Genomic DNA, 218,048 nt, shown 5'->3' with positions numbered 1-218,048 from the left:
CTGCGTCGTGCCCATCGACGGTTCCAGGTTGATCTCCAGCGTGCGCGCGCCCGCCGCCCGCGCCGATCGCACGAACCCCGCCGCCGGCCAGACGGCGCCCGAGGTGCCGATGGAGACGAACAGGTCGCAGGCCGCCAGCGCCGCCTCGATCGCCTCCATCTCCAGCGGAACCTCGCCGAACCAGACGACATGCGGACGCATCCGGCCGTCCGGGTGATGTGGGGAAGGCTCGTGCGGGGCCATCGGGCCGGGCCAGTCCGTCACCGTGCCTGAGGCCGTGCAGCGCGCCTTTCTCAGCTCGCCGTGCATGTGGATCAGGCGGAATCCGTTGGCCGGCGGCGTCTCGGCATGCGCTCGGTCGTGCAGGTCGTCGACGTTCTGCGTCACCAGCGTCAGCCGCCCGGTCCACCGCGCCGCCAGATCGGCCAGCGCCCGATGCGCGGCATTGGGTTGAACCGTCGGCAAGGCCGCGCGCCGCAGATCATAGAACCGCTGCACCAGCGCCGGATCCCGCGCGAACGCCTCAGGCGTCGCCACATCCTCGAACCTGTGCCCCTCCCACAGGCCGCCCGCGTCGCGGAAGGTCGACACCCCGCTTTCGGCCGAGATGCCGGCGCCGGTCAGGATGAAGATCTCGCGGGCGTTCATGCCGCGACGCTAGTCGATGCCCAGCAGGTCGCGCCAGCGCCAGGCGCCCGTGCCCAGAGCCACCTTCGGCCCGTTCGCCGTGCCGTCCAGCGAGACGACGGCCAGGCCGCGCACCGTCTCGTCCTTGCAGGCGCGCGGCGCGAAGCCGACCTCGACCGCCACGGCCTGGCGCAGTCCCGCCAGCCCCTTGCCCGCCTGGCCGGGGCTTTGCAGCCAGTCGCCGTCCCAGACCAGCACGGCCTGTCCCGCCGCCCCGCGGGCCGTCAGGGTCGTCGCCACGGCGCGACGCAGCTCCAGGTCGTCGCGCAGGGCCCGCTCCAGCCGGCCGATCATGTCGCAGGATCCGCCGGCGCCGTCTCCGCCCGGTCCGCCGCCGCCCGCGCCGCCGCCGGACCCTCCGCCCCCCGCGCGCAGGGCGCCGGCCAGCCGTGCGCCGCCGATGACGGGCAGGTCCGGGACGGAGGGCGTCGCCTCAGCCGCGGCCGGGCGCGTCGGGACTTCCGGTGAGGGAGGCGTCTTGCGCGCGGCGACGGGAGGGCGAGGGGCGGGCACCGGGGCGCGAGCGGGTTCCGGAGCGGGCGCGGCTTCGCTGGAGCCGGCGGCCGGACCTTCGGCCGCGGGCGCCTCGTCCGGTGCGGGCGCCGGCGGCGGCTGCGGGGGTGGCGGGGGCTCCGGGGCCATCAGCTCGATCAGCGTCACGGGCGGCTGCGGCGGGGCCGCTTCCGGACGGCGCAGCGACAGGCCCAGGATCATCGCCGCCTGCACCCCGACCGCCAGCGCCAGCGCCGCCGACCAGCGGCCGGCGCCCGAACCCTGCCTCGGCGGTTCCTCGGGGCGTCTCATTCCCGCGATGAAGCGGCGCCGCGTGTCAGGATCGTGGCCGCGCGACCTTCACCTCACCGCGTCCCGGCATCGCCGCCCGCGACAACTCCCGATGCGGCCGGATCGTTCCAAACGGACACGAATCTTGCCGAAAAGACGACATACCGCCGTTCGAAACGCCAAAACATTGCCCAAAACACGCCATTAGGTCGCCCTGCGCGCTGCGATACCTGCCCCGCTTGCGCCTAGGGGCCGAGGTGGCGCGCCGGCGATGATGGAGTTCTCCCCTTGACCCGATCCAACCTGCGCACGGCCCTGATGGGCGGCGCCCTGCTGTCCCTCGGCCTGGTCGTCAGCGGCTGCGCCAGCCACCGCTTCGTGCGCGAGAACGTCGCCGTGGTCGATCAGCGCGTCACCGAGGTCGACGGCCGCGTGACCCGCGTCGAAGGCACGGCCGGCGAGGCCCTGGCCCGCGCCGACGCCGCCCACAAGCTGGCCGAAGGCAAATTCCTGTACGAAGTCGTGCTGTCGGACGACTCGGTGAAGTTCCCGAACGACGCCAGCGCCCTGTCGTCCGAGGGCGAGGCCCGTCTGGGCGAGCTGGCCCAGCGCCTGAAAGCCGAGAACCGCAACGTCTATCTGGAGATTCAGGGCTTCACCGACGCCTCGGGCGACGAAGAGTACAACATGCGCCTGGGCGAGCAGCGCGCCGAGGCCGTGCGCCGTTACCTCAGCCAGCAGGGCGTGCCGCTGAACCGCATGGCGACCATCTCCTATGGTGAGACGAACCCGGTCGCGGACAACACCACTCGCGAAGGCCGCGCCCAGAACCGCCGCGTGGCGATCGTGGTTCTGAGCTGACGGAGCGCGGACCTGGAGGTCCGCGCCTCATGAGTCTGGCGCTCTTCGGCCGAGCCCCCTAATCGTCGGCCCGTCCGACGATTAGGGGAGCCCGCCCATGACCGAAGGTAACTTTCCGCCGGAAGGTACGGTTTATGGCGGCTGGTCATTGAACCAGGAGCGGTCGTTCCTTGAGGACTTGGTTCACAAGCGGCTCACACTTCTGGCCGCTTTCGTGGCCCTGATTTTTGCGGGAGCCGTGAACGCGCCCAGTCCCAGCATCGTCCAAGCCTCTGTCTTGACGTTTGGCACTGTGGTTGCGGCCGCATTGGCCTCGGCGACGATGCGATCTCACGAGAAACTCTCGATCATACTCACGGCCATCAAGGGCAATGATCCCTCCCACCCGGTCACCAGCGTAGACGCGGTAGCGAGCAGACGATCAAGGTTCGCCCTTGTAGGGAGTGCGGTGCCTGCACTCTGCTTCGGTGCCGTCGCCACAGCGACGGTGGCGTCTTGGTTCGCCTGTTTCGGGTTTACCGTGGAAGCAGCCTTCGCGAACGTAGGCCTGCCCCTGAGTGTTTTGGAGAGCCGCCCATGAAGACCCGCGCCGCCGTCGCCTTCGAGGCCAAGAAGCCGCTCGAGATCGTCGAGGTCGATCTGGAGGGGCCGCGCGCGGGCGAGGTGCTGGTCGAGATCAAGGCCACGGGGGTCTGCCACACCGATGCCTACACCTTGGACGGGCTGGATTCGGAGGGCATCTTCCCGAGCATCCTTGGCCATGAGGGCGCGGGCGTGGTGGTCGAGGTGGGGCCGGGTGTGACCTCGGTGGCCGTCGGCGACCATGTGATCCCGCTCTACACGCCGGAGTGCCGCCAGTGTAAATCGTGCCTCAGCCGCAAGACCAACCTGTGCACCGCCATCCGGGCGACGCAGGGCAAGGGGCTGATGCCCGACGGCACGAGCCGCTTCAGCTACAAAGGTCAGGCCATCGCCCACTACATGGGCTGTTCGACCTTCTCGAACTACACGGTCCTGCCCGAGATCGCGGTGGCGAAGATCCGCAAGGACGCGCCCTTCGACAAGGCCTGCTACGTCGGCTGTGGCGTGACCACGGGCGTCGGCGCGGTGGTCAATACGGCCAAGGTCGAGCCGGGGGCCAACTGCGTCGTCTTCGGCCTGGGCGGCATCGGGTTGAACGTGATCCAGGGGCTGAAGATGGTCGGGGCCGACATGATCGTCGGCGTCGACATCAATCCCTCGAAAGAGGAGTGGGGCCGACGCTTCGGCATGACCCACTTCGTCGATCCGCGCGGCGTGACCGACGTGGTCGCCCATCTGGTCGAGCTGACCGGGGGCGGGGCCGACTACACCTTCGACTGCACCGGCAACACGACGGTCATGCGTCAGGCCCTGGAGGCCTGCCATCGCGGCTGGGGCGAGAGCGTCATCATCGGCGTGGCCGAGGCGGGCAAGGAGATCGCCACCCGCCCGTTCCAGCTGGTCACCGGCCGGGTCTGGAGGGGCTCGGCCTTCGGCGGCGCGCGCGGCCGGACCGACACGCCGCGCATCGTCGACTGGTACATGGACGGCAAGATCGAGATCGATCCGATGATCACCCACACCCTGCCGCTGGAGCGGATCAACGAGGCCTTCGACCTGATGCATGAAGGCGAGAGCATCCGCAGCGTGGTGGTGTTCTAGGGAGGTCCGTCCAATGGGCCGCTGGTACACTCGCCCCATGATCTTCGTGAGCGACGTCGAGGCGTCTGCCGACTTCTACACCCAGGGACTCGGCTTCACCGAGGCCTGGTCGTTCCGCGACGACGCCGGGAAGAAATTCGTATCCCAGGTCGATCGCGACGAGACCGAGATCATCCTCTCCAGCCAGTGGCCCGACCGCGTGGGCAAGGGGATGCTGTTCATCGAACTGGTCGCCGAGGACTGGAAGGCGCTGCCCGCGGCGTTGAAGGCCGGCGGCGTCCCGTTCCGCGAGGGCTGGTGGGGCTATCGGTCGCTGATCGTCACGGATCCCGACGGCAATGAGCTGTACTTCCCGGATCCGAACGATCAGGGCGGCGATCGCTGAGCCCTTGCGCTCGAAGGTCAGTTCGCTAAAACAACTTACAGAAAATGCTCGGGAGGGATCGCATGTTCACCCACGTCACCGTCGGCGCGAACGACGTCGAGGCGTCGCGCCGCTTCTATGACGCCGCGCTGGGCGCGCTGGGCGTCGAGCCGGCCAGCGGGCCGGACGCCAAGGGCCGCTTCTGGTGGCGCACGCGCATGGGCGCCTTCGCCGTGGGCACGCCGATCGACGGCGACCCGGCGTGCCACGCCAATGGCGGCACCATCGGCTTCCATGCGAAGACGCCCGAGATGGTCCAGGCCTTCCACGACGCCGGCGTCGCAGCGGGAGGCAAGGCGATCGAGGACCCGCCCGGCGAGCGCGTCGGGCCGTTCGGCACGCTGGTGCTGGCCTATCTGCGCGATCCGTCCGGCAACAAGATCTGCGCCATGCATCGCCCCGGATAGCCGCTGCGCCGCTTCCGGGATGACAAGCCGCGTCCCGGATGGGAAGAGCGGCGCATGGAGACGCTGAAGACCCACGCCGTCCACGGCGGCACGTTGCGCTATCTTAAGCACGACAGCGCGGTGACCGGCACGTCCATGACCCTGTCGGTGTTCGTCCCGACGGGCACAGGGCCGTTCCCCGTGCTGATCTGGCTGTCGGGCCTGACCTGCACCGAGGACAATTTCACCACCAAGGCCGGGGCCTATGCCGCCGCGGCCGCGCACGGCCTGATCGTCGTCGCGCCCGACACCTCGCCGCGCGGGGAAGGGGTGGCCGACGATCCGGCGTACGATCTCGGGCAGGGGGCCGGCTTCTACGTCGACGCGACGCAAAAGCCGTGGGCGTCGCATTTCCGCATGGAAAGCTACGTCACGGATGAGCTGATCGCCTTGGTCGACGCTGAGTTTCCCACCACCAGGACCCGCTCCATCTCCGGCCACTCCATGGGCGGCCACGGCGCGCTGACGCTCGCGCTGAACCATCCGGAGCTGTTCCAGTCCGTCTCGGCCTTCGCCCCGATCAGTTCGCCGACGCGCTGCCCGTGGGGCGAGAAGGCCCTGACCGCCTATCTCGGGGCCGATCGCGCCGGCTGGGCGCGCCACGACGCGGCGCGGCTGATCGAGGCCGGCGCGGCGCACGGCGTCTACGACGACATTCTGGTCGATCAGGGCGACGCCGATCCCTTCCTGACCGATCAGTTGAAGCCCGACCTGCTGGTCGCGGCGGCCAGGGCGTCCGGCCAGAAGCTGACGCTGCGCATGCAGCCGGGCTACGACCACAGCTACTTCTTCATGGCCAGCTTCATCGCCGACCATGTGGCGTTTCACGCCCGACGGCTTAAGGGCTGAGCCATGACCGCCCCCGACCACACCGAAATGTTCGCCGCCCTGTGCCGCGAGGTGGGCTTCTGCCTGCATGAGAAGGGCGAGCAGCGCGTGATCGCCGCCCTGCCGAACGGTCTGGACGCCGCCGTCCGCGCCGTTCTGGCGGCCGAGGGCGTGGACGAGCCGAACGCGCCGGGCGACCTGAAGCGCGCCATCCGCGACTGCCTGAAGGCCAACCTGCCGCAGGCCTGATCGGAACGGAATCCGCCCGCCGCCGCTTGGGTTTTCAGCCCCGGCGCCTATTTGCAGCGCCTCAGGAACCCCAAGACCGGAGCCTCCCCATGGCCTTCACCCTGCCGCCCCTGCCTTACGCCTACGACGCGCTGGAACCGGCCATCGACAAGGAGACGATGACCTTCCACCACGACAAGCATCACCAGACCTACGTCGACAATCTGAACAAGGCCGTCGACGCCGACCCGGCCCTGCAGGGCAAATCGCTGGAGGAACTGTTCGTCGGCATGTCGAAACTGCCCAAGGCGGTGCGCAACAACGGCGGCGGCCACTGGAACCACAGCCTGTTCTGGGAACTGCTGGCCCCCGAGGGCCAGACCGGCGAGCCCTCGGCCGAGCTGGCCGCCGCGATCGACCGCGACCTGGGCGGCATGGACAAGTTCAAGGAAGACTTCAACGCCGCCGGCGCGGGCCAGTTCGGCTCGGGCTGGGCCTGGCTGATCGTCCAGGACGGCAAGCTGAAGGTCACCTCCACCCCGAACCAGGACAACCCGCTGATGGACGTCGCCGACGAGCGGGGGACGGTGGTCCTGGGAGCCGACGTGTGGGAGCACGCCTATTATCTGAAATACCAGAACCGCCGCGCCGACTATCTGAAGGCCTTCTGGTCGGTGGTGAACTGGAACAAGGTCAACGCGCTGTTCGCCGCGGCCTGACGACACAAAAGCCGACCGTCGCGGAAACTTCACCGCGGCGGTCTGGCGCCGGGCCGAAGCCTGACCATATCGACTCCGAACCCAAGGGAGGCTGACCCATGACCGCGCATTTCAAGCTCGCCGCCGCAGCGGCGGCGCTCTCGGCCCTGCTGGCCGCCTGTTCCCCCGCCGCCGAGAAGACCGAGGCTGGCGAGACTGCCGCCGTCGCGGTTCAGGCCGGCGCCGACGTGCAGCCGTTCAAGGTCGGCGCCCTGGACGTCGTCGCCCTGCGCGACGGGGGCATGACCGGCGTGCCCAACGACAACAAGATCCTGGCCGTCGACCGCACGCCGCAGGAGGTTGCGGCCGTCCTGACCGCCGCCGGCCTGCCGGGCGACAGCTTCGACCTGTCGATCCAGCCGCTGCTGGTGCGCGACGGCGACGCGGTGGTGCTGATCGACGCCGGCGCCGGCACGGGCATGGGGCCGACTGCCGGCAAGCTGCCCGCCTCGCTGGCCGCGGCGGGCGTCCAGCCGGGTCAGATCACCGACATTCTGATCTCGCACGGCCACGGCGACCACGTCGGCGGGCTGGTGACCGGCGACGGCGCCCTGACCTTCCCCAACGCCACCATCCGCATGACCGAGGCCGAGTGGACCGCCATCAAGGCCGACGCGTCGCTGGCCGCGTTGGTCGCGGCGATCACGCCCAAGGTGGAGACCTTCGCCCCCGGCGCCCAGGTGACGCCGTCGATCAAGGCCTATGCCATCGACGGCCACACGCCGGGTCACAGCGGCTATGAGATCGTCTCGGGCGGCGAGCGGCTGCTCTACATCGGCGACATGGCGCACCATCACGTCATCTCGGTCCAGCGCCCCGACTGGCGCATCCAGTTCGACGCCGACGCCCCGACCGCCCAGGCCAGCCGCAAGGCCGTCTTCGGTCGGGCCGCCGACGAGAACCTGAAGGTCTACGCCGTGCACTTCCCCTTCCCGGGCGTGGGCCGCGTGCGCCGCGAGGGCGAGACCTTCGTCTGGGTTGCGGAAACGCCCGCCCAGCCTTGACGAAAGGGGGCGGGGTCGTCATAAGCCCCGCCTTCACGTCCCGGTCCTCGGATCGGGGCGCGAAACCACTACGGACGATGCGTGGACCGCCGTTGAGATCGCCTTCCCAATACTGGGGAGGCCGGGCCGCATCATGATGAAGAGCGACACATGTCCAAGCGCCACAGCGCCAAGTACAAGATCGACCGCGCCATGGGTGAAAACCTGTGGGGCCGGTCCAAGTCCCCGGTCAACAAGCGCAGCTACGGCCCCGGCCAGCACGGCCAGCGCCGCAAGTCGAAGGTCTCTGACTTCGGCCTGCAGCTGAAGGCCAAGCAGAAGCTGAAGGGCTACTACGGCAACATCACCGAAAAGCAGTTCGCCAAGACCTATGAGCTGGCGGCCCGCAAGAAGGGCAACACCGCCGAGGCCCTGATCGGCCTTCTGGAAGCCCGTCTGGACGCCGTGGTCTATCGCGCCAAGTTCGTGCCGACCGTCTGGGCCGCGCGCCAGTTCGTGAACCACGGCCACGTCACCGTGAACGGCAAGAAGGTGAACATCGCCTCCTACTCCGTGAAGATCGGCGACGTCGTCGAGGTCAAGGAAAAGAGCCGCAACATGGCCCTGGTCCTGGAAGCCCAGCAGTCGTCGGAACGCGACGTGCCGGACTATCTGGAGATCGGCGACCGCGGCTTCTCGGTCCGCTACGTCCGCACCCCGGAACTGGCCGACGTGCCGTTCCCGGTGAAGATGGAACCGAACCTGGTCGTGGAATACTACGCGTCGTAAGCTTCGCTTCCGACGCTCTTTAGGGCGCTATGCTCGGCTCGCGGATCCTCGCGACTTGAGCGCGTCCGATCCGCCCTCAAGCAGCGAGCGACCGCGTCGCGAGCGGTAGGGCAAGAATCAAAGGGCCCCGGCGACCGCCGGGGCCCTTTTCGTTTGGCCGGACGGCGTTACGAAAGCTTCACTTGCCAGCGGATGTAAAGCGTCCTTTCCATGCGGGGTCTGGGGAGATCACACCATGCACCGTCGCGCCTTCATAGCCGCTTCCGCCGCCGCCGCCCTGCCGCTTCCGGCCGCCGCGCAGGAGCCCGCCTGGGTCAGGCTGCCGACCGAACCCTATCGCGGGAAGCAGGACGACGTCGTCTTCGTGGATGAGAACACGGGCTGGTACGGCAACGGCGCCGGCAAGCTGTTCAAGACGACCGACGGCGGCCGAAGCTGGAACCAGCAGCTGGATCGCCCCGGCACCTTCGTGCGCGCCCTGGGCTTCGTCGACGCCAACCTCGGCTTTCTCGGCAACATCGGCCCGGACTACTTCCCGGGCGTGACCGACGCGACGCCGCTGTACCGCACGCGCGACGGGGGCGCCTCTTGGGAAGCGGTGAACATCGAGGGCCCGGCGGTGAAGGGCATCTGCGCCATCGACGTGTTGAAGATCCCCTTCATCAACGCCGGGGTGCTGGACCACCGCGTGACGATCCGCGCCGGCGGCCGCGTGGGCGCGCCGGCCTTCCTGGCCACCTCGCGCGACCGGGCGAGACGTGGACGTCGGAGGACATGTCGGCCCACACGGCCATGATCCTGGACGTGCAGTTCCTGACCGAACAGGTCGGCTTCATCTGCGGCGCCACGTCCGGGGACGTGCAGGCCTCGCACGCCCTGATCCTGCGCACCGGCGACGGCGGCGCGACCTGGCACAAGGTCCACCAGGGCGCGCGGCCTTGGGAGACGACCTGGAAGATGAGCTGGCCCTCTCCCAAGATCGGCTACGTCACCATCCAGAGCTATGATCCCGACACGACGAAGTCGGCGCGGTACGTCGCCAAGTCCATCGACGGCGGCTTGACCTGGACGGAGCTGCCGTGGGTCGACGACCATGCCGTGCGCGCCTTCGGCATCGGCTTCGTCGACGATCGGCGCGGCTGGATCGGCGCCGTGCCCGGCGGCTTCGAGACCCGCGATGGGGGCCGGACCTGGACGCGGGTCCAGATGGGCAATGCCGTCAACAAGATCCGCATCGTCCCCCGCGCCGACGGCGGCAAGTCCGTGATCGGCATAGGCGTGGAACTGCACCGGCTGGATCTCTGAAAGGAGCGCGGACGTCCACGTCCGCGTCTTTGCGGCGAGAGTTCGCGGACCTGGAGGTCCGCCCTCCCAAGGCTATCGCCGCTCGAACGTCGGCAGCATGTCGGCCGGGATGCGGTGCGGGCGCATGGTCCTGGCGTCCACCAGCACCCATTCGGTGACGCCCTGGGCGCACAGGCGGCCCTCGCCGTCCTCGATGCGGACATAGCGGCTGAAGCGCGGCCCCTGCGGATCGCCCACCCAGGTCCGGGCCTTCACGCCCGTGGCGTCGGGGGGCAGGGGGCGGAAGTAGTCGACCTCATGCCGGGTGCCGACCCACGACCATTTCGCCCGCGTCTCCGCATCGAACCGCGCGTTCCAGTGGGCGGTGCCCGCGTCCTGCAGCCAGCCGACGTAGACCACATTGTTCACGTGGCCGTTTTCGTCGATGTGCTCGGGCAGGACCGTCAGCGGCAGCTCGAAGATCTCACGGTCCGGACGCGGCTCCAACTGGGCGCGCGGCATCCGACGTCAGGCCTCGCCCAGGGGCACGCCCTTCTCGGCCATCAGGGACTGCAACTCGCCGGCCTGGAACATCTCGCGCACGATGTCGGAGCCGCCGACGAACTCGCCCTTCACATAGAGCTGGGGGATGGTCGGCCAGTCGGTGAAGACCTTGATGCCCTCGCGCAGCTCGTCGCTCTGCAGCACGTCCACGCCCACGAACGGCGCGCCGACGTGATCGAGTATCTGCACCGCCTGGGAGGAGAAGCCGCAGCGCGGCTGGTCCGGCGATCCCTTCATGAACAGGACCACGTCGTGGTCCGCCACGGTCTTGGCGATGAAGTCGCGGACGGGATCGGAAGCGGCGTCGGTCACGGGCGGAGCCTTTCGGAGTTCGTCCGTCAGCTAGGCGCCGCCCGACGCCGGGTCAAGCCGTGCTCCCGTCCTCAGAACGTCCGCCGCACCTGCACGAACAGCCACGGGCTCATCTGCGTGCGCCGCACCTCGCGGAAGGCGACCGGACTGACGTCGCGCGGCCCCGTGTAGATCACGCGGTCATATCCGGTGGCGCGATCGGTGGCGTTGCCCAGGTCCACGCGCAGCGTCGTGCGATCGTCCGGCTTCCATTGGCCCCAGACCGTCACGAACGGTTCCGCATAGCCCTCGCGCACCTCGCGGATGCGGAAGCGCGAGCCGCGATCGACGTTGCACCCGTGTTGCAGGCCCCACGTCCACCGGCCGCCCGCCAGATCCTGGTTGAAGTCGATGCCGCAGCCGAAATACTGGTTGCCCTGGAAACGGCGCGCCTCGCCCGTCAGCGGGTCGATCACTTCGGTCCAGGACCAGCTGCCGCGCAGGATCAGCCGCCCCCCCGGAACGCCCAGCCGGGTGGTGGGCAGGGTCAGCCGCAACTGGAAGAAGTCCGACGTGCCGTCGCCGATGTTGCCGACGCCTTCGAACCCGCCCGTCAGGGGGATCAGATCGACGACGTCCTCGACCTCCGAATGGCTGTAGGTGACGTCGAACACCCCTTCGTCCCAGAACCGCCGCTCATAGACGCCTTGCAGAACCCAGGCCTTGTGCGGCTCCAGGTCCGGATTGCCGGCTTCCACGTCGCCCACGTCGATGTCGGCCGAGGCGACGAAGTCGCCGAAATCCAGCTGACCCACCTCGCGCTCCAATCGGATGCGGAACTGGTGGCCCGGCGCTGGGGTGAAGGTCGCCTGCACGCGAGGCTTGGGATAGACGAACGACTTGGACAGGTCGCTGTCGCCCGACTGGCTGATCTCCGACACCTCCACCCGCATGCCGGCTTCGATCGTCCAACGGTCGGACGGTCGCCAGGTGGCCTGGCCGAAGACCTCGCCGCGCAGTTCCTCGACCTTCACCGACGCGTTGCCCAGCGGCACCGGCACGCCGTTTTCGGAATAGGCCGTGTCGCTGTCCAGGAAGTTGTAGGCCACCTCGCCGCCGGTCTCGTAGGCCCAGCGGTCGTTCGGGCGGAAGCGCAGGACGCCGCGCGCGATCGACTCGCCTCCGGTCGAGTCGGCCGTGAACGTCGACGTCTGGCCCGCCGACGCGGAATCGCCGACGTAATCCTCGGCGCCGTAGCGTTGCAGGGCGGTGAGCTCCAGCGAGGTGCGCGGGCTGAGGTCGCGTGACCAGTTGACGCCGACCTCGCCCTCCAGATCGCTGTTTTCCTCGATGTTGAAGCTGTCTGTGCCGGGGCCGGAGCGGATCAGCAGGTCCTGTTCGTTCTCGTTGTTCTGCCAGTTCAGCAGGCCGTTCACCCGCAGGCGGCCGCCGCCGACCGTGCGCTGGACCGCTCCGGTGACGCGGGCGTTGCGGAACCGATCCCACAGCACCAGGTCGGCGTCCTGGATGAGGGCGCCGTTGACGTCATAGCGGCGGCGGAAGCCGTCGCCGGTGCCGTCGGTGCGATCCGTCGTCGTCGAAAAGCTGGCCTCGGTCTGATTCTCGCCCTCTCGGCGCGACCACTGTCCGGCCAGGATCGGGCCGACGTAGCCGTCGGGATAGAAATAGGCGTTGGTCTCCAGCACCCGTTCGGTCGTGACGGTGCGCTTCAGCACCACGTTGGCGACCACCGTCTGGCCCTGCATGTCGATGCCGGGGGCGCCGCCGCGGATCAGCTCGATGCGCTCGACGCTGTCGGCCGAGATGCGGCGCAGCACGCCCTCCAGCCCGTCGGACTTGGCCGCGGGCCGGTCGCCGTCGATCAGGACGTTGCCCGCCGCGCCGGCGAAGCCCCGCGTGCCGCTGTCGCCCGGGTTGAAGGCGAATCCGGGCAGGCGCGCGATCATGTCCAGGGCGGTGTTCGGCGAGGAACTGGCGAAGAAGTCGGGCGTGAAGACCAGCACGCCCTGCTGGCCCTGAACCGACGACGGGTCGGCCGTCGGCGTCTGGATCACCTGCGCCTGGGCCGCGCCGGTCATCAGCGCGCAGAAGGCGGCGCCGGCGGTCAGAATGGTCTTCATGGGTCCCTCTCCCTGTCGACGGTCTGAGTGGCCTGCCCAGCCGCGGTCCTCCAGTTACAAGGCCGCAAGGTGGGTGAATTCGGAGACAGGTTCCGGGCGGAAGCGGGGCCGCTCGCCCGGACCGCCTTGACTTGGCCCCATTGCACGCCCATCTGCCGCGCCGTCGCATCATCGCGACGACCGGCGCTCCGGCGCGTGTGGGCCCCTCCCCGGGCTTTTCCGTAGCAGCGGCCGGTTCCTCAAGATCATTCGTCGCCACGACACGCGGGGCGACGCCCGCACTGAAGGCCCGCAGGGGCCCGAAGGCGTGCGTCGATGCCCGACACGATCGGCCGCGCGCGTCTTCGCACATGAAAGACGCCACGTGACGCAATCCACTTTCGAGACTTTCGGCCTGAACCCGCAGCTGCTCAGCGCGCTTAAGGCCGCGGGCTATGAGACGCCCACCCCCATCCAGACCAAGGCCATCCCCGACGTGATGGCCGGCAAGGACCTGCTGGGCATCGCCCAGACGGGCACCGGCAAGACCGCCGCCTTCGCCCTGCCGATCCTGCATCGCTTGGCCGCCAACCGCACCCCGCCCGTGCCGCGCACCACGCGCTGCCTGGTGCTCAGCCCCACGCGCGAGCTGGCCACCCAGATCGCCGAGAGCTTCAAGACCTACGGCAAGAACCTGGGCTTCCGCGTCGCCGTGGTCTTCGGCGGCGTGAAGTACGGCGCGCAAGAGCGCGCCTTGCAACAGGGCCTCGACGTCCTGGTCGCCGCCCCCGGCCGCCTGCTGGACCACATCCAGCAACGCAACATCGACCTGTCGGCCACCGAGATCTTCGTCCTGGACGAGGCCGACCAGATGCTGGACCTGGGCTTCATCAAGCCGATCCGCCAGATCACGGCCAAGCTGCCGGCGCGGCGCCAGAACCTGTTCTTCTCGGCCACCATGCCGTCGGAGATCGGCAAGCTGGCGTCCGAGCTGCTGAAGGATCCGGTCAAGGTCCAGGTCACGCCCCAGGCGACGACCGTCGAGCGCATCAAGCAGTCGGTGATCTGGGTCGAACAGGGCCGCAAGCGCGCCCTGCTGACCGAGCTGTTCAGCGATCCGGCCTATACGCGCTGCCTCGTCTTCACCAAGACCAAGCACGGCGCCGACAAGGTCGCGGCCTATCTGGAGGCCGGCGGCGTCGAGGCCGGCGCCATCCACGGCAACAAGAGCCAGCCCCAGCGTGAGCGCGCTCTGCAGGCCTTCAAGGACGGCAAGCTGCGGGTGCTGGTCGCGACCGACATCGCGGCGCGCGGCATCGACGTCGACAAGGTGACCCACGTCGTCAACTTCGAGCTGCCGCACGTGCCGGAAAGCTACGTCCACCGCATCGGCCGCACGGCGCGCGCGGGCAAGGACGGCACGGCCATCAGCTTCGTCGCCGGCGACGAGATGAAGCTGCTGCGCGACGTCGAGAAGGTCACGCGTCAGAAGATCCCGGCCATCGACCGTCGCAACGACAAGCAGCTGGCCCAGCTGGACGCGACCATCATGGCCGCGGGCGTCGGCAAGAAGGCCAGCATCGACTCCGCGGGCGTCTCGGAGCGCCAGGAGCAGCAGGGCCGCGGCGGCCGGGGCCGCAACCGTCGTCAGGGCGAGCGCCCCGAGGGCGGCGGCCAGCCGCACCGTGCGCGCAAGCCGGGCGGCCAGCGCGACCGCACCCATCACGGCGACCGCCCGGCGGCGGTCAAGACCTTCGACCCCCTGGCCGGCGAGCGCACGACCCCTTCGCCCAAGCCCGAGGGCGAACTGAAGCGCCGCCCCCGCCGTCGCAAGCCCTCGAACGGCGGCAAGGGCTACGGCGGCCAGAAGGCGGTCTGAGGCCCGTCCCCGAGGCCCGTCGCATTGACGGGCCTCGGCCTCGCGCCCATCATCGGCGCATGGCGCACTACACCGTCACGGCCGTCTGGGACCCTGAAGCCGGGGTCTACTGGTCGCAAAGCGACATCGTCGGCCTGAACGTCGAGGCCGAAACCCTGAGCGCGTTCGTCGACCTGGTGGAGACGCTGGCGCCGGAACTGATGCGCGACAACGGCATGGCCGTCGGGCCCGTGACCATCACCGGCGAGGGGCGCTGAAGGCGGCTTCCTGAAGCGTGCCCAAGGATTTCTACCCGGAGATCGAGCGGCGGCTGCGCGAGGCGGGTTGCGCTTTCGTCAGACCCGGCAAGGGCAGCCATGAAATCTGGTTCAGTCCGGCCACCGGCAAGACCTTCGCCGTCCCGCGCACCAAAAGCCGGCACATGGCCAATCAAGTCCTGAAAGACGCCGGGCTGCCGAAAGCCTTCTAGCCGGCGACGGCGATCCCGGCCTCCGCCAGGGCGTCCGCCAAGGCGCGCGTGGCCCTGTCCACCGCGTCTTCGTCGCGTCCCCGCACCACCAGATTCGTGCCGACCTCGCCCACCGATCCGTGGCCGAACGGATAGCTGCCGAAGCTCAGCTCGCGGTTCGCTCGCGCGGCCGTCGACAGAATCTCGGCCACGGAACCTTCGCCGACGCCCGTCACCCGCAGCGTCCGGGAATGCACGACGGCGCCCGTCCGCAGGCGCGGGGCCACATCCTCCAGCATCGCCGTCATGATCTTGGGCACGCCCGCCATGACGAAGACGTTGCCGATCTGGAACCCCGGCGCGTCGGTCACCGGATTGGCGATCAGGCTGCCGCCGTCGGGAATGCGCGCCATCCGCCGCCGCGCGGCGTTGAAGTCGTCGCCATAGCGGCGCGACAGGATCGCCAGCGCCTCGGGATGCTCCGGCAAGGCCACCCCGAAGGCCTGCGCCACGGCGTCGGCCGTCATGTCGTCGTGCGTCGGTCCGATGCCGCCTGTGGTGAAGACGTAGTCGTGGGCCGCTCGCAGCTCGTTCAGCACGGCGACGATGCGGTCGACGTCGTCCCCGATCACCCGCGCCTCGATCAGGTCGATCCCCAGCGCCGACAGAAAGCGCGCGATCGTGTTCGTGTTGGTGTCCAGCGTCCGTCCGGACAGGACCTCGTCGCCGATGACAAGGACGGCGGCGGTGGGGGAGGTCAGATCGAGGTCCGCTTGTCTTGCTTGTCGCCACCACGATCACGATGACCATGCCGACCGGAAAAATACCCGAAAGCCGCTGATCCTACGCCGCCAACGAGAGGGATGGCGCCCACGAGCAGGACCGGCATGGCGCCGGCGGCGGCCACGGCAGCGATTGCGCCGGAGGCAAGCGTGCCGTACGTCCCGAATTCCAGAGCCTTTACCGTACCCTGCGCATCGATCGGCAGCTGATCAACGCTGCTGGCTTTCGGCTTCGGAGGGCTCGGCATTCTAATACATCCCTGCAAACAGCCGGAAGATAGCGCACATTATGGCGGCAGCAAGGGAGAGCCCGCATGACAAACCGGACAGGCGATCCAGGTTGAAGGTGTCTCCTTCCTTGTCTTGAGCGCCAGCGTTCGCGAGAGCCATCGCGAGATAGGCACCCGCCGAGCCAAACAAAATCGGCACGCAGACTGCGATGGCGGCCACTGCAAACCCCGGTGAGCTAGTGGCGGGTCGCTCAAGCAAGAACTTCGCCGCATCCATAAGCAAAATAGCGGCTAGGGTGAATATGTAGAAGAACAGCACTCCATCACGGGCAATCTCCCGAAGCGTCGGCGGTCTGCTTGACAGGCGTCGAATGGCCCAAACCAACAGCACAGGAAGCCCCGGAAGTATGAGGTTTCCCACGGCCCATAGAACGAAGACGTACATGCGTTTCCCCACCCGCGGTTGCGATTAAACCAATGGGTGTGCGAAGGGTCAATCAGTCGCGGCGGCTGGATGTTTGCGACTGTATGCTATCATCTCCACCTCAACCGCCTCCCCCGACGAAGACCGCCTGATGTACGAAACCCCCGAACTCGACGACGACGTCCTGGTCCGCACCCACGAGATCCGGGTGCATGACGCCGAAGCCTTTGAGGGCATGCGCGCGGCCGGGCGGCTGGTGGCCCAGGCGCTGGACATGATCACCGAGTTCGCGGTCCCCGGGGTGACGACGCAGGAGATCGACGACCGCATCCGCGAGTTCACCCTGGACCACGGCGCCCTGCCGGCCTGCCTGGGCTACAAGGGGTATGAGAAGACCGTCTGCACCTCGATCAACCACGTCGTCTGCCACGGCATTCCGGGCGACCGGGTGCTGAAGGACGGGGACGTCGTCAACATCGACCACACCGTGATCGTCGACGGCTGGCATGGCGACTCGAGCCGCATGTACGCCATCGGCGATATCAACACGCGGGCGAAGAAGCTGATCGACGTGACCTATGACTCGCTGGAGGCGGGTCTGGCGGTCATCAGGCCGGGCGCGACCTTCGGCGACGTCGGCTATGCGATCCAGCAGGTCGTCGAGGCGAACCGCATGAGCGTGGTGCGCGACTTCTGCGGCCACGGCATCGGCCGGCTGTTCCACGACAGCCCCAACGTCCTGCACTATGGCCGGCGCGGTGAGGGCGCGGTGCTGAAGGAAGGCATGTTCTTCACCGTCGAGCCGATGGTGAACCTGGGCAAGCCGCACGTGAAGGTGCTGTCCGACGGCTGGACCGCGGTGACCCGCGACAAGTCCCTGTCGGCCCAGTGCGAGCACACCGTCGGCGTCACCGCCGACGGTGTGGAGCTGTTCACGGCGTCGCCCGCCGGTTCGTTCCGTCCTAAGTTCTGAACATGGACCCGCATCAGATTTTCGTATATACGAAAATCTGATGGCCATCGTGTTCGACGCGGCCAAGGATGCGCGCAATCGGGAAAAGCACGGTCTTGCCTTGGATCTCGCCGCGGAGATGGAATTGGATGAAGCGCTGATCGTCCCCGACCTGCGGCATGACTATGGAGAGCCACGATTCAACGCCTACGGCCTGATCTTCGGCAAGCTTCACGCCCTGAGCTTCACCCTTCGCGGAGACGACGTGAGGGTCATCAGCCTGAGGCGCGCTCGAGAGAAGGAAGTCAGGCGACATGCCGAAAGAACCGCAGATGAACCCTGACGACGCTCCGGAACTGTCCGAAGCCGCCGCGCGGAGCGCGGTCAGGGGCCGCGAGATTCTTTCCGACGCTGTGTTGGACCAGTTCCGCCGCTCTCCCGGCCGCCCGCGATCCGAAAGGCCAAAGGTCCCGGTGTCCCTGAGGCTGGACGCGGATGTGGTGGAGCGGTTTCGGGCGACAGGCGACGGTTGGCAATCGCGCATAAATGAACTGCTGCGCGCCGCGGCCTCCGCCCTTCCGGCCAACGACGATCCGGAGCGGGCGGACGACAAGAGGGCTTGACGTCGATTGACCGGGCCGAGCCGACCGGTCACCGTCGCGTGGGCTGGAGGACGTCGGTCATGCGGAAACTGGGGATGTCGGCGCTGGTCGCCGCGACGCTGGCGGGATGCTCGACCGGCCCCGTGCTGGACGCCCGCACGGCCCTGTGGTGGCAGACGACCCAGGATCTGTCGTCGGACGTCATGGAGGGGCGCGACACCGGATCGCCCGGTTATGACCGCGCCGCCGACTTGGTGGCCGCCCAGTTCATGTCGGCGGGGCTGACCCCGGCGGGCGACGACGGCGGCTGGATGCAGATCATCGCCTTCAAGGACGTCGAGGTCACTGCCGAAGGCACGAGCTTGGCGGTCGTGCCCGACGACGGCGGCCGTCGGCCGCTGCGGTTCCTGCATGAGGTCTCGGTGGGCCCGCAGTGGGGTCTGGCGTCCAGCTTCGATGCGCCCATGGTCTGGCGCGGCTGGTGCCGGCCGTTGGACATGACCGACGTCTCAGGCAAGGTGGTGGTCTGCCTGGGCGCGCGGCGCGAGGGGCAGACGACCGGCGGCGAACGGCTGCGTGCGGCGACGCAGGCCGGGGCGGTCGCCGTCGTCAACGTCGACGACATGAGCTTCACGGTCGAGCCGCCGCGCTGGCCGCTGGCCTATGCCCGCAGCGTGATCCTGGCCGAGACTGTGCCGGGCGCCCCGACGATCCCCGTCCTGCGCCTGGCCGCGCCGACGTTCGAGACCCTGGCCGACGCCGCGGGTCAGGACGGGGCCGGGGTGCTGGCGGCCGCGGGGCGCAACGAGGCCCTGCCGTCCTTCGACCTGAAGGCCCGGCTGCAGGCCACCTTCGCGACGCGCGAACGCGCCTATGCCTCGGCCAACGTGCTGGGCGTGCTGCCCGGCACGGACCCGGCGCTGGCCGACCAGCCCGTCCTGCTGATCGCCCACCTGGACGGGTACGGCTACGGCACGCCGGTGAACGGCGACGACCTGTACAACGGCACGTTCGACGACGCGGCCTACGTCGCCACACTGACGACCCTGGCCCAGGAGCGCGCCGGGCGGGGCTGGCGGCGACCGGTGATCTTCGCGGCGGTGACGGGCGAGGAGAAGGGGTTGTGGGGATCGCGCTGGCTGGCGGAGCACCCGACGCCCGGCGCGCCCATGCCGGTCGCGGTGCTGAACCTCGACCAGCTGCGCCCGCTGTATCCGCTGACCATACTAACCACGCTGGCGCTGGACGACTCCACCCTGGGCCAGACGGTGCGCGACATAGCTGGGCCGATGGGCATCGAGGTGCGCCCGGACCGTGAGCCGGAGCGCGGCCTGATCCGGCGCAGCGACCACTGGCCGTTCATGCAACGCGGCGTGCCGGCGGTCAGCTTCCTGTTCGGCTTCGACTACGGCACGCCGGCCCACGACGCCTATCTGGACTGGTACCGCCGCCGCTATCACGCGCCGCAGGACGACGTGACGACGCCGATCGACTTCCAGGCCCAGGCGGACTTCCATGACTTCTGGTTCGCCCTGGTCGACGCCGTCGCCGACGCGGATGAGCCGCCGCAATGGCTGCCCGACAGCCCGAACCGGCCGCGCGGAAACTGACCGGACTGGACGTTCCGTTTTTGTTCTGACAGATTGACCGACGGCGGGTTCGAACGAGGTCGGTCATGCAGACGGCGACGGTGCTTCCTTTTCCCGAGCGTGAGGCGGAAGCTCCCGCGCCGCGACCTAAGCGGCCGGCGCCGCACCACATGGGCCACCGCGAGCGCCTTCGGGACCGGGCGCGCGGGGCTGGGATCCATCATCTGCCGGACTATGAGCTCTTGGAGCTGTTCCTGTTCCGCAGCCAGCCGCAGGGCGACGTCAAGCCGATCGCCAAGGCCCTGCTGGCGCGCTTCGGCTCGCTGGCGGCGGTGCTGGCGGCGTCGGTCGAGGACCTGATGACCGTGCGGGCCGAGGACGCCAGGGGGCGCGCCAAGGGCGTGGGCGCCGAGACGGCGCTGGACCTGGCGGCGCTGCACGAAGTGGCGCGGCGGGTGGCCAAGGAAGAGGCGAACACGCGCACCGTCATCTCCAGCTGGACCTCCCTGCTGGCCTATGTCCGCCTGTCGTTGCAGCACGAGCCCCGCGAGCAGTTCCGGGTCCTGTACCTCGACAACCGCAACCAGCTGATCCTGGACGAGGTGCAGAACCGGGGCACGGTCGACCACGCCCCCGTCTATCCCCGCGAGGTGGTGCGCCGCGCGCTGGAGCTGTCGGCCAAGAACCTCATCATCGTGCACAACCACCCCTCGGGCGACCCGACGCCCAGCCGAGCCGACATCGACATGACCAAGCAGGTGGTGGAGGCGGCGCGGGCCCTGTCGATCACCGTGCACGATCACCTGATCGTCGGCCGCGAAGGCGTGGCGAGTTTCAAGCAGCTGGGGCTGATGTGATGATCACCAATCCTCACCCGTAGGGGGAGGGGGACCGCCGGAGCGCAGCGACGGGGGTGGAGGGGGAGCGCCGCGAGCGCAGGCGCGGGATTTTCAACGCTCGCGCCCCTTATCCGGCACCCTCCACCCCGTCGGGCTTCGCCCGCCGCGGTCCCCCTCCCCCTACGGGTGAGGATTTGCAAGACTGCGCACATGCCTACGCGCCGAACTCTCCTGTCCGCCACCCCCGCCGCCGCTCTCGCCGCGTCGCCCCGCCTGCGCGATCCGCCCCCCGCCGTCATGGTCTCCACCTGGGACTTCGGCCGCCAGGCCAATGCGGCCGGCATCGAGCGCCGTCGCGCCGGCGGGAGCGCGCTGGACATGGTCGAGGCCGGCGGTCGGGTGGTGGAGGCGGAGGGAGGGAACGGCTCGGTCGGCCTGGGCGGTATGCCGGACAGGGACGGGCGGGTCACGCTGGACGCCTGCGTCATGGACTGGGAAGGCGGCATCGGCGCGGTGGCCGCGCTGGAAGACGTGGTGCACGCCGTCTCGGTGGCGCGGGCCGTGATGGAGAAAACTCCCCACTGGATGCTGGTCGGCGCGGGTGCGCGGGAGTTTGCGGTCGCCCAAGGCTTCCCGACGCAGAGCCTGCTGACGCCGGCGGCCGAGGCGGCGTGGCGCGAGTGGCTGAAGACCAGCGAGTACGCGCCGCGCCCCAACAGCGAGAACGAGGGTTGGGCCTCCATGCCCGGCGGGCCGAACAATCACGACACCATCGGCCTGCTGGCCATCGACGGCCGGGATCGCATGGCCGGCGCCTGCACGACCTCCGGCATGGCCTTCAAGATGCGCGGGCGGGTGGGGGACAGCCCGATCGTGGGCGCGGGCCTCTATGTTGACGACCGGATCGGCGGGGCGACGGCCACGGGCGTCGGCGAGGATGTGGTCCGCGTGGCCGGCAGCCATGCCGTGGTCGAGGCCATGCGCCACGGCATGGACCCCACCGCCGCCTGTCGATCCGTGATCGAACGGCTGGCGCGCCTGCGCGGCACGAGGGTGGCGGGCCATCAGGTGGCGTTGCTGGCGCTGGACAAGCGCGGACGCGCGGGCGCCTTCGCGCTGCAGCCCGGCTTCACCTATGCCGTCACGGACGCAGGCGGGGACATCCGGATGGAACGCGCCGGAGCGTTGTTCGCGTGACTGTGCTGACGACCGCCCGCATGACGCTCACGCCCGTCGCCGTCCCGGATTTCGAGGACCAGAAGCGGCTGTGGGCCGACACGACCTTCACCCGCCACATCGTTCCGGAGGGCCGAAACGCCGAGGAGGTCTGGCTCCGGCTGCTGCGCGACGTCGGCCATTGGTCGGCTCTGGGCCACGGCAATTGGACGATACGGATGTCGGACACCGGCGACTATGTTGGCGGCGTCGGCGTATTCGATTTTCAGCGCGTGATAAGCCCTGCATTCGACGCGCCGGAAGTCGGCTGGGGCATCGCGCCCCGCTTTCAGGGCCAGGGCCTGGCCCTGGAGGCCTTGCGCGCGGCCCTGGCCTGGTGCGACGCCGAGCTGGATGCCTCACGAACGCTGTGCATGATCGATCCGGACAACGGCCCCTCGCTGACGCTGGCCCGGCGCGTCGGCTACGCAGACCACGCCCGCACGACCTACAAGGGCGAGACGGTCATCCTGCTCGAGCGCGCGCGTCCGTAGCCGCCCGTTAAGGTTTACGCGGCACCCTCGGCGGCGAATCCGGAGACCGTCCGCCGCATGCCCATGTCCGCCGAAACCCTGCGCGCGCACATCGTCGAGGCGTTTCCCGACGCCGAGGTCCAGATCGTGGATCTGGCCGGCGACGGCGACCACTATCGCGCCCGGGTCGTCTCGACGGCGTTCTCCGGCATGCCGCGCGTGCGGCGCCACCAGGCGGTCTATGCCGCGCTGAAGGGCCAGATGGGCGGCGCCCTGCACGCCCTGGCGCTGGAAACCCTGACGCCCGAGGAGGTCTGACCATGCGTTACCGGCCGTTCGGCAATGGGGGACAGGCCGTCTCGGCCCTGACGCTCAGCCTGACGCCGCGCGACGTGGCGCGGGGCCCTCAGGCCGGGTGCGAGCTGGTCTATTCGGCGCTGGAGGCCGGCATCAACTCCTACCGGCTGGAGACGGCGGACCCGGTCCTGGCCGAGGTGCTGGGCGAGGCGTTGCGTCACGTCGACCGCAAGTTGGTGCAGGTGTCCCTGACGCTGGGCGCCGGCGACGGGCGGCGGGGCTCCGACCGGGATTTCTCCGCCGACGGCATGACCGACGCGATCGACCGCGCCCTTCGCGTGTCCGGCCTCGGCTGGTTCGACGTCGCCCTGCTGGACGAGCCGGCCGAGCATGAGCTGCCGCAGTCCGCGCTGAACGCCCTGAAGTCGCTGCGTGCCAACCAGCGGGTCCGCCTGCTGGGCGTCAGCGGGGCGGGCGAACTGATGGACACCTACGTCTCGACCGGCGCCTTCGACGTCCTGTCGACGCCGTATCACGTCAACTCCGAATGGCGGGTGCGTCACCGCATGCGCATCGCGCGCGAGCAGGACATGTCGGTCTTCGTCGAGGGCTACTATCCGGAGGAACTGGCCACGCCGCAGAAGGCCGCCGCGGTCAACCAGCCGAAGAAGGGCCTGTTCGGCCTCGGCGGGCCGAAGCGGTCCGACAGCCCCCTGGCCGGCGCCGGCACCTTCGCCTTCCTGCACCGCACGCAGGGCTGGCCGGCCGAGAGCATCTGCCTGGCCTATGCCCTGACCGACCCGGGCGTCTCCAGCGTCATGATCCGCGCCAATGAGCCGGAGCGCCTGAACCAGCTGGCCCAGGTGCCGGACCGCGACATGCCGCCCGGCCTGTCCGCCCAGATCGAAATGGCCCGCATCGCCTCCAAGGCGGCTTAGCAAGCCCTCTCCCGGCGGGAGAGGGCTTGGGCGTCCAAGAGCGAAGCGATTGGGAACGCGAAAGGGAGAGGGGCTAAGGCCAAATGGGAGCCCCTCTCCCTTTCGGCTTAGCGCATCGCTTACGCTCTGCGAGCCTCGAGCCCTCTCCCGCCGGGAGAGGGCTCGAGGCGCCGCAACTACAGCGTCGTGGTCTGCGGACGGGCGACGGCGCCGTCTTCCTTGCCGCCTTCGGTGATCGTCGGTCCGGGATGGTTGTCCGGATCGTTCACGCCGTGCGACCAGTGCTTGATGAAGAAGCTGATCACGATGAAGCCCACGCCGATGCCCACGCCCCACAGACCGATCTGGTTGAACGTGTCCAACGAGGTCTGAAGCGCGGCCTGCGGGTCGGCCACCTCGCCGCCGACGGTCTCGGCGCCGGCCGAGGCGGCGATGATCCCGCCGACGAAGTGGGCGATGGACGAGGCCATGAACCACACCGCCATCATGAAGCTGACGATCGCCGGCACCGACAGCTTGGTGATCTCCGACAGGCCCACGGGGCTCAGGAACAGCTCGCCCAGGGTGTGGAACATGTAGAGCAGCGCCAACAGCACCAGCGGCGTGCGGAAGGCGTCGTCCACCATGCCGGAGTTGGCGCCCCAGACCACGATCAGGAAGCCAAGACCGACCTGGATGATGCCCAGGCCGAACTTGACCACCGGGTTCGGATCCATCCTGCGGGCGCCGAGGAAGGCCCAAAGCGCCGCGAAGATCGGGGCGAAGATCAGGATGAAGCCGGCGTTGAATGACTGGGTCTGCGACGCCGTCATCGAGGTGTCGATCCAGAAGCCGGAGGTCGAAAGGCCCGCCGCCGCCAGCTGTGCGGGCGTGCCGTAGGGTATCCCCAGGATCGTCCCGGCCGTCGCGCTCAGGGACAGATCCACGTTACGGTCGGCGAACAGGTTCAGCGACGAGCCGGCCTGTTCGAACAGGGTGAAGAACACCGCCGATCCGAAGATCAGCACCATGGCCAGCATCATCCGCTCGCGCGCGACCTTGTCGTTCCCGAGCTTGAAGATGATGAACCAGGCGATGAAGCCCAGCGCCGCCACCATCGAGAGCAGCAGGCCGATCCCGACCACCAGGTGGTTGGCCACGACGTAGAAATACAGCAGGGCCACGCCGACGAAGCCCGAGGCATAGACCAGCCACTCGCGATTGACCGGCCCGAGAACGGGTTTTCGCATCCGCTCCGGGTTCGGGCTTTCGCCCTTGCCTTCCAGCAGAGGCTTGCCCAGCCAGAACACGATCAGTCCCACGAGCATGCCCAGACCGGCCAGGCCGAAACCGGCCCACCAGCCCACGGTCTGCCCCAGAAGGCCGCACAGCACCGCCGCCCAGAAGGCCCCCAGGTTGATGCCGAAGTAGTAGAGAGTGAAACCGGAATCGCGGCGCGGATCGCCTTGTTGATACAGCTGCCCGACCAGGGTGGAGATGTTGGGCTTAAGGAAGCCGACGCCCATGATGATGAGCGACAGCGCCAGATAGAACATGCTGACGCCCATCGGATCGCGCGTCTCGGTCAGCTCATAAGCATCCGCGTCGATCGAGGCCGGAAGCGAGGCGCCGGCGGGGAGCCCCGCGATCTCCAGCCCGCCGATCGGCGGAGCCAGGGGATAGTCTCGGCCGTCCACGCGCACGGTCGTCGTGCTGTCTCCGTCGGTCTGCACCGTGGTCACGGGATAGGCCTGGCCGTCCACGGTCAGCGTCTGGGTCTTGGTCGTGTCGCGCTCGACGCCGACCAGGTCGCCGACGGGGGCCCACCACGGGGCGCCCACTTCCCGCTCGCCGGTCAGGGTGTACTGATCTTCCGTCAGCGTCGCCGGCAAGCCCGGGGCGCCCTCGATTTCGAGGCCCGACACCTGGCGGGCGCTGTACTCATAGGGGCGGCCGTCGACGACCAGACGAGTCTGACGGCCGTCTCCACGCCCTTCGATCGCCACCTCATACTGCTGCCCGGCATAGGTCAGGGTCTGGGTCGCCGGACGTCCCTCGAAGCCCATCAACCCGTGCCCCATGACCAGCAGGACGGCGCCGAACATGATGGCCCGACGCGTGCCGATGTAGCGGTCGGCCACGATGCCGCCGATCAGGGGCAGCAGGTAAACCAGAGAGCCGTAGGTGCCGTATTGGCCGGACGCGAAATCGTCGGTGAAGAGGAAGTGCTGGGTCAGGTAGAAGATCAGCAGGCCGCGCATGCCGTAGTAGGAGAACCGCTCCCACATCTCGGCGAAGAAGCAGATGATCAGACCCTTGGGGTGTCCCTTCAGGATCTGCATCAGCACGGGCAGCCCCGTGACGAGGGTGATGATCACCCCCAGCAGAATGACGACGTTCATGCCTTACCTTGGACTGTCGGACTGGCGTCCGTGTTGAACCCTCACGGGCGCATGACCGCGCCCGCCCCTAGTCGGGCCGGATAAGGCCATCGCAAAACCGTCATTACAAGCCGCAACGTCTCGTGATCGCCGTCGAGCCGACCATGCGTCCTGGTATGATCACAGGACGCGAAAAGCACCCAAAGGTAGTGCATTGGCCCGAGGGCATCCGCCGGAACGCCCGTCTTTCAGGGTGAACGCGCGATTCACCACGTCTCGTGCCGGCGCGGCACGATTCCGCGGCACAACCTTTGCTCACCCGAGGTCAGGGTTTCTCCACTAGGCCGAAACGAGACATGAGCGCCCGGATACGTCCTTTTCGCCACGACGACCCCGATGAGGTCGTCCTCGTCGCCGGCCTGCATGCCGGCGTCGGCTGGCCGGTGCGGACCTTCGCGGGGTGGGCCTGGCTGGCGGCCAATCCGGCGGCGGGCGACGCTCCGGTCGCCTGGATCGCCGCGGATGAGGCGGATCGACCTGTCGGCATCCTCGGCAACCTGCGCCTGGACTGCGTCGGCCCCGGAATCCGGCTGAGGGGCGCGACGGGCTTTTCGGTCGTCACCGCCCAGCACGGGCGCGGCGCCGGCACGCGTCTGGTCCGCACCTTTCTGAGCCAGCCCGAGGTCTTCGCCACCTGGACCTTCAACGCCAATCCGGCCGGAGCGCCGCTGTATGAGCGGCTGGGGCTCACAGCCTGGCCTCCGGCGTCCCATGCATTGAAGCTCGCCTGGATCGTCGATCCCGTGGCCTGCGCCCTGGGCCGCGCCCTTCGCATGGCGGCGCATGACCGGCGGGTGTCGGATTTGCTGGGGGAGCGGCTCCTCAGCCGGCGCCTGGACCGGGCCTGGTCCGGGCCGCTCGCGGACGGGATCGAGCCCGTCGTGGACCTGTCGCACGGCTCGGCCTGGGACGGCTATCGCCTCAGACTGGAGCGCGAAACGCGCCTGCGGCCCGACCGGTCACCCGCCGTCCTGCGCTGGCGCGACGCCGATCCCCAAGCGACCTGGCCGTCCGTGACGCTGGGCGCGTTCGAGGGCGACGATCTGGTGGCCCACGCCCGCGCGCGCCTGGCCAAGGGCAATGCGCTGGAGGTCACGGCGCTGGAAATTCTCGATCTGGACTGGATCGACGGGCGGGACGCGGTCGTGCCCGCCCTGATGGCGGCTCTGTTCGACCTGGCCCGCGAAAGGGGCGCGGCCAAGCTGCGGCTTCAGGTCGTGTCGGAGCGGGCCCGGTCCGCACTCGGCCCGTGGCGCGAGCGGGCGCGGGCCGAAGGCGGCTGGGGCCACTGCAAGCTGAACTGGCGCGCCGCCGTGCCCGACCTGCCGTGGGATCCCACGCCCTTCGACGGCGACTACGAGATATGCCTGCGTCCTGCGCCGGCCGGCGAACGACGGCGCGCGGCCTGACGCGTCAGGCCTTCGGCCGCGACCTCAGCTCGTCGCGGATTTCCGCCAGCAACGCCTCTGTCGGCGTCGGCGCGGCCGGGGCGGGATCGGGCTCCGCCGCCTTCTCGCGGCGCAGCCGGTTGATCGCCTTGACCATCAGGAAGATCACCGCCGCCACGATCACGAACTGGATCAGGGTGTTGATGAAGGCGCCGTACTGGATCGCCACTTCCTCGACCGCCTCGGTCGCCGGATTCTCAGGCGCCAGCACCCACTTCAGCTGCGAAAAGTCGACCCGTCCGAGCGCCAGCCCGATCGGCGGCATCACCACCTGTTCCACCAGGCTGGTGACGATCTTGCCGAACGCCGCGCCGATGATGACGCCGACCGCCAGATCGACCACATTGCCGCGGCTGAGGAATTCCTTGAACTCGCCGAACAGGCTCATGCCGCGGTTCCTCCCGTCGTCAGGTCCAGATGCAGGAATTGGTTGAAGTCTGTGGCTTCATAGTCTCCGAACGCCGGGCCCGACCGGAAACCCCTGGCCCCGTAAAGAGACAATGCGGGCGCGAAGGCCGCGCCTGACCCCGTCTCCAGGCTGATCCGCCGCGCGCCGCGGGCCTGGGCCAGCGCGATCAGGTGCTCCAGCATGGCCCGTCCAAGCCCTTGGCCCAAATGCTCTGGCCGCACCCGCATGGACTTAAGCTCCACGCCGCCGCCGGGCAGGGCGCGCACCGCGCCCATGACCACGGCCCGTCCGTCCATCACCCCGATCCTCAGATCGACGTCCGGCGCCGTCAGTCCGGATCGGTCCAGCGCGTGCACGCTCTCCGGCGGCGAAAAACGCCGCATACCCTCCAGATGCAGGTCGATGAGCTCCAGCGTCGACGGGTCGGTGAAATCGGCCGCGACGAAACGGACGCCCGGCGCGTCAGGCATCGCCCGACGCGTTCAGCCGCTCGCGCAGCTCCTTGCCGCTCTTGAAGAAAGGCACCGACTTGGCCGGCACGTCGACCGCCTCGCCCGTCCTCGGATTGCGCCCCGCGCGCGCCGGTCGGTCCCGCACGGAAAAGGCGCCGAAGCCGCGGATCTCGACGCGCCCGCCCTCCGACAGGGCGTCGGTCATGCCGCCCAGGATGACGTTGACGACGCGCTCGACCTCGCCGTGCGTCAGGTGACGGTTTTCGGCCGCCAGCTTCTCGATCAGTTCGGACTTGATCATGCCAGGCCCCCGCCCGTGTATCCCATGTCCGGAACCGGACGGTCGTCCGGCGCCGGCGCCACCCTAGACCTCGCGCGAGGGGCGAGAAAAGGCCCCCGGCGCCGAATAACGCGGTGATCGTGGTGAACTTTCGCTTCCGGCCACGAAAAAGGGCGGCGGGACCGCCGCCGCCCTTTCTCATTTGTGCCCTGCCGCTCGCGACGCGGTCGCTCGCTGCTTGAGGGCGGTCTGTGCGCCTTAGTCTTTCGTGCTCGCCTTCTCACGAAGCGCGGCGCCCAGGATGTCGCCCAGCGAGGCGCCCGAGTCCGAGGATCCGAACTGCTCGATGGCTTCCTGTTCGTCCTTCATCTCCAGCGCCTTGATCGACACCGAGATGCGGCGCGAGGCCTTGTCCACGGCGGTGATCATGGCGTCGACGCGGTCGCCGACGGCGAAGCGCTCGGGGCGCTGCTCGTTGCGGTCGCGCGACAGGTCCGACTTGCGGATGAAGGCCGAAACCGGGGCGTCGTCCTCACCGAACTTCACCTCGATGCCGCCCGACTCGATCGAGGACACCGTGACCGTGACCTGCTGGCCGCGCTTGTAGGCGTCGCCCTCGCCGATCGGATCGCCGCCCAGCTGCTTGATGCCCAGCGAGACGCGCTCCTTCTCGACGTCGACGTCCAGCACCTTGGCCTTGACCATCTCGCCCTTGCGATAGCGCTGGATGGCTTCTTCGCCCGAGACGTTCCAGTCCAGGTCCGACAGGTGCACCATGCCGTCGATGTCGTTGTCCAGGCCGATGAACAGGCCGAACTCGGTGGCGTTCTTGACCTCGCCCTCGACGGTCGAGCCGATCGGATGGGCGGCCACGAAAGCGTCCCACGGATTGTCCTGGGCCTGCTTCAGGCCCAGCGAGATGCGGCGCTTGGAGGCGTCGACGTCCAGCACGACCACGTCCACTTCCTGCGAGGTGGAGACGATCTTGCCCGGATGGACGTTCTTCTTGGTCCAGGACATTTCCGAAACGTGGACCAGGCCCTCGACCCCGGCTTCCAGCTCCACGAAGGCGCCGTAGTCGGTGATGTTGGTGATGCGGCCGGTCATCTTGGCGCCGGCCGGATACTTGGCCTCCACGCCGTCCCACGGGTCGGCCTGCAGCTGCTTCATGCCCAGGCTGATGCGCTGGGTGTCCGGGTTGATCTTGACGATCTGCACCTTGACGGTGTCGCCGACCGCCAGGACCTGGCTCGGGTGCGAGACGCGCTTCCAGCTCATGTCGGTGACGTGCAGCAGGCCGTCGATGCCGCCCAGGTCCACGAAGGCGCCGTAGTCGGTGATGTTCTTGACGACGCCGTCGCGGACTTCGCCTTCCTGCAGCTGGCCGACCAGTTCGGTGCGCTGTTCGGCGCGGGCCTCTTCCAGGATGGCGCGGCGCGAGACGACGATGTTGCCGCGCGGGCGGTCCATCTTCAGGATGGCGAAGGGCTGTTCCTTGCCCATCAGCGGGCCGACGTCGCGGACCGGACGGATGTCGACCTGCGAGCCCGGCAGGAAGGCCGAGGCGCCGCCCAGGTCGACGGTGAAGCCGCCCTTGACGCGGCCCACGATCACCCCGTTGACCGGCTGGCCGTCGGCGAACACCACTTCCAGACGGGTCCAGGCTTCTTCACGACGCGCCTTGTCGCGGCTGATGACGGCCTCGCCCAGCGCGTTCTCGACCCGCTCCAGATAGACCTCGACGTCATCGCCGACCTTGGGGATCACGGCGCCTTCGCCGATGCCGAATTCACGGGCGGCGATGCGGCCTTCGGTCTTCAGACCGACGTCGATGATGATGATGTCCTTCTCGACGCCGACGACGCGGCCGTGAACGACCTGGCCTTCGCCGAGATCGCGCTCGCCGAGCGTGTCGTTCAGAAGCGCGGCGAAATCGTCGCGGGTGGGGGTCAGGGTGTCGGTCATGAAGCTCTGGGGTTGAGTGGAAAGGCTGGGGCGCGCGACCGATCGGTCCCGCGCGGGGTTGAGGTTTCGGAAGTCAGGTCGTCAGGATGCGAGGCCGGTGGCCAGGGCGCCCGCAGAGACCGAGGAACTGCACGTTGGATTTGCCCTTATCGGGCGCGCGCAGCCTCGATGATGCGGCGGGCCGCATCGAAGGCCGCGTCTATATCCATTTCGGTGGTGTCCAGCAAGACCGCGTCGTCCGCCTGAACCATGGGCGCCGCGCCTCGGCCCGCGTCGCGCTCGTCGCGCCGCTTGATGTCGGCCAGCATGTCCTCGAACGCGATCGTCTCGCCTCGCCCCGTCAGCTGCTTCCATCGCCGCATGGCCCGCACTTCGGGCGTGGCGGTGACGAACAGCTTCGCCGGTGCGTCCGGAGCGATCACCGTGCCGATGTCGCGCCCGTCCAGAACCGCGCCGCCGGGCCGGGCCGCGAACGCACGCTGATAGTCCAGCAGCGCCGCCCGCACGCCCGGATGACTTGCTGCCCGGCTGGCCGCCTCGCCCGCCTCGCGCCCGGTCAGGCGTTCGACGTCGGCCAGATGCGCCGCATCGATCGTCCGCGCCGCCGCCTCGGCCGCATCGGCGTCGTCCAGATCCCCGCCCGCGTCCAGCACCGCCAGTCCGACCGCGCGATAAAGCAGGCCCGTGTCGAGGTAGGGCAGGGCGTAATGCCGGGCCAGCCGCGCGGCCACCGTGCCCTTGCCCGAGGCGGCCGGGCCGTCGACGGCGATGACGAGGTCCGTCATGCGCTTCTCCCGCGCCGAAGGTTCAAGACCAAGGCGCGGAGGCCGAGGACGGCGGTCACAGCGACGAGGGCGAGCGTCGCCGCGGCTCCGATCATCGCCAGCCAATAGAGTTCCGGCTGCTCCGCCCTTACGAGGGCTGGCCCTCGAACGTCCAGCACGCCCTGCTCCAGGCTGCGCAGCCAGATGCGGGCGCCGATGAAGGCGAGAAAGGCCATCCAGACGGCGGCGAACGCATGGAACAGTGGGCGGTGGGGCGGCCTCCGCAGATTGGGTAACAGCGGCGTCCTCATCCGATCTCCGCCCCCAGCCCGCGCAACATCTCGACGAACTCCGGGAAGCTCGTGGCGATCATCCCCGGCTCGTCGACCGTCACCGCCCGTTCCGCCGCCAGCCCCAGGATCAGATGGCTCATGGCGATGCGGTGGTCGCCGTGGGTGGTCACGGTCGCGCCGCCCGGCACGCGCCCGCCGGTGACGACGAAGCCCTCGGGCTCCTCGACCACCGTCACCCCGCACGCCTGCAGCCCGGAGGCCATCAGGGCGATGCGGTCGCTCTCCTTGACCCGCATTTCGCCGATGCCGCGCATCACGGTCTGGCCCCGCGCGAAGGCGGCGGTGGCGGCCAGGATCGGATATTCGTCGATCATCGACGCCGCCCGCTCCGGCGGCACGACGACGCCCGTCAGCGTCGAATGCCGCGCGGTCAGGTCGCCGACCTCCTCGCCGCCCGCCGCCCGACGGTTCGAGACGTTCAGGTCCGCCCCCATCTCCAGCCAGGTCTCGAACAGGCCCGTGCGCAGCGGGTTCAGCATGACGTTCCGCACCGTCACCTCCGCCCCCGGCACGATCAGTCCCGCCGCCAGCGGGAAGGCGGCGGAGGAGGGGTCTCCGGGCACGGCCACGTCCGTCCCCGTCAGCGCCTGCCCGCCCTCCAGCGTCACCCGCCAGCCGGCGCCTTCCTCGTTCACCTGCACGTGCGCCCCGAAGGCGGCCAGCATCCGCTCGGTATGATCCCGGCTCTTCTCGGGCTCGACCACCTCGGTGCGCCCGGCCGCGTTCAGCCCGGCCAGCAGGATGGCCGACTTCACCTGAGCTGAAGCGACCTTCTGTGTGAACTCCAGCCCGGTCAGGTCTCCGCCCGTCAGCGTCAGGGGCAGGCGATCTTCCTCCGCCGCCCATGCGAAGCGCGCCCCCATCTCCGCCAACGGCCCCGTCACCCGCTTCATCGGGCGCTTCCGCAGGCTCGCGTCGCCGTCGAACGTGACCGAGATCGGATAGCCCGCCGCCGCCCCCATCAGCAGGCGCACGCCCGTCCCCGCATTGCCGCAGTCGATCACGCCCGCCGGCTGCCGAAACCCGCCATGCCCCGTCACGCGCCACCGCCCGGGCCCCAGCCGATCCACGCCCGCGCCGAACGCCTGGACCGCCCGCGCGGTGGCCAGCACGTCGTCGCCTTCAAGCAGACCCTCGATCTCCGTGACCCCCGTCGCCATGGCCCCCAGAATCAGCGCGCGGTGGCTGATGGACTTGTCGCCGGGCGCGGTCGCGACGCCCGACAGGGGCCGTCCGGGACGCGCGGTCAGGGTGGGGGGCGAAGCGGCCAAAGCGCCGGACCTCGGGCTTTATGGGACGCGGGTTTTGACAGCGGCCCCGCGCGGTGGCAAGGGAGCGCCCCGCTTTCCGGCAACTCCTTTTCAAGGTCTCCCCGTGGCCAATCCCGAACTGGGCGCCAAGCAGGTCTGTCCGAACTGCCAGGCCAAATTCTACGACCTCAACCGCCGCCCGGCGCACTGTCCCAAGTGCGGCACGGACTTCGATCCGGAAGAGGCGCTGAAGCTGCGCAACCGCCGCGGCCGTCCCGCCGGCGTGCCGGACACGGACGATGAGGCCGAGGATCAGGTCAAGGACAAGTCGGCCGACGGCGACGAGGACGAGGAAGAGGCCGTCGCCACGCCCGAGATCGACGAGGAGGGTCACGAGCCGATCCTGACCCCGGACGACGAGGACGACGACGCCAAGGATCCGACCGAGGAATCCGGCATGGGCGAGGCCGTCGACGACGACGACCTGGCCGACGACGACGACGATTCCGTGCCCTTCATCGAGGACGAGGACGACGACGATTCCTTCGAGGACGAGATCGTCAAACCGGGCGACGACGAGTAGAAAATAAATGGCGGAACCGGGCTTGATCGCCAAAAGGCCCTGACATAGGTTCCGCCGCCTCGCCGGGGGGCGCATTCACCGCCCGGCGATCCGACCTGAAAAGGTTCGGGGCTATAGCTCAGTTGGTAGAGCGCTTGAATGGCATTCAAGAGGTCAGCGGTTCGACTCCGCTTAGCTCCACCACGACGGCCGCTTCCCCAAAGGGAGCGGCCGTTTCCATTTGCGGTTCCCGGTCGGTCCACCGGCCGGGATCTGCGGGGACGCCGAGGTCGAAAGCCGCCTTGAGACCGACCGCTGCGCCGGCTCCCGCGAACAGCAGAGGTGGCCGAGTCATGCCCGGGCGAACCAGTCGACGACGCGGGCGGTGGCGCGGTCGATGTCGGCGGCTTGGTCGTAGTAGGACAGGTGGGGCGTGTCGTCCCACACCATGGCCTTGCGCGTCCCGGCCGGTACGGCGTCGAAGCTGCGGCGGGCGGCGTCCGGCAGGAAGCAGTTGTCGCCGTGGACCATCAGCCAGGGGGTGCTCAGCCGCCCGGCCGCCGACAGGCTCTCGAAAGTCAACAGGTCCGCGTCCGACATGACGGCGTAGCGGTTCTCCCACATCCCCCGATCGGCCCAGGGCTGGTACCAGACCCAGACGAACTCGCCCGGCATGCCCACGTTCATGTCGGTCTGGGAGACGCCCAGAACATAGTCCACTTCGCCGGTCGCCTGATACTTGGCCCGCGCGGCAAGCCCATTGGCCAGCCGGCGGTCGTAGCCCTCCTGCGTCAGCCAGGCGATGTCGCCCTCGTGGTCCCGATAGTGGCCGGCGATGGTGGCCAGGCCCGCGACCTTGCCCGAGTCCGCCGCCGCGACCACCGCCGCCGACGAGCCCTGGCAGATGCCCAGCACGAAGATCCGGTTCGGGTCCACGTCTGGCCGCGAGGCCAGATGATCGACGGCGGCGATCAGATCCTCGACCTTGGCGGCCGGGTTCTCCCAGGCGCGGGGCTCGCCCCCGCTCTCGCCACGGTAACGGCTGTCATAGGCCAGGGCGACATAGCCCTCGGCGGCCAGGCGCCGCGCATACTGGGTCGGGGCCTGCTCCTTCTGGTAGGTCATGGGGCCGATGATGGCGACGGCGGGCTTCAGGCCGCCCGCGACCGGGGCGTGCAGGTCGCCGACCAGGGTCTCGCCGCCGCTCTGGAAGCGGACCTTGGAGACGGTGGTCGCGGCGCGGGCGGCGCCGCCGCCCAGCGCGGCCAGGCCCAGGCCCGCGGAGACGGTCAGGGCGAACTGGCGGCGGTTCAGGTCGAAACGGGGCATCTCGAGTCTCTCCTCTCTGCGGTCGGCTGATCCCGACGTCCGCAAGATCGCCCCGAGCGACCATGAAGATAATCCGCTTTCTCCTGAACGCTCTTTCAAGCATGATTTGAAAATGAGACGGGATCTGTTCGACGGCGTGGCGGTGTTCGTGGAGGTGGCGCGTCGCCGCAGCTTCACCGCCGCCGCGCGCGAGCTGGGCGTCACCCCCGCCGCCGTCAGCTGGACGGTCAAGCAGCTGGAGGCCCGCGCCGGCTCAGCCCTGCTGGCCCGCACCACCCGCGACGTGGCCCTGACCGAAGCCGGCCGCGCCTTCTTGGATCACGCAGCCTCCGGCGCCGCCGCCGTCACCGCCGGGCTGGAGGCGGTTCAGGCCTTGGGCGGTCGTCCTGCGGGGCGGCTGCGGCTCAACATCCCCTCGGTGGCGCAGGGTCTGCTCGAGCCCCTGATCCCGGAGTTCTGCGCCGCCCACCCCGAGATCGAGCTGGAGCTCTACGTCGAGGACCGGCTGGTCAACATCGTCGAGGACGGCTTCGACGCCGGCGTCCGCATCGGCGAGATGATCGCCGCCGACATGGTGGCCGTGCGCCTGACCCCGCCCTCGACCTTCTGTATCGCCGGCTCGCCCGACTACTTCGCCCGCCACGGTCGCCCGGCGCGGCCAGAGGACCTGAAGGCCCACGTTTGCGTCAACTTCCGCCAGTCCGCGCGGGGCGGACTCTATCGCTGGGAGTTCGAGGAGGCGGGCCGCGACATCGAGGTCGCGGTGACCGGCCCCCTGATCGTCAACACCAATACGCTGATGCTGTCGGCCTGCGTCGCCGGGGTCGGCCTCGCCTACTCCATGACCGACCTGATAGCGCCCCTGACGGAGGCCGGGCTGCTGGAGACGGTTCTGGCCCCCTTCATGCCGGAGAACCCCGGCCTGTTCCTCTACTTCCCCAGCCGCGACCAGGTCGCGCCCAAGCTGAGGGCCTTCATCGACTTCGCGAAAGCCCGCCTCTGAGGGACGGTCAGGCGGCTTCCGCCGCTCGCTCCGCCGTCGGCATTCAGGAGCACGAACCACCGCGCGCTTCCCCAAGGCACGCCTCATAAGACAAGGGAGCAGAGCTGGACTGTTTGCAGGTTAGGCAGTTATTGGTGAAAGCCAATATATGGGCTAATCTCCCAACATGGACCCTCGAACGAACCCATACTCACCGGGAGCCGGCACCCCGCCACCCGAGCTGGCCGGCCGTGATGAGCTTCTGGAGAGAGCTTCGATCGCGCTCGACAGGGTGAGAGCCGGACGATCGGCCCGCAGCCTCATTCTCTGGGGCCTCCGGGGCGTGGGCAAGACGGTGCTTTTGAACCGGATCCGCCTGGACGCGGAGGCGCGCGGATTCATCTCGGCAAGGATCGAGGCGCCTGAGGGCAAATCCCTTCCCGCCTCCCTGGCTCCCGCCTTGCGCGCGGCCCTGCTGCGGCTAGATCGGCTGGAGGCGGTCCGAGCCAAGGCCGGCGACGCCATGGCCGCGCTGGCGGGGTTCGTCGGGGCGCTTCGGCTCCGCTATGGCGACATAGAGGCGTCGATGGACGTCACAGGTCAGCGAGGACTCGCCGACAGCGGTGATCTTGAGCTCGATCTGTCGGACCTCATCTCGGCCGTGGGTGAGGCGGCACAGGCACGAGACACGGCGGTGGTGCTCTATGTCGACGAGCTTCAGTACGTCCCGGAAGACCAACTGGGGGCTTTGATCACGGCCTTCCACAACGCGTCTCAGCAGGGTCTGCCGATCACGATGGTCGCCGCCGGGTTGCCTCAGCTTGTGGGCAGAAGCGGGCGCGCCAAATCCTACGCTGAACGACTGTTCGAGTTCGCCGAGATCGGAAAGCTCGACGCCGCCGCCGCGACTCGGGCCTTGGAGGCTCCCGCGCTGGAACACGGCGTTGACTATGCGCCGGGCGCCATCGACACCATCCTGCGGCAGACGCAGGGCTATCCTTACTTCCTGCAGGAGTGGGGCAAGCACAGCTGGAACGTGGCCGACGGGTCGCCGATCGAGCGAACCGACGCCGAGCAGGCGACGGTGGACGCGCTCGCCGAGCTCGATCAAAGCTTTTTCAAGGTCCGGCTCGATCGCCTGACCCCCAGCGAGAAGCGCTACCTGACGGCCATGTCCGAGCTCGGCCCGGGGCCCCACCGATCCGGCGACATCGCAGAAGCTCTGGGCAAGCCCGTGGCCTCGGTCGCCTTCGTCAGAAACAGCCTGATCGAAAAGGGCATGATCTACAGCCCAGGGCACGGCGACACGGCGTTCACCGTGCCGCTCTTCGACGACTTCATGCGTCGGACCGTGCTTCGCTGACCGCGGCGCCAGCCGGCCTTACGCTGCCTTCGCCGCGTCCTTGAGCGTCGGATAGTCGATGTAGCCCTTGTCCCCGCCGCCGTAGAAGGTGGCGCGGTCGGCGGGGTTCAGCTCGGCGCCGACCTTCCAGCGGTCCACCAGGTCCGGGTTGGCCAGGAAGGGCACGCCGATGCTGACCAGGTCGGCGCGGCCCTCGGCCAGGGCGGCTTCGGCCGAGACGCGGGTCAGGCCGCCGTTCAGCATCACCGGCCCTCCGAACGCCTCGCGCAGGTCTTTCGCCAGTCGCGGCGACCCCTCCGGTCCCGCCATCGGATGCGGCGGCTCCGCCTCGATCAGGTGCAGGAAGGCCAGGCCGAACGGCTTCAGCGCGCGCGCCGCGTGGCCGAAGGCGCCGGCGGGATCGGAGTCGAACATGCCGTTGTTGGTCCCCGTCGGCGACAGGCGCACGCCCACCCGCTCCGGCCCCCACACCTCGACCAGGGCGCGGGTCGCCTCGACCAGGAAGCGGGCGCGGTTTTCCACCGACCCGCCCCAGCGGTCGGTGCGGCGGTTCGATCCGTCGCGCAGGAATTGATCGACCAGATAGCCGTTGGCCCCGTGCAGCTCGACCCCGTCGAACCCGGCCGCCTTCGCCTGGCGCGCGGCGTGGGCATAGTCGGCCAGCACGCCCTCGATTTCGGCCTCTGTCAGTTCGCGCGGCGTCACGAAGGGCGTCATGGAAAAGTCCGGCCGCATCGCCTGGCCCTCGGCCGCGACCGCCGAGGCGCCCACAGGCGCGCCGCCGTCGGGCTGATAGTCGGGCAGGGACACCCGCCCCACGTGCCACAGCTGGGCGACCATCAGGCCGCCGGCGGCGTGAACGGCGTCGGTCACGACCTTCCAGCCCGCGACCTGATCTTCGCTGAAGATGCCCGGCGTGTTCGGATAGCCCTGACCCTGGCGGCTGATCTGGGTGGCCTCGCTGATGATCAGGCCCGCGCCCGCACGTTGGGCGTAATAGGTGGCGGCGCTCGGGTTGATCGCCTCGCCCGCGACCGCGCGGCTGCGGGTCATGGGCGCCATGGTGACGCGGGTCTTCAGCTTCAGCGCACCCAGGGTGATGGGCTCGAACAGGGGGGAGGTCATGGGGGAGGGTTCCTGCAACAGTGCTTGGTGCAGATAGGCGTCGCCGACCGCCGGACAAGGGGCGAACCCTCGCCCCGGCCGCGCATTTGCTTGTGGACCGGATCAGACGGAGTCACCGTCCCACCCCGGGACGCGCCAGGAGGCGGCATGTTCGAGTTCGGCAAGGATCTGCGCAGGCTGTTCGGTCGTGATCGCGACCGCGAGGACCTGGGCTGGCTGGAGCTGATCGGCGTCGATCTGGTCGAGGCCGAGGCCCGGCGCGCCTCCATCGACGCCGGCCGCGCATCGTGCGCCAAACCGGATCAGGCCTGGCTGAACGCCGCCGCCCTGTGGCGCGAGCTTGCCGCCCGCACCGGCCGCAAGGACGCGCTGGATCACGCCGCCGACGCCGCCCGCGACGCCGAGAAGGCCGCCCACGCGGCCGCCCGGCTGGAAGAGGCGCGCTGCGCCCGCGCCCAGGCCCTGCTGCTGCGCTTCGACCTGTACGGCGGGCCCGCCCTGCTGGATCAGGCCGCCCAACTGATCGCCCGAGATTCCGCCCGTCAGGCCACCGTCGCCGTCCACGCCCGCATCTCCGCCCGCCAGGCCCGGCTGGACGGTCGGCCGGTGCGCCTGCTGGAGGCCGCCGCCTTGCTGGATCTTGCCGTCCACGGCCTGGCCGGCTCCGCCGATCCTTTGGCCGAGGCCGTGCGGCTGGACCGCGCGGGCCTGACGCTGGAGGCCGGCATCGCCCAGCGTGACGGCCGCCTGCTGGACCAGGCCGGCCGCGACCTGTTCGCTCTGGTCGAGGCCTGCCCGGCCGAGCGCCGCCCCCTGACCCGCGCCCGGGCGCTGGCGCTCAGCGCCTCGGGCCTGTCCGCGCTCGCCGCCCTCGCCGACGACGCCCAGGCCCGCGATCAGGCCCGCGCCCTGCTGGAAGCGGCGGGCGACCAGTTCACCCCCGACCACAGCCCGCTGGACTGGTGCGCCGTCCAGCTGGCCTCAGTCGGCGGCCCCGCGCGGCTGGTGGCGGTGGAGGCCCTGTGCCGCTCGGCCGGTCCGGGCCTGATCCTGGGCGCCCTGGCCCGCGAACGCCTGGCCGCCGACCGCGTCGCCGCGGCCGAGGCCGCCGGCGATCCGACCGCGCTGGACGCCGTCCAGGCCGAGCTGCGCCGCCGCCTGGCGACCCCCGCCGCCCCCCTGGACTGGGCCGCCGACCAGATCGGTCTGGCCCGCGTCGCCCTGGCCCGCGCCCGCCTGTGCGACGCCCCCGCCGGCGAAACCGGCCTCATGCTGGCCATGGCCGTCGAGGTCGCGACCGAGGAAGGCTGTCCCCTGCTGGCCCGTCAGGCCGAGGCGTTGCTGAGTCTTTAGCGTCCCTCTCCCGGCGGGAGAGGGCTTGAGCGTCCAGGAGCGGAGCGATTGGAAACGCGAAAGGGAGAGGGGCTACGGCGTCCGCACGTCACACAGTAGCCCCTCACCCTTTCGGCTAGCGGCTCGCAGGCTCGCCGAGCCTCAAGCCCTCTCCCGCTGGGAGAGGGAAGGATAGGCCCCGTACGCCACGAACGCCCCGTTCATGAAGCCCGGCTTGCCATAGGCCAGCGCCGCGCCGTCAGGGCCCAGCACGCGCCCGCCGGCCGCCTCCAGCACCGCCTGGCCCGCCGCCGTGTCCCACTCCGAGGTCGGCCCCGTGCGCGGATAGACGTCGCACGCTCCTTCCGCGATGCGACAGAACTTCAGTGAGCTGTCCTCGCCGCGCCACTCGGCGCAGCCGTGCAGGTCGGCCAGGGCCGCGGCGTCCTCCGGCTTCACGCCCCGGCTCATCAGCGCCAGCGCGACGGCCGGCCTGGGCCTCACCCGGATCGGCTCCCACGCCCCGCCGATCGGCCGCCGCACCGCGCCCCCCGGCCCGCCGGCCCAGGTCAGGTCCAGCGCCGGGGCCGTCACCACCCCGGCCACCGGCCGCTGACCGTGGATCAGGGCGATGTTCACCGTGAACTGCTCGTCCCCGCGCACGAAGCCGCGCGTGCCGTCCAGCGGATCCACCAGCCAGAACAGCTCCGGCGCCGTCTCCGGCCGCCCTTCCGCCTCCGACCGCTCCTCGGCCACGGCGGGCACGTCTGGCCAATGCGCGCCCAGCCGCTCCAGGATCAGCGCCTCCGCCTCGCGGTCCGCGCGCGTCACCGGGCTGTCGTCGGCCTTGGCGTCGGCGACCACGCCGCTGCGCCAGTACGGCCGGATCACTGCGGCAGCCGCCTCCGCGATCTCCGCCAGCGCGTCGATCAGGCTTCCGGCGGACGGGGCGTCGAGGGGGGAGTGGGGCATTCGCGTGGCTTAGAGCGTCATGAGCGCAACGTCAGCCCTTCAGACTGTCGGCGCGGCGGGTCGGTTCATCACAAAGGACACCAAGGAGGCACGAAGGACACAAAGGGACTTGCACGTGTAGCCGCGCGCGGCGCTTCGACATTTTGCAAGACGCGGGAATGCCTTCGGCGCCTCGCGCTCGGTCTCTTGGTGTTCTTCGTGCCTCCTTGGTGTCCTTCGTGATGAACCAGCCCTGTTGAAACCCGTCACTCGGTCCCTTCCCTCAATGCGCCAAATCAGGCCAGCTTCCGGCCCATGACCGACGCCTTCTCCGACCGCGACGAAACTGAACTGGCCGCCCTCGTCGCCGCCAAGCTGTGCCACGACGTCATCAGCCCGGCCGGCGCCGTGTCCCAGGGGCTGGACCTCTTGGAGGACCCCTCCGCCCAGGACATGCGCGACGACGCCCTGGCCCTGATCCGCCAGAGCGCGACCCGCCTGCTGGCGGTGGTCGATTTCGCCCGCGTGGCCTACGGCGCGGCCTCCACGGCCGAGACCTTCACCGGCGAGGCTCTGGAGAAGCTGGTCCGCGACCTGACCGGCGGCGGGCGCGCGACCCTGGTCTGGAACGTCGAGCCGGCCGCCCTGTCGAAGGCGTCGGCGCGCGTGCTGCTGAACCTCGCCTATCTGACGGTGGGCGCCCTGCCGTCGGGCGGCGAGGCGACCGTCTCCGCCCGCCTCGACGGCGACCGCCTGAAGATCGAAGGCCTGGCCGAGGGCGCCCGTGCCCGGCTCAAGCCCGAGGCCGCCGCCGGCCTCGCCGGCCGTCCGCTGGAGGAAGGCCTGCCCGGCCAGTGGATCCAGCCGCACTGGCTCTGGCTGGCGGTGCAGCGCCTGGGCGGTACGCTGGAAGTGCAGGCGGACGAAGGCCGCGTCCGGTTGCTGGCGGATTTGCCTGCATGACGCGCGCGTGGGGGCCGGTTGGTTCATCACGAAGAACACCAAGGGGGCACAAAGGACACCAAGAAACCGCGCGCGCGGCGCCGCAGGCAATTTAGCGTCAATGCGCATCAAGGCGCTGCGCGCGGCCAGGAGCGCCGGACCCTTCGTGGTCTTCGTGCCTCCTTGGTGTTCTTTGTGATGAACCAGCGGAAAGCGGCCCCAGGCTCCACATCCCTAACGCGCCCTTTATCCCGCTCCCCAACCACTCGTTAACCCGCCTCCGGCGATCATGGGGGGCGTCGCAGAAGCCTCGTGACTCGTCGATTTTTTCGGACGCCGCCCTTGGACCCCCGCACCTGCCTGATCGTCGACGACAGCCGGATCATCCGGAAGGTCTCCCGACGCATCGTCGAGGGCCTGGGCTATGAGGTCGACGAGGCCGCCGACGGCGCCGAGGCCCTGTCGCACTGCACCGCCGCCCTGCCGGACGTGATCCTGCTCGACTGGAACATGCCGGTCATGGACGGCCTGACCTTCCTGCGCCGCCTGCGCGCCCTGCCGGGCGGCGACCGGCCCAAGGTCCTGTTCTGCACCATCGAGGCCGACCCGGCCCGCATCTCCGAGGCCCTGGCCGCCGGCGCCGACGAATACGTCATGAAGCCGTTCGACGGCGACGTCCTGGCCGCCAAGTTCGAAGAGGCGGGCGTGGGATGACGCCGGAGGATTTCGAGCGTCTCCAGGCCCTGGTGGTCGGCCGCACCGGCCAGCGTCTGGGCCGCGACCGGATGAAGCTGGCCCAGCACCGGCTGGCCTCCGTCGCGCGCCGCGAGGGGTTCGACGACGTCGGCGCCCTTTTGGCCGGCCTGTGGGACAAGCCCGTCGCCTCGGTCGGCTGGGCGGTGATCGAGGCCCTGCTGGACTCCGAGACCTGGTTCCGCCGCGACCGCGCCGCCTTCGCCGTCTTCGCCGACCAGCTGCTGCCGGCCCTGGCGTCAGCGCGTCCGGGCGGGCGCGTCCGCCTGTGGTCCGCCGGCTGCTCGACGGGGCAGGAGGCCTGGTCGCTGGCCATGGCGGCGGCTGAGCGCGGCATCGACGCCCAAGTTCTGGCCACCGACCTGAACCGCCTGTCGCTGGAGCGGGCGCGGATCGGCGCCTATTCCGGCTTCGAGATCCAGCGCGGCCTGTCGGCCCGCGCCATGATCCGCTGGTTCGTCCAGGCCGACGAGCTGTGGACCGCCGCCGACGCCCTGCGCGCCGGTGTGGAGTTCCGCCGCGCCAACCTGCTGGACCCCATGCCGGACGACCAGAAGTTCGACGTCGTCTTCTGCCGCCACGTGCTGGGCGGCATGGAGCCGCGCCGTCGCGCCCTGGCGCTGGACAACATCGAACGCGCCCTGACCGACGACGGCTGCCTGTTCACCGGCCCGGACGAGAGCCTGGACGGCGACACCGTCGCCTTCCGCCCCGTCTCCGGCCGCCCCGGCCTGTACGTGAAGTCTGCCGGCGCCCTGCGCCGGGCCGCCTGACCCTTACCTTCGCCTCCCCCGCGATCTAGTCTGCCCGTCCGAACAGGGGAGGGGCCCATGCCGCGATGGATCTGGTTGCCGGTCGCCCTGGGCGTCGCCCTGGCGCTGGCGGTCTTCGCCAACCTGGCCCCAGCCCCGCGCGGCGCCGACGCCCCCGCGGGCGCCTTCTCCGCCGAACGCGCCATGGCCGACGTGCGGATCATCGCCGCCGAGCCCCATCCCGTCGGTTCCCCCGCCCATGCCCGGGTCGTGGACCATCTGCTGGCCCGCATGACCGCGCTGGGCCTGGCGCCCACGACGCAGCCGGGCGTGCTCTCGCCCGCCGCCGTGCGCCGGCTGGAGCGGTGGGACGTCGACGCGACCGGGCTGGGCCTGACCAATCTGATCGGCGTCCTGCCCGGCACGCGCCCGGATCTGCCCGCCGTCCTGCTGATGGCCCACCACGACAGCGTGGCCCAGTCTCCCGGCGCGGCCGACGACGCGGCGGGCGTCGCCGCCATCCTGGAGACCGTGCGTGCGCTGCGTGCCCGCGGCCCGCGCGACCGCGACGTCGTCGTGCTGATCACCGATGCGGAGGAGCTGAACCTCGACGGCGCCCGCGCCTTCTTCGGCGACCATCCCCTGCGCGACCGCATCGGCGCCGTGATCAATCTGGAGGCGCGGGGCGGCGGCGGCCGGGCCATGATGTTCGAGACGGGCAAGGGGAACGCCGAGACCGTGGCCCTGTTCGCCCGCGCGGCGGCCCGCGCCGACGGCGGCGGCGCCACCAACGCCCTGGCCGCCTTCGTCTACGAGCTGATGCCCAACGGCTCGGACTTCACCGTGCCGCGCGATCGCGGGGTCCAGGGGGTCAACCTCGCCTTCATCGGCCGGCCCGAGCAGTACCACACCCCCCTGTCCACACCCGCGAACCTGGATCGCGGCAGCCTGCAGCACATCGGCTCCCAGACGCTGGAGACGGCGACGCTCCTGGCCTCGGCCGAGACCCTGCCGCGCGCGGGCGGGACGGCCGTCTGGGCCGACGTCTTCGGCCGCGTCGTGATCGTCACCACGCCCGCGGCCGGCTGGATCGTGCTGGGGCTGGCCGCCCTGCTGATCGGCTTCGTCGTCGTCGCCCTGGGCCGGCGTGAGCAGCCCCGTCCCGGCGAGGTCGGGCGCGGCGTCCTGGACGGTCTGTGGTTCCTGTCGGTCGCCGTCGTCGCCGCCCACGCCGTGCGCGCGCTGGGCGGGCCCTCCGCAGCCCGCGCCGAGGACGCCGAGACCTACTACGCCCTTCTGGCCCGCCTGCCGTGGCTGGAGGCGGGGGCCGCCCTGGCCGTCCTGGCCGTCGCCCTTCTGGCGCTGGGCGGACGCATGGCGCTGGACCGGCGGATCATGGCCGGCCTCGTGGTCCTGCTGACCTTGCCGGGGCTGGTGGGGGAGGGGCCGAACCCGATCCTGCTGGGCGCCGCCGCTCTCGGCCTGGGCCTCAGCTTCGTCGCCGGACCGCGCGGCGCCTGGCCCGCCTGGCTGGGCCTGCTGGGTCTCGGCTGGCTGCTGGCCGTGATCGCCCAGATCGCCGCCCCGGCCACCGCCTTCCTGTTCGCCTGGCCGACGCTGATCGTCGCCTTGGCCGCCGCCGTCGTCGCCCGCCTCGATCCGGGCCTCGACCGCGTGGCGGGCGCGCCGGTGATCGCCGTCCTCGGCGCCTTGACCGCCGGCTGGGCCCTGGCCATGGCCCATCCCGTCTTCCTGGGCATCGGCATGGACCTGCCCGGCGTCCTGGCGGGTCTCGCCCTGATCGCCCTCATGGCCCTCCGTCCCCTGGCGCCCCAGGCCGCCCGCGTCCTGACGGTCCTGGCCGCCGCGGTCCTGCTGACCGGCGCCGTCTTCTCCTTCTGGGGAACCCAGGCTCGCCCGGCGCAGGCGCAGGCGGAACGGATCGGCTGACGACAGAAACGGTCGCAGCGTTCCGTCTGCCGAAAAGAACATATTGGCAACCGGAACAAACCGTGCACATAGTCCCTCTCACGAAGGGGGCGGGTCCATGGCGGGTCTCTCCCGGAACCAGATGGGAATCATGGCAAGGGAGACGAAGGCGATGGCACAGGCGGCTTTGAAACTGGTGGGCAAGGAAGACGGCGACAAGGCGCGGGCTCTGGAGGCGGCGATCGCCCAGATCGACCGCGCCTTCGGCAAGGGCTCGGTGATGAAGCTGGGCAAGGCGGGCGTGGTGGCCGAGATCGAGAGCATCTCGACCGGTTCGCTGGGCCTGGACATGGCGCTGGGCATCGGCGGCCTGCCCAAGGGGCGGGTGATCGAGGTGTTCGGTCCGGAATCCTCGGGCAAGACCACCCTGGCCCTGCACACCGTGGCCGAGATTCAGAAGGCGGGCGGCGTCGCCGCCTTCGTCGACGCCGAGCACGCGCTGGACCCGTCCTACGCGGGCAAGCTGGGCGTGAACCTGGACGACCTTCTGGTGTCCCAGCCGGACAACGGCGAGCAGGCGCTGGAGATCGTCGACACCCTGGTGCGCTCCGGCGCGGTGGACATCGTGGTGGTCGATTCCGTCGCGGCGCTCACGCCCAAGGCCGAGATCGAGGGCGAGATGGGCGACAGCCTGCCGGGCCTTCAGGCGCGTCTGATGTCCCAAGCCCTGCGCAAGCTGACCGGCTCGATCAACAAGTCGAACTGCATCGTCCTGTTCATCAACCAGATCCGGCACAAGATCGGCGTGATGTACGGCTCGCCCGAAACGACCACGGGCGGCAATGCGCTGAAGTTCTACGCCTCGGTGCGCCTCGACATCCGCCGCACCGGCGCGATCAAGAACCGCGACGAGGTGGTGGGCAACACCACCCGGGTGAAGGTGGTCAAGAACAAGGTCGCCCCGCCGTTCCGCGAGGTCATCTTCGACATCATGTACGGCGAGGGCATCTCCAAGATCGGCGAGATCATCGATCTGGGCGTGAAGGCCGGCATCATCGAGAAGTCGGGCAGCTGGTTCAGCTACGACTCCACCCGCATCGGCCAGGGCCGCGAGAACGTGCGCGACTTCCTCAAGGCCAATCCCGACGTGGCGGACGCCATCGAAAAGGCCGTGCGCCAGTCGACCAGCAAGATCGCCGACGACCTGATGGGCGCCCCCGAACCCGACGAGGGCCAGGACCTCGAAGGCTGACGCCTCCGACGTCTCCTCCCCGTCGGCGTCGCCGATGGGGAGGGGGACCCCCCGCGCGACTGCGCGGGGGGTGGAGGGGGCGTCTCGGTCTCGACCGACACACCCTGGACGGCCCTGAATGTGCACTATGTGCACCCTGTTTTTTCAGAGTGCACATTTCGCCTCTCCGGCCGGGTCCCCGCGACCCGCCACCGACCCCGTGGGGCCGGGCCGGAGACCGGCCGCCTGACCCTCGCCGGTCAGGCGGCCTTCTCGTTCCCTGCGGCCGCCGCTCATGCGGCAAGGTGATGCGTCGCCGCCCAAAACCCTATATGCAGCCCGATCCTCCCAGCCGCTCCCGACCGCGACCGAACCCATGGCCAGCCTGAAGCAGATCCGTTCGACCTTCCTCGACTTCTTCGAGGCCGACGGTCACCGGAAGATCCACTCCGCGCCGCTCGTGCCGCAGAACGATCCGACCCTGCTGTTCGTCAACGCCGGCATGGTGCCGTTCAAGGACTGGTTCACCGGCGCGGCCACCCCGCCGGTCCCGCGCGCCGTCAGCTCCCAGAAATGCGTCCGCGCCGGCGGCAAGCACAACGACCTGGACAACGTCGGCTACACCGCGCGCCACCTGACCTTCTTCGAGATGCTGGGCAACTTCAGCTTCGGCGACTACTTCAAGGAGCACGCCATCGACCGCGCCTGGTCGCTGGTGACGAAGGACTTCGGCCTCGACCCCAAACGCCTGCTGGTCACCGTCTACATCGACGACGACGAGGCGGCCGCGATCTGGAAGAAGGTCACCGGCTTCTCGGACGACAAGATCATCCGCATCGCCGGCTCCGACAACTTCTGGGCCATGGGCGACAACGGCCCCTGCGGTCCGTGCACCGAGATCTTCTGGGACTACGGCGACCACGTCCCCGGCGGCCCTCCCGGCAGCCCGGACGAGGACGGCGACCGATATGTGGAGATCTGGAACAACGTCTTCATGCAGTTCGAGAAGGAGAACGACGAGATCGTCCGCAACCTTCCGAAGCCCAGCGTCGACACCGGCATGGGCCTCGAACGCATCGCCAGCGTGCTCCAGGGCAAGAACTCGGTCTTCGACACCGACCTGTTCCAGACCCTGATCCACGCCTCCGCCGACGCCACCTCGACCGATCCGAACGGCGACATGGCGGCGTCCCACCGCGTCATCGCCGACCATCTGCGCAGCTCGTCCTTCCTGATCGCCGACGGCGTCACGCCCTCGAACGAGGGCCGCGGCTACGTGCTGCGCCGGATCATGCGCCGCGCCATGCGCCACGCCCACCTGCTGGGCGCCTCCGACCCCCTGATGCACCGCCTCGTGCCGACGCTGGTCGCGGAGATGGGCGAGGCCTATCCCGAGCTGAAGCGCGCCCAGGCCTTCGTCGAGGACACGCTGAAGCAGGAGGAGGTCCGCTTCCGCACCACCCTGTCCAAGGGCATGAGCCTGTTCGACCAGGCGACCTCGTCCTTCAAGTCGGGCGACATGCTGGACGGCCAGACCGCCTTCACCCTGTACGACACCTACGGCTTCCCGCTGGACCTGACCCAGGACGAGGCGCGCCGCCGGGGCTTCGGCGTCGACGACGCGGGCTTCCAGGACGCCATGGCGCAACAGCGAGCGCGCTCGCGCGAGCACTGGAAGGGCTCGGGACAGACCGCCAACGCCGGCGAATGGCTGTCGATCCGCGACCGCCTGGGCCCGACCGTCTTCACCGGCTACGACGCCGTCGACGGCTCGGGCGAGGTGCTGGTCCTGATGAAGGACGGCGCAGCGGTGGACGCGGCCGGCGCCGGCGACATCGTCGAGGTGCTGTTCGACACCACCCCCTTCTACGCCGAAAGCGGCGGCCAGGCGGGCGATCACGGCACGCTGGAATGGCCCGGCGGCTCCGCCGAGGTCATCGACGTCAAGAAGCACGCCGGCGACCTGCACGTCCTGTCGGCCGAGATCACGTCCGGCACGCTGGCCACGGGCGCCCGCGTGGCCCAGCTGGTCGACGCCGAGAAGCGCCGCACCACGCGCGCCAACCACTCCGCCGCCCACCTGCTGCACACGGCGCTGAAGAACGTCCTGGGCGCCGCGGTCGCGCAGAAGGGCCAGCTGGTCGACGCCGAGCGCGCCCGTTTCGACTTCAGCCACGGCGCTCCCGTGACCGAGGCCGAGCTGGAAGCGATCGAGGCCGAGGTCAACGCCGTGATCCGCCAGAACGTCCCGGCCGAGACGAAGCTGATGGCCCCGCAGGCGGCCATCGAGGCCGGCGCCATCGCCCTGTTCGGCGAGAAGTACGGCGACGAGGTCCGCGTCCTGACGCTGGGCCGCTCGCTGACGACGGACAACAAGCCCTATTCGGTCGAACTGTGCGGCGGCACCCACGTGGCCCGCACCGGCGACATCGCCCTGTTCAAGATCGTGTCCGAAGGCGGCGTGGCCGCCGGCGTGCGCCGCATCGAGGCCCTCACGGGCGAGGCCGCGCGCCTGTACGTTGAGGGCCAGGCCAGGGTCGCCCGCAATCTGGCCCGCGACTTCAAGGTCCAGCCCGCCGACGTGCCGGGCCGCGTCGAGACCCTGTCCGCCTCGGTCCGCGCGCTGGAGAAGCAGGTCGCCGAACTGAAGAAGCAGCTGGCCCTGGGCGGCGGCTCCGGCGCCTCGTCGGCGCCGGAAGAGATCGGCGGCGTCAAGCTGATCGCGCGCGTGCTGGACGGCGTGGACGGCAAGGGCCTGCGCGGCGTGGCCGAGGACTTCCGCAAACAGGTCGGCTCCGGCGTCGTCGCCCTGATCGGCGTCACCGACGGCAAGGCGGCGGTCACCGTCGCGGCCACCTCCGACATGGCCGGCCGGGTGAACGCCGCCGACCTGGCGCGCGCGGCGGTGATCGCCATGGGCGGCCAGGGCGCGGGCGGCAAGCCGGACTTCGCGCAAGGCGGGGCACCGGACGGATCAAAGGCCGAGGCCGGCCTTCAAGCCGTGCGGGAGGCGCTGAAGGGCTGACGCCTCAGGCGGCGGGCGGCGCGGTCTCCGGCAGGTCGATCGCCGCCAGTTTCCAGCCGAACAGGCCGCGGCGCTTCATCAGCAGGGTGACGGAGCGGTCGTCGCGCTCGGCGTCCTCGAAGCGGATGGCGAAGGTGTTGGGGTCGCGATAGCCCAGGCTCCGCTTCGGCTCGGGCCGGTCGTCGGCGGCCGGCCGGGTCTCTCCCGCCTTCGGGGTCTTGCCCGACCGGACCATCGTCGAGACGGCCTGCGGCGTGACCAGGGCATCGACGGCGCCGGAGATGATCGCCGGGCCCAGAAAGGCACCCAGGCCGCCCAGCGGATCGTCTTCGCCGCGCGCTCGCATCTCGCCGACCAGGCGTTCGTTGAACTCGGTCTTCATGCTGTCGCGCAGGGCCGGGAAGTCCACCAGCCGCTCCAGCGCCCGCGCGTCGCCCCGCTCCGCCGCCTCGCCCAGCGCCTTGGCGGCCAGCCAGGGCGTCGCCGCGAACCAGCCCAGGAAGGCCACGCCGGCGACGACGGCCAGACCGGTGATCAGCTTGCGGTTCAAGGGGCTCACTCCACGCTGCGACGGCTCAGCCTAGACCGGTTCTTCCCCGCCGCGCCACCGTCAGCGTCAGCCGGCCACCCGTTTCCGGCCCATGTCGTCGCCTGCGCGGGGAACCGGCGCCGGCGCGGTCGTCGCGCCCGCGGGCAGGCCGACGTGGACCAGCTTCCATTCATAGATCCCGCGCCGTTCGAAGGTGAACGTCGTCTGCGATCCGCCCTCGTCCTCCACCGTCATGCGCGCGCGGTCGACGCCCCAGTGGCGTGGCGTGGGCCAAGGTCCGCCCTCGGGCGCTTCGGCCGGCGCCGGGCTGGACGAGCGCTGCGCCGCGAACCGGCCCTCGCCCCGCGTCAGACCGGCCAGGGCGACGGGCGTCAGATAGGCGTCCACCTGAGCCTGACGATCCGGTCCGGGCCGCTCCAGCCCGCGCACCACGGCGCCGATCGGATCCTCCAGGAAGCCCGGGGCAGGCGCGGTCGCCTCTGCGCGTCCGTCCAGCTGCTGACCCAGCGACCGGCGCACGGCGGCATAGTCGATCAGCTTCTCCAGCCCCGCCTGATCCCCCGCGTCGGCCGCGGCGCGCACGCCGAAGAAGCCGACGTAGGGCGCGGCGAAGAAGCCGATCACCGCCACGGCGACGATCAGGCCGACCAGATTGCCCAGAATGCGGATCATGCCCTCTCCCCACGCGGCGTTCTTCCAACAGGCTGGCACGGCCGGGGTTCCCGCTCAATCGCGGGCGCGCGACGGGCGAACGCTTGCGCGGTTTCGCGTGCCATGCCCCATTGCCGCCCGACCACGTGTTCGGGAGGATTCCATGCTCAATCGTCGCCACCTGATGCTCAGCGCCGCCGCTGCGGGCGCCGCCCTGTCGGTTCCGGCCGTCGCCGCCCCCCGAACCTTCACGTCCGAGGACGCCCGGCTGGACGCCCTGCTGACCCGCTGGATGAACGAGGACATCGACCGCAACCCGACTGTGGCGACCAGCCTGGGCGTCGACCGGGGCGAGCGGGCCCATCTGGCCGGCAAGCTGGCCGACGTGTCTCTGGCCGCCCAGGCCGAGAACGCGGCGCGGGCCAGGGCGCGGTGGGCGGAACTTCAGACCTTCGATCCCGCGACCCTGTCGGAGACGTCGCAGGTGACCCTGGCCATCTTCCGCTTCTCGGCCGAGGGGGCGGCCATGGGCGCCGACCTGCCGCACGGCGGCGGCTCCAGCCCCTATGTCGTGACCCAGCGTTGGGGCGCCTACTTCAACCTGCCGGACTTCATGGCCAACCAGCACCGGATCGAGACGGCCGAGGACGCCGAGGCCTTCGTCTCGCGCTGCCGCGCCTTCGCCGTCCAGCTGGATCAGGAGAACGAGCGGATCGTGGAAATCGGCGGCAAGGGCGTCGTCCTGCCCGCCTTCCTGATGGACAAGACCCTGACCCAGCTGAAGACGCTGCGCGACATGCCCACGGGCGACTGGGCCATGATCCAGGCCCTGGCGAACAAGACGGCGGACCGGGGGCTGGTCGGCGACTGGGTGATCCGCGCCGTCGTCGCCGTGGACGACGAGGTCAAGCCGGCGCTGGCCCGACAGATCGCGGTGTTCGAGGCCCAGCGCCCGTCCGCCGTCGACGACGCCGGCGCGTGGAAGCTGCCGGCCGGCGCCGAGACCTATGCCCTGGCGCTTCGCGGCTACACCACCACCGACTACACCGCCGACCAGATCCACCAGATCGGTCTGGAGCAGGTCGCTTCCATCCAGGCCGAGATGGACGGCCTGTTCCGCCGCATGGGCATGATCGAGGGCACGGTCGGCGACCGCATCCGCGTGCTGAACGAGGACCCGCAATATCTCTGGCCCAACACCGACGAGGGCAAGGCCCAGCTGCTGGAGTCGCTGAACGTCCAGATGGCCGAGCTGGAGCCGCTGCTGCCGCGGGTGTTCAACGTCCTGCCGAAGTCCAAGGTCGAGATCCGCCGCGTGCCGCCGGCGATCGAGCTGGGCGCGCCCGGCGGCTATTATCAGCGGGCGTCGCTGGATGGGACGCGGCCGGGCGCCTACTACATCAATCTGTCCAACACGGCGAACTGGCCGAAGTGGTCGCTGCCGACCCTGACCTATCACGAGGCCAGCCCCGGCCATCACTTCCAGATCGCCCTGTCTCAGGAAGCCGGCGAGCTGCCGTTGTATCGTCGCCTGGCGTCCAACTCGGCCTACACCGAGGGCTGGGCCCTCTATGCGGAGCGCGTGGCCGCAGACGATCTGGGCGTCTACGGCGAGGATCTGGTCGGCCGCGTCGGCTATCTGCAGTCCTATCTGTTCCGCGCCGTGCGTCTGGTCGTCGACACCGGCCTGCACCACAAGAGGTGGACGCGGGATCAGGCCATCGCCTGGATGGTCGCCGAATGCGGCGAGCCGCCGGAATCGGCCGAGAAGGAGATCGACCGCTACATCGTCACCCTGGGTCAGGCCTGCTCCTACAAGCTGGGCCAGACCGTGATCGAGGGCCTGCGCCAGGAGATCGAGGCCAAGGGCGATTTCGACGTGAAGCGGTTCCACGACGCCGTCCTGCTGGAAGGGATCGTGCCGCTGTCGGTCCTGCAGCAGCGGGTGCGCGCCAAATACGTGTGACGCCGCGACGGAAGGCGTCGATCCTGGCCGTGGAAGGGGCGAACGAGGAGACGCCCCATGCCCCGCATCGACCGTCGCGCCTTCGCCCTTGGCCTGACCGCCGCCTTCGCCACCCCGGCCGTGGCGCGGAGCCAGGACCGTTTCGCCGCCGCCGCCCGGTACTCGGCCGAGGCGAACGGCGTGTCCCTGCTGGTTCTGGAACGCGGGCGCGAGGTGTTCCGCGACCACCCCAAGGGCCCTGAGCGACCCTATGAGCTGGCCAGCGGGACCAAGAGCTTCTGCGGCGTCCTGGCCGCCGCCCTGGTTCAGGACGGCCTGCTGAACCTCGACGAGCGCTGCGCCGACACTTTGACGGAGTGGCGCGACCAGCCGGTGAAGGCCGAAGCCACGATCCGCACCCTGCTGCAGCTGTCGTCGGGGGTCGGCGGTGGGCGGATCGGCCGGCCGTCGCCCTATGCCGAGGCGGTGGCCCAGCCGGCCGCCGGGGCCGCCGGCGTCTTCCGCTATGGACCCGCGCCGTTCCAGGCATTCGGCGAGATCGTGCGGCGCAAGCTGGTCGCCGCCGGGGACGAGGGCGATGTGCTCGCCTTCATGACGCGGCGGCTGTTCCGGCCCATGGGCATGGAGGTGGGCAGCTGGCGGCGGCAGTCGGGCCAGCCCAATCTGCCGTCGGGCGCGCAATTGACCGCGACCGCCTGGAGCCGGTTCGGCCAGGGGGTCGCCGACGGCGGGCGCGGGCTGGTCGATCCAACGGCGCTGGCGGCGAACTTCCAGTCGTCGCCCGTCAACCCTGGATACGGGATCACCTGGTGGCTGCTGCGCGCCGGCCTGATCCCGCCGGGCCCCAACGCGGGGATCGACCCGGGCGAGTTCCAGCGGCTGGGCGGACTGGACGTGCGCATGGCGGCCGGCGCGGGCAATCAGCGTCTGTACCTGATCCCGGAGCGGGAGCTGGTCGTCGTCCGACAGGCGGACGGCGTCGGGGCGGCGCTGATGGGACGCGGACCGGAATGGTCGGACGTCGACTTCCTGTCGCACCTGCTGGGCCTGCCCGGCGCGGGCGTCAGCCGGCCCGGGCGGCGCGGACGGCGGGATCGGCCTCGGCTTCGGCGACCAGCCAATCCCTGAACCGGGCGATCTTGCCCACCCGACGTCGCCCCTGCGGCCAGCACAGCCAGTAGGCCCAGCCCGGCACCAGCTCGACGGCCAGATCGAAGGGCTGGACCAGCAGCCCCGCCTCGATCTCGCGCGTGAACAGGATCGGGTTGGCCAGCGCCACGCCCTGATCGCCCAGGGCGGCGGCCACTTCCAGCGCCTGATAGTCGGCGCGCAGGCGCGAGGGAGTCTGGCCGTCGGCCGGCACGCCGGCGGCGCCCAGCCAGACCGCCCATTCCTTCTCCAGTCCGATGCGCGGCGCGTTCAACAGATCGCGCGGCTCGCGGATGCCGAGGCGCTGGACCAATCTGGGGCTGCACAGCGGCGTGAAGACGCTGGGCATCACCTTGACCGCCTCCACCCCCGGCCAGTCGCCGGAGCCCGAGCGGATGCCGACGTCGAACCCCTCGCGGCCCAGGTCGACGACGTGCGGCGCGGTGTCCAGCCGCACGGCCAGCTCCGGATGCGCCAGCTGGAACCCGCCCAGCCGCGGGGCCAGCCATTGCGTCGCCAGCGTCGCCAGGGTGGTGATCGACAGGATGCCGACGTCCGCCTCGGTCAGGTCCATGACGGCGCGGCGCAGCAGGGTCATCGCCTCCGTCGCCGCACGCGACAGGCGCTCGCCAGCCTCGGTGGGGCGGACCTCGCGCGGCAGGCGGTGGAACAGGCTCTGGTTCAGCCGGCCCTCCAGCGCCTTGATCTGCCAGCTGACGGCGGCCTGGGTCATGCCCAGCTCCTGCGCCGCGCGGGTGAAGCTGTTCAGCCGCGCAGCCGCCTCGAACACGCGCAGCGAAGCCAGCGGGATGGACGCGAGCGGATCAGGCATAAGCGGACCTTGTTTCGATCTCGGAGAGTCCCGTTTGTCGGGATCGACTCCTTCGCCCACTCTATCGGCATCGAAGCTCGCCGGTCAAAGGAGGTCGCGATGGAAGAGATGCACCGCTCGCATAAGGAGCCCGCGTGGGGCTGGATCGGCGCCCTGGCCGACTGGCGCCGCTCGCGCACGCGGCGTCTGTTGCGTCGCCCTTCTCCCCTTGCGGGTGGAGGGCGACGCCCGACGGGTGGCCCGGCGCAGCCGGGTCGGATGAGGGGTCTCTGAGACTTCAGGTCAGCAAGCTCCGCGTCGATGGATGGTGGGAGGGGTCCGGGAAGCCCCTCATCCGTCCCGCTTCGCGAGCCACCCGTCGGGCGTCGCCCTCCACCCGCAGGGGGAGAAGGAACACCTAGTCCCGCACCACCCTCCCCTCGGCACGGCGCAGGTGGTTGTGCGCGGCGGTGGCGGCCACGGCGGCCTCGGCCGTGGCCACGGCGATCTGGTTCAGCCCTCGGACCACGTCGCCGACCGCCCACAGCCCCGGCACGCTGGTGGCCTGGTGATCGTCCACCGCCAGCCTCCCGTCGTCGGCCCGTCGTGCGCCCAATCGCACGGCCAGGTCGACGGCGGGCGTCGTGCCCAGCGCGGAATAGACGTGATCGAACGACCGTTCCGCCCCGCTCCACGTCAGGCACGTCGCCCGGTCCTCTCGCAGACGCAGGGCCTCCACCGGCCCGACCAGCATCTCGACGCCCAGCCGTTCGGCCTCCTCCGGGAGCGGCGGCGGGCCCTCGCCGACGTGGATCAGCGTCACCCTGTCCGAATAGGTCCGCAAGAAGGCCGCCTCGCGCAGGCCCATGGCGTCGTCGCCGATCACCGCCACGGCCTTGCCGGTCGCTTCATAGCCGTCGCAGATCGGACAGATGCGGACCAGAGACCGCTCGATGGCGTCGTCCACGCCGGGGATCGGCGGCTTCCGATCGGCGACCCCCGTGGCCAGCACCACGGCGCGCGCCCGGACCTCGCGGCCGTTCAGGCGCGCGACGAGCCCGTCCGCTTCCGCTTCCAGCGCCTCAACGCGCCCGGCCTCCACGACCGCGCCGTATTCTTCGGCCTGGTCGGTCATCCGCTTCAGGATGTCTTCGCCGGTGATGCCTTGCGGGAAGCCCGGCATGTTGTGGCTGACGGGGATCCAGCAGGCGCGTGGTTTGCCCCCGTCGGCCACCAGAACCGAACGCCGGAACCGCGACAGATAGGTCGCGGCCGTCAGTCCGCCGGGGCCCGCCCCGATCACCAGGACGTCGACGCGGCTCACTCCACCGTCGCCTCATACAGGACCGGCCAGTCCTCGGCGGTCAGGCCGCGACAGTCCTCCATCCCCGCCTCGCGCGTCAGCACGAAGCCGCGCCCGGTCCAGACCCAGGTCCGCGCATGGCCGCAGTCGCCCAGGCCCCGCCCCTTGTCGAAGCTGGTCAGCAGGCCGGTCTCCGGGTCGAAGTCGCCGTTGACCGTGAACTGCGTCGGCTCGCCGGTCGCGGTGGGCAGTCCCAGGGTGCGCGCACCCGCGCCGTCCGGCCCCGCGATGAACAGCCGGGCCCCCGCGTTGTACGCGCCCCGGTAACACGGCACCTCCCACAGCAGGGCGTCCATGCCGATGCGCCAGGTCCGAGCCTTGCCGTCCGGCACGTCGACGCGGCACTCCTGAACGGCGGGCAGGGCCTCCAGTGCGGGGGGCAGGGCGCGCTCCTCGCCCGCGCCGCCGCCGGGCACGCGCAGGGCCGTCACGCGCGGGCGGGCGGGGCCTTCGGGCACGACGCCGACGGGTCGGTCGCCGCGCCGGATCAAGGCGGTCGGCGTCTCCAGCCGCCCCTGCCGCTCGTCGATCCAGAGAAAGGCCGCCGCCGCGCCGCTCAGCGAGACGGGCCGCTCGCGGTCGAAGGCGGTCACGGTCGCGCGCCGACCTTGGCCCAGCGCCCCGACGGCCGTCGCGTCCGCCGCCGTGCCCCGGCCGTCGACGGCCAGGGCGGGCGCCGCCGCGCGCTCTCCGCTGCGGAAATCCTCGGCGCCGAAGGTCACGACGGGCCGCGCGTCCGGCCCCGCCTCCATCTCGACCCTCAGCCAGGCGTCGCCCGGACCTCCGCCGGTCAGGGCGACGCAGCGGTTCGCGTTGTCGCAGACCGCGATCCAGTCCCGGAAGGTCCGCACGGCCGGCGCCGCGCCGGCCGCTGCGGTCGCCGCCGGATCCGGGGCGGGTGCGGTCGCCGGGGTCGCGGGGGAGGCGGGATCGGCCTTCTCGGACGGCTGGGCCGGAGGGCTGCAGGCGGCGAGCGCAGCGCCGGCCATCAGCGCGGCGGTGGTGGTGCGGATCATCGGGCTCCCATCAGGTCGCGGCCGGTCAGGCCTTGCGCAGTTCCTGCGGCCGATGCGCGGCGCGGGCGCCGGTCCTGCCGCTTTCGACAAGATACTCCGGATTCTCCGTCGACGCCGCGACCTTGTGGCCTTTGATCGTGGTCGGCGCCGTCAGCTTGCGCACCACCTTGCCCGTGGTCGTGCCCTGGCTGTGGTCCCACTTCACCGCGTCTCCGGCCCTGAAGGTCTTCTCGGTCATCGCGCGGTCTCCCTGGCTTCATGCTCAGCGAGCAGCCGCGCCATCAGTTCCGCGTCCAGCAACGGCGGCGCCTCGCTTTGGCCGGGATCGGACACAAAGGTGACCAAAAGCCGAGAACCAAGCGCGAAGGGCGAGCACATCGCGCGGGATCACCCAATGGAACGGGCTAGGGCGGTCAGACGCCGAAAAGAAAATAAGCGGCATCTTATCCCCACCTTATTGGCCTGTTAGATACCTGTTTTTAATGAGTTTATTTGGATAATTGCGCTGGTCATCCACAGGCGGTGCGACTACACTCCAGTCATCGATAGGAGGCAATCATGCTGGAGCTCTCGATGATCATGGCTGGCTGCGCGATCGTCACCGCAGCCGCCGCCGCTCTGCACACGATCGTCGCGGTCGCCGACTTTCACCTCAAGGCGCGTCGTCACCGCAAGCCCGACTAGGCATCAGGTTTCGTCGATGACCGCCGCGATCACGTCGTCGTTCTGCTGGCGCTCGAATAGGCTGGCCGGAACGTCGGTCTTGGTCGCCAAGCATGCCGAGATGCGATCACGGATGTAGGGCGTGAAATAAGCCCCGCCCTTGAGCTGGCCGATCTGCTTGGAGTTCAAACTCGAGCCGCCGGTCTCGAAGATCGCCCAATCCAGTCCGTTGGCCTTCAGAAAGCCAGGCAGATCGACGCAGTGCCACTCTGCGCTTTGAAAGACGTCCTCAAGCGACAGCTTGTGACCCGCACGGCTTTCGATCTTGGCCAACTCTGCTTCAAGTTCGGTCGAGTGGACCTCGCGACAGCGGGCTTCCAACGCCAACTTCACCTTGTTGCGAGTGATCTTCTTGGCGGGCTTCCTGCGCCGCAACGACGAGATCGTGTTGGGAGCCACCTTCGCGAGGTTCGACAGCTCCACATTATCGACCGTGAGATGGTCTTGAATTTCGCTAAGGTGCTTCACGTAGTGGATCGCGCCCTTTGCCATAGTCTTCCGCCCCGATAGCCTCCAAGAGGCGACGGAGCACACAAAGTCACACAATTGGGCACTTCTCAAGCCTCTCGGATCGGGTCTACGCAGTTGCCGAGCCCTGCCAAGCCGCTATACCGCCGCCATTCCCGTTCCTCGCAGAAAGGCGCCACACACATGGCCAGGATCAAGGTCCAGAACCCCATCGTCGACATCGACGGCGACGAGATGACCCGCATCATCTGGCAGATGATCAAGGACAAGCTGGTCTTCCCGTTCCTGGATCTGGAGCTGGACTACTACGACCTGGGCATGGAGCACCGCGACGCCACCGACGACCAGGTGACGATCGACGCGGCCGAGGCGATCAAGCGCCACGGCGTCGGCGTGAAATGCGCCACCATCACCCCCGACGAGGCGCGGGTGAAGGAATTCGGCCTGAAGAAGATGTGGAAGTCGCCCAACGGCACCATTCGCAACATCCTGGGCGGCGTGGTCTTCCGCGAGCCGATCATCTGCTCGAACGTGCCGCGCCTGGTGCCGGGTTGGACCCAGCCGATCGTCGTCGGCCGTCACGCCTTCGGCGACCAGTACAAGGCCACCGACTTCCTGATGCCGGGCGCCGGCACCCTGACGATGAAGTTCGTCGGCGACGACGGCCAGGTGATCGAGCACGAGGTCTACAAGTCGCCGGGCGCCGGCGTGGCCATGGGCATGTACAACCTGGACGACTCGATCACCGAGTTCGCCCGCGCCAGCTTCGCCTATGGCCTGAACCGCAACTACCCGGTCTATCTGTCGACCAAGAACACGATCCTGAAAGCCTACGACGGGCGCTTCAAGGACATCTTCCAGCAGGTGTTCGATGCGGAGTTCGCCGATCAGTTCAAGGCCAAGGGCCTGACCTATGAGCACCGCCTGATCGACGACATGGTCGCCGCGGCCATCAAGTGGTCGGGCGGCTTCGTCTGGGCCTGCAAGAACTACGACGGCGACGTGCAATCCGACGTGGTGGCCCAGGGCTTCGGCTCGCTGGGCCTGATGACCTCGGTGTTGATGACGCCGGACGGCAAGATCCTGGAGTCGGAGGCCGCCCACGGCACCGTGACCCGCCACTACCGCCAGCACCAGAAGGGCGAGGCCACGTCCACCAACTCGATCGCCTCGATCTACGCCTGGACCCGCGGCTTCAAGCACCGCGGCAAGCTGGACGGCAACCAGGAACTGATCACCTTCGCCGAGACGCTGGAACGCGTGGTCGTCGACACCGTCGAGGCCGGCCACATGACCAAGGACCTGGCCCTCCTGGTCGGCGACCAGCAGAGCTGGCTGACCACCGAAGGCTTCCTCGACAAGGTCGCCGAGAACCTGACGGTGGAGATGGCGGCGTAGTCAGCGCCATATTATCGAACTTGATGATAAGCCGATTTTCCGGCATCCATATTATCTAAATCGTTTAATATGGATGCCGGGAGCGATCGTTATTTCCCTTTCGACGAACAAGCCGTCTGAGCGAGCAGGGCGCTATGTGCGTCAGCTTGCCGGCCATCGCGCCTTCATTCCGGAGGCGCTGCCGCCGGTAGGCCTGAATCTCGCCGGACCGGTGACGGCTGCACTCAGCCGGGCAGACATTGTCTTGGGACGTTTGGACGGCGCGGTCGAGACTTTGCCTCACCCTGACCTGTTCACCGCGATGTACGTGCGACGCGAAGCGGTCCTGTCCAGTCAGATCGAGGGAACCCAAGCTTCCTTGGACGACCTCGTGGCCGCCGAGGCCCGGCTGTCGGGCGACCGACCGATGGGCGACGTCAATGAGGTCATCAACTACACCGCCGCCCTGAACTACGGCATCTCACGGCTGTCGCAACTGCCGCTGTCCGGGAGGCTTTTGCGAGAGATCCACGAGATTCTGATGCATGACGTTCGCGGCGGTCATGCGACCCCCGGGCTGTTTCGAACGACGCAGAACTGGATCGGGGCTCAGGGCGCGACCCTCGCCGATGCGATCTTCGTACCGCCCCCGCCGGAGACCGTGCCTGAGCAGATCGGGCAGTTGGAGGAATTCCTGCATGGCCCCTCCGACCTTCCTCTGCTGATCCGCATAGGGCTGGCACATGCTCAGTTCGAGACGATCCATCCGTTCGTGGACGGCAACGGGCGGCTGGGACGTCTTCTGATCAGCTTCTTGCTCTGCGAAAGAGAGGTGTTGTCGAAGCCAGTCCTCTATGTGTCGCTGACGCTGAAGAAGCGACGTCAGGAATATTACGACCGACTGCAAGCGGTTCGAGATGCGGGCCAGTGGGAAGAATGGCTGGTCTTTTTCCTGGAATGCGTGGCGGAGGCGGCTCTGGACGCGGCTCGGATGGCGAAAGCGATCCTGCTTCTGCGAGAGGATCATCGCGATGCAATCGTGCAGAACATGGGCGCACGTGCAGGCAAGGCCATCGTGCTGCTGGAACGTCTGTACCGTGATCCATACCTTGACGTGAACACTGCGGCCGGATTGCTGAAGGTTAGCTATCCCAACGCCAACGAGGTCGTCGCCGACATGGTGAACCTCGGCATCCTGCGTGAGGTGACGGGCAACGTGCGAAATCGTTGGTTCCTCTATGACGGCTACGTCGGTCTGTTCCGCGACATCTGACCGCCGTCAGCTTTGGTGGGACGACGAAGTCCTCCTGCCCGGCCAAGGTGGCGGCGGGAGGATCTTCACATGCGCCGCACCGCCCTCGTTCTCGCCGTCGCCTCGCTGGGCCTCACCGCCTGCACCACCGATCCGGAGGTGTGGAACGCCATCGCCCTGGGGCTGGATCAGGCCGCGGCCGACCTGGAGTGGGAGAACCGCAACTGCTACTGGGCTCCGCCGCCCGGCCTCCCCTATGGCGCGGCGCAGAAGACCTGTCCCGGCGACTGGAATTATGCGCCGCCGGTGATCGTGGTGACCTGCGCCCCGCGAGACCGGGACTGCGACGGCCGTCCCGACCGCCGCCGCCGTGACCGCGACGATCGGCGGCGCAACGATTAGAGCTTGGCGCCTCCGCCGGCCTCGATGATCTGACCCGTCACCCAACCGGCGTCGGGACGGGCCAGGAAGGCGACGACGGCGGCGACGTCGTCGGGCTGGCCGACGCGCTTGATGGCTTGCATGGCGTGGACGGCGTCCCGGCCATGGTCCTCGCGCACCCAAGCGCTCATGTCCGTGTCGATGGCGCCCGGCGCCACGGCGTTGACGGTGATGCCGCGCGCGCCCAGCTCGGCCGCCAGATGAGTCGTCAGCGTGTTCACCGCGCCCTTGGTCGCGGCATAGGCGGCGATGCCGTCGAAGGACGCGCGCGCCACGACCGACGACAGATTGATGATCCGCCCGCCTTCCCGCAGTCGAGTCAGGGCGCGCTGGGTCGTCAGGAACAGGCCCTTCACGTTCACGTCGAACAGGGCGTTCAGCGTCTCCTCGCGGGTGTCGGCCACGGGCTCGAAGGCCGCCACGCCGGCGTTGTTGACCAGCACGTCCAGCCCGGACAGGCCGCGCGCCGCCAAGCCGGCGTCCAACTGGTCGAACAGGGCGTCGACGCCCGCGACGGCGCTCAGGTCGCCTTGAACGGCGAAGGCTCGCCCGCCCGCCGCCTCGATCCGGGCCACGACGGCCTCGGCCTCGTTTCCGCTCCGCCCATAGTGAACCGCCACCACCGCCCCATCGGCGGCCAGGCGCAGGGCGGTCGCCCGCCCGATCCCGCGCGACGCCCCGGTCACCAGGGCGATCTTGTCTTTCAGCACGCTCATCGTCGATCTCCGTCGCCGGAAAACCCGGCCGAACGGACAGGTGGGGCATCAATCCGTCATTTCAAGAATGTGGGAATATTGAAATGACCTCATTCGTACCGCACATTGTTCCCCATGCAGCCGCTGTCGCATCCACCGGACGACGCCCTGAGCCTGGAGCGGATCTTTCATGCCCTGGGCGACCCGGCGCGCCTCACCATCTTCCGCCGCATCGCCCGCGGGGACGGCCTGGCCTGCGGGGAGGTCTGCGCCGTGATGCCTCGGTCGACCCTGTCGGTGCACACCCGCATTCTGCGTGACGCCGGGCTGATCCGATCGGAACGTCGGGGAAAGTCGGTCATCAGCCGCGTTCGCGCCGAGGCGCTGGAGGCGCGGTTTCCCGGCCTGTTGAACCTGGCGCTCACGGCGCCGGCGGTCACGTTCGACTGAACCGCGGCGGGCTCACCCGCCCCGCAGCTCCTGCTTCACCCGCTCCGCCAGCGTCTTGATGTCCAGCGGCTTGGGCAGGAAGGAGACGCCGACCTCGTCCTGCAGCAGGTCCGAGAAGTCGCTCTCGGCATAGCCGGAGATGAACATCACCGGCGCGTCGCCCAGGAAGGGCCGGGCCTTCTTCAGCAGGGCGGGGCCGTCCAGCCCAGGCATGATGACGTCGGAGATCAGCATGTCGATCGTGCCGGCGTGCTCTTCGGCCAGGATCAGCGCCTCCTCGCCGTCGGCCGCCTCGATCACGTCATAGCCGCGCTGGCGCAGCAGTTTGGCGGCGATGCCGCGTACCGCGGCCTCGTCCTCGACGAACAGGATGCGCCCGGCGCCCGACAGGTCGCGCGGGGCCTTGGCGACCTTCTCGACCACCGGCGTCTCGGCCAGCTCGGCCTCCGCCGCCTCGGGCAGGAAGATGCGGAAGGCCGCCCCGGCCCCGTCCAGATTGGTCACGGCGATATGCCCGCCCGCCTGCTCGACGATGCCATAGACGGTGGCCAGGCCCATGCCGGTGCCCTCGTTAACCGCCTTGGTGGTGAAGAAGGGCTCGAAGATCTTGTCCAGGATTTCGGGCGGCACGCCGGGCCCGGTGTCCGACACCTCGATCAGGGCCACCGCCTCGGTCGTCGGCTGGGACCAGCCCATCTGGCGCGCCTGATCGGCGGTCAGGCGGCGCGTCTTGATGGTGACCACGCCGGCGCCCGGCTCGACCACGCCGCGCATGGCGTCGCGCGCGTTGACGGCCAGGTTCATCACCGCCGTCTCCAGCTGGCTCTTGTCGGCCAGGACGACGGGCAGGTCGCGGCCGTGATCCGTCTCCAGCCGCACGTCCTCGCGCAGCAGCCGGCGCAGCAGCACCGCGAACTCGCCCACCAGCTCGCCCAGGTCCAGCCGTTCGCGCCGCACCGTCGATTTGCGCGAAAAGGCCAGCAGCTTGCGCACCAGATCGGCGGCGCGCACCGCCGTCTGGCGGATCTCGTTCAGCCCGTCATAGGAGGGATCGCCGACGGGGTGCCGTTCCAACAGGCCGCCGAGCTGCAGCTGGATGGCGGTCAGCAGATTGTTGAAGTCGTGCGCCACGCCTCCGGCCAGCTGGCCCACGGCCTGCATCTTCTGCGCCTGGGTGAGCTGCATCTCCATCGACTTCTGCGCCGTGGCGTCGAACAGCCAGACGCGGCGGCCCTCGCCCTCCGGCGCCACGTACAGGTGCAGGATGCGCTCCGGATGGGCCCGCGGCTGCAGCTCGATGGGACCGGAAGAGCCCGCCTCCAGACGCGCCCGCGCCTCGGTCACGCCGGCCGGGTCGAACAGATGGCCGAAGGCCGCGTCGCGCGCCGCCGCCGGCCCGGTCAGCTCGGCCAGGGCGGCGTTGGGGGAGGTCAGCTTGCCGGCGAACAGGTCGTCCGCCTCGATCACGGCCGAGCCGAACGGCGCGCCGGCGGCCATGGCGCGCGCCTCGCCCGTGTCGGCGCGGGCCGGCGTCGGACGCGCGGGCTCGGCGGCGGGGGCCAGCAGGGCGTCGGGCGCGGCGCGCAGCAGGAAGCGTCCTTCGCCGGCGCGGCCCCCCGCCCAACCTATGACGACCTCGATCTCCTTCGCCCCGATCGAGACGATGGCGCGCCCCTCGCCGCCGCGCTTGGCCTCGGCGAAGGCGGCGTACAGAGCCTGCCCGCCCGCGCGCGCCCTGGGCAGGGAGGTGGTCGCGCCGTTCGCCTCGGCCCAGGCGCCGTTGAAGGCCAGCACCTGCCCCGACGACCAGACCAGCGCCGCGGGCTCGGCCAAAGCGTCCAGGATTTCCACCGCCGCGTCGCCGCTGGGCCGCTGGACCGCTTCGTGGCGGCCGAAGGCGAACAGGCCGATCAGCGCCACCCCCGCCGCCGCGCAGATCAGGATCATCCCCGGCGCGCTGAACGGATCGGCCCGGAACGCCGGATAGGCCATCGCCGCCACCGCCGCGGCGGCGCCGACCGCCATCACGATCAGCAGGGGATCGAAGGCCTGACGGCGGGATGGGGTCATGGTGTGCGCGCCCGATTCGGATGGGGGAGCATACGACGAAATCGAGCCTTCTCCCCTCGGGGGAGAAGGTGGCTCGCGGAGCGAGACGGATGAGGGGGCTGGCCGCCGCTCACTCCATCTTTGGTCGATCAGTTCGCTCAACGACCCCCTCATCCGAGCGGCTCCGCCGCCCACCTTCTCCCCCGGGGGGAGAAGGGCGTTTCCGTCGCGACTGCATGACGAAGCCGATGACCTTGGCCGCCGCCTCGAAATGTTCGCGCGGGATGACCTCGTCGACCTCGACGGTGGCGTAGAGGGCGCGGGCCAGGGGCACGTTCTCGACCGTGGGCACCTTGTGCTCGGCCGCCACCTGGCGGATTCGCAGCGCCAGCGCATCCACGCCCTTGGCCACGCACACCGGCGCGGCGTCGCCCTTGTCCGGCTCATAGCGCAGGGCGACGGAATAGTGGGTCGGGTTGGTCACCACGACCGTCGCCTTGGGCACGTTCTGGATCATGCGGCGGCGGCTGCGCTGGATGCGGATCTGCTTCTGGCGCGCCTTGACGTGGGGGTCGCCCTCGGACTGCTTGAAGTCCTCCTTGACCTCCTCCTTGGTCATCCGCATCCGCTTGGCGAAGCGGAACCGCTGCCACAGGTAGTCGGCGCCCGCCGTGGCCGTCATGAACACGATCGCCGACACGGCAAGCGTCAGGCACAGATCGCGCACCAGCGGCAGGACCGCCGCCGGGGGCAGGGCGGACAGGGTCTCCAGCCCCGCGATGTGCGGCTTGATCGTCAGCCAGCAGATGAAGCCCAGCACGATCAGCTTCAGGAAGGTCTTGAGGAACTGCACCAGCCCGTCGGGCCCGAAGATGCGGTGAAACCCGCTGAGGGGGCTCAGCTTCTTGAAGTCGGGCTTCAGCTTCTCGCCGGAGAACACGATCCCGCCCGACTGGGCGACGTTTCCCCCGACTCCGCCGATCAGCACCGCCAGCGCCAGCGCTCCCATGAAGGGCGCGGCGGTCCACAGCGCCCGCGCCCCGATCTCGACCCCCGCCCCGGCGTCCAGCGCGCCGGTCATGCGGTGCGGCGAGGCGATGAAGGGCAGAAGGTCCCCCGCCATCTGCGACGCGAAGCCGCCGCCCAGCGTCAGCAGCACCGCCACCGCGCCCAGCAGCGACAGGGTCGAGCCGACGTCGGGACTTCGGGCGACGTCGCCCTTCTTGCGGGCTTCCGCAAGTTTTCGTGGGGTGGCGTCTTCGGTCTTCGACTCGGGATCCGGCGTGTCAGCCACCGGCGCCTCCCGTGACGAAGACCTGGGCCAGGGCGCGGTAGCGGTCGATGAAGACCGTGCCCAGCGTCCCCAGCGACAGGGCGAAGATGGCCAGGCCGCCGAGGATGCTCAGCGGCGCGGTGGCGAAGAACACCTGGAACTGCGGCATGATCCGGCCGATCAGGCCCGACCCCAGGTTCAGGATCAGCGAGAAGACCAGGATCGGCCCGGCCAGCTGCACCCCCAGCAGGAAGCTCTCGCCCAGCGTCCGCACCGCCAGGGTGGTGAAGTCGGTCGCGATCAGCGGCTGCACCGGCGCGATCAGCCGATAGCTGCCGACCAGTCCGGCGATGAACAGGTGGTGGGTGTCGGTGGCGAAGATCAGCGTCACCCCCATGACCGTCAGGAAGGCGGCGATGGTCGATCCCGGCTGGGCCTGCAGAGGATTGGCCGTCTGGGCGAAGCTGAGCGTGGTCTGCAGCGACACCACCTCGCCCGCCGTGGCCAGCGCCGTCATGAAGGCCCGCAGCACCGCCCCGATCGCCAGCCCGACCAGCACCTCCCGGATGATCCAGCCGACGGTCGCGCCCAGGCTGTCGGGCAGGGGGGGCAGATAGGCCGTCAGCACCGGCCACAGCGCCAGCGTCATCACCAGCGCCAGCGACAGGCGGATGCGCGGCGGCACATAGCTTTCACCGATGCCGGGCAGCAGCAGCAGCACGGCGCCCAGCCGCGCGAAGATCAGCGCCGCGGCCCACACCTCGTCCGCGGCGGCGAAGGCGTTCACCTACATGCCCGCGATGCGCGCCGCGATCGTCCGCATGAAGCCGCCCAAGAGCCCGCCCATCAGCGGCAGGAACAGCAGCAGGGACACGAAGATGGCCAGGATCTTGGGCGCATAGACCAGGGTCTGCTCCTGGATCTGCGTCAGCGCCTGGAACAGGCCGATGCACACGCCGACCACCAGCGCCACGATCAGCGCCGGCGCGCACAGCTGGATCGTCAGCCACAGGGCGTCGCGCCCCACGTCCAGAACTTCCGCCCCGCTCATCGCTCACTCCGCACGCACCGAACCGGGCAGAAACTGCCGCCTGCATGGTTAATGCGGGGTTAGGAGGTGGCCGATGGGGCCAATCAGGACACCTGCTTCTGTGTCGCCCGGCCGTGACACACAAGGCAGCCCATCACCGAACCGTGAGTTGAAAACTCGAAAGCATGCTCGATTGTGCGAGTCTACATCGGAGATGACGAGATGCCTTGTGCCAATGACTCACTTGGGGTGGATCAGCGCGCCATAATGGAACGGATCGTCGCCTTTGGGCGCTCGGCCGGGTTTAGCGAAGAGACGGTGGAACTGGCCCGTCCAGATCGCGATGCAGGAGTCCTCGCTTGGCCGCAACATGGTCAATCCGACCAGCAGCGCCCGGGGATTGTTCCAGTACACCGAGGGAACATGGAGTGATCGGCATTCCGATCTCGGAGACCGGTTCGATCACGATAATCAGATATTCGCCATGTTTCGAGACTTGGCTGCATATGAGGCGCGCTACGCCGCCGGCCGTTCATCAGGAACTATCCCTTCGGATATGAGCTTTGGTGAGTATGCATATATGAGACACCACGACGGTTGGAACTACTCAGATTTCGAGGCGGAGCTTTTTCATTCATTCATGGACTTCTGCTTGAACAGAATTCCGGTTGAAACGATCACACCTGGCGGGGGCGACACAACCTACATAGTGGAGTTTGAAGATTATTCTTGGTTGGATAACTGGCTCTGGGAGCAGGATCTTCATCGTTTCCGAGCCGGGGAGGGTAGCGTATCCGACCCCGTGGATGTCACAGAAGCTGGCTATGACGGGTGGTTTCTGTGACGCTGTTTACGGTCGGAATTCTATCGCTTGTGATGTCGGGACAAGATGTGTGCCCCTTCGGTCAAGCCACTTATGAAGGTCGGCACGCTGAAGCTTACATACTGGATGTCTCTGCACTCGATAGAGGCGTCGTCATCCGTGTTCGATCCGGCATCACAGGTGCTGACTACGACTTCCTCGTCAACGCTGGGGAGGGTTACTCTACAGCGACGCTCGGAACTCTGCGACCCGATGCGAGCGTGACGCCCATCCCCATCTATGCCTTCACCGACGATATGGACTGGCTAGGCGAGTTCCCGAAGGGCGACGATCCCGCGCCCCGATATCTGGCGGCGCCCGAGCTGGGAAGGGCGCTTTGGTATCAGGCCGAGCAACTGGGCGGTCCGTCCTCGGTTTCGGGACAGCGGGAGTCCCTGCCGCGCACCTTCTTCGTCCTGAAGGCCTGCCGGGAGGCCTGACGCGCTGACGGCCCGCTCCTTGCGGCGTGACGTCCGAAAGGACGTTCCGCCATGGCCCAGGCCCTGATTTCGACCCGAAATGAGACGGTTCCGATCGCGCGGGGCGGCTGGCTGGACGCGCTGCGGTTCATCGTGGCCTTCCTGATCATCCTGCATCACTTTCAGGCGGCGGGGCCGCATGCACTGGCGGAGGTGCTGCATCCGGTGTTCGAGCGCGGCGGCTTCCTGCTGACCAACTTCTTCCTGATCGACAGCGGCTATGTGCTGATGCGGGTCTATCAGGAGGCGCTGCGGCGCGGCGCGATGACGCCCGGCGACTTCGTGCTGAAGCGGGTTTTGCGGGTCGTGCCGGCGCATCTGATGATGGCGCTGGGGCTGGCGGGGCTCGTGATCCTCAGCACCGCGGCCGGCGTGGCGCCGCGCAATCCGGAATGGTTCGACTGGGGCCAGTTCCCGGCCCAGCTTTTCCTGGTGCAAAGCTTCGGCGTCCCCGGTGGTCTGGGCTGGAATGCGCCGACCTGGTCGATCTCGGCCCTGATCGGCTGCTATCTGGCGTTTCCGTGGATCCTGAAGGGGCTGAGCCGCGTCGGAGCGTGGACGGCGCTGGGCCTTGGCGTCGGCGTCTATCTTCTGGCCAATGAGGCCACCTGGGCGGCGCTGGGCCTGCCGGTCTGGCAGATGCCGATGAAGTACGGCTTCATCCGCGCCCTGCCGCTGTTCTTCCTGGGCATGTGCCTGGCGCAATTCGCCTCTCGCGCCTGGATCGCCCCGCGCCTGGCCGGCTGGACGATGATCGCCGCCACGGCCGCCTTCGCCGGGCTGCAATGGGTCGACAAGAACGCCCTGGCCTCGATCGCCTGCATCGGCCTGATCATCCTGGCCGCCGGCGCCATCCCCGTCACCCGCCCGTCGAAATGGGTGGAGAAGGCCGCGCTGGTCAGCTTCTCCATGTTCATCTCGAACGAGGTCGTGCGCATCGCCTGGTTCGGCGCGGTCAACGTGGCCGTCGCCCGCTTCGGCTTGTCCGAGCCGGTCCAGTGGGCGCTGTGGGGCACGGGCGTGCTGGCGGCGGTCGGCTTCGCCTTCGCCTTCCACTTCCTGATCGACGCCCCGCTTCAGGACCGCATCAAGGCGTGGATCAAGGCGCGCCGCCGCGCAAGTCCGACCCCGACCGCGCCTCAGCCGGCCTGATCGGCGGGCTCCTCCGGCGCCGCCTCGGCGGGGGGCGGCGCCTCCCCCCGCGCCTCGGCGATCAGGGTCCGGGCCGCGTCGGCCGCATCGCCGCCGTGCGGGCTGTTGGCCAGCGGCGTCAGCACGGCGAAGGCTTCCGGCAGGCGGCCCGTGGCGATCAGCGCCCGCCCGTAGCCCAGTCGCACGGCCGGCAACTGGGGCGCGCCGTCGAAGGCCGCCTCCCAGGTCAGCATGTCGTTCTCGTTCGGATAGCCGGCCTGGCCCTCGCGCGTCTCTGCGATCAGCAGCAGGGTGAAGTAGTCGTCGGGGTCGATGCGATAGGCCCGCGACAGGAAGCCCCGCGCCTGGCCCAGCAGACTGCGCTTCTGGTCCGCGTCCTCCGCCTCCTCGGCCTGGCGGACGCGCTGGGTGGCCAGGTATTGCAGCGCCTCGTCCGTCTCCGGGGCCAGCTCCAGCACGCGCAGCAGGGTCGTCTCGCCGACGGCGGCGTCGCCCATGTGCAGTTCGGCGTGGCCCAGAACCAGCAGGGCGAACGGGTCGTTCGGCCAGCGCGCGGCCAGACGGCGCACGTCTTCCAGCGCTTCTGTGCGCTGTTCTGCGGTCAGGGGACGCTTGATGCGCTGGCCGATCAGGATCAGGTCACGCGCGGACTCCGGCATTCGCGTGACGGTGATCTCGATCGGGCGATACGCGATCGGAAAGGTCTGGGAATAGATGCTGCCGCGCGCATAGCTGGTCAGGGCCTGCGTCAACTGCGGCAGGGTCAGGCCGGTGGCCTGGGTGATCGCCTCGGCCGGGCCCACGCCCGACGCGACCAGGCGCAGATAGGCGTCCAGCTGCTGCGACCGCTCCGGCGTGGCGAAGAACCAGTGCGTCAGCAGCCACGCGACCGGATAGTAGGTGGCCTGGAACCGGCCGCTGTCGAGCTGCCCGAACCGTTTGGTCAGCAGCGTCTCGATCGGCAGCCAGTCGGCGTTGTTGATCCAGCTGGCGCGGGCCTCGTTGGCCTCGCCCAGGATGAACTCGTCGTCGCGGATGCGCGCCGTCATGACGTATTCCGCCAGGCCCTCGGTCAGCCAGCCGGGATAGGGCGCGTTCAGGTGCTGGAAGAAGAAGTGGTGGGCGTACTCGTGCAGGATCGTCTGGTCGCCGTCGTTGCGGATGGCGACGGCGAAGATGTCCTCCTCATTGGTCGTGTAGAAGCCGGCGACGCCCCGACCTATCCCCGGCGCCACCGCTTCCAGCCCGTCGTGCCGCGACACCAGATAGATCGGCAGCTTGCGCAGGGTCGGCCGGTCGGCCGGGATCCCGAAGCGCAGGCGCAGGATCTGGTCGAACCGCTCCAGCTTGGTGACGAAGGCGCGCAGCGCCCCCTCTCCGCCGTCGGAATAGGCGATGAAATGCTCGCTCTCGGCCTTGAGCCAGGTCTGCGCCCGGGCCGGCTGGGCGAGCAGGCTCGTCGCCGCGACGATCAGCAGGATGAAACGGATCATTGCGGCGTCTCCTCTTCCGCGTCCTCAGGCGTCCCGGGCAGGTCCGCCGTCCGCCGGCCGGCTTCGGCCGCGGCGATCAGTCGGCCCGCCGCCTCGGCCGCTCCGCCGCCGTGGGGCGCGGCCGCCAGCGGGCGCAGCAGGATGATCGCCTCCGGCTGACGATCGACCAGCATCAGGGCCTGCGCCGCGCCGATCCGCGCCTCGGCCAGCTGGGGCGCCAGCTGCACCGCCACGATCCAGGTGTTCAGGTCGTTCATGCTGGGATAGCCGTCCATGCCGATGCGGCTGCGCGCCAGCAGGCCGACGGTGACGTAATCGCTGGGCCGCGCGGCGTTCGCGCGCCCCAGATACCCTCGCGCTTCGCGGGTCAGCGCCGCCGCCTCTTCCGGCGCATCGGCCTCTTCGGCCAGGGACAGGTGGGCTGCGGCGAGCAGTTGCAGGGCTTCCACGTCGTCGGGCCAGCGCGCCACGACGTCGTGAAGCACGTCCTCGCCGACGTCGCGGTCGCCGAAGTGCAGCTCGGCATGTCCCAGGGCGCGGCGGGCCAGCAGGTCGTCCGGATGCCTGGCCGCCGCCGCCCGCACCAGGACCGGCAACTGGGCCCGACGTTCCGGCGTCGACGACGTCTTCAGCGCCTGGTTCAGCAAAAGCAGGTCGTCGGCCGACGCGGGCAGGGTGACGACCTCGAAGCTCGGCGCGGGGACGTCATAGCTCAACCGCACATAGGGCATGGAGCCCCGCAGATGCCGGCGCAGCGCGCGCTCGATCTCGACAAGGGAAAGGCCGGTGACCTCCTCCAGGCTGCGCGCCGGGTCGCCGCCGCGCCCGACGGCCTGCATGTAGGCCGCCATCTGCTCGGGCCGCTCCGACAGCAGCCAGTGGGTCATCAGCCAGGACACGGGATAGAAGGTCGCCCGGTCCTCGGGCCGCCGGATCTCGAAGAACCGCTGCGACAGCAGCCGTTCCAGCGGAATCCATTCCGCGCGCGCCAGCCATTCCAGGGTGCGCGGATCGGGCCGCCCGACCTCGATCACGCCGCCGCCCCGGACCTCAGCGGTCGAATAGTATTCGGCGAACCCCTCCACCAGCCAGGCCGGATAGGCCGCGGCGAAGTTCTGATGCATGAAATGGTGGAAGTATTCGTGGAACAGCACCGCCTCTCCGCCCAGACGCAGGGCGACGGCGTAGGTGTCTTCCTCATTGGCCATGTAGACGCCCGCGACGCCCCTTCTGTCCGCGTCCGGCATGATGACGCGCAGGCCCGCCGCGTCGGTCAGATAGATCGGCAGCCGCCGGGTCGCCGGAACGGCCGGGTCCAGGCCCAGCCGGCTGCGCAGCATGAAGTCGAAGGTCTCCAGCTTGGCGACCCAGTCGCGCAGCTCGCGCTCGGGCCCGTCGCTGTGGACCAGGAAGTTCCGGCTTTCGGCCACCTTCCACCGCGACTGCGCCTGGGCCGGCGCGGCGGCGGACAGGACGCCGAGAATGACGAGGGCGATCGCGGCCCAAAGCGCGGCCAGCCCTCCGCGAGCCGCGCGAGCGGCCAGGATTTGAATGGACATGGACTTCCCCCCGGCGACTGCCCCGGAGACACCCTAACCCCAGCCCTTGCGGGCCGCCAAGCTTGGCCTTGTCAGGCGGCCAGACGGTTCCAGACGGCGAGGTCGGCGGCGACGGGGGTCAGGCCGCCGCGACGGGCCTTGCCGTGCAGCTCGGCCAGAACCGCGTCGGGCAGGGCGCAGAAGCGCGGCTCGACCAGCTCGGGCGGACAGTCGCGCGCGGGCGCGGCGAACAGGGCGGCGTTCAGCCCCGGCTCGCGATCGTGCAGCAGCCAGGCCAGGCGGCGCGCGCGCTGCGGATCGTTGCGGTGCAGCTCCGGATCCTCAGCGAACAGCTCGCAGCCCAGTTCCATGACGTAGTCGAAGCCCAGCTTCTCGAACCGGCGCGCGTCGCCGGGCGTGACCGGGCAGGCCTCGTCCAGGTCGAACACGACGTCGTTCAGAAGAAAGAGCATGCGAACCCACCACCATCACGTCGGGCTCATGTCGGCCCGTCATCGATGAAGATAGGCGCCGCCGCTTGCGGTCCGGTTCACGAACGCGGCTAAGAAAGTGTGATGCTTTCCGGCAGGTTAACCGACCTTCTCGGTCAGGAAGTGGCGGCCCTCGCGGTCCTCGATCTCGACCACCCAAAGGTCGGGATCATAGCCGGCCTGACGTTCGATCCAGGCGTCGACTTCGCTCTCGGCGTCGCTCTCGATCGTCTGAAGCCACAATCGGTCGCCGTCGGGGCCGAAGGCCTCGCTCCATACGCGCGCGCGCCTTTCGGAAGAGTTCCAGACCTTGACCAGCACGGCCCCGGCCCGGGCGTCGCCGCGGCGGGCGACCATGGCCGATGCGCCGCCCAGCTCCGCCCGGCGGATCAGGGCCGCGACCCAGACGTCCGAGGCGATCAGCAATTCATTGACCTTGATTGATGACGGGAGCGGAACGGTTCCCGTGCTCCTATGGCCTCATGAAGCCGAGCCGCCAAGCCCGCATCGCGTCCGTCCTGGTCGCCGCCGTCACGCTGTACGCCGGCGCGGCACAGGCGGCCGATCCGCATTACGACCGCGCCTTCATGCTGGCGGCCGACGCGCGCTGCGGCCTGTTCGCGCCGCCGGTCCGCGCGGCCCTGGCGTCGGCGACGATGCAGGCGCGCGGGGCCCAGCTGCGGGGCGGGGCCACGGCGGTGCAGGCGGCCGAGACCGCCCGCCGCGCCCGCGACCGCGCCGCGACCGTCGCCTGCGCGCACCCGGAGCTGAAGATGGTGGCCGGCCGCGTCGATCAGGCCTTCGCCGGCTGGTCGCGCACGCCGCGCATGGAGTTTCCCGGCCTGACCGCGGGCTGGAGCGTCGATCGCACCGCCTTCGCCGTGACGCGCTGGAATCTGGCCCAGTTCTCCACCGTCGGGGCATCGCCCGTGACCGTCGGGCGGGCATGGGGCCGGCCCGGCCTCAGCGTGACGGTCTCCTTCGTCGGCAAGCCGCGTCCGGTGTCGGCGCGGATCGTCATGCGCGACGGCGCCCGCTTTCCCCACCCCTGGATCGGCGACCGCCCGACCCTCGCGCCCGAGGCCCAACGCCGCGCGGCCTGGGCGGCGGGCGTGACCGAGGCCGAGCGCGGCCTGCTGCGTCCCGGCGCCAAGGCTGGCGAGGTCTGGACCTTCCCCGAGTACGCCGCCCGCCTGCTGGCCGGACTGGACCCCCGCGAGGCCTTCGCGGTGGAGTTCGTCTTCCGCGACGGCAGCGTCGCCCGCGCGCCCTTCGAGGTCGGCGACCTGGCCGCCGCCGAGGCGTTCCTGCGGATGGGGATGCTGTAAGTCCTTCCCCGCTCGCCGGGGAAGGTGGGCTCCGGAGGCGGTCGGATGGGGTGGCTGCATCCACACGCTGACCGTCCAGCGGCCCATCTTCTTTCGACAGCCATCCCATCCGTCTCGCTCCGCGAGCCACCTTCCCCGGCGAGCGGGGAAGGCGCGCGTCACCCTCTCGACGGCATCGGGATGATCTCCGCCCCGCCGTCCGGCGCCGGGGCAGAGACAGGCGCCGCGACGGGCAGGCGCACCGTGGCGGCGGTGCCTTCGCCCAGCGTCGAGTCCAGCGTCAGCCGGCCGCCGTGCAGTTCCGCCAGCGACCGCACCAGCGACAGGCCCAGCCCCGTGCCCCGCGCCCGCTGGTCGCCGTCGCCCGCCTGTTCGAAGGGGCGTCCCAGCCGCTTCAGATCCTCCGGCGCGATGCCGGATCCGGTGTCCGCCACGACCAGCTCCAGATAGGGGCCGATGGCGCCCAGCGTGACGGTCACCGAACCCTCCGGCGGGGTGAACTTCACGGCGTTCGACAGGAGGTTCAGCGCCATCTGCTTCAGCGCGCGTCGGTCGGCCGTGACCGTCAGCGGCTCGGGCGGCAGGACGCCGGTCAGGCTGACGCCCTTGTCGTCCGCCAGCGGCCGGACCAGGGCCATGGCGGCGGCCACGGGATCGCGCGCGTCCAGCACCTCGGGGGTCAGCTGGTATTTCTGGGCCTCGATCTTGGACACGTCGAGCACGTCGTTGATCAGGTCGAGCAGGTGCGCCCCCGCCTCGTGGATCGATGCGGCATAGTCGGCGTAGCGGTCGGGCAGGGGGCCGAACAGGCGCTGGCGCATGATGTCGGCGAAGCCCAGCACGGCGTTCAGCGGCGTGCGCAGCTCATGGGACATGTTGGCCAGGAACCGGCTCTTGGCGCGGTTCTGGGCCTCGGCTTCGGCCCGCGCGGCGTCCAGCGCCACTTCGCGCGCGTGGTCCGCGGTCGTTTCGAACGCCTGGACGATCAGTCTGGGGCCGGACGCGCCCGGATCGTCGAACCGGCGCAGCAGCAAGGTCACTCGCCGGTCCAGCGCGGCGCGGGGCGCGAAGCGGACCGTCGCGGCCGTCCCGGTCAAGGCGCGGTCGATGGCGGCGACCACGGCGGTGCGGTCCGGCGCATGCACGGCGGCGAACAGGCCGCCTTCGAACAGCGGCTCGATCGGCAGGGCGGCCGGCGCGGCGCCGTAGGCGGCCAGCGGCTTGCCGGCGGGATCCAGGATCAGGGTCAGGCCCGGCTGGCCGGCCAGCACGGCCTCGGCCCGGCGCACCCCGCCGCGCGCGCTGCTCAGCCGCACCTCCCTCGCCCGCCACCCCAGCCGCAGCGACAGGACGAAGGCCGACAGGGCTATCAGACCCGCCCCCGCGGCGACCAGGGGCGACGGATCGGGGCTGACGCCATAGACCGCCGCGCCCAGGCCGACGATCACCGCCAGCGCCGACCCCGCCGCGCCCAGCGCCGCCAGCCGCGCGCCGAAGCCGCGTCCGCCGCCCAGCGAGAGCCCGGCCGCCACCGGCATGACCATCAGGCCCGCCAGGTCGCCGCCCAGCCCTCCGCCCAGCAGGGCCGCGACCACCGCCGCCGCGGTCCAGACGCCCAGAATCAGCAGGCGGTGCCCCTGACCGTCGCGCCACAGCAGGGTCAGGCCCATCAGCCCCGGCACCGCCGAGGCCAGCAGGCCCCAGAAGGCCGGGCCGCCCTCGCCGCCCAACCAGCGCAGGCCCAGCGCCAGCACCGCCACGGCCACGGCCCAGCCGGCATGCCAGGCCGCCAGGCCGGGCAGGGCGGGGTCGCCGGCTGCGGGCGCCTTGGGCTCCAGGGAGGGGGCGTCGGGGGTCAAACGGGGCGGAGCTCTGTGACGCCGGGGTGCGGGCGCAAGGGTCGATGTTAGCGACGCGCGCGAGTCGCCGCGACCGCGCTCCCGCGCCGGGGGAACCGAAAGCGGGGACGATCCGTCCGATTGTGGGGATCAGGCCCGGGGACTATGTCCCCGCCATGACCGCCCCGACCTCCTCCATCGACGCGACCCTGGCCGAACTGGTCGAGGAGTTCGACCTGCTGGGCGACTGGGAAGGGCGGATCGAGTACGTCATCGACCTGGGCCGGGGCCTGCCGCCCCTGCCGGAAGCGGCGCGCGTCGAGGCCAACAAGGTGCCCGGCTGCGCCGCCCAGGTCTGGCTGACGTCGGAGCGGGCCGGCGACCGCCTGACCTTCCACGCCGACAGCGACAGCGCCCTGTCGAAAGGCAACGTCGCGCTTCTGCTGAAACTCTATTCCGACCGGACCCCGGCCGAGATCCTGGCCTTCGACGCCCGCGCCGCCCTGGACCGCCTGGGCCTGCCGTCGGCCCTGACCCGACAGCGCGCCAACGGCCTGAACAGCATGGTCGGGCGCATCCGCGAGGAGGCGGCGCGGGCGGCCTAGAAGGCTTTCGGCAGGCCCGCGTCCTTCAGGGTTCCGTTGGCCGTGTGGCGGGACTTGATGTCTCCGTCGACCGTGAACCGTTCGCCGTTGATCGGGCTGAACCAGATCTCATGGTCGCCGCGGCCTTGCCGGTGAAAGGTGCAGCCGGCGGCCGTGAGCAGCCGCTTCACCTCCCTCGTATAACTCAAGCGGCCAGGCTCGCGGACACTCGGGTGCTGGCGTGGGCGACGATCTCGATCGGGATGTCCTGCGCCGGATCGTCGTCCAGCAAATCCTGAACGGCCCCAGGAATGCGCGCGATCAGCCCCTCAAGCGTCGCGGCCTCGATGCGAAGGCCGTGGACGTCGGCGGACTCGGTGATCCACACGCCCGCGTCCGCATCATAGCTGGCCTTGACGACGATCACTCGGTTCATGCTCGGAAACTACCCGATCCCATAGTGCCGCGCCAGCGCCTGGAGGCCGACCTTCAGCAGGTCGCGGGCGCCGCGGCGGCGCAGGCCAAGCGCGCCTTCGGCGGCCTGCAGGGCTGAGCCGCGAACGCAGACGGCCTCGACCAGGGGGCGCAGCCGCGGACCGACGGCGGTCAGGGCCGCCTCCACCCGCCGGCCCGCGCGGTGGGCGTGGTCCTCCGGCTCGAACCGGGCCGCCGATCCGGAGCCGGAGCGGGGCAGGGCGTCCCAGCGCAGGGTCAGCGACGGCCCGGCCTGGGCCGCCTCCGCGTCGCGGGTCAGGCGCTCGCCCGCGGCCCGCTCCGCAGGGCTGAGCCAGGGCCGACCCCGAGCATCCCGCCGCGTGGCCAGCCAGGCGATGGCGGTGGGGGCCAGATTGGCGCGGCGGCGGCGGCTCGTGCCGTCGGCCTCAATGATCTCCCGCTCTCCCTCGACGGCGCCCGGGCGACCGGATCGGTCGGGCGCCGTCGTCGGCCCGGTCCGTGCGATCCAGCCGCCGCCCCGGCGAACCTTCAGGCCGGGATCGACCGTCAGTTCCCGGAAGACGGCCTCGTCGATCGCCAGATGCACCCGCGCCCGCCGATCGGGCCCCAGCCGCAGGCCATATCCGCCGGCGATCTCGTCCAGCCACGCGCCGGACCGGGTCATCAAGCTCCGCGCCCTCACCGCCCGTCCCATCAGGCCATCTCCAGCTCGGGGCCGTCGAAGGCCGCGCGCATCAGGACTTCCAGGCGGTCCACGGCGTCGTCGAACCGGCCGGCGTCGCGCGCGTCCTCGGCCCAACGGCAGGCGGCGGTCGCGGTGCCGCGGGTGACGCCGAAGGCGTGGGCGACGCGGTCCAGCGTCCAGCCGTGCCCGACGTGGGCCAGATACAGCGCCAGCCAGCGCGCCTTGCAGGCGGGCGTTCCCCGCCGCCCGCTGGCCACCGCCTCCGGCGCCTCTCCGGTCACGGCCGCCGCCAGATGCAGCGCCAATCCGGCCCGGGCCCGGTCGCCCCCCCTCACCGCCACGCGATACGCTCCCACGCCCTGTCCTTCCCTGATCCCGTCCGCCGATCCACATCGACACGAGATAGGAAAATAGTCCTGACATGCGTCAGTTTCGGTCGCAGAGGCGACGGCGGAGAAGAAAAGTCGCAGCCGCTTGACGGAGGACTCTCGACGCCGATTCGCAAATCAGCCTACGATTCGGCTCAATCGGGGCGTTAAGGGTTCTTAAGCATTTGGACGATTAACGTCCGAACAAGGTTACCCGGCGTTCGCGCCGAACGATCACGGCCAAGCTTCGCCTGGAGGGGCATGAATGCGCGTTCTGCTTATCGAAGACGATCACGCGACCGCGCAGAGCATCGAGCTGATGCTGAAGTCGGAAGGCTTCAACGTCTACACGACCGACCTCGGCGAGGAAGGCATCGATCTGGGCAAGATCTATGACTACGACATGATCATGCTCGATCTGAACCTGCCCGACATGAACGGCATCGAGGTGCTGCGTCAGCTCCGGGTGGGCAAGGTCAACACGCCGGTGATGATCCTGTCGGGCTCGACCGAGATCGAGACCAAGGTCAAGACCTTCGGCGGCGGCGCCGACGACTATCTGACCAAGCCCTTCCACAAGGACGAGCTGGTGGCCCGCACCCATGCGGTGGTCCGCCGGTCCAAGGGCCACGCCCAGGCCATCATCACCACCGGCGAGATCGCGGTGAACCTGGACGCCAAGACGGTGGAGGTCGACGGCCATCGCGTCCACCTGACCGGCAAGGAATATCAGATGCTGGAGCTGCTCTCCCTGCGGAAGGGCACCACCCTGACCAAGGAAATGTTCCTGAACCACCTGTACGGCGGCATGGACGAGCCCGAGCTGAAGATCATCGACGTCTTCATCTGCAAGCTGCGCAAGAAGCTGGCGACGGCGGCGAACGGCAAGCACTACATCGAGACGGTCTGGGGCCGCGGCTACGTCCTGCGCGACCCGGCCGAAAGTTCCAGCTCCGTCAGCGCCGCGGCCTGATCCCCTTCACCGCGACCTGACCTTGATGCGCCCGCCGGCTGGTCCGGCGGGCGTTTCCGCGTGTGGCGTCTTTGACCTATGGCGAACGGTGTTCTACCGATTTACCGTGGGGCAGACGGCAGATTCCGACATGATCACCGCCAAACTAATCGACGCGGTTTATGAGGCCGGCGCCATTCCTGAACTTTGGCCGCGCGCTTTCGAAGAGATCGGTCGCAGTTTCGGAACCGCCGGCGGTCTGCTGTTCGTCGTTTCCGAAGCCGGCATGGAGTGGACGGGCGGGGGCGGCGTCGCGGACTATTTCCCCAGCTTTCTGGCAGGCGAGGGCATGCGGCTGAACGATCGCCCGCAGCGCCTGATCGGAATGCGGCACATGGGCTTCGTTGCGGACTTCCATACGCAGGCCGAGATAGATTCCCTGCCAATGTACACGGAGCACTTGGCGCCGCTCGGCTACTGCTATCCCGCCGGCACCGCTGCACCAGGACTGGACGGCACGACCTTTGTGTTCAGCGTGGAGGGGTTCGACTCTCTGGAAGCGGCACGCGCGGCGGTTCCGGCTCTCGATCAACTCAGACCCCATTTCGCGCGCGCGGCGTCGACGTCCGCTCAGCTGGGGGTGGCGCGGGCGAAGGCCACGGTCGAGGCGTTGGCGACCTTGGGCGCCGCCGCTGCCGTTGTCGGACGCGGTCGCCGCCTGGTCGCTGCGAACGAACCGTTTGAGAGAGAGTTAGGCGGGCGAATCTTCGATCGCAGAACCGGAGTGGAGTTGTTCGACGCCACGGCGGGGGCGCGTTTGCGGGAAACCTTGGACCGCATCGATTGGGGACATAAGGCCGGTTGTTCGATAGCGCTTCGCGGCAAGGAAGAGGCGAAGCCGGCCGTCCTTCACGTCGCGCCCATGCCCGGCAGGGCTCGCGACATCTTTTCCGGCGGACTGGCCTTGCTCACCTTGGCCAGCGGCCGAGATCGCCCCCTGCTTGGCGACGGCGTGCTGGAGGCGCTCTTCGATCTGACCCCAGCCGAGGCCAGATTAGCGCGAGCACTGGCGGCGGGCGAGACCTTGGGGACCGCCTCGGCGGAGCGTGGTGTGTCGATCGAAACGAGCCGCGTCCACCTCAAGCGAATCTTCGACAAGGTCGGAACGTCACGCCAGACGGAACTGATTGCCCTGCTTCGGGATCTGTCCGCATCGACCGAGCAGACTGCGTAACCCGAACTGGTGACGCCGCCGGCGTGGTCGCGCTTCAAACATCTCCTTCAGGCGGGCTGGCAGTCGGGCTGGCCCGCGAGGGAGGGAAACATGGCGAGAAGTCTGATTGTGGGAGCGACCTGCCTCGCTCTGTCGGGTTGCGCGAGCTGGGAGCAGTTTGACGCTGGATTGATGGCCGTCATCGATGCCGCCGCAGCCTATGACGCCATCGAGAACGGCTCCACATACACGCCCGTGACGCCGGCCTATGCGCCAGTTCGACCGGCCGGCGGGGCGGGCACGCCTGCAACGGCCGGCACTGGCCGCACTTCGTCCGACTGGGAGCCGCAGGCCGCGGCAGCAGGGTCGCCCACGGTTTCGAGTCCGGCAAGCGCAGCCGCTGCCACGGCAGACAGGCGAAGAACTTACCCGTCCATGCGCCAGTGCGTCTCTCTGGTTCCCTCCGGACACGGCGGAAGTTGGACGACCGCGTCGCGCAACACGTGCTCCGAGACGATCGAGTTTCACTACTGCGTTCCAAATGGCGAGGCGCTCTGGCGGTGTGATCCGGCTCTCAACTACTGGAAGGGAGCACATACTCTTGCTCCGGGTGAAACAGAGACGATCCCCGTTTCGACTGCCAATGGTCAGATCGCTTGGGCAGCTTGTCCCCGTGGCCGGTATCCCAGATACAATGGGTCTGGTTACGACTGTACCTGACCCACTGACCCGACGCGCTCCGCCGGCTGGTCCGGCGGGCGTTCTTGTGTTTCAGGGATAGATCATCGGCGCGGCGATCGCCGCGTCGCCCGACACCGCCACCTTGTGGGCGGCGAAGGTCGGCATGCCCATCAGCGGGCCGCTCAGGTTGGAGAAGGCATAACCCTCCGCCGGCATGTAGCCGTTCATGTCGAACTGATCGTTCGAGTTCTCGTCGTGCATGACCATCAGGGCCCAGTCGCCGGCCGGGACGTCCTCGAACGTCAGCGTGACCGTGCCTGCGACCGCCTCCGCCCGGGCGCCGTGCTCGGGCTCACCGCGCATGAAGGTGTTCGGGCCGGCCAGGCTGGCCAGAATCTGGCCGCCGCGAGCCTCGACCCCGGTCAGGGTGACGGTCACGTCGACGTTCTGGGCAAAGGCGGGCGCGGCGAGGGCGGTCAGGGCGAGGGCGCCCACAAGCGTCAGGGTCTTCATGGCGATCTCCGTAGGTTGGAAGTACTTTGTATAGCAAAGTACGCGGTATTGCAATGACCCTGATCCGCGTCGCGCTCCGACCGCGATCCGAAATCTCCGTCGCCGTCGAGGTTTCGTTTGAGGGCTGCGCCCCGTAAGGGTGTGCCTTCGTTTCACTGTCGGCTATCAAGCGGGCTGTAACCGCTTACAAGAGATGCTTCCGTCCATGTCCACCGCCGCGTCGATCCGTTCCGAAGCGCCGCAGGCCCTCGTGGGCGCGGGCCTCCCTCGGGGTCGTGAGGCCGGCACGCCGGAGGGGATCGAGGCCCTGATCGCGGCGATGACGCCGGAGGAGAAGGCCGGGCAGCTGACGATCATGCCGGCCGCCAAGGCCCCCGCCCTGGCCGAGGCCGCCAATCCCGCCGCCATGGCCGCCGGCATGGCGGACCAGGAACAGGCCGTGCGCGGCGGCCTTCTGGGCGGCGTGTTCAACGGCGACGACGCCGCCTGGCACCGCCGCATGCAGCAGGTCGCGGTGCACGAGAGCCGGCTGGGCGTCCCCCTGCTGTTCGCCGCCGACGTGATCCACGGCTTCCGCACCATCTTCCCCGTTCCCCTGGCCGAGGCCGCGGCCTTCGACCCGGACCTGGCGCGTCGCACCGCGCGGGCGGCGGCCGAGGAGGCGACCGCCGTAGGTCTGGCCTGGAACTTCGCCCCCATGGTCGACGTCTCGCGCGACGCCCGCTGGGGCCGGGGCGTGGAGGGCGCGGGCGAGGACGTTCTGCTGGGCTGCCTGCTGGCCGCCGCGCGCGTCGAGGGATTCCAGGGCACGGGCCTGGACGATCCGTCGGCCATGATGGCCACGCCCAAGCATCTGGCCGCCTATGGCGCGGCGACGGCGGGGCTGGACTATGCCGGCGCCGAGGTCTCCGAGCGCAGCCTGCGCGAGATCTATTTCCCGCCCTTCCAGTCGGCCTTCGCGGCGGGCGCGCCGTCGACCATGGCCGCGTTCAACGACGTCGCCGGCGTGCCGTGTCATGCCAATCCCTGGCTGATGAAGTCGGTCCTGCGGGGCGAATGGGGCTTCGACGGCCTGGTCGTGTCCGACTACACCGGCGACTTCGAACTGGTCGCCCACGGCGTGGCGGAAGACGAGCGCGACGCCGCCCGTCTGGCCTTCGACGGCGGCGTGGACATGAGCATGTCCAGCGGTCTCTACGCCCGCTTCCTGCCCGACCTGGTCCGCTCGGGCGCGGTGTCCGAGGCCGCGGTGGACGCCGCGGTGCGTCGGGTGCTGCGGCTGAAGGCGGCGCTGGGCCTGTTCGCCGATCCGTTCGACCGCCTGAGGCCCGAGCGCGAGGCGCCCGATCATGCGCCGACGCATCGCGGGCTGGCGCGCGAGACGGCGCGCAGGTCGCTGGTCCTGCTGAAGAACGAGGGCGGTCTGCTGCCCCTGCCGCGCGACCGCAGGATCGCCCTGATCGGTCCCTTCGCGTCCGGGCACGACCATCTGAACGGGCCCTGGGTCCTGTTCGGCGACCCGCAGCAGGCGATCTCCGTCGAGGACGGCCTGCGCGCCGTCATGGCCGATCCCCGGGCGCTGACCCTGGCGCGCGGCTGCGAGGCGGAAGCGGAACTTCCCGGCGGCGTCGACGCGGCGGTGGCCGCGGCCCGCGCCGCCGACGTCGTCGTCCTGGTCGTGGGCGAGGGCGAGCGCATGTCGGGCGAGGCCCAGTCGCGCCTGGACATCGGCCTGCCGGAACCGCAGCGCGCGCTGGTCGAGGCGGTGCGCGCGGTCGGCAAGCCGACGGTGCTGATTCTGAAATGCGGACGCGCCATGACGCTCGACGCCGCCTCCGAAGGGTCGGAGGCCCTGTTGGTCGCCTGGTTCCTGGGGGTCGAGACGGGCACGGCCCTGGCCGACGTCCTGTTCGGCGATCATGCGCCGTCGGGCCGCCTGCCGGTCAGCTTCCCCCGCCACGTCGGCCAGTCGCCTTTCCACTATGACCGTAAGGTCACCGGACGCCCGCCGCTGTCGCTGCGGCACGGCGAGGAGTTCAAGGCCCGATATCGCGAGAGCCTGAACGTCGCCGCCTGGCCCTTCGGCCACGGCCTGACCTACGGCGATGTGACCTATGCCGATCTGGACGTCGGCGACGGCCGCATGGACTGGGACGGGTCTCTGGAGGTCTCCGCCAAGATCTCGAACCGGGGCGACCGCGCCGCGACCGAACTGGTCCAGCTCTACGTCCACGACCGCGCCGCCAGCGTGACCCGGCCGATCCGCCAGCTGAAGGGCTTCCGGCGCGTGACCCTCGCGCCCGGCGCGTCGGAGCGCGCGACCTTCACCCTGACCCGCGCCGACCTGACCTTCGTCGGTCCGGACCTGACCTGGATCGCCGAGCCGGGCCGCTTCGCGGTTTGGATCGCGCCGAACGCCGAGGCGGGGATTGAGGGCGAGTTCGAGCTTCTGAAGCCCTGATCCCTTTGGGCCGGCCTGCCGCCGCCATTCAAAAAACGGCGGTGTTTGACAGCTTGGGCGCGGCCCATATGGTGAAGCTTGCCGAACGGCGGCGGAACCTTGGGAAAAATCGATGCCTTATGTGATCAAGATCAACGGCGGCAAGGACGTCGCGACCAGCTCGATCGAGGCCAGCGGCTCCGAGTCCTTCATCATAAATGACGAGGCGATCACTCACTTCGGCCTGGATGTGGCCAGTCTCAAGAAGGCCGTAGGCAAAGAGATGGGGAAGGATCCGTCGGACGCCTATCTGAAGAGCCCCACGCCTTGGGGCGACCTCTACAAGAAGGACCATCTCGACCAGGTCACCGTCGTGCGCGAAGTGGCCAGTGCGCGGATCATCGACCTCGACATGAGGCCGTCGATGATTTCATCGACGATATTCGAGAACAACAGCGCCCACGTCGCCAAGGTCAATTGCAAGATCACGGACAGCGTGACGAACACCGTCGAGTCGAACTGGTCGAAAACGAACACGCTGGGCGTCACTCAAACCGTCAAATACAACATATCTTTTCTTGGTGCGGGCGGCGGCGGATCCACCGCCTTTTCCTATTCGCACGAGTGGAGCAAGGGCGGCTCTGAGTCTCAAAGCACGACCGTAGGGTCCGAGTCGGGCGCCGAGGTCGAGCTGGATCCCGGCGAGAAGGTCAAGGCCATCCTGACGGCCAGCAAGGGCAAGCTTCGGATCGAGGTGATCTACAGGACATATCTGACGGGAATCGTCGTCGCCAACTACAGCAAGAAATTCAACGAACACCATTTTTACTATCCGCATATCCAGAACGTCATGCGTGCGGCGAACCTGGAGTATGAATACTTCACGACTGAAGTCATCGAAGTCGGCTATTATGCGGAGTCGCACGTCAATGTCGTGGACCCCGACGAAAAGCCCAAGGCTTTCAGAGAGGTCGAACTGACCTGGTGAGGGCCGGGGTGGTGCGGACGGTGCAACCGAACCTCACCACAGGCTTCAGTCCAGCCCCGCGACCACCGCCCCATGCATCGGCGTCGGCCGCCCCGCCGCGTCGAACAGCAGGGGGCCGTCGCCGGAGCCCGCACGGCCGTCGCGGTTCAGCCAGCTGTCGGGATCGCGCGCGCCCCAGACGGTGAAGGCGTATCGCTGGGCCTCGGGCAGGGCCATGAAGGCCTCGGTCAGCTCGGTAACCCGCGCCGCCTGCTGGGCTCGCTTCTGCCCGTCGGGCCGCAGGTCGACGCGCCGGTCGGACTTCAGCGACGCGTCCAGCTCCGACACGTGAATCTTCAACCCGGTCGCGGCGGCGTCGCGGAAAAAGCCGGTGATCTGGCCCTCGGCGATCTCGACGTCGAGGTGGCTCTGGGTGCCGATGCCGTGGATCGGCGTGCCCGCCTTCAGCAGGGTCTCGACCAGCCGCAGGAAGGTCGCGCCCTTTCGCGGCAGGTTCTCCAGATTGTAGTCGTTGAGGAACAGCACCGCGTCCGGATCGGCCTCGTGCGCGACCTCGAAGGCGCGGCGGATGTGATCGACCTCGCCCAGCGCCTGCGACCAGTGATGCGTCCGCAGCCCGTCGCCGTCCTCGGCCACCGCCTCGTTGACCACGTCCCAGCTGACCGCCCGACCGCGATACCGCGCGGCGACGTCGCGGACATAGCGGTCGTAATCCCTTGCGAAGGTCGCCCGGTCCAGGCCGGCGAAGGCCTCGGCGCCCTGCGAATACCAGACCAGGGCGTGACCGTGCAGGCGCATCCCATGATCCTGCGCGAAGGCGGCGCAGGCGTCCGCGCGGGCGAAGTCCAGCGACCGGTCGGGCCGCAGGATCGCCTCCATCTTCATCTCCCACTCGGGGGTGAACTGGTCGAATTCGCGCGTCACCACCTGCCGCCAGCCGGCGTCGCCGAACTGACCGCTCATGCCGCAGACGCCGACGGGGCAGGGGAACAGGTCCTTCAGCGGACGCGCGACCGCCGGCGCCGACGGCGCGGCGGCGCAGGCCGCAAGGGCGAGGGAGGAGGTGAGAATGGCTCGGCGTGACATATCCTTCTCCCCTCGGGGGAGAAGGTGGGCGGCGGAGCCGCTCGGATGAGGGGGCTGCATCATCAGTCTCTCATTCGGCGGCGAGGCGGCTTTGATATCCCCCTCAACCGTCTCGCTCCGCGAGCCACCTTCTCCCCCGAGGGGAGAAGGAAGCTACGAAGCTCTCCGCCTCAGTCCCAGCTCGTCGAACCGCGCGGTCTCGCGCTTCGCCGCGGCGACGAGGGCGTTCAGGCGGGTGGTCTCGGCGACGTGCTCGAACTTCTTCAGCTCCTCGAACGCGCCGGTCAGGGCGTCGCGGGCGCCGGCTTCCTCCGCGTCGATCTCGGCCACGGTGGTCTCGGCCACGGCCTTGCGGACCTTCCAGCCGCAGACATAGGCGTCCAGCAGCATCCGCGCCTCGGCGTCGTCGCGGGCGCGCTCGCGCTCGATCTCGACCTCGGCGTCCAGCACGGCCACGCGCATCTCGGCGGACGCGCGGCGGGCGGTGATCTCGGCCAGACGCTTCTGCAGCGTCTCGACCTCATAGTTGGAGATGCGGATCAGCGACTGAGCCCAGGCGGTCATGCGATCACTCCAGTTCCCGGATCATGCCCTGATTCAGGATTGCCTCAAGGCGGGTAAAGGATTCGGTAAGGGGCGTGGCCTCGTCCGGCCTCTGGCTCAGAAACGCCTCCAGCGCCGGGTTCAGCGCGATGGCCCGGTCCACGATCGGGTCGGCGCCGCTGCGATAGGCGCCGATGCGGATCAGCTCTTCCATGTTGGAATAGGCGCTCAGGCATTGGCGCGCGCGGCGGTTCAGCTCGCGCTCCGGCTCGGACTGGTTGCCCGGCATGGTCCGGCTGACGGACTTCAGCACGTCGATGGCGGGAAAGCGTCCGCGCTCGGCGATCTTGCGGTCCATGACGATGTGGCCGTCCAGGATGCCTCGAACGGCGTCGGCGATCGGCTCGTCATGGTCGCCGCCGTCCACCAGCACGGTGAACAGGGCGGTGATGGGCGCCGCCGTCGTCCCGTCCGGCCGTCGCGGCCCCGGCCCCGCGCGCTCGAGAAGTTTCGGCAGCTCGGTGAAGACGGTGGGGGTGTAGCCCTTGGTCGTCGGCGGCTCGCCCGCCGCCAGACCGATCTCGCGCTGGGCCATGGCGAAGCGGGTGACGGAATCCATCAGGCACAGGACCTCCAGGTCCTGATCCCGAAAGTATTCGGCCAGCGCCAGGGTCATATAGGCCGACTGGCGCCGCTTCAGCGCCGGCTCGTCACTGGTGGCGACCACGACCACGGCGCGCCGCAGGCCCTCTTCGCCCAAGGTCTCCTCGACGAACTCGCGCACCTCCCGGCCGCGTTCGCCGATCAGGCCGACGACGACGACGTCGCACGTCGCCTCCTTGGCCAGCATGGACAGCAGCACCGACTTGCCGACGCCCGATCCGGCGAAGATGCCCAGGCGCTGCCCCCGGCAGGTGGTGGTGAACACGTCCATGGCCCGCACGCCCAGGTCCAGCCGTTCGCCCACCCGGCCGCGCGAATGGGCCGGCGGCGGCGCGGCGCGCAGGGGATAGGCGGCGGGGCCGCGCGGCAGGGGGCCCTTGCCGTCGATGGGCTGGCCGAAGGCGTCGACGATGCGGCCGAGCCAGCCAGTGGTCGGCCGCACGGCGGCGGCGGCGTCGACGATGCGGATGTCCGCGCCCGGCGCCACGCCCTCGACCGGACCGAACGGCATCAGCAGGGCCTTGGCGTCGCGGAAGCCCACGACCTCGGCCGGCAGGGGATCCAGCCCGCGCCCGCGTCCGATCTCGGCCCGCGCCCCCACGGCCAGCCGCGACAGCCCCCCCCGGCTCTCGATCAGCAGGCCCGACACGCCCGCCACCTTTCCGGTGACGACCAGCGGATCGACGGCTTCGACGGCGGCGATCAGATTGCGCAAAGCACGGGCCCCGGAACAGGCCTCAGGGATGCGGGATCGTGGTTAATCCCGGCTTAACCCTGATCGATCGCCGAACCATGGCTTGTGCCCCACGCCCCGCGCGCTATCTCCTGTCGGTGTGCGAAACGGGCGACCGAATGTGCACCATGTGCACTCGTTTTTTCCGTCGCCCCGCCTGAGCTCGGAGCCCTCCCATGACCGCCACCCCCTACGACGCCAGCCGCCACGCCAAGTCCGGCCGGGGCAAGGTCTATGCCTCGATCGTCGACACGATCGGCGACACGCCGCTGGTGGAGCTGCCGCGTCTGTCGGCGGAGCTGAAGCCGAAGGGCCGCGTTCTGGCCAAGCTGGAGTTCTTCAACCCGATCGCCTCGGTCAAGGACCGCATCGGCGTGGCCATGATCGAGGCGCTGGAGGCGGCGGGCAAGATCGGCCCGGACAGCGTCCTGATCGAGCCGACCAGCGGCAACACCGGCATCGCCCTGGCCTTCGTGGCGGCGGCCAAGGGCTATCGCCTGATCCTGGTCATGCCGGAGAGCATGTCGATGGAGCGGCGCAAGATGCTGGCGCTTCTGGGCGCCGAACTGGTCCTGACCCCGGCCGAAAAGGGCATGAAGGGCGCGATCCAGACGGCTCAGGACCTGCTGGAGGCCACGCCCGGGGCCGTCTCGCCGGCCCAGTTCGACAACCCGGCCAATCCCGAAATCCACCGGCGCACGACGGCCGAGGAGATCTGGAACGACACCGGCGGCGCGGTCGACGTGGTCGTCGCCGGCGTGGGCACCGGGGGCACGATCACCGGCGTGGGCCAGGTTCTGAAGGCGCGCAAACCCTCGGTGCGCATGATCGCGGTCGAGCCGACGGCCAGCCCCGTCCTGTCCGGCGGCGAGCCGGGCCCGCACAAGATCCAGGGCATCGGCGCCGGCTTCGTGCCGTCCATCGTCGACCGCGCGGTCATCGACGGCGTCGAGCAGGTGTCCAACGAGGACGCCTTCGACATGGCCCGCCGTGCCGCGCGGGTGGAGGGGATGCCGGTGGGCATCAGCTCCGGCGCCGCCCTGGTCGCCGCCTTCCGCCAGGCGGCGCTGGATCAGAACGCCGGCAAGACCATCGTCGCCGTCATCCCCAGCTTCGCCGAGCGCTATCTGTCGACGGCGCTGTTCGAGGGGCTGTGATCAGGCCCCGAACCGGCCGCCCACATAGCCGATGGCCATCAGGGGGACGGTGACGATCACCTGCACCACGATCATGACGAGGATGAGCGCGCCGGACTTCACGGCGCCCTCCAGCGGGTTGGCGAACCAGCGGCCTCGCCCCGTCCGCATGAAGGCGTAGACGATCAGGCCGAACATGACGAAGGGCGACAGCAGATACATGCGCGGGTCGTAGAGGAAGATCGTCAACGGCATGAAGGGCACGGTCATCGCGTTCAGAAACACGAAGGTCGCGCGGAATCCCTTGCGCCAGCCCAGATCCTCCGGGTCCCACCAGCGCATGAAGGGCGCCAGCATCAGGGCGTAGAGCGCCGAACTGAGCGGGACCATCGTCAGGGTGACCCAGCCCTCGGCGTCGGCGCGGTATTCGTCGACCGTCTTGCCGGCCTGTCGGGCGCCCGCCTCCCACAGTTCCGGCGGATAGGCGTCCAGCATGATCTCCATGCCGCCCAGCAGGAACATCATCAGCATCATGACGGCGTTGAGCGCCAGATACAGCCGCAGCGGCCGCGCCAGCGTCCCGCCCGCCGTGGGGCCCAGCCGCATGTAGCCGTCCAGGCTGCGCGCCGGGCGGACCAGCATGGCCCAGGCGGTCCTGACCTCCGCCATGCCGAAGCCCATCGCGTCGTCGGCCAGGTCGTGCAGGCCGTGGCGGTCGTCGGGCGAGCCGCGTGCGTTCGGGTCGTTCGTCGGCGTGGTCATGAGCCCCCCTGGCCTTGGGCGACCTTGCCACGTTCGGACGGCATGGCAACGGCTTCTCCCTTGCCGCGCCGCCGTTTCGGGCGTCAACTCCGCCCGGAGGACACGTCATGAAGAGAATTCTGATCACCGCCGCCGCCCTGTCGCTGGCCTGCGCCGCGCCCGCCGCCGCCCAGGTGGCCGCACTCCCCCCGCCCGGCGCGGGAATGACGGCCTATGCGCCGTTCGAGCATCTGGTCGGGCGCAGCTGGCGGGGGACGGGCACGAAGGACGCCTCCGTCCAGGACGTCCAGCGCTGGGACTGGGCCGTCGGCGGCCATGCGGTGCAGGTGGTTCACTCGGTCAACGACGGCGCCTATGCCGGCGAGACGATCATCTTCAGGGACAAGGACAGCGGCGCCTACATCTTCCACTACTTCACCTCCGGCGGCTTTCATTCGACCGGAACGATCCGACCGACCGGCCCCGGCGCCTTCGAGGTGGAGGAGACGATCCATGGCCTGGACGGCTTTCCGCCGATGCGGTCGACCATCGTCATGGGCGCCGACGGGGTGAACCGTTCGCGGTCCTTCAAGAGGGAAGGCGACGCCTGGGTCGAACAGGGCGGGTTCGATTATCGCGAGGATCCGGGGGCGGTCGCCTTCATGCCTCGAATGGGGACGTCCGCGACCGGGGACGGCGACGCGCCCGTGACTCTGATGTCGGCGCCTGCGCCGCGGCGGGAAGCGGCCGCCTCGGCCGGGCCGCTGGATCTGACGCGCCGCGTGCTGCGCCATGTGGACGAGCCCGGTCAGGACGTGGCCGCCTATGTCCTGATCCGCAACGGCGACCCCGTCGCCGACGAGCTGATCTCCGTCTCCTGCGCCTGCGCCGAGCGGGTGGAGCTGCACCGCATCGACCGTTCGGGCCCCCGGCCCGACATGGTGTCCGACCCGGCCTGGTCCGTCCCCGGCCGAGGCGAACTGGCCGTGCGCCCGGGCAGCCCGCTGCATTTCATGCTGATCGGCTATGATCCTGCGAAGGCGCGCGACGGGCGCGTGCCCCTGACCTTGACCTTCCGGACCGCCGGGACCGTGACGGCCGACTTCGCCCTGACGGACGACAGCGCGGCCGGCTGGGCGGCGTTCGACTGACGAGGGTCAGCTTCCCTCCAGCCAGCGGGCCACCAGGATCGACGCCTTGGGGCTGACCTGCGCGGGATCGTGCCGGCCGTCCTGGCAGAGGTAGTCCATCAGCGGCCCGTCAAGCGGGCCGGGCGGGCTCCAGTCTATCGGAGGCGCCGCTGCGATCGGAGCCGTCCGCGTGTCGGGATCCGGAACGTACTGAATGAAGATCGGGCCCGTGCGGCGCAAACCCCGGGCACAGTCGGCCTCGGTCAGAGCCTCGCCGCGCACCAGCTGTTCGCCGTCGCGCAGGAACACGATCGTCGTTGTGCCGGCGCCGAGGTCGGTCGCGCGACGCTCGGCCATCGAGGCGAGCACGACCGCTTCCTCTTCCTGTTGCAGGAAGAGGAATGGGCCCGCCGCGGTCGGCGGCGTCTCCTGGGCCAGCGCTGCTGCGGGCGCCGCGAGGGCGGCGAGGGCGAGAAGGACGAGGGCGCGCATGAGAGAGATCTCCGGTTCGCCGCGAGGGTGGAGCGGGCGCGCGCCGGCGTCAAACGACGCGGCCTGACGGCACGGTCCGTCACGCGCGGTTAACCCGCCGGCCCCAGACTCCCGCGCGATGTCGGAGCCCGCGATCCAGCCGAACGAGGCCCCGCCCCAGCCGACGCTGCGGGCGCGCCATGCGCTGCTGAAGCGCCTGGCCGACGTCGTGTCCCTGCCGGCCAGCCGGATCAACGCCTTCGAGCGCGCGGTGACGGGCGACCTGCTGGTCGACATGCTGCGCCTGGCGACGCCGGAGGACCGGATGCGGGTGGCCCAGCGGCTGGCCCCGCTGGCCGAACTGCCCAACAGCCTGACGCGGCTGTTGCTGCGCGACCAGCCCGAGATCGCCGCGATCCTGATCGAGACCTGCCCGGCCCTGTCGGACAGCGACCTGTTGTCCTGCGCCCTGGACGCGTCGGAGGAACACCGCTGGCTGATCGCCGGGCGGCGCGAGGTTCCGGAGGTGGTGGTCGAGGCCGTCGTGCGCGCCGCCGAGCCGGCGAACGTCGAACGCCTGCTGCGCAATGTGACCGCGCATTTCAGCCAGCCGGCGCTGGAGGACGCGACGGCGCTCAGCCGCACGCACCGCGAGCTGGTCCCCCACCTGCTGAGGCGGCCCGAGCTGAGGCCGTCGGGCGCCTATGTGATGTTCTGGTGGGCCGGGCCGGAAGAGCGGCGCACCATCCTGCAACGCTTCGCCGTGTCGCGCGAGCCGCTGCAGGAGGTGTCGGAGGACGTCTTCCCCATGGCCGCGGCCGAGGGGTGGGGCGATCCGGTGTCGCGCAAGGCCCTGCAGTTCATCGAGCGGCGCCAGCGCAACCGCGCGGCGGTCGACAAGAGCCCGTTCGACAGCCTGGAGCATGCGGTGGCCCAGGCGGGCGTGGCCGGCGTCTCGCGCGAGACGGCGTCGGAGATCGCCTATCTGGCGGGCCTGAAGCCGCTGACCGGGGCCAAGATCCTGGGCGACGTGGGCGGCGAGCCCCTGGCCATCCTCTGCAAGGCGACCGGCATGGGGCGCGAGGACCTGCTGGCCCTGTGGCGGTCCACCCGGCGGCCGGAGACGGGGCCGGACGGGGCGATCCATCCCGATCTGGCGCGGGTGCAGACGACCTTCGACATGCTGGCGGTCGACCGGGCCCAGACGGTGCTGCGCTACTGGAACTGGTCGCTGTCGTCGGCGCTGACGCCCGCCCTGATGAAGGCGATCCGCGAGGGCGACATGGAGGCGCTGGACGAATATTCGGCGCCGGAACGCGCCGCCATGCTGGCGCTGGCGGAAGACTTCGGCCGCTGAAACTCTGTTCCACAATGATGCAGGGATGATCTGAAAAGCGCCAGCATCGCCGCGCCGCATTGCTTTCACACGCGACGCGGACTAAGGGGCGTTTTCAGTTGGACCGAATCCCGGTCAGCAACGCTCCGTGGTCTTGATCGAGGAAACGCCGAGAATGGAAGAAAACGCCAACCTGCTGGAAATGACGGCCGACATGTTCTCGGCCTACGTCAGCAACAACACCGTCTCTCCGGACGGCGTCGCCGCCCTGATCGGCTCGATCCACGCCACGATGACGCAACTGTCGACCGGCGCCGTCGAGCCGGAGCCGGAAAACAAGGAACCGGCGGTGCCGATCCGCAAGTCGATCACGCCGGACTACCTGATCTGCCTGGAAGACGGCCGCAAGTTCAAGTCGCTGAAGCGCCACCTGCGCACGAAATACGACATGTCGCCCGAGGAATACCGGGCCAAGTGGGGCCTGGCCAAGGACTACCCCATGGTCGCCCCGAACTATGCCAAGGCCCGCTCGGACCTGGCCAAGCAGATGGGCCTGGGCCAGGGCGGCCGCAAACCCGCCCGCGCCGCCGGCCGCGCCAAGAAGTAAGCTTCGGCGAAAGCCGGAAAGACGAGGCCCGCCGGAGCGATTTGGCGGGCCTTTCAATTTCGCGGCGCGCGTCCCTAACTTGGCGAAAGGTCAGGTGGGTGCGAAGGACGGGCTATGCGGTTGAATGAATTCATCCAAGATACGCTTTACGAAATAGCACTTGGCGTCGAAGGGGCCCGGGTTAAAGCTCGCAACCTTGTTGCCATCAATCCTTCACGACTGAACGGCGAGCAGATCACCGAGAAGAGCTATGTGGAGTTCGACGTGTCTGTCGTGGTGGCAGAGACCGAAGAGTCTAAGATCGGTGGGCAAGGACAGGCCAACGGCGAGATCAAGGTTGCTTCGTTCGTCAAGATTGGAGGCGCGCTTGGCGGTCAGGCCGAGCGCACAAATGCTCAGAGGGCCGAACAAACTCACCGGGTGGCGTTCAAGGTTCCACTCTACATGAACGCGAATTTTCGCGACAACCCGGCCACCCAAGCTGAAGCTGAGCTCTGGGAGGGGTCGCGCCAAACCTAGGCCCAGTCACGCCGCCTGCGCCGCCCGCCTCGCCTTCCAGAACCTCAGCGTCCGCAGCGCGGCGTCGCGGCCGAGGTCGGCGTACATGCGGGCGTAGGCGTGGGCCTTGCCCATGGCGTCGCCGTCGGTGTTCAGCAGCACGACGGCGTAGGTCAGGAACAGGGCGCGGTCCAGGTCGGCGGCGCGGCAGATGACGGCCAGGGCGTCCAGATCCTGACGCTCCACGATCGAGGCGGCGGTGTGGAAGTCGACGTCGGCCAGCTGGGACAGGGCGATCAGGAAGCTGGTCTTCGATCCCGAGCGCAGGAAGCGGGCCAGCATCTGGGGCGTCAGCTGGCCAGCGGCGCGCAGTTCCTCGACATAGGCCAGGCAGGACGAATAGTCGGCGGGCAGGGCGCCGTCGACCTCGGCCAGGCGGGCGCGGCCGGCGCTCAGCGCGCTTTCCAGCAGGGCCGGATCCATCCGCGCGTTCTGCTCCAGGATGCGGGCGCGCAGGCGGGCCTCGACCACGAAATACATCTCGTTGAGCAGGTCGGGCGGCAGGGTCTTGCGCTCGACCGTCGCGGCATGCAGCGCCGGATTGGCCTTGGCCCGCTCGACGGCGGCCTCGGTGGCGCGGCGCGACAGGGCGGCGCCCTCGTTGCCCAGAAGGGCGCCCAGGGTCTCGTCGTCGCCGCGTTCGACGATGACGTCCGACACGGCCTCGGGCACCGTCTCGCGGGCCGAGACGGCGCGCAGATGGGCCTGGCCCTTGGAGCGCACGACGTGCAGCAGGTCGGCCTCGGTCAGCACGGGCGAGGCGCGCAGCACGGGCTCGGCCACCTCGGCCTCGTCCGACGCCATGCGGCGGATCAGGGCGTGGGGCGCGTTGGGGCTGGCGGAGAAACGGGCCGACAGTTCGGCGCGGACGGCCGTCTCCATGTCGGCGGCCAGCTTGCCCAAGACGTCGCCGTACAGGGCGGTCTCGACGGTCGTGGGTTCGACCGGGCCGAAGAACTGGTCGCTGAGTTCGCGCAGCAGGGTGCGACGTTTTTCGCTGGAGGTCTCCTCCGCGAGCGCGATCAGGTCGGGAAGACGGGACAGGACTTCGGTCACGGGATCGGATCGCCCTGGGCGCCCTGGACCGGGCGCATCTTGCCGTCGGAGCCGCGCACCATCTGCGGCGTCTCGGGCGGGGCGGCCAAGTCCTCGGACTGCGGCGTGGAGTCGAGCTGGACGGGCATGCGGTCCAGCCACACGGGCTCAGGCAGGACCGTCGGATCCGGGACGCGGCCGTTCTGGCGGTGGACGGAATAGTAGCGGGCGCCCTGTTGACGAGCGGTGGGCTGGGTCGAGGCGACGGGCGCGGGGAGAGGGGCAGCGGCCGGCAGCGTCGGCTCGGCGACAGGCGGGGTCTCGACCGGAGGCGCGGCCTGCGGCTGGCGGGCGCCCTGGATGCGGAAGATGGGGGCGTCGCGGCGCGGGGCCATGGGGTCGTCGACGACGCTCGTCTGGGCCTGCGGCTGCGGCTCGGGCTGGGCGGTCACGCGCGCCGACACCGGAGACGGCTGGACCAGTCTGGCGGGCGGAGCCTCCGGCTCACGCACGGGCTGCGGCGTCGGTTGGGCCGGAGCGGTCGCGGGCGGGGCGGGGCGCTGGGCCTGAACTGGAGCGGGGCGGGGCTGCGGCGCGGGCTCGCTGCGGACGGGCGCGGGACGCGGCCCTTCGACGGGCGGCGTCTCGACCGAAGGCGGCGCATAGCTCGGCGCGGCCGGGCCGGCGAAGGCGGTGGCCGGGGTCAGGCCGGGGCGGCCGTCGATCTGGCCCGCCGTCGGCCGCCACGGCTGGGCCGGGCGCAGGGCGACGCGCGAGGGGGCGGCGCCGGCGTGGGGGATGACCGGAGCGGCGCGGCGCAGCTCGGCGCCGGACGGGGCGGGGCGGCCGGCCCAGTCGAGGCGGCGCAGTTGGGGGCGCTCGTCGCTCTGGGCCATGGCGGCCGGGGCGGCGAACAGGGCCGCGGCGGCGCAGGCGACGCTCAGCAACAGGGCGCGGGTCACGCGGACCTCCCGACGATTGAGCGATCAGACTAGGGGCGACGGGCTTGCGCGCGCGTTAACGGCCCCGGATCGGCGCTTCTCCGAAGCGTCGATCCGATTCTGAAGTTCGAGCCTGATTCACGCGTTCGCGAGGCTCACGCGATCAGGCTCGTCCCGAAACGACGGCGCACGGCCGTCTCGATCAGGCCGAGGATCAGGTTCAGGCCCAGGCCCATGGCGGCCAGCCAGGCCAGGCCCGCGATCATCTCGGCGGTGCGCAGGCGGTTGCCGGCCTCCAGGATGCGCCAGGCCAGGCCTTGGGTGGCGCCGGTGCCGGCCACGAACTCCGCCACCACCGCGCCGACGATGGCCAGTCCGGCGCCGATCCGCAGACCCTCGACCACGAAGGGCAGGCTGGACGGCAGGCGCAGCCGCAGAAGGCGGTCCCGGCGCGAGGCGCGATGCAGGTCGAACAGCTTTTCCAGATCCGGATCGGCCGAGGTCAGTCCGGTCAGGGTGGCGGAGAACAGGGGGAACAGGGCGACGGCGGCGGCCAGGATCACCACCGACAGCTGGGCCCGGTCCAGCCCGACCCACAGGATCACCAGCGGCGCGACGGCGACGACCGGCGTGACCTGCAGCAGGGTGGCCAGGGGCCGCAGGGCGCCGCGCGCGGCGGGATGCAGGCTGGCGGCGACCGCCGCGGCGCCGCCGACGACCGCGGCCAGCAGCAGGGCCTGCATGGCCTGAAGGAAGGTCTGCCCGGCCGACGGGACCAGGCGGGGCGCGGCTTCGACCAGGGCCGCGCCGACGGCGCTGGGCGGGGGCAGCAGATAGACGGGCACGCTCAGGACGCGGCAGGCGATTTCCCACACCGCCAGCAGGACGACGACCGAGACGGCGCCGGCCAGTCGCTCGGCCCATGCCCGGCTCACGACGCGGGCTCCAGCGTGGCGGACAGCGCGGCGGAGACCTCCGCGACCGCGGCGCGGGTGGTCGCGGCGTCGCGGAAGCCGGGCGGGCGGGGCAGGTCGCCCGGCACGTCGACCCGCGCGGCGACCCGGCCCAGCGGGTCCAGCACGACGGCGGTCCGGGCGAGGAACACCGCCTCTTCCACGTCATGGGTGACGAGCACGATCGCGGGCCTCGTCTCGGCCCACGCCATGTGCAGGTCGTCGATCAGGCGACGGCGGGTGACGGTGTCCAGCGCGGCGAAGGGCTCGTCCAGCAGCAGCAGGTCGGGCTCGGTGACCAGGGCGCGGGCCAGGGCGCAGCGCATGGCCATGCCGCCGGACAGCTCCCGCGGCAGGGCGGTCAGGCGGTCGCCCAGGCCGACCCGGCTCAAGGCGTCGGCGGCACGGGTCCGGGCTTCCGCGCGGGCGACGCCCGCCAGCTCCAGCGGCAGGGCGACGTTGGCCATGGCGTCGGCCCACGGCATCAAGGTCGGGCTCTGGAACACCATGGAGACGCGGCCGGGGGCGCCCGGCGTCGCCTGTCCGGCGTCCGGAGCGCGCAGGCCCGCCAGCAGGATCAGCGCCGTCGATTTGCCGGAACCGGAGGCGCCGACGAGAGCGGTGATCGAGCCCGGGGCCAGCGTCAGGTTGATCGGGCCGACCGTGCGTTCCGGGAAGCGGACCGTCGCCCCGTCCAGCGACGCGGCGGCGGCTTCAGCCACGGCCCGGCAGATACTGGGTGGTGAAGGCGTCGCGCCAGTTCAGGCCGGGGGGATAGACGCCCGCCTGCGACGCCACGTCGTAGAAGGCCCGCCAGCGTTCCTGGGTCATGGTGCCGAGGCCGTACAGGGCCGCGTCGCCGCCCGACACGACGGCGTACTCCCGCATCCTGGCCCGGGCCTGGTCCAGGACGTCCTGGGTCATCTCCGGATTGTCCTTTCGGATCAGGGCGTCGGCGGCTTTCGCATCGCCCTGCATGTAGTCGCGCCAGCCCTCGGCCGTGGCGGCCAGGAAGGCGCGCAGCGAGGCGGCGTTGTCGCGCGCGAACGCGTCGGGCGCCAGCACCATGCAGGCGTAGGAGGGATAGCCCTCGTCGGCCAAGAGGAAGACCCGCGGCGCGAACCCCGCCTCCTTCTGGATCGTGTAGGGCTCGGAGGTCAGATAGCCCTGCTGCACCGCCCGTTCGTCGGCCAGGAAGGGGGCGGAGTTGAAGTTGTAGGTGCGGACCTGATCGTCGGTGAAGCCGTATTTGGCCTTCAGCCAGACCCAGAAGGCGTCGCGTGAGGCGGCGGCCAGCAGGAAGGGCCGGCCGGCCAGGTCGGCGATCGTCTCCAGCGCCGGATCGGGGTGGGCGATCAGGACCTGGGGGTCCTTCTGGAAGAAGGCGGCGACGGCCTTCACGGGCGCGCCTTCGGCCACCAGGTTCATCGGGATGAAGCTGTTGGAGCCCATGCCCAGCTCGACCGCGCCGGCGGCCAGCAGCTGCGGCACGTTCACGCCGGGGCCGCCCTGGACGATCTGGACGTTCAGCCCGCGTCGGGCATAGGCCCCGCTGGCCAGCGCCTGATAGAAGCCGCCGTGCTCGGCCTGGGCGCGCCAGTCGGTGGCGAAGCGGATGCGGACGCGGCCCTCGTCGTCGACCTGCGGCTGGTCGCCGCCGCACCCCGCCAGCGCCAGCGCCGCGCCCCCGGCCAGAACGGCGCGGCGGTCGGGCAGGGCGGGAGACGTCAGGCGGCGCATGGCCAAGGCATAGGGCGACCGCGCCGCCTTGGAAAGGTCAGCGGCGCCGCTGGACGATCAGCCGCGCCGTGTGCTCTCGCAGAAAGACGGGCGGGGCGCCGGACATGGAGCGGGCGGTGGCGTCCAGATAATTCGTCAGCATGACGATCATCGGACCGAGCGGATTGTCGCCGGTGACGATTTCGCCGGTGACGGGGTCGATGAAGATGCCCTCGAAAGGATCCGTAGGCGCCTGGGCGGCGGACTCGGCGGGGTCGAGGCTGAAGGCGGGCGCCGCCTCCGCCTGCTCCGCGGCGGCGGCTTCCTGCTCTCGAAGCCAGGCGTCGATCTGCTCGTCGGACATGGCTTCGAAGTCCGGGATCTCAATCACCTCGGTCGACTGGGCCGGCATGAGGGTCAGGAAGCCTTCGAACAGTCCCTTGCCCGAGGCCAGCAGCTCGGAGTTGACCTCATATTTGGTGGCCGCCGCGACGGGGTCCGCGCAGAGGTAGCCGAGCAGGAACTCGGCCGCGTCGGTCGCGCCCGTCGAGGCGGCGACGGCGGCGTCGACGTTGGCCTCCAGACAGGCCTCGGCGTTGGCGTAGGCGGCGGGTCGGTCCTGGGCGGCGGCGCCCGTGGCGCAGGCGACGATCAGGACGGCGGCGGCGGTGGCGACGATGCGCATGGTCGGAAGCTCCCCCTCAGGAGGCTTGACCGTATCGCGCCGTGCGGGAAATCGCCAGAGATGGCGGGGGGGGGGGGAAGGCGCAGCCCAGAATTGAGCGGGGGGACGACGCTCCCCGGCGGACCGGTTCGCTTCGTCCCCCCGCCAAGTCCGGGTTGGACTTGGCCGTTGAGGTTCAGGACCTTGGCCTTGCTGCGGCGGGGCGAACCCCGACGAAGGTCGGCTGCATCCTGTCGCGCTCAGGGTCTCCAGCGTTCCGCAGGTCGAGCCTGCGCCGTCCGTCGATCCCGATCCGGTTCTCCGTGAACCCGCCGGCCGAAGCCTTTGGAGTTCGGGAGCCTGGATCCTGCCTCTCGCCCGTCGGGTCCGAAGACCTCCCGAAGCGTCGGGTCAGAGAGCCGGGCCGGTTCGCCTTGAGCCCCGGGTCTCCCCGGTTTTCCGCGCCGCCGTGTCCCTCGGCCCGTTGACGTTCCGACGAAACCGGGTATGAGGCAAGCGCCCGAACTCGCCCCGCTGTGCGAAAGCCGCCCGCGATCGGTGCATAACCCTGTGCATATCTGTGGACGGACGGAATTCGCGACGCGGATTCAGCAGCTTGGGTTGTCCACACGTTTTGCTCTCTCGGGCGTCAAAGGAGGCCCCACGACCGCACGACTCTTGACCAGCGAGAAAAAGTTGGATGCCTTCTACCCAAGGTTCGAGAAGCGGGGGCAAGCTCTGTCGCAGAAAGACAAATGGCCGTGGATGGAAGCCCGGCGTGAGCCTTCCGTTCGAGCTGAGGGCGACGTGCAGGGGGCGGCGACGTTCCTGAAGCTGGATGATGCAGGGGTGTCCCGCATCGGCGACCTGCTGTGCGCGGGAGTGCCCGAGTGCGACGGCGTGCCACCCGTGTGGGAGGCGGAAGACGGCGGCTGGAGGATGACCCTCCGTGCCGACGAGGTCGTATTGTCGCTGTTCTTCGTTCGAGATGAGGCCGGGCGTCTGGCGGTCGGCTTCGAGATGTTGGTCCTGCCGGGGCGCCTCCAGGCGAAGGGGCTGCTGCGCGCCGCCTTGCGTAACGCGGCGCTGGTGTTCGACGAGTTGAGCGTGGACTATTGCTCGGCCTATGCGAATTTCGACGTGGGCGGCTACGCTTGGGCCAAGTTGGGGGCTGCGCCTCTGTTCCCGGATACGTGCCGAACGGATCTTCTCGCTCGCTTGGACGCACTGACGGAGAAGGGCCAGTTCGATCTCACGCAGCGAGCGCGGCTTGAATTCCTGGTGCGAGAGTCGCCATCTGACTCGCTGATGCACGAGGTCGCGCATGCGACCGACGCCACAGGAAAGCCTTTGGGCAAGGTTTTGCTCCTAGGATACAAGTGGGACGCGCTATGGCGGATCGACGATTCGGAGCATCGGGCCAGGGTCATGGAAGCGCTGAAATGAGTGGAGTTCCCTATCGCGCCGCGCGCCGCTTTGAGATGCCGGTCGGCTACGTCGACGCGGTCGGGGCCGGTGAAGAAGGCATCAACTGGCGGCCCAAGCTCCTGCCGGAGCCGCCTGAAGGCAAGCCGGCGACCAAGTCCGAACTGGTCAGCGAGGCGGCCAGCAGGTCCGGATTGACGCGATCGGACGTCGACAAGGCTTACAATGCCCTTGTGGCGGTCATGCTCGATCACCTCGCCAGCGGCGGGAAGCTCCGCGTGGACAAGCTCGGTACATTCACCGTGATGGTGAAGCCTCCCGTGGATCGCGCGCTCCAGCGGCAAGCCCGGTTCAAACAACGACGCATGGCCGCCCGAAAAACCGGGGCCGTTCGGTTCGCGCCGGCCGCGGCGCTTCGGCAGGCCATAACCGAGCATGATGAGGCCTAGTCGGAGGCTTCACCCCGCCGGCGCCGCCTTCTTTTCCTCGATGTCCAGCCAGTCGGCCTCGGCCTGCTCCAGATCGGCGCGGGCCTTTTCGGCGGCCCTCATGGCGCGGTCGAAGGCGGCGGGGTCGCGCGCGTAGAGGTCGGGGTCGGCCAGCGTCGCCTCGTGGCGGGCGATCTCGGCCGGGAGGGTTTCCATCAGGCGCTCGACCTCTTCGAGGCGACGGGCGTCCTTGTAGGAGAGCTTCTTGGGAGGGATGCGGGATGAGGGACCAGGGATGAGGGGCGACGCAGCTGGCTTGGTGGCCTCATCCCTCTTCCCCAGTCCCTCATCCCTCGAGAGGAACCCCGGATTCTGGCGGAGGAAGTCGGTCCAGCCGCCGGGGGTCTCGACCAAATCGCCGCGGCCGTTCAGCGCGATGGTGGAGGTGGCCAGGCGGTCCACGAAGTCGCGGTCGTGGCTGACCAGGATCAGGGTGCCGTCGTAGCCCTCGAGCAGCTCCTCCAGCTTGTCGAGCGTGTCCATGTCGAGATCGTTGGTGGGTTCGTCCAGCACCAGCAGGTTGGCGGGCTTGGCCAGGGCGCGGGCCAGCAGCAGGCGGTTCCGCTCTCCGCCCGAGAGGGTGGAGATGGGTTGCTTCAGCTGCGACTCCTGGAACAGGAAGTCCTTGGCGTAGGCGGCGACGTGTTTGGAGTGGCCGCGCACCAGGATGCTGTCGCCGCCGCCGGGCGTCAGCGCGTCCCACAGGGTCATGTCGGACTTCAGGCCCTCGCGCGACTGGTCGAGGTAGACGGGGTCGAGGTTGGCGCCGAGGCGGATCGAGCCCGCGTCGGCGGGCAGTTCGCCCAGCAGCAGCTTGACCAGGGTCGTCTTGCCCGCGCCGTTCGGCCCGACGACGGCCAGGCGGTCGCCGCGCATGACGCGGGTGGTGAAGGGCTTGAGGACGACGCGGTCGCCGAAGCCCTTGGACACGCCCTTCAGCTCGGCCACCAGCTTGCCGGAGGCGGCGCCGCTGTCGACGCCGAGATGGAGGTCGCGCGGCAGATCCTTGACCCGTTCGGCGCGGTCGGCGCGCATGGCGTCCAGGGCGCGGGCGCGGCCCTCGTTGCGGGTGCGCTGGGCGGTGATGGAGCGGTAGAAGGTGTAGGTCTCGGCCTCGATCTTCTTCGTCAGGCGGCGCAAGGATTCCGCCTCCTCGTCCATGACCTTGGCGGCCCAGTCGTCGAAGGCCTTGAAGCCCTTGTCCAGCGTGCGGACGCGGCGGTGCTCCAGCCAGTGCACGCGGTCGGTGACGCGGTTCAGGAAGGCGCGGTCGTGGCTGACGACCAGCACGGCGAAGCGGGCCTGCAGCAGCTCGTTCTCCAGCAGTTCGATGGCCAGGACGTCGAGGTGGTTGGTCGGCTCGTCCAGCAGGAGCAGGTCAGGCGCCTCGGCGAAGGCCTTGGCCAGCGCGGCGCGGCGGGTCTCGCCGCCCGACAGGTTCACGGCGGGCTTGGCGGGGTCGAGGCCGAAGGTGGTCAGCCAGGCCTCGGCGTCCCAGCGCTCGGCGGCGCCGGAGGCGGCGTAGTCCAGGAGCGTGTCGCCGATGATGTCCGGCTCTTGCGGCACGTGGGCGAAGCGCGTCCCGGCCTGGACGGAGCGGTCGCCGGCGTCGGGCTCGATCAGGCCCATGACCAGCTTCATCAGGGTGGATTTGCCCGCGCCGTTGCGGCCGACGAGCGCGGCCCGGCTGCGCGGCTCGATGGCCAGATCGACGCCGTCGAACAGCGGGCGCGGTCCGTCCTGCAGACGGACGTCCTTGAGGGCGACGAGAGGCGGGCGGGCGGCCATGGCGCGGGGACTTAGGCGATGAGTGACCGATAAGCCAGCCGCCAGCTTGTTCCCGATTTGGGAACAGTGTAGGGTGCGCCCATGAACGTGGTGGCGCGCCGCACACTTCAAGCCTTCTGGATGCGGCATCCTCGCGCGAAGGGGCCGTTGATCGCCTGGTACGACCATGTCCGTGCGGCGCGATGGGAAACGCCGCAGGATGTTCGAAACGACTTCAACTCGGCCGATTTCGTGGGTGACGGCAGGATCATCTTCGACATCGGCGGCAACAACTACCGGCTGGTGGCGCGCGTCTCCTTCACCTTCAAGCAGGTGCTGGTGAAGTTCGTGGGCGCCCACGCCGACTACGACAGGATCGATCCGGAGACTGTATGATGACGGAGCTGCACATCATTCGAGACGACGCGCAGTACGACGCCTATCTGGCCGAGTATGAGGGCTTCTTCGACCATGAACCCGCGCGGGGAAGCGCGGAGGCGGACCGGTTCGAGACGCTGGGCCTGCTGCTGGCCCGGTATGAGGAGGAGCGATTTCCATTGGACCCGCCGGACCCGGTCGAGGCCATCCGTTTCGCCATGGAGCGCAAGGGCATGGGGCAGTCCGATCTGGCGACCCTGATCGGATCGCGCTCGCGGGCGTCGGAAATTCTGAACCGCCGGCGCGAGCTGACGCTGGAGCAGATGCGGCTGTTGAACGGCGTCTGGGGAATCCCCAGCCAGGCGCTGCTCGGATCGATCGCCGCCGCGTGACTTTCTGGGAAACCAAGCGGCTGGACGAGATGACGCCCGCGGAGTGGGAGAGCCTGTGCGACGGATGCGGGCTGTGCTGTCTGGTGCGGTTCGAGGACGAGGACACCGGGGAGGTGATCCCGACCAAGGTGCACTGCCGCCTGTTCGATCCGGCCGCCTGCCGGTGCTCGGACTATGCGAACCGCAAACGGCACGTGCCGGACTGCATCCAGCTGGCGCCGGGGAACATCGAGGCGCTGGAGTGGATGCCCAAGAGCTGCGCCTATCGCCGGCTGCACGAGGGGCGGGATCTGGCGTGGTGGCATCCGCTGGTCAGCGGAGATCCCGAGACGGTGCATGCGGCGGGGGTTTCCATCCGTAATCAGACGGTGTCGGAGGACACGTTGGCGGAGGAGGAGGACGCGCTGGACCTGGAGGCGCCGGAGTGGCTGGCGGAGCGGGGACGGGGGCCGCCGCCGCGGCGCTAACCATTTGTCAGCGATGAACGATTAACCGTGCTCTCCTTGCCAGGAGCCCGCGGTGCCGAGACGAGAAGCCTTCGATCGCCTGACGGACCTGGCCGCCGCCATGTTCGACGCGCCCATCGCGCTGATCACCGTGCTTGAGGACGATCGCCAGTGGTTCCGGTCGAACCATGGCTTCGCGGGCGATGGGACGACGCGGGGGGAATCGTTCTGCGCCCATGCGGCGGAACTGGGCGAAGGCGCCGTCATGGTGGTCGAGGACGCCGTGCGCGACCCCCGTTTCGTCGACAATCGCCTGGTCACCGAAGAAGGGGTGCGGTTCTATGCCGGAGGGGTGATCACGACGGCCGACGGACGCCAGGACGGCGCGGTGTGCGTGATCGACACCAAGCCGCGAGGGCCCTTGAGCGAGGCGGAGACGCAAGGCCTGAGGCTGTTGGCGCGAATGGCCGCCATTCAGATCGAAGCGTCGCGCGCCGAGCGCGTCCGGGCCGAGAGGGTGGAGACGCTGAAGCTGGCCGAGTCCATGGCCGGCGTGGGCAACTGGCGGCTGGACGTGGAGACCGGCGAGGTGACGTGGTCGGCGGAAGTCTTCCGCATTCACGGCCTGAAGCCGGGGGAGGTGGATCCGACCGCCTACAGCGCCGTGGGGCGCTACCATCCCGAGGATCAGGCCGAAATCCGAAAGCTGGTCCAGAGAGCGATCGCCACGGGCGAGGGATACGACGCGCGGCTGAGGCTGTATCGCGGCGACGGCGAAGAGCGGGTGACGCGCGCCAAGGCTCAGGTCGGCCGAGACGCCGAAGGGCGGATCACGACCCTGTTCGGCGTTTTCCAGGACATCACCGAACAGGTGCGCGACCGCGAGCGGCTCGTGGAGAGCGAGGCCCTGTTCCGCCTGATGGCCGAAACCTCCACCGACGTGGTGGCGCGGTTCGACACGAAGGGTCGGTTCCTGTTCGTGTCCCCTTCCGCAAAGACGGTGCTGGGGCGCGACCCCGCCGAGATGATCGGCAAGGACTGCACCGGCGTCATTCCGGAAGACGACCTGGCGGAAGTTCGACGGAGGCTGACGGACTACGTCGCGGCCGGTCCCGAGGCGCCGGCGCCGCGATACGAGTACCGGGCGCTGAAGGCGGACGGCACGCCGATCTGGTTGGAGGCCACGCCGCGGGCGATCCGTGACGACGCCGGGCGGCTGGTCGAGTTCCATGACTGCGTCAGGGACGTGACGGCCCGGAAGACGGCGGAGCGCGCCCAGCGGGAGTTGGTGGAGACGCTGAGCCTGGCCGAGGATCTGGCCGGGTTGGGGTGCTGGCGTCTGGACGTGGGGACGGGCCAGGTTCGATGGTCGGATCAGGTCTATCGCATCCACGGCGTGACGCCCCAGACGTTCGATCCCAGCCTGGACGACGCGGTCGCCTTCTATCACCCGGACGACCGTCAGGCGGTGCGCGACTGGTGCGCCGAGGCGATCGGGACGGGAGAGAGCGGCGAGTTCAAGCTGAGGCTGATCCGCGCCGACGGCCAGGAGCGGATCGTCGTGTCCCAATGCCGGCCGCAGCGCGACGAACACGGGCGTACGACGGCCCTGTTCGGCGTGTTCCAGGACGTCACGGATCGGGTCCGGGCCGAGGAGGCGCTGAGCGCCAGCGAGGCGCGGTACCGGCTGATGGCGGACCACGCCACGGACGTGATCGCCACCTACGGCATGGACGGGGTGTTCACCTATCTGTCGCCGTCGATCGTCGCCCTGGTGGGGCATGCGCCGGAGGACATGGTCGGGCGCAAATTCTCGGACTTCATGCACCCGGAAGACGTGGCGGCCGTGCAGGCGGCGTTCGGAGTCTATGTGGCCGCGGGACCGGACGCCCAGCCGCCGCGGGTGCGCTATCGGGCGACGCGAAAGGACGGCCAAGAAGTCTGGCTGGAGGCCCATCCCAAGGTCATCCGCGACGCGGCGGGACGGCCGATCGAGTTCCAGGATCTGGTGCGCGACGTCACCGAGACCAAGCGGCTGGAGGAACAGCTGCTGGAGGCGCGCGACGTGGCCGAGGCCGGGGCGCGGGCCAAGACGGAGTTCCTGGCCAACATGAGCCATGAACTGCGCACCCCCCTGACCAGCGTGGTCGGGTTCGCGGGGCTGTTGCAGGAGGCGGGGGACCGGCTGGGTCCGAGGGAGCGGCTGTACGCCGACCGGATCGCCACGGCGAGCCAGGCGCTGCTGAGCGTGATCAACGACATCCTGGACTATTCCAAGCTGGAGGCCGACCGGGTCGATCTGGACCCGCATCCGTTCGATCCGCGGGCCCTGGCGCGGGGCGCCGCCGGCATCGTCGAGAGCCAGTGCGCGGCCAAGGGGATCGGGCTGGCGGTGATCGTCGATCCGGACCTGCCGGACGCCCTGATGGGCGACGAGGGGCGGCTGCGGCAGGTGACGCTGAACTTCCTCTCGAATGCGGCGAAATTCACGGGAACGGGCGGAATTCGGCTGGAAGTCGGGCGGGCCGGGGACCGGCTGAGGGTGGCGGTCGCGGACACCGGCATCGGCGTCGCGCCGGACAAGATCGCCGCCCTGTTCGAGCGGTTCACCCAGGCCGACGCCTCGACGACGCGGACCTATGGCGGGACGGGGCTGGGGCTGGCGATCAGCCGGCGGCTGATCGAGATGATGGGCGGGGAGATCGGCGCCGAAAGCCGCCCGGGCGCGGGCTCGACCTTCTGGTTCGAGATTCCGCTGATCGAGGCCGAGGGCGCGGTCGCGGCGAGCGCTTCGGAGGCGGTGGACGCCCCGACGGCGATGAAGGTGCTGATGGCCGACGACGCCCCGGCCAACCGCGAGCTGGTGACGGCGATCCTGGGCGGCATGGGCGTGGCGATCGAGACGGTCGAGAACGGCGCCCTGGCGGTCGAGGCCGCGCGGACGGGCAGTTACGACGTCATCCTGATGGACGTGCACATGCCGGTGATGGACGGGCTGGACGCGACGCGGGCGATCCGCGCCATGGACGGACCCGCAGGACGGACGCCGATCGTCGCGCTGACGGCCAACGTCCAGCCGGAACAGGTGGCCGCGTGCCGGGCGTCGGGCATGGACGCCCACGTGGGCAAGCCGATCCAGGTGGCCGAGCTGCTGCGCACCATGGCGGCGGTGACGGCCAAGACGGACGACGGGGACGAGGCGGCCGCCAGAAGCGTCGGCTGACCCCGCGCAACTGTGACGACGAGATCCAGATAGTCATTACAGATCAATAACTTGGCCGAAAACTTCTCCGACTTTCCGACGTGGGTGCGCTCGGACGGTAGATTTGCGTCATGGCCGGAAAAGGAAATGAAGCGAACGAGCGGGCGAGGGCACTCACCGCCGCGCTGAACAGCATCATCGACAAAGGCGTGGAAGCGCTGGCCGACCTGGAGGTCGGCAAGGGCGACGTGGCGGCGGTGGACCGCCTGGCGCGCTGCGTGGCCAATCTGGCGCGCGCGGGCAGGGCGATCTGGACGCTGACGCCGGACGTCGAGGAGGACGAGGCGGAAAAGGGCGACGACGACGGTGGAAGCGAACCCGACGACCCGGAGGAATTGGAACGACTTCATCGCGAACTCTGGGAACGGGTCGAAGATGTACGATCCGCCGTGGAGTCCAGACGACGAGAAGGATGGACCATCAGCCCAAGACAGCCGCCGGCATCTGGCGGCGATGCGGAAGCCTTCCCGACAACAGTTTGAGCCCGAGGGGGACTGGTCGACCTGGGTGCTTCTGGGCGGGCGGGGATCGGGAAAGACGTTCGCCGGCGCCCACTGGCTGATGCGACAGGCGGAGATGGGGGGCCGTACCCTGGCCCTGATCGGGCCGACGCTGCACGACGTGCGCGAAGTGATGGTCGAAGGGCCGTCGGGCGTGAAGGCGATGTGGAGAGGCGAGGAGCCGCCTCACTGGGAGGCCAGCCGACGGCGGCTGGTGTTTCCGGGCGGGAGCGTGGCCTATGCCTTTTCGGCGGAGGATCCGGACAGTCTGAGGGGGCCGCAGTTCCATGCGGCCTGGGCCGACGAGCTGTGCGCCTGGCGCCGGCCGGACGAGGTGCTGGCCAATCTGAGGATGGGGCTGAGGCTGGGCGACCGGCCGCGGCTGACGGTGACGACGACGCCCCGGCCGATCGCGGCCCTGAGGCGGCTGCTGGCGGAGCCGGCGCTGGTGAAGACCACATCGCCGACGTCGGCCAATGCGGCCAATCTGTCGCCGGGCTTTCTGGACCATCTGAGGTCGCTGTACGGCGGCACGCGGCTGGAGGCGCAGGAGCTGGAGGGGATCGTCGTCGAGAGCGACGGGGCCCTGTTCCGGCTGGAGGATCTGAGGGCGGCGCGCGGCGCGCGTCCGGCCCGGCTGGACCGGGTGGTCGTGGCGGTCGATCCGCCGGCGACCGCGCACGGGGACGCGTGCGGCGTGGTGGCGGTCGGCCGGCGCGACGACAAGGCCTATGTGCTGGAAGACGCCACGGTGCGGGGCCGCTCGCCGGCCGGTTGGGCGCGGCACGTCGCGGCCGTGGCGGCGCGCCACAAGGCCGCGACCGTGGTGGCGGAAGCCAACCAGGGCGGGGAGATGGTGCGCACGCTTCTGGCCCAGGCGGGATGCGGCGCGACGATCCGCACGGTCTGGGCGCGCAGCGCGAAGCGCCTGCGGGCCGAGCCTGTGGCGGCCCTGTATGAGCAGGGTCGGGTCGTCCACTGCGGCGCGTTTCCGGCCCTGGAAGAAGAGATGATGGCGCTGGGAGAAGGAGGCGCGAGCCCCGACCGCGCCGACGCCCTGGTATGGGCGATCACCGACCTGTTGCTGGACCGCAAGACGCCGAGACCGCGCGTCCGCGTGGTGTGACCAAAATGCCGACATGAAAGAGTTGCGGGGAACGCATTAACTCGCGCCACATTGATCACCATATATCACGGTGATAGGCCGTCCGCATGGCCAAGCCGCAACCTTGGAACCCTGCCGATGCCACGAGAGCGATCAATGCCTGCGCGAAAAGCGATGAACTGACGCTGCATTTCCAAATCCATGCCCGTGAGCGACTGGAAGAGCGCGACCTGACGACGGTCGATGTCCTTCATGTGCTCAAGTTTGGGTTCGTCCATGATGACCCCGTTCAGTCGGATCACGGACACTGGAAGTATGCGGTGGACGCCAAGACGCCGAACAGCGACGGCCGGACGGTCAGAGTGATCGTCGTCGTCTGTAAAATGGACATCAAATTGATTTCAGTGATGTGGAGAGACGAAACGTGACCGACCCCTTCGAGAACGCCTACCGGTACACCGAGTGCGGCCTCGACAACGTGTTCCTGCGCGACCTGCCGGTCTGCAAGGACATGGCGGGCGAGGAGACGATCTCGATTCCGTACATCAACCAACTGCATCAGGTGATCCGCCTGGGGCTGGCCCTGAAGGAAACGGGGCTGGACCCCAAGGAGCTTCGGTTCCTGAGGAGCGAACTGGGCATGACCCAAGCCGAACTGGCCGACATCCTGCACAAGGACGCCCAGACGGTGGGGCGCTGGGAGCGTGGCGAAACGCCCATCGATTCCGGACTGGAGACGCTGGTGCGGCTGATGACGCTCGAGAGCCTGGGCCAGGACGCGTCGGTCAAAGAAATCGCCGGCAAAAGCGTGTCTTCCGCCTCCCCGGCGCCGCACATCATCGATGCCTCGGACCCCAAGAACTACAGGCTTCTGGCCGCCTGAGCCCGCCCACAAGTCGATGCTGGAAAGCCGGTCCTTTGGGCCGGCTTTTCTCGTTGGGGTGCGCCACGCCGAACTCGATCGGTTCCAAAACAACAAGGAGACGAGATGACCGACGCCCATGCCCACAGGGCGCCGAGCGCGCAAGCGCCGGCGCGGCGCGCCGCGGCGGTGACGCCGGACGACGCGGCCGACCTGACGCAGATCGCCAAGGCGCTGTACCTCGGCGTGGGGGGCGACCTGCGGGTCGTCCCGGCCGACGGCGGGGCGGCGGTGACGCTGACGAACCACGCGCCCGGCTATGCGCCGGTTCAGGTGCGGCGGGTGCTGGCGACGGGGACGACCGCGGGACAGATCGTGGCGCTGTTCGACTGATGGGGGCGGTGGACCTGGGGCTGGGCGTCGCCGGAAGGGCGGCGTCCGGAGGCGCGCTGCTGGACTTCGCGCGCGCGAGCTTTCGCGTCGACGGCGGCTGGAGCGCCGATCCGACGGCTGTGGGGCGCGTGGGGTTCGCCCGGTCCACGGCGGCCTGGCTGGCGACGCCGGAGGGACTGGAGGCCTTCGGCCCGGACGCGCCGCGATGGGACGCGGACGGGATTCTGATCGAGGGGCCGGCGACCAATCTGCTGCGGCACAGCGCGGATCTGACGGCCGGGTCATGGACGCCGGCGGTCAACGGAGACGGAGTCACGCCGGTGCGCGGCGTCTCGCCCGTTCCGGGGCCGGACGGCGTCGCCGGGGCGACGCGGCTGACGCTGGACCGGGGACCGGTCGACGAGGGCGGGCACCTGAGCATGGTGTTCCATGAGCCGTTCACGGTCATGGCCGGGGCGACGCACACGGCGTCGTTCTGGGCCCGCGCCGAGACGTCGGGGACGATTCTGATGCGGCATGTGGGGGCCGCGGCCTATGCCGCGTTCGAGGTGGACGGCGTCTGGCGCAGGTTTTCCTCCGCCTCGGTCGCCGCGTCCGGCACGGCGTCGCTGGAGATCGGGCTGAGGGGCGGGTTCGGGGCGTCGCGGAGCCTGGCCGTCGACGTGTGGAACGTGCAGTGCGAGGCCGGGGCGGCGTCTTCGGACGTCGTGACGGGCGCGGCCTCCGCGACCCGCGGCGCGGACCAGCTGACCCTGACGGGCGGGTCGGGCGCGCGGGGCACGGTGCGGATCGACTGGGCGGCGGAGGCCCACCGGCCGGGGCGCCGGACGCTGGCGTCGAGCGGCGGCGCGGCGGTGCTGGAGCTGGTGGACGGCGTGCCGACCGCGACGATCGGCGGGGTCTCGCTGGTCGCGGGAGGTGCGGCGGCGTCGGGCACGACCGTTCGGACCGCCGTGGCGTGGGAGCCGGGGCGGATCGCCCTGGCGGTGGACGGCGTCGTGGTCACAGTCGCCGCGACGGCTCCGGAAATCGGGGATCTGGAGATCGGCGCCCGAGGCGGGGCGGACCCGCTGAACGGGCGCGCGCTGAGGATCGAGCGCCTGGACTGGGCGGCGTCGGACGCCGCGCTGGCCGCCGTGACGAGCTGAGGAGACGACGATGTTCGACTGGATGCGGCCTCGGCCGCCCGAGACGAAGGCGAGCCGGACGGGGGCGGTGATGGCCCTGACCGGGGCGGGGCGGCCGCGGTGGACGCCGCGGGACTATGCCCATCTGGCGTCGGAGGGGTTCGGCAGGAACGCCGTGGCCTATCGCTGCGTGCGGATGACGGCGGAGGCGGCGGCGTCGACGCCGCTGAGCGTGTTCCGCGACGGGGTGCGCGCGGAAGCGGACGATCCGGTCGCGCGGTTGCTGGACAAACCGAACGCGGAACAGTCGGGCGTGGAGTTCCTGGAGGGCCTGCACGCCCAGCTGCAGACGGCGGGCAACGCCTATGTGGAAGCCGTCGGAGACGAGGAACCTGAGGAGCTGTGGGCGTTGCGGCCCGACCGGGTGAAGGTCGTGCCGGGGCGCGGCGGATGGGTTGAGGCGTGGGAATACTCCGTCGACGGACGGTCCGTGCGGATCGCGCGGGCGGCCGACGGCTGGGCGCCGGTGATGCATCTGAAGCTGTTTCACCCGACCGACGACCACTATGGGTTTTCGCCGCTGGAAGCGGCGGCCTTCGCCATCGACGTGCACAATGCGTCGGGGGCGTGGAACAAGGCGCTGCTGGACAATGCGGCGCGGCCGAGCGGTGCGCTGGTGTTCGGCGCCGGCGACGGGGAGCGGCTGACGGCAGAGCAGTTCGACGCCCTGAAGGCCGAGATGGCCGAGGCGCACATGGGGGCGGTGAACGCCGGGCGGCCGCTGCTGCTGGAGGGCGGGCTGGACTGGAAGCCCATGAGCTGGACGCCCGCCGACATGGACTTCATCGCCGGCAAGCACGCGGCGGCGCGGGAGATCGCCCTGGCGTTCGGCGTGCCGCCGCAGCTGTTGGGCATCCCCGGCGACGCGACCTACGCCAACTATCGCGAGGCCAACCAGGCCTTCTGGCGCGGGACGGTGGTTCCGCTGGTGCGGAAGACGGCGGCGGCGCTGACCGGGTGGCTGGGCGGCCGGTTTTCGGGTCTGCGGGTCGCGCCCGATCTGGACCAGGTCCCGGCGCTGTCGGGCGAGCGCGACGCCCTGTGGGCGCGGCTGGAGGCGGCGAGCTTCCTGACGCCGGAGGAGCGGCGGGCCATGGCGGGGCTGGGGGCATGAGCGAGGGGCGCAGGTGGCCGGTGGCGCTGATCAGCGCGCTGGCGGTGCAGACGGTCGGCGGGCTGGTGTGGGCCGGCGGGGCGGCGGCGCGGATCGGGGCGCTGGAGCAGCGCGTCGACGAGCAACGGCTGGTGGCCGAGCGGCTGGCCCGGCTGGAGGAACAGGGCGCGGCGACGCGGCAGGCGCTGGAGCGGATCGAGCGGAGGCTGGAGGGATGAGGACACGATGGATCGCCTTCTCCCCTCGCGGGAGAAGGTGGCTCGCGGAGCGAGACGGATGAGGGGGCTGGTGGAGACGCGCGCGCCGTCGTCCGATCCGCATCGGACAGCCCCCTCATCCGAGCGGCTCCGCCGCCCACCTTCTCCCACGAGGGGAGAAGGGTTCGAGATCATGGGCCATGCCTCGCTGTTCGGGGTGGCGGACCTGAACGGGGACGTGGTGGCGAAGGGCGCGTTCGCGGCCGGCCTGGCGAAGGGCGGGCCGGGCGCGGTGAAGATGCTGCACCAGCACGAGGGTCGCGCGCCGGTCGGCGTCTGGGACGAGGTGCGCGAGGACGAGCTGGGCCTGTTCGTCCGGGGCCGGATCATCGACTGGTCGCCCGAGGCGCGGTTCGCGCGGGCGCTGAGCCGGGCGGGGGCGATGGACGGGCTGTCGATCGGGTTCCGCAGCGTGCGGGCGCGGCGCGAGGGGCGGCTGCGGGTGCTGGTGGAGGTGGACCTGTGGGAAGTGTCGCTGGTGACGTTTCCGATGCTTCCGGGAGCGAGGTTCAGGCCGGAAAGAGATTACGGCTCGACGCGACAAGAGCTGAGTCAGGCCGGGACGTAGAAGCCCCAGACGCCGTTCGACAGCTCGCCGGCGGCGAAGCGCACCGCGTTGGGCGGCTCTCCGATTTCATAGACGTCGTAGCGGTGCCGCTGGGACCGATGGGCGGGATGCGGAAGTTCGACCGAGAGGCGTACCGGACGCCACTGGTGCTGCCAGACCGGCAGCCCGGATATCGTCACCCCGTCGCCCTCGACGCCGACGTGGATGGAGCGCCAGCGGATGGAGGCGGACGCATCCTTGGCCCGAAAGGTCTTCCTGAACGGCCACATGGTCAGGCCCTCCGCGCGCTGAGGGCACGGGCGATCGTTTCGACGGCGGACTTTTTGAGGGCCAGGCGGGCGATCCAGAAGACGAGGATGCCGGCGACGACGACCGGGATGTCCGTCGCCAGGGTCAGGGCGCCGAACACGAGGATGCAGAGGACGACCACGCCGATGCGGACGCTGGTCAGATCCTCGGCGGTCGGCTCGGTGGGGTGAAGGGGCGGACCCTGGGGTAGGGCGCCGGGGCCGAAGACCAGGGCGCCGGCGACCTCCAGGGGCGTCTGCGGCGGGCGTAGGGCCTTGGTCTTCCGCTTGCCGAGCAGGGCGTCGAAGGCGGAGTCGAGCGCAGGCGGGTCGTAGGCGGGCTGCGGCGGCGGCGCAGGCGGCGGGTCGGGATTGGCCTGAAGCTTTCTGAGCGGGCTGCTCTCGCGGATGGCCTCGGCGCGGTCGCGGAGGTCGTAGGGGACCGGGCGCCCGTCGGGGCGGAGCGCGAAGACCTGGTCGACGACGTCGCCGGTGAGGGTCACGCGCGAGAGGTCCTGGCCGTAGGCGTCGCCGTGGAGGGCGATCAGGCGGCCGTTCACGAACTCGGCCTGGAAGGCGATCGGGTGTTCGAGGTGGTCGATCTGGACGTGGATCGTGCCGAGGCGGCCGTGGGTGGTCTCGGGCGGGTTCGGGCGGCGACGGTCGACGATGGTCTCGGTCAGGAAGACCGGGCCCTGGACGCGGCGCTGGCCGGGCAGGCTCTCGGCGATCTGGCCGGCGAGGTCGGGGGCGACGGCCGACAGCTCCCAGGCGAGGCCGTCCAGCGCGGCGCGTTCGAGAGGGGTGAAGGCGTCGCGCATCGACGCACCCTAACCGCGAAACGCGGGGATTGAGAAGGCGGCTCGGGCGACCGGGCGTCAGGACGGTGAGGGCAGCCCCTCACCCTTTCGCGCGGCCGATCGCCCCGAGGGGCTCTCGGGCGCTCAAGCCCTCTCCCGCCGGGAGAGGGAACTCAGACTGGAGCACAGATGAAAGAGACCAAGCAGGTCTCGGGTTCGCCCGAGGCGGGGAATGCGCTGCACGCGGTGATGGCGGCGTTTGACGCGTTCAGGGACGCGAACGACCAGCGGCTGGCGGAGATCGAGCGGAAGGCGGCGGCGGACGTGCTGCTGGAGGAGAAGGTGGCGCGGATCGACGCGGCGGTGGCCGGGGCGCAGGCGCGGCTGGATCGGGTGGTGTCGGAGAGCCGGCGGCCAAGCGTCTCCGACGGAGACGCCCCCTCCTGGCCGCTGCGCGGCCGGTCCTCCCCGTCGGCCTTCGCCGACGGAGAGGTGAAGGGGTTTTCGGACTACATGCGGTCGGGGTTCGGGCTGGAGGTGAAGGCGGGGCTGAGCAGCGCGTCGAACTCGGCCGGGCACGTCGTGCCGGAGCAGACCGAGCGGGCGATCGAGCGGCGGCTGATGGCGGCGTCGCCGATGCGCGAAATCGCGACGGTGCGGACGGTGGCGTCCGGGACATTCAAGAAGCCGGTGTCGATCGCGGGAATCGAGGCGGGCTGGGTGGCCGAGACGGCGGCGCGGCCGGAGACGGATCCGGCGACGCTGGCCCTGTTGGAGTTCCCGTCGGCCGATCTGTACGCCTGCCCGGCGGCGACGCAGGCGCTGCTGGACGACGCGCTGGTGGACCTGGACGACTGGCTGGCCGGCGAGGTGGAGGACGCCTTCGCCGCGCAGGAGACGCAGGCCTTCGTGGCCGGCGACGGGGTCAACAAGCCGAAGGGCTTTCTGGCCTATGACGCCGTGGCGGACGTCTCGGCCACCTGGGGGCAGGTGGGCTACGTCGCGTCGGGCGCGGCGGGCGCCTTCGCCGCCTTCAGCCCGGTGGATCGGCTGATCGACCTGATCTATGCGCCCAAGGCCCAGTATCGGCCGAACGGGCGCTTCGTGATGAACCGCAAGACGGTGTCGGCCGTGCGCAAGTTCAAGGACGCGGACGGGAACTACGTCTGGCAGCCGGCGGGGCGGCCGGGGGAGACGGCGAGCCTGCTGGGCTATCCGGTGACCGAGATCGAGACCATGCCGGACGTGACGGCGAACAGTCTGTCGATCGCGTTCGGCGACTTCCAGAAGGGCTATCTGATCGTCGACCGGGCGGGCGTCCGGGTGCTGAGGGACCCGTACTCGGCCAAGCCGTATGTGCTGTTCTACACCACCAAGCGCGTGGGCGGCGGGGTGCAGAACTTCGACGCGATCAAGGTGATGAAGTTCGCCGCGACGTAGTCGCGCCGAACAGGGCTTAGTGAGGAGGGCTTAGGGCTTAGGGAAGATGCGGGGCCGTCTAAGCCCTAACTCCTAAGACCTAAGCCCTCGTTTTCCAGACAATCGAGGTGTCCAAATGACCGCACCGGTGAGCCTCACCGAGGCGAAGCTGTTTCTGCGCGTCGAGCACGAGGCGGAGGATGGGCTGATCCAGACGCTGGTCGACGCGGCGCGGGCGCGGGTGGAGGGGGAGGTGGGGCTGACGCTGACCTCGACCAGTCCGGCGCCGTTGCGCCTGGCGGTGCTGATGCTGGCGCTGCGGGCGTATGAGCGCGGAGAGCGCGAAATGCCGGTCGCGACGGTCGAGGCCTGGATCGCGCCCTATCGCGTGGTGCGGCTGTGAGAGCGTTGGCGGGCCTGTTCGAGGTCGAGGACGTCGAGACGCCGTATGGCGGAATGGCCGTCAGCTATGAGCCGCTGGGCCATGTCTGGCTGAAGCTGGGCGCGCGACGGCGGCGGGAGCGGACGGAGGCGGGCCGCGCGGCGTCGGTCGAGACCACGACGGTGGAGACGCGGGTCGATCCGCGGCTGAGGCCCGGGCGGGTGCTTCGGTTCGGCGGGGCGGACTGGGCGATCGTCTTCGTCGAGGTGGGGGCGGAGAGGCCGGGGCGGGCGAAGCTGAGCCTGGAGCGTGTTCGATGAGCGCGCATGAGGCGGGGCTGATCAGGGCGGTGATCGCGCGGCTGAAGGCGGACGCGGGCGTGGACGCGCTGCTGGCCGGGCGGGTGTGGGACGAGGCGCCGGTGGACGCGGCCTTGCCGCACATCCGCATCGGTCGAGGCGAGAGCCGGCCGGTGGGCGCCGAGGGCTGCGGGGTCGAGCAGGCGCTGACCCTGACGGCGGTCAGCGGGTTCCGCGGATCCGAGGAGGCGCGGGCGATCCTGGCGGCGGTGCGGGCGTGTCTGACCGACGTATCGCTGGAGGCCGACGGGGTGAAGGCGGTGAGCGCGCGGGTGACCTTTTCAGACGTGTTTTCGAGCCCCAGCGGCGAGCGCCGGTATGCGGTGATGCGGCTCAGGGCGGTGACGGAAGAAGTCTAGGCAGTAGGGCTTGGGCAGTAGGCAGTAGGGCCGCGCGTCCGGATCACTCCCTACTGCCTATTGCCTACTGCCTCGTCGCAACAACGAGGAGACGATCATGGCCGCACAAGCCGGCAAGGACATGCTGCTGAAGATTTCGGACGGCGCGGGCGGGTTCGTGACCGTGGCGGGCCTAAGGGCGCGGACGATCGCGCTGAACGCGCGGACGGTGGACGCGACCGACGCGGACTCCGCCGGGCGCTGGCGCGAGCTGCTGGCCGGGGCCGGGGTGAAGTCGGCGGCGGTGAGCGGGACGGGCGTGTTCCGCGACGCGGCGTCCGACGCCCTGATCCGGGAGGCCTTCTTCTCGCAGGCGGCGGAGACCTGGCGTCTGATCGTGCCGGACTTCGGCGTGCTGGAGGGGCCGTTTCTGGTCGCCGCGCTGGAGTACGCCGGCGAGCACGAGGGGGAGGCGAGCTTCGCCCTGAGCCTGGCGAGCGCGGGGGAAGTGACGTTTGGGGCGGTCTAGGCGGGGGCCACTTCCGACAGTCGACGCAGCGTCGGCCAATCGACCTGGGCGTACCAAGCGTCGCGGTCGACAGCGGGCGGTCCTGGCCGACCGAACGCCAACACGCCCTCAACTTCGAAGTCGTCTTCGTCCTGCCAGAGCAGAATGCGGTCTCCGTGCGAGAGCCCGAGAAACGCGGGATCGAATGGCGCATTGCCTGATTTAAGCAGCCACGCGCGATCCAGCGTGGAGAGAGCGTTGAAGTCGGTCCAAACCCTGATCATGCAGCGCCCCCGCAGACGAGGCGGGTCATTTCGCGGTTGTAAATTTCGGCGTATTGGCGCGCGGCGGCATTGAACGCGACGGCGTCGGCATCGACCGGCGTATCGGAAGTGCCGGCAATCATGGCCTGGCCGTGACGCCACCAGCCGTCAGGACGGGAGCCGCAGTCGCCGGCGCCGGGAAACAGGGTGGTCGCTTCGTAGACGCCGAGGACGCGGCGATCGCCGCGCGCGGCGGCTTCGCGCGCGTGGGCGGAAGCAGCGGTGACGTCCAGACGGGCAGGGTCGATCACGACCTCGCCGAGGCCGGGCGCGCAGGCGACCAGCAGCAAGGGAATGCAGAGAAGGAGCGCGCGCATGGGCGTGAGCATGGCGCCGAACGCTGCGCGGGGCGAGGCCGTCGTCACGTTGGCGGGGGTTCAGCGAAAGCTGTGCCTGACGCTGGGGGCGCTGGCGGAGATCGAGGGGGCGCTGGGGCTTGAGGGGCCGGGCGCTCTGGCGGAGCGGATGCGCGGCCTGTCGGCGCGGGATCTGACGGCGGTGCTGGCTGCGCTGTTGCGGGGCGGAGGCGAGGCGGCGTTCGCCGGCGAGCTGGATCGGGCGGCGGTGACGCCGGTGGAGGCGGCGGAAGCCGTGGCGGCCGCTTTCACGGCGAGCGCGTGAGCTGGGCGGGGATGCTGCGGACGGCGGTGGCGCTGGGGATTCAGCCGGAAGCGTTCTGGCGGCTGTCGCTGAAGGAATGGCGGATGCTGACGGAGCGGGCGGGGGAACCGACGCTGGGTCGCGACGGGCTGGAGGCGCTGATGGCGCGGTGGCCGGACGGAGCTTGGGGTGAGAGCCCCTCCACCGCTTCGCGGTCCCCCTCCCCATCGCTGCGCGACGGGGAGGAGACATGACCGACACATTAGGAGACATCCCGCGCCGGACGGCGGAGGCTCAGGCGGCGCTGGAGGCCTTGCGGGAGCCGGCGGAGCGGACGGCGGGCGCGATCGAGGAGGCGTTCGGGCGCGCGGGCGAGCGGCTGGCGGGGTCTCTGGCGCGGGCGGCGGCGGACGGGGAGATCACGCTGCAGGAGCTGGCCCGGGCGGTGCTGGGCGCGGTGAACGCGGCGGCGGGCGCGGGGCTGGGGCAGGCGATCACGCAAGCCCTGGGCGGGGTGTTCGGCGGTGCGCGGGCGGACGGCGGGCCGGTGAGCGCGGGCGGCGCCTATCTGGTCGGCGAGCGCGGGCCGGAGGTGTTCCGGCCGTCGACCGGCGGCGAGATCGGGCCTGCGACGAGCGCGCCGGTGACGGTGAACGTCACCGTGCAGGGCGGGACGGAAACCCTGCTGCGCAGCGAGGCGCAGGTGGCGCAGGCGCTGGCGCGCGCGGTGATGCTGGGCGCGCGGAAGATCTAGCGCAGCGAGCGACCGCGTCGCGAGCGTCAGGGCGCGTCAGAGCCCCTTGGGGTTCGGGCCGAAGCGGTTGGAGCCCGCCTGGGAATCGACCAGGCCGATCCAGGCGAGGAAGATGAACCCGACCAGGAACGACAGGGCGAACAGGCCCATGGCGGGGCCGAGGGCGGCGAGCAGGGCCCAGGGATCCTCGGTCCAGGCGGTGGCGAAGACGCCGACGCCGGCCATGATGACCCCGCCGAACAGGGCTCCGATGCCGACGACCCAGGGGATGAGGACGAGCCAGCCGGTCTGACCCATGTCGTGCAGGCGCTTCACCGCGATGGCGGTGTTCGGCCAGATCAGGGCGATGGACAGCAGCTGGCCCAGGACCGGGATCCAGCCGAGGACGACGCCGGCGCCGAGCAGCAGCAGCCAGCCGATCCAGAAATGCGAGCGTCGGGTGCGCCCCTCGAAGGACAGCAGCAGGTGCTGAAGGTTCAGCGGCTGTTCGTGGCTGCGGTCGAGATCGTGGGTCATCGGGCCCTCCCTCCTGTGACGCCGCGACGATGACGGACGGCGACGCGGCGGACAAGTGAAAGAGACGTCATGAGTTTTCACGAGGTGAGCCTGCCGGCGCGTCCCCGCCTTCGCGGGGATGACGAGAGGGCGCGCGGGGGTGGGGCATGAGCTTCCACGAAATCAGCCTGCCGGCGCGCCTGGCCTTCGGGTCGACCGGGGGCGTGGAGCGGCGGACTGAGGTCGTGACGCTGGCGTCGGGCTTCGAGCGGCGGTCTACGCCGTGGGCGGAGGGCCGTCGGCGGTGGCTGATCGGGGCGAACCTGAGGTCGTTGGCGGACATGGCGGAGCTGGTCGCCTTCTTCGAGGCGCGGGCCGGGCGGCTGCACGGGTTCCGGTTTCGGGACTTCATGGACTTCCGGTCGTGCGCGCCGGGCGCCGAGCCGGCGGCGACGGACCAGGCGATCGGGACAGGCGACGGGGAGACGGTCAGGTTCCAGCTGACCAAGGGTGCGCGGATGATCCACAAGCCGGCGCCGGGGTCTGTGGTGGTGGCGGTCGACGGCGTCCTCGTGGCCGCGGAAGTCGATGCGACGACGGGCGTGGTGACGCTGGCGGCGGCGCCGGAGGAGGGCGCGGCGGTGACGGCGGGGTTTTTGTTCGACGTGCCGGTGCGGTTCGACGCGGATCGGATCGACGTGACGCTGGAAAGCTTCGACGCCGGGCGGATGGCGGCCGTGCCGCTGGTGGAAGTGCGGGTCTAGGCCATGCGCGATATTCCTGAAGATCTGGTCGCCCGCATCGAGAGCGGGGCGGCGAGGCTGTGCCATGCCTGGATCGTGACGCGGGCGGGCGGCGAGAGGCTGGGGTTCACGGACCACGACCGGGCGCTGGAGGTGGACGGGGTCGTGTGCTCGCCGAGCGAGGGCTGGGGCGTCGGGGCGAGCGAGGCGGAGGTCGGGGGCGTGGCGGGGACGGCGACGGCGGAAGGGGCCGCGGGCGAGGGCTTCGATCCGGCGGCGTTCGACGGGGCCTCGGTGGACCTGTGGCGCGTGGACTGGTCGGAGCCGGCGCTGAAGGCGCCGCTGTGGGCCGGGTCGCTGGCGCGGCTGACGTTGGCGGACGGGAAGGTCACGGTCGAGCTGGAAGGGTCGGCGGCGAAGCTGGATCGGGCGGTGGGGCGGACCTATGGCCGGGCCTGCGACGCGGAATTTCGGGACGCCCGATGCGGGGTGGCGAGCGACGCCTTCCCGGGCATGAGCTGCGACAAGCGGTGGCGGACGTGCGTGGACGCGTTCGGGAATGGGGCGAACTTCCGCGGGTTTCCGCACGTGCCGGGCGACGACTTCATCGCCGCCGTGCCGGTCGAGGGCGGGCGGCATGACGGGGGACGGCGGTGAGCGCCGGCGCACTGGAGGCTGCGCGGGCCTGGATCGGGACGCCGTATCGGCATCAGGCGAGCGTGAGGGGTGTGGGGGCGGACTGTCTGGGGCTGGTGCGGGGGATCTGGCGCGAGGTGGTGGGGCCGGAGCCGACGGTCGTGCCGCCGTATTCGCCGGACTGGGCGGAGGTCGGCGGGGCGGAGACGCTGCTGGAGGCGGCGCGGGCGTGGCTGGTGGAGGTGCATCCGGAGCAGGCACGAGTCGGCGACGTGCTGCTGTTCCGCATGAGCCGGGGCGCGCCGACGAAGCATTGCGGCGTGTTGAGCGCCGTCGGGCCGACGCGGAAGATGATCCACGCCTACTGGGGCCGGGCGGTCGTCGAAAGCTGGATGGGTCGGTTCTGGGAAGAGCGGCTGGCGGGGGTGTTCCGCTGGCCTGATCCCACGCTCCGTCATCCTCGGGCTTGATCCGAGGATCGGAGGCGCCGCGCGAGGGCTCGTCGATGCGGAAGTTGGGCGGCTTACCGCAAACACCGAGAGGTCCAACGTCTGGTCCTCGGGTCAAGCCCGAGGATGACGGAGTTTGAGAGGAATGGAATGGCATCAGGCATCCTGGGCGCGGTCGGCGGGGCGGTGGCGGGGCCGCTGGGGGCGGCGGTCGGACGGGCGCTGGGCGGGGTGCTGGACGCGCGGCTGATTTCTTCGCTGGGGCCGGTGAGGCGCGGGCCGCGGATCGAGGCGCTGAGGGTGCAGGGCACGGCGGAGGGCGCGCCGATGGCCTGGGTCGCCGGGCGGGCGCGGGTGACGGGGCAGGTGATCTGGGCCGCGCGATTCCTGGAGGACCGGCGGACCGAAAGCGCGGGCAAGGGCGGGCCCAGGACGGAAACCAGCGCCTATTCGCTGAGCTTCGCGGTCGCGATCTGCGAGGGCGAGATCGACGGGATCGGGCGGGTTTGGGCCGACGGGCGGCCGATGGACCTGACCGGCGTGACCATGCGGGTGCATCGGGGCGGCGAGGACCAGACGCCCGATCCGCTGATCGAGGCGGTCGAGGAGGAGGCGCCGGCGTATCGGGGCGTCGCCTATGCGGTGGTCGAGGATCTGACGCTGGGGTCGTACGGAAACCGGGCGCCTCAGCTGAGTTTCGAGGTGTTCCGGCGGCCGCGCGGGGCGGAGCCGGTGCTGGAGGATCTGCTGGAGGGGGTGTGCCTGATCCCCGGGGCGGGGGAGTTCGTGCTGGCGACGGAAGCCGTGGTGCGGCGCGAGGGGCTGACGCGGACGGCGGCGGAGAACGTGCACACGGGCGACGGGCGGCCGGGGCTGGTCGTCAGCCTGGACCAGCTGCAGGCGCAGGCGCCGAACCTGAAGCGGGTCAGTCTGGTGGTCGGGTGGTTCGGGTCGTCCACGGCGGCGCATGAGTTCACGGTGAAGCCGGGTGTGGAGCGGCGGGACAAGGCGACGGAGCCGATGGGGTGGTCGGTCGCCGGGCTGGGGCGGGACGAGGCGCATCTGATTTCGCAGGTCGACCGCGCGCCGGCCTATGGCGGGACGCCGTCGGACGAGAGCGTGCGGCAGGCGGTTGCGGAGCTGAAGGCGCGGGGGCTGGAGGTGACGCTCTATCCGTTCGTCTTCATGGACTGCGACGGATACCCGTGGCGCGGACGGGTCGCGGGGCGAGACGGCGTGCAGGCCGCGGCGGATTTGGCGGCGGGCTTCGGCGAGGTGGACGGTTGGGGCCTGAGGCGGATGGCGCGGCACTATGCGGCGCTGGCGGCGGAGACGGGGGCAGAGGGACTGCTGATCGCATCCGAGATGCGCGGGCTGACATGGACGCGCGATGCGGACGGCGAGTTTCCGGCGGTTCAGCAGCTGCGCGATCTGGCGGCGGAGTGCCGGGCGATCGTGGGGCCGGGGGTGAAACTGTCCTACGCCGCGGACTGGTCGGAATGGTTCGGGCGGCATGACGGCGAGGCCGTGATCTTTCACCTGGATCCGCTGTGGGCGGACGCGAACGTGGACTACGTCGGCATCGACTTCTATCCGCCGCTGGGCGACTGGCGGGCGGGAGACGGCGGGGTGGACGGGGAGGCGTTCGCGGGGCCGGACGATCCGGCATACCTGGCCGCGCAGGTCGCGGGCAGGGAGAATTTCGACTGGTTCTACGCCTCGGCCGAGGATCGGGCGGCGCAGGCGCGGACGCCGATCGTGGACGGGGCGCACGGCGAGGACTGGGCGTTCCGAGCCAAGGATCTGGCGGGGTGGTGGTCGCACGCGCACCACGATCGGCCGGGCGGAGTGAGGTCGGCGAGCCCGACCGCCTGGGTTCCGGGGATGAAGCCGATCCGGCTGACGGAGTTCGGGTGCGCGGCGGTGGATCGCGGGGCGAATGCGCCGAACCTGTTTCAGGACCCGAAGAGCGACGAGAGCGCCCTGCCGCCGCATTCGACGGGCGCGCGGGACGATCGGATGCAGCGGCGGGCGCTGGAGGCCGTGCTGCGGTTCTATGGGTCAGCGGCGAACAATCCGGTCTCGGCGGTCTATGGCGGGCCGATGCTGGAGGCGGCGGACGCCTGGTGCTGGGACGCGCGGCCTTGGCCGGCGTTTCCGGCGCGGGACGACCTGTGGGCCGACGCGGGGGCTTGGGCGACCGGCCATTGGCTGAACGGGCGGCTGCACGGCGAAGGGACGGCGCTGGCGCAGGCCGTGCTGGAGCGGGCGGGATATGCGGTCGAGGACGTGCAGGTGGACGCCGGTCCCGCGCGCGTGGACGGGATCGTGCTGGAGGGGCCGACGGCGGCGCGGGAGGCGCTGGCGCCGCTGTGCGCGGCCCTGGGGCTGACGCCGGTGGAGCGGGGGCGTGGGGTGCGGCTGATCGCGCCCGGGCCGGCCCAGGGTGAGATCGCGCGGGCGGCGCTGGCGCTGGAGGATGGGCGGCCGAGCGTGCGGCTGGATCGTCGGCTGGAGGCGCCGCCGGCGACGGTGCGGGCCCGGTTCGTGGACGGGGATGCCGATTATCGGACCGGGGCTGTGGCCGCGAGGGGCGGCGGCGCGGGCGAGGAGGCGGCGCTGGATCTGGCGGTGGTCTGCCCGGCCGTGACGGCGGAGGACGCGGCGAAGCGGCGGCTGGCGACGGAGGGCGAGGTCGAGACGCTGACGCTGGCGTTTGGTCCGCTGGAGGCGTTGCGGCTGGAGCCGGGCGACGTCGTCGAGGTCGAGGGGTTTGAGGGCGATTGGCGCGTCGACCGGGTGACGCGGGACGAGGCGCCGCGGGCGTCGCTGAGCCGGGCGCCGCGCGCGCTGGTCGCCGGGGAGGCCGGGCGACCCGCCGGAGAGACGCCGGCGGAGCCGTTCGGGGCGCCGTTCCTGGCGGTCCTGGATCTGCCGCCTCTGCCTGATGCGGAAGGCGACGCGCGGCCTCTGGCGGCGGTGGCGGGCGAACCGTGGCGGGCGCAGGCGGTCTGGGCGGGAGGTTCGTCCGAGACGCTGACGGCGCGCGGAGAGGCGACGACGCCGGCGACGGTGGGCGTGCTGGTCGAGCCGATGGCGGCGGGGGTGCGGCATCGCTGGATGCGGGACGCCGGGCTGGTGGTCCGGCTGGAGGGGCGGCCCCCGAGCTCGCGGCCGGAGACGGCGTTGCTGGGCGGGGCGAATGCGCTGGCGGTGGCCGGGGCCGAGGGCTGGGAGATCGTGCAGTTCCTGTCGGCCGAGCCGATGGGCGGGGACGTCTGGCGGTTGTCGGGTCTGTTGCGAGGACAGCAGGGCACGGTCGCGGCCGGCGCGGAAGTCGGGGCGGTCGTGGTCATGCTGGAGGGCCTGACGCGGGTCGATCTGGCGCCCGGCGAGCGGGGGCTGGAGCGGACTTGGCGAGCGGCGCCGCGAGGAGGCCCGGCGGGCGGGGCTTCGTCGACCGAGGTGACGGCGGTGGTGCAGGGCGTGCACGGGCGACCGTGGGAACCGGCGCGGCTGGTCGCGCGCGAGACGGCGGACGGCGGGCGGTCGCTGGGCTGGATCGCGCGGTCGCGGCTGGACGGGGATCGCTGGGAGGGGCCGGAGACGTCGGCCGATCCCCTGCGGTTTCGGGTGCGCTGGCTGGACGGCGAGGTCGAGGTCGGGACGGCGGAGGTCGAGGCGGCGGCCCTGGAGATGACCGGGGCGTCGCTGGCGGCGATGTTTCCCGACGGGCTGGGCGCGGCGCGGGCTGCGGTCGGTCAGTGGGGCGAGGGCTGGGGATGGGGGCTGGAGGCGACGATCCCTCTCGCGTGAACCGGATTCCTACCGTAACTGACGGTCGAAGCATTGAGGAGCGACGGCCGAGTGGCGGGTGATCCCTACAAGGAATTGGGCGTGGCGCGGGGCGCGAGCGCGGCGGAGATCAAGTCCGCCTATCGCAAGCTGGCCAAACAGCTGCATCCGGATTCCAACCCCGGCGACAAGGCGGCCGAGGAGCGGTTCAAGCGCGTGACGGCGGCCTTCGACATCCTGGGCGACGCCGAGAAGAAGGCGAAGTTCGACCGGGGCGAAATCGACGCGGACGGGCGCGAGCAGTTCCGGGGATTCTCCGGCCGGCCGGGCGGCAGTCCGTTCGGTCAGGCCGGGGCGCGGGGCGCGTTCGAGGACGTCGATCTGGAGGAGATCTTCGGCGGCATGTTCGGCGGCGGGGCGCGGGCCGGGGGCGGCCGGGGCTTCGCCTCGCGCGGTCAGGACGTGCGGGCGACGCTGGAGATCAGCCTTGAGGACTCCATCTCCGGCGCGACGCGGCGGATCCAGTTCTCGGACGGTCGTATGCTGGACGTGGCCATTCCCAAGGGGGCGGGCGACGGCCAGACGATCCGGCTCAAAGGCCAGGGGGCTCCTGGGCGCGGGGGACCCGCCGGCGACGCCCTGATCGAGCTGAAGATCGCCAAACACCCCCTGTTCACGAGGGACGGCGCGGACCTGACCATGGATCAGCCGGTGGCGCTGTACGACGCGGTGCTGGGCGGCAAGATCGCGGTGCGGACGCCGGAAGGCACGGTGATGATGACGATCCCGAGGGGATCGAGCTCGGGCAAGGTGCTGAGGCTGAAAGGGCGCGGGGCGTTTCAGGACGGACGGCGCGGCGACCTGCTGGCCAAGCTGATGATCGCGCTGCCGGAGGGGGACGAGCGCCTGACGAAACTGGCTGAGGCGGCGCGGGACGAAGGGCCGGTCAAGCCCTTCCGCGACTGAGGCCCGGATGACCAACAAGCCGAACGTCAAGCCCGCGCGGCCCTGGTTCTCGTCCGGGCCGACGGCCAAGCGGCCGGGGTGGTCGCGCGAGGCGATCCCGACGGATCTGCTGGGCCGGGGCATCCGCGCGCCGGAGGTGGTGGCGCGGTTCGCGCACGGGCTGGCGCTGACGCGGGAGCTGCTGCAAGTCCCGGAAGACCGGGCGCTGGTCTATGTGCCCGGGTCCGACACCGGGGCGGTGGAGGCGGCGCTGTGGAACCTGTTGGGCGCCCGGCGCGTGCAGGTCATGGCGTTCGAGAATTTCGGCAAGGTGTGGGCGACCGACGTGCGCGACCACCTGAAGCTGGAGCCCGAGGTGCTGACAGCGCCGTGGGGGCGGTTTCCCGACGTGTCGAAGGTCGATCCGGCGGCCGACCTGGTGCTGCCGTGGAACGGCACGACCTCGGGCGTGCGGGCGCCGGGCGTGGACTGGATCGCGGGGAACCGGGAGGGCCTGGTGATCTGCGACGCGACCTCGGCGGCGTTCGCCATGCCGTTGCCGTGGGATCGGCTGGACGTTTTGACCTTCAGTTTCCAGAAGGCGCTGGGCGGCGAGGCGGGGCTGGGCGTGGCGGCGCTGGGGCCGCGGGCGATCGCGCGGCTGGATCAGTTCGAGCCGCCGCGACCGGTGCCGAAGGTGCTGCGGCTGCGGGACGGGAAGGGTTTCGACCGGACGCTGGCGTCGGGGTCGATGATCAACACCTTCAGCGTCTGGACGCTGGAGGACTGGATCGACGCCGTGGAATGGGGGCTGGCGGTCGGCGGCCTGCCGGAGCTGATCCGGCGCACCGACGCCAGCTTCGCGGCGCTGGGCGCGTGGGTCGACCGGACCGACTGGATCGACTGGCTGGCCGAACGGCCGGAGGAGCGGTCGATCACGAGCGTGTGCCTGAAGATCGTCGACCCGCGCGTGGCGGCGCTGGATGAGGAGGCGCAGCGGGCGCTGGTGACGCGGATGAAGGCGCTGCTTGAGGCGGAGGGGGCCGCGTTCGACGTGGAAGGCCACCGCAACGCCCCGCCGGGCCTGCGCGTCTGGTGCGGCTGCACCGTGGACGCCGCGGACGTCGAAGCGCTGGGGCCGTGGCTGGATTGGGCGTTCGGGGAGGCGCTGGCGGAATAATGGCCGCGGACGGACGACACCCGGCGATTCCGGGGCTATAGCCTCCGCCCGCAAGCAGCGGAGAGTGATCCTTGGCGAACGTCGCGGTGGTCGGCGCCCAGTGGGGCGACGAGGGCAAGGGCAAGATCGTGGACTGGCTGTCGAACCGCGCCGACGTGGTCGTGCGGTTCCAGGGCGGGCACAACGCGGGCCATACGCTGGTGGTGGACGGCAAGGTCTACAAGCTGGCGCTGCTGCCCTCGGGCGTCGTGCAGGGCAAGCCGTCGATCATCGGCAACGGGGTGGTGGTCGATCCCTGGCATCTGGTCGGGGAGATCGAGAAGATCGCGGCGCAGGGCGTGCCGATCACCCCGGACATCCTGACCATCGCGGACAATGCGTGTCTGATCCTGCCCATCCATCCGGCGCTGGACGTGGCGCGCGAGGCGGCGGCCAAGGCCCCGGGGGCGAAGATCGGGACGACGGGCCGGGGCATAGGCCCGGCCTATGAGGACAAGGTGGGGCGGCGCGCGATCCGCGTCTGCGACCTTGCCGACGCGGACGACCTGAGGGTCAAGATCGACCGGCTGAGGTCGCACCACGATCCGCTTCGGGCCGGGCTGGGGTTGGAGCCGATCGATCCGGAGGCGCTGCTGGCGCAACTGCTGGAGATCGCGCCGAAAATCCTGCCGTTCGTGAAGCCGGCGTGGCGCGTGCTGGATCAGGCGCAGAAGGCGGGCAAACGGGTGCTGTTCGAAGGCGCGCAGGGCGCGTTCCTGGACGTGGACCACGGAACCTATCCGTATGTGACGTCGTCGAACACCGTGGCGGGCCAGGCGGCGGCGGGGGCGGGCGTGGGACCCAAGGGTGTGGGATATGTGCTGGGGATCGTGAAAGCCTATACGACGCGGGTCGGCGAGGGGCCGTTCGCTTGTGAGCTCAATGACGCGGTGGGCGAGCATCTGGCGACCGTGGGGCGCGAGGTGGGGGTCAACACCGGGCGGGCGCGGCGGTGCGGGTGGTTCGACGCGATGCTGGTGCGGCAGTCGGTGGCGATCAACGGGATCGACGGGATCGCGCTGACGAAACTGGATGTGCTGGACGGGCTGGAGACGCTGAAGATCTGCGTCGGCTACCGGGTGGACGGCGAAGTGCTGGACTATCTGCCGTCGAGCCTGAAGGCCCAGGCCGCGGCCGAGCCGGTGTTCGAGGAGCTGGAGGGCTGGAGCGAGAGCACAGCCGGGGTGCGCAGCTTCAAGGACATCAACGCCAACGCGATCAAATACGTGCGGCGGATCGAGGAGTTGATCGGGGCGCCGGTGGCCCTGCTGTCGACCAGCCCGGAGCGGGACGACACGATTTTGATGCGCGATCCCTTCCAGGGTTGAGAAGAAAGTCAGCGTTCAAGCGGTTTTAACCGCGTACGACGTATGCCGGTGCGTTCCGTTCAGGGAGGCGCCGGTGTTCGCAGTCGATCGTCGCATGTTGGCCAGGCTGGAGCCGGTGGTGCGCCGCGTGCTGATCGTCGATCACAACGCCCATGCGGCCCGGCTGATCGCCGAACTTCTGAAAACGCTGGGCGCCCGCGAGGTGGTGGTCGAGGGCGAGGCTCGGCCGGCGATGCGGGCCGCCGCGACCCTGGATCCCGGCCTGATCTTCACCGAGCGCCTGGGCCCCAATCTGGACGGCGAGGAGTTCGCGCGCGCCGTGCGACGATCCGACATGTCGTGCCGTCGGGCCCCGATCATCATGGTGACGGCGGAGGCGACCGCGAGTTCCATCAAGGGCGCGCGCGACGTCGGGGTGCACGAATATCTGCGCAAGCCCTTCACCAGCGCCGATCTGATGAAGCGGATCGAGAACGTGGCGCTGAAGCCGCGGGACTGGATCGAGGGCGTGGCCTACGTCGGGCCCGACCGGCGGCGGTTCAACTCCGGCGAATACGCCGGACCGACCAAGCGCAAGTCCGACAAACCGACGAGCGCGGCGCAAGCGGTCGCCGACGCCAAGGATCAGGCGATGCGCATCCTGGCCGCCGCGCTCGACCAGTTCGACGCCGACCCGGCCCAGGCGGTGCGCGCGGTCAGGGAGCAGGCCGTGCAGCTGAAGGCCATCGGCATGAAGGCGTCGGATACGCGCCTGGTGGTCGCGGTCGGCGCGCTGGAGGTGTCGCTGGCATCGGGCCCGGCCACGAAAGCCACGCTGGCGGCGCCGATCGGCGCGCTTCTGGCGATGCATCAGGGCGCCGGGGAGGCGTTGCGAAGGGCGGGTTGAGGCGAAAGCCCCTCCACCGCTTCGCGGTCCCCCTCCCCATCGCTCCGCGACGGGGAGGAGACGGCGCCTTCAGGCGTCGACGAGGTTCCGCTCTTCGGCGGCCGCGCGCATGGCCTTCTGCAGCTTTTCGAAGGCGCGGACCTCGATCTGGCGGACGCGCTCGCGGCTGACGCCGTACTGGCCCGCCAATTCTTCCAGGGTGACCGGATCGTCCTTCAGGCGGCGCTCGGTCAGGATGTGCTTCTCGCGGTCGGTCAGCTCCTCCATGGCCTCCTGCAGCAGGCTCATGCGGATCGACTTCTCCTCGTCCTCGGCGAGCTGGGTCTCCTGGGAGACGGCGGTGTCGTCGGCCAGCCAGTCCTGCCATTCGCTCTCGCCGTCGGCGCGCAGCGGCGCGTTCAGGGAGGCGTCGCCGGACAGACGGCGGTTCATGTCGGTGACTTCCTGTTCCGACACGCCCAGCTTGGTGGCGATGGCCGTCAGGTTCTCGGGCCGCAGGTCGCCTTCCTCGAAGGCCGAGATCTGGCTCTTGGCCTTGCGCAGGTTGAAGAACAGCTTCTTCTGGGCGGCGGTGGTGCCCATCTTCACAAGCGACCAGCTGCGCAGGATGTATTCCTGGATCGAGGCGCGGATCCACCACATGGCGTAGGTGGCCAGGCGGAAGCCCTTGTCCGGGTCGAATTTCTTGACGGCCTGCATCAGGCCGACGTTGCCTTCGGAGATCACCTCGCCGATCGGCAGGCCATAGCCGCGATAGCCCATGGCGATCTTGGCCACGAGGCGCAGATGCGAGGTGACGAGACGGTGCGCGGCCTCAGGATCCTGGTGTTCGCTCCACCGCTTGGCGAGCATGAACTCCTCGTCCTTGGTCAGCATCGGAAACTTGCGGATTTCCGTCAGGTATCGCGACAGTCCCTGTTCAGGCGACATCACCGCGAGCGTCGTGTTGGCCATGTGGTCCCTCCGACCGAATGAGCGGGTCCTTCGGTTTCGGCCGCACCATGCGCGCCGACGCCTCACCCCTCAGCGAAATAAATGGGTCCGGGTTGCGGGTCGGAAAAGAGACACGTCGTCACAGCGGCGCGCGACCGTGGCCCGGACGCCACTGTGATCGTGTCTGTAGCAGTTTGTCCGTCCTTTATCAAGACGGACTAGGAGCCCAGTAAGTCCTGCTGATCCTTGTGACGGCGGAACCAGGCGTCGGCATAGGAACAGACCGGCACGATCTTCAGGCCCTGGGTACGGGCGTCGCCGGCGACGTGGGCCATCAGGCGAGCCGCCAGGCCCTGGCCTTCGTGCGAGGGCGGCACGAAGACGCGACGGACCGTCATCACCCCTTCGGACACGCGGACGTCGACCTGGGCCTCGTCACCGTCGTCGAGGGGCAGGACGTAGCGGGGGCCTTGGGAGTCGAAGATGATGTCGGTCATGGGTCACTCCAGGTCTTCCAGCGCGGCCTCGAGCGCGCGCATGTCGGCAGGAGGAACGGTCTCGAAGCGCAGGGGTTCGCCGGTGACGGGGTGGACGAACCCTAAGACGGCGGCATGCAGGGCCTGTCGGCTCAGTCCCGCGTCGGCGATCGCCGCCTTCACGGGCGCGGCGGGGCTGCCGGAGCCGTAGACGGCGTCGCCCAGGATGGGGGCGCCCCTCGACGACAGATGCACGCGGATCTGATGGGTGCGGCCGGTGTGCAGCGTGCACAGGACGCGGGCGGCAGAGGGCGCGGCGCCGGGCTTTCTCGGCGGGCCGTAGACCCGCTGGACGACGTAGTCCGTGATCGCCTCACGCCCGCCGGAGCGCAGCACGGCCATCTTCTTGCGGTCGGAGGACGAGCGGCCGATCAGGGTCTGGATGCGGCCCTTGGTCGGGTCCGGCGCGCCGCGGGTCAGGGCGACGTAGCTGCGCTCGATGTCGTGGGCGGCGAACAGGGCCGACAATCCGGCGTGGGCGCGGTCGGACTTCGCGGCGACCATGACGCCCGAGGTGTCCTTGTCGAGCCGGTGGACGATGCCCGGGCGGGCCACCCCGCCGATGCCGGACAGGGACGCGCCGCAGTGATGCAGAAGGGCGTTGACCAGCGTGCCCGTCTCGCTGCCCGGCGCGGGGTGAGCGGCCATGCCGGCGGGCTTGTCGATCACGATCAGGTCCACGTCCTCGAACAGGACCGTGAGCGGCAGATTTTCCGGACGGGGGGCCGCAGCGATGGGCGGCGGCACGTCGAGACGGTGCAGGCCGGCCTGGGTCTTGGCGGAACCGTCGGTGAGGGAGACGCCGTCGCGCGATGCGCGGCCTTCGGCGATCAGCGCCTGGATGCGCGCGCGCGACAGCTGGGGCAGGGCGACCGCAAGTGCGCGGTCGAGGCGTCCTTCCGTCCCGTCCAGAAGAACCTCCAGCGTCTCGCCGCCGTCGTCGGGGTCCAGAGGCTCGTCGCTCATGCCCCGGCTTAGCACGGCGTCCGGCTGCGGCAACTTGGCCGTTCAGCATGGGAGAGGCATAGTGGGGGGGGGCACTCGGGGGGGGATGATGCGGTTTCTGATCATGGCTGCGGCGGTGGGGGCCGGGCTGGCGCTGGGCAGCTGCGCGACGATGAGCGAGGACCAGTGCCTGGCCGGCGCCTGGGGCGAGGTCGGTCTGGCGGACGGTCGGGCCGGATACGCGGACGACCGTCTGACGGCGCACGCAGAGGCCTGCGCCAAGGTGGGCGTCGTGCCGGACGAGGCCGTCTATTTCGCCGCGCGGGAGGAGGGGCTGCGCAGCTATTGCGTTCCGGCCAACGGCTTCCGCGTCGGGCGCGACGGATCGTCCTACGCCGGCGTTTGTCCAGCTTCGGTCGAGGAGCCTTTCCTGTCGGCCTATCGCGACGGTCAAGTTCTGGGGGCCGCGGAACGGGCGGTGTCCGACGCCGCGTCGCGGGTGTCGTCCTATGGGGCGCGTGCCGAGGAGTTGGACGAAAAGATCGCCGCCAAACGCCGGGAATGCCGGGACGAGACCCTGGCCGAGGACGTCCGGCAGTTGGCCTGCGACCGCGTCGGCGAACTGCGAGCGGAGCGCGACGGCACGCTGTCGGGCTGGCGGCAGGCGCAGGATGACCTGCGCTGGGCCGAGCGCGAGCTGCAGGACGTGCGCTGGCGGCTGGGCTCGCTTCACGCCTTCTGACCCTTGCGTTTCGCGCGGACGAGACTAGATTGTCGCCACTTATGCTGAAAGTGAGCATAAGTCGGCGGTCGCAGTCGCGGTCCGCCGTTCTTCTGGCCTCATTTATGCTCTGATTGAGCAAAAGGGGTGGAGCGATGGCGGACGGGACGTTCGGGATTTCGGCGGAGACGGCGCGGGCGACCGCGGGAGTCTGGGACAAGGTCCGTGACCACGTCACGCCGCTGGAGTGGCCGGCCAAGGCAGAGCTGATTGTGGAGATCAACCGGCTGAAGCGCGAGCGCGACGCGGTCGTGCTGGCCCACAACTACATGACGCCCGACGTCTTCCACGGCGTCGGCGACTACGTCGGCGACAGCCTGGGCCTGGCCAAGGAGGCGGCCAAGTCGAGGGCGAAGGTGATCGTCCAGGCCGGCGTGCACTTCATGGCCGAGACGTCGAAAATCCTGTCGCCGGAAAAGACGGTGCTGATCCCCGACCTGCGCGCGGGGTGCAGCCTCGCCGCCTCGATCACCGGCGCGGACGTACGGCTGATCAAGCAGCGGCATCCGGGGCTGCCGGTCGTCACCTATGTGAACACCACGGCGGACGTGAAGGCCGAAACCGACATCTGCTGCACCAGCGCCAATGCCGTGCAGGTGGTCGAATGGGCCGCGCGGGAGTGGGGCGTGGACAAGGTCATCCTGATCCCCGACGAGTTCCTGGCGCGAAACGTGGCGGCCCAGACGACGGTGGGCATCGTCGCCTGGAAGGGCCGCTGCGAGGTGCATGAGCGCTTCACCGCGCAGGACATCGCCGACATGCGCGAGGCTTGGCCGGAAGCCGACATCCTGGCCCACCCGGAATGTCCGGAGGAGATCCTGGCCGCCGCCGACTTCGCGGGTTCGACCGGGGCGATGGCGGACTACGTCACCACCCGCAAGCCGAAGCAGGTGGTGCTGATCACCGAGTGCTCGATGGCGTCCAACATCGCCGCCGAGGCGCCGGGGACCCAGTTCATCGGCCCGTGCAACCTGTGCCCGCACATGAAGCGGATCACGCTGGAGAACATCCGCGACGCCCTACTGCACATGCAGTTCGAGGTGACGGTGCCGGAGGAGATGGCGGAGCGGGCGCGGCTGGCGGTCCAGCGCATGGTCGACCTGCCGCCGCCGTCGATCCCGGCGCGCTATGACCTGGTCAAGGCGCGGCACCACGTGGCGGTGGAGCTGCTGTGATGCACTATGTTCCGCCCGTGCGCGCCGTGGCGGCGGTGGACAAGCGCACCCTGCGGCTTCTCGCCCTGACGGCCTTGCTGTTGAGGGGCGAGAAGGCCAAGTCTCGGCGATGACCGACGCCCCCCGCCGACCGGGTCCGTGGGACCCCAAGCCCACTCACACCGCCGTGCCGACCACGCCGGACGCCGTCTCGCGCGAGACGGAGCTGGACAAGGGCCAGAGCCTGCCCTGGGCGGTGGTGTCGACCCTGCTGCTGGGCGGCCTCATCTGGTACCTGACCGGCAGCTGGGTGATCGTGATCGCCCTGATCTTCGGCCTGCTGGTGCATGAATACGGCCACGTGCTGGCGATGAACCGCCTCGGCATGGGCCCGGCCAAGATCTACATCATCCCGTTTCTGGGCGGGCTGGCGAAGGCGCAGCGCAATCCCAAAAGCGAATGGGACGGGGTGCTGGTGTCACTGGCCGGGCCGGCGTTCGGCCTGTTGGCGGCCGCGCCCTTCTTCGGCCTGTGGCAGGTGACGGGACAGGCGGCGTGGCTGGGCGGAGCCTTCGCCATCGCCATGATCAACCTGGTGAACTTGGCGCCCGCGCCCCCGCTGGACGGGTCCAAGGCGCTGGGCCCCGTCTTGGCGCGCATCCATCCGGCGCTGGAGTGGGCGGCGCTGCTGGCCACCGGTGCGGCGGTGGTCTGGTGGGGCGTCACCAACGGCAGCTTCCTGTTCGCGGCCTTCCTCGGCATCGCCCTGATCGGCCATCTGCGTCGCGGCAAGTGGCGGCCTTACGGTCGCGCGCTGACCTGGCGCGAGGCCGGGCTGAGCACTTTGTTGTTCCTTGCGACCACGGCCGCCTGCATCGCTGTGGGCGTGGCGGCGCTGCTGCCGCTGGGCGACGGCGGCGTGACGGGCGGACTGAGCCAGGGCGGCCAGATCCTGGGACTGGTCGAGTGAGGCGGATCGTCCATGACGGGCCGCTGGTGATCGGGGGCGGGCTGGCGGGCCTGTCGGCGGCGCTTGAGGCCGCGCCGCGCCGCGTGCTGGTCGTTTCGCCAGAGCCGCTGCTGCAAGCCTCGGCTTCGGCCTGGGCCCAGGGCGGGGTGGCCGCGGCGTTGGGCGCCGACGACGCGCCGGAGCTGCATGCGGCGGACACGCGCGCGGCCGGCGCCGGCCTTGTCGATCCGGCGGCGGCGGCGGCTCTGACCGCGGAGGGGCCGGCGACGATCAACTGGCTGGCCGGCCTCGGCGCGCCGTTCGACCGGGATGAATGCGGGGGCTTCGCGGTCAGCCTTGAAGCGGCGCATTCCCGCGCCCGCGTGGCCCGCATCGGCGGCGACGGGGCCGGCCGGGCGGTGCTGTCGGCTCTGGTCGTCTCGGCGCGCGCGGCGGCGCATCTGACGATCTGGGAGGACAGCCGGCTTCTGGCGCTGGTGCGATCCGACGCCGGAGCGGTGGTGGGCGCGGTGATCCAGCGGACCGACGGTCCGGTGACCGTGCTGGCCTCGGCGGTGATCCTGGCCACCGGCGGTGTGGGCGGCCTGTTCGCCGAGACGACGACGCCCGTCGCCCTGTGCGGCGAGGGTCTGGCCGCCGCCTGGCTGGCGGGCGCCGACGTGCTGGATCCCGAGTTCGTGCAGTTTCACCCGACGGCCATGGACGTGGGTCTGGACCCCATGCCGCTGGCGACCGAGGCGCTGCGGGGCGAGGGCGCGCGGCTGATCGACCGTGATGGACAGTTCCTGTTGGGGCCTGCGCCGGACGCCGACCTGAAGCCGCGCGACGTGGTCGCCCGCGCCGTGCATCGCGCGCGCGCGCAGGGGCGGGGAGCGTTTCTGGACGCCCGCGGCGCCGTCGGCGCGCATTTCCCGGACGCCTTCCCGGCGGTGTTCGCCGCCTGCCTGAGGGCGGGGATCGACCCGCGCGAGACGCCGATCCCGGTCGCCCCGGCCGCCCACTATCACATGGGCGGGATCGCCGCAGACGTGGACGGGCGCACCAGCGTGCCGGGCCTGTTCGCGGTCGGCGAGTGCGCCGCCACCGGCGTGCACGGCGCCAATCGCCTGGCGTCCAACAGCCTGCTGGAGGCCGCCGCCTTCGGGCGGCGCGCCGGACGGGCGGCGGCGGAAATCGTCAAGCGTGACGGCCGCGTTTCAGCCCCGGACATTCCGCCGACGCTGCGCGAAGACGATCTGGCGAGGCTGCGCCGACTGATGAGCCGGGACATGGGCGTGCTGCGCGATGGCTTGGGGCTGACGCGTGCGCTCGACGAAATGGGCGCCGTCGCCGCCCATTCGGGAGAGGCTCTTCCCCTGATCGCCGCGCGGCTCATGGTCGAGGCGGCTCTGGCGCGGCGGGAGAGCCGCGGCGGTCATCATCGCAGCGATTTCCCCAAGACGAACGCGGTGGCCGTGCATACGCGGATCCCGGGCCAGCCCTCGGCGAGCGAAAAGGCGGCGGCATGAGCTTCGATCTGCACCTCGATGCGGTCGTCCGTGCGGCGCTGGTCGAGGACTTGGGACGGGCTGGGGACGTGACCGCCGCCGCCTGCGTGCCGGCCGACGCACGCCTGAGGGCGGCCTTCACGGCCCGGGCCGCCGGAGTGGCGGCAGGCGTCGGTGCGGCACGACTGGCCCTGGCGGCGCTTGACGTCGGCGCCGTCGTGGATGAGCGGGTGCGCGACGGAGGGCGGTTCGAGGCCGGCACGGTGTTGGTCGAGATCGAAGGGAACGCCTGCGCCGTCCTGGCCGCCGAGCGCACCGCGCTGAACCTGATGGGCCGCCTGTGCGGAGTGGCGACCCTGACCCGCGCCTACGTCGACGCCGTGGCCGGCACGAAGGCGCGGATCGCCGACACGCGCAAGACGACCCCTGGCCTGCGCGCGCTGGAGAAGCACGCCGTGGCCATGGGCCGGGGCATGAACCATCGCTTCGGCCTGGACGACGCCATCCTGATCAAGGACAATCACGTCGCCCTGTGCGGCGGCGACGCCGCGGAGGCCGTGCGACGGGCCCGCACCCACGCCGGCCACCTGATGAAGATCGAGGTCGAGGTCGATCGGCTGGATCAGCTGCGCTCGGTTCTGGCTCTGGTCGAGGCGGGGCAAGGGCCGGACGTGGTCATGCTGGACAACTTCGATCTGGCCGACCTTCGAACGGCCGTGGCGGAGACGGCCGGGCGGGTGGTGCTGGAGGCGTCCGGCGGCGTGACCCTGGCGACCGTGCGAGGCATCGCCGAGACCGGCGTCGACGTGATCTCCGTGGGCGCCCTGACGCACTCCGCGCCGGCGCTGGACGTCGGTCTGGACGTGGCCTGAGCGGAACGGGCCCAAGCTCAGGCGGTTACCTCAACGCAGAGGAGACCGACCATGAGCAAACATCCCCCCATCCCCGAAGATCAGCGCGGCGCCCGGGATCGACGCGACGTCGCCACCGGCGCCCAGTCCGGCCAGCCGGGCGACGCGGACGTGGACCTGGAACAGCAGGGCCGCTTCGGGAACGCCAAGCAAAACCTGACGCCCCAACACAAGACGCAGGACCGCTGAGGTCGGTCAGGTCTCGGAAGAGGCGGGGGGCGTCGACGCGGCTGCGGGGGCGGCGGAGGCCGGCGGCGTGACGGCGGGCGCGGCCTTCGGCTGAGGCTCGACGGCCGGCGTGGTCGCTTCGGTCCGGGCCGGCGCGTCCCGCTGGACCAGCAGGTCGTAGGCGATGCCCCCGGCCTCGCGGACGGGCGTGATCGGATCGATGCCGGCCTGGATCAGGCGAGGCTGTTCCTGCGTCGGACCAGATGGGCGCGGTTGATAGGCGAAGGCGCGCGACCCGCCGCGACCGCCGCCGAAGCGGTAGAAGACGTGATCGCCGACCTGTCCCACGCGGACCAGCGAGCCCCGCCACGACGGCGAGACGGCGGTGGTGTGGAAGTGGGTGGCCGTGCCGACGGGAGCGTAGACCCGTCCGGACAGGGCTTCCGTCGCCACCGAGCGGGCGCGGTTCCAGGCGCCGCGGTCCACGCGGCCGCGCATCGAACCGTCGCAGGTGAAGCTGAACTGGCACCCGGTCCGGCGTCCCGCGCCCTGGAAAACGACGCCGCAGACGGTGTTGGGAAAGGCCGAGTGGCGGCTGCGGTTCAGGACGACCTGGGCCACGGCGCGCATCCCGTCGCGGCCCTCGCCGCGCGCTTCGTAATAGACGGCCTGGGTCAGGCAATCGAGGTCGCGGCTGGCGTCCAGCGCGTTGGCCAGGCGGAACGGCGAGGCGGCGGGGTGGGCGCCGGTCTGGGGGCGCCGAAGAGCGGTCGCGCCGCGGGGCAGGGCGTCGAGGCGGGCGCTGATCAGCTCGGCCTGGCGGTCGCGACGGGTCGAGCCGGCGACGGTGTAGGGATCGTGACGGCGGGCGATCGACAGGGCGCTGGCGTCAAGGCCTCCGGCGGCGGCGGCCATGGCCTCATCGGTGAATCCTGCGGCGGCGACGGCGTCCAGTTTCAAGGCGTGCGAGCGCACCGTGGTGGCCTTGGCCATGGTCCCGCCCAGATAGGCGAGCCCCACCGCGGCCCCGACGACCAGCCCGAAGGCGGCGGCCACGACCGTGGGCTTGAGCTTCAGACGATCGGAAGGTTCCGACGCCGGCTTCGGCTCGAAGGAAATCGACACGCACTCAACGCCTGATCCGCAGGGCGCGATGCCGCCCCTTAAGCAGTCTTCGGGCCCGACCGCGACTGGCGGAGCGGGCCCGTGGTTCCGACGTTCGGCGAACGGCCGACGACTTCGGAGGACGCGCCTTATACGCCGGAATGTGGCCTCAATGTGGTTGATTCGCAAGATGAGACATGAGCGGGCGTCTTTCAGTGTCTTTGCGGACCCATGGTCCGTTTTATTGAATAAGGGTGAAAAACAGCCTCACTGTATAATCTCCACTCGACTGCCGATGCTTTCTCTTCTGCATTAAAAGGTCGTGACGTCAGATCGTGCCGTCGCGTTTCCTCGTACTGAAACCTGTGGAACGTTCCTTGACCGGACGTCTGGGAGGAGAGGGCGTGAGGCAAGGAACGGCGCAGTCTGGCGGGCGTTCTGGGCACACCCACCCAAGTTCAGGAGCAGCCCATGCGTGCCGTCATTTCCCTCTCCCTGATCGTCGCCGCCGCCGGACTGGCGGCTTGCGGCCAGACCATCGAACAGCGCGCCGCCACCGGCGCCATCGCCGGCGCGGTCGTCGCGGGCCCGGTCGGCGCGGCCGTCGGCGGTGCGGCGGGAACCGCCGTCGGCCAGGCCGCCAAGGACGACTGAGGCTCAGGGCCGGAGGGGCGCCTTTCGTCCCTCCGGCTTGATTTTCGGGCCCGATGTCTTTAGCCGCCCCGTCGGGCGCCGCCTTCGCGTGCGCCGACCTCCACCTAACGACCGGACGGAATGAGAGACCTCAAGCAAACCGGCTTCGCCGATCGCCTCACCGCTCAGGCCGAGGCCAAGAAGGCCATGCTGGCCCGCTTCAAGCCCAAGCCGACCGTGCAGGCCGAAGATCCTCTCGCGCTCAAGAAGCAGCGTGAGGCCGAGCGTGAGGCCCTGCGCGCCCAGCGCGCGGCCGAAAAGGCCGAAGCCCAGCGCCTCAAGGATGAGCAGAAGGCCGCCGCCGAGGTCGCAAAGGTGATGTCGGTCGAGGCCCAGGAAGAGGCCAAGCGCAACGAGCGTCGCGAACGCAAGGCCGCCATCAAGGCCGAGCAGCGCCAGCGCCGCGCCGACAAGAAGATGAAGCGCTAAACCGCCTCTGCGGTCAGCACCTCGGCCAGGGTTTCGCGCGAGTACGGCTTGCGCACGAAAGGCCACGGCACGTCGGCCACCACGCGGTCCATCTCCTCCGCCGCATAGCCGGACGCGAGCACCACCGACATCTTCGGCCATTCCGCCGACGTCATGCGGGCGAGATCGACCCCCGACATGCCGCCGGGCATGACGACGTCGGTCAGCATCATGTCGAACGTCTGGGTCTTCAACACTTCCAACGCCGCCGCGGCGTGATCGGCCACGCGCACGTCGAACCCCAAGCTCTCGATCATCTCGGCGGCGACCGCGGCGACCGCGGCGTCGTCCTCGACCAGCAGCAGCCGTCGGCCGGGGCGCGCGGCCCGCGTGGGGGCGTCGCGCGCGACCGGAGGCAGGGTCGCCGCGCGGCGGATCGCCGGCAGGAACATCCGGATCGTCGTGCCGCGCCCCGGCTCCGACTCCACGTTCAGCCCACCGCCGCTCTGGCGGCTGAAGCCGTAGACCTGACTGAGCCCAAGACCCGTCCCCTTGCCGACCGCCTTGGTCGTGAAGAAGGGTTCAAAGATGCGCGGCAGCACATCGGGGTCGATGCCTGCGCCGTCGTCCGACACGGAGACGCAGACGTGATCTCCCGCGCCCAGGTCAGCCATCTGTCCGGAGCGGAGACGGCGAACGCGCGTCTCGATGGCGATGCGGCCGCCCTCGCTCACCGCGTCCCGCGCGTTGACGACCAGGTTCAGAAGCGCAGCCTCGAACTGCGCGGAATCGACGTTCACCCACACGGCCTTGTCCGCCAGGTTCAGCTCCAGCCGAGTCGCCTCGCCCACCGCGCGCCGCAGCAGGGGCTCGCCCTCCAGGATCAGGGCGTTCAGGTCGGTGGGCTCCGGCCTCAGGGTCTGCCGGCGCGAGAAGGCCAGCAGCTGATGCGTCAGCCGTTCGCCGCGTCGGGCGGCCGCCAGCGCCGCCTCGCCCAGCCGCGCCTGGCGCCGCGCGTCGTCCGGCGCCCTCAGCATCATGTCCAGCGCCCCGATGACCACGGTCAGCAGGTTGTTGAAGTCATGCGCCACGCCGCCCGTCAGCCGCCCCACCGCCTCCATGCGCTGGGCGTGCATCAGGTCCGCTTCGGCCTTGGCCTTTTCCGCCAAGGCGGCGCCGACCCGCTCTTCCAGCAGCTCGTTGATGCGCTTCAGATCGACCTCGGCCTGCTTCGCTTCCGTGACGTCGAAGGCCACGCCGACGAAGCCTATCACCTCGCCTTCCATACCCAACCGCGGGCGGGAGAAGGACTTCAGCCACCGCCATGTCCCGTCGTGGCGACGGTACCGCGCCTCCAGCGAGAAGGGTTTGCCGGTCGCCTCGCCGGCGATCGACTCCGCCACGATCCGATCCTGATCCTCCGGATGGATGGCCTCGCGCCAGTCGGCCAGACGCGCCTCTTCATAGGTTCCGCCGTTGAAGGCCACGTAGGCCTGATTGACGAAGGCGCGCGTGCGATCCGCGTCAGTGACCCAGATAAGCACCGGCGCCGTGTCGGCGACCGAGCGGAAACGCTCCTCGCTCTCGCGCAGGGCGTCCAGCGCCTCGCGCGCCTCGGTGACGTCGAAGGCCATGCCGACGTAACCCAGAAAGGCGCCGTCCGCGTCGATACGGGGCTTCACCGCCACCCGGGTCCAGCGCCAGTCGCCGTCCTTGCGGCGGAAGCGGCATTCGAAGCCGTAGGACAGACGCGCGGCGCGAGCCCGCGTCATGATCTCCATCACTTCGACCGCGTCGTCCGGGTGAATCGTCTGCTTCCAGACGTGACCCAGCAGCTCTTCGGCACTGACGCCGTAGAATTCCACCAGCGCCTGGTTCACGAACTCCACCTCGGCCTCGGCGTTGGTCATCCACACGGGCGACGGCGCCGTGTCGGCCATGAGGCGGAACCGTTCTTCGCTCTCGCGAAGGCGCGCTTCTGCGGCGCGCGAGTCCGTCACGTCGACGTTGGCGCCGACCATGCCCAGAAAGCCGGAGTCCGGTCCGGAGCGTGGACGACAGAAGGTTCGCAGCGTTCGCCATTGCCCGTCGTGGCGCAGGTATCGGGCCTCCAGCTCCATGGGCTCGCGCCGGGCCAGGGCGCGTGTGCTCATCTGCATCACCCGATCCCGATCCTCGGGATGGATGGCCGCGATCCAGGCCTTCATGTCGCCGCCTTGCATGGGGCGCTCGCCCCAGAATCGGCGGAACTCGGCGTTGACGTAGATCCGCCCCAAGGCGTCGGCGCTCCAAAGCATGACGGGGGCCACGTCGGAAATGTCGCGAAAGCGGCGTTCTTCCTCGTCCAATGCGGCGTCGGTCCGGGACAGTCGCAGGACGACGTCGCGCAGCGTCGCCGACACCCAGATGCAGAACAGGCCGACCACAAGGAAGTTCGCGGTGGCCACCCGACCCAGCGGATCCCGGATCCCCGAGCCGACGGCGTCCGGTCCCACAAGGGCCCATCCGCCCAGCAGAGCCACGACCAGCGCCACCACGCCCGCCACCCGGCCCGCCGCCATCGCCGCCAGGATCACTCCGGGCAGCAGGATCATGAAGCCCGTGACCGGGCCGTAGGCGAAGGACAGCGCCCAGCGCAGCAGCAGCACGCCGGCCGCGAACCCCACGCCGATCGCGACGCGCATCCACAAACCGCCCGGCTGGAAGCGCGCGAGCGCGCTCAGCGCGGTCGCGGATCCGCTCAGCCGGTCCTGCCTCGACTCTGACTCCACGCCTTCCCCCGACGCCCGCGCTTTCGCGCAAGTTCATCAGAACGCATCACTCCGTCGTGCGTTCCCGCCCAGTCCAACCTGGCCGTGAGGATCCGTGTCGCCTTGGCGCGGGGCCTTCGCGCGACTAGATCATCCGCGAACTCAGGAGCTCCTCATGGCCGAAGCCATCAAGACCGGGATCAAAACCGACGACCGCAAGAAGGTCGCCCATGAACTGTCCAAGATGCTGGCGGACAGCTTCGCCGTCTATGCCAAGACCCACGGCTATCACTGGAACGTCCGCGGGCCGGAGTTCTTCCAGCTGCACACGCTTCTTGAACAGCAGTACCGAGAAATGTGGGAAGCGCTGGACGAGATCGCCGAGCGCATCCGCGCGCTGGGCGAATACGCGCCCCAGGGCCAGTCCGCCTTCGCCAACCTGACCTCGATCAAGGAGGGCAAGCCCGAGACCGAGGCGATGGACATGCTCAAGGAGCTGATGCGCGACCACGAGGCGGTGATCGCCACGGCCCGTGCGGGCATCGAGGTGTCGGACGGGGCCGGGGACGAGGCGACGACCGACCTGCTGACCCAGCGCCTGGCCGCGCACGAGAAGGCGGCTTGGATGCTGCGGTCGACCCTCGGCGGCCGATGACGCCCCGCCCGCGTCGGATTTTCGCCGACTTGTCCGGATAGTGCCGTTCTCATGATCGCTCGCTTTCGCCGATGGCTGGACGGAAGACGCGCGGTGGCCGTGGCGGCCGCCGCCGTCGCGCTGGCCTGTGCGGCGACGGCGGGCTCCATGCCGCGCCCCGACGCCGACCTGTCGGTCGAAGGCGTCATGCGGGCGACGCGGGGCGAGATCGGGTCGGAGGCTTTCGCCGCCGTGTCGGGTCGGATGGATCCGGCGCAGCTGTCCCTGGCCGCCCGGCACGATCCGCTGCTGCTCAAGGCCGCCGCCTATGGCCTGACGCCGGGGTGGGAAACGCTGACGCTCGCGGGCAAGCCGACCCTCGTGTCCGGCGAGACGGGCCTGCGGGCCCAACGCCTGAACGCCGCCACGCCCAACGTGCTGGGCGCCCTCAGCGCCGCGCGCCCCTTCGTTCTGCGCACGGCGGGCGAGGATCGCCGCCGCGCGGTCCGCTGCCTGACCCAGGCCATCTATTACGAGGCGGCGCTGGAGCCGACCGAGGGGCAGGAGGCGGTGGCCCAGGTGGTGCTGAACCGGGTGCGCGACCCGAACTATCCGAACACCGTCTGCGGCGTCGTCTTCCAGGGCGCGGAGCGGGTGACGGGCTGTCAGTTCAGCTTCACCTGCGACGGAGCCCTGGCCCGCGCGCCCGCGCCTTGGGCCTGGAAGCGGGCCGAGGCCGTGGCCGTCCGCGCGCTGAACGGTCAGGTGGCCACGCGGGTGGGCACGGCGACCCACTATCACGCGGACTACGTCCATCCCTGGTGGGCGCCGACGCTGCTCAAGATCGACCAGATCGGCGCGCACATCTTCTATCGGTGGAAGGGGGTCTATGGAGAGACGGGCGCTTTCACCCAGGCCTATGCCGGACGTGAGCCCGTGATCGACGAGGCGCGTTTCGCCCGTCCGCGGGTGCGACTGGCCGACATGGCCGAAGTCCAGACCGACGCCGAACTGGCCGCCGCCGTCGCGGCCGGACAGCCTGCCGTGCGCACTGTGGAGATCGACGGCGTCACCCGCACGGTCGGCGTCGCCAGTCTGGGCGGTCGGCGTCTTCCGACGCCGGAGGAAGTCGCCGCCGTCAACGCCGGCATCGCCGCCTTCGAGGCCACGCCCCCGCCCGTGAAGGCCGCTCCCGCGCCCGGCGTCACGCCGATGGACGTTGAGGAAGTGGGCCGCCCCGGCGGATGATCCAGCTTTGCAACCAAATGGGTCCGTTCGCCGTTGTTGGCGTTCGCGGGGCGTGAATAGGGTCTGGACTTGGGCTTGGACGGCGAAAAACGGAGCGACGCCGCGACGTCGGACGCCGACAGGCTGCGGACCACCGAGGCGGAGCTGGCCGCAACCGTCATCGCTCTGGCCGAAAGCGAGGCGAAGTTCCGGGCCATCGCCGACTCCATGCCCCAAATGGTCTGGTCGACCCTTCCGGACGGATTCCACGACTACTACAACGCCCGCTGGTACGAATTCACCGGGGTGCCGGACGGTTCGACGGACGGCGAGGCCTGGAACGGCATGTTCCATCCGGAAGATCAGGACCGCGCCTGGGCGCGCTGGCGGCATTCGCTGGAGACCGGCGAACCTTATGAGATCGAGTACCGGCTGAGGCGGCACGACGGCGTCTATCGCTGGACCCTGGGGCGCGCCATGCCGATCCGCGACGAGGACGGGCGCATCACCCGCTGGTTCGGCACCTGCACCGACATCGACGACTTGAAGCGGATGGAGCAGTCCAAGGAACTGCTGAGCCAGGAACTGAGCCACCGGATCAAGAACATCTTTGCGGTGGTGTCGGCTCTGGTGGCGCTTTCGGCGCGTCAGCATCCCGAGGCGCGCGGCTTCGCCCAGGGTCTGCGCACGCGCATCGGCGCCCTGGCGCGGGCCCATGAGTTCGTGCGCCCCCACACCGAGGCCTCGCGTCCGTCCGTGGGGTCAATGACCCTGCACGCCTTCCTCGGCGCCCTGTTCGCCCCCTATTCGGACGAGCGCGCCGCGCCGCGCATCCGGTTGTCGGGAGACGACGCGGTGTTCGACGACCAGGCGGCGACCTCGGTCGCCCTGCTGTTCCACGAACTGGCGACCAATGCCGCCAAGTACGGCGCGCTGAGCGCCGACGACGGCCGCGTCACCCTGGACACCCGCGCCGTCGGCGACCGGTTTCACCTGGCCTGGACCGAAAGCGGCGGGCCCCCGGTCGCGGGCGCGCCGTCGCGTCGGGGCTTCGGCTCGTCTCTGGCCCAGCTGTCGGTCGAGGGGCAATTGGGCGGCGTTCTGACGCATGACTGGAACCGGGACGGGCTGACGGTGTTCGTCGATCTGCCCGCGACCAGCCTGTCGCGGCGCCGCGTCGCGCTGAAGCTTGCGTCCGCTTCCGAACTGACGGCGTGAAACCTGCTTGTCCTCGACGCGTTGGATTTTTCGGAGATAGATGAGACGACCCATGACCGCCCGCATTCTGATCATCGAGGACGAGGCCTTGGTGGCCATGGAACTCCGCTTCGTGCTGGAGGACCTGGGTCATGAGGTGGTGGCGACCGTGGGCGACGCCCGCTCCGCGCGCGCCATCGCAGCCCAGTCCGAAATCGACCTGGCGCTGGTCGACATCCACCTGTCGGACGGCCCGACGGGCGTGGAAGTGGGCCGCGAGCTGGGCCAGGACATGGGCGTGACCGTGCTGTTCATGACCGCCAACCCCGGCATGGTGCGCGACGGCGTCGCCGGCACTGTCGGCGTCCTGACCAAGCCGACCGACGAGCGCGCCGTGCAGACGGCGGTCGATTACGCCCTGCGCCGTCGTCAAGGCCAGCCGACGATGTATGCCCCGCCGGAGCTTCAGGTGTTCGCGTGACGGTCGAAACCCTGAAGGCCGACTCCGGCGATCGGCCCCTGAGCCTGTGCCAACTCATCTATGACAGCCGGGCCCTGACGGGAGCCGCCAGCGGGCTGCAGATGTCCGGCATCCTGGCTGAAGCGCGGCCGGCCAATGCGCGCGACGGCGTCACCGGCGTGCTGACCGCCGTAGACGGCCGTTTCATCCAGATCATCGAGGGCCCGCCGGAAGCGATCGATCGGCTGCTTGTGCGCCTGTCCAAGGACCGCCGCCACACCGACTTGGCCGTGCGCGAGCGGCGCGGCGCGACCCGGCGGCTTTTCGCCGACTGGGACATGGTCAGCCCCCGCCTGGCCCCGCTGGAGATGGCCGCCCTGGCGCGGCTGTTGACCGACCCGAGGCGCGGCATCGACGACTTCGCCCGGGTTCTGGCCCGGGCCGTGGCGCATCAGGAGGCCGTGTTGGAAGGGCGTCGGGCACGACCGGCGCCGGAGCTGGGCCGGGTCGGCCCGGGGCCCGGCCTGCTGTCCGAAGACTCCGGCGTCTGAAGCCGTCCTACCAGGCTCCGATCTTCTCCGCCTCGTGATGGCTGATCGGATGGCCCTGGGCCATGTGGTCCTGCTCGGCCAGGAAGCGCACCGCCTCCAGCGCGGCCATGCAGCCCATGCCCGCCGCCGTCACCGCCTGGCGATAGACGTCGTCGGTGACGTCGCCGGCGGCGTAGACGCCCTCGATCGCCGTCGCCGTCGTGCCGGGCTTCACGGTCAGGTAGCCGCCTGACTTGGTCTCCAGCTGGCCGGCGAACAGCTCCGACGACGGGGCGTGACCGATGGCCACGAAGACGCCGTCGCACGCGATTTCGCGGGTCGACCCGTCGACCGTCGACGACAGACGCACGCCGGTGACGTTCTTGGCCATCCCGTCCACTACGCCCACGATCTCGTCGACCTTGTGGTTCCAGATCACCTCGACCTTCGGATTGCCGAACAGCCGGTCCTGCAGGATCTTCTCGGCGCGGAACTCGTCGCGGCGGTGCACCACCGTGACCTTCTCGGCGAAATTGGTCAGGAACAGCGCCTCTTCCACCGCCGTGTTGCCGCCGCCCACGACCACGACCTGCTTGCCGCGATAGAAGAAGCCGTCGCAGGTGGCGCAGGCCGAGACGCCGAAGCCCTGATAGGTCGCCTCCGAGTCCAGCCCCAGCCACTTGGCCTGGGCGCCGGTGGAGATGATCACGGTCTCGGCCAGCATCTCCTCGCCGCCGTCCAGCTTCAGCCGGAACGGTCGCGACGACAGGTCGGCCGAGACCACGATGTCGTGGATGACCTCGGTCCCGACGTGCTCCGCCTGCTTCTGCATCTGCTCCATCAGCCAGGGGCCCTGGATGACGTCGGCGAAGCCCGGATAGTTCTCCACGTCGGTGGTGATGGTCAGCTGGCCGCCCGGCTGGATGCCGGCGATCACCACGGGGTTCAGACTGGCGCGCGCGGCATAGATGGCGGCGGTCCAGCCGGCGGGGCCGGAGCCGATGATGGCGCAGCGGACGGTGCGGGGGGTGCTCATGTCCCCCATTTAATGACTGATTCCGATCGGCGCGATGCTAGGCTGCGCCGTCATCTGGGGAGGAACCGATGGAAGGTCGCAGTTTCCTGGGCGTGGGTCTGGCGCTGGGGTTGTCGGTCGGGGTGGCCATAGGCATCGCCACGGACAATCTGGCGCTGGGCATCGCCCTCGGCGTCGCGCTGGGCGTCGCCTTCGGCGCGACGGCCGACGCGTCGAAGAAGAAGAAGGGCAAGTCGAAAGACGGCGGCGGCGACGGCGGCGTGACGCCGATGGTGGCGTCCGACACGGGCGGAAAGTCCAAGTCGGACTCCAACTCCGACGGCGGCTGGGGCGACGGCGGGGGTGACGGCGGTGGGGGCGGGGACTAACCCAGCCGCTTCAGCACTTCCCGCGCCGCCCGCTCGGTCTCGTTCAGCGGCGCATAGGTCCAGGTTTCCAGCGTCCCGTCGAACGGCCGCGCGGCCCCGTACGCGCGCAAGGCCTCATGCAGGCGGGCGAATTTCGGCGCGGGCTTCAGCGGAACCATCGGCAGCACGTGCACCGGCTTGCCGGTCGAGGCCGCCTCGGCCGCCATGTTGGCGCTGTCCTCGGTGACCAGCACATGGTCGGCCGCGTGCAGGAAGGCGAAATAGGGGTTGGGCCCCTCGCCGTCCCAGATCACGCCGGGCAGGGCGGCCAGCCGGTCCCGCACCACGCGTCGCGCCGCGTCGGGCGTCCGGCGCGAGAAGGTGACCAGGGCCGATCCGCCCGCTTCCCGCACCGCCTCGGCGATCCGGTCCCCCAGCGTCGCGGCGTGGTCCTCAGGCAGGTCGAACGTGGCCGACCGACCGCCGATCAGAACGGCCACGCGCGGGCGGGGCAGGCGTGACAGGGCGCCCGCGAACGGTTCTGCGCCGGCGTCCAGCGCGGTCCGCGACACGCGGTGGGGAGATCCGACGATCGACAGCACGTTCGTGCCCGTCAGGCCGTCGTGCTCCGGCGCCACCACCAGGTCATAGGCGTCCGTCCGCCAGCGCGGATCCTGGGTCTGCACCACAAAGGTCCGGCCGCCGAACCGGCGCTTGACCGCAGCGGACAGCGGCAAGGTCGCCCGCCCCGTCCCGATCCACACGTCGGGCCACCGCTCGCCCGATGCCGGCAGCACCGCGTCGGACCCCGGATCCAGCATCCACGCCGCCTTCAGCGCCGACGGCAGACGGTCGAACGCCGCCCGCCACGTCACCCGCTTGACGACGATTTCGGCGGGCGTCAGGCGCGCGACCGCCTCCGCCAGGCCCAGGGCCTGGTTCTCCATGCCGGCGCGGCCGTCCGAAACGGCCCAGATGAGAAGGGGCTTTGCGCGCCCTATTTCCACTCGACCTTCAGGATCTCATAGGCCTTGACCCCGCCGGGCGTGTTGACCTCGACGACGTCGCCGACCGACTTGGAGATCATGGCCCGTGCGATGGGCGAGGCGACGGAGATCTTGCCCTGCTTCACGTCGGCCTCGTGCTCGCCGACGATCTGATAGGTCGCCTCTTCCTCGGTGTCCTCGTCCACCACGGTCACGGTGGCGCCGAAGCGCACGACGTCGCCGCTCAGCTTGGACACGTCGATCACCTGGGCGCGGCTGATCTTGTCCTCGATCTCGGCGATCTGGCCCTCGATCCAGCCCTGGCGTTCCTTGGCGGCGTGGTACTCCGCGTTCTCCGACAGGTCGCCGTGGGCGCGCGCCTCGGAGATGGCGGCGATCACGCTGGGCCGCTCCACGGACTTCAATTGCTTCAGCTGATCGTCGAGGACACGATAGCCCCCGGCCGTCATCGGCACTTTTTCCATAGGATGGTGAGTTTCTTTTCGGTCGCCCGACAGGGAGGCGTGGATTTCAGGAGAACGGTCGCCGGGCGCACGCGACCGGGGATCGAAGTTAGGTCAGGACCGTGGCGAACTCAAGCCGCCCGGTCCAGCCGACGGCGGCGCACGTCGCGGATCAGGCTGCGCGTCACCCAGAAGGTCACCGCCAGGCCTCCCGCCATGAAGGCGGCCGACACCAGCAGAACCCCCGCCGCCATGAAGGCCAGGCAGAAGGCGATCGCGGCCACCAGCAGCGCCAGGACTTGGGACTTGCTCAGGATCATGAGGCGTCAACGCCCGAAGGGCGTCCGGGTTCTCAGCTCCGCATTCCCAGCCGCCGGTTGAGGTTTCTGAGCCACGGCCGCACCGAGGTCGGGTCGGGCCGGGCGGTCAGCCGGCGCTGCGCCTCGCGGGTCGTCGGATGGTCGGGGCCCAGCGCGGCCGCGCTCCGCAGCGTCGCCTCCACCAGGGTGGCGCGCGCCTCCCGCGGACGGCCGGCGGCGAACAGGGCGTCGCCGAGTTCCGACAGGCTGGACAGGGCCTCGACGTGGTTCGGCCCATAGGCGCCGCGCGCCAGATCATGCGCGCCGCGGGCCGCGGCCACCGCCGCCTCGGGCCGGCCCGCCTCAAGATGCAGACGCGCCAGCTGCATCAGGCCGGCGCTTCTCAGCGGCGCGGACTGAACGGGCGAATAGAGGGCGTCGTCCAGCGTGACGGGGGCAAGCGCCGGGCCCATGACCGCGCCGTCCAGCGCCTGTCCGAGCAGGCGAGGGCGAAGGGCGGCCGACTTCGAGGTCGCCGCAGCGCGACGGGCGCGCGGCGCGACGGCCTCCTGAAGGGCGGGCGCCAGCGCGGTCGCGGCCTCGACGGCGGGCGGAGGCGACGCACACGCCGCGCAGCCCAGAATCAGAGCCAGCGTCATTGGGAGGAGTTTCCGCGACATGCCGCCAGACTAGGCGGAGGCGACGCCCGCCGACACTGACGACATCCGACGACGCTCAGGCGTAGGCGTAGGGCCCGCCACGCTCCAGCGCCCGGACATAGGTCGGTCGCGCGTGGATGCGCTTCAGAAAATCCCGCACCCGCGGCCGGCCGCCCATGTCGCCGCGACTGGCCGCCGCTTCGAGGGGGAAGCTCATCATCACGTCCGCGGCGGTGAAGTGATCCCCGGCGAACCAGTCGGATCGGCCGAGTTCCGCCTCCCAGAAGTCGGCGTGCGTCTTGATCTGCGGATCGACGAAATTGCCGAGGACGGCCTTCGAAATTCCCTTCACGACGGGGCGGACCAAGCCGGGAGACCGGCGCGGCAGCTCCCCGAAGATCAGCTTCAGCAGCAGCGGCGTCATCGCCGACCCCTCGGCATAGTGCATCCAGTAGGTGAAGCGCCGGCGCTCCTCCGTCCCCGGCGGCGGGCGCAGGCCCGCCTGCGGCCGCAGGTCCATCAGATGCTCCATGATCGCGCCCGTCTCGGCGATCACGGCGTCGCCGTCCTGCAAGATCGGCGACTTGCCCAGAGGATGGATCGCGCGCAGCTCCGGCGGCGCCAGCTTGGTGGCGGGATCCCGGGCGTAGCGCCGCACCTCATACTCCAACCCCATCTCCTCCAGCAGCCACAGCACCCGCTGGGACCGGGAATCCTCGAGATGGTGGACGATGAACATGGCGCGGCCTCCGATTGGGCGTCGAAGCTGGTCGGTCGTGGTCGACGTGTCCAGCCTGCCGCGTTGAGTTCACCCTCGGTTTCGCCCAAACCGGCGTCATGAACGACGCGACCGAACCCCGGCTGACCTCCCTGGCCCACGGCGGCGGCTGCGGCTGCAAGATCGCGCCCGGCGTCCTGGCCGAGATGCTGAAGGCCATGCCCCAGGCCGCGCCCTTCGCGAACCTGATGGTCGGGAACGAGACCAGCGACGACGCGGCGGTCTGGCGGCTCAACGACCAGCAGGCGCTGGTGGCCACGACGGACTTCTTCATGCCGGTGGTCGACGATCCCTTCGACTTCGGCCGCATCGCCGCGACCAACGCCCTGTCAGACGTCTACGCCATGGGGGGGACCCCGATCCTGGCCTTGGCGCTGGTGGGCATGCCGATCGACGTGCTGTCGCCCGACACCATCGGCCGCATTCTGGCAGGAGGGGCGTCGGTGTGCGCGGCGGCGGGCATTCCGGTCGCGGGCGGCCACTCGATAGACGGCGTGGAGCCGATCTACGGCCTGGTCGCGCTCGGCCTGGTGCATCCGGACAGGGTGCTGACCAACAAGGGCGCGCGGCCGGGCGACGTCCTGATCCTGACCAAGCCTTTGGGCGTCGGCGTGCTGTCGGCCGCCTTCAAACAGGGTCGGCTGGACGACGCCGGCTACGCCGCCCTCATCGATTCCACGACGCGGCTGAACACGCTGGGGGCCAGGCTGGCGGGTCTCCCCGGCGTGCACGCCGTCACCGACGTGACCGGCTTCGGCCTGCTCGGCCATGCGTTGGAGATGGCACGGGGCGCCGGCGTTTCCATCGCGCTCGACGCTGTCCCGCCGACCCTGCCGGGCGTCGACGCGCTCTTGAGGGACGGAGTCCGCACCGGCGCGTCGGGGCGCAACTGGGCGGCCTATGGGCATGAGGTGCAGGGGCTTGAGGAGGGCCCCCGCCGCGATCTGCTGACAGATCCCCAGACGTCGGGCGGTCTGCTGATCTCGGTGGCCGAGGACCAGGCGACGGCCCTGCTGGACCTCGCCTGCGCGGACGGGTTCGACCGCGCCGCCGTCGTCGGCCGCGTCGCCGAGGGCCTCGCCGGGGTCCGCGTCGCGTGATCCGCACCACGGCCGACGTCTCGCTCCCGGCGCTGTCGAAATACGACGTCGTCATCGACGTGCGCAGCCCGGCGGAGTTCGCCGAGGACCACCTTCCCGGCGCGATCAACCTGCCGGTGCTCGACGACGCCCAGCGCGCCGAGGTGGGCACGGAGTACGTGCAGGGCTCCAAATTCCTCGCCCGCCGCCGGGGCGCCGCGCTGGTTGCCCGCAACATCGCGGCTCATCTGGAGGAGGCCCTCGCCGATCGTGGCGGCGGCTTCCGCCCGCTGGTCCACTGCTGGCGCGGCGGGCAGCGCTCGCACGCCATGGCGACCGTCATGGACCAGGTCGGCTGGCCCGTGACCCTTCTGAAGAGCGGGTACCGGACGTGGCGGCGTGCCGTGGTGAACCGGCTGCATGGAGGCGAGCTGGGCCTGAAGCTGATCCTGCTGGACGGCCCCACCGGCTGCGGCAAGACGGCCCTCCTGGGCGAGCTGGCCGCGCGCGACGTGCAGACGCTGGACCTCGAGGGCCTGGCCAACCATCGCGGCAGCCTGTTCGGGGCAATGCCCGGCGGCCAGCCGGGCCAGAAGCTGTTCGAGAGCCGCCTGTTCGCCGCCGTCGAGGCCCTGGACCCCGCCCGCCCAGTCGTGGTTGAGGCCGAGTCCAGCAAGATCGGCCGCATCGTTCTGCCCAAGGCGCTGTGGTCCGCCATGCAGGTCTCACCGGTCGTCGAGGTCACCGCCCCCGTCGCCGCCCGCGCCGACTTCACCCGCGCGACCTATGCCGACATCGCCTCGGACCCCGCCGCCCTCGACGCCGCCCTGTCCCGTCTGCCGCGCCACCTGTCCAAGGCGCTGATCGCCGAGTGGCGCGCGCTCGCCGCCGCCGGCCGCGTCCGCGACCTCGCCGAAGCCCTGATCCGCGAGCACTACGACCCGGCCTATGCGCGGTCGCGGTCAGTGCGAGGTCGCGCGGCGCTGAGCCGGCTCGACCTCGCCGACCTCACCGGGCTCAGCCTGGTGGAGGCCGCCATGAGCCTCGCGCCCCTGATCGAGGCTCAGACCGCCGCGTAATCCTGCACCGGCCGCACGTCCATGTCGCCGGCGCGGACGGCCTCGATGGCCTGGGCCGCGGCCAGGGCGCCGGTGACGGTGGTGAAGTAGGGGATCTTGCCCATCAGCGCGGTCCGCCGGATCGAGAAGCTGTCGGCCAGCGACTGCTTGCCCTCGGTGGTGTTGATGACCAGCTGGACCTCGCCGTTCTTCATGGCGTCGACCACGTTCGGACGCCCCTCCAGCACCTTCTTGACGTAGCCGACCTGCAGCCCCTCGGCCGTCAGCCAGGCGTGGGTGCCGCCGGTGGCGATGACCGAGAAGCCCTGCTTCAGCAACAGTGCCACCGCCTCGCGCACGAAGGGCTTGTCGTCGTCCTTGACCGACACGAAGGCGCAGCCCTCGGTCGGCAGTGTGGTGCCGCCGCCGATCTGGGCCTTGGCGAAGGCGCGGGCGAAGGCCTCGTGCAGCCACTCCTCGCCAGGCCGGCGCCAGTCCAGGCCCATGACCTCGCCGGTGGAGCGCATCTCGGGCCCGAGCACCGTGTCGACCCCGGCGAAGCGGGCGAAGGGGAAGACCGCCTCCTTGACCGCGATGTGGTCGAAGCATTTCGGCGCTAGGCCGAACGAGGCCAGCGGCACGCCGGCCATGACCTTGGCGGCGATGGCGGCGACGGGCGCGCCCATGGTCTTGGCGACGAAGGGCACGGTGCGGCTGGCGCGCGGATTGACCTCCAGCACGAAGATGCGCGGCTGATCCGAGTGCGCCTCCTCGATGGCGAACTGGACGTTCATCAGCCCGCGCACCTTCAGCGCCCGCGCCATGGCCTCGGTCTGGCGCATCAGCTCGGCCACGACCTCGCCCGACAGGGAATGCGGCGGCATGGAACAAGCGCTGTCGCCGGAGTGCACGCCCGCCTCCTCGATGTGCTCCAGCACGCCCGCCACGAACACGGTGTCATCGTCGCACAGGGCGTCGACGTCCACCTCGATGGCGCGATTCAGATAGTGGTCGATCAGCACCGGATCGTCGCCGGACACCCGCATCGCCTCGTGGACGTAGCGGTCCAGCTGCTCGCGGTCGTGCACGATCATCATGCCGCGCCCGCCCAGCACGTAGCTGGGACGCAGGACGACCGGATAGCCGACCTCCTCCGCCTTCTGCGCCGCCTCCTCGGCCGAGCGCGCCAGCCCGTTCGGCGGCTGCCTCAGGCCGATGTCGTGCAGCATCTTCTGGAACCGCTCTCGGTCCTCGGCCAGGTCGATGGAGTCCACGCTGGTGCCCAGGATCGGCACGCCGTCGGCCTGCAGCGCGTGCGCCAGCTTCAGCGGCGTCTGCCCTCCGAACTGCACCACCACGCCGATCAGCTCGCCCTTCGACCGCTCGACGTCGATCAGCTCCAGCACGTCCTCTGCCGTCAGCGGCTCGAAATACAGGCGGTCGGAGGTGTCGTAGTCGGTCGAGACCGTCTCCGGATTGCAGTTGACCATGATGCTTTCGACGCCGACGTCGGCGAAGGCGAAGGCCGCGTGGCAGCAGCAATAGTCGAACTCGATTCCCTGACCGATGCGGTTCGGCCCGCCGCCCAGGATGATCGCCTTCTTGCGGTCCGACGGCTGGGCCTCGCACTGCGGGATCTGGCCCAGGGCGCCCGTCTCATAGGTCGAATACATATAGGCCGTGGCGCTGGCGAACTCGGCCGCGCAGGTGTCGATGCGCTTGAACACCGGCCGCACGTCCAGCGCGCGCCGCGCTTTCCGGACGTCGGCCTCGGCCGTGCCGGTCAGCCTGGCCAGACGCGCGTCCGAGAAGCCCATGGCCTTCAGCCTGCGGAATTCGGCGGCCGAGACCGGCAGGCCGGTCACCCGCAGATGGCCCTCGCAGCGCACCACGTCGGCGATCTGGCGCAGGAACCAGGGCTCGTACGAACAGGCCGCTTCGACCTCCTCGACCGTCAGGCCGTGGCGGAAGGCCTGGGCGATCACGCGGATGCGGTCCGGCGTCGGCTGGCCGAGTGCGCGCACGACGGCCGCCTTGGCGCCCGCATCGTCCTCGGCCGTGGCCGTTCCTTCGATCTCGATCTCGTCGAAACCGGACAGGCCGGTCTCCAGTCCGCGCAGGGCCTTCTGCATGCTCTCCTGGAAGGTCCGGCCGATGGCCATGACCTCGCCCACCGACTTCATCGACGTGGTCAGATAGGGCTCGGACCCCGGATATTTCTCGAAGGCGAAGCGCGGGATCTTGGTGACGACGTAGTCGATGCTGGGCTCGAACGACGCCGGCGTGACCTTGGTGATGTCGTTGGTCAGTTCGTCGAGCGTGTAGCCGACGGCCAGTCGCGCCGCGACCTTGGCGATGGGGAAGCCGGTGGCCTTGGAGGCCAGCGCCGACGAGCGCGACACCCGCGGGTTCATCTCGATCACGACCATGCGGCCGTCGGCCGGATTGATCGCCCACTGCACGTTCGACCCGCCGGTCTCGACGCCGATCTCGCGCAGGACGTTGATCGAGCCCGTGCGCATCCGCTGATATTCCTTGTCCGTCAGCGTCAGGGCGGGGGCGACCGTGATGCTGTCGCCGGTGTGCACCCCCATCGGATCCACGTTCTCGATGGAGCAGACGATGATGCAGTTGTCCGCCTTGTCGCGGACGACCTCCATCTCGAACTCCTTCCAGCCCAGGACGCTCTCCTCGACCAGCACCTCGGTCGTCGGCGACAGGTCCAGACCGCGCTCCACGATCTCGCGGTATTCCTCGACGTTATAGGCGATGCCCCCGCCCGTGCCGGCCAGTGTGAAGGACGGCCGGATGATGGCCGGCAGGCCGACGAAGGCCAGGGCGTCGTCCGCCTCGTCGACGTGGTGGATGGCGCGACTGCGGGGGCTTTCCAGCCCCAGCTTGTCCATGGCGTCGCGGAATTTCTGACGGTCCTCGGCCTTGTCGATGACCTCGGCGCGCGCCCCGATCATCTCCACGCCCCAGCGGGCCAGGGCGCCGTTGCTCTCCAGCGCCAGCGCCGTGTTCAGCGCCGTCTGGCCGCCCATGGTGGGCAGCAGGGCGTCGGGGCGCTCCTTCTCGATGATCTTCTCGACGAACTCCGGCGTGATCGGCTCGATGTAGGTGGCGTCGGCCACCTCCGGGTCGGTCATGATGGTGGCGGGGTTCGAGTTGACCAGGATGACCCGGTACCCCTCGGCCTTCAGCGCCTTGCACGCCTGCACGCCCGAATAGTCGAACTCGCAGGCCTGACCGATCACGATCGGCCCGGCGCCGATGATGAGGATGGATTGGATGTCCGTGCGTTTGGGCATCTGAAGCCTCTCCTCAGTTCGTCACGACCGCGCACTCCCAGCCGTCGTAGTCCAGCTGGAAGGCCGCGGCCCAGGATTGCATCATCGAAGACACCGGCGCGAACGACTCCGCGTCCACCGCCATGGTCGTCTCCAGCACCAGCGACTCGGCGTCGCCGCTGGTGACGTAGCCGGCGCGGCGGGCGACCTCGTTCAGCTCGCCCAGCACCTCGTCGTCGCCGTGGAAGAAGAACAGGGTGTGCCGCGGCGTCACGCCGGAATCGCCGTGCTCGGCCAGGGCGGCGCGCACCATGGCGTCTCTTTCGTCATGGCTGACGGACGGGTCGGACAGGGTCGTGGCCTCGCGCGCGGGCGCCGGCGGCGCAGGGCGTCTGCGGCCGGGGCGGTTCGGGTTGTCGGTTAAGCGGCCCGTCTAAGGCCGAGGAGGCGACCCCGCAACCCTATTGATCCGCGATCGTCGCGATCCAGTCCGGCAGCTCCGAGATCGACGCCAGCGAGACGTAGCGGGGATGCCCCTCCGGAGCCTCGGCCAGCTCGTGCGCCCAGGTGACGTGATAGGGGATGTGCACGCCCCAGGCGCCGGCCTGCACCGCCGGGAGGACGTCCGACTTCATGCTGTTTCCGGCCATCAGCGCCTCGTCCGCGCCCGTGCCGTGCCGGGCGAAGACCCGCTCATAGGTGCGCCGGTCCTTCTCGGACACGATCTCCACCGCGCTGAACAACTCGCCGAGGCCGGACGCCGCCAGCTTGCGCTCCTGATCCAGCAGGTCGCCCTTGGTGATCAGGATCAGCCGGTGGGTCTCCGCCAGCCGCCCCAGCGCCTCGTCCACGCCGGGCAGGGTCTCGACCGGATGGGCGATCATCTCGCGCCCCGCCGCCAGGATCTCGCGCACCACCGACGCCGGCGCCTCGCCGTCGCACAGCTCCATGGCGGTTTCGATCATCGACAGGGTGAAGCCCTTGATGCCGTAACCGTAGAGCCGAAGGTTGCGCCCTTCCACCTCGGCCAGACGCGCCTCCACGTCCGCCCGCTCGCCGTGCGGCGCCAGCAGGTCGAGGAACCGCGCCTGCGTCAGACGGAAGATCGTCTCGTTGTGCCAGAGGGTGTCGTCGGCATCGAGGCCGATGGTCGTGATCGTCGCCATTCGGGGCTTCTCCGCGCCGCGTCTCCACGCGTCAATGTCGCGAATTCAAGGAGCGCGGACCTCCAGGTCCGCGTCGGCGATCAAGTCGCGGACCTGGAGGTCCGCGCTCCTTCCGCGCACCCGTCATCCTCGGGCTTGACCCGAGGACCAGACGATCCACACGCTCGAGACCTCCCGTCGGACACCGGTCGCGCCCTGCGTCCGGTCCTCGGGTCAAGCCCGAGGATGACGGAAGTTGGAGGATTCGGCGGTCGTCATCGGAGCCTCCGGCGGGATCGGCGCCGCCATGACCGAGCGCCTGCGCGCGTCGGGCCGCTTCGTCGCGGTCCACGCCCTGTCGCGGACCGAAACAGGGCTCGATCTGGAGGACGAAGCGTCGATCGCCGCAGCGGCCGCCTCGATCGCCAAAGGCCCGCCGCCCACGCTCGTCTTCGTGGCGACCGGCGTCCTGCATGCCGGTCATGAGCCCGAACGAACCTACAAAGCGCTGTCGGCCGAGCACCTGCTGCGCGACCATCGGATCAACGCCGTCGGACCCGCGCTCGTGGCCAAACATTTCCTGCCCCTGCTGCCGCGCGACCGGCGCGCCGTCTTCGCGGCCCTGTCGGCGCGGGTCGGCTCGATCGGCGACAACCGGCTGGGCGGGTGGCACGCCTATCGGGCGTCCAAGGCGGCGCTGAACATGATCCTGCGCACCCTCGCCGTCGAACTGGGCCGCAGCCATCCTCAGGCGGTCGTGGCGGGGCTGCATCCCGGCACGGTCGAGACGCCGCTCAGCGCCCCGTTCCGCAGGGGCGTGGCCCCGGACAAACTGTTCGCCCCCGACTTCTCCGCCGAGCGTCTGCTGGCCGTGCTGGACGGTCTGACGCCCGCGCAGTCCGGCGGCGTCTTCGCCTGGGACGGCGCACGCATCCCCGAATGATCCATCACGGTGAACGCGCGATTCACCGGCTTTCTCAGCGATCCGGTCACGGTTCCGGTTCACGGTGAACGGCGGGGGGATCCCACTCGGCCGGCCAGAGGAGGGCGGTCATGACGGACCTCGACCGCCCGGAGCGCATCCGGGCCGACATCCCGCCGGCGCACGCCGCCTATGCCGCCGCCTATGAGAGCCTGACCTTCTCCCTGGTCAGTCGGGCGCGACGCGAGCTGTCGATCACGCTGGCGGCCCAGCCCGTCTTCGACCTGAAGACCGGCGTGCCCGTCAGCCGGCGCATCCGGCGCTGCGTCCGCCATGCGGGCGGAGAGGCGGCCCTGGCGCGCGGCCGCGGCGCGCTGGACGCGACCGACCTCCGGCGCATCGACCTGCAGACGCTCAAGCATGGGCTGGACCTGCTGCGGCTGGAGCGCAGCGACAGCGGCGTGGTCCCCGCCTTCTGGCGCACCATCGCCTCGTCCGGCGGCCGGTTCGCCCTAGTTGTGCGCCGAGCTTCAGCACGGCGGGGCGCCCGGAGCCCTGCTGGTCGAGGTCATGGGCGGGCTGGAGCAGGCGCCGCCCGAAGCCGTCGCCGACGCCATCGCCCACTTCGAGACGGCGGCGATGGGCGTCGTCCTGCACGTCGCGCCCGACGCCCAGGTGGTGAGGCGCCTGACCGGCGCGCACGCCCAGTGCCTGGCGCTCGACTTCGCCGGGGTCGCTCACGACGGCCCGGCCGAGTGGCAGGAGGCGGCCGATCTGATCGCCGCCGGCCGCGACGCCTGCGCCCAGGTGCTGCTCTTGAACCTGCGGCCAGAGCGCGGCCGCGACGCCCGCACCGCCGGCGCCACCCACGCCGTCTTCGCCGGGCTCGAGCCCATAAGGGTTTAGGCGTCCTTCCCGCTCGCCGGGGAAGGTGGGCGACGAAGTCGCTCGGATGGGGTGGCTGCCTCGACACGCTGACTGGCTGGCGGTCCGGTTTTGTCCGACAGCCACCCCATCCGTCTCGCTCCGCGAGCCACCTTCCCCGGCGAGCGGGGAAGGCCGCTGTTGACGTCTCTGGAACGGAGCCCCTTCATCCCCTCATGCGGCGCACCCTCCCGGCCTCTCTCTACGGCGATCCCCAGGCTTGGGCGCGGGAACGCGACGGCGTGTTCCGGAGCGCCTGGCTGTTCCTGGGTCACGAGGCCGAGCTGGCCGCTCCCGGCGACTGGATCGCCGCCGACGTCGCGGGCTGGCCTCTTCTGGCGGTGCGCGGCTCCGACGGCGTCGTGCGCGCCTTCCACAACGTCTGCCGCCACCGCGCCGGGCCGCTGGTGACGGGCGCTTCGGGCGCCTGCAGCAAGGAGCTGGTCTGCGCCTACCACGGCTGGCGCTACGCCCTGGACGGCCGGCTGCGGTCCGCGACCGGCTTCGGGGCGGAAGAGAGGTTCGATCCCCGCGACTTCGGCCTGCTGCCCCTGACGGTCGAGACCTGGCGCGGCCTGGTCTTCGCCGCGCTGGAGCCGCCCGGCCCGCTGGCCGACGCCGTCGCGCCGATCGAGGCCCTGCTGATCGAGCGCGGGCTGGACCTGCCCCCGCCCGCCCTGCGTCGCGACCACGATCTGGCCTGCGACTGGAAGACCTACGTCGAGAACTATCTGGAAGGCTATCACATCGACGCCGTCCACCCGGAGCTGGCCGAGGAGCTGGCCGGGACGAAGTATCAGGTCCGCGTCGCGGGCGAATGCGTGATCCAGCAGGCTGTCGGCGCGTCCGGCGCCACCCAGGCGGGGGTGTGGGGCTGGCTGTGGCCCAACCTCGGGGTCAACGTCTATGCCGACGGCGCCATGATCGAGCGGATGACGCCGGTCGGGCCGGGCCGAACGCGGCTGGACTATCTCTACCTTGGCCCGAAAGGCCGTCCGCCCTCGGACGAGACCCTGGCCGCCTCCGACCGGCTGACGGCCCAGGACGCCGCCATCTGCGCGGCGGTGCAGGCGAACCTGTCGGCCGGAGCTTATGACGCGGGGGTGCTGTCCAGTCGCCATGAGTCGGCCCTAGGATGGTTTCAGGATCGGATCAGGGGGGTCCACGCATGACCGACGTCGTCTCGGAACACGGGCGCAAGCTGGGCTGGGGCCTGGCCGCCCTGGTGGTCGCCGGCAACATGATCGGCTCGGGCCTGTACCTGCTGCCCGTGACGCTGGCCGACTTCGGCAGCTCTTCCCTGATCGGCTGGCTGGTTGCGGGCGTCGGCGCGGGCGTGCTGGCGCTGGTGTTCGGGGCGCTGGGCCGGCTGAAGCCGCACGCCGACGGCCTGGCCGGCTTCGCCCAGACCGGGCTTGGCCGCTTCTTCGGCTTTCAGGTGGCCATCGCCTTCTGGACCGCCTGTCTGGTCGGCAACGTCGCGGTCGCCGTGGCGGCGACGGGCTATCTCGCCTTCTTCTGGCCGGCGCTGAAGGATCCGGTCGCGGCCACCCTGTGCAATCTGGCGATCATCTGGGTGGCGACGCTGGCGTACATCGCCGGGACGCGCACGGCCTCATGGCTGGCGGCGGGCGCCCTGATCGTCGGCCTGATCCCGATCGTGATCGCCGTGGCCGCCGGCGTCGCGGCCTTTGACCCGCAACTGTTCGCCGCCTCATGGAACCCGACCGGCGACCCGCTGAAGGAGACGGTGCCCGCCTCGCTGGTGCTGATCTTCTGGGCCTATCTGGGCGTCGAGAGCGCCGCGGCCCTGTCGTCGCGCATCCGCCATCCTGGCAAGAATCTGGGTCGGGCGTCGCTGGCCGGCGTCGCTTTGGCCACGGTCGTCTACGTCGGCGCGACGGTTTCGGTGTTCGGCGTGATCCCCCTCAACGAACTGGCCCAGTCCACCAGCCCCTACGCCGATCTGGCCGCCCGGGTTTTCGGCGCCTCGCTGGCCGGGTTCGTGGCGGTCTGCGCCGTGGCCAAGACCATCGGCACGGTCGGCGGCTGGGTCATGATGGGCGGCGAGACCGCCCGCGCGGCGGCCAAGGCCGGCTTCCTGCCCAAGGGCTTCGCCGAGGGCGACAAGACCCCGCTGGTCAATCCGCTGACCGGCGCGGCCATCATGACCATCGTCGCCATCCTGTCGGGCCAGCCGACGCTGGGCGAGCAGTTCGGCATGCTGGTCGGCGTCACCTCGGTGCTGACCCTGACCATCTACGGCGTCTGCTCCGCCGCCCTGATCCGCCTGTCGCCGGGGACCGGAGGCCACGTGCTCGGCGCCTTCGGCCTGATGTTCGCGGGCGCGGCGGTGATCGCGGCTGCGGCGGGATACATCCTGCCGACCCTGGCGGTGGTGGCGCTGACGACGCTGGCTTGGTTCACGGTGCTGAGAGGCGGCAAGCCAGCGGTTGACCCGGCGGGCGAGGGGGCCTAACCCCCGCGCCGTTTGTCCGCCCCGTCGCTTCGGAGTTGCCCGCCATGACCGACCTCCTGCCCGGCGCGACCGGCGTGCTGGCCCTGGCCGACGGAACCGTGTTTCAGGGGATCGGCGTCGGCGCCGAGGGACAGGCCCTGGGCGAGGTCGTCTTCAACACCGCCATGACCGGCTATCAGGAGATCCTGACCGACCCCAGCTACATGAGCCAGATCCTGGCCTTCACCTTCCCCCACGTCGGCAACGTCGGCGTGAACGTGGAGGACGTGGAGCAGATGGGCGGCGGCTCCGACACCTCGGCCGTCGGCGCGGTGTTCCGCGACCTGCCCACCGACCCCGCCAACTGGCGCAGCGAAGGCTCTCTGGACGCGTGGATGAAGCGGCGTGGCGTGGTCGGTCTGTCGGGGATCGACACCCGCGCCCTGACCGCCCGCATCCGCGACGCCGGCGCCCAGCACGCGGTGATCGCCCACAGCTCCACCGGCGACTTCGACATTCCGGCGCTGGTGACCCGCGCTCGTGAATGGACCGGCCTGGTCGGCCTGGATCTGGCCAAGCCGGCTTCGACGCTGCAGGCCTTCGAGTGGGACGAGGGCCTGTGGGACTGGCCGGAGGGGCACCCTCGCGTGCAGGCCGGCGACCGCTCGGTGGTCGTCGTCGACTACGGGGTGAAGCGCAACATCCTGCGCGCCCTGGCCTCGACGGGGGCAAAGATCACTGTCGTGCCCGCCACGACGACCGCCGAGGAAATTCTGGCCCGGAACCCCGACGGCGTGGTCCTGTCCAACGGGCCGGGCGATCCGGCGGCGACGGGCGAGTACGCCGTTCCGGAAATCCGCAAGCTGGTGGACTCGGGCAAGCCCGTCTTCGGCATCTGCCTGGGCCACCAGATGCTGGCCATCGCGCTCGGCGCCAGGACCGTGAAGATGGATCAGGGCCACCACGGCGCGAACCATCCGGTGAAGGATCTGACCACCGGCAAGGTCGAGATCGTGTCGATGAACCATGGCTTCACCGTCGACCGCGACAGCCTGCCGGACCACGTTCAGGAAACCCACGTCAGCCTGTTCGACGGCACCAACTGCGGCATCGCCCTGAAGGATCGGCCGGTGTTCAGCGTCCAGCACCACCCCGAGGCCTCGCCCGGCCCGACGGACAGCCTGTATCTGTTCCAACGGTTCGCCGACGCGATGAAGGGCTGACGTCGCCGCCGTTTCGGCCGTCACAATTCGGCGTCATGATCCGCCCATGTCGAAGGGCAGCGTCTTGTGGGGAGCGGTCGTCGGCGCGCTGGCGCTGCTCACGGCCGCGTGCGCGAGCGGCGGGCGCGAGGCGTTCGACCTTCAGGATCGGCGCGATGCGGCGCCCATGGGCCTGACGTCGCCGGCCGAAATGCCGATCCGGTTCTACGTCGACGACGAAAGCCGCGTCGCCTTCTTCCAGGCCCGCATCCGCGAAGGCCTGCAGGTGGGGCCGGACGGCGAGTTCGACCTGCTCGCCATATCGGGGGGCGGCGCGAACGGCGCCTTCACCGCGGGCGTCATCGCCGGCTGGACGGAGTCGGGGCGGCGGCCGGACTTCGAGGTCGTCACAGGCGTGTCGACCGGCGCCCTGGCCGCGCCCTTCATCTTCCTGGGCCCCGACTGGGACGACGAACTGACCGAGGCCTACGTCGGCGGCGCCGCCAGCGCCCTGCTGCGGCCCCAGGGCCTCGGCGCCCTCTTCGGTTCCGGCATCTACCAGGCCGAGCCGCTTCGCGACCTGATCGCTCGGTACGTCGACATGGCCATGCTGGAGGCGGTGGCGGCCGAGGCGCGTAAGGGCCGAGTGCTTCTGGTGGCCACCACCGATCTCGACTCCCAGCGCGGCGTCAGCTGGGACATGGGCGCCATCGCGCTGCAGGGCGGACCCGAGGCGCTGGAGCTCTTCCGCGCCGTGCTGCAGGCCTCGGCCAGCATCCCCGGGGCCTTTCCGCCGGTCCGCATCCGCGCCACCGCCGGGGGGCGCGTCTTCGAAGAGATGCACGTCGACGGCGGTGTGACGGTGCCGTTCCTCGGCCTGCCCGAGAGCCTGTGGGCCTATCAGGATCCGACGCGGGGGCTGCGGGGCGCGCGACTGCACGTCATCGTCAACGGCCGGGTGTCCCCCAGCTTCGCGGTGACCACCGACAGCGTGGGGTCGGTGCTGGGCCGCAGCCTGGACACCATGCTGCGCGCCTCGCTGCTCAGCACCCTGGCCGGAAACCGCGCCTTCGCCGACCGCAACGGCCTGGTTTTCCGCTGGGCGGCCCTGCCGGACGACAGCACCGCCGGCGCCCTGGATTTTCGCCCGGAGTCGATGCGCGCGGTCTATGAGGTCGGCCGCCTCGGGGCTCTGGACGGCTCGGTCTGGCGCTGAACCGCGTCCACGGTCACGGCCTGCGCATCTCCTGACGCATCCATGAGACGAACGCCTGGATCGTGGGGTTCCCCCGGTCGCCCTTTCTATGGGCGACGAAATAGGCGCCCGCTTCCGGAGCGGTCCGGGCAAAGGGGGCGACCAGTCCCTGCGCCTGCGGCGTGTCGAACACCAGGGGGATCAGGCCCAGAACGACGCCGCGACCATGCAGGGCGGCGTCCAGGCCGGCCGGGACGGAATCGACCGTCAGGCCCTGACGGGGACTCAGATCGTCGCGACCGGCCGCGTCCAGCCAACGCCGCCAGCCGTCGCGGCCGGAACCCATGTGAATCAGCGTCTCGTCCATAAGGTCGTCGATCGCCGCCAGGCGGGCTGCGATCTTTGGCGCGCATAGCGGCGTGGCGCGCAGATCCAGCAGCTTGAAACACGTCACGCCCGGCGTCGGCTGATCCAGGTGCCTGATGGCGACGTCGAACGGATCGACCTCCAGATCCACCACGCGGCTGCTCGACTCGATCTCGATCTGGACGGTCGGGTGCCGGTCCTGAAACCCGGACAGGCGGGGCAGCAGCCATGTGGACGTGAACATCGGCAGGCTGGTCACCCTCAGCATCGCCGCCGCGCCGGAACAGCGGGCGCGAGCCAGAGCGCGGTCCATGTCCTCCAGGGATGCGACGACCGCCTCGCCAAGCGCCTTCCCGAGAGGCGTCGGCTCCACGCGCCTGACGCCGCGTATGAACAAGGGCGCGCCCACGTGATCCTCAAGCGCCCGCACGTGGTGACTGATCGCCGGCGGCGTGACGCCCAGGCTCCTGGCGGCTTCCCGAAAGCTGCCGTGACGCACGGCGGCCGCGAAGGCTTGCAGCGACCTCAGGGGCGGCATGTCGCGATCCATGCCACAGGTTAGTTCAGCTCACCCATTCTTCAAAAGACTGAGTTTTCGCCGGGCAGGGACGAGCTCTAAGAGGGGATGACGGTCGTCATCGGCCCGCAACGACGGAGACCCACATGTCCGACCCGGTCACCCGCCGGCCGACCCGACTTTCCGTCCGGATAGGCTATGGCTTGGCCTTGGTCATCGCGGCGTGGATGGGCGTCAACACCCTGCGGGCCTTCCTCGCTCCGGACGCCTTCGCCCGCAGCTTCGGGCTGGACGGCGCCCAGGCCACGGACCCGGGCTTCGTCCAGGTCTATGCCTTGAGGGCGCTGTTCCTGGGCGTCTTCGCGCTTTTTCTGGTCGTCCGGGCCGAGGCGCGTCTGCTGGGCTGGTTCGCGCTGATCGCCGTGGTCATGCCGGTCGGAGACGCCCTGCTGGTTGCCACGGCCGGCGCGGCCCCGGGGACCGTGGCCCGCCATGCGGCGATCGCCGTCTACCTGCTGCTGACGGCGACCCTCCTGCTCAGGACGGCCCGGACTCGATGAGGTCGGACGCCGTCAGCCCTTCGGCTCGGCCAGGAAGGCCTTGTTCACGATCAGCCAGCGGCCGTCGACCCTCATCAGGGTCATCCAGTCGGTGAAGCGGACGGTCGGATAGTCCAGCACGATCTTCGCCACCGCCGTGTCGCCCGCGACGTCGATGGACTCGATCCAGCGGCGACGCTGGGCCTCGTCTGCGGCCGGGCTGCCCGAGGCGCGGCCGACGTACTCCTCGCCCGTCATGCGGATCAGCGTGCCGCCGCGCGTGCCCCACAGCTCGGCGTCGGGATGGAAGGCGGCGCGGAATTGGTCCTGGCTGCCCGTCGCGTGGCCGCGCAAATAGGCCTCCAGCGGAGCCCGCACGTCGGCGTCGACGGCGGCCACTTCGGCGGTGTGGGCGACCCAGGGATCCTGGGCCAGGGCGGGCGCTCCGGTCGCCAGGACGGCGGCGAAGGCGAGGGCGGCGACGAACTTCATGGCGATCTCCCCGGTCGATGGGCGAAGCTTGACCGGGATCGTGGCGCCGCCGTGGCGGAGTCGGCTCAGGGCAGGGTGGGCAGGCCTTCGCGGCGCAGGTCGCAGGCCTTGCGGACGGCCTGAGGCGCGGCGCCCAGCCAGTAGTCGGCGTCGTCGGGTCGGCCGCAGGCGCGGCGCTGGAGCCCGCGCAGGCGGCGCTGCGCCGCGTTGTCCAGCAGGCGGGCGTGCAGGGCGCGCGGCGTCGGGCTGCGCACCGTGGGCGACCACGGGACAGCGACGGCGTCGGGGCCGGTGGTCTCCACGGCGGGTCTCTGGATCGACATGAACATCGTGCGTCTCGGTCTTTCGCGGCCAGGCGCCTGCTGCGCCTCGCCGCCGTCGCGCGACGGCTTCGGCCGTCGGGAGGGGAGGAGATCGATCCACAAGGCCTGTGGACCGATCCTGCATCTAGAAGGCAAATCCGTCCGGAATCAGACGGTTCCCGCCGTCCGCAGGCCTTTTTGGTTAACCGGGGCTTAACGCCGCGCATCGCGGTCGCCTTCGCGCTATGCTCCGCGCGTGCGCTTCGACGATCGTTACATCGAGGAACTGAAGGCCCGGCTGCGGCCCTCCGACGTCATCGGTCGGACGGTCAAGCTGAAGCGGCAGGGGCGTGAGTTCGTCGGCCTGTCGCCGTTCACCAAGGAAAAGTCGCCCAGCTTCTTCGTCAACGACGACAAGGGCTTCTTCCACGACTTCAGCTCCGGCAAGCACGGCGACGTCATCTCCTTCCTGCAGGAGACCGAGCGCCTGTCGTTCGTCGAGGCGGTGCAGCGGCTGGCGGGCGAGGCGGGCATGGCCCTGCCGGCCGAGGACCCCCAGGCCCAGGAGCGGGAGCAGAAGCGCCAGGGCCTGTCCGACTGGATGGATTTGGCCCAGAAGTGGTTTGCGGCGAACCTGCGCCGCTCGGTCGGCAAGGCGGCGCGCGAATATCTGGAGCGCCGCGGCCTGCCCGAGGACCAGTGGGAGCGCTTCGGGCTCGGTTATGCGCCGAACGACCGCGAAGGGCTGAAGAACGCCCTGGTCCAGCGCGGCGCCCGCCCCGGCGACCTGGTGGAGGCCGGCCTGCTGATCTCGCCCGAAGGCGGCGGCCAGCCCTATGACCGGTTCCGCGACCGGCTGATCTTCCCGATCCTCGACTCGCGCGGCCGCGTCGTCTCCTTCGGCGGCCGGGCCATGAACCCGGACGACCGGGCCAAATATCTGAACGGGCCGGAGAGCCCGCTCTTCCACAAGGGCGCGACCCTGTACGGCCTGCCGGAGGCGCGGCGCATCCTGGGCGCCGAGAGCAAGTCGGAGCAGGCGATCGTCGTCGTCGAGGGCTACATGGACGTCATCGCCTGCCAGCGCGCGGGCGTGCCGGCCGTGGCGCCGATGGGCACGGCCCTGACCGAAGACCAGATGGGTCTGCTTTGGCGCGTCAGCCCGGAGCCGATCCTGTGTTTCGACGGCGACGGCGCCGGCCGTCGCGCCGCCTTCCGCGCCGTCGAACGCGCGCTGCCGCTGATCAAGGCCGACCGCACCCTGCGTTTCGTCACTCTGCCGGACGGGCTGGACCCCGACGACATGCTGCGCGACCGCGGCGCCCCGGCGCTGCGCGAGGCGCTGGGTCACGTCGTGCCCTTCTCGCGCATGCTGTTCGAGCGCGAGCGCGAGGCCGTCGGGCCGCTGGACGGACCGGAGAAGGAGGCCCGGCTGATCGCGCGGCTGCGCAAGGCCGCCGCCACCGTCGCCGACCCCGACCTGGCCCGCACCTACAAGGACCACCTGCTGGGCGCCGTCTATCAGCTGACGCGCCCGTCGGAGGCGGAGCGGAAGCAGGCCGGGCGGGTCATCTACCGCGACCGTCGCGCGCGCAAGGCGATGGTTCTGGAGGGCGCTAGTCTGGCAAATCAAACGTCTACTGCCGAGCTTCGGCGTGCACCTCGTCCAGTGGTTGCGGCGATTCTTGCTGGACTAATCGAATACCCGGCAGTTCTTCAGGAGAAAGCGGAACTTTTGTCGAGCCAAGGCCTAGGTGACAAGAGCCTTGATCGGCTTCTTGCAGACTTGGTTCGCTTAGTATGGGACCTGCAGGACTTCGGCGATGGTCTGCTTCGCGCGAGGCTTGTGGCACTGGGGCACGGCGAGGCGTTGAAGGCCGTGGACCGAACTGCATCGATCTCGCATGCCCCGTTTTTGGAGGCATCGCTCGGCCACGACGCGGCTCGCCAGCTTTTGACGCGGGTGCTTGAGGGGCTGATTCAGGAGGCGGCACTCAAGCGTGCGATTGATGAGGCCAAGGAAGACCGCTTCTCGACGCCGAGCGACTTCGCTGCCTTCGTCGAACTTAAGGCGCAGCGCGACGCCCAGGCGCGCCTGCTCGCCAGCGGCGCCCTGTGGGAAGCGACGGTGACCGTGCACTGACGACGGTTCAGTTGCCGGCCGACTTGCACTAAAGTGGACCGATGGACGGTTCCCATCCCATCCGCGTCACCATCGAGGGCGACCATCAGGTCGTCCACTTGCCGCGCGACGTCGTCGTGCCGCCCCACGCCGTGGTGCGGGAGGAGGCCGGGCGTCTCGTGATCGAGACGGCGCCCAAAACGATCTCGGGCGCAGAGTTTGCAGCGTTCCTGCGGACTCTTGAACCGATCGACGAAGAGATCGGGGAGATAGAGGATTTCCCCGCCCGGCCGTTCAACCTTTGACGGTCTACCTTCTTGACACCAATGTTCTTTCCGAGGTCGTCCGAAATCCACTCGGGCCGGTGGAACAGCGCATGCTCATGGTGGAGCAGGCTGATCTGTGCACCAGCGTCCTCGTCGCGGCAGAACTAAGATACGGCGCAGCCCGGAAGAACTCCGCTCGATTGCGGGCTCAGACCGACACCATTTTGGCGCGCCTGCCCGTGCGCGCTTGGGACGTGCCGGCAGATCGCGCTTACGGCGAGCTCCGTGCCCATCTGGAGCGGGCCGGAACTCCGATAAGCCAGAACGACATGCTGATCGCCGCCCACGCGTTGGCTCTCAACTGCATCCTCGTGACGGACAACGAGGCGGAGTTCCGCCGCGTGCCCGGCCTGGCCGTCGAGAACTGGCTGCGCGACCCGCCCGTCCCGTCTTGACACGGACGGGTTCGCTCGCCATCTGCGGCCACGGATCAGACCGCCTGCGCGCGCGAGGTCGAGAAGGCGGGGGCACTGGCCGCCCGCGCTTCCGGGCCGAACCGTCGCCCCCCGCCCCAGGCCGCGGTCCGAACGGTCGCCAGGAACGGCTCTCGCCGCGCCTCCGTCGGGCGCTGCCCGCCGACCGGCCGATGACGAAAAATTTGAGCGCGGCGCGAGGGGACACGATCCTTTTCGTCGCGCGTTGCACTTTTGCCGCAGGCCCCGCCTCGGCCGCCGGAGATCCGACTGAATGAGCGCCCAGACCGAGACCCAGGAAACCGAAGCCGCGACCGACGGTCCGCTGCTCGACCTGACGGACGCCGGCGTCAAAAAGTTCATCAAGCAGGCCAAGGCCCGCGGCTATGTGACGATGGAGGAGCTGAACAAGGTCCTGCCGTCCGAAGAGGTGACCCCCGACCAGATCGAGGACACCCTGGCGATGCTGTCCGAGATGGGCGTCAACGTCGTCGAGGCGGAGGAGGACGCGGAGCCGAAGGACGGCGAGGGCGGCGAGATCGCCGAGCGGGCGGAGACCGCGGTCGCCGAAACGCCGGCCAAGTCGGCCTATGACCGCACCGACGACCCCGTGCGCATGTATCTGCGCGAGATGGGCTCGGTCGAACTGTTGAGCCGCGAGGGCGAGATCGCCATCGCCAAGCGCATCGAGGCCGGCCGCGACGCCATGATCTCGGGTCTGTGCGAGAGCGCCCTGACGTTCGAGGCCATCATGGTGTGGCGCGACGAACTGGCGGCGAACCGCATCCTGCTGCGCGAGGTCATCGACCTGGACGCCACCTACGGCGTTCTGAACCCCGCCAGCCTGCCCCAGAACCAGCCCCAGCCGCCCATCCCCGGCCAGCCCGCCCCCCCGCGCGAGGAGAGCGAAGGCACGGAAACCTCGGGCGAAAATCCGGCCGGCGAGGACGACGAGGACGAGGACTTCGACGACGGCGGCGGCATGTCGATCTCGGCGCTGGAGGCCGAGCTGCGCGACGGGATCATGGAGATCCTGGACGCCGTGGCGGCCGACTTCGGCGGCTTCCGCAAGCTGCAGGACAAGCTGGTGGAGGCGCGGCTGAAGGGCGAGGCCCTGTCGCCCAAGGACCAGAAGACCTATGACGCCCTGACGGCCGCCATCTCGGGCCGGCTGAAGACGCTGAAGCTGAACAACGCCCGCATCGAGGCGCTGGTCGAGCAACTGTACGCCATCAACAAGAAGCTGATGGGGCTGGAGGGCCGCCTGCTGCGCCTGGCCGACAGCTACGGCATCTCGCGGCCCGAGTTCCTGAAGTCCTATTTCGGCGCCGAGCTGGACCCGACCTGGACCGACCGGGTCAAGGAGATGGGCGTGCGCTGGACCAAGTTCAGCGAGAACGAGGCCGCCCAGATCGCCCAGATCCGCGGCGACGTGGCGGCCGTCGCCACCGAGGCCGGCCTGCCGATCGACGACTATCGCCGCATCGTCCAGAAGGTGCAGAAGGGCGAGCGCGAGGCCCGTCAGGCCAAGAAGGAGATGGTCGAGGCCAACCTGCGCCTCGTGATCTCCATCGCCAAGAAGTACACCAACCGCGGCCTGCAGTTCCTGGATCTGATCCAGGAGGGCAACATCGGGCTGATGAAGGCGGTCGACAAGTTCGAGTACCGCCGCGGCTACAAGTTCTCGACCTACGCCACCTGGTGGATCCGTCAGGCGATCACCCGCTCGATCGCCGACCAGGCGCGGACCATCCGCATCCCGGTCCACATGATCGAGACGATCAACAAGATCGTGCGCACGTCGCGCCAGATGCTGCACGAGATCGGCCGCGAGCCGACGCCGGAAGAACTGGCCGAGAAGCTGGCCATGCCGCTGGAGAAGGTCCGCAAGGTCCTGAAGATCGCCAAGGAACCGATCAGTCTCGAAACGCCCATCGGCGACGAGGAGGATTCTCACCTTGGCGACTTCATCGAGGACAAGAATGCGGTCCTGCCCATCGACGCGGCCATCCAGTCCAACCTGCGCGAGACCACCACGCGGGTGCTGGCCAGCCTGACGCCGCGCGAGGAGCGGGTGCTGCGCATGCGCTTCGGCATCGGCATGAACACCGACCACACGCTGGAAGAGGTCGGCCAGCAGTTCAGCGTCACCCGCGAACGCATCCGCCAGATCGAGGCCAAGGCGCTGAGGAAGCTGAAACACCCCAGCCGGTCGCGCAAGCTGCGCAGCTTCCTGGACAGCTAGGGGCGCGCGCGGCCGTCCTTCCTGCCGCGCGGCGTCGGGAAGAATTCGACCCCTGCCGCACGACCACTTCGACCACGCGGGCCACCCCTGCGTCCGGAACTGACGCAGGGCGGCGTCAGTATGGGCGCATGGAACACGTGCGCTTACGCAAATATCGGGGGCCGGAGGTTTGGGCTCGGGTGCGGACCGCCTATGAGCAGGGCGAGACCGGGCCCGCCGTGGCGCGGCGGTTCGACGTCGGCCTGTCGAACCTGAGGAAGAAGGCGCGGGCCGAGGGCTGGGACCGCCGCAGCCAGGCCGCCGCCCACGACGCCGCCCTGGCGCCCGATCCCGCACCCCCTGCGCCGGACCCGGTCCACCCCGCCGCGGCGCGCGACGACGCGATCCGTCGCGCCGCCGCCCTGTTGGCCGCGGGTCACGCGGTCGAGGCGTCCGCCCTGATCAAGGCGGCGGAGGCGCTGGGCCGTCTGGCGGGCGACGCGCCCCCGCCACCCGACCCGGCCCCGTCGGAACAGGAGGCCGTCGACCGCGCCGCCGCGCGCGAGGCCGCCACGCGCGAATGGTGGGAGGAGCTGCGCCACCTCATCCAGCAGGAGGCCGATCTGCTGGCGCGCAGGATGATCGCCGGCGAATGGCCCGGCGTGGCCCACAACCTGTTCGCCCAGCACTGGCGGGCGCAGGTGCTGGGCCCGGAGGTCGCGGCCGTCGACCTGGCCGAGGCGCGCAAATGGTCGTCCCACCCGCGCGGCTACGACGCCGAGGGCAGGCTGCGCCCGCCGGGCTCCGACGCCGACTGGAACTGGGACTATGCGCGGCCCGTGCTGATGCAGATGTGGAGGACGAGCTGAGAGGGGAAGTGAGGCCGATGAGGGCTCAGGCGGCGGCGTCCAGCCGCGCGGCCTCGGCGTCGATGCGGGCGCGCCAGTCGTCGGCCTCCTGCGGCGGGAGGACGGCCAGCATCTTGGGCACGTTGCGCTCCATGCGCGCGGTCCTCATGTCCGGGTCCCACGGCCATCGCTCGGCGGCCCGGAGCATCTCCAGGGTGCGGGTGAGGGTGTTCACCGCGATGGGGTAGGGGACGACGTACGCGGGCGGGGCGGCGGGGGCCCGAAGAGGTCGGGTTGGACCTCAGTCCTTGCCATCGCGGCCATCAGGTTCCTTGGCCACGCCCTTGAACGGTCCTTCCGAGCTCTTGCGCTCCATGAACTGGCCCGAGCGCTCGTCGCGCTTCTGCCAGTCGCCGTTGGGGTGCTGGAACTGGGTGCGGGCGGTGACCGCGCCGCGGCGGAAGTCGTTACCGGTGTTCTTGGCCATCGCCTTGCTCCGAATGAGAACGCAAAGGGAACATACTCCTGATTCGCAACCGGAGCGAGTCTGCGGGCCTCAACCGCCCTTGCGGCGCCGCTTCGTAGGCTGGGCGAAGAGGCCGGCGGTCATCTTTTCGTAGAGGCCGAACAGGTGTTCGGCGCGGTCGCGGTCCGACGCGAAGGGCTGGGGCCGGTAGAGGCTGTCGACCGCCTCGTCCAGCGCGCGGTGGGCCTTTCGCAGGTCCGGCGGCATCAGGTCGGGATCGTAGAGGTCGGCCAGCGTCGCGCCCTCATGCGCGGCGCGCGCGTCCAGGACGACCTGGGCCAGCCGTTCCACGGCGGCGCGCTTGGCGCCCTCGGCGCGGGGCCAGGGGAATGTATTGTAGGTGAATTTAGTCGAGTAACGGATGTCGCTCTTAAGCCGCCCCGCCGTGATGCGTGCCCAAGCGTTGTGCATGGCAGAGTGTAGAACGCCGAACTCAAGGAGGCTCGCGCCCGGTACGATCTGGAGGTCGTTCGCAGCGATGACGGTATGGTCCAAGAAACCGAGCGGAAGATAGTGCCTGCGCTCCGAGCTTGTGCGCGGCAGGGCGAGATAGCGGCCTGACTCTGGTTGACGACGCTCGGTGAAGAGGGCGGCCGTATCGGCTCGCTCCTGCGTAGCGACCTTCTTGCTGGCGAGCCGCATCTCCCTCACAGCCACGATGACCTCGCGCAGCACCTTGCTCTCGACGAGCGTTTTGTGCGGCACGTCGACCAGCCACAGACAGTAGCGCGTAGTGCCATGCAGCAGGTCCTCAGCCCCGATGAAGGGTCGGATCAGTCCGGCAAGATTCGGTTCCTGCCGAAGAATGGCTTCGTTCCGGGCCTCGTCGAAGACTAGGTTCCCGCCATCCGCTGCAACGTTGCCATTGTCCATCTGTGCCACGCCGGGCGAAATCGGACGGGCTCGGCCCACAACGATGTCGTGCCTTAGCTGCGGTCGTTCAGGCTCGAACAGATATGCCGTCAGCGCTTTGTGCCCGCTCTCCGTCGGGTCGCCGTTGATGTGGTCGTAGCTGAAGAGCCGCCTCGTCTCCGGCTCCTGTCCGCGGCGGGCCAAGCCGATGATGACGACGTGGACGTGGGCGGCGCCGCGCGCCTCGGACTCCCAGGCGAAGGTGCGGTGGGCGAAGGCGATCTCCAGCCGGCAGCGGCGGAACAGGATGGGCCACAGCTGAGCCACCTGTTCGCCCTGGGTGATGGAGTTGGTCGAGACGAAGGCGATGCGGGGGGCGGGGCTGTCCGCCGGCACGGCCGGCGGCCCCTCCACCGCTTCGCGGTCCCCGTCCCCATCGCTGCGCGACGGGGACGAGACGAGGTCGAGTTCGTCGCCCAGCAGGCTGCCGGTCTGGGCGGCGTTCCAGCGACGGGCCTCGTCGTCGCCCATGTCCGGCGGCGGGGCCAAATGGGCGCGGGCTGCCAGGGCCGCGTACTCCCCCGCCTTGATGAACCAGGCGGCGACGTAGTCGAGGGTGCCGCCGGACCCGCCGAGGCCCGCGATGCGGCGGACCTGGGCGCGCTGGGCATCGGACTGATACTTGGCCCCAATGAAGGGCGGGTTGCCGAGGACATAGCTGCAGGCCTCGGGTCGCAGCACGGTGGTCCAGTCGATCTCCAAGGCGTCACCGTGGACGATGTGGGGCGCGGTCTTCAGCGGGATGCGGGCGTAGGGTTCGCCGAACTCCACCGACAGGCGGTTGTTCTCGATGTGGTCGGTCATCCACAGCGCCACCTCGGCGATGCGGGCGGGGAACTCTTCAAGCTCGATGCCATAGAAGCGGTCGACGTTGAGTTTGGACAGGGCCCCGACGTCGAACCCGCGCGCCTCGCCCGCGCTGAGCTCCTCGGCTTTGAAGCGGGCGATCAGGATTTCGGTCTCCAGCCGCCGCAGCTCGCGATAGGTGACGACCAGAAAATTGCCGCAGCCGCAGGCCGGGTCGAGGAAGGTCAGGGTCGCCATGCGCGCCTGAAGCGCGTCGAGCGCGGCGCGACGGCGGGTGACGGGCAGTTTCTTCGCCCGCTCGAACTCGGCGCGCAGGTCGTCGAGGAAGAGAGGCTCGACCACCTTCAGGATGTTGGTTTCGGAGGTGTAATGGGCGCCCTTCTTGCGGCGCGCCTTGGTGTCCATGACCCCCTGGAACAGGGAGCCGAAGATGGCCGGACTGATCTTTTCCCAGGCGAAGCCGCAGGCCTCCAGCAGCGTCTCGCGCCCCTTGCCCGTGAAATCGGCGGTCGGCAGGCGCTTCTGGAACAGTTCGCCGTTGATGTACGGGAAGCCGTTCAGCTCCTCGTCCAGCGACCGGGGGCGCTGATCCTCGGGCGTGTCGAGCACCTCCCACAGGCGGTTCAGCCACAGGCCGAGGTCCGAGCCGTCCTCTCGCGTGCGGCCCTCGATCAGCAGCTGGAAGGCGCCCCGGTCGAAGATGCCTGTGTCGTCGGCGAACATGCAGAAGAGCAGGCGGACCAGATACCGTTCGAGGTCGGAACCTTCGTAGCCGCCCTCCAGCAGGCCGTCGTGGACCTTGGCCATCAATTCCGAGGCCAGGATGTTGGCCGGGTCCTGATCGCGGAAGGTGCGCTTTTCCACCCCCATGATGAAGCCGAAGGCTTCGACGTGTTTGGGCAGGTCGGCGAGATTGAAGCGGAGTGGCTCCGGGTCGTTCGACTCCAGATCGGTCAGGGCGAAGGTCTGGAAGTCGCAGACGAGGATGTGGCGGGGAATCTCGTCGCTCTTGAGACCGGGCAGATAGTCGACCGCCTGGTTCCACGCCTTGATCATGTCGGCCCCGGCCGACTTGTGCTCGGCCAATAGGATTCCGGGCCAGAACAGGTCGATGCGGCCGTTGCGGGCGTCGGCCAGCTTGACCCTGCGTTCGAAGGCGGCCCGACCCCTGCGCTTGTTGCCGAAGACCTCGAACAGTTCGTTGTAGAAGGTCTGGGCCTCGCCCTGCTCATAGGTGTCGTCGGCCCACCGCTCCGCGAACGCGGCGGCGCGCAATCGAACTTCCTGCCAGCTGAGACGCATGGGCCCTCCCCCTCCCACTTGGCCCCGTTCGCGCGGGGGTGGCAAGGGCCCCTGCCTCGACATCGCGGCGCGGCGCGATCATGGTGAACGCCGGTCTTTCCAGGAGCGGCGGCATGGTCGGGATCGGGCATCTGAAGCGGAGGGCCGGGCAGTATGCCGGGCTGTGGGTCGGGGCGTTTCTGCTGGCGCTGGTGATCATCCTGGCGCTGACGACGCAGGTCGATCTGATGGAGGCGGCGGACATGGTGCTGCCCGGTCTGCTGCTGGCGGCGGGACTGGGGCTGGGCGCCGGCGTGGTGATCAGCTTCTTCTCGAACGAGACGCCGCTGACCAAGATCCTGGTGCTGGTCGGGGCGCTGCTGCTGCTTCTGCCGCTGTTGTGGGCCCCGGTGGCGGCGGCGGTGGCGATCGCCTTCTTCGCCGACCGGCCGATCGAATATTCCCAGGCCTACGTCGCCTTCCGCCTGGGGGTGTCGGACGTGCTGTGGGCCGGGTCGCAGCTCGTGGGATACGGCGGCTTCCTGGACGCGCTGTGGAGCGCGTTCCAGTGGATCGCCAGCGTCGTCGGCTTCATCTCCGCCTGGGTGAACGCCTGGCCGGTGATCAAGCGCCTGCTGGGGCAGGAGCCGAGCCCTGCCTGACGGGCATTCCTTTTTGCCCTGCCGCTCGGCCCGCGGGGCCTCGCTGCTTGAGGGTGGGGGCTCACCCCCCGGCGATGCCTTCGAAGCCCGCGTAGATCATGCGCTTGCCGTCGAAGGCCGGCGCCATGTCGGCCATGCGCGGATCCCGCATCAGCGCCTCCCAGCCCGCGTCGCGGGTCGCCTTGTCGGGCCAGGTGATCCAGCCGACCGCGACCGTCTCGCCGTCCTGCAACGCCACGGCCTTCTTGAAGTCGGTCAGTTTGCCGTCGGGCACCTCGGCCCCCCAGGCGTCGGTCACGGCGGCGGCGCCGTGCTCCCGGAACAGGGCGGCCACGCGGGTGGAGTGGTCGACGTGCGCCGCCTTTCGGTCGGTCGGCACGGGCAGGACGGTGACGTCGTAGAACGGCATCTCAGGCGCCCCGTTCGAAGATCGCGGCGAAACCGCCCCACATCATGCGCTTGCCGTCGAAGGGCATGTCCATCTCCTGCCAGGCCGGATCGGTCTCCATGGTGGCGAAGCAGGCGTCTGCGGTGGCCTTGTCCGGCCACTTGATCCACGAAAAGACCACGGTCTCGTCCGCTTCCAGCTTCACCGCCAGATCGAAGCCCGTGACCTTGCCGGGGGGAATGTCGTCGCCCCAGGTCTCGACCTGTTGCAGGGCCCCGTACTTCTGGAAGACGGGCCAGGATTTCTGGGCCGAGGCGAGGTAGCGGTCCTTGTCCGCGGACTTCACGGGGGTCAGGAAGCCGGAATAGTAGGTCATCGGGGGTCTCCTCGTTTTGAAAGGAACTGGGACTGGATCGCGTCGACACGGGGGCGGGGCGGGCGCCCAAGCTGCCCCAGCCCCGATCCCCAGTCGCAGACTAGCCGGCGGCGTCGGCGGCGGCACGGATCGCCGCGACGTCGATCTTCCTCATCGACATCATGGCCTGAAAGCCGGCGCGGACGCGTGCGGGGTTCGGATCCTTGTGCAGATCCATCAGGGCGCGCGGCGTGATCTGCCAGCTGACGCCCCAGCGGTCCTGGCACCAGCCGCACATGCTCTCCTGGCCGCCGTTCCCGACGACGGCGTTCCACAGGCGGTCGGTCTCGGCCTGGTCCTCGGTGACGATCTGGAACGACACCGCCGGGGTCTGGGGAAAGTTCGGCCCGCCGTTCAGGCCCATGAACGACCGCCCGGCCAGGGTGAACTCGACCACCAGCTCCTCGCCCTCGGGGGCCGACGGGTTGTCGGCGGGGCTGGCCGCGACGTGATCGACGCGGCTGTCGGGCAGGCCCAGAGAGACGTAGAATTCCGCCGCACTCCTCGCCTGGCCGCGGTCGTACCAGATGCAGGGGGTGATCTTGTCGGCCATCTTGGGTCTCCTTTCCGTCGGGGGCGTGTGACCGCAAACATGCTCCGCGAAGGGTCTGTAGTCAACCGTCCGGTTAAATAAAGGTCGGCGACTTCGCCTGGGCGGGCTTGCGGGCGCCTCATGCCGGAGTCATCGTCGGGCCATGAGCCCCCGACCCGCATCCGGCGAGCGTTTCGCCACGTTCGAAGAATTCTATCCCTTCTACATCCACGAGCACTCGAACCGGACGTGCCGGCGGATCCATGTGGTGGGGTCGGGGCTGGTGCTGCTGGCGCTGGCGGCGGCGATCGTGACGCGCAATGCGTGGTGGCTGCTGGCCATGCCGGTGATCGGCTACGGCTTCGCCTGGGTCGGCCACTTCTTCTTCGAGAAGAACCGCCCGGCCACGTTCAAATACCCGCTGTGGAGCCTGATGGGAGACTGGCGGATGTTCTTCGAGACGGTCTCCGGCAAGCGGCGGTTCTAGTCTCCGACGCGCGTCAGTCGGGTGCGGTTGCGGAACCGCCAGGCGTCGTCGCCCGCCCCCACCGGCCGAACCTCCTTGGTCGAGGTCAGCTCGTCGCCGACCCGCCGTTGCGTGACCCTCATCTCCGCCGGCTGGTCGTCGTCCTCGCCGGTGCGGCTGTAGATCAGGGTCCAGTCGGTCGGGCCCGTCGCCTCGACCACCGCCAGGGTCTCGGTCGCCAGCTCCGGCGTGCCGCCGGCGCGATAGCTGGCCGAGGTGGACAGGGCAGCGGCCGGGTCGTCCAGGCTGACGGTGGTGATCCACACGGGCCGCCCCGGCCCGTCGTCGAACAGGCTCTGCTGCACCAGGGTTGCCCCGTCGCCCGGGGTGCGGATCGTGGCCCGCATCGGCAGTTCGACCAGACCGTCGGACTGATAATCGCGATATTCCAGAACGCCCGACCATTCTCCGGTCAGGCCGAGGCGAAGGTCGGTGGCGGTCGGCGCCGTCTGCGCGGCGGCGGCGCCGGCGCACAGCGACAGGGCGACCGCGAGGGTCGGCAGGATCGGTCTCATGTACGGCTCCTTCAGGCGGACAGGATCAGCCGCGTCGCGGCGGCCATCTGGGGGTCGCGGCCCAGACGAACGTCTTCGGCCGTGGTGGCGACGGCGAGGTCCGGCTCGATGCCGGCGTCGGGCTGGGGCGTGGCGGGGAAGGCGGCGATCAGGGGAAGGTCGATCACGATCCCCGACGCAGGCAGCTTCAGGAAGAAGAAGGCCCCGCCGTTGATGCCGCGCCGGTTGCCGCCGGTGGTCTGGCCGACCAGCGTGGCCAGCCCCGCGTCCTTGACCGTCTGGGCGAACTGGAAGGTGGCGGAGCTGTTGGACGCGTCGCACAGGACGCAGACCTTTCCCGCGAACCGGCGCCCCTCGGCCTTGATGACCGAGGTCGCGCCGCCGTCGTCCCACCGCGTCAGGCGCAGGAAGCCGGGACGTTCGGTCGAGACCTGAGCCTGATCTCCCCAGTCGTAGAAGGAGTCGTCCCAGGTGCTCAGATGCGGGCGCAGGGCGTCGGGCACGCGGCGATACCGCACCCAGCGCTGCTGGGCGTCCACGGCCAGATCGCGGTCCAGCAGCCGGCTCAGGATCACGTCGCCGCAGTCCAGCCCGCCCTCGTTGCCGCGCAGGTCTACGATCAGCCCGCGCGCCCCGTCGCCGGTCAGATCGTCCATCGCTCCGCCCAGCCAGGCCCGCCAGTCGAAGCTGGAATTGTACAGCGCCCATCCCGGCATGGTCAGGCGAGCGATCCCGTCGACGCCCTTGTCCAGCGTCCAGGGATTGGCGTCCCCCGCGTCGTCGGTCGCAGGACGCGCCGCCTGGCGCTCGGCCAGGGTCAGCAGCGGCGCCTCGATCCGCCGCCCGTCGGCCAATCCGAAGACCGCGCTATCCTTCAAGGGCAGGATCAACGGCAAGTGCAGGTCGAAGGTCTCGAACCGGTCGTCGCCGCGCATCTCCATCAGGCTGATCCGCTTGGCGTCGTTGGAGCCGTCGGCCCGGGCCAGCGGGATCAGGTCCAGCAGCACGGACTCCGTCGTCCGCCCGTCGATCGTCTCGATCACGTCGCCCAGTCGGAACAGACCGACGCCGGACTGATCGGCCGTGACCACCATGCGCCGCTCCAGCCAGCGGAAGGCGAAGGGGACCAGGCTGCGGTCCGGATACATCGCCGCCCGGATCGGCTCCCCGGCGTTGTACGGGCTGGGATAGGTGTGGCCGCAGCGGACGGCTGCGGTGACCCGGCTCAGCGCGCGCAGCCGGTCGCGGAACGTGCCGGGCGCGGCCCAGTCGGCACGCAGGCGGGCCAGCCGGGCGTCCAGATCCTCTCGCGTCTGATAGCGCAGCAGGCCGGGGTGCAGGGTCGACCAGGCGTCGTCGAGCACGTCGACGTCGCCGCTCCAGTCCGCGTCGCCTGCGAAAGCCAACGGGGGCAGGCCGGCGGCGAGCGCGGCGGCGCCGGAGAGGCTCAAGAAACGGCGGCGGGTTGATGCGATCATCGGGCGGGGCTCCGGCAGCGACGCCTCAGCCTGTCGCTTCGGCCCCGGCGTCGCGCCTCAAATCCGGTTGGGCATGCGAATAATCGGAATCTGAGACGCCGCGCCGCCACTCCGACGGGGGCATTCCGAACCGGGCGCGGAAGGCGCGGTTGAAGCTGGCCTTGGAGGCGAACCCCATCTCCAGCGCGAGATTCAGCAGATCGGCGTGCGGCCGATCCTTCAGCGCCTCGGCCACAGCCTCGGCCCTCAGGCCGTTGACGAAGACCGAGAAGTTCATCCCCAAACCCAGATTGATCGTCCGCGACAGCCGCCCGGTGTTCGTGCCCAGCCGTCGGGCCAGATCGGCCAGCGACAGGTCCGGCTCGCGCCACCATTCCGCCTCGCGCACCCGGCGCTCGACCTCGGCGCCGACGGCGGCCCAGTCCGGAGCCGCGCGCTCGAGCGGCTTGGGCTCCTCCGGTTCAAGGTCCGGCGGGAGGGCCTGAGGCAGGGCCGCGTGCCGCCACCCGCCGACGCCCAGCCAGAGACCGAGCAGGCCCAGCCCGAGGTAGAGCCCCGTCTGCTGAAAGAAGTCGATGCCGCCGCTCAGCCAGGACCAGGCCGAGAAGCCGAGATTCAGGATCAGGCCGAGCACCAGCGCGGCCCAGACCGCCTTCAGCCATCCCGCCGCGAAGCGGTCGTCGTCGCTGCGCGCCTGCGCCAGCCGGGCGCCCCGCCGCTTCAGCACCCCGCCGACCGCCCAGGCGTAGGCCGCCAGCGACGTCAGCGTGGCGACCTCAAGAACAGGATCGACCCAGTCCCGATGTCCGCCCGTGTACCAGCCCCACTTGGCGTCCAGCGGCAGCAGGAAGCACAGGCTGAAATAGGCGAACTGCAGCGCCGGCGGGATCAGGTGCAGCCTCAACCTCCGCGGCGGCCGCCCGTCGTCCAGCGTCGAGGCGTAGGCCCAGAGCAGGGGCCCGATCGCCAGCGAGACCGTGACCGGCATGAACGTAAGGCCGCGCCAGGCGTCGTAGAAGCCCGCGAACCCGATCGCATAGGGGATCAGCAGTCCGGCGACGACGATCAGCAGGGCCGCCAGCAGCCGGTTCGCCGCGCGCACGCCGTCGCTGAAGGCCAGGGCGACCGCGAGTGCGAGAAGCTGCAGGATGTTCGCGCCCAAGAGCGCGGTCCGCCACCCGAGATACAGTTCCGCCTCCCCCATGCGGGCAGGCTAGTCCGGCGCGCGGCCTGCGGGAAGCGTCAGTTCCAGGCGGGCGGGCAGCCGTCGAAGCGGCCGGCCTCGACCACCGTCAGGGTCGACATGTTCAGCGGCATGGCCGGACGCATCGAGCCGCGGCCGTGGCCGGTGTAGAGGTCGATCTTGTTGCCCTTGATCGCCCCGCCGGTGTCCGAGGCGTACCAGTAGCCGTCGTGGACGGTGCCGTCGGGCATCCGCATCCCGACCGTCTCCTTGATGAACAGGCGCGTGCGGCGCGGGACGACGCGGGGGTCGATGGCCACGGTCCGCATGGCGATCGGCCGGCATCCCAGGCTGTCGTTGCCCGTCGCTCCGCCGCCGCCCGCATGATAGAGCCGCGCCGACAGCCGCCAGTCCGCGTCGGCCGCCATGTGTTCCGCCTGTTCCGCGCTGAGCGCGGTCGCCGCCGTGGTCGCCGCCGCCGCTTCCGCCGCGATCAGCTGGTCGTAGGGGACCGGATCCGCGGGGGCGTCGGGGGAGAAGGTCATGGCCCAGACGAGGGCCAGCACGGCGGCTGCGGTGGACATCCGGCGACTCGCGGAAACGCCGGACCTGCCGCCGACGGAGCGCTTTTCCCGGCGAAATGGGGCGAAAACCGGGCAGGCTCGGCTGGAGGGGCAGGGGGCGGCGCGCTAGGCTTGAGACCATGCGCGATCACCCCAACCGACTTCTCGAAGGATATCCGGAGCTTTCCGACGCCGAGAGGATCGCGCGGGCCGAGGCGTTTCTGGCGCTGATGGCCAAACGTCGCACCGTGCGCGACTTCGCCCCCGACCCGGCGCCGCGCGCGGTGGTCGAGGCGGCCCTGATGGCCGCGGGGTCGGCCCCGTCGGGCGCCAATCACCAGCCCTGGACCTTCGCCGTCATCGAGGGCGCGGAGGCGCGGCGACGCATCCGCGAGGCGGCGGAGGCCGAGGAGCGCGCCTTCTACGCCGAAAAGGCCCCGCAGGAGTGGCTGGACGCCCTGGCGCCCCTGGGCACCGACCCGGACAAGGCCTTTCTGGAGGTCGCGCCCGTGTTGATCGCCGTCTTCGCCCAGAAGCGGGGCGGGCCGAGGCCGGGGGACTCCAAGAAGAACTATTACGTCGCCGAATCCGTGGGCATCGCCACGGGCTTCCTGATCGCGGCGCTGCACTCGGCCGGGTTGGCCACGCTGACGCACACGCCGGCCCCCATGGGGTTCCTGAACGAAATCTGCGGCCGGCCGGCGGACGAGAAGCCGTTCCTGCTGCTGGTCGCGGGCAAGCCGGCGGCCGGGGCCACCGTCCCCGTCGCCGCGCTGGACAAGAAGTCTCTGGACCGGATCGCCGTCTGGATCGATTAAGGCGTCCCCGTCGATCCGTGAGCCCGTCCCATGAAGCGTCTTCTGATTTCCGTCGCCGCCCTGGCCCTGGTCGCCCTGCCGGCCGCCGACGTCTCCGCCTGGGGCGCGACGGGGCACCGGATCGTCGGCATGACGGCCATGCGGGCCCTGCCCGTCGAGCTGCCGGCCTTCCTGCGCGATCCCGCCGCCGCCGCCGAGGTCGGCGAGCTGTCGCGCGAGCCCGACCGCTGGAAGGGCGCCGGCCAACCGCACGACCGCGAGCGGGACACCGCCCACTTCGTCGACATGATCGAGGACGGCCGGATCATGACCGAGGCGGGCGTGTCGATCGACGCCCTGCCGCGTCTCAAGTCCGAATACGACGCCGCCCTTTTGGCCGCGGGGATCAAGGTCGACGACGCGGGGTACCTGCCTTACGCCCTGATGGACGCGCATCAGCAGCTGGTGGTGGACCTGGCCCACTGGCGCGTGCTGCACGCGGCGGAGGCGCGCGAGACCGATCTGGCCAGGCGCGCCTGGTACCGCGAGGACCGCATCCGCCGCGAAGGCCTGATCCTGAAGACCATCGGCGAACTGAGCCACTACGTCGGCGACGGGGCCCAGCCGCATCACGTGACCATCCATTACAACGGCTGGTCCGCCGACGTGCCGAATCCGGAGGGCTTCACCACCTCGCGCCGCACGCACGGCATGTTCGAGGGCGACTTCGTGCGCGATCACGTCCGCCTGCAGGAGGTCGAGGCCGCCCTGCCGGATCCGCGGCTGGACGAGACCGAGCTGCCCCCCCGCGTGACCGGCTATCTGCGGACCACGCTGGAGCAGGTGGTGCCTTTCTACCGGCTGGAGAAGGCCGGCGGCTTCGCCTCGGGCGACCCGCGCGGCACGGCCTTCGCCACCGCGCGGCTGGCCGCCGGGGCGGGCGAGCTGCGCGACCTGATCGTCATCGCCTGGCGCCTGGCCGGTCAGGCCGAGGTCGGCTGGCCCAAGGTCAAGGTGGCCGAGGTCGAGGCCGGCACGGCGGACCCCTGGATCGCCATGGTGGGCCAGGACTGAGCCCGTCTTGACCCCGCCCTGCGTCATCCTCGACCGGCCCCAGCTGGCCGACAACATCGGCGCCGTGGCCCGCGTCATGGCCAATTTCGGCCTGACCGACCTGAGGCTGGTCAGCCCCCGGGACGGGTGGCCGCAGGACCGGGCCTGGGCCACGGCCTCGGGCGCCGACTGGGTGCTGGAGGGCGTCCGCACCTATGAGGACGTCGCCGCCGCCGTGGCGGACCTGCAGACCGTCTATGCCACCACGGCCCGCCCGCGCGAGACGCGCCAGCCGATCCTCACCCCCCGTCAGGCGGCGCAGGCCCTGCACGGCGCGGCCGGCGAGGGCCAGTCCGTCGGCCTGCTGTTCGGCGGCGAGCGGGCGGGGCTGGAGACCCAGGACGTGGTCCGCTGCACCGGCATCGTCACCATCCCGATCGACCCCCGCCATCACAGCCTCAACCTGGCCCAGGCCGTGGCCGTCACGGCGTACGAGTGGCGCACCACCGTGCTGGACGCCCCGCCGCCGCGCTTCCGCGAGGCCGACCCGCCGGCCGACGCCGCCCTGGTCGAGGGCTTCATCGGCCATCTGGAGGCCGAGCTGGAGGCCGGCGGCTTCTTCCACCCGCCGGACAAGAAGCCGTCGATGATGCGCAACCTGCGCGCCCTGTTCGCCCGCGCCCAACTGAGCGAGCAGGAGGTCGCCACCCTGCGCGGCGCCGTGCACGCCCTGGCCCGGGGGCGGGGCCGGGTGCTGGCCAAGCTGGCGGCGCAGCAGGCGCGGAGCGAGGGCCCAGGCGCATAGGCGCAGGCCGGCTCCGCCTCCCGACGAAGCCGGCCGCCGCGCCTTCAGCCGCAGCCGTAATAGATGAACTCGTTGTCGATCTGGATCAGATCGCCCCATTGCCAATAGTGGCCGTCGCAATAGCGGATGATCTGCCCCACCATCTGACCGTTCTCATAGAAGATGTGCTCGGACTCGATCGGTCCGTGGGCGCCGGCCGACACGGCGGGTGCGACGGCGGCCAGAACGGATGCGGCGAGAACGGCGGAAACCAGCGAACGCGTCTTCATGTCCAGTCCTCCAGAGGGGCGAAGCGCCCCCCGGCACGCTCCCCGCAAACACCGCCCGCGACAATCCAAAGTAGTGGGTAATCACGCCAAGGTGATCACAGGCTGTATCGAAACGGGACTACGGCACGTCCGGCGCCGCTCCCTCCGGCAGCCCCTGCGCCGTGCGCCAGTCGTCGCGGAACCGCCGCATCAGCGCCCTGTCGATCGTGGCCGGCGGCCTCAGTCGCCCCTCGGCGTCCCACACGTCGTCGATCCAGTCGTCGCCCCGCTCCCGCGCGCGCTCATGATCCTCCGCCGCCGTCTCCGACCCCAGCCGCTCGGCCCGCTGATGGAACAGAAAGCCAAGGTGCCAGGCGTTCACGTTCTCGATCGGCCGCCCCGCCAGGGTGTCGGCCAGATGCAGCGCCAGCTCCCGCACCTCGTCCAGCCGGTCCTCCCACGCGTCCAGCAGCTGCGCCGCGTGCCGGTCCCAGCCGATCGCCGGCTCCGGCGCCGGGTCGTCGGGCCGGTCCCGGCTCCAGTTCTCCTTCGCGCGGCGCCGCCACAGATTGTCCAGCCCCACGTCGAACCGTCGCGCGCACGACTGCGCCGTCTCGCCGCCCTCCCACGCCCGCCGCACCTGCCGCCAGGTGTCGCCGTCCCGCACCTTCTGCCCGCGGCCCCCCGGCGGCGCCCCAAAATCTGACGCGTCCCAGCCTGTGTCCCAGCTCATCCGGACGTCACCGGCGGCAGCGCCTCCAGCCGCGCCATCAGGGCGTCGATCCGCGCCCACGCGCGGCGCCCGCGCGGCGTGTCCGCCCGCATCCGCGCCGCCTCCCGCCCCATCTCCGCGATCCGGGTGATCATCCTCAGCCGCGCGTTCAGTCGGTCGTAAATGTCCGGCTTCATCTTCATCTCACCTCTCTTGTCCTCCCTCCCCGAGCGACGGGACGGGCACAGCCTGCGCCGCCGGGGAACCGACGTCGGCGAAAAGGCGGAAAAAAGGGGAGGGGCGTTGAAGGGAAACAGAAAACGGGGCGACGTCGTCGCAATAAGTGGGGCGCCGCTTTCCTATCTTTCGTTATCCTCCGGCGCTCCGCAGGAGCGACCGGGGGACCCAGCGGCGCCGAAGGCGACCTTTCGCACGCTCGACCTGCCCTGTTTCGCCGCCGTCGCGGCGCCGCTGGGTCCCCCGGTTCCGCGCTGCGCGCGGCCCGGAGGATGACGAAAGGATCAGGGCGTGACCCGGCGATAACTCCCGCGCCGCTCCGTGAACTCCAGCCAGCCCCGGTCGCGGAGCACCTGAAGCTGCTGCCTGATCTTGGGGCGGACGTTGTGGTTGTCGGGATAGAGGGCCGACAGCGCCGCCTCGTGGGCGTAGACCTCGTCGATGTCGAACTCGGGCTTGCCCACCGCCTCGACGGCCTTCATCACGGCCAGCAGCCACCGCGCGCGTTCAGCGTCACGTCGCGCAGGAACAGGGTGGAGCGCCAGCGGTCCAGCACCTCGCCCTTGGGCACGTGCGCGCCACGCGCGATCAGCGGGATGCGCCCCGACGCCGGCACCTGGCCGATCAGGATGTTGCATCCCTGCCAACCCGCGCGGCGGGCGGTGGCCGAGAGCGGCTTGCGCGCCTGTATGACGTCGATGGTGAAGAAGTGCCGGGGCACGACAATCAGGTCGGTGACGCCGGCGCGGTCCCGGTCATAGCTCATGGCGAACAGGCTGGGATTGTTGCGCGCCGCCAGCCGCGCGGTCATCGCGCCATAGGCGCCGTCGGGGATCGACCGGCCCAGCCCGCCGGCCTTGGCCTTCAGCTCGAACTCCTCGGCGCAGGCGTCGCAGATGAAGTCGCCGACGGGCGAGTTGTTCGGCAACTGGCGGAACCGCTCCGCGCCGCAGGCCGGACAGAACAGGTGCGCGGCGGCCCAGCCCTCGGACAGGGCGCGGACGTTCTGGGTCGGCCCGCGATAGACGGCCTGTTCCTCGGCGAAGCCGAGCGGGCTCCAGCTGTGATCGTCTTCGGCCATGCCGCAGCATGGCGAACCTTCGGTTATTCAGTCGTTAGGCCTGTGATGAGGGAGAGCCGGGAACGCTCCTTTCGGCCCGCAAGCCGCTCAACTTGAAGTTCCCATGCTCATATTGCTACGCTCAGGGAGTTGAAGGATAGGCAGGGATGGGCGCAAGTGAGCGAGCTTGAGAAGATATCCTCAGTCATCACCACGTTTCATGGTGGTGAGACGGACAACGGTCGGATTGAATTCTACGAGTACAGCCGAAGCAGCTACGCGCTCGCTCGCCTAATTGCGACCGTCGAATCCTTCAGGCGGAAGGGGAAAGTGCCCGGACGTATAACCGGAGCTTCGAATGTTGAGGTTTTTACGCAGCTTCCTGAGTATGGATCTTGGATATATATAAATAATCTTTGGAAGACCGCAAAAGAGAACGTGAAGCTCGGCATTGGGTTCGATGCCTTGTTCGCATGGACGACCGGGAAGTCCTTGGACAACATGGACTTGTTTAATTCGAATTCTGACGCCGTCCTCGACCAAGTGCCAGAGGTTGATTTAAGCGCGGCGGATACGGTCCTGACGCAGCGCAAACGGCGGACAAGCCGGAACATTCCCGCCCTACGGGATGAGCCTCAGCGCCGACGCTTAACAAAAGCGGCGCTAGCCAAGAGTCAGGAAACACAAAAAGCGGACAAGCTAAGTCGTATAAGCTTGGAGACTGACATTGCCGTCGCTCGCCAGGCGCGACGGAACCTCCAAGCCGGAGGTTTCGCCCAATTGGAAGATGCTCGGCGGTCGTTGGACGGCGTAGCCGAAATCGCCGCTTCTCCCGGCGTCCGCCTTTTTTCCGAAGAGACGACAATCATCAATGCGTTAGACAAGTTTTCGGCCAAGGAGCCTTCTTCGGCCGCTGCGGCCGCAGAGCAAGCTGCCCGGATTCAATATGCGGCCAACGACCTCGGGCCACGATTGACGCGACGACTGATTGGCGACCGCTTCCAAGCTGACGAGATCGGCGCGGATGATGAAGAACTGGACAAGCTCGCCTCTCGCGCTCGCCCGTTGGTGAAAGAGATAGTTCTCCCACTTCGCAGAACGCCAACCGACATGGATCTGGCTGTCGGTCGCCCCGGCCGGAAGATCGCACACATCGACGAAGTGCGCGGACGAATGATTTCAGACAGCGTTTTGAGCCGGGAGGTCTATGAGATACCCGTCTTCGTAATTGAGTACAATCGCGTCACTCACTCTGGCAAATGCAAGATACAGAGTATGGACTTGGACGTACCTTTCAGCCTGAACCGCCAACTGATTAGAAGGCTGTCAGTTAAGGCTATAGATAGTCTTAAGGAAGAGGAGAAGACATTTTTTGCTAGACCATACTTGGACGACGACGGTGCAATCAGAAGCTTGATCGTTGAGGACATTCAAGATTGACCATCGCTGAGAGTGAGCCCACCATTTCGCCTAGGTCAGCCTCCGAAAAGGAGGCGTCCGCTTGGTGGTTCCGTCAGCTCTGTACGACTCTCGTTATTGCAAATGCTGGCGGCGTGATTGCTGTGTCTGGGTTTGCCGCTAACACTGAAAACATCTCTGTTGCGGCGCTGATCGCGTATCCCGCCACGAGTCTATTCCTCGCAGGCGCTGTGGTCGCATCTTTTGGAATAATATTCCAATTTCTATACACCTCTTGGCGCTTGGAGGCCATTGCTGAGTTCGACAGAGAGCGAAATAGCTGGCGGCATACGCAGGGTATGACCTCTAAGATTAGCGTCGTGCCCACCCTAGCATTCTTTCTTCTGGCCGCGCTGACCTTTGGATCTATGGCGGTTAGCGCCGTCTATTTCTATAGGGGAGCCAAGCACGCGAGCTTATCTACAACGGCACTGGCGTGTGCCGCTATCGCCGATCAAAGAGCATGCTCAAGCGGCGTGCTCCTTTTTGGCCCGGTGGGATCCGATCTGAAGCAGCGCGCGCGGGCAGCGGTCGGATCTAAGGTTCCCGACGATATTCGTTCCGCTGGCGCTATCCATCCGGATGCGATCCCGAGACAAGGTCTGGACCATGAAACTAGGTTTGCCATGAGGCGGGCGGCCGAAAAGGCAAGTCAGCAGCCGGCGTGCAAGCGGGTAGAGTTGGTTGCAATGGAGAACAGGCCGACCGACGCCGTTTCGGTCATTTGCTCCAACGGCTCCGCGCTTACAAAGTACGTGTTTCGGCATAAAGACCTGCTTGGCGCAGTGTTGGTGCCGGCGCCCACCCCAGTACTTACCGCCCCTTCCTGAACGCCGCCGCCATTTCCGCCGCCGCTTCCTGACGCCACTTCTTCGGCGCGGCCTTGTCCACCTGTTCGCCCTCGGCGGTCATGACGTCGTTGGCGAACTCCAGGTCCATCAGCTTCATGCGCTTGATCTCGTCGCGGAGGCGGGCGGCTTCCTCGAACTCCAGGTTGGCGGCGGCGTCGCGCATGCGGCCTTCCAGGTCCTTGAGGGCGGCCTGGAAGTTGGAGCCGACGAAGGGTTTGGCCTCCTCGGCGACGCCGGGGCGGGTCAGGGCGTCGAGCGCGCGGCTCTCATAGGGGCTGGCCAGGATCTCCTTGATGTCGCGCTTGACGCTTTCGGGCGTGATGCCGTGTTCGGCGTTGTACGCCTCCTGCTTCTCGCGCCGGCGGTTGGTCTCGGCGATGGCGCGCTCCATCGAGCCGGTCATGCGGTCGGCGTAGAGGACGACGCGGCCGTCGACGTTGCGGGCGGCGCGGCCGATGGTCTGGATCAGCGACGTCTCCGAGCGCAGGAAGCCCTCCTTGTCCGCGTCCAGGATGGCGACCAGGCCGCATTCGGGGATGTCCAGCCCCTCGCGCAGCAGGTTGATGCCGATCAGGCAGTCGAACGCGCCCAGGCGCAGGTCGCGCAGGATCTCGATCCGCTCCAGCGTGTCGACGTCGGAGTGCATGTAGCGGACGCGCACCCCCTGTTCGTGCATGTACTCCGTCAGGTCCTCGGCCATGCGCTTGGTCAGGGTGGTGACCAGGCTGCGGTAGCCGGCGCGGGTGGTGGCCTTGACCTCGTCGATGACGTCGTCGACCTGGTTGCGGGTCTCGCCCGAGACGGGGCGGATCTCGACCGGGGGGTCGATCAGGCCGGTGGGGCGGATGACCTGTTCGACGAAGACGCCGCCGGTCTGCTGCATCTCCCACGGGCCGGGGGTGGCCGAGACGTGGATGGTCTGGGGCCGCATGGCGTTCCACTCGTCGAACTTCAGCGGGCGGTTGTCGATGCAGCTGGGCAGGCGGAAGCCGTATTCGGCCAGGGTCGACTTGCGGGCGTAGTCGCCGCGGTACATGCCGCCGATCTGGCCCACGGTGACGTGGCTCTCGTCGACGAACAGCAGGGCGTCGTCGGGGATGTATTCGAAGAAGGTGGGCGGCGGCTCGCCGGGCGCGCGGCCGGTCAGCCAGCGGGAATAGTTCTCGATTCCGGCGCAGGAGCCGGTGGCCTCCATCATCTCCAGATCGAAGCGGACGCGTTGTTCGAGGCGCTGCGCCTCAAGCAGCTTGCCGTTCTCGACCATCCAGTCGAGCGTCTCCTTCAGCTCGGCCTTGATGCCGGTGATGGCCTGGTTCAGCGACGGGCGCGGGGTGACGTAGTGGCTGGCGGCGTAGACGGTGATCTCCTCCAGATCGTTCGTCTTCTTGCCGGTCAGCGGGTCGAACTCCTGGATCGACTCCAGCTCGTCGCCGAACAGCTGGACGCGCCAGGCGCGGTCCTCCAGGTGGACGGGGAAGATCTCGATGACGTCGCCGCGCTTCCTGAACATTCCCCGCTCGAACGCCGCGTCGTTGCGCTTGTACTGCAGGGCGATCAGGTCGGCGCGCAGCTTGGCCTCGTCGATCCGGTCGCCGACCTTCAGCCCGAAGGTCATGGCGGTGTAGGTCTCGACCGAGCCGATGCCGTAGATGCAGCTGACCGACGCGACCACGATGACGTCGTCGCGCTCCAGGATCGCCCGCGTCGCCGAGTGGCGCATGCGGTCGATCTGCTCGTTTATCGAGCTGTCCTTCTCGATGTAGGTGTCGGTGCGCGGGACGTAGGCCTCGGGCTGGTAGTAGTCGTAGTAGCTGACGAAATACTCGACCGCGTTGTCCGGGAAGAAGCTCTTGAACTCGGAATAGAGCTGGGCCGCGAGCGTCTTGTTGTGGGCCAGGATCAGGGCGGGGCGCTGGGTCGCCTCGATGACCTTGGCCATGGTGAAGGTCTTGCCCGAGCCGGTGACGCCCAGCAGCACCTGGTCCCGCTCGCCGGCCTGGGCCTGCTCGACCAGTTCGGCGATGGCGGCGGGCTGGTCGCCCGAGGGCTGGAAGGGCGAGACCATGCGGAAGGGCTGGCGCCGCTTGGCCCCTGCGCGGTCGGGGCGGTGCGGGGTCCAGCCCTCGGGCGCGCCCGGCGCCTCGGACGGCGTCAGGCGCGGGCCGGTGACCGGGGCGAACATCGGCATTTTGGAGTCGCGCAGGAAGGCCGCCGGCGCCTCCTGCATCCCGGCGCCGGGGGTGTGCACGGGCTTGGCGGATTTCGTCTTGCCGGGCGCGGGCGTGCTGGAACGGTTCATGAACGCGAAGATAGGTCCGGCGAGGGCTGGGCGCCAGACGAACGCGCGGGGCGGGGAGGGGATGCTGACGGCAGGTGGCGGGAGGCGCCCGCCCCATCCCCGCCGCGAATCCCGCTACCCTCCGTGCTCATGCGCCGCGCCGCCCCCGCCCTGTCGATCCTCCTCCTCACCGCCTCCTGTTTCGGGGGGCTGAACCCGCCGCCGCCGGGGTGGGGGGAACGGCCGCTGGCGCCGGTGGTGGCGTCCTCCACGGGCGTGAGGGCGGAGAGTTTCGTGACGTCGGGCGTCGTCGATGGGCGGCTGGACGGGGGGACGCGGTCCCGGGTGGACGAGGCGGGGGGGCATCTGGGGCTGTGTCTGGCGGAGCTGGACGCGGCGGGCGTGCGGTTCTCCACCGTGCCGGACGTCGTGAACTCCGAGACCTGCGGGCTGACGGGGGCGGGGACGCTGGACGTCGACCGGGGCACGGTGGCGCGGCTGCGGCCCGCGGCGCCGACGATGACGTGCCAGACGGCGCTGGCCTTCTCCGTCTGGCGGCGGCAAGTCGTGGAGCCGGCGGCGCGCGAGATCTTCGGCCAGGACGTGGTCGAGATCGTGCACATGGGCACCTATTCCTGCCGCTCCGTCTCGAACCGGCCGGGCGCGCGGCCCAGCGCCCATTCCCGCGCGGCGGCGGTGGACTTCGCCGGAGTGGTGCTGCGCGACGGGCGGCGGATCATGGTCAAGGACGACTGGTATTCGGGCGACGACGAGGCCCGCTTCCTGAGGCGCATCCGCGACGAGGGGTGCCGCGTGTTCGGCACGGTGCTGAGCCCCGACTACGACGCGCCGCACCAGGACCATCTGCATCTTGAGCCGGGCGGGCGGGCCTTCTGCCGGTGAGACGGGTGGGGTCCGAAAGCCGCCGGACGTGTATGCGCCGGAGCGGCAGGATGATCGCGTGACCGTGAGCCTGACCATCTCCGTCCTGCCCAGCCCGATCGGGGCGCTGGCGGTCGCGTGTGACGTTGAGGGGAGGGTGCGCGGGGTCAGCTTCGACGGGGCGCGGCCCGATGGTCTGGCGAGGACCCTGCGGCGGGAATGGCCGGACGCAGCAATGGTCGAGGGGGCGGCGCCGGAGACTGTGCGGCGGGGACTGGCGGATTATTTCGACGGCGACCGGGCGGCGCTGGCTCGCGTGCCCTGGACTCTGGAGGGCGCGACCGGCGCGGACGGGTTTCAGGGGCGCGTCTGGCGGCTGCTGGCCGAGGTGCCGGCGGGGACGACGATCAGCTATGGGGAGACGGCCAAGCGGGCGGGCGAACCGGGGTCGGCGCAGGCGGCGGGCGTGGCGCTGAACCGCAACCCGATCCCGCTGATCCTGCCGTGCCACCGCGTCGTGGGGGCGGACGGATCCATGACCGGCTTCGGCGGCGGTCTGGAGCGAAAGACTTGGCTGCTGCGGCACGAGGGGGCGCTGCTGATCTAAGCTCTTTCGCAGGCGCGAAATGCTGCTTAGCGTGACGGAATGACCCCGCCCACCTCCTCGACCTCGTCGCGCAGCTTCTTCTCTTCCCTGAGCCTGTGGGTTCTGCTGGCGTTGGTCGGCGGATTGGCGGCGGGGGCGGCGGCCAGCGAGTGGGGGCTGCCCGGCGGGTCGGGCACGGCGGAGATGGTGTCGGCTGCGGGCGCCCTGTGGCTGAACGCCCTGAAGATGACGATCGTGCCGCTGGTGTTCAGCCTGCTGGTGACGGGCATCGCCTCGATCGCCGACGCGGCGCGGACGGGGCGACTGGCGGCCAAGGCGTTGATGTGGTTCGCCATCCTGATCGTGTTCGCGGTGCTGTACGCCTATGCCGCCAACTTCGGTCTGTTGGCGATCTGGCCGGTGGACGAGGCGGGCGCGGCGGCGGTGCGGGCCGGCGCGCCGGCGCCGCCCGAGGGCCTGGGGCCGGGCGCGCCGTTCAGCGAATTCTTCAAGACCCTGGCTCCCGCCAACCCGATCCGGGCCGCGGCCGAGGACGCCATCCTGGGCCTGGTGGTGTTCGCCGTCTTCTTCGGCTTCGCCGCGACGCGTCTGCCCGACCGGCTGAGGCTGCCGATGGTCGCCTTCTTCGAGGCGGTGGGCGAGACCATGATCGTGATCGTGCGCTGGGTGCTGACGGTCGCGCCGGTCGGGGTGTTCGCCCTGGCCATGGGCGTTGGGCTGACGGCCGGGATCGGCGCGGCGGGGGTGCTCCTGCAGTACGTCTCGGTGCTGTCGCTGGTGCAGATCGGACTGATCGCCCTGTGCTATCCGCTGGTGATGGTCTTCGGCCGGGTGAGCCTGGCGCGGTTCGCGCGGGCGGCGGCGCCGGCGCAGGTGGTGGCTTTCTCGACCCAGTCGTCGCTGGCCAGCCTGCCCGTCATGGTCGAGCGGGCGGTCGACGCGCTCGGCGTGTCGCGAGCGACGGCGGGCCTGGTGCTGCCTCTGGCGGTCGCGGTGTTCCGCATCACCAGCCCGGTGGCCAATCTGGGCGTGGTCATCTGGTGCGCGCACGTGTTCGGGGTGGAGGTGACGCCGGCGGCCATGGTGGCGGCGGGGCTGACGGCCATCCTGGTGTCGATCGGCTCGGTCGGCCTGCCCGGACAGGTCAGCTTCTTCGTCTCGATCGCGCCGATCTGCATCGCCATGGGCGTGCCGCTGGAGCTGCTGCCGATCCTGCTGGCGGTGGAGGTGATCCCTGACATTTTCCGCACCCTGGGCAACGTCACCGCCGACCTGGCGGTGACGCGAATCGTGCAGGGCGGGGACGCGGCGGAAGAGGCCGATCCGGCGATCTGAGGTCCGCTTGACAGGCGTGTCACCTATAGGTGATATGTAACCCGTGAGTTACACGGGAGGCTAGTCATGACCGAGAGCGAACCGAGCGCCTATCAGAAGCTGGGCATGCGGCTGTTCAAGCCGGCGGTGGTGCTGGCGCTGGTGGGGGCCATGACCGGGATCGTCGGCTGGCTGGCGAACCGGCGGGGCGACGTCGTCTTGGGTGACGGGATCATGACCGCCGCGGGCGTGGCCACCGGGGTCGGGGCCATGGCGGCGCTGTTCGCCTGGGCCGGCTACAGGGTCGGGCGCCGCATCGAGAGCGGGCCGCGCCGCGACCGGGAACAGCGGGCGCGGGTCGGCCAGCTGACCGCCATGCCCTTGGCCACCCTGATCCTGACGGCGGTGGCCATGATGGCGGCCGAACGGATGGTTCACGGCACGGCCGAGCGGCTGGACTGGCTGATGGCGGCGAACGCGGCGCTGTACGCCGTGCTGGTGACGCTGATGGTGATGAACTGGGACGGCGAGGCGCGGAAGCTGCGCAAATATCTGGAGGACGAGCTGGTCCAGTCGATCCGGGCGCGGGCGGTGACGGCGGCCTTTCTGGTGCTGATGTTCGGCGCCTGCGGGGTCTATCTGCTGGGGCTGTGGCGGGCCGACTGGGCGGTGATCGCCCTGCCGGCGGTGCTGTGGGCCGCGGCCTCGACCGCGTCGCTCAGGTTCGCCTGGCTGAGCCGGTCCTACGATGGGTGACGCCCGGCTGGGCTCGCACCTGAAGGAGGTCCGCACCGCCGCCGGCCTGACCCAGGCCGAGCTGGCGGAACGGGCGGGGGTGTCGAGGAAGACCATCAACACGGTCGAGAACGGGGTCTTCGTGCCGTCGACCACGCTGGCGCTCCTACTGGCGCGGACCTTGGGGGTGACGGTGGAGGACTTGTTCTGGCTGAACGACTAGAAATCCTCACCCGTAGGGGGAGGGGGACCGCGGCGGGCGCAGCCCGACGGGGTGGAGGGGGGGCGACGCCAGGCTGGGCCAACCGACTTTTCCCCACTCGTGGCAGACCCCCTCCACCCCCGTCGCTTGCGCTCCGGCGGTCCCCCTCCCCCTATGGGGGAGGATTGGGAGGCGGCGGTGGAGACTCCGAGGGTGACCCGGGATCGGGCGCGGCGCTTGCGGCGGGAGCTGACGCTGCCGGAGGTGGCGCTGTGGGCGGCGCTGCGCGGGAAGAGGCTGCGCGGACTGCGCTTTCGGCGACAGCATCCGATCGGGCCGTACATCCTCGACTTCTATTGCGACGAACTGCGGCTGGCGGTCGAAGTTGACGGTCAGATCCACGACCAGCCGGATGCTTTGCGACACGACGCGCGGCGGGACGAATGGTTGGCCGCCAAGGGGATCCGGGTCCACCGCGTCGGTGCGAGGGACGTGCTGACCGACCTTGGGCCGGTGCTGGAGGGCATCCTGGCGGCGGCGGGCCGAGCCCCGGACTGAGCATCTACTTGACTCCGCCCCACACTCCGCGCCATACACTGTGTGTCACACACTATGTGGCGAGCAGGGTGAAGCGCGATGCCGGTCGACGGCGGGCTGTTCGAGGCGATGAGGCTGGAGCTGCGGCGCGGGTCGCTGGTGCTGGCCGTGCTCGCCTGTCTGCGGACCGAGCGGTACGGCTACACCCTGCGCCAGGCGCTGGCGGCGGACGGGCTGGAGATGGAGGAATCGACCCTCTATCCCCTGCTGCGCCGGCTGGAGAGCCAGGGCCTGCTGCTGAGCGAGTGGCGCGAGGAGGAGAAGCGGAACAAGCGCTTTTATCGCCTGTCGCCCGCCGGATTCGAAATGCTGGAGGCGCTGACCGCCGAATGGCGGCGCATCGGCGCGTCCCTTGATCGCATGCTTTGAGGGGGAGGGGACCGATGGCCCTGATCGACCAATATCTGGACGTCGTGGCGGCGCAGCTGCCCAGCGAGAAACGCAACGACATCGTCGCCGAACTGCGCGAGCTGATCCTGAGCCGGTTCGAGGCCAAGGAGGAGGAGCTGGGGCGGCCGCTGACCGAGGACGAGCAGGAGGCGATCCTGCGCGAGATCGGCCATCCGCTGGTGGTGGCCCAGCGCTACGCCGGCGGGCCGGACAGCCTGGTGGGGCCGGAGCTGTATCCCTACTGGCTGTTCGCGGTGAAGGCGGGGCTGTTCATCGTGGCGGCCGTTTCGATCGTCGGCGCGCTGGCGGCGCTGGCGGGCGGGCCGCAGACCTTCGGGCAGGCGATCGGTCAGGCCTTCGCCGGCTTTTTCGACGGGGCTTTGGTGCTGATCGGCGTGATCACGGCGGTGGCGTGGTCGATGGAGCGCTGGGGCGGCAAGCCGCACTGGATGACCGACTGGCGGGTGAAGGACCTGCATGCGTTCACCTTGGCCGACCCGGCGCGGTGGGGACTGACGGGATCGATCAAGGCGGGCGTCGAGCGGCCGTCGGGCACGGTGAAGCCTGTCTCGGTGAAGGTCTCCACGGCCAACTGGCCGGGGTCGGACGCCCTGTTCGGCCTGATCTTCGGCGGCCTGTTCGTCGCGTGGTGGGTCGGCGCGTGGGAGTGGCCGTGGGGCGGGGCGTTCGAACTGGGCGACCAGCTGGTGACCGTGTCGGGCGCGCCGGTGTGGACGGCCCTGTTCGCGCCGATCCTGGCGCTGGCGCTGGCCAACATGGCGGTCGATCTGATGGGCGTGCTGCGGCCCGACATGATGCGGCTGCGCGCCGTGCTCGCGATAGGGTTGAGCGTCGCCAGCCTGGTCCTGGCCTGGACGATCTTCCAGTGGGGGCACTGGTTCGACCTGACGGCGGCGGACGGCGCCGTGGCGCAGGTGCGGGGCGGGGTCGAGCTGCTGCGCTGGGATGCGCTGGACGCGATCGACCGGGCGGACCGGACGCTGGCCGGGCAGGCGCAGGTGCTGGGCACGGTGCTGAGCTTCATGCTGGCCGGGTTCGGCCTGGCGGTGGTGTTCTCCATCCTGGGCGATCTGGCGAAGGTCGCGCGCGGCCGCTGAGGTCGATGTCCGAAAACCGCGAGACTTCGCGCCGGCCCCGGCGCATGCTCCGCCCATGTTCACGAGCGGACCCGAGCTGGATCAGGAGGCGTGCTGGCGCGCGGTGCGGACGCGCGACGCGCGGTTCGACGGGCGCTTCTTCACCTGCGTGAAAACGACGGGGATCTATTGCCGGCCGGTGTGCCCGGCACGGACGCCGCTGCGCCAGAATGTGATCTTCGTGCCCACGGCCGCGGCGGCGGAGGAGCGGGGGTTTCGCGCCTGCCTGCGCTGCCGGCCCGAGACGGCGCCGGAGATGGGGGCGTGGAACGGCACGTCGAACACGGTGTCGCGGGCGCTGGCCCTAATCGAGGCGGGGGCGCTCGATGAGGGAGACGTGGACGCGCTCGCCGAGCGGCTGGGCGTGGGCGAGCGGCAGTTGCGGCGACTGTTCCGAAAGCATCTGGGCGCCGCGCCGGTCAGCGTGGCGCAGACGCGGCGCGTGCTGCTGGCCAAGGCCCTGATCCAGGAGGGCGACCTGCCGATGGCGCAGGTGGCGCTGGCCGCCGGCTTCGGCAGCGTGCGGCGGTTCAACGAGACCTTTCAGGCGCTGTACGGCCGCCCCCCGTCGGCCCTTCGGCGTCGCGCCGAGCGGGCGTGGGACGGCGGGGTGCGGATCAGCCTGCCGTATCGCGAGCCGCACGACTGGGACGCCCTGCTGGCCGATCTGGCGGCGCGCGGAGACCGCGTAGAGGGTGGGACATGGTCGCGGACGCTGACCCGCGAGGAAGAGGGCGTCGAAGGGCTCGTGACGGTGGCGCGGTCGGGAGCGCGGACGTCCACGTCCGCGACCGGGACAAAACGCGGACCTGGAGGTCCGCGCTCCTTTGCGGAGATCGTCGTGGAGGTCGACGACCTGCGGGCGATCCCGGGCGTGCTGGCGCGGGTGCGGCGGGTCTTCGACCTCGGCTGCGACCCAGAAGCGGTGGCGCGGGATCTGTCGGCCGATCCGGCGCTGGCGCCGCTGGTGGCCGCGCGGCCGGGGCTGAGGCTTGCGGGGGCATGGGTCGATGCGGGCGAGGACGCGCCCAGCGACCGGATGGCCACGCCCGAATTGGAAGAGCGGGCCGAGGGATGGCGGCCGTGGCGGGCCTATGCGCTGGCCCACCTGCGCGCGGGGGGGATCGACCCGCGCGATTTGATCGAGGAGACGAGAGATGCGGCCTGAGCTGACGCTGGATCGACTGGCGACGCCGGTGGGCGAGATGCTGGTGGTGACCGACGCCGAGGGCGCGGTGCGGGCGCTGGACTTCGCGGATTACGAGCCGCGCATGCTGCGGCTGCTGGCCCGGCACTGGGGGCCGGTGACGCTGACGCCGGGGCGGGCGCCGCAGCGCGTGCGCGACGCGGTCGCGGCCTATTTCGCGGGCGATCTTACGGCGCTGGACGGGCTGGAGGTGAAGACCAAAGGCACGGCGTTCCAGCGCGAGGTCTGGGCCGCGCTGCGGCGCATTCCGGCGGGCGCCACGGTCAGCTACGGCCAGCTGGCGCAGGCTATCGGGCGGCCGAAGGCGGTGCGGGCCGTGGGCCTGGCCAACGGCGGCAATCCGGTGGGCGTGATCGTGCCGTGCCACCGAGTGATCGGCGCGAACGGGACGCTGACGGGCTATGCCGGCGGTGTGGAGCGCAAGCGGGCGCTCCTCGAACACGAGGGGATCAGACCGCGCGCTTGATACGGTTGTCGTCGTCCAGCAGGACCACGGTCGGGCTGTAGTTGCGGGCCTCTTCCTGCGGCAGCTGGCCGTAGGTGACGACGATGACGCGGTCGTTCTTCTGCACCAGGCGGGCGGCGGCGCCGTTGACGCCGATGACGCGCGAGCCGCGCGGGGCGGGGATGGCGTAGGTGGTGAAGCGCGCGCCGGTGGTGATGTTCAGGACGTCCACCTGCTCGTGCGGCAGGATGTCGGCGGCGTCCAGCAGGTCGCTGTCGATGGCGATCGAGCCCTCGTAGTCGAGGTCGGCCTGCGTCACCACAGCGCGGTGCAGCTTGGACTTCATCAGGGTGACCAGCATGGGGAGTGCGGCCTTTGAAGCGACGCGGGGCGATCCAGCCCCCGCTCTGAGGGCGTCGATATAGGGATTTCGGACCTCCGCATCAATCGCGGGCGCCGCAATGCAGCATGCAAGCGAATGGCCAAGCTTTCGCTCGTTACGGGAGGTTCATTTGACGGTGAGGGTTCCGGCCCTATGGTCCAGGCTTCGCGCCGCCTCGGCTGACCGGAACCGGACGACGACCTTCCCATGAAACAATTCTTCCTGACCGTGCTCGGCGTCTTCACCGGGCTGGTGCTGTTCCTCGTGATCGTGCCGATCGCGCTGATCATGATGGCCGCGGCCTCGGCCGGCTCCAAGCCGTCGGTCCCGCGCAACACGGTGCTGGAGCTGGACCTGCGCCAGGGCGTCAGCGACAGCCCCTCGACCAATCCGCTGAGCTTCGGCGGGGCGGGCCTGTCGGTGATCGAGATCGTCGACGGACTGGCCCAGGCGGGCGACGACGACGCGGTCAAGGTGGTGCTGCTGCGCCTGCCGGAGATGGGCCTGACGCCCGCCGCCGCCGACGAGGTGCGCCAGGCGGTCCGCCGCCTGCGGGCCAAGGGCAAGGTGGTGATCGCCCACTCGCAGGGCTTCATGCCCATGGGTTCGTCGGTCTCGGCCTACATGGTCGGGGCCTCGGCGTCGGAGCTGTGGATGCAGCAGAGCGCCAGCTTCCAGATGACGGGCATGGCGACGGAGGAGATCTTCTTCGGCCGCGCCTTCGAGAAGTACGGCGTCGATCCGCAGTTCGAGCAGCGCTACGAGTACAAGAACGCCGTCAACGTCTACACCCAGTCGGACTTCACCGCCGCGCACCGCGAGGCGACGCTGGCGTGGGTCGGCTCGATCTACGACAGCGCGATCGCGGCGGCGGCGACCGACCGCAAGATGACGCCCGCGGCCCTCAAGGCCGTGGTCGAAGCGGGCCCGTACACCGCCGAACAGGCGCGGGCGCGGGGTCTGATCACCCATCTGGGCGAGGTCGAGCAGGCCGAGGCCGAGGCCAGGCGCCGGGCCGGGCGCGGGGCCGAGATCGTCGAGTTCGGCGACTACGTCGACGCCAAGGGCGCGCGCGAGGGCACGGGCTCGGACGCCGTCGCCATCGTCTATGCGGAAGGGCCGATCATGACGGGCACCGGCGGCGGCGGCGATCCGTTCGGCGGCGGCTCCAGCATCATGTCGGACGACACGGCCGAGGCCATCTACGACGCGATCGAGGACAAGTCGGTCAAGGCGATCGTCCTGCGCGTCTCCTCGCCCGGCGGCTCGCCGGAGGCGTCGGAACAGATCGCCGCGGCGGTGCGCGCGGCGCAGAAGGCGGGCAAGCCGGTGGTGGTGTCCATGGGCGCCTACGCCGCGTCCGGCGGCTACTGGATCTCGGCCGAGGCGGACCACATCGTGGCCCAGCCGGCGACGCTGACGGGCTCCATCGGCGTGTTCGGCGGCAAGTTCGTGCTGGCCGACGCGCTCGGCCGGTTCGGCGTGGACGTGCGCGGCCTGTCGGTCGGCGGCGAGTTCGCCGACGCCTACGACATCAGCCAGCCCTGGACCGCCGAGCAGCGGGCCAAGGTCTCGGGCCAGATGGACCGCATCTACGAGGACTTCGTCGCCCGGGTGGCGCGCGGGCGCGACCTGCCGCCGGCGCGGGTGCGCGAGATCGCCAAGGGCCGCGTCTGGACCGGGGCCCAGGCCCTGCGGCTGGGCCTGGTCGATCAGCTGGGCGGGCTGGAGGAGGCCATCGCCAAGGCCCGCGAGCTGGCCAAGATCCCGGCCGACGCGCGCATCCGCCTGAAGCGGTTCCCGACGCCCCTGTCGCCTTGGGAGGCGCTGTCGGAAGCCTTCGGCGTCTCGGGTGAGGCGGCGCGGGCCCTGGTCTTCCTGGGCGGCGTCGCCCAGGATCCGCAGGCCCAGGCCGTGGCGCGTCGCGTCGAGGCCGACCGCATGCGCCGCGAAGGCGCCGTGGTGCTGGCCGACCGTCCGTTCGGGTGAGGCGAAACGTCCCGGACACCGAGGCGTGAACGGGGCGTTCCTTGACCGTTCATCCGGTCGCGACGACATTGCGAAGGTTGAAGGAAGACGCATGACCCAGTTCGACCGCCTCGCCGCCCTCGGACCCGACGCCCGCAAGGGGAAGGGCCTGATGGGGCCGTTCGCCGCCCTGATCGGCATGATCGCCGCCGCCTGCGCCATGGCCGTAGGCGCGGTGCTGGCGGTGTTCGCCGCCGCCGCCGTGGCGGTGATGGCCGTGGTCGGCGGTCTGGTGCTGGCGCTGGCCGCTTTCGCCTTCCGCGCGCGCCGGGCCTTCGGCGGCAAGTCGCGCCGGGCGACCGATCCGGAGATCATCGAGGCGAAGAAGGTCGACGGGACCTGGGTCGCCTACGGTTGGGACCGGCGCTGATCCCCGGATGTCTCTGACGATCGTCGAGGCGCCCTCCCCCAACTTCGACGCCCGCCGCGCGCCGCCGGACATGCTGGTGCTGCACTACACGGGCATGAAGACGGCCGAGGAGGCCGTGGCGCGCCTGCGCGATCCCGAGGCGCGGGTGTCGTCGCACTATGTCGTCGACGAGGACGGATCGATCCTGCGGCTGGTCCCCGAGGAACGCCGCGCCTGGCACGCCGGCAAGGGCGTGTGGCAGGGCGAGACCGACTGCAACGCCGCCTCGGTCGGCATCGAGATCGTCAATCCGGGGCATGAGTGGGGCTATCGCGACTTCCCCGAGGCGCAGATCGCCGCCGTGATCGCCCTGGTCGGCGACGTCCGCTCGCGCTGGTCGATCCCGGACGTCCGCATCATCGGCCACTCCGACCTGGCGCCGGACCGAAAGCAGGACCCGGGCGAACGCTTCCCGTGGAAGCGGCTGGCCGAGGCGCACCACGGCCTGTGGTTCGAGCCGGCGATGGAGCGCGTGGCGGCGCTCGGCGCGCCCCTGAGCCCCGGGGACGAGGGCATCGGGGTGACGGTGCTGAGCGCCGGCCTGCACCGGTTGGGCTACGGCGTGACGGCGCGCACGACCTATGACGAGGAGCTGCGCCTGACGGTGGAGGCTTTCCAGCGCCACTGGCGGCCGGCGGCGGTCGATGGCATCGCCGACGGCGAGACGCGCGCGCGGCTGGTGGGCCTGCTGCAGCTGGCCAGCGCGGAGAGCGTGACGGGCGTGCTGAACTAGGGCCGGTTTGACGGCGAGCCTTGCAAGGCGCATCTGTCGCCTCGCCAGACGGTCGGGCGGTCGCGGCGGGCTTCGGTTCGTCGAGGAAAGTCCGGGCTCCACGGTGAAACGGCGGCGGGTAACTCCCGCCCGGGGCGACCCGAGGGACAGCGCCACAGAAAGCAAACCTCCGGCTCTTCGGGGCCGGTAAGGGTGAAAGGGTGGGGTAAGAGCCCACCGCGTCCCCGGCAACGTGGACGGCATGGCAAGCCCCGCCGGGAGCAAGACCGAATAGGGACGTCGCGCGGTTTCGGCCGCAGGGTTCACCGCCCGAGGCGTCCGGGTTGGTCGCGAGAGCCGATCCGCGAGGGTCGGCCCAGAGGAATGACCGTCACCCGCTCGCGGGGACAGAACCCGGCTTACAGACCGTCTGGCGCTTCTCTTCTTGGTGGCCCTACCGCTCGCCGCGCGGCGGCTCGCTGCTTGAGGGCGGGAGGGCGCATGGACGCCCACGGACGCGCCGCGCTTGAGGGCGGGCGCGGCGGCTGCTACGCCGCGAGCCCGCCCGCGGGGGCCCGTAGCTCAATGGTCAGAGCCGACCGCTCATAACGGTCTGGTTGCAGGTTCGAGTCCTGCCGGGCCTACCGCCGCCGGAGCGGATCCGCACGGGCTCGGAGTCAGGAAGGATCAGATTGACTCGCCGGGGGCGCCGGGTTTCTCTCCAAACGGGAGGATCCAACGATGAAGACGCTCAAGATCGCTCTGCTGATCATGGCTCCGGCGGCTCTGGCCGGGTGCGACGTGCTGTCGGACCCGACCTACTGGAACGGGACCTATGGACAGCCCAACGCGTCCGGCGGCTATTACGCCCCGCGGCCATCCGCACCCTGCGTCGTCGATGCGTACGGAAACCGGTCGCCGAGCTGCTACGACTATCTGTTCCAGGACGACCAGGGCAATCCGTTGCCGCCCTACTATCCGACGCAGCCGGCCTCGGATGGTCCCGACGCGGCGCCGCCTCCTTCCACGTCGTCCTCGACCTGCCCGCCAGGGCCAGGAACCTGCGTCTCGCCGCAGTGAGGAACCCGCCGACGGTCGACGGCCGGGCCTAACGCCGCCGCCGGCCGTCGTCCCAGCGGTCGTCGCCGACGTAGGAGCGGTCCTGGATGTAGCGGCCTTCGCGGTCGTACCAGCCGTAGCCCTGGCGGTAGTCGTCGTAGCCGCCCAGCGTGTAGCCGTGATCCTCGTACGGGATGCCGAGCAGGGCCTCGTCCTCCTCGTACCAGTCCTGCGGATAGGCGCCGTAGGCGCACTGCCAGCCCTGGCCGCCGGTCCAGTAGGGCTCGTACCGGCCGCGATAGCGCTCGCGGAAGCGGGCTCGGCACAGGCTCTGGGACCAGACCAGGTTGTCCGACGCCTCGACCACCGCCCGAGGCTCTGCATAGATCACCTCGCGCACCCGGGCGAAGGTGTTGTCCGTCACGATCGCGCGGCCCGAGGCGGCGGCCACGCCGACGGTGTCGGCCACGATGCGGCTGTCCTTCAGCGTCAGCTCGCCGTTGTAGAGGACCACGCCCTTGTCGGTGCGGCAGATGTTGCTGTCGCTGATGGCGACCGAGGCGCCCTCTACCGCCACGCCCTCGACGTAGCCGCAGATCTTGGTGTTGGTGATCTCGACCCGGCCGTAGTCGCGGCCGGAGCGGACGACCATGCCGATGCTGCGCGGGCCGAAGTTGTTCGGCACGCCGACGCCCTTCAGCGTCGTGGTGGAGATGGTGACGGTCTGGCCGGCGCCCGGCGTGACCTCCAGACCCGACTGGGCCCCATAGACGACCATGTCGTACGCCGTCATGGACGCGCCGTCGGCGATGATGGCCGGCGCCACGGTCTGGGCGTCGATCACGGCGTTGCGAATGTCCAGCAGGCCGCCGTCCAGATAGATGGCCGCCTCGTCCCCCACGTGACGGAAGCCGACGCGGTTCATTTCGATCTGGGCGTCATAGCCGATGACGCAGGCGGCCTCGCCGGCGTGGGGCGAGGTGAAGACCACGTCGCGGACGCTGACCCGCACGCCCGCCGCCACCGTCATGCAGGGCAGGCCGTCCGGCGCCTGGAGGGTGATCGCCGGATTGCGGTCCCAGTCGCGCGGGTCGAAGCCGCCCTCGCCGATGATGTTCAGCGGCTTGTCGACGTTCAGCCAGCCGACGCACGGCCCGCCCCGCGCGCGCAGGATCAGGGTGCCGCCCGGCCGCACGCGGCGCACCGCGTCCTCGACCGCGCCGGTGCCGGGATTGCCGCCGCAGTCGACCAGAACGACCTCTTCCTGGCCGCCGGGCCGGATCGGGCCGGGATAGGCGGGCCCGGGGTGGCCATAGCCGTGCTGCGGCCGGCTCCACCGGCGGTGCGAGCCGCGGCGCGAGGCGCTGCGCGACGGCGGATCAAGCAGGATGCCGAAGTTGGGGCGGGTGGTGCTCTCCACGCGCGCGGCGTCCTGGGCGGCGGCGGTTTCCGGCGCCAGGGAGACGCCCAGGCCGGCGGCCATCAGGGCCGAGGCGGCGACCAATCCGTGGCGGAGGGTTCTGCGGGTCATGGGGGCGGTCATGGGGGGCGCCCTCCTATCGGCGCTGCTGCGAGCGGGAGACCTGGGCCAGGACGGCCTGCAGGCGGGCGGCGGACGGCGCGAAGCCGGCCAGAGCCGAGTCGATCCTCAGGACCACGGCCTCGGCCTTGTCCTGATCGGCGACGCCGGCCACGCCCAGGGCGAAGTAGGACGACAGGGCGAACTTGGCCTCCGGGCTGCCCTGACGCGCAGCCTCCTCGAACCAGTGGAAGCTGCGGGCGTAGTCGATCGGCACGCCGATGCCCTCGGCGTACATGACCGCCAGCACCAGCTGCGCCTCGGACGAGCCGTTGACCGCCGCCAGCTGGATGGCGCGGACGCGCTCCAGAAGGGACAGCCGGCCGTCCATCGGGTGGCCCAGCACGGCCTCCAGGCTTTCGATCTCGCGCTTGCTGAGCGCCGTCGGCTGGGCGGCGGCGATCTCGGAGATGCCGAGATAGCGCAGGGCGCGGCCCACGTGGACGAAGGGCAGTTCGGTGACGCGGCCGGTGGCGTATTCGAAGGCGTCGCCGCGCGGCCGGCTCTCGTCGGAGAACGGCACGCCGGAGTTCGGCGCCTTGTTGGGATAGAATTCGAACGGCGGCACCCACTGGCGGGCCTTGGCTTCGACGAAGCGGCCGTACTGGGTCCGATTCGGCGACGAGCGCTCGAAGTCCTTCAGCAGGACGTAGGAGCCGACGTCGCCCGTCTGCACCGCCAGATAGTTGTACAGATAGGCGTCCACGTCGTTGCGGCGGAACAGGCCGGTCGCAGCGCGCAGACCGTCGCGGCCGTCGCGCCGGCCCCAGGCCTCACGTCCCTGGGGGTTGTCCTGCGGCTCTCCGAAGGGGCCGTAGAGTCCGTCGTGCAGGCGGGCCAGGGTGCGGAAGCCGGGCGCATCCTGGGTCGACAGGACGTAGATCACGCGGTCCCGGACGGCCTCCTGCTCCTCCAGGGTCATGCGCGACAGGGTGCGGTCCAGCCGGCGATAGGCCGAGGCGCGCTCTTGGGCGCGGCAGTCGTCGTAGCGAGACAGGGGCCGCCACCCGCCGAAGGGCCCGCGGTTGACGCGGTTGATCGGGGCGAAGCCCTGCTCATTGGCCAGCGCCATGGCCAGCCAGGTGGCGCTTTCGATCGGATCCTCGATGTTCTTGTCGGTCGCGCGCTCGGCGGCGTAGCGCGATCCCAGCTCCAGCTGGGCGAAGAAGTCGCCTCGGAAGGCCGCCTTGCGCAGCACGCGCAGCCCGCGCTCCTGATCGTTGAACTCCGCGCCGGTGAGCGCCGCGGGGCGGGGGCAGCCCTCGTCGGAGGCGCCGCCGGTGCGGCGGAAGAAGGTCGGGGCCTGCTCGCCGCAGGCCGCCATGGTCAGAAGCGCGGCGATCAACAGAAAGGCGACCAGGGCGACGCCCAGAGCGCGCCCCTGCCCCCTCCGGCCACGATCGGCTTCGCCGCGCTCGGACATGTTCCCCTCATCCCCCACGCCACGACGACCAAGCGGCCGTTAACCATTTCGCAAACCGGCCCCCCGGTCCAGTGAACTTCACATCATGGTTAACGCGAAAAAGCGACAAAGCGTTGCCGCATGACGGCCGCAATGGGGCAATGGGCGCGTGAAGTGTCGGCGCGGCCACGCTTTTCTCCCCAAGGGCGAACGGTGGCGGCGGCTGTGCCCATGCCCCATATGCGGCGCCGGCTTCACTACAGGAGACTTCATGGCTTTCGTCGCTCGAAACGACCGCCCCGCCGACAAGGCCGAGCGCTATGCGGAGCTCGAATCGGAGATCCTGGCCGTGCTGGACGGCGAGCCGAACCTGACCGCGCGGATGGCGACGGTCGCCTCGATGCTGGCGGACGGGTTCGAGAGCTATTTCTGGACCGGATTCTACGTCGTCGATCCCGGCAAGCCGAACGAGCTGGTGGTCGGGCCGTATCAGGGGACGCTGGGGTGCCTGCGCATCCCGTTCGGCCGCGGCGTCTGCGGCGCGGCGGCGGCGACCGGCGAGACGCAGGTCGTGCCCGACGTCCACGCCTTCCCCGGCCACATCGCCTGCGATTCGCGCTCGGCCAGCGAGATCGTCGTGCCGGTCCGAGACGCCTCGGGGGCCCTGATCGCGGTGTTCGACGTGGACGCGACCGAGCCCGCGGCTTTCGACGCCACCGATCAGGAATGGCTGGAGCGAATCCTGGTCAAGGCGTTCGCGGGCGGGAGCGCCTGAAAAAAAGGCGGCCCCGGCGAGGGGACCGGGGCCGACGACGTCCATTGGGGGAGACGCCGCAGTCAGAAACGCGCCGTCACCGTCAGGCGAAAGGCGTGATGGTTGAACTCGTCCGACTGGCGCCGGGTGTCCGTGCCTGACGGATTGACGATGCGGAACGGATTGGTGAGCGGCGCCGTGCCCGGTCCGATCCGCACGACCAGGGGATCGTCCACGTCCAGGGCGGTGTAGAGGTATTCCGCCCCCAGGCTGATGCGGTCGTTGACGGCGTATTCCAGCCCGCCGCCGGCCTGGAAGCCGTCGGCGTCCGACGTGTTGGTCAGGGGGGTGAAGCTGTTGGCGCCGTTGGTGGTGCTGTAGGTTTCTTCCACCTCGGCCATGGCATAGCCGGCGGTCGCATAGGGCAGCCACCGCCCCATCGGCGAGCCGACGCGGACGCGGGCCGAATAGACCGGGCCGTCTATGCCGCGGGCGAACTGATAGTTGGCCGGGGTGATGCTGAAGGCCGTGGTGTGATCCCGGCCCGTCATGCTCGCCGCTTCTCCCAGCACGCCGAAGATGAAGCCGCCGACGGCCCAGTCCCAGCCGATACGGCCGGCCACTGCGCTGGCGACCTCGTCGTCGTCCTGGCACCCGCCGTCGAAATTGTTGGCGTTCGCCTTGCCGCCGCAGAAACCGGCGGACTGCGTCGGCGAGGAGGAAAAGGCGTCCGCACCGCCGCTGGTGCGGACGGTGTCGCCGAACGTGCCGTTCTGATCGGTGTCGAACAAGGTGATCTCGCCCTCGTCGTCGTCGACGACGTCCCCGCCGACGGCGAAGGTGACGTAGGGACCGGTCCAGTCCTGCGCCGACGCCACGCCGGCGGCGGATACGGAGCCGGCGATCAGGATCGCCGCGATCGTGGTGTGTCTGGTCATGTAGGAGGCCTCCCTGCCCGTGGTCCTGACCGAGCTACGGGAGGCGACGCAGACCGGATGCGGTTCGGTGGACGAAGTTCCGCGAACGGCGTCGGATCGGCCGCATCGCGCGGGAATGAAACTGCACTGGCCTCGCGGCGTCGCCTCCGCCACAAAGCCGGTGAAGGAGCACCACATGGAACGTGGCGTCGTCGTCATCACCGGGGGGCAGGGCGTGCTGGGGTCGGCGGCGGCCGGGCTGGCGCGGGAGCAGGGCTGGACCGTCGCCCTGATCGACCATGAGCCGGGCGACGCGCGCGAGCCGGGCCTGATGACGATCGGCGGGATCGATCTGACCGATCCGGCGCAGGCGAAGGCGGCGATGGACAAGGCGGGTGAGGCGCTGGGCGGGATCGACGCCCTGCTGAACGTCGCCGGCGGCTTCGTCTGGCAGAAGACCGAGGCCGACGATCCGGCGCACGAGAAGATGTTCCGGCTGAACGTGCTCACCTGCCTGCACGCCACGCGCGCCGCCCTGCCGTGGCTGCGGAAGAGCCCCGAGGGGCGCATCGTCAACGTCGGCGCTGCCGGCGCCCTGAAGGCCGAGGCCGGAATGGGCGCCTATGCGGCGTCCAAGTCGGGCGTGCATCGCCTGACCGAGGCGCTGGCGAGGGAACTTCAGGACTGCTGCGTCACGGTGAACGCCGTGCTGCCCTCGATCCTGGACACGCCCCAGAACCGCAAGGACATGCCCGACGCCGATCCGAAGGACTGGGTCGCGCCGCGCGATCTGGCGGCGGTGATGCTGTTCCTGGCCTCGCCCGAGGCGCGGGCCGTGCGCGGCGCCCTGGTGCCCGTGACCGGGCGGGTGTGAGCCTGATGCGGGCGCGCAGCGTCCTGTTCCTTCCCGCCTCCAACCCGCGCGCGGTGGAGAAGGCGCGGACGCTCGACTGCGATGTGGCCATTCTGGATCTGGAGGACGCCGTCGCGCCGGAGATGAAGGCGGAAGCCCGGGCGGCCGCCGTCGAGGCGGTGCGGGCCGGCGGCTTCGGGCCGAGGCTGGGCGTCCGCGTCAACGGCGAGGGCACGCCGTGGCATGCCGACGATCTGGAGTCGCTGAGAGAGGCCGGGTGCGGACTGATCGTCCTGCCCAAGGTCGAGGCCGCGGCCCCGGTGGTGCGCGCCGTCGGCGCGGCGACCGGCGCACGTCTGTGGGCCATGATCGAGACGCCGGCGGCCCTGTTCCGCCTGCCGGAGATCGCGGGCGCGCATCCGGCGCTGCAGGCGCTCATGCTGGGCGTCAATGATCTGGCGGCGACGCTGGGCACGGGGCCGAGCGAAGATCGGGAGCCGCTGAAGCCTTGGCTGGCCGCGGTGGTCGCGGCCGCCCGCATGGGCGGCATCGCGGCGATCGACGGGGTCTTCAACCGGTTCCACGACGACGAGGGGTTCGCCCGCGAATGCGCCCAGGGCGCGCTCCACGGCTTCGACGGCAAGAGCCTGATCCATCCGCGCCAGATCGCGGGCGCCAACGCCGCGTTCAGCCCGTCCGCCGAAGCGTTGGCCCGCGCGCGGACGATCGTCGAGGCCTTCGAGGCGCCGGACGCCACGGGCAGGGGCGCCGTGTCGCTGGACGGCGAGATGGTCGAGCGCCTGCACCTCGACGCCGCCCGCCGGACGCTGGCCCGGGCGGGGGAGTGAGCCCGCCGGAGCCCGCCTGGGCCTGCACGCCCGGCCTGCTGGGTCTGGCGCATCGCCGCGCGCTTCTGCCCGAACACGCCTTCCGCGCCCTGCCGGGGCCGGACGTCAGGGCGGTGCTGGGGTGGGGCATGAAGCGGTCGTCGGCCGCCGGCCGGGCGTGGTCGCGGCTGACCGGGCTGCCCTACATCTCGCTGGAGGACGGCTTTCTTCGGTCCGTCGGACTGGGCGAGGCGGGGACGCCGTCCATGTCGCTGATCGTCGATCCTTTGGGCGCATACTACGACGCCTCGCGGGCCTCGGGGATCGAAGAGACCATCGCCGCTGAGCCGACGGCGCCCGAACGCGCGTGCGCCCGCGCGCTGATGGAGGCCGCCGTCGCCCACGGTCTGTCGAAGACCAATCTCGGCCGGCCGCTGGACCCCTCGATCCTGAAGCCGGGACGGCGCATCCTGATCGTGGACCAGACGGCGGGCGACGCCTCGATCCCCCTGGGGCATGCCGGGCCGTGGAGCTTCGCCCGCATGCTGGCGGCCGCGCGTCAGGACGAGCCGGACGCCCAACTGATCGTGAAGCGCCATCCGGCCGTCGCCGCCGGGTTGAAGCGCGGCTGTCTGGATCTGTCGGACGCGCGCGATCTGACGGTCGCGGACGACGTGCGCGCCGCCGACCTGCTGGACGCGGTGGACGCGGTCTACGTCGTGACCAGCGGCCTGGGGTTCGAAGCGCTGTGGCGGCGGCTGCCCGTCCGGGTCTTCGGCGCCCCCTTCTATGCCGGGTGGGAGCTGACTCAGGACGACGTGACGCCGCCGCGCCGCGGCGTGCCGCGCTCGATAGAGGACGTGGTCCACGCGGCGATGATCGCCCACTGCCGCTGGGTCGATCCGGTGACGGGCGAGGCCTGCACGCCGGAGGAAGGGGTCGATCGCCTCGCCGCCCTGACGCGCCGCGCCCGGCGGCTGGAGGGGCGGTGGCACGCGGTCGGATTCACCCCGCCGAAGCGGGCGGCGGTGCTGCGGTTGATGAACAGTCCGCCAGCTCTCCCTCTCCCGGCGGGAGAGGGCTTGAGGCTCGCAGAGCGAAGCGATGCGCCAGCCGAAAGGGAGAGGGGCTACCGTGCGACGCGGGTCGCCGCCGAACCCCTCTCCCTTTCGCGTTTCCAATCGCTTCGCTCTTGGACGCTCAAGCCCTCTCCCGCCGGGAGAGGGATCAGATTTCACCCCTCGGCCGCGTCCGCCCTGTCCGCCGCCGCGTCGGACGGGGGACGCGTGCTGGTCTGGGCGGGGCGGGAGCCGGAAGGGCTGGCGTGGCAGGCGCAGGCCGCCGGCGTCGCCCTGTGGCGGATGGAGGACGGGTTCCTGCGGTCTCGGGGTCTGGGCTCGGACTTCACGCCGGCGCTGTCGGCGGTGCTGGACGGGACGGGCGTCCATTACGATCCGTCGGCGCCGTCGGATCTGGAGACGCTGATCCAGCGGGGCGTCTCCGCCGCCGACCGGGCGCGGGGCGCGCGGCTGCGGCAGCGGATCGTCGCGGCGGGGCTGAGCAAGTACAATCTGGGCGGCGCGCCGACCCCGGACTGGCCGACGGACCGGGAGCGCATCCTGGTGCTGGGGCAGGTCGAGGACGACCGGTCGGTGGTGCTGGGCTGCGACACGATCCGCACCAACGCGGCCCTGCTCGCCGAGGTGCGTCGCAGGAATCCCGACGCCTTCCTGGTCTGGCGGGATCATCCGGACGTGCGCGCGGGCAACCGGGTCGGCGCCCTGCCGCACGAGGCCGCCGCATTGGCCGACGCGCGGGCCGACGATCTGGACGTGATCGCCTGCCTGGAGGCGGCGGACGCCGTCGCCGTGATGACTTCCACCGCAGGGTTCGAGGCCCTGATGCGGGGCAAGCGCGTGCTGACGTTCGGGCGGCCCTTCTATGCCGGGTGGGGCCTGACCGAGGACGCCCTGCCGATCCCACGCCGGACGGCCCGGCCGACGGTGGACGATCTGGTGGCGGCGGCGCTGATCCTGCATCCGCTGTACGTCGCGCCGAACGGCGTGCCCTGCGAGGCGGAGGACGTCGTAGCCGCGCTGGAAGCGGCCCCTGAGCCGCGTCGCCGGTCGCGGATCATGCGGGCGCTCACGACCGCCCTCGACCGGCGTCGACCACCGGCCTATTGAACGTCCTGAAAGACAACGAAGGTCGGCGGGGGCCGCCTCAGGGAAGACATGACCGCATCCGTCATCGCCGCCACCGGCCTGTTCACGCCGGACCAATCGATCACCAACGAAGAACTGGTCGCCGCCTACAACGCTTGGGCCGAGCGCTGGAACGCCCAGCACGCCGACCGCATCGCGTCGGGTGAGCTGGAGGCGCTGACGCCGTCGTCGGTCGAGTTCATCGAGAAGGCGTCGGGCATCAAGCAGCGGTTCGTGCTGGACAAGGCCGGCATCCTGGACCCCGCCCGCATGGTCCCGCACCTGCCGGAGCGGTCGAACGACGAGCTGTCGATCCTGGCCGAGATGGCGGTGAAGGCGGCGCAGCAGGCGATCGCCGCTTGGGGCAAGCCGGTCGGCGAGATCGGCGCCGTCATCTGCGCCGCGTCCAACATGCAGCGCCCCTATCCGGCCATGGCCATCGAGGTGCAGCAGGCGCTGGGGATCGAGGGCTTCGCCTTCGACATGAACGTGGCCTGTTCCAGCGCGACGTTCGGCATCAAGACGGCGGCGGACTTCATCGCTTCGGGCTCGACCAAGGCCGTGCTGATGGTCAATCCGGAGATCTGCTCGGCCCACCTGAACTTCATGGACCGCGACAGCCACTTCATCTTCGGCGACGTCGCCACCGCCGTGATCGTGGAAAGCGCCGACACCGCCGGGCCCGGCGGCTGGGAGATTCTGGGCACGCGGCTGAAGACCGTGTTCTCCAACAACATCCGCAACAATTTCGGGTTCCTGAACCGCGCCGCGCGGGAGGACGCCCAGGCCGTCTCGGACCCGTCGCCGCTGAACGACGGGAAGACCGACAAGATGTTCGTCCAGCAGGGGCGCAAGGTCTTCAAGGACGTGGTGCCGATGGTCTCCGACATGATCGTGGGCCACGCCCGCGACCTGGGGCTTGAGCCGACGGCGCTGAAGCGCCTGTGGCTGCACCAGGCCAACATCAACATGAACGAGATGATCGGCCGCAAGGTGCTGGGCCGCGACCCGTCGCCGGAAGAGAACGTGATCATCCTGGACGACTACGCCAACACCTCGTCGGCCGGGTCGATCATCGCCTTCCACCTGCGCCAAGGGGGCTTCGACGCGGGCGAGGTCGGCCTGATCTGCAGTTTCGGCGCGGGCTATTCGGCGGGCACGGTGTTCGTGCGCCGGCGCTGACCGTTCACGATTTCGCGCTCACGCTTGCACCCGACAGGCGTTTTTGCGAACGGTTCCTCGTCGAGAACAAGGGGGAACCCGAATGGCTCAGACGGCCCGCAGTGCGCCCGTGAACGATCCGCTGGTGTGGGACATGGCCGAGGTGCTCAAGCGCTTCGGCGGTTCCGCGCACCAGACCGTGGTCATCGACTGCGTGGTGGCCATGCGACGACAGAGGGGCGAGGAGGTGCGCAAGCCCGACCTCGCCGCCCGGATCGTGGAACTGCTCGAGACCTGCCGCGACTTCTTCGTCCGCCCGTTCGGCGAGGGCTCCCAGCGCTGGGCCCTGGCGCCGGGTCTGGCGGTGTGACCTCTCCGCCATGAAGAAAGGGCGCGCCCTTGCAAGCGCGCCCTCCCTGACGATCCTGGATCGCGCGATCAGAACTTGCGCACGTAGCCCAGCGACCAGACGTCGGCTTCGCCGCCGTCGTTGGTGAAGTCGCGACGGGTCCAGTCGGCGCGGATGCCGTTGCGGCCGTCGAACGACCAGTTGGCGCCGACGCCGTAGTTCCAGCTCTCGCCGGACTCGCTGGCCGAGACGCCTGCGGCCGAGGCCTCGATCTCGGTCGTGCCGTAGCCGGCGCGGCCGAACAGTTCGAAGTTCGGCGAGATCGGCAGGATGCCGACGGCGTAGACGGCCGCGTCGTACTCATGCTCGACGTTTGCGGTTACGCCCCCGCCCAGATCGACGTCCTCGTCGGCGACGCCGAACGAGGCTTCGCCTTCGACGGCGAAGTTCGGGTTGAACTTGTAGCCCAGACGGCCCGTCACGGCGCCCAGCTCGACCTCTTCGGCCTCGATCTGGGAATAGCCCACCGAGCCGTAGACGTTGGACGCGTCCTGCGCCATCGCCGGGGCGGCGAACAGAGCCGCGGCGGCGGTCGAAAGAAGAAAGACGTTACGCATTGTTTCATCACTCCATGGATGCGGCGATTTCTTCGATCGCCGAGCCCCATCCAGCGGAGAACTAAATAGGATGACCCGTCGTCCGTTCCACATTGCCTTTTCTACATGTTTTTCGATGTTGAGAACTTGGCACAGTCGGCGTTACGCCAATCTCGGCGGGATGTTGTCTAAATCGGGGCGACGGATTACCTTGTGCTCATCCTCATCGACGGAGTTCGCCATGATCCGCCCGGCCGCCCTGATCGCCTTGTCCGCTCTGACGCTCGCCGCGTGCGGCGAGACGGCGGAGGAGCCGGCCTCCGCGCCCTCCGTGCAGCCGGGGGCCGAGGCGCCCGCCACGACCGCGCCCGCGCCGGCTTCGACCCGCGCCGTCGCGCTGGACCCGGAGGGGCTGCGCCTGGTGGACCGGCAGTCGGGATCGACCGCGACCCTGCCGTTCGGCCAGCCGGCCGAGCAGGTCGCCGCCATGGTGGGCGCGGCCATGTCCGGCGCCCCGGCCGAGCGCGGCACGAACTCCGAATGCGGGGCCGGGCCGCTGGATTACGCCACCTGGAACGGCCTGACCCTGTGGTTCCAGAACGGCGCCTTCGCCGGCTGGGCCGTGAACGCCGCCGGTCCCACGATGATGAGCGGCGTCGGCGTCGGCTCCTCCCGCGCGGACCTGGAGGGCGCGCACGTGATCGAGGTCGAGGAAACGACGCTGGGGCCCGAGTTCAGCTTCGGCGGGGTGTACGGCATTCTGGAAGACGGCCGGGTCTCGAACCTTTGGGCCGGGGTAAGCTGCAACTTCAGATGACGGGGCTCAGAGACGAAACGGCATGTCCATCTTGTGGAGTGCGTCCTCGTCGCCGAACATGACTTGTCCGTCTTTTGTCCTGCGCGTTGTCCGTGTTGAGGCGGAGCGTCCGTCGGCGGTCTACCGATCCTTCTCGCGCGCCTCGCCGCCCCGAGCGACCAGCGCCGCCTGCGCCGCCGCCAGCCTGGCGATCGGCACGCGATAGGGGCTGCAGCTGACGTAATCCAGGCCCGCGCCCTCGCAGAAGGCGATCGAGGCCGGGTCGCCGCCGTGCTCGCCGCAGATGCCCAGCTTGACGTCCGCCCGCTCGGCCCGGCCGCGCTCGGCGGCGATCTTGATCAGGTCGCCGACGCCGTCCTGATCCAGCCGCACGAACGGGTCGGCCTCGAAGATGCCCTTGTCGAGATAGGCCTGAAGGAACCGGCCACTGTCGTCGCGGCTGATGCCGAACGTCGTCTGCGTCAGGTCGTTGGTGCCGAAGCTGAAGAACTGGGCGTGCTGCGCCAGGTCGCCGGCCCGCAGCGCCGCGCGCGGCAGCTCGATCATGGTCCCCACCAGATACTCGACCCGGTCGCCGGCCTCGGCGAAGACCGCCTCGGCCACCCGGTCGGTCAGCTCGCGCAGGAATTTCATCTCCGGACCCATGGCGACCAGCGGGTGCATGATCTCCGGGATCGGCGCGGTGCCCGACGACGCCTTCACCTCCAGCGCCGCCTCCAGCACCGCCCGCACCTGCATCTCGTAAATCTCGGGATAGGCGACGCCCAGCCGGCAGCCGCGATGGCCCAGCATGGGGTTGGTCTCATGCAGGTCACGGGCCCGCTTCTTCAGCTTGCCGGCGTCCAGCCCCTGCGACGCCGCCAGGGCGTCGATCTCCGCCTCCGTGTGCGGGATGAACTCGTGCAGCGGCGGGTCCAGCAGGCGCACCGTCACCGGCAGGCCGGTCATGATGGTGAACAGTTCGACGAAGTCCGCCTTCTGGAACGGCGCGATCTTGGCCAGGGCCTGACGCCGCCCCGCCTCGTCGTCGGCCAGGATCATCTCGCGCACCGCGGCGATGCGGGTGTCGTCGAAGAACATGTGCTCGGTGCGGCACAGGCCGATGCCCTCGGCCCCGAAGCCGCGCGCGGTGCGGGCGTCCAGCGGCGTCTCGGCGTTGGCCCGCACCTTCAGGCGGCGCACCTGATCGGCCCAGGCCATCAGGGTCTGGAAGTCGCCCGTCAGCTCCGGCTCGATCATGGGGACCGCGCCCTCCATGACCTCGCCCTTGGAGCCGTCGATGGTGATGACCTCGCCGGCCTTGAAGGTGCGGCCGCGGGCCGTGAAGGTCTGGGCCTTTTCGTCGATGTGGATTTCGCCCGCGCCCGAGACGCAGGGGCGGCCCATGCCGCGCGCCACCACCGCCGCGTGGCTGGTCATGCCGCCGCGCGCCGTGACGATGCCGCGCGCCGCGTGCATGCCGTGGATGTCTTCCGGGCTGGTCTCCTCGCGGACCAGGATGACGGCCTCGCCGTGTTCGGCCAGACGCTCGGCCTCGTCGGCGTCGAAGGTGACCTTGCCGGTCGCCGCGCCGGGGCTGGCGGGCAGGCCGGCGGCCACCACCTTGCGCTCGGCGTTCGGGTCCAGCGTCGGATGCAGTAGCTGGTCCAGCGCCGACGGCTCGACCCGCGACACCGCCTCTTCCTGCGAGATGACGCCCTCGGCCGCCAGATCCACCGCGATCTTCAACGCCGACTTGGCGGTGCGTTTGCCGTTGCGGGTCTGCAGCATCCACAGCCGGCCCTGTTCGACCGTGAATTCAATATCTTGCATGTCGCGATAGTGGGCTTCCAGCCGCCCGACGACGTCGACGAACTGAGCGAACACCTTGGGCATCGCCTCTTCCATAGAGGGCTTGGTCTCGCCCATCTCCTCGCGCCCGGCCTTGGTCAGCGACTGCGGCGTGCGGATGCCCGCCACCACGTCCTCGCCCTGGGCGTTGATCAGGAACTCGCCGTACAGCTTCGCCTCGCCCGTCGACGGATTGCGGGTGAAGGCCACGCCCGTCGCCGACGTCTCGCCCATGTTACCGAACACCATGGACTGGACGTTCACCGCCGTGCCCCAGCTCTCGGGGATGTCGTGCATGCGGCGATAGAATTTGGCCCGGTCGTTCATCCAGCTGGCGAACACCGCGCCGACCGCGCCCCACAACTGGTCGTGCGGATCCTGCGGGAAGGGCGACCCCAGCCGGTCCTCGACCACGCGCTTGTAGTCCCCCACCACCTTCTCCCAGTCGCCTGCCGACAGGTCGGTGTCGACGGTCACGCCAAGGCGATCCTTGTGGTCGTCCAGCACCTCTTCGAAGTCGTCGTGGCTGAGGCCCAGCACCACGTTCGAATACATGGTGATGAAGCGGCGATAGCTGTCGAAAGCGAAGCGACGGTCGCCCGACAGGGCCGCCAGCCCCTCCACCGTCCGGTCGTTCAGGCCCAGGTTCAGGACCGTGTCCATCATCCCCGGCATCGACGCCCGCGCGCCGGAGCGGACCGAGACCAGCAGCGGGTTCGACGCGTCGCCGAACGTCTTGCCGACGATCCCCTCGACCTGGGCCAGCCCGGCCTTCACCTGATCCGCCAGATCGGCCGGATAAGACTGGCCGTTGGAATAGTAGTGGACGCAGGCCTCGGTCGTGATCGTGAAGCCCGGCGGCACCGGCAGGCCCAGCGACGACATCTCCGCCAGGTTGGCGCCCTTGCCGCCCAGCAGGTTCTTCATCGACGCGTCGCCGTCGGCGGATCCTCCGCCGAAGCCGTAGACCCACTTCGTCATCCGTCAGCCCCTGAAGCTTGTTTGGGTCTGACTAACGCGCGTCGGCGGGGAAGGGTAGGGCGCGGATGAAACATCGCGTGAGGGGATCCTCGCACGGAGCGTGCACCGCCCATGCGTCCCTCTCCCGGCGGGAGAGGGCTTGAGCGTCCGAGAGCCTGGAGGGCGATCGGTTTTGCGCGAAAGGGTGAGGGGCTCCCTTTCGACAGTCGCCCCTCACCCTTTCGGCTTGGCGCATCGCTGACGCTCTGCGAGCCTCAAGCCCTCTCCCGCAGGGAGAGGTTGCGGCGCCTTGGGTCGGGAAGTCGTGACGACTTCTCCCGTCTTTCCTCGCTCTTTCAACGCGCTGCGTTTTTCCATCCGCGACTTTCCGACGTCGGTTTGGGCGTGGGGCAGCATCTGGGGGTTCCGTCGCGGGGGAGGG

General features: G+C 70.0%; 240 protein-coding genes, 2 tRNA genes and 1 other RNA gene (1 of these 243 running past the window's edge). 146 read left to right on the top strand and 97 right to left on the bottom strand.

Translation table 11 applies throughout. The features are described from left to right. A protein-coding gene (locus VGN45_RS12410) for an NAD-dependent deacylase (protein ID WP_327462911.1) crosses the window boundary here: on the bottom strand, positions 1-648 show its 5' portion. 66 nt of this gene lie to the left of the window's left edge; 648 of the gene's 714 nt are visible here — the first part of the coding sequence; it begins with the start codon at positions 646-648; its stop codon lies beyond the left edge, outside the window. Positions 649-657: 9 nt separating this feature from the next. After that, a complete protein-coding gene (locus VGN45_RS12405; protein ID WP_327462908.1) occupies positions 658-1,491 on the bottom strand; it encodes a hypothetical protein in 834 nt (277 codons plus the stop codon). Positions 1,492-1,758: 267 nt separating this feature from the next. Here VGN45_RS12405 and VGN45_RS12400 point away from each other — a divergent pair, with 267 nt between their 5' ends. The 12 genes from VGN45_RS12400 (at position 1,759) to VGN45_RS12345 (ending at position 9,775) form a co-directional block, all read left to right on the top strand. After that, positions 1,759-2,331 carry an OmpA family protein gene (locus VGN45_RS12400; protein WP_327462906.1) on the top strand — a complete coding sequence of 191 codons (573 nt, stop codon included), beginning with the start codon at positions 1,759-1,761 and terminating at the stop codon, positions 2,329-2,331. A gap of 97 nt (positions 2,332-2,428) precedes the next feature. After that, entirely contained in the window at positions 2,429-2,911 is a 483-nt protein-coding gene (locus VGN45_RS12395) for a hypothetical protein (RefSeq protein ID WP_327462904.1), read from the top strand. Then, on the top strand, positions 2,908-4,014 hold the full coding sequence (locus VGN45_RS12390; protein WP_327462902.1) for an S-(hydroxymethyl)glutathione dehydrogenase/class III alcohol dehydrogenase: 1,107 nt from the start codon (positions 2,908-2,910) through the stop codon (positions 4,012-4,014). Before VGN45_RS12395 ends, VGN45_RS12390 begins: the two co-directional genes overlap by 4 nt. Positions 4,015-4,051: 37 nt before the next feature. Then, a complete protein-coding gene (locus VGN45_RS12385; RefSeq protein WP_327462900.1) occupies positions 4,052-4,399 on the top strand; it encodes a VOC family protein in 348 nt (115 codons plus the stop codon). Positions 4,400-4,461: 62 nt separating this feature from the next. Then, positions 4,462-4,845, top strand: a complete 384-nt coding sequence (locus VGN45_RS12380) for a VOC family protein (RefSeq protein WP_327462898.1) — start codon at positions 4,462-4,464, stop codon at positions 4,843-4,845. Positions 4,846-4,899: 54 nt separating this feature from the next. Further along, positions 4,900-5,733: an S-formylglutathione hydrolase gene (gene fghA / locus VGN45_RS12375; RefSeq protein WP_327462896.1), complete on the top strand. Its 834-nt coding sequence runs from the start codon at positions 4,900-4,902 to the stop codon at positions 5,731-5,733. A 3-nt stretch (positions 5,734-5,736) separates the two neighbouring features. Then, on the top strand, positions 5,737-5,961 hold the full coding sequence (locus VGN45_RS12370) for a hypothetical protein (protein WP_327462894.1): 225 nt from the start codon (positions 5,737-5,739) through the stop codon (positions 5,959-5,961). A gap of 89 nt (positions 5,962-6,050) precedes the next feature. Further along, positions 6,051-6,659: a superoxide dismutase gene (locus VGN45_RS12365; protein WP_327462892.1), complete on the top strand. Its 609-nt coding sequence runs from the start codon at positions 6,051-6,053 to the stop codon at positions 6,657-6,659. A 98-nt stretch (positions 6,660-6,757) separates the two neighbouring features. Continuing rightward, the gene (locus VGN45_RS12360) at positions 6,758-7,702 is read left to right on the top strand and encodes an MBL fold metallo-hydrolase (protein ID WP_327462890.1); all 945 of its coding nucleotides are present in this window, start codon (positions 6,758-6,760) and stop codon (positions 7,700-7,702) included. A 150-nt stretch (positions 7,703-7,852) separates the two neighbouring features. Next, positions 7,853-8,470, top strand: a complete 618-nt coding sequence (gene rpsD, locus VGN45_RS12355; protein ID WP_327462888.1) for a 30S ribosomal protein S4 — start codon at positions 7,853-7,855, stop codon at positions 8,468-8,470. A 235-nt stretch (positions 8,471-8,705) separates the two neighbouring features. Further along, on the top strand, positions 8,706-9,266 hold the full coding sequence (locus VGN45_RS12350; protein ID WP_327462886.1) for a hypothetical protein: 561 nt from the start codon (positions 8,706-8,708) through the stop codon (positions 9,264-9,266). Next, complete coding sequence (locus tag VGN45_RS12345; RefSeq protein ID WP_327462884.1) at positions 9,245-9,775, top strand: hypothetical protein; 531 nt, start codon at positions 9,245-9,247, stop codon at positions 9,773-9,775. The genes VGN45_RS12350 and VGN45_RS12345 overlap by 22 nt, the downstream gene beginning before the upstream one ends. Positions 9,776-9,847: 72 nt before the next feature. Here the strand turns inward: VGN45_RS12345 and VGN45_RS12340 are convergent, their stop codons facing one another. The 3 genes from VGN45_RS12340 to VGN45_RS12330 all read right to left on the bottom strand — a co-directional run bounded on the left by VGN45_RS12340 (position 9,848) and on the right by VGN45_RS12330 (position 12,750). Beyond that, on the bottom strand, positions 9,848-10,276 hold the full coding sequence (locus VGN45_RS12340) for an acyl-CoA thioesterase (protein ID WP_327462882.1): 429 nt from the start codon (positions 10,274-10,276) through the stop codon (positions 9,848-9,850). A 6-nt stretch (positions 10,277-10,282) separates the two neighbouring features. Continuing rightward, entirely contained in the window at positions 10,283-10,630 is a 348-nt protein-coding gene (grxD, locus tag VGN45_RS12335) for a Grx4 family monothiol glutaredoxin (protein WP_327462880.1), read from the bottom strand. A gap of 71 nt (positions 10,631-10,701) precedes the next feature. Then, positions 10,702-12,750 carry a TonB-dependent receptor plug domain-containing protein gene (locus VGN45_RS12330; protein WP_327462878.1) on the bottom strand — a complete coding sequence of 683 codons (2,049 nt, stop codon included), beginning with the start codon at positions 12,748-12,750 and terminating at the stop codon, positions 10,702-10,704. 364 nt (positions 12,751-13,114) lie between these two features. On the opposite strand from VGN45_RS12330, the gene VGN45_RS12325 reads away from it, so the two are divergent. From VGN45_RS12325 to VGN45_RS12315, 3 genes are read left to right on the top strand one after another with little or no spacing between them, the layout of a single operon-like run. Next, a complete protein-coding gene (locus VGN45_RS12325; protein ID WP_327462875.1) occupies positions 13,115-14,608 on the top strand; it encodes a DEAD/DEAH box helicase in 1,494 nt (497 codons plus the stop codon). A gap of 59 nt (positions 14,609-14,667) precedes the next feature. Next, positions 14,668-14,865: a DUF1902 domain-containing protein gene (locus VGN45_RS12320; RefSeq protein WP_327462873.1), complete on the top strand. Its 198-nt coding sequence runs from the start codon at positions 14,668-14,670 to the stop codon at positions 14,863-14,865. Positions 14,866-14,882: 17 nt separating this feature from the next. Further along, on the top strand, positions 14,883-15,077 hold the full coding sequence (locus VGN45_RS12315; RefSeq protein WP_327462871.1) for a type II toxin-antitoxin system HicA family toxin: 195 nt from the start codon (positions 14,883-14,885) through the stop codon (positions 15,075-15,077). On the opposite strand, the gene VGN45_RS12310 is transcribed toward VGN45_RS12315, so the two are convergent. Genes VGN45_RS12310 through VGN45_RS12300 form a run of 3 tightly spaced genes read right to left on the bottom strand, consistent with a single transcriptional unit; the run spans position 15,074 to position 16,513 of the window. Beyond that, positions 15,074-15,817 carry a competence/damage-inducible protein A gene (locus VGN45_RS12310; protein ID WP_327462953.1) on the bottom strand — a complete coding sequence of 248 codons (744 nt, stop codon included), beginning with the start codon at positions 15,815-15,817 and terminating at the stop codon, positions 15,074-15,076. The two genes, VGN45_RS12315 and VGN45_RS12310, sit on opposite strands and share 4 nt — an antisense overlap. Then, a complete protein-coding gene (locus tag VGN45_RS12305) occupies positions 15,814-16,086 on the bottom strand; it encodes a hypothetical protein (RefSeq protein WP_327462869.1) in 273 nt (90 codons plus the stop codon). Before VGN45_RS12305 ends, VGN45_RS12310 begins: the two co-directional genes overlap by 4 nt. A gap of 1 nt (position 16,087) precedes the next feature. Then, the gene (locus VGN45_RS12300) at positions 16,088-16,513 is read right to left on the bottom strand and encodes a hypothetical protein (RefSeq protein ID WP_327462867.1); all 426 of its coding nucleotides are present in this window, start codon (positions 16,511-16,513) and stop codon (positions 16,088-16,090) included. 130 nt (positions 16,514-16,643) lie between these two features. Here VGN45_RS12300 and map point away from each other — a divergent pair, with 130 nt between their 5' ends. The 9 genes from map to VGN45_RS12255 all read left to right on the top strand — a co-directional run bounded on the left by map (position 16,644) and on the right by VGN45_RS12255 (position 23,397). After that, positions 16,644-17,465 (top strand): type I methionyl aminopeptidase, encoded by an 822-nt coding sequence (map, locus tag VGN45_RS12295; RefSeq protein WP_327462865.1) that lies wholly within the window; start codon positions 16,644-16,646, stop codon positions 17,463-17,465. A gap of 40 nt (positions 17,466-17,505) precedes the next feature. Further along, entirely contained in the window at positions 17,506-17,787 is a 282-nt protein-coding gene (locus VGN45_RS12290) for a BrnT family toxin (RefSeq protein WP_327462863.1), read from the top strand. Further along, positions 17,777-18,067, top strand: a complete 291-nt coding sequence (locus VGN45_RS12285) for a BrnA antitoxin family protein (RefSeq protein ID WP_327462861.1) — start codon at positions 17,777-17,779, stop codon at positions 18,065-18,067. Before VGN45_RS12290 ends, VGN45_RS12285 begins: the two co-directional genes overlap by 11 nt. 59 nt (positions 18,068-18,126) lie before the next feature. Next, complete coding sequence (locus tag VGN45_RS12280; RefSeq protein WP_327462859.1) at positions 18,127-19,656, top strand: M28 family metallopeptidase; 1,530 nt, start codon at positions 18,127-18,129, stop codon at positions 19,654-19,656. Positions 19,657-19,805: 149 nt separating this feature from the next. Further along, entirely contained in the window at positions 19,806-20,492 is a 687-nt protein-coding gene (radC, locus tag VGN45_RS12275; RefSeq protein WP_327462857.1) for a RadC family protein, read from the top strand. A 192-nt stretch (positions 20,493-20,684) separates the two neighbouring features. After that, positions 20,685-21,671, top strand: a complete 987-nt coding sequence (locus VGN45_RS12270; RefSeq protein ID WP_327462855.1) for a N(4)-(beta-N-acetylglucosaminyl)-L-asparaginase — start codon at positions 20,685-20,687, stop codon at positions 21,669-21,671. Continuing rightward, complete coding sequence (locus VGN45_RS12265) at positions 21,668-22,183, top strand: GNAT family N-acetyltransferase (protein WP_327462853.1); 516 nt, start codon at positions 21,668-21,670, stop codon at positions 22,181-22,183. Before VGN45_RS12270 ends, VGN45_RS12265 begins: the two co-directional genes overlap by 4 nt. 57 nt (positions 22,184-22,240) lie before the next feature. Then, positions 22,241-22,480, top strand: a complete 240-nt coding sequence (locus VGN45_RS12260; RefSeq protein WP_327462851.1) for a BolA family transcriptional regulator — start codon at positions 22,241-22,243, stop codon at positions 22,478-22,480. Positions 22,481-22,482: 2 nt separating this feature from the next. Then, positions 22,483-23,397, top strand: coding sequence for an aldo/keto reductase (locus VGN45_RS12255; RefSeq protein ID WP_327462849.1), 915 nt, complete (start codon positions 22,483-22,485; stop codon positions 23,395-23,397). A 176-nt stretch (positions 23,398-23,573) separates the two neighbouring features. Here the strand turns inward: VGN45_RS12255 and VGN45_RS12250 are convergent, their stop codons facing one another. Beyond that, positions 23,574-25,778 (bottom strand): oligopeptide:H+ symporter, encoded by a 2,205-nt coding sequence (locus VGN45_RS12250; RefSeq protein ID WP_327462847.1) that lies wholly within the window; start codon positions 25,776-25,778, stop codon positions 23,574-23,576. Positions 25,779-26,113: 335 nt separating this feature from the next. Here VGN45_RS12250 and VGN45_RS12245 point away from each other — a divergent pair, with 335 nt between their 5' ends. Then, positions 26,114-27,226, top strand: coding sequence for an N-acetyltransferase (locus VGN45_RS12245; RefSeq protein WP_327462845.1), 1,113 nt, complete (start codon positions 26,114-26,116; stop codon positions 27,224-27,226). A gap of 4 nt (positions 27,227-27,230) precedes the next feature. On the opposite strand, the gene mscL is transcribed toward VGN45_RS12245, so the two are convergent. The 7 genes from mscL to aroA all read right to left on the bottom strand — a co-directional run bounded on the left by mscL (position 27,231) and on the right by aroA (position 32,759). Then, a complete protein-coding gene (gene mscL / locus VGN45_RS12240) occupies positions 27,231-27,653 on the bottom strand; it encodes a large-conductance mechanosensitive channel protein MscL (RefSeq protein WP_327462843.1) in 423 nt (140 codons plus the stop codon). Then, positions 27,650-28,144, bottom strand: a complete 495-nt coding sequence (locus VGN45_RS12235; protein ID WP_327462841.1) for a GNAT family N-acetyltransferase — start codon at positions 28,142-28,144, stop codon at positions 27,650-27,652. Before VGN45_RS12235 ends, mscL begins: the two co-directional genes overlap by 4 nt. Continuing rightward, a complete protein-coding gene (locus VGN45_RS12230; protein WP_327462839.1) occupies positions 28,137-28,427 on the bottom strand; it encodes an integration host factor subunit beta in 291 nt (96 codons plus the stop codon). The genes VGN45_RS12235 and VGN45_RS12230 overlap by 8 nt, the downstream gene beginning before the upstream one ends. 237 nt (positions 28,428-28,664) lie before the next feature. Then, entirely contained in the window at positions 28,665-30,371 is a 1,707-nt protein-coding gene (gene rpsA / locus VGN45_RS12225; RefSeq protein ID WP_327462836.1) for a 30S ribosomal protein S1, read from the bottom strand. A 146-nt stretch (positions 30,372-30,517) separates the two neighbouring features. After that, positions 30,518-31,156, bottom strand: coding sequence for a (d)CMP kinase (gene cmk / locus VGN45_RS12220; RefSeq protein ID WP_327462834.1), 639 nt, complete (start codon positions 31,154-31,156; stop codon positions 30,518-30,520). Continuing rightward, complete coding sequence (locus tag VGN45_RS12215; protein WP_327462832.1) at positions 31,153-31,446, bottom strand: hypothetical protein; 294 nt, start codon at positions 31,444-31,446, stop codon at positions 31,153-31,155. Before VGN45_RS12215 ends, cmk begins: the two co-directional genes overlap by 4 nt. Continuing rightward, entirely contained in the window at positions 31,443-32,759 is a 1,317-nt protein-coding gene (aroA, locus tag VGN45_RS12210) for a 3-phosphoshikimate 1-carboxyvinyltransferase (RefSeq protein ID WP_414643432.1), read from the bottom strand. Before aroA ends, VGN45_RS12215 begins: the two co-directional genes overlap by 4 nt. Positions 32,760-32,862: 103 nt before the next feature. On the opposite strand from aroA, the gene VGN45_RS12205 reads away from it, so the two are divergent. Together VGN45_RS12205 and VGN45_RS12200 are read left to right on the top strand one after the other, a co-directional pair. Next, the gene (locus tag VGN45_RS12205) at positions 32,863-33,321 is read left to right on the top strand and encodes a TIGR02300 family protein (RefSeq protein WP_327462830.1); all 459 of its coding nucleotides are present in this window, start codon (positions 32,863-32,865) and stop codon (positions 33,319-33,321) included. 107 nt (positions 33,322-33,428) lie between these two features. Next, positions 33,429-33,504 (top strand) — tRNA-Ala (locus VGN45_RS12200). 147 nt (positions 33,505-33,651) lie between these two features. Here the strand turns inward: VGN45_RS12200 and VGN45_RS12195 are convergent. Then, positions 33,652-34,629 (bottom strand): alpha/beta hydrolase, encoded by a 978-nt coding sequence (locus tag VGN45_RS12195; RefSeq protein WP_327462828.1) that lies wholly within the window; start codon positions 34,627-34,629, stop codon positions 33,652-33,654. A 112-nt stretch (positions 34,630-34,741) separates the two neighbouring features. Here VGN45_RS12195 and VGN45_RS12190 point away from each other — a divergent pair, with 112 nt between their 5' ends. After that, the gene (locus VGN45_RS12190) at positions 34,742-35,632 is read left to right on the top strand and encodes a LysR family transcriptional regulator (protein ID WP_327462826.1); all 891 of its coding nucleotides are present in this window, start codon (positions 34,742-34,744) and stop codon (positions 35,630-35,632) included. A 166-nt stretch (positions 35,633-35,798) separates the two neighbouring features. Further along, positions 35,799-36,974, top strand: a complete 1,176-nt coding sequence (locus VGN45_RS12185) for an ATP-binding protein (RefSeq protein WP_327462824.1) — start codon at positions 35,799-35,801, stop codon at positions 36,972-36,974. Positions 36,975-36,992: 18 nt separating this feature from the next. On the opposite strand, the gene VGN45_RS12180 is transcribed toward VGN45_RS12185, so the two are convergent. Next, the gene (locus VGN45_RS12180; RefSeq protein WP_327462822.1) at positions 36,993-38,099 is read right to left on the bottom strand and encodes an alkene reductase; all 1,107 of its coding nucleotides are present in this window, start codon (positions 38,097-38,099) and stop codon (positions 36,993-36,995) included. Between the two features lie 147 nt (positions 38,100-38,246). On the opposite strand from VGN45_RS12180, the gene VGN45_RS12175 reads away from it, so the two are divergent. Next, complete coding sequence (locus tag VGN45_RS12175) at positions 38,247-39,452, top strand: hypothetical protein (RefSeq protein WP_327462820.1); 1,206 nt, start codon at positions 38,247-38,249, stop codon at positions 39,450-39,452. A 141-nt stretch (positions 39,453-39,593) separates the two neighbouring features. Here the strand turns inward: VGN45_RS12175 and cysQ are convergent, their stop codons facing one another. Continuing rightward, complete coding sequence (cysQ, locus tag VGN45_RS12170) at positions 39,594-40,403, bottom strand: 3'(2'),5'-bisphosphate nucleotidase CysQ (RefSeq protein ID WP_327462818.1); 810 nt, start codon at positions 40,401-40,403, stop codon at positions 39,594-39,596. A gap of 294 nt (positions 40,404-40,697) precedes the next feature. Here cysQ and chpT point away from each other — a divergent pair, with 294 nt between their 5' ends. The 6 genes from chpT to alaS all read left to right on the top strand — a co-directional run bounded on the left by chpT (position 40,698) and on the right by alaS (position 49,014). Continuing rightward, positions 40,698-41,345, top strand: a complete 648-nt coding sequence (gene chpT, locus VGN45_RS12165) for a histidine phosphotransferase ChpT (RefSeq protein ID WP_327462816.1) — start codon at positions 40,698-40,700, stop codon at positions 41,343-41,345. 321 nt (positions 41,346-41,666) lie between these two features. Further along, positions 41,667-42,038: a response regulator gene (locus tag VGN45_RS12160; protein ID WP_327462814.1), complete on the top strand. Its 372-nt coding sequence runs from the start codon at positions 41,667-41,669 to the stop codon at positions 42,036-42,038. Then, positions 42,035-42,850, top strand: coding sequence for a protein-glutamate O-methyltransferase CheR (locus VGN45_RS12155; RefSeq protein WP_327462812.1), 816 nt, complete (start codon positions 42,035-42,037; stop codon positions 42,848-42,850). Before VGN45_RS12160 ends, VGN45_RS12155 begins: the two co-directional genes overlap by 4 nt. Before the next feature lie 57 nt (positions 42,851-42,907). Further along, a complete protein-coding gene (locus tag VGN45_RS12150) occupies positions 42,908-44,779 on the top strand; it encodes a M20/M25/M40 family metallo-hydrolase (RefSeq protein ID WP_327462810.1) in 1,872 nt (623 codons plus the stop codon). A gap of 151 nt (positions 44,780-44,930) precedes the next feature. Beyond that, the gene (gene recA / locus VGN45_RS12145) at positions 44,931-46,010 is read left to right on the top strand and encodes a recombinase RecA (RefSeq protein WP_327462808.1); all 1,080 of its coding nucleotides are present in this window, start codon (positions 44,931-44,933) and stop codon (positions 46,008-46,010) included. Between the two features lie 355 nt (positions 46,011-46,365). Next, positions 46,366-49,014 (top strand): alanine--tRNA ligase, encoded by a 2,649-nt coding sequence (gene alaS / locus VGN45_RS12140; RefSeq protein WP_327462806.1) that lies wholly within the window; start codon positions 46,366-46,368, stop codon positions 49,012-49,014. 4 nt (positions 49,015-49,018) lie between these two features. Here the strand turns inward: alaS and VGN45_RS12135 are convergent, their stop codons facing one another. Then, positions 49,019-49,564, bottom strand: coding sequence for a DUF2939 domain-containing protein (locus tag VGN45_RS12135; RefSeq protein ID WP_327462804.1), 546 nt, complete (start codon positions 49,562-49,564; stop codon positions 49,019-49,021). Between the two features lie 66 nt (positions 49,565-49,630). Beyond that, positions 49,631-50,236 carry a DUF2939 domain-containing protein gene (locus tag VGN45_RS12130; protein WP_327462802.1) on the bottom strand — a complete coding sequence of 202 codons (606 nt, stop codon included), beginning with the start codon at positions 50,234-50,236 and terminating at the stop codon, positions 49,631-49,633. 142 nt (positions 50,237-50,378) lie between these two features. Here VGN45_RS12130 and VGN45_RS12125 point away from each other — a divergent pair, with 142 nt between their 5' ends. Together VGN45_RS12125 and VGN45_RS12120 are read left to right on the top strand one after the other, a co-directional pair. Then, positions 50,379-52,181 (top strand): DUF885 domain-containing protein, encoded by a 1,803-nt coding sequence (locus VGN45_RS12125; protein ID WP_327462800.1) that lies wholly within the window; start codon positions 50,379-50,381, stop codon positions 52,179-52,181. Between the two features lie 57 nt (positions 52,182-52,238). Then, positions 52,239-53,309 (top strand): serine hydrolase domain-containing protein, encoded by a 1,071-nt coding sequence (locus VGN45_RS12120; RefSeq protein ID WP_327462798.1) that lies wholly within the window; start codon positions 52,239-52,241, stop codon positions 53,307-53,309. On the opposite strand, the gene VGN45_RS12115 is transcribed toward VGN45_RS12120, so the two are convergent. From VGN45_RS12115 to VGN45_RS12100, 4 genes are all read right to left on the bottom strand, one after another. Further along, positions 53,245-54,162 carry a LysR substrate-binding domain-containing protein gene (locus VGN45_RS12115; RefSeq protein ID WP_327462796.1) on the bottom strand — a complete coding sequence of 306 codons (918 nt, stop codon included), beginning with the start codon at positions 54,160-54,162 and terminating at the stop codon, positions 53,245-53,247. The genes VGN45_RS12120 and VGN45_RS12115 overlap by 65 nt on opposite strands. 397 nt (positions 54,163-54,559) lie before the next feature. Next, positions 54,560-55,465, bottom strand: coding sequence for an NAD(P)/FAD-dependent oxidoreductase (locus VGN45_RS12110; RefSeq protein WP_327462794.1), 906 nt, complete (start codon positions 55,463-55,465; stop codon positions 54,560-54,562). After that, positions 55,462-56,520 (bottom strand): DUF1176 domain-containing protein, encoded by a 1,059-nt coding sequence (locus tag VGN45_RS12105; RefSeq protein WP_327462792.1) that lies wholly within the window; start codon positions 56,518-56,520, stop codon positions 55,462-55,464. The genes VGN45_RS12110 and VGN45_RS12105 overlap by 4 nt, the downstream gene beginning before the upstream one ends. Before the next feature lie 25 nt (positions 56,521-56,545). Further along, positions 56,546-56,758, bottom strand: coding sequence for a DUF2945 domain-containing protein (locus VGN45_RS12100; protein ID WP_327462790.1), 213 nt, complete (start codon positions 56,756-56,758; stop codon positions 56,546-56,548). 320 nt (positions 56,759-57,078) lie between these two features. On the opposite strand from VGN45_RS12100, the gene VGN45_RS12095 reads away from it, so the two are divergent. Next, the gene (locus VGN45_RS12095; RefSeq protein ID WP_327462788.1) at positions 57,079-57,204 is read left to right on the top strand and encodes a hypothetical protein; all 126 of its coding nucleotides are present in this window, start codon (positions 57,079-57,081) and stop codon (positions 57,202-57,204) included. Between the two features lie 3 nt (positions 57,205-57,207). Here the strand turns inward: VGN45_RS12095 and VGN45_RS12090 are convergent, their stop codons facing one another. Continuing rightward, a complete protein-coding gene (locus VGN45_RS12090) occupies positions 57,208-57,735 on the bottom strand; it encodes a hypothetical protein (protein WP_327462786.1) in 528 nt (175 codons plus the stop codon). 159 nt (positions 57,736-57,894) lie between these two features. On the opposite strand from VGN45_RS12090, the gene VGN45_RS12085 reads away from it, so the two are divergent. The 3 genes from VGN45_RS12085 (at position 57,895) to VGN45_RS12075 (ending at position 60,742) form a co-directional block, all read left to right on the top strand. Beyond that, entirely contained in the window at positions 57,895-59,109 is a 1,215-nt protein-coding gene (locus VGN45_RS12085; protein ID WP_327462784.1) for an NADP-dependent isocitrate dehydrogenase, read from the top strand. A 73-nt stretch (positions 59,110-59,182) separates the two neighbouring features. Beyond that, positions 59,183-60,361, top strand: a complete 1,179-nt coding sequence (locus VGN45_RS12080; protein ID WP_327462782.1) for a Fic family protein — start codon at positions 59,183-59,185, stop codon at positions 60,359-60,361. A 69-nt stretch (positions 60,362-60,430) separates the two neighbouring features. Further along, positions 60,431-60,742 carry a hypothetical protein gene (locus tag VGN45_RS12075; protein WP_327462780.1) on the top strand — a complete coding sequence of 104 codons (312 nt, stop codon included), beginning with the start codon at positions 60,431-60,433 and terminating at the stop codon, positions 60,740-60,742. Here the strand turns inward: VGN45_RS12075 and VGN45_RS12070 are convergent. Continuing rightward, positions 60,739-61,497 (bottom strand): SDR family oxidoreductase, encoded by a 759-nt coding sequence (locus VGN45_RS12070; RefSeq protein ID WP_327462778.1) that lies wholly within the window; start codon positions 61,495-61,497, stop codon positions 60,739-60,741. The genes VGN45_RS12075 and VGN45_RS12070 overlap by 4 nt on opposite strands. Before the next feature lie 114 nt (positions 61,498-61,611). On the opposite strand from VGN45_RS12070, the gene VGN45_RS12065 reads away from it, so the two are divergent. Further along, the gene (locus VGN45_RS12065; RefSeq protein WP_327462776.1) at positions 61,612-61,926 is read left to right on the top strand and encodes a metalloregulator ArsR/SmtB family transcription factor; all 315 of its coding nucleotides are present in this window, start codon (positions 61,612-61,614) and stop codon (positions 61,924-61,926) included. A 12-nt stretch (positions 61,927-61,938) separates the two neighbouring features. Here VGN45_RS12065 and cckA read toward each other — a convergent pair whose 3' ends face one another. The 4 genes from cckA to fliQ all read right to left on the bottom strand — a co-directional run bounded on the left by cckA (position 61,939) and on the right by fliQ (position 66,299). Further along, complete coding sequence (gene cckA, locus VGN45_RS12060; RefSeq protein ID WP_327462774.1) at positions 61,939-63,996, bottom strand: cell cycle histidine kinase CckA; 2,058 nt, start codon at positions 63,994-63,996, stop codon at positions 61,939-61,941. A gap of 109 nt (positions 63,997-64,105) precedes the next feature. After that, positions 64,106-65,269, bottom strand: a complete 1,164-nt coding sequence (gene flhB, locus VGN45_RS12055) for a flagellar biosynthesis protein FlhB (RefSeq protein WP_327462772.1) — start codon at positions 65,267-65,269, stop codon at positions 64,106-64,108. Next, a complete protein-coding gene (fliR, locus tag VGN45_RS12050) occupies positions 65,262-66,035 on the bottom strand; it encodes a flagellar biosynthetic protein FliR (protein WP_327462770.1) in 774 nt (257 codons plus the stop codon). Before fliR ends, flhB begins: the two co-directional genes overlap by 8 nt. Next, on the bottom strand, positions 66,036-66,299 hold the full coding sequence (gene fliQ, locus VGN45_RS12045; protein ID WP_327462768.1) for a flagellar biosynthesis protein FliQ: 264 nt from the start codon (positions 66,297-66,299) through the stop codon (positions 66,036-66,038). Between the two features lie 322 nt (positions 66,300-66,621). On the opposite strand from fliQ, the gene VGN45_RS12040 reads away from it, so the two are divergent. From VGN45_RS12040 to VGN45_RS12030, 3 genes are all read left to right on the top strand, one after another. Beyond that, on the top strand, positions 66,622-67,122 hold the full coding sequence (locus VGN45_RS12040; protein WP_327462766.1) for a hypothetical protein: 501 nt from the start codon (positions 66,622-66,624) through the stop codon (positions 67,120-67,122). A gap of 239 nt (positions 67,123-67,361) precedes the next feature. Further along, the gene (locus tag VGN45_RS12035) at positions 67,362-67,580 is read left to right on the top strand and encodes a hypothetical protein (protein WP_327462764.1); all 219 of its coding nucleotides are present in this window, start codon (positions 67,362-67,364) and stop codon (positions 67,578-67,580) included. Between the two features lie 51 nt (positions 67,581-67,631). Beyond that, positions 67,632-68,771 carry an acyltransferase gene (locus VGN45_RS12030; protein WP_327462762.1) on the top strand — a complete coding sequence of 380 codons (1,140 nt, stop codon included), beginning with the start codon at positions 67,632-67,634 and terminating at the stop codon, positions 68,769-68,771. Here VGN45_RS12030 and VGN45_RS12025 read toward each other — a convergent pair. The 4 genes from VGN45_RS12025 to VGN45_RS12010 all read right to left on the bottom strand — a co-directional run bounded on the left by VGN45_RS12025 (position 68,759) and on the right by VGN45_RS12010 (position 72,719). Beyond that, positions 68,759-70,264, bottom strand: a complete 1,506-nt coding sequence (locus VGN45_RS12025) for a hypothetical protein (protein WP_327462759.1) — start codon at positions 70,262-70,264, stop codon at positions 68,759-68,761. The two genes, VGN45_RS12030 and VGN45_RS12025, sit on opposite strands and share 13 nt — an antisense overlap. Next, positions 70,261-71,823, bottom strand: coding sequence for a DUF1570 domain-containing protein (locus tag VGN45_RS12020; protein WP_327462757.1), 1,563 nt, complete (start codon positions 71,821-71,823; stop codon positions 70,261-70,263). Before VGN45_RS12020 ends, VGN45_RS12025 begins: the two co-directional genes overlap by 4 nt. Positions 71,824-71,894: 71 nt before the next feature. Continuing rightward, positions 71,895-72,275: a hypothetical protein gene (locus VGN45_RS12015; protein WP_327462755.1), complete on the bottom strand. Its 381-nt coding sequence runs from the start codon at positions 72,273-72,275 to the stop codon at positions 71,895-71,897. A 117-nt stretch (positions 72,276-72,392) separates the two neighbouring features. After that, complete coding sequence (locus VGN45_RS12010) at positions 72,393-72,719, bottom strand: DUF1491 family protein (protein WP_327462753.1); 327 nt, start codon at positions 72,717-72,719, stop codon at positions 72,393-72,395. A 56-nt stretch (positions 72,720-72,775) separates the two neighbouring features. On the opposite strand from VGN45_RS12010, the gene VGN45_RS12005 reads away from it, so the two are divergent. Next, on the top strand, positions 72,776-73,621 hold the full coding sequence (locus tag VGN45_RS12005; RefSeq protein WP_327462751.1) for a hypothetical protein: 846 nt from the start codon (positions 72,776-72,778) through the stop codon (positions 73,619-73,621). A 158-nt stretch (positions 73,622-73,779) separates the two neighbouring features. Here VGN45_RS12005 and VGN45_RS12000 read toward each other — a convergent pair whose 3' ends face one another. Further along, on the bottom strand, positions 73,780-75,480 hold the full coding sequence (locus VGN45_RS12000; RefSeq protein WP_327462749.1) for a HAMP domain-containing sensor histidine kinase: 1,701 nt from the start codon (positions 75,478-75,480) through the stop codon (positions 73,780-73,782). A 155-nt stretch (positions 75,481-75,635) separates the two neighbouring features. On the opposite strand from VGN45_RS12000, the gene VGN45_RS11995 reads away from it, so the two are divergent. Beyond that, positions 75,636-76,064 carry a SufE family protein gene (locus VGN45_RS11995; protein ID WP_327462747.1) on the top strand — a complete coding sequence of 143 codons (429 nt, stop codon included), beginning with the start codon at positions 75,636-75,638 and terminating at the stop codon, positions 76,062-76,064. Here VGN45_RS11995 and VGN45_RS11990 read toward each other — a convergent pair. From VGN45_RS11990 to VGN45_RS11975, 4 genes are read right to left on the bottom strand one after another with little or no spacing between them, the layout of a single operon-like run. After that, positions 76,061-76,234 (bottom strand): type II toxin-antitoxin system HicA family toxin, encoded by a 174-nt coding sequence (locus VGN45_RS11990; protein WP_327462745.1) that lies wholly within the window; start codon positions 76,232-76,234, stop codon positions 76,061-76,063. The two genes, VGN45_RS11995 and VGN45_RS11990, sit on opposite strands and share 4 nt — an antisense overlap. A 14-nt stretch (positions 76,235-76,248) precedes the next feature. Further along, a complete protein-coding gene (locus VGN45_RS11985) occupies positions 76,249-76,479 on the bottom strand; it encodes a DUF1902 domain-containing protein (protein WP_327462743.1) in 231 nt (76 codons plus the stop codon). Positions 76,480-76,488: 9 nt separating this feature from the next. Beyond that, on the bottom strand, positions 76,489-77,163 hold the full coding sequence (locus VGN45_RS11980) for a DUF6456 domain-containing protein (protein ID WP_327462741.1): 675 nt from the start codon (positions 77,161-77,163) through the stop codon (positions 76,489-76,491). Positions 77,164-77,192: 29 nt separating this feature from the next. Continuing rightward, positions 77,193-77,540, bottom strand: a complete 348-nt coding sequence (locus VGN45_RS11975; protein WP_327462739.1) for a chromosomal replication initiator DnaA — start codon at positions 77,538-77,540, stop codon at positions 77,193-77,195. 277 nt (positions 77,541-77,817) lie between these two features. On the opposite strand from VGN45_RS11975, the gene ctrA reads away from it, so the two are divergent. Both ctrA and VGN45_RS11965 read left to right on the top strand, forming a co-directional pair. Beyond that, a complete protein-coding gene (gene ctrA, locus VGN45_RS11970; RefSeq protein WP_327462737.1) occupies positions 77,818-78,525 on the top strand; it encodes a response regulator transcription factor CtrA in 708 nt (235 codons plus the stop codon). Between the two features lie 130 nt (positions 78,526-78,655). Continuing rightward, positions 78,656-79,738: a helix-turn-helix transcriptional regulator gene (locus VGN45_RS11965; protein ID WP_327462735.1), complete on the top strand. Its 1,083-nt coding sequence runs from the start codon at positions 78,656-78,658 to the stop codon at positions 79,736-79,738. Between the two features lie 750 nt (positions 79,739-80,488). Here VGN45_RS11965 and VGN45_RS11960 read toward each other — a convergent pair. Then, positions 80,489-80,911: a DUF2141 domain-containing protein gene (locus tag VGN45_RS11960; protein ID WP_327462733.1), complete on the bottom strand. Its 423-nt coding sequence runs from the start codon at positions 80,909-80,911 to the stop codon at positions 80,489-80,491. 205 nt (positions 80,912-81,116) lie between these two features. Between VGN45_RS11960 and VGN45_RS11955 the strand changes: the two genes are divergently transcribed. Continuing rightward, positions 81,117-83,372: a glycoside hydrolase family 3 N-terminal domain-containing protein gene (locus VGN45_RS11955; RefSeq protein ID WP_327462731.1), complete on the top strand. Its 2,256-nt coding sequence runs from the start codon at positions 81,117-81,119 to the stop codon at positions 83,370-83,372. A gap of 121 nt (positions 83,373-83,493) precedes the next feature. Next, positions 83,494-84,339: a hypothetical protein gene (locus tag VGN45_RS11950; protein WP_327462729.1), complete on the top strand. Its 846-nt coding sequence runs from the start codon at positions 83,494-83,496 to the stop codon at positions 84,337-84,339. Positions 84,340-84,384: 45 nt separating this feature from the next. On the opposite strand, the gene VGN45_RS11945 is transcribed toward VGN45_RS11950, so the two are convergent. From VGN45_RS11945 to fliI, 3 genes are all read right to left on the bottom strand, one after another. Next, positions 84,385-85,425 carry an endo-1,4-beta-xylanase gene (locus tag VGN45_RS11945; protein ID WP_327462727.1) on the bottom strand — a complete coding sequence of 347 codons (1,041 nt, stop codon included), beginning with the start codon at positions 85,423-85,425 and terminating at the stop codon, positions 84,385-84,387. 153 nt (positions 85,426-85,578) lie between these two features. Then, positions 85,579-85,989, bottom strand: coding sequence for a flagellar export protein FliJ (locus VGN45_RS11940; RefSeq protein WP_327462725.1), 411 nt, complete (start codon positions 85,987-85,989; stop codon positions 85,579-85,581). Between the two features lie 4 nt (positions 85,990-85,993). Continuing rightward, positions 85,994-87,346 (bottom strand): flagellar protein export ATPase FliI, encoded by a 1,353-nt coding sequence (fliI, locus tag VGN45_RS11935; RefSeq protein ID WP_327462723.1) that lies wholly within the window; start codon positions 87,344-87,346, stop codon positions 85,994-85,996. A 194-nt stretch (positions 87,347-87,540) separates the two neighbouring features. Here fliI and cysK point away from each other — a divergent pair, with 194 nt between their 5' ends. Further along, complete coding sequence (cysK, locus tag VGN45_RS11930; RefSeq protein WP_327462721.1) at positions 87,541-88,521, top strand: cysteine synthase A; 981 nt, start codon at positions 87,541-87,543, stop codon at positions 88,519-88,521. Here cysK and VGN45_RS11925 read toward each other — a convergent pair whose 3' ends face one another. After that, complete coding sequence (locus tag VGN45_RS11925) at positions 88,522-89,262, bottom strand: hypothetical protein (protein ID WP_327462719.1); 741 nt, start codon at positions 89,260-89,262, stop codon at positions 88,522-88,524. Between the two features lie 107 nt (positions 89,263-89,369). On the opposite strand from VGN45_RS11925, the gene VGN45_RS11920 reads away from it, so the two are divergent. Then, entirely contained in the window at positions 89,370-90,392 is a 1,023-nt protein-coding gene (locus tag VGN45_RS11920) for a copper chaperone PCu(A)C (protein WP_327462717.1), read from the top strand. Positions 90,393-90,398: 6 nt separating this feature from the next. On the opposite strand, the gene VGN45_RS11915 is transcribed toward VGN45_RS11920, so the two are convergent. Beyond that, positions 90,399-90,863 carry a hypothetical protein gene (locus tag VGN45_RS11915; RefSeq protein WP_327462715.1) on the bottom strand — a complete coding sequence of 155 codons (465 nt, stop codon included), beginning with the start codon at positions 90,861-90,863 and terminating at the stop codon, positions 90,399-90,401. A gap of 118 nt (positions 90,864-90,981) precedes the next feature. On the opposite strand from VGN45_RS11915, the gene VGN45_RS11910 reads away from it, so the two are divergent. From VGN45_RS11910 to VGN45_RS11900, 3 genes are all read left to right on the top strand, one after another. Beyond that, positions 90,982-92,199, top strand: a complete 1,218-nt coding sequence (locus VGN45_RS11910; protein WP_327462713.1) for a DUF2336 domain-containing protein — start codon at positions 90,982-90,984, stop codon at positions 92,197-92,199. A gap of 154 nt (positions 92,200-92,353) precedes the next feature. Continuing rightward, positions 92,354-92,785: a MucR family transcriptional regulator gene (locus VGN45_RS11905; protein WP_327462711.1), complete on the top strand. Its 432-nt coding sequence runs from the start codon at positions 92,354-92,356 to the stop codon at positions 92,783-92,785. A gap of 120 nt (positions 92,786-92,905) precedes the next feature. Then, a complete protein-coding gene (locus tag VGN45_RS11900) occupies positions 92,906-93,304 on the top strand; it encodes a hypothetical protein (RefSeq protein WP_327462709.1) in 399 nt (132 codons plus the stop codon). 6 nt (positions 93,305-93,310) lie between these two features. On the opposite strand, the gene VGN45_RS11895 is transcribed toward VGN45_RS11900, so the two are convergent. The 6 genes from VGN45_RS11895 to VGN45_RS11870 form a co-directional block, all read right to left on the bottom strand. Then, complete coding sequence (locus tag VGN45_RS11895; protein ID WP_327462707.1) at positions 93,311-94,399, bottom strand: DUF2336 domain-containing protein; 1,089 nt, start codon at positions 94,397-94,399, stop codon at positions 93,311-93,313. After that, positions 94,396-95,340, bottom strand: a complete 945-nt coding sequence (locus tag VGN45_RS11890) for a hypothetical protein (protein WP_327462705.1) — start codon at positions 95,338-95,340, stop codon at positions 94,396-94,398. Before VGN45_RS11890 ends, VGN45_RS11895 begins: the two co-directional genes overlap by 4 nt. 134 nt (positions 95,341-95,474) lie before the next feature. After that, positions 95,475-96,254, bottom strand: coding sequence for an ABC transporter permease (locus VGN45_RS11885; RefSeq protein WP_327462703.1), 780 nt, complete (start codon positions 96,252-96,254; stop codon positions 95,475-95,477). Continuing rightward, on the bottom strand, positions 96,251-96,994 hold the full coding sequence (locus VGN45_RS11880) for an ABC transporter ATP-binding protein (protein WP_327462701.1): 744 nt from the start codon (positions 96,992-96,994) through the stop codon (positions 96,251-96,253). The genes VGN45_RS11885 and VGN45_RS11880 overlap by 4 nt, the downstream gene beginning before the upstream one ends. After that, positions 96,987-98,012, bottom strand: coding sequence for an ABC transporter substrate-binding protein (locus VGN45_RS11875; RefSeq protein WP_327462699.1), 1,026 nt, complete (start codon positions 98,010-98,012; stop codon positions 96,987-96,989). Before VGN45_RS11875 ends, VGN45_RS11880 begins: the two co-directional genes overlap by 8 nt. 37 nt (positions 98,013-98,049) lie before the next feature. Continuing rightward, complete coding sequence (locus VGN45_RS11870; protein ID WP_327462697.1) at positions 98,050-98,676, bottom strand: hypothetical protein; 627 nt, start codon at positions 98,674-98,676, stop codon at positions 98,050-98,052. Positions 98,677-99,333: 657 nt separating this feature from the next. Between VGN45_RS11870 and VGN45_RS11865 the strand changes: the two genes are divergently transcribed. After that, positions 99,334-100,101 carry a hypothetical protein gene (locus VGN45_RS11865; RefSeq protein ID WP_327462695.1) on the top strand — a complete coding sequence of 256 codons (768 nt, stop codon included), beginning with the start codon at positions 99,334-99,336 and terminating at the stop codon, positions 100,099-100,101. A gap of 35 nt (positions 100,102-100,136) precedes the next feature. Beyond that, positions 100,137-100,529 (top strand): HU family DNA-binding protein, encoded by a 393-nt coding sequence (locus tag VGN45_RS11860; RefSeq protein WP_327462694.1) that lies wholly within the window; start codon positions 100,137-100,139, stop codon positions 100,527-100,529. 9 nt (positions 100,530-100,538) lie between these two features. Here the strand turns inward: VGN45_RS11860 and VGN45_RS11855 are convergent, their stop codons facing one another. Next, positions 100,539-102,356, bottom strand: coding sequence for an ABC-F family ATP-binding cassette domain-containing protein (locus VGN45_RS11855; RefSeq protein WP_327462692.1), 1,818 nt, complete (start codon positions 102,354-102,356; stop codon positions 100,539-100,541). A gap of 120 nt (positions 102,357-102,476) precedes the next feature. Between VGN45_RS11855 and VGN45_RS11850 the strand changes: the two genes are divergently transcribed. From VGN45_RS11850 to VGN45_RS11790, 13 genes are all read left to right on the top strand, one after another. After that, the gene (locus tag VGN45_RS11850) at positions 102,477-102,731 is read left to right on the top strand and encodes a type II toxin-antitoxin system HigB family toxin (RefSeq protein WP_327462690.1); all 255 of its coding nucleotides are present in this window, start codon (positions 102,477-102,479) and stop codon (positions 102,729-102,731) included. After that, positions 102,731-103,105, top strand: coding sequence for a transcriptional regulator (locus tag VGN45_RS11845; protein WP_327462688.1), 375 nt, complete (start codon positions 102,731-102,733; stop codon positions 103,103-103,105). Before VGN45_RS11850 ends, VGN45_RS11845 begins: the two co-directional genes overlap by 1 nt. 29 nt (positions 103,106-103,134) lie before the next feature. Next, positions 103,135-103,572 (top strand): YcgN family cysteine cluster protein, encoded by a 438-nt coding sequence (locus VGN45_RS11840; RefSeq protein WP_327462948.1) that lies wholly within the window; start codon positions 103,135-103,137, stop codon positions 103,570-103,572. Between the two features lie 52 nt (positions 103,573-103,624). Then, a complete protein-coding gene (locus VGN45_RS11835) occupies positions 103,625-106,774 on the top strand; it encodes a PAS domain S-box protein (protein ID WP_327462686.1) in 3,150 nt (1,049 codons plus the stop codon). Positions 106,775-106,884: 110 nt separating this feature from the next. Continuing rightward, positions 106,885-107,295: a hypothetical protein gene (locus VGN45_RS11830; protein WP_327462684.1), complete on the top strand. Its 411-nt coding sequence runs from the start codon at positions 106,885-106,887 to the stop codon at positions 107,293-107,295. Further along, positions 107,267-108,439 carry a DNA-packaging protein gene (locus VGN45_RS11825; RefSeq protein ID WP_327462682.1) on the top strand — a complete coding sequence of 391 codons (1,173 nt, stop codon included), beginning with the start codon at positions 107,267-107,269 and terminating at the stop codon, positions 108,437-108,439. Before VGN45_RS11830 ends, VGN45_RS11825 begins: the two co-directional genes overlap by 29 nt. Positions 108,440-108,525: 86 nt before the next feature. After that, positions 108,526-108,846, top strand: a complete 321-nt coding sequence (locus VGN45_RS11820) for a DUF4258 domain-containing protein (protein WP_327462680.1) — start codon at positions 108,526-108,528, stop codon at positions 108,844-108,846. Beyond that, positions 108,843-109,301, top strand: coding sequence for a helix-turn-helix domain-containing protein (locus tag VGN45_RS11815; protein WP_327462678.1), 459 nt, complete (start codon positions 108,843-108,845; stop codon positions 109,299-109,301). The genes VGN45_RS11820 and VGN45_RS11815 overlap by 4 nt, the downstream gene beginning before the upstream one ends. Positions 109,302-109,406: 105 nt before the next feature. Then, positions 109,407-109,673, top strand: coding sequence for a spike base protein, RCAP_Rcc01079 family (locus VGN45_RS11810; protein ID WP_327462676.1), 267 nt, complete (start codon positions 109,407-109,409; stop codon positions 109,671-109,673). Next, positions 109,673-110,821: a phage head spike fiber domain-containing protein gene (locus tag VGN45_RS11805; protein WP_327462674.1), complete on the top strand. Its 1,149-nt coding sequence runs from the start codon at positions 109,673-109,675 to the stop codon at positions 110,819-110,821. The genes VGN45_RS11810 and VGN45_RS11805 overlap by 1 nt, the downstream gene beginning before the upstream one ends. 10 nt (positions 110,822-110,831) lie before the next feature. Beyond that, positions 110,832-111,974, top strand: coding sequence for a phage portal protein (locus tag VGN45_RS11800; RefSeq protein WP_327462672.1), 1,143 nt, complete (start codon positions 110,832-110,834; stop codon positions 111,972-111,974). Then, complete coding sequence (locus tag VGN45_RS11795) at positions 111,971-112,192, top strand: hypothetical protein (RefSeq protein WP_327462670.1); 222 nt, start codon at positions 111,971-111,973, stop codon at positions 112,190-112,192. Before VGN45_RS11800 ends, VGN45_RS11795 begins: the two co-directional genes overlap by 4 nt. A 172-nt stretch (positions 112,193-112,364) precedes the next feature. After that, the gene (locus tag VGN45_RS11790) at positions 112,365-112,799 is read left to right on the top strand and encodes an HK97 family phage prohead protease (RefSeq protein WP_327462668.1); all 435 of its coding nucleotides are present in this window, start codon (positions 112,365-112,367) and stop codon (positions 112,797-112,799) included. On the opposite strand, the gene VGN45_RS11785 is transcribed toward VGN45_RS11790, so the two are convergent. Together VGN45_RS11785 and VGN45_RS11780 are read right to left on the bottom strand one after the other, a co-directional pair. Beyond that, a complete protein-coding gene (locus VGN45_RS11785; protein WP_327462666.1) occupies positions 112,784-113,068 on the bottom strand; it encodes a hypothetical protein in 285 nt (94 codons plus the stop codon). The two genes, VGN45_RS11790 and VGN45_RS11785, sit on opposite strands and share 16 nt — an antisense overlap. Before the next feature lie 2 nt (positions 113,069-113,070). After that, positions 113,071-113,907 carry a hypothetical protein gene (locus tag VGN45_RS11780; protein WP_327462664.1) on the bottom strand — a complete coding sequence of 279 codons (837 nt, stop codon included), beginning with the start codon at positions 113,905-113,907 and terminating at the stop codon, positions 113,071-113,073. A 168-nt stretch (positions 113,908-114,075) separates the two neighbouring features. Between VGN45_RS11780 and VGN45_RS11775 the strand changes: the two genes are divergently transcribed. From VGN45_RS11775 to VGN45_RS11755, 5 genes are all read left to right on the top strand, one after another. Beyond that, positions 114,076-115,326 carry a phage major capsid protein gene (locus VGN45_RS11775; protein WP_327462662.1) on the top strand — a complete coding sequence of 417 codons (1,251 nt, stop codon included), beginning with the start codon at positions 114,076-114,078 and terminating at the stop codon, positions 115,324-115,326. Positions 115,327-115,441: 115 nt separating this feature from the next. Next, on the top strand, positions 115,442-115,708 hold the full coding sequence (locus tag VGN45_RS11770) for a head-tail connector protein (RefSeq protein WP_327462660.1): 267 nt from the start codon (positions 115,442-115,444) through the stop codon (positions 115,706-115,708). After that, positions 115,705-116,007 carry a phage head completion protein gene (locus VGN45_RS11765; protein WP_327462658.1) on the top strand — a complete coding sequence of 101 codons (303 nt, stop codon included), beginning with the start codon at positions 115,705-115,707 and terminating at the stop codon, positions 116,005-116,007. Before VGN45_RS11770 ends, VGN45_RS11765 begins: the two co-directional genes overlap by 4 nt. Continuing rightward, the gene (locus VGN45_RS11760; RefSeq protein WP_327462656.1) at positions 116,004-116,405 is read left to right on the top strand and encodes a DUF3168 domain-containing protein; all 402 of its coding nucleotides are present in this window, start codon (positions 116,004-116,006) and stop codon (positions 116,403-116,405) included. Before VGN45_RS11765 ends, VGN45_RS11760 begins: the two co-directional genes overlap by 4 nt. Before the next feature lie 97 nt (positions 116,406-116,502). Next, a complete protein-coding gene (locus VGN45_RS11755) occupies positions 116,503-116,913 on the top strand; it encodes a phage major tail protein, TP901-1 family (protein WP_327462654.1) in 411 nt (136 codons plus the stop codon). Here the strand turns inward: VGN45_RS11755 and VGN45_RS11750 are convergent. Then, positions 116,910-117,176 (bottom strand): hypothetical protein, encoded by a 267-nt coding sequence (locus tag VGN45_RS11750; RefSeq protein WP_327462653.1) that lies wholly within the window; start codon positions 117,174-117,176, stop codon positions 116,910-116,912. The genes VGN45_RS11755 and VGN45_RS11750 overlap by 4 nt on opposite strands. After that, on the bottom strand, positions 117,173-117,532 hold the full coding sequence (locus tag VGN45_RS11745) for a hypothetical protein (RefSeq protein ID WP_327462651.1): 360 nt from the start codon (positions 117,530-117,532) through the stop codon (positions 117,173-117,175). The genes VGN45_RS11750 and VGN45_RS11745 overlap by 4 nt, the downstream gene beginning before the upstream one ends. Between VGN45_RS11745 and VGN45_RS11740 the strand changes: the two genes are divergently transcribed. From VGN45_RS11740 to VGN45_RS11730, 3 genes are read left to right on the top strand one after another with little or no spacing between them, the layout of a single operon-like run. Then, positions 117,531-117,836: a GTA-gp10 family protein gene (locus tag VGN45_RS11740; protein ID WP_327462649.1), complete on the top strand. Its 306-nt coding sequence runs from the start codon at positions 117,531-117,533 to the stop codon at positions 117,834-117,836. The two genes, VGN45_RS11745 and VGN45_RS11740, sit on opposite strands and share 2 nt — an antisense overlap. Beyond that, complete coding sequence (locus VGN45_RS11735) at positions 117,833-118,069, top strand: phage tail assembly chaperone (RefSeq protein ID WP_327462647.1); 237 nt, start codon at positions 117,833-117,835, stop codon at positions 118,067-118,069. The genes VGN45_RS11740 and VGN45_RS11735 overlap by 4 nt, the downstream gene beginning before the upstream one ends. Continuing rightward, positions 118,066-118,569 carry a phage tail tape measure protein gene (locus VGN45_RS11730; protein WP_327462645.1) on the top strand — a complete coding sequence of 168 codons (504 nt, stop codon included), beginning with the start codon at positions 118,066-118,068 and terminating at the stop codon, positions 118,567-118,569. Before VGN45_RS11735 ends, VGN45_RS11730 begins: the two co-directional genes overlap by 4 nt. A gap of 36 nt (positions 118,570-118,605) precedes the next feature. Here VGN45_RS11730 and VGN45_RS11725 read toward each other — a convergent pair whose 3' ends face one another. Continuing rightward, a complete protein-coding gene (locus tag VGN45_RS11725) occupies positions 118,606-119,085 on the bottom strand; it encodes a DUF805 domain-containing protein (RefSeq protein ID WP_327462643.1) in 480 nt (159 codons plus the stop codon). A gap of 146 nt (positions 119,086-119,231) precedes the next feature. Here VGN45_RS11725 and VGN45_RS11720 point away from each other — a divergent pair, with 146 nt between their 5' ends. The 8 genes from VGN45_RS11720 (at position 119,232) to VGN45_RS11685 (ending at position 129,065) form a co-directional block, all read left to right on the top strand. Continuing rightward, positions 119,232-119,828 (top strand): DUF2460 domain-containing protein, encoded by a 597-nt coding sequence (locus tag VGN45_RS11720; protein WP_327462641.1) that lies wholly within the window; start codon positions 119,232-119,234, stop codon positions 119,826-119,828. A gap of 3 nt (positions 119,829-119,831) precedes the next feature. Next, complete coding sequence (locus VGN45_RS11715) at positions 119,832-120,464, top strand: baseplate hub protein (RefSeq protein ID WP_327462639.1); 633 nt, start codon at positions 119,832-119,834, stop codon at positions 120,462-120,464. Next, complete coding sequence (locus VGN45_RS11710) at positions 120,461-120,913, top strand: NlpC/P60 family protein (protein WP_327462637.1); 453 nt, start codon at positions 120,461-120,463, stop codon at positions 120,911-120,913. Before VGN45_RS11715 ends, VGN45_RS11710 begins: the two co-directional genes overlap by 4 nt. Before the next feature lie 129 nt (positions 120,914-121,042). Further along, positions 121,043-124,708 (top strand): baseplate multidomain protein megatron, encoded by a 3,666-nt coding sequence (locus VGN45_RS11705; protein WP_327462636.1) that lies wholly within the window; start codon positions 121,043-121,045, stop codon positions 124,706-124,708. A 51-nt stretch (positions 124,709-124,759) separates the two neighbouring features. Further along, the gene (locus VGN45_RS11700; RefSeq protein WP_327462634.1) at positions 124,760-125,653 is read left to right on the top strand and encodes a DnaJ C-terminal domain-containing protein; all 894 of its coding nucleotides are present in this window, start codon (positions 124,760-124,762) and stop codon (positions 125,651-125,653) included. Positions 125,654-125,660: 7 nt separating this feature from the next. Continuing rightward, complete coding sequence (locus VGN45_RS11695; RefSeq protein WP_327462632.1) at positions 125,661-126,812, top strand: phosphoserine transaminase; 1,152 nt, start codon at positions 125,661-125,663, stop codon at positions 126,810-126,812. 71 nt (positions 126,813-126,883) lie between these two features. Beyond that, positions 126,884-128,179, top strand: coding sequence for an adenylosuccinate synthase (locus tag VGN45_RS11690; RefSeq protein ID WP_327462630.1), 1,296 nt, complete (start codon positions 126,884-126,886; stop codon positions 128,177-128,179). 73 nt (positions 128,180-128,252) lie between these two features. Next, positions 128,253-129,065, top strand: coding sequence for a response regulator (locus VGN45_RS11685; protein ID WP_327462628.1), 813 nt, complete (start codon positions 128,253-128,255; stop codon positions 129,063-129,065). Positions 129,066-129,134: 69 nt separating this feature from the next. Here the strand turns inward: VGN45_RS11685 and rpoH are convergent, their stop codons facing one another. The 3 genes from rpoH to VGN45_RS11670 form a co-directional block, all read right to left on the bottom strand. Next, entirely contained in the window at positions 129,135-130,019 is an 885-nt protein-coding gene (gene rpoH, locus VGN45_RS11680) for an RNA polymerase sigma factor RpoH (RefSeq protein ID WP_327462626.1), read from the bottom strand. Between the two features lie 197 nt (positions 130,020-130,216). Then, a complete protein-coding gene (locus VGN45_RS11675) occupies positions 130,217-130,495 on the bottom strand; it encodes a GNAT family N-acetyltransferase (protein WP_327462624.1) in 279 nt (92 codons plus the stop codon). A 3-nt stretch (positions 130,496-130,498) separates the two neighbouring features. Next, positions 130,499-131,500, bottom strand: a complete 1,002-nt coding sequence (locus VGN45_RS11670) for an RluA family pseudouridine synthase (RefSeq protein WP_327462622.1) — start codon at positions 131,498-131,500, stop codon at positions 130,499-130,501. 88 nt (positions 131,501-131,588) lie between these two features. Between VGN45_RS11670 and VGN45_RS11665 the strand changes: the two genes are divergently transcribed. From VGN45_RS11665 to VGN45_RS11640, 6 genes are all read left to right on the top strand, one after another. Beyond that, complete coding sequence (locus VGN45_RS11665; RefSeq protein WP_327462618.1) at positions 131,589-132,221, top strand: DUF2799 domain-containing protein; 633 nt, start codon at positions 131,589-131,591, stop codon at positions 132,219-132,221. Between the two features lie 134 nt (positions 132,222-132,355). Further along, positions 132,356-133,435 carry a quinolinate synthase NadA gene (nadA, locus tag VGN45_RS11660; protein ID WP_327462616.1) on the top strand — a complete coding sequence of 360 codons (1,080 nt, stop codon included), beginning with the start codon at positions 132,356-132,358 and terminating at the stop codon, positions 133,433-133,435. A 109-nt stretch (positions 133,436-133,544) separates the two neighbouring features. Next, the gene (locus tag VGN45_RS11655) at positions 133,545-134,384 is read left to right on the top strand and encodes a metalloprotease (protein ID WP_327462614.1); all 840 of its coding nucleotides are present in this window, start codon (positions 133,545-133,547) and stop codon (positions 134,382-134,384) included. Next, on the top strand, positions 134,381-135,892 hold the full coding sequence (locus VGN45_RS11650; RefSeq protein WP_327462612.1) for an L-aspartate oxidase: 1,512 nt from the start codon (positions 134,381-134,383) through the stop codon (positions 135,890-135,892). The genes VGN45_RS11655 and VGN45_RS11650 overlap by 4 nt, the downstream gene beginning before the upstream one ends. Next, positions 135,889-136,743, top strand: a complete 855-nt coding sequence (gene nadC / locus VGN45_RS11645) for a carboxylating nicotinate-nucleotide diphosphorylase (RefSeq protein WP_327462610.1) — start codon at positions 135,889-135,891, stop codon at positions 136,741-136,743. The genes VGN45_RS11650 and nadC overlap by 4 nt, the downstream gene beginning before the upstream one ends. Before the next feature lie 51 nt (positions 136,744-136,794). After that, positions 136,795-136,971, top strand: a complete 177-nt coding sequence (locus VGN45_RS11640) for a hypothetical protein (RefSeq protein ID WP_327462608.1) — start codon at positions 136,795-136,797, stop codon at positions 136,969-136,971. A 6-nt stretch (positions 136,972-136,977) separates the two neighbouring features. Here the strand turns inward: VGN45_RS11640 and VGN45_RS11635 are convergent, their stop codons facing one another. Continuing rightward, the gene (locus VGN45_RS11635) at positions 136,978-138,075 is read right to left on the bottom strand and encodes a cell wall hydrolase (protein ID WP_327462606.1); all 1,098 of its coding nucleotides are present in this window, start codon (positions 138,073-138,075) and stop codon (positions 136,978-136,980) included. 450 nt (positions 138,076-138,525) lie between these two features. Here VGN45_RS11635 and VGN45_RS11630 point away from each other — a divergent pair, with 450 nt between their 5' ends. Continuing rightward, positions 138,526-138,708: a hypothetical protein gene (locus VGN45_RS11630; protein WP_327462604.1), complete on the top strand. Its 183-nt coding sequence runs from the start codon at positions 138,526-138,528 to the stop codon at positions 138,706-138,708. Between the two features lie 120 nt (positions 138,709-138,828). Then, the gene (locus tag VGN45_RS11625; RefSeq protein WP_327462602.1) at positions 138,829-139,176 is read left to right on the top strand and encodes a DUF6481 family protein; all 348 of its coding nucleotides are present in this window, start codon (positions 138,829-138,831) and stop codon (positions 139,174-139,176) included. On the opposite strand, the gene VGN45_RS11620 is transcribed toward VGN45_RS11625, so the two are convergent. Further along, positions 139,173-141,839, bottom strand: coding sequence for a PAS domain S-box protein (locus VGN45_RS11620; RefSeq protein WP_327462600.1), 2,667 nt, complete (start codon positions 141,837-141,839; stop codon positions 139,173-139,175). The genes VGN45_RS11625 and VGN45_RS11620 overlap by 4 nt on opposite strands. Before the next feature lie 241 nt (positions 141,840-142,080). Between VGN45_RS11620 and VGN45_RS11615 the strand changes: the two genes are divergently transcribed. The 5 genes from VGN45_RS11615 to VGN45_RS11595 all read left to right on the top strand — a co-directional run bounded on the left by VGN45_RS11615 (position 142,081) and on the right by VGN45_RS11595 (position 145,974). Beyond that, positions 142,081-142,560 carry a Dps family protein gene (locus tag VGN45_RS11615; RefSeq protein WP_327462598.1) on the top strand — a complete coding sequence of 160 codons (480 nt, stop codon included), beginning with the start codon at positions 142,081-142,083 and terminating at the stop codon, positions 142,558-142,560. 51 nt (positions 142,561-142,611) lie between these two features. Then, positions 142,612-143,787 (top strand): cell wall hydrolase, encoded by a 1,176-nt coding sequence (locus VGN45_RS11610; protein WP_327462596.1) that lies wholly within the window; start codon positions 142,612-142,614, stop codon positions 143,785-143,787. 75 nt (positions 143,788-143,862) lie between these two features. Next, entirely contained in the window at positions 143,863-144,984 is a 1,122-nt protein-coding gene (locus tag VGN45_RS11605; protein ID WP_327462594.1) for a sensor histidine kinase, read from the top strand. A gap of 52 nt (positions 144,985-145,036) precedes the next feature. Then, the gene (locus VGN45_RS11600; RefSeq protein WP_327462592.1) at positions 145,037-145,444 is read left to right on the top strand and encodes a response regulator; all 408 of its coding nucleotides are present in this window, start codon (positions 145,037-145,039) and stop codon (positions 145,442-145,444) included. Further along, positions 145,441-145,974, top strand: a complete 534-nt coding sequence (locus VGN45_RS11595) for a BLUF domain-containing protein (protein WP_327462590.1) — start codon at positions 145,441-145,443, stop codon at positions 145,972-145,974. Before VGN45_RS11600 ends, VGN45_RS11595 begins: the two co-directional genes overlap by 4 nt. Before the next feature lie 7 nt (positions 145,975-145,981). On the opposite strand, the gene trxB is transcribed toward VGN45_RS11595, so the two are convergent. Then, positions 145,982-146,989 carry a thioredoxin-disulfide reductase gene (gene trxB, locus VGN45_RS11590; RefSeq protein ID WP_327462588.1) on the bottom strand — a complete coding sequence of 336 codons (1,008 nt, stop codon included), beginning with the start codon at positions 146,987-146,989 and terminating at the stop codon, positions 145,982-145,984. 68 nt (positions 146,990-147,057) lie between these two features. On the opposite strand from trxB, the gene VGN45_RS11585 reads away from it, so the two are divergent. After that, the gene (locus tag VGN45_RS11585) at positions 147,058-147,357 is read left to right on the top strand and encodes a hypothetical protein (RefSeq protein ID WP_327462586.1); all 300 of its coding nucleotides are present in this window, start codon (positions 147,058-147,060) and stop codon (positions 147,355-147,357) included. Here the strand turns inward: VGN45_RS11585 and VGN45_RS11580 are convergent. The 5 genes from VGN45_RS11580 to VGN45_RS11560 all read right to left on the bottom strand — a co-directional run bounded on the left by VGN45_RS11580 (position 147,354) and on the right by VGN45_RS11560 (position 150,483). Next, complete coding sequence (locus tag VGN45_RS11580) at positions 147,354-148,343, bottom strand: mitochondrial fission ELM1 family protein (RefSeq protein WP_327462584.1); 990 nt, start codon at positions 148,341-148,343, stop codon at positions 147,354-147,356. The genes VGN45_RS11585 and VGN45_RS11580 overlap by 4 nt on opposite strands. Further along, complete coding sequence (gene greA / locus VGN45_RS11575; RefSeq protein ID WP_327462582.1) at positions 148,334-148,807, bottom strand: transcription elongation factor GreA; 474 nt, start codon at positions 148,805-148,807, stop codon at positions 148,334-148,336. Before greA ends, VGN45_RS11580 begins: the two co-directional genes overlap by 10 nt. Before the next feature lie 110 nt (positions 148,808-148,917). Next, positions 148,918-149,106: a hypothetical protein gene (locus VGN45_RS11570; RefSeq protein WP_327462580.1), complete on the bottom strand. Its 189-nt coding sequence runs from the start codon at positions 149,104-149,106 to the stop codon at positions 148,918-148,920. 32 nt (positions 149,107-149,138) lie between these two features. After that, complete coding sequence (locus tag VGN45_RS11565; protein ID WP_327462578.1) at positions 149,139-149,744, bottom strand: tetratricopeptide repeat protein; 606 nt, start codon at positions 149,742-149,744, stop codon at positions 149,139-149,141. Between the two features lie 76 nt (positions 149,745-149,820). Then, positions 149,821-150,483, bottom strand: coding sequence for a glutathione S-transferase (locus tag VGN45_RS11560; protein WP_327462576.1), 663 nt, complete (start codon positions 150,481-150,483; stop codon positions 149,821-149,823). 98 nt (positions 150,484-150,581) lie between these two features. Between VGN45_RS11560 and selD the strand changes: the two genes are divergently transcribed. Then, a complete protein-coding gene (gene selD, locus VGN45_RS11555) occupies positions 150,582-151,622 on the top strand; it encodes a selenide, water dikinase SelD (protein WP_327462575.1) in 1,041 nt (346 codons plus the stop codon). Then, positions 151,619-152,680, top strand: coding sequence for a tRNA 2-selenouridine(34) synthase MnmH (gene mnmH, locus VGN45_RS11550; protein WP_327462573.1), 1,062 nt, complete (start codon positions 151,619-151,621; stop codon positions 152,678-152,680). The genes selD and mnmH overlap by 4 nt, the downstream gene beginning before the upstream one ends. Here the strand turns inward: mnmH and carB are convergent. From carB to VGN45_RS11535, 3 genes are all read right to left on the bottom strand, one after another. Then, positions 152,665-155,970 carry a carbamoyl-phosphate synthase large subunit gene (gene carB, locus VGN45_RS11545; protein WP_327462571.1) on the bottom strand — a complete coding sequence of 1,102 codons (3,306 nt, stop codon included), beginning with the start codon at positions 155,968-155,970 and terminating at the stop codon, positions 152,665-152,667. The two genes, mnmH and carB, sit on opposite strands and share 16 nt — an antisense overlap. 13 nt (positions 155,971-155,983) lie before the next feature. Continuing rightward, entirely contained in the window at positions 155,984-156,262 is a 279-nt protein-coding gene (locus VGN45_RS11540; RefSeq protein WP_327462568.1) for a ribonuclease E inhibitor RraB, read from the bottom strand. Positions 156,263-156,410: 148 nt separating this feature from the next. Further along, positions 156,411-157,115 (bottom strand): HAD family hydrolase, encoded by a 705-nt coding sequence (locus VGN45_RS11535; protein WP_327462566.1) that lies wholly within the window; start codon positions 157,113-157,115, stop codon positions 156,411-156,413. A 235-nt stretch (positions 157,116-157,350) separates the two neighbouring features. Between VGN45_RS11535 and VGN45_RS11530 the strand changes: the two genes are divergently transcribed. The 6 genes from VGN45_RS11530 (at position 157,351) to VGN45_RS11505 (ending at position 163,816) form a co-directional block, all read left to right on the top strand. Continuing rightward, the gene (locus tag VGN45_RS11530; RefSeq protein ID WP_327462564.1) at positions 157,351-158,037 is read left to right on the top strand and encodes an SDR family NAD(P)-dependent oxidoreductase; all 687 of its coding nucleotides are present in this window, start codon (positions 157,351-157,353) and stop codon (positions 158,035-158,037) included. A 495-nt stretch (positions 158,038-158,532) separates the two neighbouring features. Further along, a complete protein-coding gene (locus VGN45_RS11525; RefSeq protein ID WP_327462562.1) occupies positions 158,533-158,922 on the top strand; it encodes a hypothetical protein in 390 nt (129 codons plus the stop codon). Positions 158,923-159,116: 194 nt separating this feature from the next. Next, positions 159,117-160,112, top strand: coding sequence for an aromatic ring-hydroxylating dioxygenase subunit alpha (locus VGN45_RS11520; protein WP_327462560.1), 996 nt, complete (start codon positions 159,117-159,119; stop codon positions 160,110-160,112). After that, positions 160,109-161,419, top strand: coding sequence for an amino acid permease (locus tag VGN45_RS11515; RefSeq protein WP_327462558.1), 1,311 nt, complete (start codon positions 160,109-160,111; stop codon positions 161,417-161,419). The genes VGN45_RS11520 and VGN45_RS11515 overlap by 4 nt, the downstream gene beginning before the upstream one ends. A 44-nt stretch (positions 161,420-161,463) precedes the next feature. After that, on the top strand, positions 161,464-162,621 hold the full coding sequence (carA, locus tag VGN45_RS11510) for a glutamine-hydrolyzing carbamoyl-phosphate synthase small subunit (protein WP_327462556.1): 1,158 nt from the start codon (positions 161,464-161,466) through the stop codon (positions 162,619-162,621). 46 nt (positions 162,622-162,667) lie between these two features. Then, complete coding sequence (locus tag VGN45_RS11505) at positions 162,668-163,816, top strand: patatin-like phospholipase family protein (RefSeq protein ID WP_327462554.1); 1,149 nt, start codon at positions 162,668-162,670, stop codon at positions 163,814-163,816. Between the two features lie 13 nt (positions 163,817-163,829). Here the strand turns inward: VGN45_RS11505 and VGN45_RS11500 are convergent, their stop codons facing one another. Further along, positions 163,830-164,711, bottom strand: coding sequence for a LysR substrate-binding domain-containing protein (locus VGN45_RS11500; protein ID WP_327462552.1), 882 nt, complete (start codon positions 164,709-164,711; stop codon positions 163,830-163,832). A gap of 113 nt (positions 164,712-164,824) precedes the next feature. Between VGN45_RS11500 and VGN45_RS11495 the strand changes: the two genes are divergently transcribed. Then, positions 164,825-165,238, top strand: a complete 414-nt coding sequence (locus tag VGN45_RS11495; protein ID WP_327462550.1) for a DUF4267 domain-containing protein — start codon at positions 164,825-164,827, stop codon at positions 165,236-165,238. A 12-nt stretch (positions 165,239-165,250) separates the two neighbouring features. Here VGN45_RS11495 and VGN45_RS11490 read toward each other — a convergent pair whose 3' ends face one another. After that, positions 165,251-165,709 (bottom strand): nuclear transport factor 2 family protein, encoded by a 459-nt coding sequence (locus VGN45_RS11490; protein WP_327462547.1) that lies wholly within the window; start codon positions 165,707-165,709, stop codon positions 165,251-165,253. A gap of 65 nt (positions 165,710-165,774) precedes the next feature. After that, positions 165,775-166,038 (bottom strand): hypothetical protein, encoded by a 264-nt coding sequence (locus VGN45_RS11485; protein WP_327462545.1) that lies wholly within the window; start codon positions 166,036-166,038, stop codon positions 165,775-165,777. A gap of 229 nt (positions 166,039-166,267) precedes the next feature. Here VGN45_RS11485 and dnaG point away from each other — a divergent pair, with 229 nt between their 5' ends. The 5 genes from dnaG to VGN45_RS11460 all read left to right on the top strand — a co-directional run bounded on the left by dnaG (position 166,268) and on the right by VGN45_RS11460 (position 171,965). After that, the gene (dnaG, locus tag VGN45_RS11480) at positions 166,268-168,154 is read left to right on the top strand and encodes a DNA primase (RefSeq protein WP_327462543.1); all 1,887 of its coding nucleotides are present in this window, start codon (positions 166,268-166,270) and stop codon (positions 168,152-168,154) included. Between the two features lie 41 nt (positions 168,155-168,195). After that, entirely contained in the window at positions 168,196-168,438 is a 243-nt protein-coding gene (locus tag VGN45_RS11475; protein WP_327462541.1) for a hypothetical protein, read from the top strand. Further along, positions 168,435-168,854 (top strand): type II toxin-antitoxin system VapC family toxin, encoded by a 420-nt coding sequence (locus VGN45_RS11470; RefSeq protein WP_327462539.1) that lies wholly within the window; start codon positions 168,435-168,437, stop codon positions 168,852-168,854. The genes VGN45_RS11475 and VGN45_RS11470 overlap by 4 nt, the downstream gene beginning before the upstream one ends. A gap of 292 nt (positions 168,855-169,146) precedes the next feature. After that, positions 169,147-171,117, top strand: a complete 1,971-nt coding sequence (rpoD, locus tag VGN45_RS11465; RefSeq protein WP_327462537.1) for an RNA polymerase sigma factor RpoD — start codon at positions 169,147-169,149, stop codon at positions 171,115-171,117. 179 nt (positions 171,118-171,296) lie between these two features. Next, the gene (locus VGN45_RS11460) at positions 171,297-171,965 is read left to right on the top strand and encodes a hypothetical protein (RefSeq protein WP_327462535.1); all 669 of its coding nucleotides are present in this window, start codon (positions 171,297-171,299) and stop codon (positions 171,963-171,965) included. A 25-nt stretch (positions 171,966-171,990) separates the two neighbouring features. Here the strand turns inward: VGN45_RS11460 and VGN45_RS11455 are convergent, their stop codons facing one another. The 3 genes from VGN45_RS11455 to VGN45_RS11445 form a co-directional block, all read right to left on the bottom strand. Further along, positions 171,991-172,179, bottom strand: coding sequence for a hypothetical protein (locus VGN45_RS11455; protein WP_327462533.1), 189 nt, complete (start codon positions 172,177-172,179; stop codon positions 171,991-171,993). A 66-nt stretch (positions 172,180-172,245) separates the two neighbouring features. Continuing rightward, complete coding sequence (locus VGN45_RS11450; protein WP_327462531.1) at positions 172,246-172,431, bottom strand: hypothetical protein; 186 nt, start codon at positions 172,429-172,431, stop codon at positions 172,246-172,248. 69 nt (positions 172,432-172,500) lie between these two features. Then, positions 172,501-175,491: a DNA methyltransferase gene (locus tag VGN45_RS11445; RefSeq protein WP_327462529.1), complete on the bottom strand. Its 2,991-nt coding sequence runs from the start codon at positions 175,489-175,491 to the stop codon at positions 172,501-172,503. 113 nt (positions 175,492-175,604) lie between these two features. Here VGN45_RS11445 and VGN45_RS11440 point away from each other — a divergent pair, with 113 nt between their 5' ends. Then, complete coding sequence (locus VGN45_RS11440) at positions 175,605-176,132, top strand: hypothetical protein (protein ID WP_327462527.1); 528 nt, start codon at positions 175,605-175,607, stop codon at positions 176,130-176,132. 61 nt (positions 176,133-176,193) lie between these two features. On the opposite strand, the gene VGN45_RS11435 is transcribed toward VGN45_RS11440, so the two are convergent. The 3 genes from VGN45_RS11435 to VGN45_RS11425 form a co-directional block, all read right to left on the bottom strand. After that, the gene (locus tag VGN45_RS11435) at positions 176,194-176,541 is read right to left on the bottom strand and encodes a DUF1428 domain-containing protein (RefSeq protein ID WP_327462525.1); all 348 of its coding nucleotides are present in this window, start codon (positions 176,539-176,541) and stop codon (positions 176,194-176,196) included. A gap of 1 nt (position 176,542) precedes the next feature. After that, the gene (locus VGN45_RS11430) at positions 176,543-176,896 is read right to left on the bottom strand and encodes a DUF1428 domain-containing protein (RefSeq protein ID WP_327462523.1); all 354 of its coding nucleotides are present in this window, start codon (positions 176,894-176,896) and stop codon (positions 176,543-176,545) included. A gap of 100 nt (positions 176,897-176,996) precedes the next feature. After that, positions 176,997-177,488 (bottom strand): VOC family protein, encoded by a 492-nt coding sequence (locus tag VGN45_RS11425; protein ID WP_327462521.1) that lies wholly within the window; start codon positions 177,486-177,488, stop codon positions 176,997-176,999. A gap of 142 nt (positions 177,489-177,630) precedes the next feature. Between VGN45_RS11425 and VGN45_RS11420 the strand changes: the two genes are divergently transcribed. Continuing rightward, positions 177,631-177,954, top strand: a complete 324-nt coding sequence (locus VGN45_RS11420; RefSeq protein WP_327462519.1) for an Mpo1-like protein — start codon at positions 177,631-177,633, stop codon at positions 177,952-177,954. Here VGN45_RS11420 and VGN45_RS11415 read toward each other — a convergent pair. From VGN45_RS11415 to VGN45_RS11400, 4 genes are read right to left on the bottom strand one after another with little or no spacing between them, the layout of a single operon-like run. Continuing rightward, complete coding sequence (locus tag VGN45_RS11415) at positions 177,951-178,508, bottom strand: hypothetical protein (protein WP_327462517.1); 558 nt, start codon at positions 178,506-178,508, stop codon at positions 177,951-177,953. The genes VGN45_RS11420 and VGN45_RS11415 overlap by 4 nt on opposite strands. Positions 178,509-178,519: 11 nt before the next feature. After that, a complete protein-coding gene (locus VGN45_RS11410) occupies positions 178,520-179,986 on the bottom strand; it encodes a S41 family peptidase (protein ID WP_327462515.1) in 1,467 nt (488 codons plus the stop codon). A 25-nt stretch (positions 179,987-180,011) separates the two neighbouring features. Beyond that, a complete protein-coding gene (locus tag VGN45_RS11405; protein WP_327462513.1) occupies positions 180,012-181,190 on the bottom strand; it encodes a helix-turn-helix domain-containing protein in 1,179 nt (392 codons plus the stop codon). A 38-nt stretch (positions 181,191-181,228) separates the two neighbouring features. Next, on the bottom strand, positions 181,229-181,753 hold the full coding sequence (locus VGN45_RS11400; RefSeq protein WP_327462511.1) for a 3D domain-containing protein: 525 nt from the start codon (positions 181,751-181,753) through the stop codon (positions 181,229-181,231). 119 nt (positions 181,754-181,872) lie between these two features. Here VGN45_RS11400 and VGN45_RS11395 point away from each other — a divergent pair, with 119 nt between their 5' ends. From VGN45_RS11395 to VGN45_RS11385, 3 genes are read left to right on the top strand one after another with little or no spacing between them, the layout of a single operon-like run. Next, entirely contained in the window at positions 181,873-182,550 is a 678-nt protein-coding gene (locus tag VGN45_RS11395; RefSeq protein WP_327462509.1) for a nitroreductase family protein, read from the top strand. A 30-nt stretch (positions 182,551-182,580) separates the two neighbouring features. Further along, positions 182,581-183,603, top strand: coding sequence for a S1/P1 Nuclease (locus tag VGN45_RS11390; protein ID WP_327462507.1), 1,023 nt, complete (start codon positions 182,581-182,583; stop codon positions 183,601-183,603). Positions 183,604-183,610: 7 nt separating this feature from the next. Further along, complete coding sequence (locus tag VGN45_RS11385) at positions 183,611-184,387, top strand: RNA methyltransferase (RefSeq protein ID WP_327462505.1); 777 nt, start codon at positions 183,611-183,613, stop codon at positions 184,385-184,387. 44 nt (positions 184,388-184,431) lie between these two features. On the opposite strand, the gene VGN45_RS11380 is transcribed toward VGN45_RS11385, so the two are convergent. The 5 genes from VGN45_RS11380 to VGN45_RS11360 all read right to left on the bottom strand — a co-directional run bounded on the left by VGN45_RS11380 (position 184,432) and on the right by VGN45_RS11360 (position 186,665). Beyond that, positions 184,432-184,656, bottom strand: a complete 225-nt coding sequence (locus tag VGN45_RS11380; protein WP_327462503.1) for a hypothetical protein — start codon at positions 184,654-184,656, stop codon at positions 184,432-184,434. Positions 184,657-184,774: 118 nt separating this feature from the next. Next, on the bottom strand, positions 184,775-185,368 hold the full coding sequence (locus VGN45_RS11375; RefSeq protein ID WP_327462501.1) for a hypothetical protein: 594 nt from the start codon (positions 185,366-185,368) through the stop codon (positions 184,775-184,777). After that, positions 185,365-185,544 carry a hypothetical protein gene (locus tag VGN45_RS11370; protein ID WP_327462499.1) on the bottom strand — a complete coding sequence of 60 codons (180 nt, stop codon included), beginning with the start codon at positions 185,542-185,544 and terminating at the stop codon, positions 185,365-185,367. The genes VGN45_RS11375 and VGN45_RS11370 overlap by 4 nt, the downstream gene beginning before the upstream one ends. Positions 185,545-185,868: 324 nt before the next feature. After that, the gene (locus tag VGN45_RS11365) at positions 185,869-186,066 is read right to left on the bottom strand and encodes a hypothetical protein (protein WP_327462946.1); all 198 of its coding nucleotides are present in this window, start codon (positions 186,064-186,066) and stop codon (positions 185,869-185,871) included. After that, positions 186,066-186,665: a DpnI domain-containing protein gene (locus tag VGN45_RS11360; protein ID WP_327462497.1), complete on the bottom strand. Its 600-nt coding sequence runs from the start codon at positions 186,663-186,665 to the stop codon at positions 186,066-186,068. Before VGN45_RS11360 ends, VGN45_RS11365 begins: the two co-directional genes overlap by 1 nt. A gap of 156 nt (positions 186,666-186,821) precedes the next feature. Here VGN45_RS11360 and VGN45_RS11355 point away from each other — a divergent pair, with 156 nt between their 5' ends. Further along, entirely contained in the window at positions 186,822-188,084 is a 1,263-nt protein-coding gene (locus tag VGN45_RS11355; protein ID WP_327462495.1) for a hypothetical protein, read from the top strand. After that, complete coding sequence (locus VGN45_RS11350) at positions 188,081-188,932, top strand: hypothetical protein (protein ID WP_327462492.1); 852 nt, start codon at positions 188,081-188,083, stop codon at positions 188,930-188,932. Before VGN45_RS11355 ends, VGN45_RS11350 begins: the two co-directional genes overlap by 4 nt. On the opposite strand, the gene uvrB is transcribed toward VGN45_RS11350, so the two are convergent. Then, on the bottom strand, positions 188,916-191,252 hold the full coding sequence (gene uvrB, locus VGN45_RS11345) for an excinuclease ABC subunit UvrB (protein ID WP_327462490.1): 2,337 nt from the start codon (positions 191,250-191,252) through the stop codon (positions 188,916-188,918). The genes VGN45_RS11350 and uvrB overlap by 17 nt on opposite strands. Positions 191,253-191,381: 129 nt before the next feature. Here uvrB and VGN45_RS11340 point away from each other — a divergent pair, with 129 nt between their 5' ends. The 10 genes from VGN45_RS11340 to VGN45_RS11295 all read left to right on the top strand — a co-directional run bounded on the left by VGN45_RS11340 (position 191,382) and on the right by VGN45_RS11295 (position 198,788). Beyond that, positions 191,382-192,134, top strand: coding sequence for an extensin family protein (locus tag VGN45_RS11340; RefSeq protein ID WP_327462488.1), 753 nt, complete (start codon positions 191,382-191,384; stop codon positions 192,132-192,134). A gap of 58 nt (positions 192,135-192,192) precedes the next feature. Continuing rightward, the gene (locus VGN45_RS11335) at positions 192,193-192,720 is read left to right on the top strand and encodes a methylated-DNA--[protein]-cysteine S-methyltransferase (protein WP_327462486.1); all 528 of its coding nucleotides are present in this window, start codon (positions 192,193-192,195) and stop codon (positions 192,718-192,720) included. Between the two features lie 39 nt (positions 192,721-192,759). Next, positions 192,760-194,055 (top strand): dicarboxylate/amino acid:cation symporter, encoded by a 1,296-nt coding sequence (locus VGN45_RS11330; RefSeq protein WP_327462484.1) that lies wholly within the window; start codon positions 192,760-192,762, stop codon positions 194,053-194,055. Positions 194,056-194,121: 66 nt separating this feature from the next. After that, positions 194,122-194,790, top strand: a complete 669-nt coding sequence (locus tag VGN45_RS11325; protein WP_327462482.1) for a hypothetical protein — start codon at positions 194,122-194,124, stop codon at positions 194,788-194,790. Then, positions 194,783-194,992: a helix-turn-helix transcriptional regulator gene (locus tag VGN45_RS11320; RefSeq protein ID WP_327462480.1), complete on the top strand. Its 210-nt coding sequence runs from the start codon at positions 194,783-194,785 to the stop codon at positions 194,990-194,992. The genes VGN45_RS11325 and VGN45_RS11320 overlap by 8 nt, the downstream gene beginning before the upstream one ends. 192 nt (positions 194,993-195,184) lie before the next feature. Then, complete coding sequence (locus VGN45_RS11315) at positions 195,185-195,529, top strand: endonuclease domain-containing protein (protein WP_327462478.1); 345 nt, start codon at positions 195,185-195,187, stop codon at positions 195,527-195,529. Positions 195,530-195,607: 78 nt separating this feature from the next. After that, entirely contained in the window at positions 195,608-195,937 is a 330-nt protein-coding gene (locus tag VGN45_RS11310) for a PadR family transcriptional regulator (RefSeq protein ID WP_327462476.1), read from the top strand. Between the two features lie 14 nt (positions 195,938-195,951). Beyond that, positions 195,952-197,076, top strand: coding sequence for a hypothetical protein (locus VGN45_RS11305; protein ID WP_327462474.1), 1,125 nt, complete (start codon positions 195,952-195,954; stop codon positions 197,074-197,076). A 55-nt stretch (positions 197,077-197,131) separates the two neighbouring features. Beyond that, positions 197,132-198,283, top strand: coding sequence for a bifunctional transcriptional activator/DNA repair enzyme AdaA (locus tag VGN45_RS11300; RefSeq protein WP_327462472.1), 1,152 nt, complete (start codon positions 197,132-197,134; stop codon positions 198,281-198,283). Further along, positions 198,273-198,788, top strand: coding sequence for a methylated-DNA--[protein]-cysteine S-methyltransferase (locus tag VGN45_RS11295; RefSeq protein WP_327462470.1), 516 nt, complete (start codon positions 198,273-198,275; stop codon positions 198,786-198,788). The genes VGN45_RS11300 and VGN45_RS11295 overlap by 11 nt, the downstream gene beginning before the upstream one ends. Here the strand turns inward: VGN45_RS11295 and panD are convergent. Beyond that, complete coding sequence (gene panD, locus VGN45_RS11290; protein WP_327462468.1) at positions 198,772-199,128, bottom strand: aspartate 1-decarboxylase; 357 nt, start codon at positions 199,126-199,128, stop codon at positions 198,772-198,774. The genes VGN45_RS11295 and panD overlap by 17 nt on opposite strands. 228 nt (positions 199,129-199,356) lie before the next feature. Between panD and sppA the strand changes: the two genes are divergently transcribed. The 6 genes from sppA to VGN45_RS11260 all read left to right on the top strand — a co-directional run bounded on the left by sppA (position 199,357) and on the right by VGN45_RS11260 (position 203,378). Then, positions 199,357-201,138, top strand: a complete 1,782-nt coding sequence (gene sppA, locus VGN45_RS11285; RefSeq protein ID WP_327462466.1) for a signal peptide peptidase SppA — start codon at positions 199,357-199,359, stop codon at positions 201,136-201,138. A gap of 91 nt (positions 201,139-201,229) precedes the next feature. Beyond that, on the top strand, positions 201,230-201,547 hold the full coding sequence (locus VGN45_RS11280; protein ID WP_327462464.1) for a hypothetical protein: 318 nt from the start codon (positions 201,230-201,232) through the stop codon (positions 201,545-201,547). A 7-nt stretch (positions 201,548-201,554) separates the two neighbouring features. Then, positions 201,555-202,319 (top strand): N-acetylmuramoyl-L-alanine amidase, encoded by a 765-nt coding sequence (locus VGN45_RS11275; protein ID WP_327462463.1) that lies wholly within the window; start codon positions 201,555-201,557, stop codon positions 202,317-202,319. 44 nt (positions 202,320-202,363) lie between these two features. Continuing rightward, positions 202,364-202,736, top strand: an RNA gene (gene rnpB / locus VGN45_RS11270) — RNase P RNA component class A. Positions 202,737-202,869: 133 nt separating this feature from the next. Next, positions 202,870-202,942 (top strand) — tRNA-Ile (locus VGN45_RS11265). A 97-nt stretch (positions 202,943-203,039) separates the two neighbouring features. Continuing rightward, positions 203,040-203,378: a hypothetical protein gene (locus VGN45_RS11260; RefSeq protein WP_327462461.1), complete on the top strand. Its 339-nt coding sequence runs from the start codon at positions 203,040-203,042 to the stop codon at positions 203,376-203,378. Between the two features lie 28 nt (positions 203,379-203,406). On the opposite strand, the gene VGN45_RS11255 is transcribed toward VGN45_RS11260, so the two are convergent. Then, positions 203,407-204,888, bottom strand: coding sequence for a hypothetical protein (locus VGN45_RS11255; RefSeq protein ID WP_327462459.1), 1,482 nt, complete (start codon positions 204,886-204,888; stop codon positions 203,407-203,409). A 25-nt stretch (positions 204,889-204,913) separates the two neighbouring features. Further along, entirely contained in the window at positions 204,914-206,359 is a 1,446-nt protein-coding gene (locus VGN45_RS11250) for a tetratricopeptide repeat protein (RefSeq protein ID WP_327462457.1), read from the bottom strand. Between the two features lie 250 nt (positions 206,360-206,609). On the opposite strand from VGN45_RS11250, the gene VGN45_RS11245 reads away from it, so the two are divergent. Next, positions 206,610-207,113 (top strand): GAF domain-containing protein, encoded by a 504-nt coding sequence (locus VGN45_RS11245; RefSeq protein ID WP_327462455.1) that lies wholly within the window; start codon positions 206,610-206,612, stop codon positions 207,111-207,113. A 62-nt stretch (positions 207,114-207,175) separates the two neighbouring features. On the opposite strand, the gene VGN45_RS11240 is transcribed toward VGN45_RS11245, so the two are convergent. Next, positions 207,176-208,030, bottom strand: a complete 855-nt coding sequence (locus tag VGN45_RS11240; RefSeq protein WP_327462453.1) for an outer membrane protein — start codon at positions 208,028-208,030, stop codon at positions 207,176-207,178. 115 nt (positions 208,031-208,145) lie between these two features. Here VGN45_RS11240 and VGN45_RS11235 point away from each other — a divergent pair, with 115 nt between their 5' ends. The 5 genes from VGN45_RS11235 to VGN45_RS11215 all read left to right on the top strand — a co-directional run bounded on the left by VGN45_RS11235 (position 208,146) and on the right by VGN45_RS11215 (position 213,424). Continuing rightward, entirely contained in the window at positions 208,146-208,883 is a 738-nt protein-coding gene (locus VGN45_RS11235; protein WP_327462451.1) for an SDR family NAD(P)-dependent oxidoreductase, read from the top strand. Positions 208,884-208,888: 5 nt separating this feature from the next. Then, positions 208,889-209,710 (top strand): CoA ester lyase, encoded by an 822-nt coding sequence (locus VGN45_RS11230; RefSeq protein ID WP_327462449.1) that lies wholly within the window; start codon positions 208,889-208,891, stop codon positions 209,708-209,710. After that, a complete protein-coding gene (locus tag VGN45_RS11225) occupies positions 209,707-211,875 on the top strand; it encodes a capsular polysaccharide biosynthesis protein (RefSeq protein WP_327462447.1) in 2,169 nt (722 codons plus the stop codon). The genes VGN45_RS11230 and VGN45_RS11225 overlap by 4 nt, the downstream gene beginning before the upstream one ends. 48 nt (positions 211,876-211,923) lie before the next feature. After that, complete coding sequence (locus tag VGN45_RS11220) at positions 211,924-213,075, top strand: beta-ketoacyl-ACP synthase III (RefSeq protein WP_327462445.1); 1,152 nt, start codon at positions 211,924-211,926, stop codon at positions 213,073-213,075. Between the two features lie 82 nt (positions 213,076-213,157). Then, positions 213,158-213,424, top strand: a complete 267-nt coding sequence (locus tag VGN45_RS11215) for a hypothetical protein (RefSeq protein WP_327462443.1) — start codon at positions 213,158-213,160, stop codon at positions 213,422-213,424. Positions 213,425-213,492: 68 nt separating this feature from the next. On the opposite strand, the gene VGN45_RS11210 is transcribed toward VGN45_RS11215, so the two are convergent. Next, positions 213,493-214,020, bottom strand: coding sequence for a porin family protein (locus VGN45_RS11210; protein ID WP_327462442.1), 528 nt, complete (start codon positions 214,018-214,020; stop codon positions 213,493-213,495). A gap of 220 nt (positions 214,021-214,240) precedes the next feature. Between VGN45_RS11210 and VGN45_RS11205 the strand changes: the two genes are divergently transcribed. Next, positions 214,241-214,816 (top strand): hypothetical protein, encoded by a 576-nt coding sequence (locus VGN45_RS11205; protein ID WP_327462440.1) that lies wholly within the window; start codon positions 214,241-214,243, stop codon positions 214,814-214,816. A 120-nt stretch (positions 214,817-214,936) separates the two neighbouring features. Here the strand turns inward: VGN45_RS11205 and ppdK are convergent, their stop codons facing one another. Then, on the bottom strand, positions 214,937-217,627 hold the full coding sequence (gene ppdK, locus VGN45_RS11200; protein ID WP_327462438.1) for a pyruvate, phosphate dikinase: 2,691 nt from the start codon (positions 217,625-217,627) through the stop codon (positions 214,937-214,939). Positions 217,628-218,048: the final 421 nt, after the last annotated feature.

It is taken from the genome of Brevundimonas sp., assembly GCF_035999125.1.
Taxonomy (GTDB): Bacteria; Pseudomonadota; Alphaproteobacteria; order Caulobacterales; family Caulobacteraceae; genus Brevundimonas.
The sequence above is the reverse complement of the archived record's forward strand: the minus strand, read 5'-3'. Positions and strand labels throughout refer to the sequence as shown.

Bases quoted from the DNA above. Each gene is read 5' to 3' on its own strand.
- VGN45_RS11230 (WP_327462449.1), top strand. From the start codon at position 208,889: ATGCGGGCGCGCAGCGTCCTGTTCCTTCCCGCCTCCAACCCGCGCGCG.
- VGN45_RS11755 (WP_327462654.1), top strand. From the start codon at position 116,503: ATGGCCGCACAAGCCGGCAAGGACATGCTGCTGAAGATTTCGGACGGC.
- VGN45_RS11565 (WP_327462578.1), bottom strand. From the start codon at position 149,744: ATGACGCTGGCTCTGATTCTGGGCTGCGCGGCGTGTGCGTCGCCTCCG.
- nadC (WP_327462610.1), top strand. From the start codon at position 135,889: ATGAGCTTCGATCTGCACCTCGATGCGGTCGTCCGTGCGGCGCTGGTC.
- VGN45_RS11205 (WP_327462440.1), top strand. From the start codon at position 214,241: ATGATCCGCCCGGCCGCCCTGATCGCCTTGTCCGCTCTGACGCTCGCC.
- VGN45_RS11495 (WP_327462550.1), top strand. From the start codon at position 164,825: ATGTCCGACCCGGTCACCCGCCGGCCGACCCGACTTTCCGTCCGGATA.
- VGN45_RS11220 (WP_327462445.1), top strand. From the start codon at position 211,924: ATGACCGCATCCGTCATCGCCGCCACCGGCCTGTTCACGCCGGACCAA.
- VGN45_RS12100 (WP_327462790.1), bottom strand. From the start codon at position 56,758: ATGACCGAGAAGACCTTCAGGGCCGGAGACGCGGTGAAGTGGGACCAC.
- selD (WP_327462575.1), top strand. From the start codon at position 150,582: ATGAACGACGCGACCGAACCCCGGCTGACCTCCCTGGCCCACGGCGGC.
- VGN45_RS11215 (WP_327462443.1), top strand. From the start codon at position 213,158: ATGGCTCAGACGGCCCGCAGTGCGCCCGTGAACGATCCGCTGGTGTGG.
- VGN45_RS11435 (WP_327462525.1), bottom strand. From the start codon at position 176,541: ATGCCGTTCTACGACGTCACCGTCCTGCCCGTGCCGACCGACCGAAAG.
- VGN45_RS11760 (WP_327462656.1), top strand. From the start codon at position 116,004: ATGAGCGCGCATGAGGCGGGGCTGATCAGGGCGGTGATCGCGCGGCTG.
- mscL (WP_327462843.1), bottom strand. From the start codon at position 27,653: ATGAGCCTGTTCGGCGAGTTCAAGGAATTCCTCAGCCGCGGCAATGTG.
- VGN45_RS11855 (WP_327462692.1), bottom strand. From the start codon at position 102,356: ATGGCCGCCCGCCCGCCTCTCGTCGCCCTCAAGGACGTCCGTCTGCAG.
- panD (WP_327462468.1), bottom strand. From the start codon at position 199,128: ATGCTGGTCACCCTGATGAAGTCCAAGCTGCACCGCGCTGTGGTGACG.
- VGN45_RS12260 (WP_327462851.1), top strand. From the start codon at position 22,241: ATGCCCATGTCCGCCGAAACCCTGCGCGCGCACATCGTCGAGGCGTTT.
- VGN45_RS11670 (WP_327462622.1), bottom strand. From the start codon at position 131,500: ATGAGCGACGAGCCTCTGGACCCCGACGACGGCGGCGAGACGCTGGAG.
- VGN45_RS11540 (WP_327462568.1), bottom strand. From the start codon at position 156,262: ATGGTGCGCGCCGCCCTGGCCGAGCACGGCGATTCCGGCGTGACGCCG.
- VGN45_RS11655 (WP_327462614.1), top strand. From the start codon at position 133,545: ATGACCGACGCCCCCCGCCGACCGGGTCCGTGGGACCCCAAGCCCACT.
- sppA (WP_327462466.1), top strand. From the start codon at position 199,357: ATGAAACAATTCTTCCTGACCGTGCTCGGCGTCTTCACCGGGCTGGTG.
- VGN45_RS12395 (WP_327462904.1), top strand. From the start codon at position 2,429: ATGACCGAAGGTAACTTTCCGCCGGAAGGTACGGTTTATGGCGGCTGG.
- cysK (WP_327462721.1), top strand. From the start codon at position 87,541: ATGACCGCCACCCCCTACGACGCCAGCCGCCACGCCAAGTCCGGCCGG.
- VGN45_RS11640 (WP_327462608.1), top strand. From the start codon at position 136,795: ATGAGCAAACATCCCCCCATCCCCGAAGATCAGCGCGGCGCCCGGGAT.
- VGN45_RS11615 (WP_327462598.1), top strand. From the start codon at position 142,081: ATGGCCGAAGCCATCAAGACCGGGATCAAAACCGACGACCGCAAGAAG.
- VGN45_RS11500 (WP_327462552.1), bottom strand. From the start codon at position 164,711: ATGGATCGCGACATGCCGCCCCTGAGGTCGCTGCAAGCCTTCGCGGCC.
- VGN45_RS12015 (WP_327462755.1), bottom strand. From the start codon at position 72,275: ATGCTCTTTCTTCTGAACGACGTCGTGTTCGACCTGGACGAGGCCTGC.
- alaS (WP_327462806.1), top strand. From the start codon at position 46,366: ATGGCCAGCCTGAAGCAGATCCGTTCGACCTTCCTCGACTTCTTCGAG.
- VGN45_RS12005 (WP_327462751.1), top strand. From the start codon at position 72,776: ATGAAGCCGAGCCGCCAAGCCCGCATCGCGTCCGTCCTGGTCGCCGCC.
- VGN45_RS11720 (WP_327462641.1), top strand. From the start codon at position 119,232: ATGAGCTTCCACGAAATCAGCCTGCCGGCGCGCCTGGCCTTCGGGTCG.
- VGN45_RS12320 (WP_327462873.1), top strand. From the start codon at position 14,668: ATGGCGCACTACACCGTCACGGCCGTCTGGGACCCTGAAGCCGGGGTC.
- VGN45_RS11445 (WP_327462529.1), bottom strand. From the start codon at position 175,491: ATGCGTCTCAGCTGGCAGGAAGTTCGATTGCGCGCCGCCGCGTTCGCG.
- greA (WP_327462582.1), bottom strand. From the start codon at position 148,807: ATGGAAAAAGTGCCGATGACGGCCGGGGGCTATCGTGTCCTCGACGAT.
- VGN45_RS11600 (WP_327462592.1), top strand. From the start codon at position 145,037: ATGACCGCCCGCATTCTGATCATCGAGGACGAGGCCTTGGTGGCCATG.
- VGN45_RS11280 (WP_327462464.1), top strand. From the start codon at position 201,230: ATGACCCAGTTCGACCGCCTCGCCGCCCTCGGACCCGACGCCCGCAAG.
- VGN45_RS11705 (WP_327462636.1), top strand. From the start codon at position 121,043: ATGGCATCAGGCATCCTGGGCGCGGTCGGCGGGGCGGTGGCGGGGCCG.
- radC (WP_327462857.1), top strand. From the start codon at position 19,806: ATGGGCCACCGCGAGCGCCTTCGGGACCGGGCGCGCGGGGCTGGGATC.
- VGN45_RS11825 (WP_327462682.1), top strand. From the start codon at position 107,267: ATGCGGAAGCCTTCCCGACAACAGTTTGAGCCCGAGGGGGACTGGTCG.
- VGN45_RS11425 (WP_327462521.1), bottom strand. From the start codon at position 177,488: ATGGCCGACAAGATCACCCCCTGCATCTGGTACGACCGCGGCCAGGCG.
- VGN45_RS12115 (WP_327462796.1), bottom strand. From the start codon at position 54,162: ATGCCTGATCCGCTCGCGTCCATCCCGCTGGCTTCGCTGCGCGTGTTC.
- VGN45_RS11420 (WP_327462519.1), top strand. From the start codon at position 177,631: ATGAGCCCCCGACCCGCATCCGGCGAGCGTTTCGCCACGTTCGAAGAA.
- VGN45_RS12280 (WP_327462859.1), top strand. From the start codon at position 18,127: ATGCGGAAACTGGGGATGTCGGCGCTGGTCGCCGCGACGCTGGCGGGA.
- VGN45_RS11795 (WP_327462670.1), top strand. From the start codon at position 111,971: ATGAGCGAGGGGCGCAGGTGGCCGGTGGCGCTGATCAGCGCGCTGGCG.
- VGN45_RS12075 (WP_327462780.1), top strand. From the start codon at position 60,431: ATGCGCCGCACCGCCCTCGTTCTCGCCGTCGCCTCGCTGGGCCTCACC.
- VGN45_RS12305 (WP_327462869.1), bottom strand. From the start codon at position 16,086: ATGCCGAGCCCTCCGAAGCCGAAAGCCAGCAGCGTTGATCAGCTGCCG.
- VGN45_RS11620 (WP_327462600.1), bottom strand. From the start codon at position 141,839: ATGCGCGTCGCGATCGGCGTGGGGTTCGCGGCCGGCGTGCTGCTGCTG.
- VGN45_RS11745 (WP_327462651.1), bottom strand. From the start codon at position 117,532: ATGCGCGCGCTCCTTCTCTGCATTCCCTTGCTGCTGGTCGCCTGCGCG.
- VGN45_RS12330 (WP_327462878.1), bottom strand. From the start codon at position 12,750: ATGAAGACCATTCTGACCGCCGGCGCCGCCTTCTGCGCGCTGATGACC.
- VGN45_RS11965 (WP_327462735.1), top strand. From the start codon at position 78,656: ATGATCACCGCCAAACTAATCGACGCGGTTTATGAGGCCGGCGCCATT.
- VGN45_RS11785 (WP_327462666.1), bottom strand. From the start codon at position 113,068: ATGTGGCCGTTCAGGAAGACCTTTCGGGCCAAGGATGCGTCCGCCTCC.
- fghA (WP_327462896.1), top strand. From the start codon at position 4,900: ATGGAGACGCTGAAGACCCACGCCGTCCACGGCGGCACGTTGCGCTAT.
- VGN45_RS12245 (WP_327462845.1), top strand. From the start codon at position 26,114: ATGAGCGCCCGGATACGTCCTTTTCGCCACGACGACCCCGATGAGGTC.
- VGN45_RS11365 (WP_327462946.1), bottom strand. From the start codon at position 186,066: ATGAAGGCCGTCGAGGCGGTGGGCAAGCCCGAGTTCGACATCGACGAG.
- VGN45_RS11560 (WP_327462576.1), bottom strand. From the start codon at position 150,483: ATGTTCATCGTCCACCATCTCGAGGATTCCCGGTCCCAGCGGGTGCTG.
- VGN45_RS12180 (WP_327462822.1), bottom strand. From the start codon at position 38,099: ATGACCTCCCCCCTGTTCGAGCCCATCACCCTGGGTGCGCTGAAGCTG.
- VGN45_RS12340 (WP_327462882.1), bottom strand. From the start codon at position 10,276: ATGCCGCGCGCCCAGTTGGAGCCGCGTCCGGACCGTGAGATCTTCGAG.
- VGN45_RS12300 (WP_327462867.1), bottom strand. From the start codon at position 16,513: ATGTACGTCTTCGTTCTATGGGCCGTGGGAAACCTCATACTTCCGGGG.
- VGN45_RS12185 (WP_327462824.1), top strand. From the start codon at position 35,799: ATGGACCCTCGAACGAACCCATACTCACCGGGAGCCGGCACCCCGCCA.
- rpsA (WP_327462836.1), bottom strand. From the start codon at position 30,371: ATGACCGACACCCTGACCCCCACCCGCGACGATTTCGCCGCGCTTCTG.
- VGN45_RS11790 (WP_327462668.1), top strand. From the start codon at position 112,365: ATGGGCCATGCCTCGCTGTTCGGGGTGGCGGACCTGAACGGGGACGTG.
- chpT (WP_327462816.1), top strand. From the start codon at position 40,698: ATGACCGACGCCTTCTCCGACCGCGACGAAACTGAACTGGCCGCCCTC.
- trxB (WP_327462588.1), bottom strand. From the start codon at position 146,989: ATGAGCACCCCCCGCACCGTCCGCTGCGCCATCATCGGCTCCGGCCCC.
- carB (WP_327462571.1), bottom strand. From the start codon at position 155,970: ATGCCCAAACGCACGGACATCCAATCCATCCTCATCATCGGCGCCGGG.
- VGN45_RS11985 (WP_327462743.1), bottom strand. From the start codon at position 76,479: ATGAACCGAGTGATCGTCGTCAAGGCCAGCTATGATGCGGACGCGGGC.
- cckA (WP_327462774.1), bottom strand. From the start codon at position 63,996: ATGACCCCATCCCGCCGTCAGGCCTTCGATCCCCTGCTGATCGTGATG.
- VGN45_RS11570 (WP_327462580.1), bottom strand. From the start codon at position 149,106: ATGATCCTGAGCAAGTCCCAAGTCCTGGCGCTGCTGGTGGCCGCGATC.
- VGN45_RS12235 (WP_327462841.1), bottom strand. From the start codon at position 28,144: ATGCCTGACGCGCCGGGCGTCCGTTTCGTCGCGGCCGATTTCACCGAC.
- VGN45_RS11375 (WP_327462501.1), bottom strand. From the start codon at position 185,368: ATGAGCTGGGACACAGGCTGGGACGCGTCAGATTTTGGGGCGCCGCCG.
- VGN45_RS11920 (WP_327462717.1), top strand. From the start codon at position 89,370: ATGAAGAGAATTCTGATCACCGCCGCCGCCCTGTCGCTGGCCTGCGCC.
- VGN45_RS11380 (WP_327462503.1), bottom strand. From the start codon at position 184,656: ATGAAGACGCGTTCGCTGGTTTCCGCCGTTCTCGCCGCATCCGTTCTG.
- VGN45_RS11520 (WP_327462560.1), top strand. From the start codon at position 159,117: ATGCGGCGCACCCTCCCGGCCTCTCTCTACGGCGATCCCCAGGCTTGG.
- VGN45_RS11320 (WP_327462480.1), top strand. From the start codon at position 194,783: ATGGGTGACGCCCGGCTGGGCTCGCACCTGAAGGAGGTCCGCACCGCC.
- VGN45_RS11535 (WP_327462566.1), bottom strand. From the start codon at position 157,115: ATGGCGACGATCACGACCATCGGCCTCGATGCCGACGACACCCTCTGG.
- VGN45_RS11945 (WP_327462727.1), bottom strand. From the start codon at position 85,425: ATGTCACGCCGAGCCATTCTCACCTCCTCCCTCGCCCTTGCGGCCTGC.
- VGN45_RS11490 (WP_327462547.1), bottom strand. From the start codon at position 165,709: ATGAAGTTCGTCGCCGCCCTCGCCTTCGCCGCCGTCCTGGCGACCGGA.
- cmk (WP_327462834.1), bottom strand. From the start codon at position 31,156: ATGACGGACCTCGTCATCGCCGTCGACGGCCCGGCCGCCTCGGGCAAG.
- VGN45_RS11485 (WP_327462545.1), bottom strand. From the start codon at position 166,038: ATGTTCATGTCGATCCAGAGACCCGCCGTGGAGACCACCGGCCCCGAC.
- VGN45_RS12105 (WP_327462792.1), bottom strand. From the start codon at position 56,520: ATGATCCGCACCACCACCGCCGCGCTGATGGCCGGCGCTGCGCTCGCC.
- VGN45_RS12020 (WP_327462757.1), bottom strand. From the start codon at position 71,823: ATGTCCATTCAAATCCTGGCCGCTCGCGCGGCTCGCGGAGGGCTGGCC.
- VGN45_RS11665 (WP_327462618.1), top strand. From the start codon at position 131,589: ATGCGGTTTCTGATCATGGCTGCGGCGGTGGGGGCCGGGCTGGCGCTG.
- VGN45_RS12150 (WP_327462810.1), top strand. From the start codon at position 42,908: ATGCCGCGATGGATCTGGTTGCCGGTCGCCCTGGGCGTCGCCCTGGCG.
- VGN45_RS12255 (WP_327462849.1), top strand. From the start codon at position 22,483: ATGCGTTACCGGCCGTTCGGCAATGGGGGACAGGCCGTCTCGGCCCTG.
- VGN45_RS12190 (WP_327462826.1), top strand. From the start codon at position 34,742: ATGAGACGGGATCTGTTCGACGGCGTGGCGGTGTTCGTGGAGGTGGCG.
- VGN45_RS11390 (WP_327462507.1), top strand. From the start codon at position 182,581: ATGAAGCGTCTTCTGATTTCCGTCGCCGCCCTGGCCCTGGTCGCCCTG.
- VGN45_RS12345 (WP_327462884.1), top strand. From the start codon at position 9,245: ATGTCGGCCCACACGGCCATGATCCTGGACGTGCAGTTCCTGACCGAA.
- VGN45_RS11740 (WP_327462649.1), top strand. From the start codon at position 117,531: ATGGGCGTGAGCATGGCGCCGAACGCTGCGCGGGGCGAGGCCGTCGTC.
- VGN45_RS11310 (WP_327462476.1), top strand. From the start codon at position 195,608: ATGCCGGTCGACGGCGGGCTGTTCGAGGCGATGAGGCTGGAGCTGCGG.
- ctrA (WP_327462737.1), top strand. From the start codon at position 77,818: ATGCGCGTTCTGCTTATCGAAGACGATCACGCGACCGCGCAGAGCATC.
- ppdK (WP_327462438.1), bottom strand. From the start codon at position 217,627: ATGACGAAGTGGGTCTACGGCTTCGGCGGAGGATCCGCCGACGGCGAC.
- VGN45_RS11255 (WP_327462459.1), bottom strand. From the start codon at position 204,888: ATGACCCGCAGAACCCTCCGCCACGGATTGGTCGCCGCCTCGGCCCTG.
- VGN45_RS12040 (WP_327462766.1), top strand. From the start codon at position 66,622: ATGCAGGAGTCCTCGCTTGGCCGCAACATGGTCAATCCGACCAGCAGC.
- VGN45_RS11780 (WP_327462664.1), bottom strand. From the start codon at position 113,907: ATGCGCGACGCCTTCACCCCTCTCGAACGCGCCGCGCTGGACGGCCTC.
- VGN45_RS11840 (WP_327462948.1), top strand. From the start codon at position 103,135: ATGACGCCCGCGGAGTGGGAGAGCCTGTGCGACGGATGCGGGCTGTGC.
- VGN45_RS12090 (WP_327462786.1), bottom strand. From the start codon at position 57,735: ATGGCAAAGGGCGCGATCCACTACGTGAAGCACCTTAGCGAAATTCAA.
- VGN45_RS11295 (WP_327462470.1), top strand. From the start codon at position 198,273: ATGCGGCCTGAGCTGACGCTGGATCGACTGGCGACGCCGGTGGGCGAG.
- recA (WP_327462808.1), top strand. From the start codon at position 44,931: ATGGCACAGGCGGCTTTGAAACTGGTGGGCAAGGAAGACGGCGACAAG.
- rpsD (WP_327462888.1), top strand. From the start codon at position 7,853: ATGTCCAAGCGCCACAGCGCCAAGTACAAGATCGACCGCGCCATGGGT.
- fliQ (WP_327462768.1), bottom strand. From the start codon at position 66,299: ATGAGCGGGGCGGAAGTTCTGGACGTGGGGCGCGACGCCCTGTGGCTG.
- VGN45_RS12270 (WP_327462855.1), top strand. From the start codon at position 20,685: ATGCCTACGCGCCGAACTCTCCTGTCCGCCACCCCCGCCGCCGCTCTC.
- VGN45_RS12065 (WP_327462776.1), top strand. From the start codon at position 61,612: ATGCAGCCGCTGTCGCATCCACCGGACGACGCCCTGAGCCTGGAGCGG.
- VGN45_RS12360 (WP_327462890.1), top strand. From the start codon at position 6,758: ATGACCGCGCATTTCAAGCTCGCCGCCGCAGCGGCGGCGCTCTCGGCC.
- VGN45_RS11715 (WP_327462639.1), top strand. From the start codon at position 119,832: ATGCGCGATATTCCTGAAGATCTGGTCGCCCGCATCGAGAGCGGGGCG.
- VGN45_RS12350 (WP_327462886.1), top strand. From the start codon at position 8,706: ATGCACCGTCGCGCCTTCATAGCCGCTTCCGCCGCCGCCGCCCTGCCG.
- VGN45_RS11625 (WP_327462602.1), top strand. From the start codon at position 138,829: ATGAGAGACCTCAAGCAAACCGGCTTCGCCGATCGCCTCACCGCTCAG.
- VGN45_RS11960 (WP_327462733.1), bottom strand. From the start codon at position 80,911: ATGAAGACCCTGACGCTTGTGGGCGCCCTCGCCCTGACCGCCCTCGCC.
- VGN45_RS12175 (WP_327462820.1), top strand. From the start codon at position 38,247: ATGTTCGAGTTCGGCAAGGATCTGCGCAGGCTGTTCGGTCGTGATCGC.
- VGN45_RS11980 (WP_327462741.1), bottom strand. From the start codon at position 77,163: ATGACCCGGTCCGGCGCGTGGCTGGACGAGATCGCCGGCGGATATGGC.
- VGN45_RS11395 (WP_327462509.1), top strand. From the start codon at position 181,873: ATGCGCGATCACCCCAACCGACTTCTCGAAGGATATCCGGAGCTTTCC.
- VGN45_RS12365 (WP_327462892.1), top strand. From the start codon at position 6,051: ATGGCCTTCACCCTGCCGCCCCTGCCTTACGCCTACGACGCGCTGGAA.
- VGN45_RS11915 (WP_327462715.1), bottom strand. From the start codon at position 90,863: ATGCGCGCCCTCGTCCTTCTCGCCCTCGCCGCCCTCGCGGCGCCCGCA.
- cysQ (WP_327462818.1), bottom strand. From the start codon at position 40,403: ATGCCCCACTCCCCCCTCGACGCCCCGTCCGCCGGAAGCCTGATCGAC.
- VGN45_RS12370 (WP_327462894.1), top strand. From the start codon at position 5,737: ATGACCGCCCCCGACCACACCGAAATGTTCGCCGCCCTGTGCCGCGAG.
- VGN45_RS11450 (WP_327462531.1), bottom strand. From the start codon at position 172,431: ATGGCCAAGAACACCGGTAACGACTTCCGCCGCGGCGCGGTCACCGCC.
- VGN45_RS11800 (WP_327462672.1), top strand. From the start codon at position 110,832: ATGTTCGACTGGATGCGGCCTCGGCCGCCCGAGACGAAGGCGAGCCGG.
- VGN45_RS11405 (WP_327462513.1), bottom strand. From the start codon at position 181,190: ATGGGGGAGGCGGAACTGTATCTCGGGTGGCGGACCGCGCTCTTGGGC.
- VGN45_RS11250 (WP_327462457.1), bottom strand. From the start codon at position 206,359: ATGTCCGAGCGCGGCGAAGCCGATCGTGGCCGGAGGGGGCAGGGGCGC.
- VGN45_RS11300 (WP_327462472.1), top strand. From the start codon at position 197,132: ATGTTCACGAGCGGACCCGAGCTGGATCAGGAGGCGTGCTGGCGCGCG.
- VGN45_RS12215 (WP_327462832.1), bottom strand. From the start codon at position 31,446: ATGAGGACGCCGCTGTTACCCAATCTGCGGAGGCCGCCCCACCGCCCA.
- VGN45_RS11430 (WP_327462523.1), bottom strand. From the start codon at position 176,896: ATGACCTACTATTCCGGCTTCCTGACCCCCGTGAAGTCCGCGGACAAG.
- VGN45_RS12070 (WP_327462778.1), bottom strand. From the start codon at position 61,497: ATGAGCGTGCTGAAAGACAAGATCGCCCTGGTGACCGGGGCGTCGCGC.
- VGN45_RS11400 (WP_327462511.1), bottom strand. From the start codon at position 181,753: ATGTCCACCGCAGCCGCCGTGCTGGCCCTCGTCTGGGCCATGACCTTC.
- carA (WP_327462556.1), top strand. From the start codon at position 161,464: ATGACCGACCTCCTGCCCGGCGCGACCGGCGTGCTGGCCCTGGCCGAC.
- VGN45_RS11910 (WP_327462713.1), top strand. From the start codon at position 90,982: ATGTCGGAGCCCGCGATCCAGCCGAACGAGGCCCCGCCCCAGCCGACG.
- VGN45_RS11235 (WP_327462451.1), top strand. From the start codon at position 208,146: ATGAAACTGCACTGGCCTCGCGGCGTCGCCTCCGCCACAAAGCCGGTG.
- VGN45_RS11505 (WP_327462554.1), top strand. From the start codon at position 162,668: ATGTCGAAGGGCAGCGTCTTGTGGGGAGCGGTCGTCGGCGCGCTGGCG.
- VGN45_RS11775 (WP_327462662.1), top strand. From the start codon at position 114,076: ATGAAAGAGACCAAGCAGGTCTCGGGTTCGCCCGAGGCGGGGAATGCG.
- VGN45_RS12250 (WP_327462847.1), bottom strand. From the start codon at position 25,778: ATGAACGTCGTCATTCTGCTGGGGGTGATCATCACCCTCGTCACGGGG.
- VGN45_RS11410 (WP_327462515.1), bottom strand. From the start codon at position 179,986: ATGATCGCATCAACCCGCCGCCGTTTCTTGAGCCTCTCCGGCGCCGCC.
- VGN45_RS12025 (WP_327462759.1), bottom strand. From the start codon at position 70,264: ATGATCCGTTTCATCCTGCTGATCGTCGCGGCGACGAGCCTGCTCGCC.
- VGN45_RS12380 (WP_327462898.1), top strand. From the start codon at position 4,462: ATGTTCACCCACGTCACCGTCGGCGCGAACGACGTCGAGGCGTCGCGC.
- VGN45_RS11275 (WP_327462463.1), top strand. From the start codon at position 201,555: ATGTCTCTGACGATCGTCGAGGCGCCCTCCCCCAACTTCGACGCCCGC.
- VGN45_RS11830 (WP_327462684.1), top strand. From the start codon at position 106,885: ATGGCCGGAAAAGGAAATGAAGCGAACGAGCGGGCGAGGGCACTCACC.
- VGN45_RS11905 (WP_327462711.1), top strand. From the start codon at position 92,354: ATGGAAGAAAACGCCAACCTGCTGGAAATGACGGCCGACATGTTCTCG.
- VGN45_RS11305 (WP_327462474.1), top strand. From the start codon at position 195,952: ATGGCCCTGATCGACCAATATCTGGACGTCGTGGCGGCGCAGCTGCCC.
- VGN45_RS12095 (WP_327462788.1), top strand. From the start codon at position 57,079: ATGCTGGAGCTCTCGATGATCATGGCTGGCTGCGCGATCGTCACCGCA.
- rpoD (WP_327462537.1), top strand. From the start codon at position 169,147: ATGAGCGCCCAGACCGAGACCCAGGAAACCGAAGCCGCGACCGACGGT.
- VGN45_RS11925 (WP_327462719.1), bottom strand. From the start codon at position 89,262: ATGACCACGCCGACGAACGACCCGAACGCACGCGGCTCGCCCGACGAC.
- VGN45_RS11725 (WP_327462643.1), bottom strand. From the start codon at position 119,085: ATGACCCACGATCTCGACCGCAGCCACGAACAGCCGCTGAACCTTCAG.
- VGN45_RS12385 (WP_327462900.1), top strand. From the start codon at position 4,052: ATGATCTTCGTGAGCGACGTCGAGGCGTCTGCCGACTTCTACACCCAG.
- VGN45_RS11675 (WP_327462624.1), bottom strand. From the start codon at position 130,495: ATGACCGACATCATCTTCGACTCCCAAGGCCCCCGCTACGTCCTGCCC.
- VGN45_RS11940 (WP_327462725.1), bottom strand. From the start codon at position 85,989: ATGACCGCCTGGGCTCAGTCGCTGATCCGCATCTCCAACTATGAGGTC.
- VGN45_RS12155 (WP_327462812.1), top strand. From the start codon at position 42,035: ATGACGCCGGAGGATTTCGAGCGTCTCCAGGCCCTGGTGGTCGGCCGC.
- VGN45_RS11850 (WP_327462690.1), top strand. From the start codon at position 102,477: ATGCGGCATCCTCGCGCGAAGGGGCCGTTGATCGCCTGGTACGACCAT.
- VGN45_RS11695 (WP_327462632.1), top strand. From the start codon at position 125,661: ATGACCAACAAGCCGAACGTCAAGCCCGCGCGGCCCTGGTTCTCGTCC.
- VGN45_RS11440 (WP_327462527.1), top strand. From the start codon at position 175,605: ATGGTCGGGATCGGGCATCTGAAGCGGAGGGCCGGGCAGTATGCCGGG.
- VGN45_RS11325 (WP_327462482.1), top strand. From the start codon at position 194,122: ATGACCGAGAGCGAACCGAGCGCCTATCAGAAGCTGGGCATGCGGCTG.
- VGN45_RS11360 (WP_327462497.1), bottom strand. From the start codon at position 186,665: ATGGCCGAAGACGATCACAGCTGGAGCCCGCTCGGCTTCGCCGAGGAA.
- VGN45_RS12230 (WP_327462839.1), bottom strand. From the start codon at position 28,427: ATGATCAAGTCCGAACTGATCGAGAAGCTGGCGGCCGAAAACCGTCAC.
- VGN45_RS11210 (WP_327462442.1), bottom strand. From the start codon at position 214,020: ATGCGTAACGTCTTTCTTCTTTCGACCGCCGCCGCGGCTCTGTTCGCC.
- VGN45_RS11810 (WP_327462676.1), top strand. From the start codon at position 109,407: ATGACCGACGCCCATGCCCACAGGGCGCCGAGCGCGCAAGCGCCGGCG.
- VGN45_RS11860 (WP_327462694.1), top strand. From the start codon at position 100,137: ATGCCGGTCGGCTACGTCGACGCGGTCGGGGCCGGTGAAGAAGGCATC.
- VGN45_RS11770 (WP_327462660.1), top strand. From the start codon at position 115,442: ATGACCGCACCGGTGAGCCTCACCGAGGCGAAGCTGTTTCTGCGCGTC.
- VGN45_RS11805 (WP_327462674.1), top strand. From the start codon at position 109,673: ATGGGGGCGGTGGACCTGGGGCTGGGCGTCGCCGGAAGGGCGGCGTCC.
- VGN45_RS12285 (WP_327462861.1), top strand. From the start codon at position 17,777: ATGAACCCTGACGACGCTCCGGAACTGTCCGAAGCCGCCGCGCGGAGC.
- VGN45_RS12290 (WP_327462863.1), top strand. From the start codon at position 17,506: ATGGCCATCGTGTTCGACGCGGCCAAGGATGCGCGCAATCGGGAAAAG.
- uvrB (WP_327462490.1), bottom strand. From the start codon at position 191,252: ATGAACCGTTCCAGCACGCCCGCGCCCGGCAAGACGAAATCCGCCAAG.
- VGN45_RS11750 (WP_327462653.1), bottom strand. From the start codon at position 117,176: ATGATCAGGGTTTGGACCGACTTCAACGCTCTCTCCACGCTGGATCGC.
- VGN45_RS11515 (WP_327462558.1), top strand. From the start codon at position 160,109: ATGACCGACGTCGTCTCGGAACACGGGCGCAAGCTGGGCTGGGGCCTG.
- VGN45_RS11330 (WP_327462484.1), top strand. From the start codon at position 192,760: ATGACCCCGCCCACCTCCTCGACCTCGTCGCGCAGCTTCTTCTCTTCC.
- rpoH (WP_327462626.1), bottom strand. From the start codon at position 130,019: ATGGCCAACACGACGCTCGCGGTGATGTCGCCTGAACAGGGACTGTCG.
- VGN45_RS12080 (WP_327462782.1), top strand. From the start codon at position 59,183: ATGCCGGGAGCGATCGTTATTTCCCTTTCGACGAACAAGCCGTCTGAG.
- VGN45_RS11415 (WP_327462517.1), bottom strand. From the start codon at position 178,508: ATGAGACCGATCCTGCCGACCCTCGCGGTCGCCCTGTCGCTGTGCGCC.
- VGN45_RS12130 (WP_327462802.1), bottom strand. From the start codon at position 50,236: ATGATCCGCATTCTGGGCAATCTGGTCGGCCTGATCGTCGCCGTGGCG.
- VGN45_RS11820 (WP_327462680.1), top strand. From the start codon at position 108,526: ATGGCCAAGCCGCAACCTTGGAACCCTGCCGATGCCACGAGAGCGATC.
- VGN45_RS11730 (WP_327462645.1), top strand. From the start codon at position 118,066: ATGACCGACACATTAGGAGACATCCCGCGCCGGACGGCGGAGGCTCAG.
- VGN45_RS11245 (WP_327462455.1), top strand. From the start codon at position 206,610: ATGGCTTTCGTCGCTCGAAACGACCGCCCCGCCGACAAGGCCGAGCGC.
- VGN45_RS12405 (WP_327462908.1), bottom strand. From the start codon at position 1,491: ATGAGACGCCCCGAGGAACCGCCGAGGCAGGGTTCGGGCGCCGGCCGC.
- VGN45_RS11260 (WP_327462461.1), top strand. From the start codon at position 203,040: ATGAAGACGCTCAAGATCGCTCTGCTGATCATGGCTCCGGCGGCTCTG.
- VGN45_RS11475 (WP_327462541.1), top strand. From the start codon at position 168,196: ATGGACGGTTCCCATCCCATCCGCGTCACCATCGAGGGCGACCATCAG.
- VGN45_RS12390 (WP_327462902.1), top strand. From the start codon at position 2,908: ATGAAGACCCGCGCCGCCGTCGCCTTCGAGGCCAAGAAGCCGCTCGAG.
- VGN45_RS12030 (WP_327462762.1), top strand. From the start codon at position 67,632: ATGGCCCAGGCCCTGATTTCGACCCGAAATGAGACGGTTCCGATCGCG.
- VGN45_RS11340 (WP_327462488.1), top strand. From the start codon at position 191,382: ATGCGCCGCGCCGCCCCCGCCCTGTCGATCCTCCTCCTCACCGCCTCC.
- nadA (WP_327462616.1), top strand. From the start codon at position 132,356: ATGGCGGACGGGACGTTCGGGATTTCGGCGGAGACGGCGCGGGCGACC.
- VGN45_RS11845 (WP_327462688.1), top strand. From the start codon at position 102,731: ATGACGGAGCTGCACATCATTCGAGACGACGCGCAGTACGACGCCTAT.
- VGN45_RS12195 (WP_327462828.1), bottom strand. From the start codon at position 34,629: ATGCCCCGTTTCGACCTGAACCGCCGCCAGTTCGCCCTGACCGTCTCC.
- VGN45_RS11995 (WP_327462747.1), top strand. From the start codon at position 75,636: ATGACCGCCCCGACCTCCTCCATCGACGCGACCCTGGCCGAACTGGTC.
- VGN45_RS11870 (WP_327462697.1), bottom strand. From the start codon at position 98,676: ATGCGCATCGTCGCCACCGCCGCCGCCGTCCTGATCGTCGCCTGCGCC.
- VGN45_RS11370 (WP_327462499.1), bottom strand. From the start codon at position 185,544: ATGAAGCCGGACATTTACGACCGACTGAACGCGCGGCTGAGGATGATC.
- VGN45_RS11240 (WP_327462453.1), bottom strand. From the start codon at position 208,030: ATGACCAGACACACCACGATCGCGGCGATCCTGATCGCCGGCTCCGTA.
- VGN45_RS12125 (WP_327462800.1), top strand. From the start codon at position 50,379: ATGCTCAATCGTCGCCACCTGATGCTCAGCGCCGCCGCTGCGGGCGCC.
- VGN45_RS11610 (WP_327462596.1), top strand. From the start codon at position 142,612: ATGATCGCTCGCTTTCGCCGATGGCTGGACGGAAGACGCGCGGTGGCC.
- VGN45_RS12120 (WP_327462798.1), top strand. From the start codon at position 52,239: ATGCCCCGCATCGACCGTCGCGCCTTCGCCCTTGGCCTGACCGCCGCC.
- VGN45_RS11630 (WP_327462604.1), top strand. From the start codon at position 138,526: ATGCGTGCCGTCATTTCCCTCTCCCTGATCGTCGCCGCCGCCGGACTG.
- VGN45_RS11955 (WP_327462731.1), top strand. From the start codon at position 81,117: ATGTCCACCGCCGCGTCGATCCGTTCCGAAGCGCCGCAGGCCCTCGTG.
- map (WP_327462865.1), top strand. From the start codon at position 16,644: ATGTACGAAACCCCCGAACTCGACGACGACGTCCTGGTCCGCACCCAC.
- VGN45_RS11875 (WP_327462699.1), bottom strand. From the start codon at position 98,012: ATGCGCCGCCTGACGTCTCCCGCCCTGCCCGACCGCCGCGCCGTTCTG.
- VGN45_RS11585 (WP_327462586.1), top strand. From the start codon at position 147,058: ATGGAAGGTCGCAGTTTCCTGGGCGTGGGTCTGGCGCTGGGGTTGTCG.
- VGN45_RS12085 (WP_327462784.1), top strand. From the start codon at position 57,895: ATGGCCAGGATCAAGGTCCAGAACCCCATCGTCGACATCGACGGCGAC.